This window comes from Ancylobacter terrae, assembly GCF_045108345.1.
In the GTDB taxonomy this organism is placed as follows: Bacteria; Pseudomonadota; Alphaproteobacteria; order Rhizobiales; family Xanthobacteraceae; genus Ancylobacter.
This window is the reverse complement of the sequence record NZ_JBJGXH010000001.1, coordinates 1-223493: the sequence shown is the minus strand read 5'-3', so window position 1 is coordinate 223493 and position 223493 is coordinate 1. Positions and strand designations below refer to the sequence as shown.

General features: G+C 69.4%; 211 protein-coding genes and 1 tRNA gene (1 of these 212 running past the window's edge). 99 read left to right on the top strand and 113 right to left on the bottom strand.

Going from position 1 to position 223493, the window contains the following annotated elements; all coding sequences use genetic code 11:
* The 3 genes in view from ACEUEL_RS01060 to ACEUEL_RS01050 are tightly spaced (at most 34 nt apart) and all read left to right on the top strand, a layout consistent with a single transcriptional unit that may run on beyond the window.
* On the top strand, positions 1 to 679 hold the end of the coding sequence (locus tag ACEUEL_RS01060; protein ID WP_405701283.1) for an ABC transporter substrate-binding protein. 905 nt of this gene lie to the left of the window's left edge; the window shows 679 of its 1584 coding nt (coding positions 906-1584); the start codon falls outside the window, past its left edge; its stop codon occupies positions 677 to 679.
* Between the two features lie 34 nt (positions 680 to 713).
* A complete protein-coding gene (locus tag ACEUEL_RS01055) occupies positions 714 to 1685 on the top strand; it encodes an ABC transporter permease (protein WP_405701280.1) in 972 nt (323 codons plus the stop codon).
* Between the two features lie 7 nt (positions 1686 to 1692).
* On the top strand, positions 1693 to 2553 hold the full coding sequence (locus ACEUEL_RS01050) for an ABC transporter permease (protein ID WP_405701277.1): 861 nt from the start codon (positions 1693 to 1695) through the stop codon (positions 2551 to 2553).
* A 98-nt stretch (positions 2554 to 2651) separates the two neighbouring features.
* Here the strand turns inward: ACEUEL_RS01050 and ACEUEL_RS01045 are convergent, their stop codons facing one another.
* The 9 genes from ACEUEL_RS01045 to ACEUEL_RS01005 are packed head-to-tail and all read right to left on the bottom strand — an operon-like array spanning position 2652 to position 13199.
* A complete protein-coding gene (locus ACEUEL_RS01045; protein WP_405701275.1) occupies positions 2652 to 4277 on the bottom strand; it encodes an ABC transporter substrate-binding protein in 1626 nt (541 codons plus the stop codon).
* A 20-nt stretch (positions 4278 to 4297) separates the two neighbouring features.
* Positions 4298 to 5533, bottom strand: a complete 1236-nt coding sequence (locus tag ACEUEL_RS01040) for an acyl-CoA dehydrogenase family protein (RefSeq protein ID WP_405701274.1) — start codon at positions 5531 to 5533, stop codon at positions 4298 to 4300.
* 5 nt (positions 5534 to 5538) lie between these two features.
* Positions 5539 to 6516 carry an amidohydrolase family protein gene (locus tag ACEUEL_RS01035; RefSeq protein ID WP_405701272.1) on the bottom strand — a complete coding sequence of 326 codons (978 nt, stop codon included), beginning with the start codon at positions 6514 to 6516 and terminating at the stop codon, positions 5539 to 5541.
* Entirely contained in the window at positions 6513 to 7739 is a 1227-nt protein-coding gene (locus tag ACEUEL_RS01030) for an acyl-CoA dehydrogenase family protein (protein WP_405701270.1), read from the bottom strand. Before ACEUEL_RS01030 ends, ACEUEL_RS01035 begins: the two co-directional genes overlap by 4 nt.
* The gene (locus ACEUEL_RS01025) at positions 7739 to 9070 is read right to left on the bottom strand and encodes an LLM class flavin-dependent oxidoreductase (protein WP_405701269.1); all 1332 of its coding nucleotides are present in this window, start codon (positions 9068 to 9070) and stop codon (positions 7739 to 7741) included. The genes ACEUEL_RS01030 and ACEUEL_RS01025 overlap by 1 nt, the downstream gene beginning before the upstream one ends.
* Positions 9067 to 9660: an acyl-CoA dehydrogenase family protein gene (locus ACEUEL_RS01020; RefSeq protein ID WP_405701267.1), complete on the bottom strand. Its 594-nt coding sequence runs from the start codon at positions 9658 to 9660 to the stop codon at positions 9067 to 9069. Before ACEUEL_RS01020 ends, ACEUEL_RS01025 begins: the two co-directional genes overlap by 4 nt.
* Positions 9657 to 11327 (bottom strand): dipeptide ABC transporter ATP-binding protein, encoded by a 1671-nt coding sequence (locus tag ACEUEL_RS01015; protein WP_405701265.1) that lies wholly within the window; start codon positions 11325 to 11327, stop codon positions 9657 to 9659. Before ACEUEL_RS01015 ends, ACEUEL_RS01020 begins: the two co-directional genes overlap by 4 nt.
* A gap of 9 nt (positions 11328 to 11336) precedes the next feature.
* A complete protein-coding gene (locus tag ACEUEL_RS01010; RefSeq protein ID WP_405701262.1) occupies positions 11337 to 12233 on the bottom strand; it encodes an ABC transporter permease in 897 nt (298 codons plus the stop codon).
* 3 nt (positions 12234 to 12236) lie between these two features.
* Positions 12237 to 13199 carry an ABC transporter permease gene (locus ACEUEL_RS01005; RefSeq protein WP_405701260.1) on the bottom strand — a complete coding sequence of 321 codons (963 nt, stop codon included), beginning with the start codon at positions 13197 to 13199 and terminating at the stop codon, positions 12237 to 12239.
* A 157-nt stretch (positions 13200 to 13356) separates the two neighbouring features.
* Between ACEUEL_RS01005 and ACEUEL_RS01000 the strand changes: the two genes are divergently transcribed.
* Positions 13357 to 14982: an ABC transporter substrate-binding protein gene (locus tag ACEUEL_RS01000; protein ID WP_405701258.1), complete on the top strand. Its 1626-nt coding sequence runs from the start codon at positions 13357 to 13359 to the stop codon at positions 14980 to 14982.
* Between the two features lie 37 nt (positions 14983 to 15019).
* Complete coding sequence (locus ACEUEL_RS00995) at positions 15020 to 15904, top strand: hypothetical protein (RefSeq protein WP_405701256.1); 885 nt, start codon at positions 15020 to 15022, stop codon at positions 15902 to 15904.
* Positions 15905 to 16490: 586 nt separating this feature from the next.
* Here ACEUEL_RS00995 and ACEUEL_RS00990 read toward each other — a convergent pair.
* Positions 16491 to 16565, bottom strand: a tRNA-Val gene (locus ACEUEL_RS00990).
* A 78-nt stretch (positions 16566 to 16643) separates the two neighbouring features.
* Complete coding sequence (gene cpdR / locus ACEUEL_RS00985) at positions 16644 to 17003, bottom strand: cell cycle two-component system response regulator CpdR (protein ID WP_405706499.1); 360 nt, start codon at positions 17001 to 17003, stop codon at positions 16644 to 16646.
* Positions 17004 to 17246: 243 nt separating this feature from the next.
* Between cpdR and ACEUEL_RS00980 the strand changes: the two genes are divergently transcribed.
* Both ACEUEL_RS00980 and hisN read left to right on the top strand, forming a co-directional pair.
* The gene (locus tag ACEUEL_RS00980; RefSeq protein ID WP_405701255.1) at positions 17247 to 18137 is read left to right on the top strand and encodes an N-formylglutamate amidohydrolase; all 891 of its coding nucleotides are present in this window, start codon (positions 17247 to 17249) and stop codon (positions 18135 to 18137) included.
* Positions 18138 to 19381: 1244 nt separating this feature from the next.
* Positions 19382 to 20167 carry a histidinol-phosphatase gene (gene hisN / locus ACEUEL_RS00975; protein WP_405701253.1) on the top strand — a complete coding sequence of 262 codons (786 nt, stop codon included), beginning with the start codon at positions 19382 to 19384 and terminating at the stop codon, positions 20165 to 20167.
* Between the two features lie 8 nt (positions 20168 to 20175).
* Here hisN and ACEUEL_RS00970 read toward each other — a convergent pair whose 3' ends face one another.
* Together ACEUEL_RS00970 and ACEUEL_RS00965 are read right to left on the bottom strand one after the other, a co-directional pair.
* Positions 20176 to 21114 carry an alpha/beta fold hydrolase gene (locus ACEUEL_RS00970; RefSeq protein ID WP_405701252.1) on the bottom strand — a complete coding sequence of 313 codons (939 nt, stop codon included), beginning with the start codon at positions 21112 to 21114 and terminating at the stop codon, positions 20176 to 20178.
* A gap of 121 nt (positions 21115 to 21235) precedes the next feature.
* Positions 21236 to 21649: a hypothetical protein gene (locus tag ACEUEL_RS00965; protein ID WP_405701250.1), complete on the bottom strand. Its 414-nt coding sequence runs from the start codon at positions 21647 to 21649 to the stop codon at positions 21236 to 21238.
* A gap of 442 nt (positions 21650 to 22091) precedes the next feature.
* Between ACEUEL_RS00965 and ACEUEL_RS00960 the strand changes: the two genes are divergently transcribed.
* Positions 22092 to 22580, top strand: coding sequence for an Hsp20 family protein (locus tag ACEUEL_RS00960; protein WP_405701248.1), 489 nt, complete (start codon positions 22092 to 22094; stop codon positions 22578 to 22580).
* Between the two features lie 108 nt (positions 22581 to 22688).
* Here the strand turns inward: ACEUEL_RS00960 and ACEUEL_RS00955 are convergent, their stop codons facing one another.
* Positions 22689 to 23660 (bottom strand): hypothetical protein, encoded by a 972-nt coding sequence (locus tag ACEUEL_RS00955; RefSeq protein WP_405701246.1) that lies wholly within the window; start codon positions 23658 to 23660, stop codon positions 22689 to 22691.
* Between the two features lie 381 nt (positions 23661 to 24041).
* On the opposite strand from ACEUEL_RS00955, the gene gltB reads away from it, so the two are divergent.
* Both gltB and ACEUEL_RS00945 read left to right on the top strand, forming a co-directional pair.
* Positions 24042 to 28772: a glutamate synthase large subunit gene (gene gltB, locus ACEUEL_RS00950; protein WP_405701243.1), complete on the top strand. Its 4731-nt coding sequence runs from the start codon at positions 24042 to 24044 to the stop codon at positions 28770 to 28772.
* Between the two features lie 162 nt (positions 28773 to 28934).
* Complete coding sequence (locus ACEUEL_RS00945; RefSeq protein WP_405701241.1) at positions 28935 to 30359, top strand: glutamate synthase subunit beta; 1425 nt, start codon at positions 28935 to 28937, stop codon at positions 30357 to 30359.
* A gap of 62 nt (positions 30360 to 30421) precedes the next feature.
* Here the strand turns inward: ACEUEL_RS00945 and ACEUEL_RS00940 are convergent, their stop codons facing one another.
* The 3 genes from ACEUEL_RS00940 to galE form a co-directional block, all read right to left on the bottom strand.
* The gene (locus tag ACEUEL_RS00940; protein ID WP_405701238.1) at positions 30422 to 31834 is read right to left on the bottom strand and encodes an SGNH/GDSL hydrolase family protein; all 1413 of its coding nucleotides are present in this window, start codon (positions 31832 to 31834) and stop codon (positions 30422 to 30424) included.
* A gap of 55 nt (positions 31835 to 31889) precedes the next feature.
* Positions 31890 to 33041 carry a lytic murein transglycosylase gene (locus tag ACEUEL_RS00935; protein ID WP_405701236.1) on the bottom strand — a complete coding sequence of 384 codons (1152 nt, stop codon included), beginning with the start codon at positions 33039 to 33041 and terminating at the stop codon, positions 31890 to 31892.
* A 320-nt stretch (positions 33042 to 33361) separates the two neighbouring features.
* Positions 33362 to 34351 (bottom strand): UDP-glucose 4-epimerase GalE, encoded by a 990-nt coding sequence (gene galE, locus ACEUEL_RS00930; RefSeq protein WP_405701234.1) that lies wholly within the window; start codon positions 34349 to 34351, stop codon positions 33362 to 33364.
* 347 nt (positions 34352 to 34698) lie between these two features.
* Here galE and galU point away from each other — a divergent pair, with 347 nt between their 5' ends.
* Positions 34699 to 35589 carry a UTP--glucose-1-phosphate uridylyltransferase GalU gene (galU, locus tag ACEUEL_RS00925; protein WP_405701231.1) on the top strand — a complete coding sequence of 297 codons (891 nt, stop codon included), beginning with the start codon at positions 34699 to 34701 and terminating at the stop codon, positions 35587 to 35589.
* Between the two features lie 13 nt (positions 35590 to 35602).
* Here the strand turns inward: galU and ACEUEL_RS00920 are convergent, their stop codons facing one another.
* The 6 genes from ACEUEL_RS00920 to ubiG all read right to left on the bottom strand — a co-directional run bounded on the left by ACEUEL_RS00920 (position 35603) and on the right by ubiG (position 43642).
* Positions 35603 to 36982 (bottom strand): outer membrane beta-barrel protein, encoded by a 1380-nt coding sequence (locus tag ACEUEL_RS00920; protein WP_405701229.1) that lies wholly within the window; start codon positions 36980 to 36982, stop codon positions 35603 to 35605.
* 241 nt (positions 36983 to 37223) lie between these two features.
* Complete coding sequence (locus ACEUEL_RS00915) at positions 37224 to 37664, bottom strand: NfeD family protein (protein ID WP_405701227.1); 441 nt, start codon at positions 37662 to 37664, stop codon at positions 37224 to 37226.
* A gap of 8 nt (positions 37665 to 37672) precedes the next feature.
* A complete protein-coding gene (locus tag ACEUEL_RS00910) occupies positions 37673 to 38656 on the bottom strand; it encodes an SPFH domain-containing protein (RefSeq protein WP_405706497.1) in 984 nt (327 codons plus the stop codon).
* Positions 38657 to 38779: 123 nt separating this feature from the next.
* The gene (clpB, locus tag ACEUEL_RS00905; RefSeq protein WP_405701226.1) at positions 38780 to 41395 is read right to left on the bottom strand and encodes an ATP-dependent chaperone ClpB; all 2616 of its coding nucleotides are present in this window, start codon (positions 41393 to 41395) and stop codon (positions 38780 to 38782) included.
* A gap of 172 nt (positions 41396 to 41567) precedes the next feature.
* Positions 41568 to 42821, bottom strand: a complete 1254-nt coding sequence (locus tag ACEUEL_RS00900; RefSeq protein ID WP_405701223.1) for an MFS transporter — start codon at positions 42819 to 42821, stop codon at positions 41568 to 41570.
* 56 nt (positions 42822 to 42877) lie between these two features.
* The gene (gene ubiG / locus ACEUEL_RS00895) at positions 42878 to 43642 is read right to left on the bottom strand and encodes a bifunctional 2-polyprenyl-6-hydroxyphenol methylase/3-demethylubiquinol 3-O-methyltransferase UbiG (protein ID WP_405701222.1); all 765 of its coding nucleotides are present in this window, start codon (positions 43640 to 43642) and stop codon (positions 42878 to 42880) included.
* A 159-nt stretch (positions 43643 to 43801) separates the two neighbouring features.
* Here ubiG and ACEUEL_RS00890 point away from each other — a divergent pair, with 159 nt between their 5' ends.
* From ACEUEL_RS00890 to ACEUEL_RS00870, 5 genes are all read left to right on the top strand, one after another.
* Positions 43802 to 45052, top strand: coding sequence for an aspartate kinase (locus ACEUEL_RS00890; RefSeq protein ID WP_405701219.1), 1251 nt, complete (start codon positions 43802 to 43804; stop codon positions 45050 to 45052).
* A 93-nt stretch (positions 45053 to 45145) separates the two neighbouring features.
* Positions 45146 to 47413 carry a phosphoenolpyruvate--protein phosphotransferase gene (gene ptsP / locus ACEUEL_RS00885; RefSeq protein ID WP_405701216.1) on the top strand — a complete coding sequence of 756 codons (2268 nt, stop codon included), beginning with the start codon at positions 45146 to 45148 and terminating at the stop codon, positions 47411 to 47413.
* 2 nt (positions 47414 to 47415) lie between these two features.
* Positions 47416 to 48510 (top strand): peptide chain release factor 1, encoded by a 1095-nt coding sequence (gene prfA, locus ACEUEL_RS00880; protein WP_405701214.1) that lies wholly within the window; start codon positions 47416 to 47418, stop codon positions 48508 to 48510.
* A complete protein-coding gene (gene prmC / locus ACEUEL_RS00875) occupies positions 48507 to 49361 on the top strand; it encodes a peptide chain release factor N(5)-glutamine methyltransferase (RefSeq protein WP_405701212.1) in 855 nt (284 codons plus the stop codon). The genes prfA and prmC overlap by 4 nt, the downstream gene beginning before the upstream one ends.
* A 651-nt stretch (positions 49362 to 50012) precedes the next feature.
* On the top strand, positions 50013 to 50978 hold the full coding sequence (locus ACEUEL_RS00870) for a DUF4167 domain-containing protein (protein WP_405701211.1): 966 nt from the start codon (positions 50013 to 50015) through the stop codon (positions 50976 to 50978).
* A gap of 186 nt (positions 50979 to 51164) precedes the next feature.
* Here the strand turns inward: ACEUEL_RS00870 and ACEUEL_RS00865 are convergent, their stop codons facing one another.
* On the bottom strand, positions 51165 to 51950 hold the full coding sequence (locus tag ACEUEL_RS00865) for an MOSC domain-containing protein (protein WP_405706495.1): 786 nt from the start codon (positions 51948 to 51950) through the stop codon (positions 51165 to 51167).
* Between the two features lie 170 nt (positions 51951 to 52120).
* Between ACEUEL_RS00865 and thpR the strand changes: the two genes are divergently transcribed.
* Entirely contained in the window at positions 52121 to 52654 is a 534-nt protein-coding gene (gene thpR, locus ACEUEL_RS00860; protein WP_405701209.1) for an RNA 2',3'-cyclic phosphodiesterase, read from the top strand.
* Between the two features lie 54 nt (positions 52655 to 52708).
* Positions 52709 to 53092 (top strand): YkvA family protein, encoded by a 384-nt coding sequence (locus ACEUEL_RS00855; RefSeq protein ID WP_405701207.1) that lies wholly within the window; start codon positions 52709 to 52711, stop codon positions 53090 to 53092.
* Here ACEUEL_RS00855 and ACEUEL_RS00850 read toward each other — a convergent pair.
* Positions 53070 to 54065, bottom strand: coding sequence for an NADPH:quinone oxidoreductase family protein (locus ACEUEL_RS00850; RefSeq protein WP_405701204.1), 996 nt, complete (start codon positions 54063 to 54065; stop codon positions 53070 to 53072). The two genes, ACEUEL_RS00855 and ACEUEL_RS00850, sit on opposite strands and share 23 nt — an antisense overlap.
* Positions 54066 to 54300: 235 nt before the next feature.
* Between ACEUEL_RS00850 and ACEUEL_RS00845 the strand changes: the two genes are divergently transcribed.
* The 3 genes from ACEUEL_RS00845 to ACEUEL_RS00835 all read left to right on the top strand — a co-directional run bounded on the left by ACEUEL_RS00845 (position 54301) and on the right by ACEUEL_RS00835 (position 56097).
* Positions 54301 to 54804, top strand: a complete 504-nt coding sequence (locus ACEUEL_RS00845; RefSeq protein WP_405701201.1) for an invasion associated locus B family protein — start codon at positions 54301 to 54303, stop codon at positions 54802 to 54804.
* Between the two features lie 72 nt (positions 54805 to 54876).
* Positions 54877 to 55650: a hydroxyacylglutathione hydrolase gene (gene gloB / locus ACEUEL_RS00840; protein WP_405701199.1), complete on the top strand. Its 774-nt coding sequence runs from the start codon at positions 54877 to 54879 to the stop codon at positions 55648 to 55650.
* A 3-nt stretch (positions 55651 to 55653) separates the two neighbouring features.
* On the top strand, positions 55654 to 56097 hold the full coding sequence (locus ACEUEL_RS00835; protein WP_405701196.1) for a cupin domain-containing protein: 444 nt from the start codon (positions 55654 to 55656) through the stop codon (positions 56095 to 56097).
* On the opposite strand, the gene yddG is transcribed toward ACEUEL_RS00835, so the two are convergent.
* From yddG to ACEUEL_RS00820, 3 genes are all read right to left on the bottom strand, one after another.
* The gene (gene yddG / locus ACEUEL_RS00830) at positions 56094 to 56969 is read right to left on the bottom strand and encodes an aromatic amino acid exporter YddG (RefSeq protein WP_405701193.1); all 876 of its coding nucleotides are present in this window, start codon (positions 56967 to 56969) and stop codon (positions 56094 to 56096) included. The two genes, ACEUEL_RS00835 and yddG, sit on opposite strands and share 4 nt — an antisense overlap.
* Before the next feature lie 147 nt (positions 56970 to 57116).
* Positions 57117 to 57842, bottom strand: coding sequence for an acetoacetyl-CoA reductase (gene phbB, locus ACEUEL_RS00825; protein ID WP_405701190.1), 726 nt, complete (start codon positions 57840 to 57842; stop codon positions 57117 to 57119).
* A gap of 113 nt (positions 57843 to 57955) precedes the next feature.
* Positions 57956 to 59134 (bottom strand): acetyl-CoA C-acetyltransferase, encoded by a 1179-nt coding sequence (locus ACEUEL_RS00820; RefSeq protein WP_405701188.1) that lies wholly within the window; start codon positions 59132 to 59134, stop codon positions 57956 to 57958.
* A 270-nt stretch (positions 59135 to 59404) separates the two neighbouring features.
* Here ACEUEL_RS00820 and phaR point away from each other — a divergent pair, with 270 nt between their 5' ends.
* The gene (phaR, locus tag ACEUEL_RS00815; protein ID WP_405701185.1) at positions 59405 to 60016 is read left to right on the top strand and encodes a polyhydroxyalkanoate synthesis repressor PhaR; all 612 of its coding nucleotides are present in this window, start codon (positions 59405 to 59407) and stop codon (positions 60014 to 60016) included.
* Positions 60017 to 60071: 55 nt separating this feature from the next.
* Here the strand turns inward: phaR and ACEUEL_RS00810 are convergent, their stop codons facing one another.
* From ACEUEL_RS00810 to ACEUEL_RS00795, 4 genes are all read right to left on the bottom strand, one after another.
* A complete protein-coding gene (locus ACEUEL_RS00810) occupies positions 60072 to 61811 on the bottom strand; it encodes an EAL domain-containing protein (protein ID WP_405701183.1) in 1740 nt (579 codons plus the stop codon).
* A gap of 137 nt (positions 61812 to 61948) precedes the next feature.
* Positions 61949 to 62353, bottom strand: coding sequence for a hypothetical protein (locus ACEUEL_RS00805; RefSeq protein ID WP_405701181.1), 405 nt, complete (start codon positions 62351 to 62353; stop codon positions 61949 to 61951).
* A 102-nt stretch (positions 62354 to 62455) separates the two neighbouring features.
* Positions 62456 to 62641: a 50S ribosomal protein L32 gene (gene rpmF, locus ACEUEL_RS00800; RefSeq protein ID WP_170016948.1), complete on the bottom strand. Its 186-nt coding sequence runs from the start codon at positions 62639 to 62641 to the stop codon at positions 62456 to 62458.
* Positions 62642 to 62799: 158 nt separating this feature from the next.
* On the bottom strand, positions 62800 to 63534 hold the full coding sequence (locus tag ACEUEL_RS00795) for a transglycosylase domain-containing protein (RefSeq protein WP_405701178.1): 735 nt from the start codon (positions 63532 to 63534) through the stop codon (positions 62800 to 62802).
* Between the two features lie 75 nt (positions 63535 to 63609).
* Between ACEUEL_RS00795 and ACEUEL_RS00790 the strand changes: the two genes are divergently transcribed.
* Positions 63610 to 64545: a polyprenyl synthetase family protein gene (locus tag ACEUEL_RS00790; RefSeq protein WP_405701176.1), complete on the top strand. Its 936-nt coding sequence runs from the start codon at positions 63610 to 63612 to the stop codon at positions 64543 to 64545.
* 125 nt (positions 64546 to 64670) lie between these two features.
* On the top strand, positions 64671 to 64955 hold the full coding sequence (locus ACEUEL_RS00785; RefSeq protein ID WP_405701174.1) for a hypothetical protein: 285 nt from the start codon (positions 64671 to 64673) through the stop codon (positions 64953 to 64955).
* A gap of 102 nt (positions 64956 to 65057) precedes the next feature.
* Here the strand turns inward: ACEUEL_RS00785 and leuB are convergent, their stop codons facing one another.
* The 10 genes from leuB to ACEUEL_RS00735 all read right to left on the bottom strand — a co-directional run bounded on the left by leuB (position 65058) and on the right by ACEUEL_RS00735 (position 71753).
* Entirely contained in the window at positions 65058 to 66167 is a 1110-nt protein-coding gene (gene leuB, locus ACEUEL_RS00780; RefSeq protein ID WP_405701172.1) for a 3-isopropylmalate dehydrogenase, read from the bottom strand.
* A gap of 165 nt (positions 66168 to 66332) precedes the next feature.
* Positions 66333 to 67904 (bottom strand): GMC family oxidoreductase, encoded by a 1572-nt coding sequence (locus ACEUEL_RS00775; protein ID WP_405701169.1) that lies wholly within the window; start codon positions 67902 to 67904, stop codon positions 66333 to 66335.
* A 15-nt stretch (positions 67905 to 67919) separates the two neighbouring features.
* Positions 67920 to 68465, bottom strand: coding sequence for a Twin-arginine translocation pathway signal (locus tag ACEUEL_RS00770; RefSeq protein ID WP_405701166.1), 546 nt, complete (start codon positions 68463 to 68465; stop codon positions 67920 to 67922).
* 38 nt (positions 68466 to 68503) lie between these two features.
* Complete coding sequence (locus tag ACEUEL_RS00765; protein ID WP_405701164.1) at positions 68504 to 68899, bottom strand: VOC family protein; 396 nt, start codon at positions 68897 to 68899, stop codon at positions 68504 to 68506.
* A gap of 110 nt (positions 68900 to 69009) precedes the next feature.
* Positions 69010 to 69354, bottom strand: a complete 345-nt coding sequence (locus ACEUEL_RS00760) for a ribbon-helix-helix domain-containing protein (protein WP_405701162.1) — start codon at positions 69352 to 69354, stop codon at positions 69010 to 69012.
* A 103-nt stretch (positions 69355 to 69457) separates the two neighbouring features.
* Complete coding sequence (locus tag ACEUEL_RS00755; protein WP_405701159.1) at positions 69458 to 69871, bottom strand: RidA family protein; 414 nt, start codon at positions 69869 to 69871, stop codon at positions 69458 to 69460.
* Positions 69868 to 70473, bottom strand: a complete 606-nt coding sequence (gene leuD / locus ACEUEL_RS00750) for a 3-isopropylmalate dehydratase small subunit (protein WP_405701157.1) — start codon at positions 70471 to 70473, stop codon at positions 69868 to 69870. Before leuD ends, ACEUEL_RS00755 begins: the two co-directional genes overlap by 4 nt.
* A gap of 90 nt (positions 70474 to 70563) precedes the next feature.
* Positions 70564 to 71121, bottom strand: coding sequence for a cytochrome b (locus tag ACEUEL_RS00745; RefSeq protein ID WP_405701155.1), 558 nt, complete (start codon positions 71119 to 71121; stop codon positions 70564 to 70566).
* A gap of 64 nt (positions 71122 to 71185) precedes the next feature.
* On the bottom strand, positions 71186 to 71605 hold the full coding sequence (locus tag ACEUEL_RS00740; protein ID WP_405701152.1) for a metallopeptidase family protein: 420 nt from the start codon (positions 71603 to 71605) through the stop codon (positions 71186 to 71188).
* A 13-nt stretch (positions 71606 to 71618) separates the two neighbouring features.
* Entirely contained in the window at positions 71619 to 71753 is a 135-nt protein-coding gene (locus ACEUEL_RS00735) for a hypothetical protein (RefSeq protein ID WP_405701149.1), read from the bottom strand.
* 212 nt (positions 71754 to 71965) lie between these two features.
* Between ACEUEL_RS00735 and ACEUEL_RS00730 the strand changes: the two genes are divergently transcribed.
* Both ACEUEL_RS00730 and ACEUEL_RS00725 read left to right on the top strand, forming a co-directional pair.
* Positions 71966 to 72133: a hypothetical protein gene (locus ACEUEL_RS00730; protein WP_405701146.1), complete on the top strand. Its 168-nt coding sequence runs from the start codon at positions 71966 to 71968 to the stop codon at positions 72131 to 72133.
* Between the two features lie 124 nt (positions 72134 to 72257).
* Positions 72258 to 72734 (top strand): hypothetical protein, encoded by a 477-nt coding sequence (locus tag ACEUEL_RS00725; RefSeq protein ID WP_405701144.1) that lies wholly within the window; start codon positions 72258 to 72260, stop codon positions 72732 to 72734.
* Positions 72735 to 72800: 66 nt separating this feature from the next.
* On the opposite strand, the gene leuC is transcribed toward ACEUEL_RS00725, so the two are convergent.
* The gene (leuC, locus tag ACEUEL_RS00720; protein ID WP_405701142.1) at positions 72801 to 74216 is read right to left on the bottom strand and encodes a 3-isopropylmalate dehydratase large subunit; all 1416 of its coding nucleotides are present in this window, start codon (positions 74214 to 74216) and stop codon (positions 72801 to 72803) included.
* A 71-nt stretch (positions 74217 to 74287) separates the two neighbouring features.
* Positions 74288 to 74470, bottom strand: a complete 183-nt coding sequence (locus ACEUEL_RS00715; RefSeq protein ID WP_405701140.1) for a hypothetical protein — start codon at positions 74468 to 74470, stop codon at positions 74288 to 74290.
* A 234-nt stretch (positions 74471 to 74704) separates the two neighbouring features.
* On the opposite strand from ACEUEL_RS00715, the gene ACEUEL_RS00710 reads away from it, so the two are divergent.
* Positions 74705 to 74950: a hypothetical protein gene (locus ACEUEL_RS00710; protein WP_405701138.1), complete on the top strand. Its 246-nt coding sequence runs from the start codon at positions 74705 to 74707 to the stop codon at positions 74948 to 74950.
* A 107-nt stretch (positions 74951 to 75057) separates the two neighbouring features.
* Here ACEUEL_RS00710 and rplS read toward each other — a convergent pair whose 3' ends face one another.
* The 6 genes from rplS to ffh form a co-directional block, all read right to left on the bottom strand.
* Positions 75058 to 75462 (bottom strand): 50S ribosomal protein L19, encoded by a 405-nt coding sequence (gene rplS, locus ACEUEL_RS00705; protein WP_405701135.1) that lies wholly within the window; start codon positions 75460 to 75462, stop codon positions 75058 to 75060.
* A 111-nt stretch (positions 75463 to 75573) separates the two neighbouring features.
* The gene (trmD, locus tag ACEUEL_RS00700; RefSeq protein WP_405701133.1) at positions 75574 to 76275 is read right to left on the bottom strand and encodes a tRNA (guanosine(37)-N1)-methyltransferase TrmD; all 702 of its coding nucleotides are present in this window, start codon (positions 76273 to 76275) and stop codon (positions 75574 to 75576) included.
* An 11-nt stretch (positions 76276 to 76286) separates the two neighbouring features.
* A complete protein-coding gene (rimM, locus tag ACEUEL_RS00695; protein WP_405701132.1) occupies positions 76287 to 76826 on the bottom strand; it encodes a ribosome maturation factor RimM in 540 nt (179 codons plus the stop codon).
* Positions 76827 to 77136: 310 nt separating this feature from the next.
* Complete coding sequence (gene rpsP / locus ACEUEL_RS00690; RefSeq protein ID WP_405701129.1) at positions 77137 to 77484, bottom strand: 30S ribosomal protein S16; 348 nt, start codon at positions 77482 to 77484, stop codon at positions 77137 to 77139.
* A 13-nt stretch (positions 77485 to 77497) separates the two neighbouring features.
* A complete protein-coding gene (locus tag ACEUEL_RS00685) occupies positions 77498 to 78106 on the bottom strand; it encodes a hypothetical protein (protein ID WP_405701127.1) in 609 nt (202 codons plus the stop codon).
* Complete coding sequence (gene ffh, locus ACEUEL_RS00680; RefSeq protein ID WP_405701126.1) at positions 78103 to 79680, bottom strand: signal recognition particle protein; 1578 nt, start codon at positions 79678 to 79680, stop codon at positions 78103 to 78105. The genes ACEUEL_RS00685 and ffh overlap by 4 nt, the downstream gene beginning before the upstream one ends.
* 243 nt (positions 79681 to 79923) lie before the next feature.
* On the opposite strand from ffh, the gene pip reads away from it, so the two are divergent.
* Positions 79924 to 80877, top strand: coding sequence for a prolyl aminopeptidase (gene pip, locus ACEUEL_RS00675; protein ID WP_405701124.1), 954 nt, complete (start codon positions 79924 to 79926; stop codon positions 80875 to 80877).
* A gap of 35 nt (positions 80878 to 80912) precedes the next feature.
* On the opposite strand, the gene ACEUEL_RS00670 is transcribed toward pip, so the two are convergent.
* The gene (locus tag ACEUEL_RS00670; RefSeq protein WP_405701121.1) at positions 80913 to 81368 is read right to left on the bottom strand and encodes a hypothetical protein; all 456 of its coding nucleotides are present in this window, start codon (positions 81366 to 81368) and stop codon (positions 80913 to 80915) included.
* 16 nt (positions 81369 to 81384) lie between these two features.
* Entirely contained in the window at positions 81385 to 81963 is a 579-nt protein-coding gene (locus tag ACEUEL_RS00665) for a GNAT family N-acetyltransferase (protein WP_405701119.1), read from the bottom strand.
* A gap of 280 nt (positions 81964 to 82243) precedes the next feature.
* Here ACEUEL_RS00665 and ACEUEL_RS00660 point away from each other — a divergent pair, with 280 nt between their 5' ends.
* Genes ACEUEL_RS00660 through ACEUEL_RS00650 form a run of 3 tightly spaced genes read left to right on the top strand, consistent with a single transcriptional unit; the run spans position 82244 to position 83767 of the window.
* Positions 82244 to 82978 carry a heme ABC transporter permease gene (locus ACEUEL_RS00660; protein ID WP_405701117.1) on the top strand — a complete coding sequence of 245 codons (735 nt, stop codon included), beginning with the start codon at positions 82244 to 82246 and terminating at the stop codon, positions 82976 to 82978.
* A gap of 10 nt (positions 82979 to 82988) precedes the next feature.
* On the top strand, positions 82989 to 83162 hold the full coding sequence (ccmD, locus tag ACEUEL_RS00655; protein WP_405701114.1) for a heme exporter protein CcmD: 174 nt from the start codon (positions 82989 to 82991) through the stop codon (positions 83160 to 83162).
* On the top strand, positions 83159 to 83767 hold the full coding sequence (locus tag ACEUEL_RS00650) for a DsbE family thiol:disulfide interchange protein (RefSeq protein ID WP_405701112.1): 609 nt from the start codon (positions 83159 to 83161) through the stop codon (positions 83765 to 83767). Before ccmD ends, ACEUEL_RS00650 begins: the two co-directional genes overlap by 4 nt.
* Here the strand turns inward: ACEUEL_RS00650 and ACEUEL_RS00645 are convergent.
* From ACEUEL_RS00645 to ACEUEL_RS00625, 5 genes are read right to left on the bottom strand one after another with little or no spacing between them, the layout of a single operon-like run.
* Complete coding sequence (locus ACEUEL_RS00645; protein WP_405701109.1) at positions 83760 to 84152, bottom strand: Ivy family c-type lysozyme inhibitor; 393 nt, start codon at positions 84150 to 84152, stop codon at positions 83760 to 83762. The two genes, ACEUEL_RS00650 and ACEUEL_RS00645, sit on opposite strands and share 8 nt — an antisense overlap.
* A gap of 23 nt (positions 84153 to 84175) precedes the next feature.
* The gene (locus ACEUEL_RS00640) at positions 84176 to 84679 is read right to left on the bottom strand and encodes a DUF1178 family protein (protein WP_405701107.1); all 504 of its coding nucleotides are present in this window, start codon (positions 84677 to 84679) and stop codon (positions 84176 to 84178) included.
* Entirely contained in the window at positions 84676 to 85575 is a 900-nt protein-coding gene (locus ACEUEL_RS00635) for a carbon-nitrogen hydrolase family protein (RefSeq protein ID WP_405701105.1), read from the bottom strand. The genes ACEUEL_RS00640 and ACEUEL_RS00635 overlap by 4 nt, the downstream gene beginning before the upstream one ends.
* A gap of 21 nt (positions 85576 to 85596) precedes the next feature.
* Positions 85597 to 85854: a glutaredoxin 3 gene (gene grxC, locus ACEUEL_RS00630; RefSeq protein ID WP_405701103.1), complete on the bottom strand. Its 258-nt coding sequence runs from the start codon at positions 85852 to 85854 to the stop codon at positions 85597 to 85599.
* A gap of 41 nt (positions 85855 to 85895) precedes the next feature.
* Entirely contained in the window at positions 85896 to 86708 is an 813-nt protein-coding gene (locus ACEUEL_RS00625) for a ComF family protein (protein ID WP_405701100.1), read from the bottom strand.
* Between the two features lie 99 nt (positions 86709 to 86807).
* Between ACEUEL_RS00625 and ACEUEL_RS00620 the strand changes: the two genes are divergently transcribed.
* Complete coding sequence (locus ACEUEL_RS00620; protein WP_405701099.1) at positions 86808 to 87692, top strand: methyltransferase domain-containing protein; 885 nt, start codon at positions 86808 to 86810, stop codon at positions 87690 to 87692.
* Positions 87693 to 87701: 9 nt separating this feature from the next.
* Here ACEUEL_RS00620 and ACEUEL_RS00615 read toward each other — a convergent pair whose 3' ends face one another.
* The 5 genes from ACEUEL_RS00615 to ACEUEL_RS00595 form a co-directional block, all read right to left on the bottom strand.
* A complete protein-coding gene (locus ACEUEL_RS00615) occupies positions 87702 to 87908 on the bottom strand; it encodes a Flp family type IVb pilin (protein WP_405701097.1) in 207 nt (68 codons plus the stop codon).
* Between the two features lie 26 nt (positions 87909 to 87934).
* Positions 87935 to 88345: an 8-oxo-dGTP diphosphatase MutT gene (gene mutT, locus ACEUEL_RS00610; RefSeq protein WP_405701095.1), complete on the bottom strand. Its 411-nt coding sequence runs from the start codon at positions 88343 to 88345 to the stop codon at positions 87935 to 87937.
* A gap of 88 nt (positions 88346 to 88433) precedes the next feature.
* Entirely contained in the window at positions 88434 to 89675 is a 1242-nt protein-coding gene (argJ, locus tag ACEUEL_RS00605) for a bifunctional glutamate N-acetyltransferase/amino-acid acetyltransferase ArgJ (RefSeq protein WP_405701093.1), read from the bottom strand.
* Positions 89676 to 89806: 131 nt separating this feature from the next.
* Positions 89807 to 90616 carry an alpha/beta fold hydrolase gene (locus ACEUEL_RS00600; RefSeq protein ID WP_405701091.1) on the bottom strand — a complete coding sequence of 270 codons (810 nt, stop codon included), beginning with the start codon at positions 90614 to 90616 and terminating at the stop codon, positions 89807 to 89809.
* A gap of 141 nt (positions 90617 to 90757) precedes the next feature.
* Positions 90758 to 91750, bottom strand: a complete 993-nt coding sequence (locus tag ACEUEL_RS00595; protein WP_405701089.1) for a peptidylprolyl isomerase — start codon at positions 91748 to 91750, stop codon at positions 90758 to 90760.
* Positions 91751 to 92137: 387 nt separating this feature from the next.
* Between ACEUEL_RS00595 and secA the strand changes: the two genes are divergently transcribed.
* On the top strand, positions 92138 to 94930 hold the full coding sequence (gene secA / locus ACEUEL_RS00590) for a preprotein translocase subunit SecA (protein ID WP_405701087.1): 2793 nt from the start codon (positions 92138 to 92140) through the stop codon (positions 94928 to 94930).
* A gap of 54 nt (positions 94931 to 94984) precedes the next feature.
* On the top strand, positions 94985 to 95266 hold the full coding sequence (locus tag ACEUEL_RS00585) for a hypothetical protein (RefSeq protein WP_405701084.1): 282 nt from the start codon (positions 94985 to 94987) through the stop codon (positions 95264 to 95266).
* A gap of 59 nt (positions 95267 to 95325) precedes the next feature.
* On the opposite strand, the gene ACEUEL_RS00580 is transcribed toward ACEUEL_RS00585, so the two are convergent.
* Positions 95326 to 97101, bottom strand: a complete 1776-nt coding sequence (locus ACEUEL_RS00580) for a L,D-transpeptidase family protein (protein WP_405701081.1) — start codon at positions 97099 to 97101, stop codon at positions 95326 to 95328.
* Positions 97102 to 97236: 135 nt separating this feature from the next.
* Complete coding sequence (locus ACEUEL_RS00575) at positions 97237 to 98190, bottom strand: acetyl-CoA carboxylase carboxyltransferase subunit alpha (protein WP_405701078.1); 954 nt, start codon at positions 98188 to 98190, stop codon at positions 97237 to 97239.
* A 182-nt stretch (positions 98191 to 98372) separates the two neighbouring features.
* Here ACEUEL_RS00575 and ACEUEL_RS00570 point away from each other — a divergent pair, with 182 nt between their 5' ends.
* Positions 98373 to 99758, top strand: coding sequence for a metallophosphoesterase (locus tag ACEUEL_RS00570; RefSeq protein WP_405701075.1), 1386 nt, complete (start codon positions 98373 to 98375; stop codon positions 99756 to 99758).
* Positions 99759 to 99807: 49 nt separating this feature from the next.
* On the opposite strand, the gene ACEUEL_RS00565 is transcribed toward ACEUEL_RS00570, so the two are convergent.
* Both ACEUEL_RS00565 and ACEUEL_RS00560 read right to left on the bottom strand, forming a co-directional pair.
* Complete coding sequence (locus ACEUEL_RS00565) at positions 99808 to 100941, bottom strand: tyrosine recombinase (RefSeq protein WP_405701073.1); 1134 nt, start codon at positions 100939 to 100941, stop codon at positions 99808 to 99810.
* Positions 100938 to 101081 carry a hypothetical protein gene (locus tag ACEUEL_RS00560; RefSeq protein ID WP_405701070.1) on the bottom strand — a complete coding sequence of 48 codons (144 nt, stop codon included), beginning with the start codon at positions 101079 to 101081 and terminating at the stop codon, positions 100938 to 100940. Before ACEUEL_RS00560 ends, ACEUEL_RS00565 begins: the two co-directional genes overlap by 4 nt.
* A 166-nt stretch (positions 101082 to 101247) precedes the next feature.
* On the opposite strand from ACEUEL_RS00560, the gene ACEUEL_RS00555 reads away from it, so the two are divergent.
* The 3 genes from ACEUEL_RS00555 (at position 101248) to ACEUEL_RS00545 (ending at position 104408) form a co-directional block, all read left to right on the top strand.
* A complete protein-coding gene (locus tag ACEUEL_RS00555; RefSeq protein WP_405701067.1) occupies positions 101248 to 101844 on the top strand; it encodes a shikimate kinase in 597 nt (198 codons plus the stop codon).
* Positions 101841 to 102977 (top strand): 3-dehydroquinate synthase, encoded by a 1137-nt coding sequence (gene aroB / locus ACEUEL_RS00550; protein WP_405701064.1) that lies wholly within the window; start codon positions 101841 to 101843, stop codon positions 102975 to 102977. The genes ACEUEL_RS00555 and aroB overlap by 4 nt, the downstream gene beginning before the upstream one ends.
* 135 nt (positions 102978 to 103112) lie before the next feature.
* Positions 103113 to 104408 (top strand): HlyC/CorC family transporter, encoded by a 1296-nt coding sequence (locus tag ACEUEL_RS00545; RefSeq protein WP_405701062.1) that lies wholly within the window; start codon positions 103113 to 103115, stop codon positions 104406 to 104408.
* Positions 104409 to 104522: 114 nt separating this feature from the next.
* Here ACEUEL_RS00545 and ACEUEL_RS00540 read toward each other — a convergent pair whose 3' ends face one another.
* On the bottom strand, positions 104523 to 104831 hold the full coding sequence (locus tag ACEUEL_RS00540; RefSeq protein ID WP_405701060.1) for a BolA family protein: 309 nt from the start codon (positions 104829 to 104831) through the stop codon (positions 104523 to 104525).
* A gap of 108 nt (positions 104832 to 104939) precedes the next feature.
* On the opposite strand from ACEUEL_RS00540, the gene ACEUEL_RS00535 reads away from it, so the two are divergent.
* The 4 genes from ACEUEL_RS00535 (at position 104940) to aac(3) (ending at position 109585) form a co-directional block, all read left to right on the top strand.
* Positions 104940 to 105569, top strand: coding sequence for a J domain-containing protein (locus ACEUEL_RS00535; RefSeq protein WP_405701057.1), 630 nt, complete (start codon positions 104940 to 104942; stop codon positions 105567 to 105569).
* Positions 105570 to 105618: 49 nt separating this feature from the next.
* Positions 105619 to 106605: a cobaltochelatase subunit CobS gene (gene cobS, locus ACEUEL_RS00530; RefSeq protein WP_405701054.1), complete on the top strand. Its 987-nt coding sequence runs from the start codon at positions 105619 to 105621 to the stop codon at positions 106603 to 106605.
* 250 nt (positions 106606 to 106855) lie between these two features.
* On the top strand, positions 106856 to 108760 hold the full coding sequence (gene cobT, locus ACEUEL_RS00525; RefSeq protein ID WP_405701051.1) for a cobaltochelatase subunit CobT: 1905 nt from the start codon (positions 106856 to 106858) through the stop codon (positions 108758 to 108760).
* Positions 108761 to 108775: 15 nt separating this feature from the next.
* Entirely contained in the window at positions 108776 to 109585 is an 810-nt protein-coding gene (gene aac(3) / locus ACEUEL_RS00520; RefSeq protein ID WP_405701049.1) for an aminoglycoside 3-N-acetyltransferase, read from the top strand.
* Between the two features lie 332 nt (positions 109586 to 109917).
* On the opposite strand, the gene ACEUEL_RS00515 is transcribed toward aac(3), so the two are convergent.
* The 3 genes from ACEUEL_RS00515 to ACEUEL_RS00505 all read right to left on the bottom strand — a co-directional run bounded on the left by ACEUEL_RS00515 (position 109918) and on the right by ACEUEL_RS00505 (position 114219).
* Entirely contained in the window at positions 109918 to 111624 is a 1707-nt protein-coding gene (locus tag ACEUEL_RS00515; protein ID WP_405701047.1) for a heme biosynthesis protein HemY, read from the bottom strand.
* Complete coding sequence (locus tag ACEUEL_RS00510) at positions 111621 to 113336, bottom strand: COG4223 family protein (protein WP_405701044.1); 1716 nt, start codon at positions 113334 to 113336, stop codon at positions 111621 to 111623. Before ACEUEL_RS00510 ends, ACEUEL_RS00515 begins: the two co-directional genes overlap by 4 nt.
* Before the next feature lie 157 nt (positions 113337 to 113493).
* Complete coding sequence (locus ACEUEL_RS00505) at positions 113494 to 114219, bottom strand: uroporphyrinogen-III synthase (protein WP_405701042.1); 726 nt, start codon at positions 114217 to 114219, stop codon at positions 113494 to 113496.
* A gap of 230 nt (positions 114220 to 114449) precedes the next feature.
* Between ACEUEL_RS00505 and tsaD the strand changes: the two genes are divergently transcribed.
* From tsaD to ACEUEL_RS00475, 6 genes are all read left to right on the top strand, one after another.
* Positions 114450 to 115502 (top strand): tRNA (adenosine(37)-N6)-threonylcarbamoyltransferase complex transferase subunit TsaD, encoded by a 1053-nt coding sequence (gene tsaD, locus ACEUEL_RS00500; RefSeq protein ID WP_405701041.1) that lies wholly within the window; start codon positions 114450 to 114452, stop codon positions 115500 to 115502.
* Between the two features lie 107 nt (positions 115503 to 115609).
* Complete coding sequence (locus ACEUEL_RS00495; RefSeq protein WP_405701040.1) at positions 115610 to 116590, top strand: NAD(P)H-dependent glycerol-3-phosphate dehydrogenase; 981 nt, start codon at positions 115610 to 115612, stop codon at positions 116588 to 116590.
* Position 116591: 1 nt separating this feature from the next.
* Positions 116592 to 117008, top strand: coding sequence for an EVE domain-containing protein (locus tag ACEUEL_RS00490; protein WP_405701038.1), 417 nt, complete (start codon positions 116592 to 116594; stop codon positions 117006 to 117008).
* Between the two features lie 25 nt (positions 117009 to 117033).
* A complete protein-coding gene (locus ACEUEL_RS00485) occupies positions 117034 to 117684 on the top strand; it encodes a class I SAM-dependent methyltransferase (RefSeq protein WP_405701036.1) in 651 nt (216 codons plus the stop codon).
* A 164-nt stretch (positions 117685 to 117848) separates the two neighbouring features.
* Positions 117849 to 119804 (top strand): acetate--CoA ligase, encoded by a 1956-nt coding sequence (acs, locus tag ACEUEL_RS00480; RefSeq protein ID WP_405701034.1) that lies wholly within the window; start codon positions 117849 to 117851, stop codon positions 119802 to 119804.
* Positions 119805 to 120291: 487 nt separating this feature from the next.
* Positions 120292 to 120840, top strand: a complete 549-nt coding sequence (locus ACEUEL_RS00475) for a c-type cytochrome, methanol metabolism-related (RefSeq protein ID WP_405701032.1) — start codon at positions 120292 to 120294, stop codon at positions 120838 to 120840.
* A gap of 510 nt (positions 120841 to 121350) precedes the next feature.
* Here the strand turns inward: ACEUEL_RS00475 and ACEUEL_RS00470 are convergent.
* On the bottom strand, positions 121351 to 126177 hold the full coding sequence (locus ACEUEL_RS00470; protein WP_405701030.1) for an NAD-glutamate dehydrogenase: 4827 nt from the start codon (positions 126175 to 126177) through the stop codon (positions 121351 to 121353).
* Positions 126178 to 126412: 235 nt separating this feature from the next.
* Between ACEUEL_RS00470 and ACEUEL_RS00465 the strand changes: the two genes are divergently transcribed.
* Positions 126413 to 127111, top strand: coding sequence for an OmpW/AlkL family protein (locus ACEUEL_RS00465; protein ID WP_405701028.1), 699 nt, complete (start codon positions 126413 to 126415; stop codon positions 127109 to 127111).
* A gap of 178 nt (positions 127112 to 127289) precedes the next feature.
* On the opposite strand, the gene purH is transcribed toward ACEUEL_RS00465, so the two are convergent.
* From purH to ACEUEL_RS00450, 3 genes are all read right to left on the bottom strand, one after another.
* Positions 127290 to 128879, bottom strand: a complete 1590-nt coding sequence (purH, locus tag ACEUEL_RS00460; RefSeq protein WP_405701025.1) for a bifunctional phosphoribosylaminoimidazolecarboxamide formyltransferase/IMP cyclohydrolase — start codon at positions 128877 to 128879, stop codon at positions 127290 to 127292.
* 155 nt (positions 128880 to 129034) lie between these two features.
* Positions 129035 to 130783: a heparinase II/III family protein gene (locus ACEUEL_RS00455; protein WP_405701024.1), complete on the bottom strand. Its 1749-nt coding sequence runs from the start codon at positions 130781 to 130783 to the stop codon at positions 129035 to 129037.
* 196 nt (positions 130784 to 130979) lie between these two features.
* On the bottom strand, positions 130980 to 132374 hold the full coding sequence (locus ACEUEL_RS00450) for an RsmB/NOP family class I SAM-dependent RNA methyltransferase (RefSeq protein ID WP_405701022.1): 1395 nt from the start codon (positions 132372 to 132374) through the stop codon (positions 130980 to 130982).
* A gap of 241 nt (positions 132375 to 132615) precedes the next feature.
* Here ACEUEL_RS00450 and ACEUEL_RS00445 point away from each other — a divergent pair, with 241 nt between their 5' ends.
* On the top strand, positions 132616 to 133557 hold the full coding sequence (locus ACEUEL_RS00445; protein WP_405701020.1) for a glucokinase: 942 nt from the start codon (positions 132616 to 132618) through the stop codon (positions 133555 to 133557).
* A 25-nt stretch (positions 133558 to 133582) separates the two neighbouring features.
* On the opposite strand, the gene ACEUEL_RS00440 is transcribed toward ACEUEL_RS00445, so the two are convergent.
* From ACEUEL_RS00440 to ACEUEL_RS00430, 3 genes are read right to left on the bottom strand one after another with little or no spacing between them, the layout of a single operon-like run.
* Complete coding sequence (locus tag ACEUEL_RS00440; RefSeq protein ID WP_405701018.1) at positions 133583 to 134326, bottom strand: RluA family pseudouridine synthase; 744 nt, start codon at positions 134324 to 134326, stop codon at positions 133583 to 133585.
* A gap of 57 nt (positions 134327 to 134383) precedes the next feature.
* On the bottom strand, positions 134384 to 135634 hold the full coding sequence (locus ACEUEL_RS00435; RefSeq protein ID WP_405701017.1) for a patatin-like phospholipase family protein: 1251 nt from the start codon (positions 135632 to 135634) through the stop codon (positions 134384 to 134386).
* Positions 135635 to 135661: 27 nt separating this feature from the next.
* On the bottom strand, positions 135662 to 136441 hold the full coding sequence (locus tag ACEUEL_RS00430) for a 3-hydroxybutyrate dehydrogenase (RefSeq protein WP_405701015.1): 780 nt from the start codon (positions 136439 to 136441) through the stop codon (positions 135662 to 135664).
* 256 nt (positions 136442 to 136697) lie between these two features.
* On the opposite strand from ACEUEL_RS00430, the gene ACEUEL_RS00425 reads away from it, so the two are divergent.
* The 7 genes from ACEUEL_RS00425 to ACEUEL_RS00395 all read left to right on the top strand — a co-directional run bounded on the left by ACEUEL_RS00425 (position 136698) and on the right by ACEUEL_RS00395 (position 144029).
* Positions 136698 to 137129: a Fur family transcriptional regulator gene (locus ACEUEL_RS00425; RefSeq protein ID WP_405706492.1), complete on the top strand. Its 432-nt coding sequence runs from the start codon at positions 136698 to 136700 to the stop codon at positions 137127 to 137129.
* Between the two features lie 118 nt (positions 137130 to 137247).
* Positions 137248 to 138549 (top strand): flavodoxin-dependent (E)-4-hydroxy-3-methylbut-2-enyl-diphosphate synthase, encoded by a 1302-nt coding sequence (gene ispG, locus ACEUEL_RS00420; protein ID WP_405701013.1) that lies wholly within the window; start codon positions 137248 to 137250, stop codon positions 138547 to 138549.
* 23 nt (positions 138550 to 138572) lie between these two features.
* Complete coding sequence (locus ACEUEL_RS00415) at positions 138573 to 138983, top strand: rhodanese-like domain-containing protein (RefSeq protein WP_405701011.1); 411 nt, start codon at positions 138573 to 138575, stop codon at positions 138981 to 138983.
* A 601-nt stretch (positions 138984 to 139584) separates the two neighbouring features.
* Positions 139585 to 140619 (top strand): aspartate-semialdehyde dehydrogenase, encoded by a 1035-nt coding sequence (locus ACEUEL_RS00410; protein WP_405701010.1) that lies wholly within the window; start codon positions 139585 to 139587, stop codon positions 140617 to 140619.
* 165 nt (positions 140620 to 140784) lie between these two features.
* On the top strand, positions 140785 to 141423 hold the full coding sequence (locus ACEUEL_RS00405) for a DUF1007 family protein (RefSeq protein WP_405701008.1): 639 nt from the start codon (positions 140785 to 140787) through the stop codon (positions 141421 to 141423).
* Positions 141414 to 142418, top strand: coding sequence for a nickel/cobalt transporter (locus tag ACEUEL_RS00400; RefSeq protein ID WP_405701006.1), 1005 nt, complete (start codon positions 141414 to 141416; stop codon positions 142416 to 142418). Before ACEUEL_RS00405 ends, ACEUEL_RS00400 begins: the two co-directional genes overlap by 10 nt.
* 297 nt (positions 142419 to 142715) lie before the next feature.
* Positions 142716 to 144029, top strand: a complete 1314-nt coding sequence (locus tag ACEUEL_RS00395; RefSeq protein WP_405701004.1) for a phenylacetate--CoA ligase family protein — start codon at positions 142716 to 142718, stop codon at positions 144027 to 144029.
* Between the two features lie 74 nt (positions 144030 to 144103).
* On the opposite strand, the gene ACEUEL_RS00390 is transcribed toward ACEUEL_RS00395, so the two are convergent.
* The 6 genes from ACEUEL_RS00390 to aztA form a co-directional block, all read right to left on the bottom strand.
* Positions 144104 to 144844 (bottom strand): acetoacetate decarboxylase, encoded by a 741-nt coding sequence (locus ACEUEL_RS00390; RefSeq protein WP_405701002.1) that lies wholly within the window; start codon positions 144842 to 144844, stop codon positions 144104 to 144106.
* A gap of 110 nt (positions 144845 to 144954) precedes the next feature.
* Positions 144955 to 145950 (bottom strand): WD40 repeat domain-containing protein, encoded by a 996-nt coding sequence (locus tag ACEUEL_RS00385; RefSeq protein ID WP_405701000.1) that lies wholly within the window; start codon positions 145948 to 145950, stop codon positions 144955 to 144957.
* A gap of 126 nt (positions 145951 to 146076) precedes the next feature.
* Positions 146077 to 147066 (bottom strand): CobW family GTP-binding protein, encoded by a 990-nt coding sequence (locus ACEUEL_RS00380; RefSeq protein WP_405700998.1) that lies wholly within the window; start codon positions 147064 to 147066, stop codon positions 146077 to 146079.
* A 131-nt stretch (positions 147067 to 147197) separates the two neighbouring features.
* Entirely contained in the window at positions 147198 to 148139 is a 942-nt protein-coding gene (locus ACEUEL_RS00375) for a metal ABC transporter substrate-binding protein (protein ID WP_405700996.1), read from the bottom strand.
* A 14-nt stretch (positions 148140 to 148153) separates the two neighbouring features.
* Positions 148154 to 149026, bottom strand: coding sequence for a metal ABC transporter permease (locus tag ACEUEL_RS00370; protein WP_405700993.1), 873 nt, complete (start codon positions 149024 to 149026; stop codon positions 148154 to 148156).
* Complete coding sequence (aztA, locus tag ACEUEL_RS00365; protein ID WP_405700991.1) at positions 149023 to 149760, bottom strand: zinc ABC transporter ATP-binding protein AztA; 738 nt, start codon at positions 149758 to 149760, stop codon at positions 149023 to 149025. Before aztA ends, ACEUEL_RS00370 begins: the two co-directional genes overlap by 4 nt.
* Positions 149761 to 150351: 591 nt before the next feature.
* Here aztA and ppa point away from each other — a divergent pair.
* Complete coding sequence (gene ppa, locus ACEUEL_RS00360) at positions 150352 to 150882, top strand: inorganic diphosphatase (protein WP_405700990.1); 531 nt, start codon at positions 150352 to 150354, stop codon at positions 150880 to 150882.
* 143 nt (positions 150883 to 151025) lie between these two features.
* Here the strand turns inward: ppa and ACEUEL_RS00355 are convergent, their stop codons facing one another.
* The 4 genes from ACEUEL_RS00355 to ACEUEL_RS00340 form a co-directional block, all read right to left on the bottom strand.
* Complete coding sequence (locus ACEUEL_RS00355) at positions 151026 to 151175, bottom strand: hypothetical protein (protein ID WP_405700988.1); 150 nt, start codon at positions 151173 to 151175, stop codon at positions 151026 to 151028.
* A 45-nt stretch (positions 151176 to 151220) separates the two neighbouring features.
* The gene (locus ACEUEL_RS00350) at positions 151221 to 151574 is read right to left on the bottom strand and encodes a hypothetical protein (RefSeq protein WP_405700986.1); all 354 of its coding nucleotides are present in this window, start codon (positions 151572 to 151574) and stop codon (positions 151221 to 151223) included.
* Between the two features lie 103 nt (positions 151575 to 151677).
* Positions 151678 to 152709 carry an Ldh family oxidoreductase gene (locus ACEUEL_RS00345; RefSeq protein WP_405700984.1) on the bottom strand — a complete coding sequence of 344 codons (1032 nt, stop codon included), beginning with the start codon at positions 152707 to 152709 and terminating at the stop codon, positions 151678 to 151680.
* The gene (locus ACEUEL_RS00340; RefSeq protein ID WP_405700982.1) at positions 152706 to 153539 is read right to left on the bottom strand and encodes a creatininase family protein; all 834 of its coding nucleotides are present in this window, start codon (positions 153537 to 153539) and stop codon (positions 152706 to 152708) included. Before ACEUEL_RS00340 ends, ACEUEL_RS00345 begins: the two co-directional genes overlap by 4 nt.
* Before the next feature lie 157 nt (positions 153540 to 153696).
* Between ACEUEL_RS00340 and ACEUEL_RS00335 the strand changes: the two genes are divergently transcribed.
* Entirely contained in the window at positions 153697 to 154164 is a 468-nt protein-coding gene (locus ACEUEL_RS00335) for a MarR family winged helix-turn-helix transcriptional regulator (protein ID WP_405700980.1), read from the top strand.
* Positions 154165 to 154181: 17 nt separating this feature from the next.
* The gene (locus ACEUEL_RS00330; protein WP_405700977.1) at positions 154182 to 154583 is read left to right on the top strand and encodes a DUF1398 domain-containing protein; all 402 of its coding nucleotides are present in this window, start codon (positions 154182 to 154184) and stop codon (positions 154581 to 154583) included.
* Between the two features lie 7 nt (positions 154584 to 154590).
* Here ACEUEL_RS00330 and ACEUEL_RS00325 read toward each other — a convergent pair whose 3' ends face one another.
* A complete protein-coding gene (locus ACEUEL_RS00325; RefSeq protein ID WP_405700976.1) occupies positions 154591 to 154977 on the bottom strand; it encodes a RidA family protein in 387 nt (128 codons plus the stop codon).
* Between the two features lie 187 nt (positions 154978 to 155164).
* Here ACEUEL_RS00325 and ACEUEL_RS00320 point away from each other — a divergent pair, with 187 nt between their 5' ends.
* The 9 genes from ACEUEL_RS00320 to ACEUEL_RS00280 all read left to right on the top strand — a co-directional run bounded on the left by ACEUEL_RS00320 (position 155165) and on the right by ACEUEL_RS00280 (position 164175).
* Positions 155165 to 156172 (top strand): ABC transporter substrate-binding protein, encoded by a 1008-nt coding sequence (locus ACEUEL_RS00320; protein WP_405700974.1) that lies wholly within the window; start codon positions 155165 to 155167, stop codon positions 156170 to 156172.
* Positions 156173 to 156384: 212 nt separating this feature from the next.
* On the top strand, positions 156385 to 157140 hold the full coding sequence (locus tag ACEUEL_RS00315; protein WP_405700972.1) for an ABC transporter ATP-binding protein: 756 nt from the start codon (positions 156385 to 156387) through the stop codon (positions 157138 to 157140).
* On the top strand, positions 157140 to 157994 hold the full coding sequence (locus tag ACEUEL_RS00310; protein ID WP_405700970.1) for an ABC transporter permease: 855 nt from the start codon (positions 157140 to 157142) through the stop codon (positions 157992 to 157994). The genes ACEUEL_RS00315 and ACEUEL_RS00310 overlap by 1 nt, the downstream gene beginning before the upstream one ends.
* Before the next feature lie 2 nt (positions 157995 to 157996).
* Positions 157997 to 159292 carry a cytosine deaminase gene (locus ACEUEL_RS00305; protein ID WP_405700968.1) on the top strand — a complete coding sequence of 432 codons (1296 nt, stop codon included), beginning with the start codon at positions 157997 to 157999 and terminating at the stop codon, positions 159290 to 159292.
* On the top strand, positions 159289 to 160701 hold the full coding sequence (locus ACEUEL_RS00300) for an FAD-binding oxidoreductase (protein WP_405700967.1): 1413 nt from the start codon (positions 159289 to 159291) through the stop codon (positions 160699 to 160701). The genes ACEUEL_RS00305 and ACEUEL_RS00300 overlap by 4 nt, the downstream gene beginning before the upstream one ends.
* The gene (locus ACEUEL_RS00295) at positions 160701 to 161288 is read left to right on the top strand and encodes an NAD(P)H-dependent oxidoreductase (RefSeq protein WP_405700965.1); all 588 of its coding nucleotides are present in this window, start codon (positions 160701 to 160703) and stop codon (positions 161286 to 161288) included. Before ACEUEL_RS00300 ends, ACEUEL_RS00295 begins: the two co-directional genes overlap by 1 nt.
* A 104-nt stretch (positions 161289 to 161392) precedes the next feature.
* Complete coding sequence (locus ACEUEL_RS00290) at positions 161393 to 161881, top strand: MarR family winged helix-turn-helix transcriptional regulator (RefSeq protein WP_405700962.1); 489 nt, start codon at positions 161393 to 161395, stop codon at positions 161879 to 161881.
* A 335-nt stretch (positions 161882 to 162216) separates the two neighbouring features.
* Complete coding sequence (locus tag ACEUEL_RS00285) at positions 162217 to 163152, top strand: DMT family transporter (RefSeq protein ID WP_405706489.1); 936 nt, start codon at positions 162217 to 162219, stop codon at positions 163150 to 163152.
* Positions 163153 to 163200: 48 nt separating this feature from the next.
* The gene (locus ACEUEL_RS00280; protein ID WP_405700960.1) at positions 163201 to 164175 is read left to right on the top strand and encodes a 2-hydroxyacid dehydrogenase; all 975 of its coding nucleotides are present in this window, start codon (positions 163201 to 163203) and stop codon (positions 164173 to 164175) included.
* A gap of 257 nt (positions 164176 to 164432) precedes the next feature.
* Here the strand turns inward: ACEUEL_RS00280 and ACEUEL_RS00275 are convergent, their stop codons facing one another.
* From ACEUEL_RS00275 to ACEUEL_RS00265, 3 genes are all read right to left on the bottom strand, one after another.
* Positions 164433 to 165341, bottom strand: a complete 909-nt coding sequence (locus tag ACEUEL_RS00275; protein WP_405700959.1) for a sugar kinase — start codon at positions 165339 to 165341, stop codon at positions 164433 to 164435.
* A 127-nt stretch (positions 165342 to 165468) separates the two neighbouring features.
* Positions 165469 to 166017, bottom strand: coding sequence for a lysozyme inhibitor LprI family protein (locus tag ACEUEL_RS00270; RefSeq protein ID WP_405700956.1), 549 nt, complete (start codon positions 166015 to 166017; stop codon positions 165469 to 165471).
* Complete coding sequence (locus ACEUEL_RS00265; RefSeq protein ID WP_405700953.1) at positions 166014 to 167210, bottom strand: pyridoxal phosphate-dependent aminotransferase; 1197 nt, start codon at positions 167208 to 167210, stop codon at positions 166014 to 166016. The genes ACEUEL_RS00270 and ACEUEL_RS00265 overlap by 4 nt, the downstream gene beginning before the upstream one ends.
* A gap of 117 nt (positions 167211 to 167327) precedes the next feature.
* Here ACEUEL_RS00265 and ACEUEL_RS00260 point away from each other — a divergent pair, with 117 nt between their 5' ends.
* The 3 genes from ACEUEL_RS00260 to radC all read left to right on the top strand — a co-directional run bounded on the left by ACEUEL_RS00260 (position 167328) and on the right by radC (position 170186).
* Complete coding sequence (locus tag ACEUEL_RS00260) at positions 167328 to 168506, top strand: GNAT family N-acetyltransferase (RefSeq protein WP_405700952.1); 1179 nt, start codon at positions 167328 to 167330, stop codon at positions 168504 to 168506.
* Positions 168507 to 168582: 76 nt separating this feature from the next.
* Positions 168583 to 169413: a type I methionyl aminopeptidase gene (gene map / locus ACEUEL_RS00255; protein WP_405706486.1), complete on the top strand. Its 831-nt coding sequence runs from the start codon at positions 168583 to 168585 to the stop codon at positions 169411 to 169413.
* 47 nt (positions 169414 to 169460) lie between these two features.
* Positions 169461 to 170186, top strand: a complete 726-nt coding sequence (radC, locus tag ACEUEL_RS00250) for a RadC family protein (RefSeq protein WP_454892291.1) — start codon at positions 169461 to 169463, stop codon at positions 170184 to 170186.
* A gap of 46 nt (positions 170187 to 170232) precedes the next feature.
* Here the strand turns inward: radC and ACEUEL_RS00245 are convergent, their stop codons facing one another.
* The 3 genes from ACEUEL_RS00245 to ACEUEL_RS00235 all read right to left on the bottom strand — a co-directional run bounded on the left by ACEUEL_RS00245 (position 170233) and on the right by ACEUEL_RS00235 (position 171851).
* Complete coding sequence (locus ACEUEL_RS00245) at positions 170233 to 170601, bottom strand: hypothetical protein (RefSeq protein ID WP_405700947.1); 369 nt, start codon at positions 170599 to 170601, stop codon at positions 170233 to 170235.
* A 108-nt stretch (positions 170602 to 170709) separates the two neighbouring features.
* A complete protein-coding gene (locus ACEUEL_RS00240; RefSeq protein ID WP_405700945.1) occupies positions 170710 to 171075 on the bottom strand; it encodes a VOC family protein in 366 nt (121 codons plus the stop codon).
* Positions 171076 to 171119: 44 nt separating this feature from the next.
* On the bottom strand, positions 171120 to 171851 hold the full coding sequence (locus tag ACEUEL_RS00235; RefSeq protein WP_405700944.1) for an AprI/Inh family metalloprotease inhibitor: 732 nt from the start codon (positions 171849 to 171851) through the stop codon (positions 171120 to 171122).
* 250 nt (positions 171852 to 172101) lie between these two features.
* Here ACEUEL_RS00235 and ACEUEL_RS00230 point away from each other — a divergent pair, with 250 nt between their 5' ends.
* Positions 172102 to 172989 carry a cation diffusion facilitator family transporter gene (locus tag ACEUEL_RS00230; protein ID WP_405700943.1) on the top strand — a complete coding sequence of 296 codons (888 nt, stop codon included), beginning with the start codon at positions 172102 to 172104 and terminating at the stop codon, positions 172987 to 172989.
* 21 nt (positions 172990 to 173010) lie between these two features.
* Here ACEUEL_RS00230 and ACEUEL_RS00225 read toward each other — a convergent pair whose 3' ends face one another.
* Positions 173011 to 174234 carry a lytic murein transglycosylase gene (locus tag ACEUEL_RS00225; protein ID WP_405700941.1) on the bottom strand — a complete coding sequence of 408 codons (1224 nt, stop codon included), beginning with the start codon at positions 174232 to 174234 and terminating at the stop codon, positions 173011 to 173013.
* A 169-nt stretch (positions 174235 to 174403) separates the two neighbouring features.
* Here ACEUEL_RS00225 and blaOXA point away from each other — a divergent pair, with 169 nt between their 5' ends.
* On the top strand, positions 174404 to 175246 hold the full coding sequence (gene blaOXA / locus ACEUEL_RS00220; RefSeq protein ID WP_405700938.1) for a class D beta-lactamase: 843 nt from the start codon (positions 174404 to 174406) through the stop codon (positions 175244 to 175246).
* An 85-nt stretch (positions 175247 to 175331) separates the two neighbouring features.
* A complete protein-coding gene (locus ACEUEL_RS00215) occupies positions 175332 to 175760 on the top strand; it encodes an NUDIX hydrolase (protein WP_405700937.1) in 429 nt (142 codons plus the stop codon).
* Between the two features lie 98 nt (positions 175761 to 175858).
* On the opposite strand, the gene oxlT is transcribed toward ACEUEL_RS00215, so the two are convergent.
* Positions 175859 to 177100: an oxalate/formate MFS antiporter gene (oxlT, locus tag ACEUEL_RS00210; RefSeq protein WP_405706483.1), complete on the bottom strand. Its 1242-nt coding sequence runs from the start codon at positions 177098 to 177100 to the stop codon at positions 175859 to 175861.
* An 812-nt stretch (positions 177101 to 177912) separates the two neighbouring features.
* On the opposite strand from oxlT, the gene ACEUEL_RS00205 reads away from it, so the two are divergent.
* Entirely contained in the window at positions 177913 to 178614 is a 702-nt protein-coding gene (locus tag ACEUEL_RS00205) for a GntR family transcriptional regulator (protein ID WP_405700934.1), read from the top strand.
* A gap of 114 nt (positions 178615 to 178728) precedes the next feature.
* On the opposite strand, the gene frc (ACEUEL_RS00200) is transcribed toward ACEUEL_RS00205, so the two are convergent.
* The 3 genes from frc (ACEUEL_RS00200) to ACEUEL_RS00190 all read right to left on the bottom strand — a co-directional run bounded on the left by frc (ACEUEL_RS00200) (position 178729) and on the right by ACEUEL_RS00190 (position 182719).
* Positions 178729 to 180057: a formyl-CoA transferase gene (gene frc / locus ACEUEL_RS00200; RefSeq protein ID WP_405700931.1), complete on the bottom strand. Its 1329-nt coding sequence runs from the start codon at positions 180055 to 180057 to the stop codon at positions 178729 to 178731.
* Between the two features lie 157 nt (positions 180058 to 180214).
* On the bottom strand, positions 180215 to 181954 hold the full coding sequence (oxc, locus tag ACEUEL_RS00195; protein ID WP_405700930.1) for an oxalyl-CoA decarboxylase: 1740 nt from the start codon (positions 181952 to 181954) through the stop codon (positions 180215 to 180217).
* A gap of 42 nt (positions 181955 to 181996) precedes the next feature.
* Positions 181997 to 182719 (bottom strand): GntR family transcriptional regulator, encoded by a 723-nt coding sequence (locus tag ACEUEL_RS00190; protein WP_405700929.1) that lies wholly within the window; start codon positions 182717 to 182719, stop codon positions 181997 to 181999.
* A 255-nt stretch (positions 182720 to 182974) separates the two neighbouring features.
* Between ACEUEL_RS00190 and ACEUEL_RS00185 the strand changes: the two genes are divergently transcribed.
* Both ACEUEL_RS00185 and frc (ACEUEL_RS00180) read left to right on the top strand, forming a co-directional pair.
* Positions 182975 to 183385 (top strand): PAS domain-containing protein, encoded by a 411-nt coding sequence (locus ACEUEL_RS00185; protein ID WP_405700927.1) that lies wholly within the window; start codon positions 182975 to 182977, stop codon positions 183383 to 183385.
* A gap of 115 nt (positions 183386 to 183500) precedes the next feature.
* Positions 183501 to 184751 (top strand): formyl-CoA transferase, encoded by a 1251-nt coding sequence (gene frc / locus ACEUEL_RS00180; RefSeq protein ID WP_405700926.1) that lies wholly within the window; start codon positions 183501 to 183503, stop codon positions 184749 to 184751.
* 408 nt (positions 184752 to 185159) lie between these two features.
* On the opposite strand, the gene ACEUEL_RS00175 is transcribed toward frc (ACEUEL_RS00180), so the two are convergent.
* A complete protein-coding gene (locus ACEUEL_RS00175; protein ID WP_405700923.1) occupies positions 185160 to 185978 on the bottom strand; it encodes an IclR family transcriptional regulator in 819 nt (272 codons plus the stop codon).
* Positions 185979 to 186291: 313 nt separating this feature from the next.
* Between ACEUEL_RS00175 and gcl the strand changes: the two genes are divergently transcribed.
* The 7 genes from gcl (at position 186292) to sucD (ending at position 194152) form a co-directional block, all read left to right on the top strand.
* The gene (gcl, locus tag ACEUEL_RS00170) at positions 186292 to 188058 is read left to right on the top strand and encodes a glyoxylate carboligase (RefSeq protein WP_405700922.1); all 1767 of its coding nucleotides are present in this window, start codon (positions 186292 to 186294) and stop codon (positions 188056 to 188058) included.
* Positions 188059 to 188185: 127 nt separating this feature from the next.
* Positions 188186 to 188965, top strand: coding sequence for a 2-oxo-tetronate isomerase (otnI, locus tag ACEUEL_RS00165; protein WP_405700919.1), 780 nt, complete (start codon positions 188186 to 188188; stop codon positions 188963 to 188965).
* Positions 188966 to 189015: 50 nt separating this feature from the next.
* Positions 189016 to 189912: a 2-hydroxy-3-oxopropionate reductase gene (locus tag ACEUEL_RS00160; protein ID WP_405700917.1), complete on the top strand. Its 897-nt coding sequence runs from the start codon at positions 189016 to 189018 to the stop codon at positions 189910 to 189912.
* 273 nt (positions 189913 to 190185) lie between these two features.
* Complete coding sequence (locus ACEUEL_RS00155; RefSeq protein ID WP_405700916.1) at positions 190186 to 191163, top strand: 2-dehydropantoate 2-reductase; 978 nt, start codon at positions 190186 to 190188, stop codon at positions 191161 to 191163.
* Positions 191164 to 191171: 8 nt separating this feature from the next.
* Positions 191172 to 191945, top strand: a complete 774-nt coding sequence (locus ACEUEL_RS00150; protein ID WP_405700915.1) for a fumarylacetoacetate hydrolase family protein — start codon at positions 191172 to 191174, stop codon at positions 191943 to 191945.
* A gap of 108 nt (positions 191946 to 192053) precedes the next feature.
* Complete coding sequence (gene sucC / locus ACEUEL_RS00145; RefSeq protein ID WP_405700913.1) at positions 192054 to 193256, top strand: ADP-forming succinate--CoA ligase subunit beta; 1203 nt, start codon at positions 192054 to 192056, stop codon at positions 193254 to 193256.
* Positions 193256 to 194152: a succinate--CoA ligase subunit alpha gene (sucD, locus tag ACEUEL_RS00140; RefSeq protein WP_405700911.1), complete on the top strand. Its 897-nt coding sequence runs from the start codon at positions 193256 to 193258 to the stop codon at positions 194150 to 194152. Before sucC ends, sucD begins: the two co-directional genes overlap by 1 nt.
* 83 nt (positions 194153 to 194235) lie before the next feature.
* Here sucD and ACEUEL_RS00135 read toward each other — a convergent pair whose 3' ends face one another.
* The 6 genes from ACEUEL_RS00135 to ACEUEL_RS00110 all read right to left on the bottom strand — a co-directional run bounded on the left by ACEUEL_RS00135 (position 194236) and on the right by ACEUEL_RS00110 (position 201030).
* Positions 194236 to 194367 carry a hypothetical protein gene (locus tag ACEUEL_RS00135; protein WP_405700908.1) on the bottom strand — a complete coding sequence of 44 codons (132 nt, stop codon included), beginning with the start codon at positions 194365 to 194367 and terminating at the stop codon, positions 194236 to 194238.
* A 125-nt stretch (positions 194368 to 194492) separates the two neighbouring features.
* Entirely contained in the window at positions 194493 to 194960 is a 468-nt protein-coding gene (locus tag ACEUEL_RS00130) for a CBS domain-containing protein (protein WP_405700907.1), read from the bottom strand.
* A 233-nt stretch (positions 194961 to 195193) separates the two neighbouring features.
* Positions 195194 to 195451, bottom strand: a complete 258-nt coding sequence (locus ACEUEL_RS00125; RefSeq protein WP_405700904.1) for a glycine zipper domain-containing protein — start codon at positions 195449 to 195451, stop codon at positions 195194 to 195196.
* 194 nt (positions 195452 to 195645) lie between these two features.
* The gene (locus ACEUEL_RS00120) at positions 195646 to 198687 is read right to left on the bottom strand and encodes an efflux RND transporter permease subunit (protein ID WP_405706480.1); all 3042 of its coding nucleotides are present in this window, start codon (positions 198685 to 198687) and stop codon (positions 195646 to 195648) included.
* Entirely contained in the window at positions 198687 to 199772 is a 1086-nt protein-coding gene (locus tag ACEUEL_RS00115) for an efflux RND transporter periplasmic adaptor subunit (RefSeq protein ID WP_405706477.1), read from the bottom strand. Before ACEUEL_RS00115 ends, ACEUEL_RS00120 begins: the two co-directional genes overlap by 1 nt.
* A 226-nt stretch (positions 199773 to 199998) precedes the next feature.
* Positions 199999 to 201030, bottom strand: coding sequence for a helix-turn-helix transcriptional regulator (locus ACEUEL_RS00110; protein ID WP_405700901.1), 1032 nt, complete (start codon positions 201028 to 201030; stop codon positions 199999 to 200001).
* A gap of 276 nt (positions 201031 to 201306) precedes the next feature.
* Here ACEUEL_RS00110 and ACEUEL_RS00105 point away from each other — a divergent pair, with 276 nt between their 5' ends.
* The 11 genes from ACEUEL_RS00105 (at position 201307) to ACEUEL_RS00055 (ending at position 212107) form a co-directional block, all read left to right on the top strand.
* Entirely contained in the window at positions 201307 to 201804 is a 498-nt protein-coding gene (locus tag ACEUEL_RS00105) for a Na+/H+ antiporter subunit E (protein ID WP_405700899.1), read from the top strand.
* On the top strand, positions 201797 to 202060 hold the full coding sequence (locus tag ACEUEL_RS00100) for a monovalent cation/H+ antiporter complex subunit F (RefSeq protein WP_405700896.1): 264 nt from the start codon (positions 201797 to 201799) through the stop codon (positions 202058 to 202060). Before ACEUEL_RS00105 ends, ACEUEL_RS00100 begins: the two co-directional genes overlap by 8 nt.
* The gene (locus ACEUEL_RS00095) at positions 202057 to 202377 is read left to right on the top strand and encodes a monovalent cation/H(+) antiporter subunit G (protein ID WP_405700894.1); all 321 of its coding nucleotides are present in this window, start codon (positions 202057 to 202059) and stop codon (positions 202375 to 202377) included. Before ACEUEL_RS00100 ends, ACEUEL_RS00095 begins: the two co-directional genes overlap by 4 nt.
* Positions 202374 to 203327, top strand: coding sequence for a hydrogenase subunit MbhD domain-containing protein (locus ACEUEL_RS00090; RefSeq protein WP_405700892.1), 954 nt, complete (start codon positions 202374 to 202376; stop codon positions 203325 to 203327). Before ACEUEL_RS00095 ends, ACEUEL_RS00090 begins: the two co-directional genes overlap by 4 nt.
* Complete coding sequence (locus ACEUEL_RS00085; protein WP_405700890.1) at positions 203324 to 203638, top strand: NADH-quinone oxidoreductase subunit K; 315 nt, start codon at positions 203324 to 203326, stop codon at positions 203636 to 203638. The genes ACEUEL_RS00090 and ACEUEL_RS00085 overlap by 4 nt, the downstream gene beginning before the upstream one ends.
* The gene (locus tag ACEUEL_RS00080) at positions 203631 to 205175 is read left to right on the top strand and encodes a complex I subunit 5 family protein (protein WP_405700889.1); all 1545 of its coding nucleotides are present in this window, start codon (positions 203631 to 203633) and stop codon (positions 205173 to 205175) included. Before ACEUEL_RS00085 ends, ACEUEL_RS00080 begins: the two co-directional genes overlap by 8 nt.
* On the top strand, positions 205172 to 206803 hold the full coding sequence (locus ACEUEL_RS00075) for a complex I subunit 5 family protein (RefSeq protein ID WP_405700887.1): 1632 nt from the start codon (positions 205172 to 205174) through the stop codon (positions 206801 to 206803). The genes ACEUEL_RS00080 and ACEUEL_RS00075 overlap by 4 nt, the downstream gene beginning before the upstream one ends.
* Positions 206804 to 206914: 111 nt before the next feature.
* On the top strand, positions 206915 to 208138 hold the full coding sequence (locus ACEUEL_RS00070) for an alpha/beta hydrolase (protein WP_405700885.1): 1224 nt from the start codon (positions 206915 to 206917) through the stop codon (positions 208136 to 208138).
* A 132-nt stretch (positions 208139 to 208270) separates the two neighbouring features.
* Positions 208271 to 209197: a DMT family transporter gene (locus ACEUEL_RS00065; protein WP_405700882.1), complete on the top strand. Its 927-nt coding sequence runs from the start codon at positions 208271 to 208273 to the stop codon at positions 209195 to 209197.
* Between the two features lie 209 nt (positions 209198 to 209406).
* On the top strand, positions 209407 to 210840 hold the full coding sequence (locus ACEUEL_RS00060; protein WP_405700880.1) for a basic amino acid/polyamine antiporter: 1434 nt from the start codon (positions 209407 to 209409) through the stop codon (positions 210838 to 210840).
* A 31-nt stretch (positions 210841 to 210871) separates the two neighbouring features.
* Positions 210872 to 212107 carry an arginine deiminase gene (locus ACEUEL_RS00055; protein WP_405700877.1) on the top strand — a complete coding sequence of 412 codons (1236 nt, stop codon included), beginning with the start codon at positions 210872 to 210874 and terminating at the stop codon, positions 212105 to 212107.
* Positions 212108 to 212226: 119 nt separating this feature from the next.
* On the opposite strand, the gene ACEUEL_RS00050 is transcribed toward ACEUEL_RS00055, so the two are convergent.
* From ACEUEL_RS00050 to ACEUEL_RS00040, 3 genes are all read right to left on the bottom strand, one after another.
* Positions 212227 to 212661 (bottom strand): twin-arginine translocation signal domain-containing protein, encoded by a 435-nt coding sequence (locus ACEUEL_RS00050; protein WP_405700875.1) that lies wholly within the window; start codon positions 212659 to 212661, stop codon positions 212227 to 212229.
* Positions 212662 to 212795: 134 nt separating this feature from the next.
* Complete coding sequence (locus tag ACEUEL_RS00045; RefSeq protein WP_405700874.1) at positions 212796 to 214238, bottom strand: GntP family permease; 1443 nt, start codon at positions 214236 to 214238, stop codon at positions 212796 to 212798.
* Positions 214239 to 214241: 3 nt separating this feature from the next.
* Positions 214242 to 215306, bottom strand: coding sequence for a patatin-like phospholipase family protein (locus ACEUEL_RS00040; protein ID WP_405700872.1), 1065 nt, complete (start codon positions 215304 to 215306; stop codon positions 214242 to 214244).
* A gap of 373 nt (positions 215307 to 215679) precedes the next feature.
* Between ACEUEL_RS00040 and ACEUEL_RS00035 the strand changes: the two genes are divergently transcribed.
* Together ACEUEL_RS00035 and ACEUEL_RS00030 are read left to right on the top strand one after the other, a co-directional pair.
* Positions 215680 to 217110: a basic amino acid/polyamine antiporter gene (locus ACEUEL_RS00035; RefSeq protein WP_405700870.1), complete on the top strand. Its 1431-nt coding sequence runs from the start codon at positions 215680 to 215682 to the stop codon at positions 217108 to 217110.
* Between the two features lie 95 nt (positions 217111 to 217205).
* On the top strand, positions 217206 to 217712 hold the full coding sequence (locus ACEUEL_RS00030) for a DUF1993 domain-containing protein (protein WP_405700867.1): 507 nt from the start codon (positions 217206 to 217208) through the stop codon (positions 217710 to 217712).
* A gap of 452 nt (positions 217713 to 218164) precedes the next feature.
* Here the strand turns inward: ACEUEL_RS00030 and ACEUEL_RS00025 are convergent, their stop codons facing one another.
* The 4 genes from ACEUEL_RS00025 to ACEUEL_RS00010 form a co-directional block, all read right to left on the bottom strand.
* On the bottom strand, positions 218165 to 219313 hold the full coding sequence (locus ACEUEL_RS00025) for an alpha-hydroxy acid oxidase (RefSeq protein WP_405700866.1): 1149 nt from the start codon (positions 219311 to 219313) through the stop codon (positions 218165 to 218167).
* 112 nt (positions 219314 to 219425) lie between these two features.
* Positions 219426 to 220448, bottom strand: a complete 1023-nt coding sequence (locus ACEUEL_RS00020; RefSeq protein WP_405706474.1) for a zinc-dependent alcohol dehydrogenase — start codon at positions 220446 to 220448, stop codon at positions 219426 to 219428.
* A gap of 5 nt (positions 220449 to 220453) precedes the next feature.
* Positions 220454 to 221782, bottom strand: a complete 1329-nt coding sequence (gene hisD, locus ACEUEL_RS00015; protein WP_405700864.1) for a histidinol dehydrogenase — start codon at positions 221780 to 221782, stop codon at positions 220454 to 220456.
* Positions 221783 to 222004: 222 nt separating this feature from the next.
* Positions 222005 to 222778 (bottom strand): SDR family NAD(P)-dependent oxidoreductase, encoded by a 774-nt coding sequence (locus tag ACEUEL_RS00010; RefSeq protein ID WP_405700861.1) that lies wholly within the window; start codon positions 222776 to 222778, stop codon positions 222005 to 222007.
* Between the two features lie 282 nt (positions 222779 to 223060).
* On the opposite strand from ACEUEL_RS00010, the gene ACEUEL_RS00005 reads away from it, so the two are divergent.
* The coding region (locus tag ACEUEL_RS00005) for a hypothetical protein (protein WP_405700859.1) at positions 223061 to 223493 on the top strand (433 nt) is incomplete at its 3' end.

Here is a 223493-nt window from a genome sequence, read left to right as displayed (position 1 = left end):
GATGGATCGCGAGGCGATGCTGGAGAAGGCCGGCTTCGGTTTCGGCAAGGTCTCGAAGGGTGGCCCGATCTCCTCGGAGCAGCCGATCTTCTACACCGAACAGGTCCGTCAATACCCCTATGATCCGGCCCTCGCCAACAAGATGCTCGACGAGGCCGGCTTCCCCCGCGGGGCCGACGGCAAGCGCTTCCCGCTGCGCGTCAGCTACTCGCTGGCCGAAGGACCGCTCAACGACGTCGCGCGGCTGATGCGCGCCAACTTCGCCGCCGTGGGCGTCGATCTGATCGACCAGGGCATGGATGCCGGCGCCTGGCGCGACAGCGCCTTCGTCAAGTGGGACTTCGACATCACCATGGGTTCGTTCGCCAGCGGCCCGGACCCGGCCATCGGCGCCCAGACCTTCTTCCTGTGCTCGCGCATCGAACCGCTGTTCGGCCGCAACGCCTCCGGCTACTGCAACCCCAAGGTGGATGAACTGCTCAACACGGCCGCCCAGGAACTCGACGAGACGAAGCGGGTGCAGATCTATCATCAGGCGTCCGCCCTGATCACCGAGGACGCCCCGCACTGGTGGCTGTGGGATCGCTATTACCCCATCGCCTTCAACTCCAACATCGTCGGCATCACCGACGATGTCACCGGCTATGGCACGCTCGACAAGATCTCGGCCAGGAACTGAGCGTGCACACCTCGGCGCGGGACGGGAGTGAAGGATGAATCTGCTGGCCTTCATCATCCGACGATTGCTCTACACCGTGCCGCTGCTGGTCTGCGCGGTGACCGTCATCTTCATTCTCGTTCATTCCGCGCCGGGCGATCCGGTCGACTACATCATCGGTGAGGCCGGCGCGGACAGCGAGGTCGTCGCGCGCCTGCGCGCCGAGATGGGGCTGGACCAGCCCTTGCTGATCCAGCTCTGGCGCTATGTCGTGCAGGTGTTGAGCGGGAATCTCGGCTATTCTCTGGTCTCCAGCGCCCCGGTGCTGGACCTCATCCTCGAGCGCTTTCCGGCGACCCTGCTGCTGATGGCGAGCCAGTACACGCTCTCGGCGATCATCGGGGTGCTGCTGGGCGTGCTGGCGGCGCGTCGGCCCAACTCGTCGCTCGATACCGCGCTCACCTTCCTGTCGCTGACCAGCTTCTCGCTGCCGATCTTCTGGCTCGGCCAGATGATGATCCTCGCCTTCGGCTACCACCTGAACTGGTTCCCGATCCAGGGCATGAGCAACCTGCGCGAAGGCTATACCGGCTGGCGCTACGGGCTCGACGTCACCTATCACATGGTGCTGCCCGTCCTGACGCTGACCATCTTCAACATGGGCCTGATCATGCGACTGACCCGGGCCAGCATGCTGCAGGTGGTGAGCCAGGATTACGTCAAGGTCGCCTACGCCAAGGGCCATTCCGAGCGGACGGTGCTGCTGCGCCATGCGCTCCGCAACGCCCTGCTGCCGGTGGTAACGGTGGTGGGCCTCGAAATTCCCGGGCTCATCGCGGGCGCCGTGCTGGCCGAGACGGTGTTCGCCTGGCCGGGACTGGGGCGGCTGACCTTCGATGCCATCAACGCGCGCGACTACCCGCTGCTGATGGGCATGTTCATTTTCATCTCCTTCTTCGTGATCGTGGCCAACCTGTTGGTGGATCTCATCTACGGGCTGCTCGATCCGCGGATCCGCTACCGGTGAGGCCCGCATGTCGATGACCCTTCCCGTTCAGGTCACGCTGCCCATGGGACCCGGCCGGCGCGCCTGGCGCCGTCTGCGGCGGCAGAAGGCGGCGGTGTTCGGCATGAGCATCACCGCCATCTTCCTGTTCACCGCGATTTTCGCGCCCTGGCTCGCGCCCTATGGGCTTCTCGACATCGGCCGCTCCTTCGTGCCGCCGTCGCCGCAGCACTGGCTGGGCACCGATAGCCTCGGCAGCGACGTGCTCTCCAACATCATCTATGGCGCGCGCACGTCGCTGATGGTCGGGGTCTTCGCCATGGCGACCTCGTCCGTGATCGGCATCACGCTCGGCAGCATCGCCGGCTATTTCGGCGGCTGGGTCGACGACGCCCTGATGCGGGTGACGGAGCTGTTCCAGATTCTCCCGCAGTTCTTCCTCGCCATCGTCATCGTGGCGCTGTTCGGCTCCAGCATCTGGAACATCGTGCTGGTCATCGGCATCCTCGCCTGGCCGGTGACGGCCCGCCTGATCCGCGCGGAGTTCCTGACGCTGAAGCGGCGCGATTTCGTCGAGGCGGCGCGCAGCCTCGGCATGTCGCACCGCGACATCATCGTGCGCGAAATCCTGCCCAACGCCCTCCCGCCGATCATCGTCAACGGCACGCTGCAGATATCCGGCGCCATCCTGCTGGAAACCAGCCTCGCCTTCCTCGGCCTCGGCGACCCCAACGTGATGAGCTGGGGAACCATGCTCCACAACGCGCAGGAATTCTTCAACCGCGCCTGGTGGATGGCGGCGTTCCCGGGCCTCGCCCTGTTCCTCGCGACGCTCAGCCTCAACCTGGTCGGCGACGGGCTGAACGACGCGCTCAACCCGAAACGATAAAAGGCCACCCCGGCGCGCCGAATACGCGCCGCTTCAACCGCGGACCCGCGAGGCACAGCGCGCCGGCATGGAGCGAATCTGCTCCCTTCAGAATCTCTCTACGGCGCCAGCCAGGTGTCATAGAGGATCTCGTGCGGTCCGCCCGTGCCGCTGGGGCCGAAGGCGAGCCCCTGCACCTTCGGGTTCGCGGCCCAGAGATTGTCGGGGTTGAACAACGGAATGCCATAGCCGCGATCGAGGATGATCTTCTGCACCTCGTCGGTCAGCTTCCGGCGCTCCACCGGGTCGGTGGTCCCTGCCTGCTTGTTCAGCAGTGCGTCAATGTCGTTCTCGGGCAGCAGGCGCAGCCGGTTGATGCCGGCGCTGGAATAGTCCTTGCGCAGCACGTCCGGGTCGGCGAGCGACCAATGCCAGCGATAGACATCGTAATCGCCGCGGATCTGGCCCTGCAGATATTCCGCACTGCTCGGAATCGGCCGCACCACGAGCTCGACGCCGATGTCGCGCAGCTGCTGCTGCAGCACCTCGAACAGCGAGCGGTTGAGCGCATTGGAGAAGAAGGCGCCGGTGATCTTGAGCCGCTGGCCGTCCTTCTCGCGAACGCCGTCGGCGCCTTCCTTCCAGCCGGCCGTGTCGAGGCGCGCCCGCGCGGCGTCCGCATTGTAGGGACGCTGCTGGGTCTGATCGAGGAAGCCCGGCGTCTTCGGCGTCAGCAGGCCCGTCGCCGCGTCGACATAGCCGTTCTGCACGAGCTGGACGACCTCCTTGGTGTCGATGCCTTCGCGCAGGGCGCGGCGCACCTCGAGATCGCTGACAACAGGGCGCGAGGTGTTGACGAACAGGCTGGCCGCCGTGCCGATGTAGCGCGCGTTGATCAGCCGGAAGCCCGCCGCCTCGAGCTTGGCCGCGTCCTGATAGGAGGCGAAGGCGATGAGGTCGACCTGGCCGCTGGTGAGCGCACCGGTGCGCACGCTCGCCTCCGGGATGACCTTGGAGACCACCTTGTCGAGATAGGCCTCGCCCTGGTGCTTCTTCAGGCTGGAGGCCCAGTTGTAGCCTTTGCGCTTTATCAGCACGGTCTGTTCGTTGAAGGTTGCGCTCTCCAGGACGAAGGGCCCCGAGCCGATCACGCTCTCATAGCAGCGCGCATCCGCCGCCTTCTTCAGCGTCGCCGGCGCGACGATGCCGAGTTCCGAGGTCGCCGTGGCCGCAAGGAAAGCGAGGTTCGGCTCCTTGAAGCTGATCGTCACGGTGCTCGGATTCTGCACCGTAATCTCCTTCACGCCGGTGAGATATTCCGCACCCGCCGCGCCGGAGATCTTGGCGAGCACCTCGAAATTCTCCTTCACCACGCTGGCGTCGAATTTCGAGCCGTCGCTGAAGGTCACGTCGTCGCGCAGACGGAAGACATAGCGCGTCGCGTCCTCGTTTATCTCCCAGGACGTCGCCAGCCAGGGAACGATCTTGGAGGCGTCTTCCGATCCCTGATCGGTGAGCGAATCCACGAGCTGCCGGCCTTCGCGCGAGCCGAAGCCGTGGTGATGCTGCTGCGGATCGAGGCATTGCGACTGGATCTGCAAGCCGACGACGAGCGTGCCGCCGGACCGGGGCGTGTCCTTGGTGGTGTCGTTGGAGGCGGTCTGCGCCGATGCGCCGCCGACCGAGAGGCCCAGGGCGGCGGCGAGCCAGAGCGGCGAAAGACGAAGCGGGGAACGAGGAGGCATAGCTGAATTCCGTTGAATGATCAGAAGAAGCCGCCATCGGTCGGCGGCGCTTTCCCGTTGATCAGGAAATCGCCCACGACCTGGGATTTGTAGGCGGACGGGTTGTGGCTGAGCAGGGTGCGGACGTTGCGCCAGTGGCGGTCGAAATTGAGCGTCCGGCGGGTGGCGGAACCGCCGCCGACATCGAAGATGCGCTGCGCCGCCTTGAGCGCGAGCTCGCCGATGACCACCTGCGCCTTCGCCGTCTCGATGGCGCTGGCGGTCAGGAGGGCGTCGATGTCGGGATCGCCGACGACGATCGCCTGCTGCGCGCCATCGCTGGTGCGGGCGGCCCTTGCGAGCAGGCTGTCGATGGCGAAGGACAACGCGGCGATCTCGCCGACCGCCTGCTGGACGAAGAGGTCCTCGCGCGCGCTCGCCGCCGGGCTGTGCGCGATCGGCCGGGCCTGGCGCCGCACATAGCCGGCCGCGTCGGTCACGACATTGCGCGCGATGCCCGCGATGCAGGCCGCCAGGACGAGCTGGCGGAAGGTGGCGGCATGGCGCGAGGGAAAGGCATCGGGCGGCCGCGCCGAGATCTCGGCCGGGAACACCTCGACGTCGGTGAGGACGATGCCGCCGCTCGCGGTCAGCCGCTGTCCCATGCCGTCCCAGTCGTCGAGTATCTCGATGCCGGCGCGGTCGGTCGGCAGCAGGATCCGCACCGTCGCGCCCGCCTCGTCCAACGCGCTGAGGCTGACCCAGTCGGAATAGGCCGTGCCGGTGGCGTAGTGCTTGCGCCCGTCCAGCCGCAGACCGTCCTCCCGGCACGACAGGCGGGTGGTGATGATGCCCGGCCGTGGCGTGCCGATCTCCGTGCTCGCGCTGCCGAACAGATCGCCGCGCGCGACGGCCTGCGCCGCCGGCGCCATCGCGCCGCCGGCTTGGGTCACCAGGAGCTCGACGAAATTGAAATGCGGGCGGAGCGCGTGGGCGACGTTGGAATCCGCCTGCGCCAGCGTCGCGATCAGCTCGATCACATCCTCCACCGTGCCGCCTGGCCCACCCCAGGCGCGCGGCAACCGCAGGGCGCCGAGCCCGCTCTCGCGGAAGAGGCGGAACGCCTCGAGAGGTGGTTCGCGCTCGATGTCGCGCTGCGCCGCGCCCACGGCGATGCTCGCCGCGAGTGCCGGAACCCGCGCCAGCAAAGCGGCGCGGTCGGGCAGGCAAAGCCGCACCGGCTCTTTCGGCAGCACGAGGCTCGGGGCGCGGGTCATGGCACTCACTCGGCCGCGCGCGCCTGCGACAGCGATCGCAGATTCAACAGCCGGCCCGCATTGCCCCCGGCGACCAAGGCCTGCTCGGCGGCGGACAGACCGGCGGCGTCGAGCGCGTTCGCCAGCCCGTCACGCGACACCGGCGCCCAGATCGGCCAGTCGCTGCCGACCACGACACGCTCGGCACCGACGAGATCGACGAGGAAGCGGATGACGGCGGGCTCGAGGCCCATGATGTCGAAATAGGCGTTGGGCAGCGGCTTCCCGCTGCGGCGGGCCTCGGCGGAATAGTGCTCGGTCTCGGACGCCGCCAGCACCAGGGCCCCCGCGCCGATGGCGGTAAAGATCAGATTGAGGTCGGGCAGTTCCTCGAACAGACCGGCATGCAGTGCCGAGAGGAAGGCGGTGCCGTTGACGAGGCCGCGCCCGAAGCTGTTGCCCGGCACGCCGGCCGCCTGCGTCAGCGCCTCGGCGATCGGGGCGGCGACGGGATGCACCAGTACCGGAACTTTCAGCGCCGCCGCGACCTCCAGCGTCGGGCGCACGCGGGCATCGCCGATGAAACGCCCGTCGCGGGCGGAATCGATGACGATGCCGACATGGCCCAGTTCGCGCACCGCCCGCTCCGCCTCGCGCGCGGCGCTCTCGCCGGCAAAGGCATCGACCGTGGCAAGCGCGCCCAGCCGGTTGGGATGGGCGGCCACCGCCTCGGCGAGGAAATCGTTGACCCGCGCGATCTCCCCGGCATCGGTCGGCCCTTCGATGCCGAAGAAGCCCTCGATCGTGGCGCTGAGCAGGCGCAGATCGATGCCGGCCTCCTCGCTTTCGCGCACCAGCAGCGCGACATCGGTGAGCTTGGCCGCCCGCGTAGCCGCCACCTCGCGGTCCTGCGCCGTTGCGTAGGCCGGCAGGCGGGGCGCCCACCCCTTTGGGCGGACATGGGCGTGGACGTCGATGATCTGCCAGTCGTTGCGGGTGCTCATGCGCCGCTTTCCGTGTTCGCGAGGACGGGATCGGCGAGCCGCAGCTTCGCCTGCAGGTCGGCCGACAGACGGCCATTGAGGTGGTAGTCGCCGACGAAAGCCTGCCGCCAGCGCACCGGGTCGTGCATCGAATGGGTGCGGCTGTTGCGCCAGAAGCGGTCGTGCCGCAGCGCCTCTGCCACGGCTTCGGGCGGCGCGAAGTCGAGAAGCTCCCCCGTCACCTGCGGGCCGAGGTCGTAGGTGACGCTCTTGGCTTCATCGACGGCGATCGCGGCCGCCAGCGGCGCTTCGGTGACGGGCGAGATGCGCGCCAGACCGGCATCGACCAGCCGCGCCGCGCGGCGCACCAGCGCGGTAGCCGCCGCGACCTCGACGCGCAGATCGCCCAGCCGCGCCAGCTTCACCGCCGACGGCACGGGGGTCTGATCCAGCCAGCGCGCGGCAAGGGTGAGCGCGCCGAGGGCGGTGCCCGCCTCGATCGCCGCATGGATCAGCTGGTTGCCGGCGAACTGCGCCGTCAGCAGGCCGGGCTCGCCCCGCCCGCGCTCGATCACATGGCCGGCGGGCACGCGCACATCAGTCAGCAGCGCCGTGCCGCTGAAGGTGGCGCGCTGGCCGAACGCATCCCAGTCCTGCCGCAGTTCGAGGCCCGGCGTGCCGCTGGCGACATAGGCGGTCAGCACGCGCCCGTCGGGATGGAGCGCATGAACCGGCACCCATTGCGCCGTCAGCGCGCCGGTGCAGAAATACTTCGCCCCGTCGAGGCGATAGCCGTCGCCCGCCTCGACGATGCGGGTCTTGAGATCGCCCCGCGAGCGCCGGTTCGGCTCGGCGATGGCATTGCCGAAGCGGGCGCCGGCCAGCACCTCGCCGTAGAATTTGCGCTGCGTCTCGGGCGCCGCGACGAGCAGCGTGTCGACGAAGTCGAAATGGTTCTGCGGCACCTGCGCCAGCGCCGTGTCGGCGGCGGCAAGGATCAGGAAGACCTCGATCAGGGTCGCGACGCCGAGGTCCGGCCCGCCATGCGCGCGTGGGATGGTGATGGCCAGCAGGCCGGAGCGCGCGAGCGCGTCGAGCTCGGCGTGGGGCACCCGCGGTTCCGCGTCGATCGAGGCGGCGACCTTCGACCAGCCGGCGGCGAGCTGGCGGGCGGCGGCCAGCGCTTCCTGATGCGAGGTCAGAAGCGCCGCGCCACCGTGGGGTGCGGCAACATGCGCGGTCATCAGCTTGCGACCCGCTCATGACGCGCCCGCGGCGTCGGCCAGGGCAGGCCGTAGCGCGCGCGCAGGGTGTCCTCCTCATAGGCCGTGCGGAACAGGCCGCGTCGCTGCAGGATCGGCACCACCTGATCGACGAAGGCGTCGAGCCCCTCGGGGAAGACGTCGCACATGATGTTGAAGCCGTCGGCCGCGCCAGTGGTGAACCACTCCTGCATGAAGTCGGCGATCTGCTCCGGCGTGCCGGTGAGCAGCCGGTGGCCGCCGCCGCCGCGCGCGATGATCTCGCGCACGGTGAGACGGCTGTCGCGGACCACGGCGACGGTGGCGTCGATGAAGCCGCGCGATCCCTTGGCGGCGTCGATGCGCGCGATGAGTTTCTCCGGGACGGGCTTGTCGAGATCGAGTTCGCTCACATCGACGCCGAGGCGATTGGCGAAGCGCTGGAGCGCGCCCTCCTCGCCGATGGCGTCGAGCGCGCGCTTGCGCGCCTGCGCCTCGGCTTCCGTCCCGCCGATGGTCAGCGACAGGCCGGGGAGTACGGCAAGGGTGGCGGGATCGCGGTTGAGCCGCCGTGCCCGCTCCTTCAGGTCGGCGTAATAGGCGCGGGCCTCCTCGACGACCTGCTGCACGCTGAACACGGCCTCCGCGAAGCGGGCGGCAAGGTCACGGCCCTGTTCGGAACTGCCGGCCTGCACCAGCAGCGGCCGCCCCTGTGGGGTGCGCGGCAATTGCAGCGGGCCGGTGACGGAGAAGTGCGTGCCGACGTGATCCAGCCGATGGATCAGCTTTGCCTCGGCGAAGCGGCCGGTGTCGCGCTCGGCGAGAAGCGCTCCATCCTCCCAGCTCTCCCACAGCGCCAGCGCCACATCGACGAACTCGGCCGCGCGGGCGTAGCGGTCCTCGTGCTCGGGCAGGCCGCGCAGCCCGAAATTGCCGGCCGCGCGCTGGTCATAGGTCGTCACCACGTTCCAGCCGACACGGCCCTTGCTGGCATGGTCGAGCGAGGAGAAGGCGCGCGCCACGTTGTAAGGGTGGCTGAAGGTGGTGGAGGCGGTGGCGATGAAGCCGACCTTCGAGGTCACCGCCGCCATGCTGGCGACGATCACCACCGGATCGAGCGCCCAGCTCGGGCCGGCGGTCGGGTCGGGGGCGGCGTTCAGCGAATCCGCCAGGAACACCGCGTCGAGCAGGCCGCGCTCGGAGATGCGCGCGATCTCCTGATAATAGCCGACATCGATGAAGGCCGCCGGGTTGCCGCCCGGCGCGCGCCACGCCGCGGGATGCGCCCCGGAGGTGTGGACGTTGACGTTCAGATGCATCTGCCGTGCGCTCATGATGCGACCCTTGTCTCGGTGATGAAATTCCGCCCCAAGGCCTCGGCGTCGCAGCCGGGCGGGTAGCGCAACTGGTGCGCGGCCAGGTCGCGCCAGAAACGGTCGAAGCCGTGCTTGCCGCTCGCCGAACTGGCGCCGAGCAGGCCGATCCCCTCACTCACGAGGGCGCGGGCGACCCGGGCCGCATAGTGGCGCGCGATGTCCACGCGGCCGACGGTGGCGGGCGGGTTGTCATGACGGAGGGCACCCGCGACCTCGGCCAGCGCCTCTTCCGCCAGTGCATCGAGCGCATCGCGCTTCGAGACCAGCAGGCCGAGCGCGCGCAGCACATGCGGATCCTCCGTGGCGCGGGCGAGGCCGGCGCCGTACCAGGGAGTTGAGCGCGTTCTCAGGAAGCCCGTCGCCCGGTCGAGGAAACCGTCCAGCACGCCCAGCGTGACCGACAGATGCAGCGCCGAGGCGATCAGCCGCTGGCGCGCCGGATCGCCGGTGGAATGGCGCTCGACGAGGATGATGGCGGCATCCGTGTCGTCGCGCGCGAGGCGGTGGACATCGCGCGACAGGGCGCCGAGGTCGACAGGCGTGCTCATGATGCCTCCGCCAGACTGCGGCCAGGGATGGAATCGAGCAGCAGCCGCGTATAGGCATGCTGCGGCCGCTGGAATATCTGGTCGGCGCTGCCGAACTCGACGATGCGCCCGTCCTTCATCACGCCGACGCTGTCGGAGACCTGACGCACCACGGCGAGGTCGTGGGAGATGAAGAGATAGGCCAGGCCGTGCCGGCGCTGGAGCTCGGCCAGCAGGTCGAGCACCTGCGCCTGGATCGACACGTCCAGCGCCGAGACGGGCTCGTCGCAGATCACCAGGGCGGGCTCGGGCGCGAGAGCGCGCGCGATGGCGACGCGCTGGCGCTGGCCGCCGGACAGCTCGGCCGGCAGCCGCTCGGCGAAGCTTTGCGGCAGGCCGACCTGATCGAGAAGTTCGAGCGTGCGGCGGTGGCGCCAGCCCCTGTCCCCGAGACGGAAACCGGCCAGCGGCTCGCCGACGATCTCGGCGATGGACAGGCGCGGATTGAGCGAGGAATAGGGGTTCTGGTAGATCGGCTGCACCCGCCGGCGGCGCTGGCGCTCCTCGGTACGGCTGAGCTCGCCGATAGGGCGCCCCTCGAAGCGGACATCGCCGCTCGTCGGCGCGACCAGGCCGAGGATGATGCGGGCCAACGTCGACTTGCCGGAGCCCGATTCCCCGACGAGGCCGACCGTCTGGCCCGGCGCGATGGCGAGGCTGACACCGTCAACGGCGCGGAACGTGCTGCGGTGACCCGCCGCGTCGCCGAGCGTGAAATCCTTCGAGACGCCCTCCACGGCGACCAGCGGCGCCCGCGCGGCGGCCAGCGGCAGAACCTCGCCCGTTGTCGGCGCCCCGGACGCCGCCGCCGCATGCCGCCGTCGTCCCGCCGCCAGGCTCGGCGCGCTGGCGAGCAGCAGCTTGGTGTAGTCGTCGCGCGGATGGCCCAGCACCTCGCGCGCGCTTCCCGCCTCGACCACCTCGCCGTGGCGCAGCACGACGATGCGGTCGGCGCGGTCCGCGGCGACGGCGAGATCATGGGTGATGATCAGCACCGCTGTGCCGAATGAGGCCGCCAGCACGCCGATATCGTCGAGGATGCGCTTCTGCACGGTGACGTCGAGCGCAGTGGTCGGCTCGTCGGCGATGATCAGGGCGGGGTCACAGATCAGCGCGCCGGCGATCAGCGCCCGCTGGCGCATGCCGCCGGACAGTTCGTGCGGGAACTGCTCGGCCCGCAGCGCCGGCTGGTTCAGCCCGACGCGGCCGAGTGCCTCGACGGCTTTGGCCTTCGCCTCGGCCTTGCCCGCGAGGCGATGGATCAGCAGCGGCTCGGCCACCTGCCGGCCGATGCGATGGGAGGGGTTCAGCGCCACCATGGGATCCTGCGGCACCCAGCCGAGGCGGTGCCCGCGCAGGCGCCGGTAGTCCTTCTCGGAAAGCCGTGTCAGCGCGTCGCCGTCGAAGCTGATCTCGCCGGCCGTGATCGCCGCCGTCGCCGGCAGCATGCCCATGACGGCGTGGGCGATCGTGCTCTTTCCCGAGCCGGACTCGCCGACCAGCGCCACGACCTCGCCCCGGCGCACCTCGATGTCGACGCCCTTCACCGCTTCGTTGACGCGGTCGCGCGTGCGATAGGCGACCCTCAGACCGCGGATCGACAGCAGGATATCGCTCTCGCTCGTCATGCCCCGCCCCTAGAAGGTCGCGGCGTGGCGCCGGTCGAGGGCACGGGCGACGCGGTTGGCGGAAAGCACGGTGATGGCGATGACGAGGCCGGGCAGAGCGGTCAGCCACCAGGCGGTCGCCATGTAGTCGCGTCCGCCGGCGACCAGCAGGCCCCATTCGGGGGCGGGCGGCGGGGCGCCGAAGCCGAGGAAGCTGAGCGCCGAGACGCTCAGTATGGCCATGCCGAGTTCCAGCGTCGCCAGCACCAGCACCGGGCCGGCCGCATTCGGCAGAACATGGCGGATGAGGGTGCGCAACGGCCCGATGCCGGAAAACGCCGCCGCCTCGACATAGGGCATCTGGCGAACCTTCAGCACTTCCGAGCGCATGAGGCGGGCGAAGCTGGCCACGCTGCCGACACCCACGGCGATGGCGATGTTGAAGGTGCCGAAGCCGAGCGCGCTGATGATCGCCAGCGAGATCAGCAAGGTCGGCACGGCGAGCAGCACGTCCATGACGCGCATCAGCACGTCGTCCACCCACCTGCCGACATAGCCGGCGACGAGACCGATCAGCGAGCCGAGCGCCAGCCCGACCAGCACAGCGATCATCACCGCCTTCACCGACTCCCCCGTGCCGTAGACGACGCGGGTGAACAGGTCGCGCCCGAGTTGGTCGGTGCCGAACCAGTGTACCGCGCTCGGCGGCAGCAGGCGCGCCGCGCCGGCACCGCGCAGCGGATTGAGCGAGGTGAAGAGCTGGGGGAACAGCGCGGCGGTGACCACCGTCGCCAGCACGAGGGCGGCGAACAGCAGGCCAGGCTCGCGACGCAGGACCGTGGCGGCGGAGCGGAGGCCGCCGATGGCGCGCGCGCCGAAGCGGGGGACCGCGAAGTCGGCGTCCGAGCGGGGATAGGCCAAGGTCATGGATCAGGCTCCCTGAGCTGCCGGACGCCGCAGCCCGATGTCCACCCGCCGGTCGATCAGCGGGTAGAACAGGTCGACGATGAGATTGACGGTGACGTAGACGGCGGCGGCGAACACCACCGCGACCAGCACGACCGGGGTGTCCTGATAGGTCACCGCCTTGACCGTGATCAGGCCGATGCCGGAGCGGGAGAACACCGTCTCCACCACCACGGAACCGGCGATGAGCTGCCCCGCCATCATGCCGAGCGCGGTGATCACCGGGATGATGGAATTGCGGAAGGCGTGGCCGAGCAAGGCGCGCATGCGGCCGGCGCCACGCGAGAAGGCGGTCTCGATGTAGGGGGACTTCATCGAGGCTTCGAGGCTGCGGGAGAGGATCTGCGCCACGACCGCCGCCTTCGGGATCGCCAGCACCAGCGCCGGCAGGACCAGGCTCGCGAGGCCGGCATTGCCGATCGCCGGCAACAGGTTCCACTGGAAGGACAAAAGCTGCAGCAGGACGAGGCCGACCCAGAACGGCGGCACGGAGACGCCGATCACCGGTAGGCCCGAGAGGATCTGCCGCGTCGCCGGAGAGCGCGTGTAGGCGGCGAGCAGCGCCCAGCCGATGCCGAGGACGAGGCCGACGGCGAGCGCGGCGGCGGCGAGCTTGAGGGTCTCCGGCACACCGGTCGCGAACATGGCGAGCGCGTCGCCGCCGGTCTGGCCGGAGACGCCGAAATCGCCCTGCACCGCGCGCCAGAGCGCACGCAGATATTGCACGACGACCGGCTGATCGAGCCCCATCTCGGCGCGCAGCTTGGCGAGCTCCTCGAGGCTGACCGCACCGCCGCCGCTGTCGGCGCCGAGCTTGGCGAGTGCCCGGTCGCCCGGCAGCACGTAAAGCAGAAAGAAGGTCGCCGTGAATGCCGCCCACAGCACGATGGCTGCGTGTGCGAAGCGCCGGATCAGGTAGGGGATCATCAGCCTGCCTTGTCGATGTGGCCGGGCTCCCCTTGTGCCGCGGCGGCGGGGAACAGCGTCGATGTCGTTGACAGTATTTAATCTATAAAATATGTCAACTAAATATCTTATCTCGGCGCCGTCAGCCAACGCCCGCCGCTCACATCGGGGATGTTCCATGAGTCTCAATCGAGCCGGCCGCGCCCAAGGGCGTCGCCTCCTCCCTGCGCGCACCGCTCTGGCCGTCCTCCTGGGCGCTTCGGCGCTATCGGGCACGGCGCTGGCGGACGGCAAGCCGCAGAGCGGCGGCACGCTGGTCATCGCGTTGGCGCGGCAGGACGAATGCCTTGACCCGCAGCAGAGCAACTATGGCTACGGCTCCAACGAGGGCCGCCAGCTGGTCGATTCGCTCACCGAGCAGAACTACGCCAACCCGATCGAGATCGCTCCCTGGCTTGCCGCCTCATGGGAGGTGAACAAGGACGCCACGCGCTACACGTTCCACCTGCGCCCCGGCGTGACCTTCAGCGACGGAACCAAGCTGGACGCCACGGTGGTGAAGAACAATTTCGAAAAGCTGGCGAAGATCCCCGGCGCCGCCGGCGGCGCCTATCTCAAGGGCATCACCGACATCAAGGTGACGGACCCGCTGACCGTCGAGATCGGTTTCGACCAGCCCAACGTGCCCTTCCTGCAGGCCACCTCGACCTCCGAACTCGGCATCGTCGCGCAGGCGACGCTGGACAAGACGGCCAATGAACGCTGCTCGCAGGGCGTCATCGGCTCCGGGCCCTTCGTGACCGAGAAGGTGATCTACAATCAGGAGGCCGTGCTCGCGAAGCGCGCCGACTATGATTGGCCGTCCAAGCTGCGCACCCATGGCGGGCCGGCCTATCTCGACAAGGTCGTCTACAAGATCGTGCCGGAAGCCAGCGTGCGCACCGGCGCCCTCAAGAGCCAGCAGGTCGACCTGATCCAGAACGTGTCCGATCAGGACGCCGCCGCGCTGAAGAAGGCCGGCTATCCGATCACCGGCGTCAAATCGCTCGGCATGGCGGTGAACCTCGTCATCAACACCTCCCGGCCGATCGTTGGCGAGCGCGCGGTGCGCCTCGCGCTGCGGCAGGCGATCAACCGCGAGGAGGTGTCGCAGATCGCCTTCAGCGGCAACCAGCCGGCCGCCACCGGCCTGCTGACGCCGCAGGCGCCCAACCATCTCGACCAGAGCAAGGACCTCGCCTACGACCCCGACCTCGCCCGCAAGCGGCTTGAAGAGGACGGCTGGAAGGAGGGCGCCAACGGCATTCGCGAAAAGAACGGCCAGCCGCTCGTCATCACCGCCTCCTACCGCGCCGGGCCGATCAATCAGGCCTTCCTCGAAGTGGTGCAGCAGCAGGTTCGCGACGTCGGCATCGATCTCAAGCTGCGCCCCCTGACGGCGGGCGCGTTCGACGAGGCGCTGCTGGCCGGCAATTACGACCTGCACCGCTGGACCTGGTATCTCGCCGACGCCGACGTGCTGCGCGCGGTCTATTCCACCAAGACGCTGAACCGCTTCCGGCTGCCGGCCGAGAACAAGATCGATGCTCTGCTCGACCGGCAGCGCGCGACCACCGACGCCGCCGAGCGCCGCAGAATCACCGACGAGGTGCAGAAGATCATCCTCGACGAGGCCTATGCCATCCCGGTGTTCAACGCCGTGGCGCTGTGGGCGGGCAGCCCCCGCGTGCGCAACGTCGCCTATGGGCCGGGCGGCTCGGGCGGCCCCAACCAGATCGTCTACGAGGCCTGGCTGGCGGACTGACCGAGAGCGCACCCTCCCCCCAACGGTGAGAGAACACATGACTGTCCCGACCCTTCGCCTCGCCCTTCCCGAACGGCCTCATACGCTGGCGCTCGCCTCGATTGCGACCGATGGCTACGCCCTCGATGTCGAGTTCGGCTCCTTCGAGGAGGTCCGGCACGGCTTCATCAATGAGGGCCGATGGGATGCAACAGAGTTCCCGCTCGGGCGCTACATCGCCCTCAAAGCCGCCGGCGACGCGAGCCTGATCGCGATCCCGGTCTACCCGTGGCGCAGCTTCCGCCATGCGGCGATACATGTGCGCAACGACGGCTCCATCACCTCGCCCGCCGACTTGGAAGGCCGGCGGGTCGGCGTGAGCGATTGGCATCAGACCGCGGGCATCGTCGCGCGCGGCCTTCTTGCCAGGGAGTACGGCGTGCGGCTCGAGCGCATCGAGTGGGTGGTCGCCGGAGTGGACGGTCCTCCGCGCGTCGACACCTTCCCGGTGCCCGCGCCGCGCGGCGTAGCGCTGGCGCGCAGCCCCGTTTCGCTGGCAGAACTGCTGCGGCAGGGCGAGATCGACGCCATCATCGCGGCCGACGCGCCGAGGGACGGCGGAACGCGGCCGTTGATAGCCAATCTCGAGCAGGAAGAGGAAGCCTGGTTCGCCCGCACCGGCATCTTCCCGCTGATGCACGTCATTGCCATCCGCCGCAGCGCGCTGGGCAAGATCCCCTCGCTCGACGAACTGCAGCGCGTCTTCGAGCTCGCCAAGGCTTCGAGCCGCCCAGCGCTGGACGCCAAATGGCGCTACGGCCTGAAGGAAAACGAGGCCGCGCTCGGCCGGTTGCTGGACGACGCCTTCGCCCAGGGCATCGGCGAGAGGAGGCTGACACCGCAGGATCTCTTCGCCTCGGACGCCCACGTCGATATAGCCTAGCGGCTTCAGCCCTTTGGCGCATGAGGCCGGCCCGCTCGCCATCAGTGCGTGGGGCCGGCCCGCGAAGGTCGCCCGCGAGCAAAGCCGCCGATGGCGCCGCTCCCGAACCGCTCTCGATGCCCGCTCGGCACGCTGATCATCCCTGACGTCGAGCCCACCAAGGACGGACGCGACCGCATCGAGGCCACGAGCGGCAAAGTGCACCCTCTGCTGTCAGGAAATCGCCAAGGCCGCGCCGGCGCGCCTCCTCGCGGCGGATGACATCGATGTTGCGGCCATCCGCCGGCGGCTTCGCCTCTCGCAGGGCGAGTTCGCCGAGCGATTCGGCCTGTCGGGTAACCGCGCGCGATCGGGAGCAGGGTCGGCGCAAGCCGGACCCGATCGCCCGCAACCATCTACTGGTGATCGACCAACGCGCCCCGAGACCGCCGCCAAGGCGATCGGGTCATCCTGGGTCTCGACCAGCCGCATTCGGAGGCGCGAAAAGCGTCCGCTTGCTTCCGAAAGGCTTCCGGCTGGGATTTGGGCAGGCTCGACGTCGAAGCGGCAGAGACGGAAAAGTTTTTGTTTTTCAGTCTCTTCGGAATGGTGGGCGCGACAGGGATTGAACCTGTGACCCCTTCCATGTCAAGGAAGTGCTCTCCCGCTGAGCTACGCGCCCATTCCGTGCCCGCACCGGGCGGAGCCCCCTATATCGGGTCGGCCCCACCCGCGCAAGCGCTGAGATGAGGATGACCGCTCAGGCCGCCAGCATCTTGCCGACCTCGTTCACCAGATCGCGCAGATGGAAAGGCTTCGAGAGCACTTTCGCATCCTTCGGCGCCTGGCTGTCCGGGTTGAGCGCGACCGCGGCGAAACCGGTGATGAACATCACCTTGATATCGGGATCGAGCTCGGTCGCACGCCGCGCCAGCTCGATTCCGTCCATCTCCGGCATGACGATATCGGTCAGCAGCATCTCGAACGGCTCCTCGCGCAGCCGGTTATAGGCCGACTGGCCGTTGTCGAACGACACGACGTCATAACCGGCATTCTGGAGCGCCTTCACCAGGAACCGCCGCATGTCGTTGTCGTCTTCCGCGAGCAGGATCCTCGTCATGCCCGTATACCCCGTTTCTTCCCCCGACGCGGCCGACGCCGAATCGCATTGCCTTCTCTTTGCTAGCATATCGGAGGCAAAAGGTTTGGCGCAGGCGAGCCGCTTCACGGTCGACATTCCCGTGCCGGACTCGCATGATGCCCCCCGGCGGCGGGGCTCGCTTCACATCGCGGCCGGGTCGGCCGTCCAGCGCCGCGGAACATCCCGGCGCCGGGAAGCGCCACGAGGAACGGCTGGAGACACATGAACGCCGTCATTGCCGAGACTGTCGAGCCGGCCTTCGACGTTGTCGAGCCCGTGCGTATCGCTGCGCCGTTCCTGTTCAACTCCCCGCACAGCGGCATGATCTATCCGCGTGCCTTCGTCGAGCAGGCCCGCCTCGATATGCCGCTCCTGCGCCGTTCCGAGGACAGTTTCGTCGACGAATTGTTCTGCGGGGTGTCCTCGGCGGGGATGGCGTTCATGCGCGCCCATTTTCCGCGCTGCTATCTCGACGTGAACCGTGAGCCCTACGAGCTCGATCCGCGCATGTTCGAGGGGCGCCTGCCCGCCTACGCCAACACGCGCTCGATGCGGGTTTCCGGCGGACTTGGGACCATTGCCCGGATCGTGGGCGAATCCCAGGAAATCTATGCCCGGCGCATACCCATCGCCGAGGCGCTGGAGCGCATCGAGACGCTCTACAAGCCGTATCACCGCACCCTGCGGCGGCTGATGACACAGCTGCAGCGCAGCTTCGGCATGGCGGTTCTGGTCGACTGCCATTCGATGCCCTCGATCACCGGCTCGCGCGATGACCGCACCCGCGCCGATTTCATCATCGGCGATCGCTACGGCACGAGTTGCTCGTCGGCGATTCCCGACCTCATCGAGACCGCGCTCCGACGCCGGGGCTACGTCGTCACCCGCAACAAGCCCTATGCTGGCGGTTTCATCACCGAGCACTACGGCAATCCGGCGTCCGGGCTCCACGCCGTCCAGATCGAGATCAACCGGGCCCTGTACATGGACGAGCGGACCTATAGCCGCACCTCGGGCTTCGAAAAACTGCGCCAGGACCTCCTCGAAATGGCGGGGGAGCTGGCCGGACTGGAGCAGCTGGGCCTTGCGCCGGCCCGGATCGCGGCCGAATAGGCCATAGATTTCATTTAGTTACGAAATCCGATCCATTTTTTTGATCGAGCGATGCAAATTGCCACGAGAGAGCCTTGCATTTCAGGCATGACAGATATACGAATCCTGCACGTTCGAGATTGACCGGCAAACAGGTCCGCTCGAATGCTGCCCACCTTGAGGTGCCAAGCTGAGAGAAGCACGCGCTGTGCAGAACGACACGGCAATCGGACAACCCGACGAAGAGTGCATCCAAAGGGACAGCCGCCAAGGCGCCGAAAAGAAAGAGGCCGCTCACGCGAACGGAGCGGCCCAAGTCTAGGGAGGAAACGCCCAAGGAGGGCAGTACGGAGCGACGCCAATCGCTGCGTACGAGACAAAGATGTAGGTGCATTGCGGAAGAATCAAGACGCACGGCACCATTTCCGTCGCCATGTGCGCAATTGAAAAGGGATGTGGCGTTTTTGTCGCGCATCCGTGCCTGAACATCGCCGAGGGGCCCATGGCTTCTCGGCGTTTTCATGCGGATAAAGGCAACAGGCGGGACGTCGAGGGCACGACACTCGGACGGGGCCGCGCGGTACGGCCCTGCCCCGAAGAAAAGGGGCCGCTCGCGCAAGCGGAGCGGCCCAAGTCTAGGGAGGAAACGCCCAAGGAGGGCAGCGGTAAGCGACGCCAATCGCGTTACCGCAACGCAATAGTGGCACCGCACCGCACAAAATGCAAGTGCGGAAACCGCCAACCGAAACCTCGATGCAATCAACAAAGCGCGAATAGCGCAAATCGCGCACAATCCGAATGCCGCACCACCGCCGTTTCATCTCGAGCGGGCCATCCCGGTCCTGATCGATGACGGCGGGCGCACGCCGGCGAGCCTGACGGGCCGGCGCGCGGGTCGGAAGCGGAGGCGGCGGGGTGAGTCGCGGCCCGACCGGGCGCTCGCGTTCTCGGTCCACCAAAAGAAAGGGGCCGCTCACGCAAACGGAGCGGCCCAAGTCTAGGGAGGAAACGCCCAAGGAGGGCAACAGGAGCGACGCCAATCGCGTCCTGCGTGAACACAATATGGCAGCAACCCTTCCCAAGAACAAGCCGAACGGCTGCTCAAAAAGAAGTCATGGCTGAATGACAGCCATGCACTCTACGCAAATCTCTCGCTCGCCGGGTCGGAGGTTTGCGCGGCATTTCCGTTGCCGCGGCCGCGCGGGGCCGATATTCACAGCACGCGGGCGCGACACGGCACCGTCGGCGAGGGGGAGCGCAAATCCATGTCAGCAGTCGATTTCGAGGCCTTCGTGCATGAGCTCGCCAACGTGTCGGGCCAGGCCATCCTCCCCTTCTTCCGCACGGCGATCGGCGTCGAGGACAAGAGCCGCGGCGCGAGCTTCGACCCCGTCACCGCCGCCGACCGCGCCGCCGAACAGGCCATGCGCGCGTTGATCCGTCGCACCTTTCCCGAACACGGCATCACCGGCGAAGAGTTCGAGGACGACCGGCCCGACGCCGAATTCGTCTGGACGCTGGATCCCATCGACGGCACCAAGTCCTTCATCGCCGGCATGCCGGCATGGGGAACGCTGATCGGCCTGTCGCGCTCCGGCGAGCCCTGCTACGGCATGATGCACCAGCCCTTCATCCGGGAGCGTTTCTACGGCGACGGCGGCAGCGCCCGCTACCGCGGCCCCGCCGGCGAGCGCCGCCTCGCGGTGCGACCCTGCCCCGCTCTGGACCAGGCGCTGATGGTGACCACCAGCCCGCTGCTGATGAACGACCACGACCGGGCGCGCTTCGTCGAGGTCGAGCGCAAGGTCCGGCTCTCGCGCTATGGCGGCGACTGCTACGCCTATTGCATGGTCGCCGCCGGCCATGTCGACCTCGTCATCGAGACCAATCTGCACGACCACGACATATTGCCCCTCATCCCGGTGATCGAGGGCGCCGGCGGCATCGTCACGGATTGGGAAGGCAAGCGCCCGCTCGAAGGCGGGCGGGTCGTCGTCGCCGGCGATCCCCGCGTTCATGCCGCGGCGCTCGCCGTGCTCGCCGGCGGCTGATCCGCTCGTCAGGCCGGCGTTCCCGGCACGAAGGCGTCGAAGGCCGCGAAGAACTGTTCGCGGAAGAAATCGCGTTCCTGCAGGATCTCGTGTCGGGCGCCCGGGATCACGAGATGCGCGCCGGCGATGAGGCGCATGCCCAGGTGCTCGATGGCACGCGTCGCGACCACCTCGTCGTCGCCGGCGGCCATCATCAGCAGGGGCTGGCGGATCGCGCGCGCCGTCACCGGATCGGCAAGCTGGTCCATCAGCCGGAAGGCCGATTCGATCCAGCTCACCGTGGGCGCGCCCAGGGCGAGCGCGGGGTGGGCGGCCGCGATCCCGTAATTGCGCGCATAGCGGACGGGATCCGAGGTGAGCCGGTTGGCGCGGAAGGGTTGCTCGTTGACCGGAAGCCGCCGCCGCCCGGGCACATAGAGCCGGCCGCAGCCCAGCGCCCGCAGCAGCCGCGCCGCCCGGTAGGCGGCGACGTCGTGCTTGACCAGCGCGATCTCGAGCATCGGCGCCAGCAGCACCATCCGGTCGAACCACTGGCGGCCGTGGCGGGCGGTGTCGAGCAGGATGGCCGCTCCCATCGAATGGGCGATCGCGTAATAGGGCGGCGGGCAATCGGGCAGCATCACCTCGCGGACAAACGCCTGCAGGTCGAGCTGGTAATCCGCGAAGTCGCCCACATGCCCCTTGAACGGGTTGCGCAGCAGCCGCTGCGAGCCCCCCTGCCCGCGCCAGTCCAGCGCGGCGACGGCAAAGCCGCGCCGGCGCAGGTCATGAACGGTCTCGAAATATTTCTCGATCGATTCGGCACGGCCGGTGAACAGGCAGACCGTGCCGCGGCGCGCGCCGAGTGCCGGCCAGCGGGCATAGCGCAGGCGGACCCCGTCCGCGGCATTGAAATGGCCGCTGACGGCCCCCTCGGGCACGGGGTTGGCTGGCGTTTCATGCAACATCGGCGGGCCAGATCACAGGCGGCGGGGCGGGTGCGCAAAGTCGCGCGGCGGGCAAGCCGAGCGATACACCGGAGCAGCCCGGACGGGCAATCGTCGCGTCCCCGAAACCCGCCGGCACGGCCTAATAGCGCTTGTCGCCGAAGCCGATGACTTTCATCCCGATGATCGACCCCGACGCGCCGTCGACGACGAGCTGCACCCGCTCGTCACGCGGCCCGGTCGCCTCGAGGATGATGGAGGCGCCGCGCTGCTTTATCACCTCGATATTGGTGAACCCGCGCCCGCGCAGCATCTGCACCGCATCGGCCGGGCTGGTCGACCCCTGATCGCTGGCGACGGTCGGTGGTGTCGGCGGGGTCTCGTAGGGGACATACGGGCTCGTCGCCTGCCTGCCCGATTGCGCCCCCCCGCCCATGGCGCCCCAGGGTCCGCCGACCGTGATGCCGATTCCCTGGGTCTGCGCGGGGGTCGCACCGAGCCCCCCCAAATCGAGAAGCACGGCCAACACCAGCGCGGCCGAAACACGCGCCGCCACCGTCAGGATCCCTCCTGCATTACGCCCGCACCCCCGGTCATGCCCGTGGAATCGTCCCGTCGGGCACAAACCAATGTTCCAGTTAGGGGGCAGGGGCTGAACGTCAACCGAAGCAGCCGTTCATCGCGTATTCATCTCGTCGCCGGTGAGAAACGAGAGATTCGCGAGGCCGGAAGCTGCCTCGATTGATCGCCCGACCCTGCCCTGAACGGGCTGAACGGCCTCGGAAGCGGGGCTTCACGGCGCATTCATCGGCCCGGCGAAGGCCCGGCCGGAACATGGCGCACGGGTGACATTCACGACGTGCCGCAGCCGCTCTCGCCCTCTTGCGCGATGGCACGGGGCACCCATCTCTTTGGGTGCGCCGGCCATGTTGGCGGCGCTCTTCGGGTCCGGCCTGTGGCGGATCCCGACTGCATGTCGCTTCAAAGGAGGATATGCCATGCGCAGCTACGATCTTTCCCCGCTCTACCGTTCCACCATCGGCTTCGACCGCCTCTTTTCCCTGCTCGACCAGGTGAGCGGTGTGGAGAACGGGAACTCGACCTATCCGCCCTACAATATCGAGCGGACGGGCGAGAACGCCTATCGCATCACCGTCGCGGTGGCCGGGTTCACCGACAAGGACCTGAACATCGAGGTGAAGGAAAATACGCTCGCCATCCGCGGCGAGAAGCAGACTTCATCGTCCGAGGGCGCGGCCAACATGCTCTATCAGGGCATTGCGGCGCGGACCTTCGAGCGCCGGTTCCAGCTGGCCGACCATGTCGAGATCCGGGGTGCCGCGCTCGAGCACGGCCTGCTCCACGTCGACCTCGTGCGCACAATTCCCGAGACGCTGAAGCCCCGCACGATTCCGATCGTGACCGCCGGGAAGCCGGTCGAGGTGGGTGCTGCGGAGAGCCGCTCGCTCGAAGCCAAGGCGGCGTGAGCGCTGCGGCGCCGGACAATCTGATCGGGCGCCGCACCCTGCACCGATGACATGCGCCGCTCCGGCCGATGCCGGGGCGGCGTTTTCATGAGCGCCTGGCGCGATCCATCAGTTCACGGACGACTTCTTGTCCTTGCCGCTTTTCTCGGCAGGCTTGGCCGCATCGCGGGTCAGCACGGAAGCCGTGCCCGCGGACACCGAATCGCCGGGCGTCGCCGTCCCGGCGCCGAGCCCCGCCGACATGGCGGCATCGGTGCCAGCCGCGGGAACCGGCGGCTTCGGGGGCTCTCCTCCGGCCGAGGGAGGAACCGCCACCCCGGGAATGACGCGCACCGGCGGCGCCGCCGCGGCGGGGGCTGCCGGCGGAGCCACGGCGGCGGTGGATTCGGGAGCGGGGGGCGCGCCTTGTGGCGCCGGCGTCGTCCGGGGGGCAGCGGCAGCGGCAGCGGGCGGCGATGTCGCGCCACCCGGCGTCGCCGGCCCCGGCGCGGCGGGCTTCGTCGATTCGGGAGAGGCCACCTGCCCCTGTGGCGCCGGGGCCAGCGGGGACGCGCCGTCGGGAACGGGCTTCGGGGATTCCGGCGCCGGCCGCGCCGCGGTCTGCGGGGGTGCCGGCTTCGCCGGTGTCGGCTTTGGCGGCGCCGGCGTGCGTACATTGGCGGGCGGCGTCAGCGGTGGCTCGCCCCGGGCCAGCGGCCGCACCGAGGCGATCTGGCCGCTGTAGCGATTGAGCCGGATGCGCACGCGCACGCCATCGCCGTCGGTCGCATCGGCGACGTAGTGATCGCCCACCCGCCGGGCCGGCGTGATCGCGGCAAATCCCATCGAGCGCAACAAGGCGCCGACATCGCTCTGCGGCAGCACGCGCGAGGGCGCCGGCCGGTAGGGCGGCGCGCGATAGGGTCGCGGGCGATAGGCCTCGTCGGGGAACGGCGGCGGCCCGTAGCCGTAATCGAAGGGGGAGTAGTACTGCGCCGATGCCGGGCTGGCCGCGGCCACGAGGATCAGTGCGGCACCCGCGAGAAACGAGCCTGCGGCCGCCCGGCACCGGGCAAACGGGGGGAAGGCAAGGCCGGCCATGTGCGTCGATCCGTTAGGGAAGCTGAGGAAGCCCGAAGACTAGGGCAACGAATGCGGCGCCGGTGAGACGCCGCGCCCGCGCCCGCCGGGACATCGCGCGCCCGCAGCGGGGCGGCCGGCAATGGCGTTGCGCCGCAGCGCGGTACGTCATACCGTTCCTTTCGCCTGAGCATCCCGGCCCGTAACAACTGTGAAGATCGACGCCGAAACGCGCCGCTGGCGCGCTTGTGCCCAGATGCGATTTCTGGCATGTTCGCGATTGATAGGACAGCAAGACTGCCCTATCAATTTCAATCAGATGCCCTGCCGGCGTTCCGGCAGGATTCCGGCATGCCGACAGCGACGAGACCGCTGATCGACAGACCATCGATGGAGGCAGGTATGAGCGAGGAACTCGGCAAGAGCGTCGTGTCCAACGTCGGCGCGGGAACGACCCGTCCGGCCGCGGCGGATCGCGCTGGCGCCAAAATCGCTCCCGGCATCGATCCGGGTCTGGCACCGGCCTTCGGTCTCTATGATCCGCGCCACGAGAAGGACGCGTGCGGCGTCGGCTTCATCGCCGACATCAAGGGCCGCAAGAGCCACCAGATCGTGCAGGACGGGCTGCAGATCCTGCTGAACCTCGAACACCGCGGCGCGGTGGGCGCGGACCCGCGCGCGGGCGACGGCGCCGGTATGCTGGTGCAGATTCCGCACAAGTTCTTCGCCAAGGAAGCGGCGCGGCTCGGCTTCGCCCTGCCCGAGCCCGGGCAGTATGCCGTCGGCCACGTCTTCCTGCCCCGCGACGCCGAGGGGCAGCAGATCGTCCGCGACACCTTCGCGCGCGTGATCGCGGCCGAGGGGCAGGTGCTGCTCGGCTGGCGCGACGTGCCGACCGACAATTCCTCGCTCGGCCATACCGTGCTGCCGACCGAGCCCAAGCATGTCCAGGTCTTCATCGGGCGCGGCGAGAGCGTCCACGACGAGGACACCTTCGAGCGGCGCCTCTTCATCCTCCGCAAGGAGGTCTCGAACGCCGTCTATGGCGCGAACGACCCGCGCATGGCCGGCTATTATGTCGTGTCGCTGTCCTGCCGGACCCTCGTCTACAAGGGCATGTTCAACGCCGACCAGCTCGGCGCCTATTATGCCGACTTCCACGACCCGGATTTCGAGAGCGCCGTGGCGCTGGTCCATCAGCGCTTCTCGACCAACACCTTTCCGACCTGGTCGCTGGCCCATCCCTACCGCATGGTCGCCCATAACGGCGAGATCAACACGCTGCGCGGCAACGTGAACTGGATGGCGGCCCGCCAGGCCTCCGTCGATTCCGAGCTGTTCGGCAACGACATCTCGAAGCTGTGGCCGATCTCCTATGAGGGGCAGTCGGACACCGCCTGCTTCGACAACGCGCTCGAATTCCTGGTGCAGGGCGGCTACGAGCTGCCCCACGCGGCGATGATGCTGGTGCCCGAGGCCTGGGCCGGCAACCCGCTGATGGATGACGAGCGGCGCGCCTTCTACGAGTATCACGCCTCGCTCATGGAGCCGTGGGACGGACCGGCCGCGATCGTCGCCACCGACGGCCGCCAGATCGTCGCGACGCTCGATCGCAACGGCCTGCGCCCGGCGCGTTATCTCGTGACCGCCGACGACAAGATCGTGCTGGCCTCGGAGATGGGCGTCCTCACCTTCCCGGAAGAGACCATCGTCACCAAGTGGCGGCTCCAGCCGGGCAAGATGCTGCTCGTCGACATGGTCGAAGGCCGGCTGATCCCCGATGAGGAGATCAAGACCGAGCTCGCCCGCAAGCACCCCTACAAGGAGTGGCTGACCCGCACCCAGCTGGTCCTCGAGGATCTGCGCCCGGTCGAGGCGCGCGAGGTCCGCACCGACGTGTCGCTGCTCGACCGCCAGCAGGCGTTCGGCTACACGCAGGAAGACCTCAAGCTGCTGATGGCGCCGATGGCGACCACCGGGCAGGAGGCGGTCGGCTCCATGGGCACCGACACGCCGATCTCGCCGCTGTCGAAGAAGTCGAAGTCGCTCTTCACCTATTTCAAGCAGAACTTCGCGCAGGTCACCAACCCGCCGATCGACCCGATCCGCGAGGAGCTGGTGATGAGCCTCGTCTCGTTCATCGGCCCGCGGCCGAACATCTTCGACCTCGAGGGCACCTCGCGCCGCAAGCGGCTGGAGGTGCGCCAGCCGATCCTGACCAACACCGACCTCGAGAAGATCCGCTCCATCGGCTTCATGGAGGAGCGTTTCGACACCCGCACGCTCGACATGACCTACCCGTCCGACAAGGGCGCGGCGGGGATGGAGGACGCGGTCGAGCGGCTGTGCGAGCGCGCCGAGGCCGCCGTGCATGGCGGCTATAACATCATCATCCTGTCCGACCGGCTGATGGGGCCGGACCGCATCGCCATACCCTCGCTGCTGGCCACGGCCGCCGTGCACCATCACCTGATCCGCAAGGGCCTGCGCACCGCCGCCGGCCTCGTCGTGGAGACCGGCGAGGCGCGCGAGGTGCATCACTTCGCCTGCCTGGCCGGCTATGGCGCGGAGGCGATCAACCCCTATCTCGCCTTCGAGACCATGATCGCCATGCGCGTCGACATCCCCGAGGAGGTCGACGAGTACGAGATCGTCAAGCGCTACATCAAGTCGATCGACAAGGGGCTGCTCAAGGTCATGTCCAAGATGGGCATCTCGACCTACCAGTCCTATTGCGGCGCGCAGATCTTCGACGCGGTGGGGCTCAGCGACGAGATCGTCGGCAAGTACTTCACCGGCACGGCCTCCTCGATCGGGGGCGTCGGCCTCGCCGAGATCGCCGAGGAAACCGCCATGCGCCATCGCGACGCCTTCGGCGACGCGCCGGTCTATCGCTCGTCCCTCGACGTCGGCGGCGACTATGCCTTCCGCCTGCGCGGCGAGGAGCATGCCTGGGATCCGGAGACGGTCGCCGTGCTCCAGCACGCCGTCCGTGGCAACGCGCAGGACAAGTACCGCGCCTTCGCCAAGCTGGTGAACGAGGCCAGCTCGAAGACGCTCAACATCCGCTCGCTGTTCCGCATCAAGCTGGCGGAGGAGCTCGGGCACGGCTCCGTCCCGCTCGACGAGGTCGAGCCGGCGGTCGAGATCGTGAAGCGCTTCGTCACCGGCGCCATGTCGTTCGGCTCGATCTCGCGCGAGGCGCACACCACGCTCGCCATCGCGATGAACCGCATCGGCGGCAAGTCGAACACCGGCGAGGGCGGCGAGGAAGCCTCGCGCTTCAAGCCGCTGGCGAACGGCGACAGCATGCGCTCGGCGATCAAGCAGGTGGCGTCGGGGCGCTTCGGCGTGACGGCGGACTACCTCGTCAACGCCGACATGATCCAGATCAAGATGGCGCAGGGCGCCAAGCCCGGCGAGGGCGGCCAACTGCCCGGCCACAAGGTCGACGCGGTCATCGCCAAGGTGCGCCACTCCACCCCCGGCGTCGGCCTGATCTCGCCGCCGCCGCACCATGACATCTATTCGATCGAGGATCTGGCGCAGCTCATCTTCGACCTCAAGAACGTGAACCCGGAAGCCGACATCTCGGTCAAGCTGGTCTCCGAGGTCGGCGTCGGCACGGTTGCCGCCGGCGTCGCCAAGGCGCGCGCCGACCACATCACCGTGTCGGGCTTCGAGGGCGGCACTGGCGCGTCCCCGCTCACCGCGATCAAGCACGCCGGCTCGCCCTGGGAGATGGGCCTCGCCGAGGCGCATCAGACGCTCGTGCTGAACAATCTGCGCGGACGTATCGCGCTGCAGGTCGACGGCGGCCTGCGGACCGGTCGGGACGTCGTCATCGGCGCGCTGCTGGGGGCGGACGACTTCGCCTTCTCCACCGCGCCGTTGATCGCGGCCGGCTGCATCATGATGCGCAAGTGCCACCTCAATACCTGCCCGGTCGGGGTGGCGACGCAGGACCCGGTCCTGCGCAAGCGCTTCAAGGGCACCCCCGAGCACGTCATCAACTACTTCTTCTTCGTCGCCGAGGAAGTGCGCGAACTGATGGCGGCGATGGGTGTGCGTAGCTTCATCGAGCTGATCGGTCGGTCTGACTGGCTCGACAAGCGTCCCGCGATCGACCACTGGAAGGCGCAGGGCCTCGACTTCTCGCGCATCTTCGCCAAGCCCGAGGTGGGACCGGAAATCGCCATCCGCCACACCGATCGGCAGAACCACCCCATCGCCAAGGTGCTCGACCGCAGGCTGATCGCCGAGGCCGCACCGGCGCTGGAGCGGGGCGAAAAGGTCGTCATCAACACCACGATCAAGAGCACCGACCGCTCCGCCGGCGCCATGCTCTCGGGCGAGGTGGCCAAGCGCTATGGCGATGCCGGCTTGCCGGATGACACCATCGACATCCACCTCGCCGGCACGGCGGGCCAGGCTTTTGGCGCTTTTCTCGCGACCGGGGTCTCCATGACGCTGGTCGGCGAGGCCAACGACTATGTCGGCAAGGGCCTGTCGGGCGGCCGGATCGTCGTGCGCCCGCATGAGCACAGCGCCATCGTGCCGGAGAATTCGATCATCGTCGGCAACACGGTGCTCTACGGCGCCACCGCCGGCGAGGTCTATTTCCGGGGCGTCGCCGGCGAGCGCTTCGCCGTGCGCAACTCGGGCGCCATCGCCGTCGTTGAAGGCACCGGCGACCATGGCTGCGAGTACATGACCGGCGGTGTCGTCGTTGTCATCGGTCCGACCGGTCGCAACTTCGCCGCCGGCATGTCCGGCGGCGTCGCCTATGTGCTCGACGAGGACAGGAGCTTCAAGAACCGCTGCAACCTCTCCATGGTCGACCTCGAGCCGGTGGAGGAGGAAGAGGACCTGCTCGAGCGCCTCCACCACCACGGTGGCGATCTGGAATTCAAAGGCCGCATCGACATCATGGCCAATATGGGTCATGGCGACGAGGAACGCCTGCACCAGCTCATCGCCAAGCACTTGCACTACACTGGCTCGGCCCGCGCCCAGGCGATCCTCGACAACTGGGCCGACTATCGCGGCAAGTTCGTGAAGGTCATGCCGGTCGAATACCAGCGGGCGCTGCGCGAAATGGAACGAGCGCGCGGATTGCAGGCCGCCGAGTAGCGGCCTTTCCGGCGACCGCCTGCCTACACGGCAGGCGGCGCTTCGACGCGCATGCGCGCGCCGGCCGCGCCACGGCGTCGGCTTTCAACGACTGGCACGATTGATGTATCTCGCCCCGGGGGTAGAACACCTCCAGAGTGGCGGGGCTCCGCGGAGAGGGCGATGGGCAAGGTAACTGGTTTTCTTGAGATCGATCGGCGCGAGGCGAAGTATCAGCCCGCCTCCGATCGCATTCGCCATTTTCGCGAGTTCACCCTGCCCCTGCCCGACAGCGAGGTCGAGAACCAGGCGTCTCGCTGCATGGATTGCGGCATCCCGTTCTGTCACGGCCCCAATGGCTGCCCGGTCCACAACCAGATTCCGGACTGGAACGATCTGGTCTATAGCGGCCACTGGGAGGAAGCCGCGCGCAACCTCCACTCCACCAACAATTTCCCCGAGTTCACCGGGCGCATCTGTCCCGCTCCGTGCGAAGAGGCCTGCACGCTGAACCTCGAGGACGTTCCCGTCACCATCAAGACGGTCGAGCAGGCCATCGCCGACAAGGCGTGGAAGATGGGCTGGATCAAGCCCGAGCCGGCTCAGGCGAAGACCGGCCGGAAGGTCGCGGTCGTCGGCTCGGGTCCCGCCGGTCTCGCCGCCGCCCAGCAGCTGGCCCGCGCCGGCCACGACGTGCACGTGTTCGAGCGCGAACCCAAGGCGGGCGGCCTGCTGCGCTACGGCATCCCCGACTTCAAGATGGAGAAGCACTACATCGATCGCCGGGTCGCGCAGATGGAGGGCGAAGGCGTCACCTTCCATTACGGCGTCAATGTCGGCGTGACGAAGACGGTCGAGGAACTCGTCGACGGCTTCGATGCCGTTCTGTTTGCCGGCGGTGCCGAGGATCCCCGCAATCCGAAGCTGCCGGGGCAGGAACTCCAGGGCGTCCACTACGCCATGCCCTATCTCGTCCAGCAGAACCGGCGCCTTGGCCGCGAAGATGTCAGCGCGGACGAGCCCATCCTCGCCGCCGGCAAGCATGTCGTCGTCATCGGCGGCGGCGATACCGCCTCCGACTGCGTCGGCACCGCCTTCCGGCAGGGCGCGCTTTCCGTGCATCAGCTCGACATCCGGCCGCTGCCCCCCATCAGGGAGGACAAGCTGGCGGTGTGGCCCTACTGGCCAACGAAGTTCCGCACCTCGTCCAGCCAGGCCGAGGGCGCCGAGCGGGAGTTCGCGGCGGCAACGCTCGGCATCGAGGGCAAGAAGGGGCACGTCATCGGCGTTCGGTGCGCCCGCGTCGATGCCAAGCGCCAGCCACTGGCCGGCACCGAGTTCGTGCTCAAGGCCGATCTCGTCTTCATCGCGCTGGGTTTTCAGGGCCCGGTTCATCCCGGACTTCTGGAGCAGTCCGGCGTCCATCTCGACCGGCGGGGCAATGTCCTTGCCAATGAGAACGACTACAGCACCTCGGTGCCCAAGCTTTTCGCGGCGGGCGACATGCGGCGGGGCCAGTCACTCGTCGTCTGGGCGATCCGGGAAGGGCGTCAGGCCGCTCAGTCGATCGACATTTTCCTGATGGGCTCGTCGGTGCTTCCCCGCTGACCTTCAAGAGGAAGGCTGCCCGTCTGGCAGCGTTCCTCTCGAACCGTGACGCCAGCGGAGCTCTAAGGATTTGCCGTCGACGCGGGAGTGCCTTGGCCCGCGGCGTCACCCGCTGGCGAAGCCGCAGGAACGCCCGACCCGGGGGCGGCCGTTTCCTCGGCCTTCCAGCGGAAATCGTCGGCCCGACCGGCCACGGCCGGCAGAGGATCGCCCCCGAGAAGCATCTTGGCGGGCGCACTGTCCGATGCCGGTATGGCCTTGGCATCGCCGGGGACGGCACCGGCCAGGGCGCGCGCGGAAGACCCTGCGCCCACGCCCGTGAGGTGCATGATCGAGGGGATACCTGCTTCCGGCCCGGGTAGCGGCGCGTTTCCGGGCGATGGCGCGGAGGCCCCACCACTGAGCAGCTTGCCGATCGCCCTATCGACGAAGAAGGCCAGCTTGCGCCCGCCCGCGCGGGTGAACCCGCTGCCGTCGGCAGCCCGAAGACGGCGCCTCTGCCCGTCCACGGCGGGGCCGGACATCAGGAACTTGCCGTTTTCGTCGACGAAGCCGTCCCAGATGTCGACATAGATCAAGCCCGCGCGTTCCGTACGCTCCTTCAGCAATTCGTTGAGCGTTGCATTGCGCTCGCTCGCGCGATTGTCGTTCAGCGGCGGCAAACCGACCACCGCGACGGGTTTTCCGCGCGCTTTCAGCCCGGTGAGAAAAGCGTCGATCCGCTGGCCATAGAGGTCGCGCCACCGATCATCAAACAGTGCGACCTGCTCGGCGTCCTGCTGAATCGGTCGAAGATCATTGGCGCCGATGAAGACGACCGCAGCCGTGGCGTCCTCGGACTGCACGAGGCCGGCCGCATTGGCCACCCAGTCGAAATCCCCGCCAGGAGACAGACCGGTACCGGTCCGCCCCTTGCCGATCACCGCCACACTCGGGCGGTCGGCGGCGAATGCATCGGCCAGCCCCTGCGCCAGCGGCGCCGCGTTTTCATCGCCGATGACCAGCACGATGTCCGTCGGCGGCTTGTCCCCCGCGGCCTTGCGAGCGGAATCGATGCCCTCGAACACCGTTCCGCGTGGTTCGGCAGGGGCCTCCTGCACGACGCGCCGGGGGCGTTGCTTCTCGACCTCCTGCACCGGTGGCGGCGCATAGCGCTGGGGCGGCGGTCGGTCATTGCGAAAGATGTCGAAGAACGGAAACAGCGGCTTCCACTGCTGTTGCTGTTGCTGCTGCGGCTGGCGGGGCTGCTGGGCCGGACGAAACTGCTGGCGCTGCTGCTGATTGCCGGTCTGGCGCTGGGGAGTGGAGGGCTGGCCGACATTGCCCGGCGGGCGAAACCAGTCCATCTGCGCCTGGGCGCCGGAACTCATCGTCGTGCCGGCCACGGCGACAAGTCCGGCGATGGCCGCAGGACGCAGGATGGAAGCCAACCTGCGACGACCAGTCACCCGAGCCATGTGCCAGACGATCGACATGGATTAGCGGTGGACCAGTTTCACGGCGGTTTCAAGACCCTGCGGTATCGCGTTCTCACTGCCTCATCTGCTGGAGCACCTGATCGCTCGGCATTCCGTCCGGCACAAGGCCGGAGCGCACCTGGAAATCGCGGACCGCGACGCGCGTCTTCTGGCCGAGCACGCCATCGGGCGTCCCCACGTCGTAGCCGCGCGCGGCCAGGCGCTGTTGAAGCTCGATACGCTCGGCACGGGACAGCGGGCGCTGGTCCGGCCAGTCCTGCACGAAGCTGTCGCCGCCGCGCAGCCGGTCGGCGAGATGGCCGATCGCGAGCGCATAGGCGTCGGCGGGGTTGTAGCCGAGGATCGCCTTGAAGTTGTCCGTCATCAGGAAGGCCGGTCCGTTCGCCCCCGCCGGCAACAGCAGATAGGCCAGTTCGCTGCCCCCGCGCGGGAAGGACTGCCCGCCGGCGCGCCGGATGCCCAGGCTTGCCCATTCCGCAAGCGGCTTGCGGATCGACTTGTCGGTAAGGAGGTAATCGAAGCGTGCGGGGATCCTCACCTCGTAGCCCCAGCTCTGGCCGGCTTTCCAGCCGCCGCGCTTCAGCTTAGCGGCGGTGGAGGCCATCGCGTCGCCCACCGAATCGACGACGTTGGGATGGCCGTCGCCGTCGAAATCGACCGCGTCGCGCAGGAACGTCGTCGGCATGAACTGCGTCAGCCCGAACGCCCCCGCCCACGAGCCTTTCAGATGCTCGGCGGGTATGTCACCCCGTTCGAGGATCTGCATCGTGGCGATGAATTCGTCCCGGAAATAGTCCTGCCGCCGGCCGATACAGGCCAGCGTGGCCGTGGAACGGAGCACGGAATAGGAGCCGCGCGCATTGCCGTAATTGGTCTCGATTCCCCAGATGGCCGCGATGACATAGCGATCCACGCCATAGCGCCGCTCGACCGCGTCGAACACGGCACGGTTCTGCGCCAATGCCTCACGGCCACGGGCGATGCGGGTATCCGCCACCAGCATCTCGACATAGTCGCCGGTCGTGCGGGTGAATTCGGGCTGGCTTTCCAGTTTGGCGAGAATGGTCATGTCCGGCTGGAGCGGAGCGGCATAGGCCTGCCAGGTGCGCATCGAGATGCCGCGCTGCTGGGCCAGCGGCGCGAGGCCCGCAATGCACCGGGAAAACCCGGCCTCGCCCGAAGCCAGCGCCGCGGGCGTCATCATCGGATGCTGGCTGCGGGTCTCGGGAGCAGCCGGACGGACGGTCGTCGGTGCGTAGGAAACGGGAGCAGCCGACGCGGCCGCAACGCGAGAAGCGGGTTGGAGGGCACCGGTGATGTCGGCGGTCGGCGCACACCCCGCCAGCGCGATGCCCGCGACCAGGCCGACCAAGACGCCACGGCCATGCCGCGACGACGACGCGCCATACCGGGCGAGCGCCCTCCCCGACCGATCACGCATGACGCCACCTCGTACCCACATGCGACGATTAGGCGGGGTCATGGTTGCGGCGAGCTTAACGCGGGCGATAAAAGTCGCCGCGTCTAGATCCGGTTGCGTCGTGCCAGCCGTTCCTCCCAGTCCAGCGCATGCCGCACGATGGTATCGAGATCGTCGTAGCGCGGTGTCCAGCCGATCCTCTCGCGCACCTTTTCCGCGCGCGCGACGATGGCCGCGGGATCCCCCGGGCGACGCGGGCCGATCTGCACGGGAAAATCCGCGCCCGATACGCGCTTGACCGTTCCGATCACCTCGAGCACCGAATAGCCCATGCCATAGCCGCAGTTCAGCACGAGGCTTTCCCCGCCCGCCTGCAGATAGCGGAGCGCGTCGAGATGCGCCGCCACGAGATCGGTGACATGGATGTAGTCGCGCACGCAGGTGCCGTCCGGCGTCGCGTAGTCGGTGCCGTAGACCTGCATGCCCGCACGCTTGCCAAGAGCCGCCTCGGCCGCGACCTTGATCAGATGGGTGGCTCCGGCGGTGGATTGTCCTGACCGTCCGGCCGGGTCCGCGCCGGCCACGTTGAAATAACGCAGGGCGACATAGCGCAGCGGATGGGCCGCCGCCGTGTCCGCCAGCATCCATTCGGTCATGAGCTTGGAGCGGCCATAAGGAGAGATCGGCGCAAGCGCGGCATCCTCGCTCACCGGGTCGTTGCCGACCATGCCGTAGACCGCCGCCGTCGACGAGAAGATGAGGTGCGGCACGCCGGCAGCGACCAGGGCCTCGAGCAAGGCGCGCGATTTCACGGTGTTGGCGTAGTAGTAGCCGAGCGGATCGGCGACCGACTCCGGCACGACGATGCGCGCCGCGAAGTGGATGACCGCATCGATGCCGTAGGTGTCGACGACGCGGCGCACGAGTTCGCCATCGCTGACGTCGCCCCGAACGAACGTCGCCGCCGGATGCACGGCCCAATCGAAGCCGGTGGACAGGTCGTCGAGCACCACGGTGTCGATGCCGGCATCGATCAGCGCCAGCACCATGTGGCTGCCAATATATCCCGCACCACCCGTCACCAGTACCGCCATGCCCCTCGCCTTTCCGCTGCAGTCTCGCGCCGCCGACCGTGTCGGTCGCGTGGTGATATCGGTCTTCATCCCACCATGACTGACTTTCTTCTTACAGATTCATGTTTCAACTTTCATGCAAATGATCGCGAAAGGGCGTCGACACCCATTAATGTTCCTGCAACCATGTTTCGGAACCATCGATTTGCCGAACTTCGCGAAGATGGGGCGGGCTGAGGCAGGCGGCGTGAAACCGGAACGAATCTTAAATCCGGCGCTTCTAAGGATTTCACCGCCATCGCTGTCATGGTTCCGCGCCTATCCTGCGTCACCGCCATCCGATCCGCTCCAACTGGTATCGAGCCGTCATGTCCAGCCCCATCCGCAAAGCGATCCTGCCTGTCGCCGGTCTCGGCACCCGTTTCCTGCCCGCCACCAAGGCGGTACCGAAGGAGATGCTCACGGTCGTGGACCGGCCTGTCGTCCAGCATGTCGTGGACGAGGCCCGCGCGGCGGGGATCGAGCACATCGTCTTCGTGACCGGCCGCAACAAGGGCGTGATCGAGGATCATTTCGACCGGCAGTACGAGCTCGAGGCCACGCTTGCGGAGCGCGGCAAGCATCAGCTGCTCGACACGCTGCGCGAGGAGACGCTGGGGCCGGGCAAGACCAGCTTCACCCGCCAGCAGCTGCCCCTCGGGCTCGGTCACGCCGTATGGTGTGCGCGTGACATCATCGGCAACGAGCCGTTCGCTCTGCTGCTGCCGGACATGCTGCACAAGCCGCGCAACGGCAAGGGGTGCCTGGCCCAGATGGTGGATGCCTACAGGGCGACCGGCGGGGGCAACCACATCGCCGTCTACGAGGTGCCGATGGACCAGACCGACCAGTATGGCATCGTCGGCCAGGGCGAGGCGGTTTCAGACGGGGTCCACAAGATCGCGAAGATGGTGGAAAAGCCGAAGAAGGAAGTCGCCCCGTCAAACCTCGCCATTTCGGGCCGTTACATCCTGCAGCCGGAAATCTTCGACCTTCTGGCCAAGCAGGAGCGCGGCGCCGGAAACGAAATCCAGCTCACCGACTCCATGCTGAAGCTGGCTCGGAAGCAGGATTTCTATTCGGTCACCTTCGATGGCTCCATCTATGATTGCGGCTCGAAGCTCGGGTTTCTGATGGCGAATGTCGCCTATGCCCTCGCGCGGCCGGACATCGCCGAAACCTTCCGCCCGGAGCTCGACACCCTGCTCGCCAGCCTGTGAGCGCCTCGCGCGCTTAGCGCTGCAACCGCAGGCCGACCTGAACCACATTCGCCGTGTAGTCCTGCCCGGGCAGGGAGGAATCGAGCTTCAAATGGCTCACCTGCCCGGTCAGCTCCATGTTGCGTCCCATCTTGTAGGCAAAGCCCGCCGCGATGGTGAAGGTGTCCTGTGAGTAGGCACCCTCGTAATTGTCGATACGGTAGGCGACCGAGGCATTGCCGATGAGCCAGCGCCGGAAGGCGTGATCGACCTCCAGCCGGATCTCGTGCACGAAATCGCCCGAGGCATTCTCGACCGTGGTCTCCTCGACGTCGCTGCGGGCGCGCAGCACCACCGTCGTCAAGCCGCTTACCTCCCAGTTCAACGACGCATCGAAGACGAGACCCGAGATGTTGTCGAGCTGGGGATCGACATATTCGCGCCACGTCCAGCCGATGGCTGCGGTGCCCGTCAAAAGACCGGAAAACCGCATTTCGGAGCCGACAAGACCCGTCACGCCTTTGGAGTCGCGATTATAGCCCTGACTGTCGGGCACGATGTCGTAAACGCGGTGATCCGCCACCACCTGAACGAAGGGCTTGAGACCCGGCATGATCTCGTAGGCGCCGCGCAGCCGCACGCCGTAGCCCGTCACATTCTGGTCCGCCTGGCTTTCGGTGATTCCGCCGGCGAGTTGCGCCGGCGCATGGTCCTCGCGCTCGATCAGGCCCGCGGCGGTGACTTCCAACCGGTTGAACCGGCGCGTCAGACCGATGTCGACTCCGCTCTCATAGATCAGCGGCGGCTCGATCGCACCCGCGACCTGGTCCGGCGAGCCCGGCGAATCCGTGGTGATCGCGCCGCGGATGATCGTATCCAGCCGGATCAGCGAATTGATGTCGATGCGCCCGCGGATGATCCCTTCCGCTTCCGGGCGGTTGTTGCCGCTTACGTTCTCATAGGCGGTGTAGCCACCGCGCAGCTCGAAATCGAGGGCATGACGCGACCAGTCGGAGCGGGCAACGAACCCACCCTCCACATTGGTGAACAGCGAGCCCTTGCCGTTCGGAATACGCAGGGCATTGCTGTCATAGCCCGTGGTCAGCTCGACATAGGGTCTCACCACATAGGTGCCTACCCGGACTCCGACGGGCGCGAAGGGTTCATCCTCGGCGACGATACGCCGCCACAGCCCGGCCGGAAGACGATCGGGCAGGTTCAGCGGTACGCTGTCCGCCGGCGCGGCGGAGTCGAGCGGGGCTTCGGGGCCCGGCAGCACATCGTCGACGGCCAGCGCATCGCCGCTGATCCTCCCCGAATCGAAGCTTGCGTCGCCGGCCGCGGCCCCCGGCACGATTCCCCCCCGCAACCGATCCACAGTCTCGGGCTGTTCGAGACCGGGGCGCAGGCCCACCTCGGATACGTCGCTCTGCGCGCATGCTCCTCCGATCGTCGCGCCAAGGGCGACGCCGAGCGCGGCAAGACCGCTCAGGGTCGAAGCAGTACGCGACAAGAATCAGGACCCGCTGGCGAGGACAAGGGATCGGAGGCGGGTCCGAAACTGCGCTGTTATGGTTAATGCGGGGTTTCCAACGGGCCGACGCGCCACGCGGCCCGCGCTCCGTTACCGAGCAAGTCCTTCATCGGCAACGCACTTACGCCGGGCGCACCGTCAATGTCGCGCCATCGGCACGCTCGATCACCACACGGGCGCCGGCGACGAGGTCCGGACCTTCGATCCGCCACACCGTATCGTCGATCCGCACGCGGCCCACACCGCCCGTGATCGGCTCGTCCAGCACGAAAGAGCGCCCCACCAGTCCCGCCGCCCGCCGATTGAGGAACGGGCGATCACTTGCCGCGTCCGGTTTGGGCGCGATCAGCCGCCCGACCACCACCGCAATGAGCGCAAGTGCCGCAAAGCCGACCAGCTGCAGCTGCCAAAGCGGCGCCAGCATCCATGCGAGCAGGCCGGTTGCTGCGGCGGCGATACCGAGCCAGATCAGATAGGCCCCCGGCATGGCGAGCTCACCGACCAGCAGCACGCCGGCGATGATGAACCAGGACCAGGCGCCGAACTGGGTGAATATGGACATCGCGCGGCTCAGATCATCCCCGGCCCCGCGCTCGGGGGGCCGGTCGGACGGCGCACCGTCGAGCCCGCCTTCGGAGCATCCGGACCGAACGCGCCCTTCGCAATCTCGGCGATGCCCGCCAGCGAGCCGATGATCGCCGTCGCCTCATAGGGCAGCATCAGCAGCTTCTGATTGGGGGAGGTAACGATTCCCTCCAGCGCCTTCACATATTTCTCCGCGATGTAGTAGTTCAGCGCCGCCGGATCGCCCGCCGCGACCGCCGCCGAGAGCATCTGGGTCGCCCGTGCGTCCGCCTCGGCGAGGCGCTCGCGCGCCTCCGCGTCGCGGAAGGCGGCTTCGCGACGACCCTCGGCCTCGAGGATCTGCGATTGCTTCTCGCCCTCGGCCCGCAGGATTTCGGACTGGCGCTGGCCTTCCGCTTCGAGGACGACCGCACGCTTCTCGCGCTCGGCCTTCATCTGCCGGCCCATGGCGGTGACGAGGTCCGCCGGCGGCACGATATCCTTGATCTCGACGCGGGTGATCTTGATGCCCCACGGTGCGGCGGCCGCATCCACGACCTTGAGCAGGCGCTCGTTGATCTCGTCGCGATGAGACAGCAGCTGGTCGAGATCCATCGAGCCCATGACGGTGCGGATATTGGTCATGGTGAGGGCGAGGATGGCCGTGTCCAGCCGGGCGACCTCGTAGCTGGCCCGCGGCGCATCGAACACCTGGAAGAAGGCGACGCCGTCCACCGCCACGGTGGCATTGTCCTTGGTGATGACCTCCTGGGTGGGAACGTCCAGCACCTGCTCCATCATGTTCACCTTGTTGCCGATGCGGTCGATGAAGGGAACGATGAGGTTGAGGCCCGGCGACAGAGTGCGCGTGTACCGGCCGAAGCGCTCCACCGTGTATTCATAGCCCTGCGACACCGTCTTCACGCCGGAGAAGACAGTGCCGACCGCCAGCACGAGCAGGACGATGACGAAAAGATCGAAACCGGACAAGGACATCAGCGCGGGTCTCCCACCACGCGTTCAATCTGCACGCGGCCGCTGAATGGTTGATGAAGAAGGGCGCGCCCGTGGCCGGACGCGCCCTCTTGCCCAGATCCTGACGATGGAGAGGTCTCAGGCCGCCTCGTCGACGGCCGGTCGGGTGTCGAACAGCAGTTCGCCCGCCCCCTTCTCGACCCGCACCACGTCACCATCCTTCACAGTGCCGGCCAGGATTCGACCGGCCAGCGGATCCTGCACCAGCTTCTGGATCACCCGCTTCAGCGGACGCGCGCCATAGGCCGGATCGTACCCTTTCTCGGCGATGAAATCGCGCGCCTCGGGCGTCAGCTCCAGCGCGATCTTGCGCTCCTCGAGCAGCTTGCGCAGACGGGCGAGCTGCACGTCGACGATGGCCCCCATCTGCTCGCGCTTCAGCCGGTGGAACAGCACGATTTCGTCGACGCGGTTGAGGAATTCGGGCCGGAAGTGCGAACGCACCACCGCCATCACCTCGTCGCGCACGGCCTCCGAATCCTCGCCGTCCTTCTGGGCGACCAGATATTCGGCGCCGAGATTCGAGGTCATGATGATCAGCGTGTTGCGGAAGTCGACGGTGCGGCCCTGCCCGTCGGTCAGGCGGCCGTCGTCGAGCACCTGCAGCAGCACGTTGAAGACATCCGGGTGCGCCTTCTCCACCTCGTCGAACAGCACCACCTGATAGGGCCGCCGCCGCACCGCCTCGGTGAGCGCGCCGCCTTCCTCGTAGCCGACATAGCCGGGAGGCGCGCCGATCAGCCGGGCCACCGCGTGCTTCTCCATGTATTCGGACATGTCGATGCGCACGAGCGCGGTGTCGTCGTCGAACAGGAACGCCGCCAAGGCCTTGGTCAGCTCGGTCTTGCCGACGCCGGTGGGGCCGAGGAACATGAACGAGCCGATTGGCCGGTTCGGGTCCTGCAGGCCGGCCCGCGCGCGCCGCACCGCCGTCGAGACGGCTTCCACCGCCTCCTTCTGGCCGATGACGCGCTTGGCGAGTTCCTCCTCCATGCGCAGCAGCTTTTCCTTCTCGCCCTCCAGCATCTTGTCGACCGGCACGCCGGTCCAACGCGAGACGACCTGGGCGACGTGATCGGGCGTCACCGCCTCCTCGACCATCGCGCCGGCCTTCACCTCCGCGGCGAGATCCTTCTTCTCCAGATCGGCGAGCTTCTTCTCCAGCGCCGGGATGGTGCCGTAGGCGAGTTCGCCGGCCTTCTGGTATTCGCCGTTGCGCTGGGCGATGGCGAGGTCGGCGCGCGCCTTTTCGAGGTCGCTCTTGATCTTCTGGGCGTCGCCGAGCTTCTCCTTCTCCGCCTTCCAACGGGAGGTGATCGCGGCGGACTGCTCCTCGAGATCGGCGAGCTCCTTCTCGAGCTTCTTCAGCCGATCCTTGGACCCGACATCCTTCTCCTTCTTCAGCGCCTCCTGCTCGATGCGCAGCCGTACGATCTCGCGATCGATGCTGTCGAGTTCCTCGGGCTTCGAGTCAACCTGCATGCGCAGGCGCGAGGACGCCTCGTCGACGAGGTCGATCGCCTTGTCGGGCAGGAAGCGGTCGGTGATGTAGCGGTTCGACAGCGTCGCCGCCGCGACGAGCGCGGAATCGGTGATGCGCACGCCATGGTGCAGCTCGTACTTCTCCTTGATACCGCGCAGGATCGAGATGGTATCCTCGACCGTCGGCTCCGAGACGAAGACGGGCTGGAAGCGGCGGGCGAGCGCCGGATCCTTCTCGACATGCTTGCGGTACTCGTCGAGCGTGGTCGCGCCCACGCAATGCAGCTCGCCACGGGCGAGCGCGGGCTTGAGCAGGTTCGAGGCGTCCATCGCCCCGTCGCTCTTGCCGGCCCCGACCAGCGTGTGCATCTCGTCGATGAACAGGATGATGCCGCCCTCGGCCGCCTGCACCTCGGAGAGAACCGACTTCAGCCGCTCCTCGAACTCGCCGCGATACTTCGCGCCGGCGATCAGCGCGCCCATGTCGAGCGACAGCAGCTTCTTGTCCTTGAGGCTCTCGGGCACGTCGCCGTCGACGATGCGCAGCGCGAGGCCCTCGACGATGGCGGTCTTGCCGACACCGGGCTCGCCGATCAGCACCGGATTGTTCTTGGTGCGGCGCGACAGCACCTGAATGGTGCGGCGGATCTCCTCGTCGCGGCCGATCACCGGGTCAAGCTTGCCCTCGCGGGCCTCCGTGGTGAGGTCGCGGGCATATTTCTTCAGCGCGTCATAGGCATTCTCGGCGGTCGGGCTGTCCGCGGTGCGGCCCTTGCGCAGCGCCTCGATGGCGGCGTTGATCTTCTGCGGTGTGGCGCCCGACTTGGCCAGTATCTTCCCCGCCTCGCTGTCCTTCTCCAGCGCCAGTGCCAGCAGCAGCCGCTCGACGGTGACATAGCCGTCGCCCGCCTTCTTCGCCGCCTGTTCTGCCGCGTCGAACACGCGCGCCGTCGCCGGCGCGAGATACACCTGCCCCGCACCCGAGCCCTGCACCTTCGGCAACTTGGCCAGAGCCGCTTCGGTCTCGCGCAACACCGCGCGCGCATCCCCGCCGCTCTGACCGATCAGGCCGGCACACAAGCCCTCCGGGTCATCGAGCAGCACCTTGAGCAGGTGCTCGGGCGTGAACTGCTGGTGCCCCTCACGCAACGCAAGTGCCTGCGCCGACTGCACGAATCCCCGCGCGCGCTCGGTATAGATTTCGAAATTCATCTCGTGCCTCCTCACCCCTCCGTCCGCCCGATCCGGCACGGACAGCTTTCCGGGACATCAGCGCCCGTATCCCGAGCCGCTGCGGCGGACCCCGCTATGGCGATCCGCTTCGTCTCATGTAGTGTGGCGGATCGGCAACGGAAGGGCCTTGAGGAGGCTCAAGACGCGATTTTCAACCTGCCGCAACGCCTGCCGCGGTCGCCCGAGCGGGCGCCGGCACGGCGGCCTCTCCGCCGGGTGCTCCTCCGACCAGATAGGTCACGGCCGCGACCAGCGCCACGCCGCCGAGGGTCAGGAACGCGGCCGGATAGCCGGCATATTGCGCCGTCACCCCCGCCAGCGTCGTGGAGAGCGCCGCGCCGATCCCCTGCGCGGTCATCACCAGCCCGAGGCCGGCATTGAAGCGACCGGACCCCTGAAGGATACGCTGAACGATGCCAGGGGTCGCGACGCCGAGCAGACCGGCCGCAACACCGTCGAGGATCTGGACGGGATAAAGCGCATCCCCCCAGTTCCACTGCACGGCCGCCGCCGCGATCATGCCCCGGACCGGGAGCGCGGCGAGCGCTACCAGCAGCACCAGCCGATACCCCTGCGTGCGTGCGAGGCGGGAGGCCAGCAGCGCCATCGGGATCATCGTCGCCTGCGCGACCACGACCGTGAGCGCCGTCAAGGCAGAAGGATCACCCGCGCCCTGCGCCACCATCGCCTGTCCGAACAGTGGCAGCATGGCGCCGTTGCCGAGGTGGAACAGCGCCATGGTCACCCCCACCGTCAGCAACCGGCGATCCGACAGCAGCCGGCTCCACCCTTCCGCCTGACCGACCTCGCCCTGGGACGGCGAGGCAAGGCCGCGGGCCGCCTCGTGGTTGATGTCATCGGGGCGGATCGCCAGCACCGAGAGCACCGAGCCGACGGCCATTGCGGCCATCAGCGCGAAGACCGCCGGCAGCCCGATCCACCAGCCCAGCACGCCCGCGAGGACAGCCGCGATGATGTTGCCCGCATGATTGAAGGCTTCGTTGCGCCCGAGCTGGCGGTCGAAGCCCCCTGCCCCGACGAGACCGAGCGTGAGGCCGGCCACCGCCGGGGCGAGCGCCGCCGCCGCGATACCGTTCACCGCCTGCGCGACCGCGACCACGCCGAAGCTGGGCGCCAGCAGAATGGCGATGGACGCCGCGATCACCACCGCCGAACCGACGACGACGATCGCCCGCTTGGCGCGGCTCGAATCGACCAAGGCTCCCATCGGCAGCGTCGCGACCATCCCGGCAAGGCCGCCGATGGTCATCACCAGCCCGATCTCGCCGGGACTCCATTGCTTCTGCTGGAGGAATACCCCGAGAAAGGGCCCGAGCCCGTCGCGGACGTCGGAAAGGAACAGGTTCAGCGAGGCAAGGGCGGCGAGGGAAGAAGCAACGGCCATGACGGGCGCTCCGAGAGGGATGCCCGATAAGCGGCACGCCGCGTTACAGTTCCATATTACCTTGCGGCATCGATGACCACGGGGCGTTCGGCCAGCATCATATAGTTGGTCGAGAGGTCACCCGAGCGCCGCCAGCCGTCGGAAAGCGGGCTGAAGACCACCCCTGCACGGTCGATCTCGTGAAGCCCGCCGGTCGCCAGCGCGGCCGAGAGCTCATCCGGGGTGATGAACTTGTTCCAGTCATGCGTGCCTTTCGGCAGCCAGCCAAGCACATATTCGGCACCGACGATGGCAAGGCCGAAACTGCGCAGTGTGCGATTGAGTGTCGCGGCGAACATCAGGCCGCCGGGCCGGACCATCTCAGCCGCGCTGCGGACGAAAAGCCCGACATCGGCGACATGCTCGACCACCTCCATCGCCAGCACCGCGTCGAACCTCGCGCCGGTGTCGGCCAGTGCTTCGGCGGTAGTCGCGCGGTAATCGACGGCTATCCCGCTCTGCTCGGCATGGAGCGCGGCGATGCGAACGTTCTTCTCCGCCGGATCGATGCCGGTAACGGTGGCGCCGATGCGGGCCAGCGGTTCGCTGAGGAGACCGCCGCCGCAGCCGATGTCGAGGACGGAGACCCCTTCCAGCGGTCGCGCGGCCCGCGGATCCCGCCCGAAGTGGTCCACCAGCTTCTCGCGGAGATAGGCAAGGCGCACCGGGTTGAACTTGTGCAGCACGCCCATCTTGCCGCGCGGGTTCCACCATTCGGCCGCGAGCGCGGCGAAGCGCTCGACCTCGCGCGGGTCAACCGTGGTCGTGGCGGCCTGCGACATCGACTTTCCCCGGACGGGTTCGAGGGTCATTTCACACGTGGCGCCGCCGTTGCGGCGGAGGCGCGACGCCGCTATCTATACGCGCCTTTTCGGCCGGGGGTACCCCTTGGGGCGTTACGCCGCCGGCCGATCACTCAATAGAATCGATACGGTTTTCCCATGGCACGTCTGGTGATGAAGTTCGGCGGCACATCGGTCGCGAACGTGGAGCGCATCCGCATTGTCGCGCGCCATGTCAAACGCGAGATCGACGCCGGCCACCAGGTCGCGGTCGTGGTCTCCGCCATGTCGGGCAAAACGAACGAGTTGGTCGCGTGGTGTCGTGAAGCGTCGATCCTGCACGATCACCGCGAATACGATGCCATCGTCGCCTCCGGCGAACTCGTCACGTCGGGACTGCTCGCCATCGTCCTGCAGTCGTTCGGCATCCCGGCCCGCTCCTGGCAGGGCTGGCAGTTGCCGGTCTCGACCGACGATTCGCACGGCTCCGCCCGGATACTCGATGTGAACGGCGACGAGATCGTGAAGGGTTTCGCCCGCGGCGAGGTTGCGGTGATCGCCGGCTTCCAGGGCATGCACCTGCCGACGGGCCGGGTGACGACGCTCGGGCGCGGCGGATCCGACACCAGCGCCGTTGCTGTCGCCGCCGCCATCAAGGCCGACCGCTGCGACATCTACACCGACGTCGACGGTGTCTACACGACCGACCCGCGCATCGTTCCCAAGGCGCGCCGGCTCGACAAGATCGCCTTCGAGGAGATGCTGGAGATGGCATCGCTGGGGGCCAAGGTGCTTCAGGTCCGCTCCGTGGAACTCGCCATGGTGCACAAGGTGCGCACTTTCGTCCGCTCCAGCTTCACCGATCCGGACGCCCCGGAACTCAAGACCGCCGGCGATCCGCCGGGCACCCTGATCTGCGACGAGGAGGAAATCGTGGAGAGTGAAGTCGTTACCGGCATCGCCTTCGCGCGCGACGAGGCCCAGGTGAGCATCCGTCGCGTGCCGGACAAGCCGGGCATCGCCGCGGGCGTGTTCGTGCCGCTCGCCGACGCCAACATCAATGTCGACATGATCGTCCAGAACATCTCGGCCGAAGGCTTCACCGACATCACCTTCACCGTTCCGACCGCCGATTTCGAGCGCGCCAAGGCCGCGCTCGCCACCGTGCGCGATCAGATCGGCTACGAGAACATCGAGGGTGCGACCGATGTCGTGAAGATCTCGGTCATCGGCATCGGCATGCGCAGCCACGCCGGCGTCGCGGCCCGGGCGTTCAAGGCGCTCTCGGAACGCGGCATCAACATCCGCGCCATATCGACGTCCGAAATCAAGATCTCCGTATTGATCGACGCGGCCTATACCGAGCTTGCGGTGCGAACTCTCCATTCGGTATACGGGCTCGACGCCTGACAGCGGCGTCGCGAGACGGCGCGCGGAGCGATTCGCGCGCCTCAACTGCAGGACCGCTCCGGGCTGGCGGAGCCCGGAAACCGAGGACGGCCGATGCGAGGCGCGCTCGGCGGCCCGCGCGTTCTTCTGAGGCGACTTCGCGAGGTCATGGCGGAGCCGGTCAGCGCGCAGGACCGCCTCGACAAGATCGTTGTGCTGATCGCCGCCAACATGGTGGCCGAGGTGTGCTCGGTCTACGTGCTGCGCGTCGACGGCACGCTTGAGCTTTATGCCACCGAGGGCCTCAACCGCAGCGCCGTCCACCTCACCGTCATGCGCATCGACGAAGGGCTCGTCGGCACGGTGGCGCGCGAGGCGGAGCCGGTCAGCCTTTCCAACGCCCAGGCCCACCCCGCCTTCTCCTATCGGCCGGAGACGGGCGAGGAAATCTACCACTCCTTCCTCGGCGTGCCGATCCTGCGCGCCGGCAACACGCTCGGCGTGCTGGTGGTGCAGAATCGCGCCCACCGTACCTACACGGAAGAAGAGGTCGAGGCGCTCCAGACCACGGCCATGGTGCTGGCCGAGATCATCGCCTCCGGCGAACTGACCGCCCTCGCCCTGCCCGGCGCCGAGATCGCCGCGCGCCGACCGTTGCATCTGTCGGGGATCGCTCTGTCGGAAGGCATCGGCCTCGGCCATGTGGTTCTGCACGAACCCCGCATCGAGGTGACCAAGGTCATCGCCGACGACATGCCGGGCGAACTCAAGCGGCTCGACAACTCGATCGATACGCTGCGCGCGTCGATCGATGTGATGCTGGAGGACGAGGGCGTCGCCCGCGTCGGCGAGCATCGCGAGATTCTTGAAGCCTACCGCATGTTCGCTCACGACCGCGGCTGGATCAGCCGCATGCGCGAAGCGGTGATGACCGGCCTCACCGCCGAAGGCGCCGTCGAGAGGGTTCAGTCCGATACCCGCGCACGCATGCTGCGCATGACCGACCCCTATCTGCGCGAGCGGATGCACGATCTCGACGATCTTGCCAACCGTCTCCTGCGCCAGCTCACCGGACGGACGGACGGTCCCGGAAAGATCACGCTTCCCGACAATGCCATCATCGTCGCGCGCAATATGAGCCCGGCGGCGCTGCTCGACTACGACCGCTCGCGCATTCGCGGCGTCGTTCTCGAGGAAGGCGCGGCGACGAGCCATCTCACCATCGTGGCGCGCGCGCTCGGCATTGCGGCCGTCGGTCATGTGGAGAACGCCGTCGGCCTCGTGGATACGGGCGACGCCATCATCGTCGACGGGGTCAGCGGCGAGGTCCATATCCGCCCGCCCGCCGATGTCGAAGCCGCCTATGCCGAGAAGGTGCGATTCCGCGCCCGCCGTCTGGAGCGCTACGCGGCGCTGCGCGACATCCCGACCGTCACCCGCGACGGCGTGCCGATCGAGCTCTATCTGAACGCCGGCCTGCTGGTCGACCTGCCGCACATCGCCGAGACCGGCGCCTCCGGCATCGGCCTGTTCCGCACCGAGCTCCAGTTCATGATCGCCTCGGCCTTCCCGCGGACCAACGAGCAGAACAAGCTCTACCGCTCCGTGCTCGACGCGGCCGGCGATCGGCCGGTGGTGTTCCGCACCCTCGATATCGGCGGCGACAAGGTGCTGCCCTACATGCGGGCCATCGAGGAGGAGAATCCGGCGCTCGGCTGGCGGGCCATCCGGCTCGGCCTCGACCGCCCCGGCCTCCTGCGCAGCCAGATCCGGGCCCTTCTGCGCGCCGCCACCGGGCGTGAACTGCGGCTCATCTTCCCCATGGTCTCGGCGGTCGAGGAATTCGACCGCGCCCGCCATATCGTCGAGCGGGAGCTGACCCACCTGCGCCGGCACGGCCACGGCCTGCCCGAGCGCGTGCATGTGGGGGTGATGCTGGAAGTTCCGGCCCTGCTGTTCCAGCTCGATGAGCTGTTCGAGCGGATCGACTTCGCGTCGGTCGGATCGAACGACCTCGTCCAGTTCCTGTTTGCGGCCGATCGCGGCAATCCGCGCGTGGCCGATCGCTTCGACCCTCTCTCGCCCTCGTCGTTGCGCGCGCTCAAGGCCGTCGTCGATGCCGCCGGCCGCTACGGCAAGCCGGTGACGCTGTGCGGCGAACTCGCCTCGCGTCCGCTGGAGGCCCTGGCGCTGGCCGCGATCGGCTACCGCAAGCTCTCGCTGTCGCCGGCCTCCTTCGGCCCGGTAAAGGCCATGTTCCTCGAAACCGATCTCGCAAAGGCCGCCAAGCTGCTCGACGGGCTGCTGAGCGAGCGGCATGGAACTGTCTCGGTCCGCGCGCGGCTGACGGAATTCGCCGAAGCGGCCGGTCTGCCGATATGACCATGCCGCTGCCCGACGCCCGCCTCGACCAGTTGCTCGCCCGCCATGCCGAGATCGAGCACACCCTGTCCGGCTCTCCCGACGCGGACGCCTATGTGCGCCTCTCCCGCGAGTTTGCCGACCTCGGCCCGCTGGTCGAGAAGGTCAGAGCCCTGCGCGCCGCCGAGCGGGAGCGCGCGGAGGCGCATGCCCTAGCGGAAGACCCGGCGACCGATGCCGAAATGGCGACGCTCGCGCGCGAGGAGGCCGAGGAACTCGACGAACGTGTCGAGGCTCTGACCCATGAAGTGCGCCTGGCGCTGCTCCCCAAGGATGCGATGGACGAGCGCGGCGTCATCTTGGAGGTTCGCGCGGGAACCGGTGGCGACGAAGCGGCCCTCTTCGCCGGCGACCTGTTCCGCATGTATGAGCGCTTCGCCGCGCTGAATGGCTGGTCGGTCGAAGTGCTCTCCGTCTCCGAAGGTACCGCTGGAGGCTACAAGGAGATCATCGCGGCCCTGCATGGGCGGGGAGCCTATGCGAAGCTGAAATTCGAATCAGGCGTTCATCGCGTGCAGCGTGTCCCCGAAACCGAGGGCTCGGGCCGCATCCACACCTCCGCCGCCACGGTCGCCGTGCTGCCGGAGGTCGAGGAGGTCGACGTCGACGTCGACGAGAACGACCTGCGCATCGACGTCTTCCGCGCCTCCGGCGCCGGCGGCCAGCATGTCAACAAGACCGAGAGCGCCGTGCGCATCACCCACCTGCCGAGCGGCATCGTTGTCGCCGTCCAGGACGAGCGCTCGCAGCACAAGAACAAGGCGCGCGCCATGGCCCTGCTACGGGCCCGGCTTTATGATTCGGAGCGCGAGAAGCGCGACAGTGCCCGCGCCGCCGACCGTCGTGGGCAGGTGGGCTCCGGCGACCGTTCGGAGCGCATCCGCACCTATAACTTCCCGCAGGCGCGCGTCACCGACCATCGCATTGGGCTGACGCTGCACAAGTTGCCGGAGATTCTTGCCGGCGAAGGACTTGGCGAGCTGGTGGACGCCCTCACCACCGAGCATCAGGTGGCACTGCTCGCAGCAGCGGAAGGCGGCGAGGCCGCGGTCCGGTGAGCACAACCAGGGCGGGCCTGCTGCGCGCGATCGCCGCCTCGCTCGCCGGATCCGGCATCGACGCACCGGAACGCGAGGCGCGAATCCTGTTGAAGGGCGTTCTCGGCATCTCGGACCTCGACCTGATCGGGCACCCCGACGCCATCATCGGCTCCGCGGAAGTCGCCACAGTGCGGGCGCTCGCCGAGCGGCGGCGGCAAGGTGAGCCGATGGCGCGCCTGCTCGGCCGAAAGCCCTTCTGGACGTTCGATCTCGCACTCGCCGCGGAAACGCTCGTCCCCCGTCCCGAGACCGAGACGCTGGTGGAAGCCGCCCTGGCCCTGTGGCCGGAGCGGACCGCGCCGTTGCACGTGCTGGATCTCGGCACCGGCACCGGCGCGATCCTGGCCGCCATCCTCAGCGAGCGCCCGTGCGCAACGGGCGTGGCCGTCGACCTCTCCGAAGGCGCGGCCCGTCAGGCCCGCGCCAATCTCGCAGCCCTTGGCCTGTCGGACCGTTCGGGCGTGGTCGTCGGTTCGTGGGGTGAAGCGCTCGGCTGCCGGTTTGACCTCGTGGTGTCCAATCCACCCTACATCGTCGGTGAAGAGATCGAATCGCTGGAGATCGAGGTGCGCGCGCATGACCCGCGCCTCGCTCTCGACGGCGGCGCCGACGGTCTCGATGCCTATCGCGCCCTGGCGCAGGCACTGCCCGATCTCCTCGCGCCGGAGGGAGCGGCCGTCGTCGAACTCGGCGCCGGACAGGAGCCCGCCGTATCGGCTCTTTTCACCTCGGCGGGCCTTCGGATAGCAGGACCGGCCCGCAAGGATCTCGCCGGCATTCCACGTGCCCTTGTCGCTGTTGCGAAGTGACCGCGTGCCGTGCGGCAAAAAAGGGCTTGGAAGCAGCCCGCGAAGCGATTAGTGTCGCTCGTAGAAATCGACCCGGGACGCCATCCGCATTTCGTCACAGACCAGCCTTGCTCCTGTGGAGCGGTCGAGACGGAACGATGGTCACCATTGCGATTGGCGGCGACTTGGCCACGGACGCGGAATGGTATCGGCCGTCTGGACGGGACGACAGCTTCAAAGGTTTGTCGGGTGTGACTGTGGAGTTCCCCGGCGAAGCGTGGGCCGGTTCGCGCGCTGAGCGCGCGAGAGCCACGTGCCGAAGCCGACCGGTTGCCCTGCGCAGAGCCTGCGTCGGAAACGGTCGGCGGTAATGCTGCAAGACATGGCATTGCCAGGAGCACGCTCGCGCGAAGGAAGTTCGATGACCATTGTCGGATGTCAGCCCGACGGGTGCGCGAATGCTCCCCCAACGGTGCGGCGGCAGGACGATTCGGACGTGAACTGCCCCTGGCGTTCCAACCGGAAGGTTTCGCGACCGACCCGGCTGCGGTGACGCTGGCGGATCAAACCAGGGCGATGGAAAAGCCTGTGGCGGCCGAAACGGGACTTCGTTCCGACGGCGGAGCATAGGCATCAGAGACAAGCTCGATGCGAAATAATCAGCAGAAGCGTATGCGTAGCCGTAACAATAACAACAACAATCGGCGCGGCCAAAATCCGCTGACGCGCGTTTATGAATCCAACGGACCGGATGTGAAGGTGCGCGGCACCGCGCAGCACATCGTGGAAAAATATCTCCAGCTTGCCCGCGACGCGCAGGCGTCCAGCGACCCGGTCGCGGCGGAGAACTATCTGCAGCACGCCGAGCATTATTTCCGGATCATCGCTGCAGCGCAGGCGCAATTCGGTGTTCCCGGCCAGCCCTTCCAGCGCCCCGACGAGGAAGACGACGACTTCGACGGCGAGGAGAATCAGGGCTTCGAGGCCCCGCAGCCCTATGCCCGCGAACCGCAGAACCAGCGCGAGGGGCAGCGTGATTTCCAGCCGCGCGACTATGGCCAGCGGGACCAGCAGCCCTATCGCGACAACAACCAGCCCCGTCGCGACCGGGACCGGGACCGGAACAATCAGGATCGCCCCTACCGCGAGCAGCGTGAAGGCGGCGAGCGGCAGCCGCGCGAGTTCCGCGAGCCGCGCGAGGGCGGTGAGCGTCCGCCGCGCGAGAACCGGTGGCAGTCCCGCGAGCAGCGCCGGGAGAACCGGGAGCCGGTCGAGGCGGCAGCGCCCTACCGGGACCCCGGACAGCAGCCGCAGCCCAGCCTTGGCCCGGACGTGGAAGCCGAGATCGGCCTGCCCTCCTTCATCACGCAGGGCGGCAACCTTCCCGCCCCTGCGGTGCCCGCAGCTGCGCCGGAAGCGCCCGTCGCCGTTGCAGCGCCGGCCCCTGAGCCGGTAGTCGCGGCGGTACCGGAGCCGCAGGCGGCGGCGCCGGAAGCCGTCACCGCCGAGGCGGAGGCGGCCCCGGATGCCGAAGGCGACGCCAAGCCCCGCGCGCGCCGTCGCCGCTATCGCCGCACCGAGCGGGCCGAGGATGGCACCGAAGCCGCACCGGCCGCGCCGGCCGAAGCGGGGGAATGAGGGGGGACGGCTAACCGATCCGCCTGCACGCAGTCGACATCCACACCACGGCAACCCGCGCGGTTGCCGTGGTTTTTTGTGCGCGGGCGCATCGGATGTGGCGCGCTTGCGGCGGGGTGGCGAAGGCCACGCCTGTCCTTCGGCAGACCTAGGTCATCTGTCCCAGTGGTGGACGAAAGGGCCGCGTCAGAAGATCAGTCGGATCGGGTCGCCTTCCGCCACGAGCCCGCCCTCGACGATTTCCGCATAGACGCCGCAGTCGATATGGCCGAATTCCCGCATCAGCAGTTTCGGGATTTCGAGGTTGCGCTTGCCGGTACCCGGCTCGACATTGGTCGCCGCACAACGCTCGATGCGCTTGATGATGCGCAGCCGGGCCGTGTTTCCGATCGCGATGGTATGGCCGACGAGGTCGAACTCATCCCACGCTTCCAGCCCCTCGAGATGCAGATTGCCCCGGAAGCGCAGCGGATCGACCGGAACCCCCACGAGATCCTGGATGGCGCGCACACTCGCCAGGTTGATCAGCGATACGTAGCCCTTCGGCGAATCGACAAAGCGGAAGCTACCCCCGCCGTCGAGCACTCGCGGGGCGCCGCGCAATTCGTAGCGGACGAAGCGCTGGAAGAACGACTCGATTTCCGCCCGCCCGGCCTCGGTGGACAGATCGCCGCGCGCTTCCTCCGCCCCATCCTGCTGGATCACCAGCGTCCGTGTGGCGTCGTCATAGCGGGTCTCGAGAGCCGCCAGACGCTCGTTGCGCATCAGCATGAGATACTTGATCTTCGGCTCATGCTGCGGCGAGGCGGGATCGAAGCCCGAGGGACCGTTCTCGATCGCGTAGAGCCGATCGCCCGGGAAATAGGTCCCGGCGGTCAATTCGACGAGATCCAGCCGCTCGGGCGACAAGCCTTTCACGGGATAGCGGTGGAGAGCCGCCACGCTCGCGAACGCTTCGCTCGCGGTCGGCATCTCATCGGGCGCAAGATCGTCTGATTCGGTCATCGAGGGAACCTTATAGGCTTCGCGTGACGCCGTCATAGCATCCTTCAGCCGCGATCGCGCGGCGGCACCTCTTCCCTTGGCGGCGCGAATCCTTATGAATCCGGATGCCTCTCCTCCGAACCCTGCGGAGGCCGACCATGCCCCGGCTCTTCACCGCCCTCGAGATTCCCCCACAGATCGGCTCCACTCTCGCCATGCTGCGCGGCGGCATTCCGGGAGCGCGCTGGATCGATCCCGAGTTCTACCATGTCACTCTGCGTTTCATCGGCGACGTCGACCATGCGGTCGCGCGCGACGTGGCGGCGGCGCTCGATGAAGTCGAACGATTCGGTTTTGAACTGAGCCTCGATGGCGTCGACCAGTTCGGCAACCACAAGCCGCGCGCCATCTTCGCCGCGGTCAAGGCCAATCCGGCGCTCGCTGAACTTCAGGCCGAGCACGAGCGGCTGATGAAGCGGATCGGCCTGCCCGCCGAGGGCCGCAACTATCGTCCTCACGTCACCCTCGCCCGGCTGCGCGACAGCGCCCCCCGGCAGGTCGCCGACTATCTTTCGGTTCGCGGCTATTATCGCAGCCCATCGTTCGAGGTGCCGCGCTTTGTCCTGTTCTCCTCGCGCGATTCGGTCGGCGGCGGCCCTTATCGGATCGAGGCGGCCTATCCCCTCCTCTGACCGTTGCGCAACCCACCCGCAAGGGCCATCTCACCTGCGAGGAGGACGACGACCATGTCTGCATCGCGCCTATTCGACGATGGCGAGCCGTTCACGGAAACGGCCGGGGACGATGAAACGCGCGTGCGCGACGGCTTCTGGGACAAGCTGCGTCGGACGGCGGGCCGCGTCCCCTTCGCGGAAGACGCGACCGCGGCCTATTATTGCGCCCTCGATCGGCAGACCCCGCTCAAGGTACGCGCCCTGCTGTTCGGTGCGCTCGCCTATTTCGTGCTGCCGGCGGACACGCTGCCGGATGTGATGCCCGTGCTCGGCTTCACAGACGACGCCGCCGTCATCGCGACCGCGCTCAATCTGCTGGCCGGCCACATCCGGCCCGAGCATCGCACCGCGGCCCGCGAGGCGCTCGGTCGCGTCACCCGACGCCGTTCGAGTTAGTGTTTACCAGGACGATCTTGCCCTGCGCCCGCCGCTCGGCGATGTCGGCGATCGCCTGTGCGCACTGCTCCAGCGGATAGGTCGCGCCGATATGGGCCTGAATGCGTCCCTGAGCGAGCCAGTCGAGAAGATCGGCCATGTGGCGGCGCAGCAGGCCCGGCTCGCGATCCCAGGCACCTCCGAGCGAGACACCGCGCAGGTCGCACCCCTTGAGCAGAAGCAGATTGAGCGGAATGCGCGGAATGTCGCCCGCCGCAAATCCGATGACCAGATAGCGGCCGCGCCAACCCATGGAGCGAACGGCTGGCTCGGCGAGATCGCCGCCGACCGGATCATAGAGCACATCGACCCCCTTGCCGCCGGTGAGTTCCTTCAGGCGGGCTCGCAGGTCCTCCTTCGAATAATCGACCAATTCGTCCGCGCCATGGGCGCGCGCCAGCGCCAGCTTTTCCGGCGAGGACGCGCAGGCGATCACCCGCGCGCCGAGGGCATGACCAAGTTCAACGGCCGCAAGACCGACGCCGCCGGAAGCGCCGAGCACGGCCAGGGTCTCCCCCGGCTTCAGCTCGCCCCGGTCCCGCAGCGCATGCAGCGTCGTGCCGTAGGTCACCCCGAAGGCCGCGCCATGGACGAAATCGACCGTGTCCGGCAGCTGCAGCAGGCGATCGGCCGGCACCGCGATCCGCTCCCGCGCCGCGCCGTAACGCTGGCTGCCGCACACGCGGTCGCCGATGGAGAAACCGGACACGCCCTCGCCGATCGCACTCACCGTGCCGGCAAACTCCGCGCCGGGAGAAAACGGACGTTCCGGGCGCACCTGATAGCGATCAACGATGATGAGCGTGTCGAAGAAGTTCAACCCGACAGCCGCGACATCGACAACGATCTCACCGGGCGCGGGCAGAGGGTCCGGCAGATCCACCGCTTCAAGAGTTTGCGGTCCGCCGTTGCGGACGCTGACGATCGCCTTCACCGCGGCTCCCCAGGCAAGGAATTTCAGGCTACCGGCGTTGATTGCGCCATTTTTTCTCCAACGTCCATGCGTAGCGGTGAACGAACGCGACACCGGCCTGCGGGTCGGATGCGGGCTTCAAGGGTTCACAGCGGCGACGGGTCCGTTTATCCCTTGGGGCGATAGTGGGGAATCATCGGGTCGCCTGGCGGCCGACATCACGAATCCGGGGAGTGCGACCATGGCACGAAGCAGGGTGCGCGCGGTGCTGGCTGGTATTGCGCTTGCCGCCGTCGCAGGGGGCGGTGCGCTGGCACAGGGAGCGCCGAAGCTCGCCGCGCAGTTCGGCGATTGGGGCGTCTACGTCGACCAGAGCAGCGGCAGCAAGATCTGCTATGCGCTCGCCCAGCCGAAGACCCGCATACCGGCCGGCCTCAACCGTGATCCGGCCTATTTCTTCATCTCCACCCGCCCGGCGGAGAATGTCCGGAACGAGGTCAGCGTGATCATGGGCTTCCCGCTCAAGCAGGGGTCCGACGCCACGCTCACGATCGGACCGACGAATTTCGTTCTGTACACGCGCGATTCCGGCGCCTGGGTGCGGAACGTCGCCGAGGAAAGCAAGCTCGTCGATGCGCTCCGGAAAGGCCGCGAGGTGGTGGTGAAATCGACGTCGCTGCGCGGCAACGCAACGACCGACACCTATCCTCTCTCCGGCATCGCCGCCGCGATAGATCGCGCCACGCAGGAGTGCAAATAGGCACCAGCGGCCCCGGCATTGATTGCCGATGAGCCTGTGGACGCACCGTTTCGACCCTGCGGGAGAGACTGAATGCCGGCCGAGATTCGCCTCGTTCCCTGCCTCGCCGATAATTACGCGGTGCTGCTGCACGATCCGACGACGGAAGCGACGGCGGTCGTGGATGCGCCCGAAGTCGCGCCCATCCTCGCCGCGCTGGAGCGCGAGGGCTGGAATCTCACCCATATCCTCGTCACGCATCACCATACCGATCATATCGACGGTGTGCTGGCGCTGAAGGAGCGCTACGGCGCCGCCGTCATCGGCCCGAAGGCCGAGCGCGACACGATCCCGGGCCTCGATTTCGCGGTAGTGGACGGCGACCCGATCGCCGTGGGCAGCCTGGTCGGCCGGGTGATGGAGACCCCCGGTCATACCAAGGGCCACATCGTCTTTCTCTTCGAAGGCGAGCGCCTGCTGTTTAGCGGCGACACGCTCTTCGTGATGGGATGTGGCCGCCCGTTCGAGTGCGATCCTCCGGTGCTCTGGGACTCACTGCTGCGGCTGCGCGCGCTGCCCGATGACATCTCGGTGTATTGCGGGCACGAGTACACGCTCTCCAATGCCCGGTTCGCCTCGAGCGTGGATCCGGACAATGAGCAGATCGCGACGCGTCTTGAGACGTTCGAGGCGTTGCGGGCGCGTGGCGAACCGACCCTGCCCACGACCATCGGCGCCGAGAAGGCGACCAACCCCTTCATGCGGGCCGACGACACCGAGCTCGCCGCACGGATCGGATTGGCCGGCGCCGACCCGGGCGCGGTCTTCACCGAGTTGCGATCCCTGAAGAACAGCTTCAAGGGCTGATCCGTGATCGCCTCTGGCCTGACCTCCGCCGAGGTGATCGCGCTTTTGCAGCTTTCGCCCCATCCCGAGGGCGGGCATTTCCGCGAAACCTTTCGCGACAGTTCCCGATTACCGGATGGCCGTGCCGCCTCAACGGCGATCTACTTCCTGCTGGCCGCCGGCGAGCGCTCGCACTGGCACCGAATCGATGCCGTCGAGGTCTGGCACTGGTATGCGGGCGCGCCACTGGCTTTGGCCATCGCTGACGCTGATTCCGGCTCCGTCCAGAATTTGGTGCTGGGGTCCGACCTCGTGGCCGGCGAACGCCCGCAGGCCATTGTTTCCACGGGCCATTGGCAGAGCGCCCGCAGCCTCGGCGACTGGACGCTGGTCGGCTGTAGCGTCGCCCCCGGGTTCGAGTTTGCCGGCTTCGAACTCGCACCGCCGGACTGGGCACCGGGTCGCTAGCCTGCGCGGTTTCGCGCCATCAGGGTCGCCACCACCGCGCCGCCCACGATGAGTGCGCAGGCGGCCGCCAGCGACCACGAGGCCGCGGCATCTCCCGCGAGCACCAGGAGAAGCGTGGAGAGCACCGGCGCGGCATAGGAGGCGACACCGAGCAGCCGGATATCACCGCGCTTCATACCGATGTCCCAGGCATAGAACGCAATGCCGACCGGACCGATACCGAGCGCGACGACGGCCAGCCATTGCGAGCCACCCTGCGGCCAGACCGACGGCTCGAAGGCGACGTGGCAGAGGGCGGAGAGCGCCGCCGTGGCGAGGCAGAAACCGGCGACCAGTTCGGTCGGCACGTCGTGGAAGCGCCGCGAGAGCACCGAATAGACCGACCAGATCACGGCGCACATCGCCGCCGCGGCGTAGCCCCATGCATATTGCGGGGCGAACCCCATCCCTCCAGCCTTGCCGGCGAGCAATATCGCCGTTCCCGCCAGCCCCATCATCGCGCCGCACACATGCGCGGGCCGAAGCCGCTCCCCCGGCAGCAGCGCGGAGAGCAGCACGATCAGCAACGGCCACAGATAGGCGATCAGCCCCGCCTCGGCCGGCGGCGCCAGCTTCAGCGCCGAAAAATAGAAGAAGTGATAGCCGAACAGGCCGCCAATGCCGTGCAGCCAGACAGGCCAGGGCTGCCGCACGATACCGATGCCCACCCCTCGCGCCAGCGCCGCGGCGACGCCGACGGTACCGCCGATGGCGAAGGTCAGTGCCGTCAGCAGGAAGGGCGGAACGGCTCCGGTGGAGGTCGTCGCGAGGGCAAGGCAGGCCCAGAGAAGGATGGCGACGAGGCCGATCAGGGTAGCGGTGCGGCGGGACATAACGGGAGCATCAGGATTGGAGGGAGGCGTTCCCCCATATCCCAGTCCTTACGACGCTGCATCTGCCGAAATCGGTCCGCACCGCGGCCGGCCTCCCGTATCGGGCCGGAAACCGGGGGCCACCGCAACGGCAGCCCCCGGGCGTACTCATGCCAGATACTGGCCGCCATTGGCTGTGAGGGTCGAGCCGGTGATGAAGCCGGCATTATCGGCCGCCAGGAACACCACGCAGCGCGCGATTTCCTCCGGCTCGCCGAGCCGGCCGACAGGAATCTGCGGGATGATCTGCTTGTCGAGAATCTCCTGCGGCACCGCACGGACCATCTCGGTGCCGATATAGCCGGGGCAGATGACGTTGACGGTGATGCCCTTGCGGGCGTTCTCCTGCGCCAGCGACTTGGAGAAGCCGATCTCGCCCGCCTTCGCGGCGGCATAGTTGGTCTGGCCCATCTGGCCCTTCTGGCCGTTGATCGACGAGATCGTGACGATGCGCCCGAAATTGCGCTCGCGCATGCCCTCGATGACATTGCGGCACATGTTGAACACCGAGTTCAGGTTGGTGTTGATCACCGCCTGCCACTGCTCGAGGCTCATCTTGTGCAGCATGCCGTCGCGGGTGATGCCGGCATTGTTCACCAGTACCTCGACCGGACCGAGCTTGGCCTCGACCTCGGCGATACCCGCCTTGCAGGCGGCGAAATCCGAAACGTCCCACTTGAAGGCGGGGATCCCGGTCTGCTCGGTGAACTTCGCGGCCGCCTCGTCATTGCCGGCATAATTGGCCGCAACCGAGTAACCGGCGTCCTTGAGAGCCTTGCACACGGCGGCCCCGATACCGCGAGTGCCACCCGTAACCACTGCAACGCGAGCCATTTCGCTCCCCCTTCTGGCGTCGACCGCCCCGACTTCTAGTTGCTTCATGACAGCCGGCAAGGCGTCTGGCGCCATCTCGCCGGCTGCATTTCGTCGCGTCAGCTGCCCCGCGCTCAGTCGCGCGCGAGGCACATGGCGATGCCCATGCCGCCGCCGATGCAGAGCGTGGCGAGGCCCTTCTTCGCGTCACGCTTCTCCATCTCGTAGAGCAGCGTCACGAGAACTCGCGCACCCGAGGCCCCGATCGGATGGCCGATGGCGATGGCGCCACCATTCACGTTGACCTTCGAGGTGTCCCAGCCGAGTTCCTTGTTCACGGCGCACGCCTGCGCGGCGAAGGCTTCGTTCGCCTCGATCAGGTCGAGATCGGCAGCAGACCAGCCCGCCTTCTCCAGCGCGCGGCGCGATGCCGGGATCGGGCCCGTGCCCATGATCGCCGGGTCGACGCCGGCCTGCGCCCAGGAGACGATGCGCGCGATCGGCTTCCTGCCGGCAGCCGCCGCCTTGGCCGCGCTCATCAGCACGACGGCGGCGGCGCCGTCATTGATGCCCGAGGCATTGCCGGCCGTGACGGTTCCGTCCTTGGAGAAGGCCGGGCGCAGCTTGGTCATCGAATCGAGCGTGGCGCCGTGGCGGGGATACTCGTCATCCGACACCACGACGTCGCCCTTGCGGGTGCTGATGGTGACCGGGGCGATCTCATCCTTGAAGCGGCCGGCCTTCTGCGCGGCCTCAGCCTTGTTCTGCGACGCGACGGCAAAATTGTCCTGCTGGTCACGGGTGATCTGGTACTGGCGCGCCACGTTCTCGGCGGTGGTGCCCATGTGGTAGCCGTTGAAGGCATCCCAGAGGCCATCCTTGATCATGGTATCGACCATTTCGAGGCCGCCCATCTTGGTGCCGTTGCGCAGATGCGCGGCATGCGGCGCCTGGCTCATCGATTCCTGGCCCCCGGCGACGACGATGTCGCTGTCGCCGTTGAGGATCGCCTGATAGCCGAGCGCGACGGCCCTGAGCCCGGAGCCGCAGAGCTGGTTCACGCCCCACGCGGGGCTGCCGATGGGGATACCGGCCGCAATCGAGGCCTGGCGGGCGGGATTCTGACCCGCCCCGGCGGTGAGGACCTGCCCGAGAATGGTTTCGGAGACCTCGTCCGGCGCCACGCCGGCCCGACCGAGAGCAGCGAGCACCGCGATCTTGCCGAGCTCATGGGCGGGCAGCGACGAAAGCGCGCCGTTGAAGGCGCCGACGGGCGTGCGCGCCGCGCCTACGATGACGATATCGTCCTTCATGGATGAATTCCTCCGGGCTTGCCGTAGTGATGGAGCGTTGACCGTGCGCGGGCGGCACGGAAGGTTCTCTCTTAATGTGGCATCGTGAATTTGCGAAACGAGGCCTGTCAATGCCGCAGCAATGCGCATGCGGCTAAAGGACGAGGGCACCGCCAGGCGAGGTTCGGGCGCCGTTGCGGCTTTGCGCAGCATGCGGTGCACAATCCTGTAGCCGTACGTTGCGAAACGTCCTAGGATTTCAAAGGGAAACGACCGAGGCGATACGAACTCATGGCCAAATCCACGGACCCCGTCACCATCAAGAAATACGCCAACCGCCGGCTCTACAACACCGGAACGAGCACCTATGTGACGCTCGAAGACTTGGCATCGATGGTAAAGAGCGGCGAAGACTTCGTTGTTTACGATGCAAAAACCAGCGAAGACATCACGCACTCGGTGCTAACGCAGATCATCTTCGAGCAGGAAGGCAAGGGCCAGAATCTGCTGCCGATCAACTTCCTGCGGCAGATCATCCGGTTCTACGGCGACAGCATGCAGATGCTGGTGCCGCGTTATCTCGACATTTCCATCGAGAACTTCTCGAAGGATCAGGAGAAGATCCGCGATCAGTTCTCAAAGACGTTCGGCGTCGGCGGCTTCGGCAGTTTCGGCGGCCTCGAGGATCAGGTCCGGCGCAACATGGAGATCTTCGACCGCACGTTGAAGATGTTCCTTCCCAACGGGCGGATCGAGACCGCTCAGGCCGAGCCTGCGCAGGGCAACGACCTCGACGATCTGCGCCGGCAGGTGGCGGACATGCAGAAGCGCCTCGATCGTCTGGGCGAGCAGGGCGAACCGGCGCGCCCAGACGCCCCGCGCGCGGAAACCAAAAAGGGCTGACCGGCACGCGCGCAGGGTCCGTCGGCAATCCCCCGCCGTTCGACGGGGTGCGGCCTCATGCGGTCGCCGCCACTCCGGACGCCGCCATCGCGGGCGCACAAGGCAGGGCGAGGCCCACGAACTCGCCCTGCAAATAGTCGCAGCCCCACTCCGCAAGCAGCGCGGCGGTAGACTGGTCGGGCACCCACTCGGCAACCGTCTTCAGCCGCAGCTGGCGCGCCAGCGCAAGCAGCGTCCGGACGAAAAAGCGGTCATCCTCCGACGCGACGAGCGGCCGGATGAAGCTGCCGTCGATCTTGAGCACATCGACGCCCAGCCGCCGCAGATTACGGAACGACGTATAGCCGGCGCCGAAATCGTCCATCGCCACCGTGCAGCCCAGTTCCCGCAGTTGCGCGACGAATTCGCACGTCGCCTCGATGTCGTCGATCGCCGAGGACTCGGTGAGTTCGACCATCAGGCGTGCCCCCAGCCCATCGCGCATGCGGCCGCGGAGCAGTTCCAGCCAGGCGCGGTCGTGCACGCTGCCGGGCGCGACATTGACGGACAGGCTCAGTTCGGGATCGGCCTCGAGCGTGTCGAGCGCGAGTTCGAGCACGCGCCGGTCAAGCATGCGCAGCAGGCCGAATTTCTCCGCCACCGGCACGATCGTCGCCCCGCCCAGCAACTCCCCTTCCGCCGTCTCGATCCGGACGAGGCACTCGTAGAAGGCATGCCGGCCCGAACCGGCATCGGCAATCGGCTGAAAGGCGAGCGACACACGGCGCTCCGTGAGCGCGGCGACGATGTCCTCGGTTATCCTGAGATTGAGCCGGCGGCGCGCATCCCGCTCGAAGCTCGGCTGATACAGCTGGAAATGCCCGCTTCCGATCGCCCGCGCCGCATCGAGCGCGTCCTGCGCGCGCGTGAATATCTCGGGGACGAGACGAGCATGGCGGGGCGCGATCACGCCACCGGCGGTGACCGTGACCGCGAAGGCGCCGGCCGAGGTGTGCAGCATGTCGTCGCCGATGGCGCTGATGAGCCGCGCGGCGGCGACATCCATATCCTCGGGCGAGCAGTCGTTGAGGACGATGCCGAACTTGTTCCCCGAATAGCGCCCGAGGTTGTCGCGGGCGCGCATGCGGGCGCGCAGCCGGTTGCCGACGGTCTCGATCACTTCGTCGACGGCCTCGAAGCCATAGGTCTCGTTCAGCCGGTCCAGATGGTCGATGCTGATGAGAAGAAAGCCGAACTGGCTGCGGTAACGGGCTGCATCGACCAGACGCTCCCCCAGCATGCGGACGAGATAGTCGCGGTCGCCCTCCCCGACCGGGCGGGCGGCGCCGACCTCGCGCTGCTGGTTGCGGCGAGTGACCTCGCTCGCGTCAAGACGGCGCACGACCCCCTGAACCAGCACGGGCCGCCCCCCCGCACCCGAGAACCAGCGGCCTCGGTCGTCGAGCCACAGCGGCTGCGCGTCGCCCGGCGCGCGGGGCGACAGGCCATAGCTCGTCTGGAACATCACCCCCTCGCCCTGATCGAGCTGGGCGCCGCCCATCACCGCTTCCGATCGCCCCACCCCGCATTGCGGATCGAGCAAGGCGGCATAGGCGCGGCCGGTGGCGAAGAGCGCGGCATCGGTAAGGCCGAGGACCTCACGCGCATTGTCGCTCCAGATGATTCGGTCTTCGGCGACCCACCATTGATAGGCCGCCTCGCCGAGATGGCGCAGAATCTCGACGGATGTCGCGTGCGGCAGGGACCCGGCAGCGGGGCGTTCGGTCTCCCGCAGGAATGCCTGTGAGGTCTCCATGGCACAAATGCTCTCGATGGCCGTAACGCCGACCGCGCGGACAAAGCGCGGCCTGCGCAACGCCACCGATAATTAATACGAATTTGAATGAAATTTCTATCTAATCCGTTAGCGGCGGTCCGGTGATCCCCACAGCCTCAATGGGCGTCGGGCTGCACCATGAAGTCGCGTCGCGCGACACGGATCGACACGGAATAGCCGGCCACGATGTCGACAAGCATGATCGCCAGCAGGATGGCAAAGGTCGACGTGGCCGCCAGCGGCACAAGCAGAAATTCCACCAGGCCGGCAACAAACACCAGGGTGGACAGCATGTGGTCGATGATCGAGCGCGAGGTGACGCTGGTCGCCTTCACGATCTCGAAGAACAGCATCACCAGAGAGAAGCCGATGAAGACATCGTCCAGCGTCAGCGACCACGTCGCGCCGGACATCATGGGAATGCTGACGAGCACGTCCCCCCAGCCGATGCCGGGAGTGACGAAGGCGAGCAGATTGTAGATGGCGAGAGGTAGGATCAGCAGCGGGATGGTCGCGATCATCGGCGTTCCCTGCCCGGTACCAGCCGTCGGACGCACCGACACGGCCGCCTCGCATCACCGCGGCGCGGTGCCCCTCGGCACCGCCCCCGTCGCCGGAGCCGATCAGGCCTCGGCCTTGACCTTCAGCACCTGACGACCGCGATACATGCCGGTCTTGAGGTCGAGGTGGTGGGGACGACGCAGCTCGCCCGAATCCTTGTCCTCGACATAGGTCGGCTGCTTCAGGGCATCGGCGGAACGGCGCATGCCGCGGCGCGACGGGCTGGTCTTCTTCTTCGGAACGGCCATTGTCTCAACTCCTGTGCCGGCTCGCCGGCGCGAGATGCCGCGCGCCCCAAGGCGGGCCGCACCTCAATCCCTTATTTGAAGACCGGGCTTATACAGGCTCGCGCGCCGGAACGAAAGAGCCGCGATGACTTGTTTCACGCCCTCCTCGCTCACCTCGATCAGGAGCCGAGGCACGCCGTGAGCTCGGCTCCCTCGCGCGGCAGCCGCCCCTCGAGGCGGGCGGCGAGACGCACGAGACCGCGAACGGGCTTGCCGGCATCCCGCCGATGCGGATTCGGCAGCATCACCGCCAGCAGGGTCGCTTCGCGCTGCGACAGGTTGCGGGCGCTCTTTCCGAACGCACGCTGCGCGCCGGCCTCGACACCGAACTCACCGTTCGGCCCCCACTCGGCAATGTTGAGATAGATCTCGAGCTGCCGCCGCTTCGACAGGACGAGGTTGGCGTAGAGAGCGAGGGGCAGTTCGAGGCCCTTCCGGACAAAGCTCCGCCCGTTCCACAGGAACAGGTTCTTGGTGAGCTGCATGGTGATGGTGGAGGCGCCCCGCGCGGGCTCGCCATCCTCGGCCGCATCCATGACATTCTGCAATTCGACGAGATCGACCCCGTCGTGATGGCAGAAGCGGGCATCCTCGGAGGCGAGAACCGCCCGCACCAGCGTCGGCGCGATATCCTGGAGCGGCACCCATTCGCGCTCGACACGCTCGCCCGCCAGCGTTCGCCAGATCATGAGCGTCGAGACCGGGTTGATAAGGTTATAGAGCGGCGCGAGCACCAGCGGCGTGGCCACCGCGAGAACCACGATCGTTCCCAGCACCCGCAGCAACCCCCTCACCACCCCCTCCGGCCCGAATGCGCGTCCCTGGCTCCAGCCGACGGCGCTGATACGATCCATCCCTACATCCTCGACGGCAGGCGCGCCAACCGGATCGATCTTGACCGGCCGCCACGGCTCGGGCACGGAACACCGGTGACACAGAACCCCGCGACCGCCGCATTGTTCCAGGCCCGGCTGGCCGAGACTGCCGATGCGGTCGGCGCCTATCTCGACCGCATCATCGGCGAGGACACGCCGAGCGACCGCCCGCCACGCCTCGTCGCGGCGATGCGCCATGCAGCGCTCGGCGGCGGCAAGCGGCTGCGCCCGTTCCTGCTGGTCGAGACGGCCAGCCTCTTCGGCGTCTCGCGGGACCGCGCGCTGCCGGCGGCGGCCGCGCTGGAATGCGTGCACTGCTATTCGCTGGTCCATGACGACCTGCCGGCGATGGACGACGACGACCTGCGCCGCGGCCTGCCTACCGTGCACAAGGCATTCGACGAGGCCACCGCCATCCTCGCCGGCGACGCGCTTCTCACTCTCGCCTTCGACATTCTGGCGCGGGACGATTCCCATCCCGATCCCGCGGTACGCATCGCGCTCCTCGCCCGCCTGGCCCGCGCGGCCGGTGCCGACGGCATGGTCGGCGGCCAGATGCACGACCTCGCCGCCGAGGGCCGCTTCGCCGACGGTCGCCCGCTCGCGCTCGCCGCGGAGGCCATCATGGAGTTGCAGGCGATGAAGACGGGCGCCCTGCTCGCCTATGCCTGCGAGGCCGGCGCGCGCCTCGGCAGCGCCAGCGACCAGCAGCGCCACGCCCTCGCCATCTATGCACAGGCGCTCGGCCGTGCGTTCCAGATCGCCGACGACCTGCTCGATGCGGAAGGCGAGGCACAGGCGGTCGGAAAGGCGGTCGGCAAGGACGCCGCCGCCGGAAAGGCCACGCTGGTCGGCCTGATGGGCGTGGCCGGCGCGCGGGCCGAGCTCGCGAAACTGGTCGCGGCCGCCGATTCGGCACTCGCCCCCTTCGGCACGCGCGCCGACATTCTGCGCGCCACGGCCCGCTTTATCGCCGAACGCCGGAACTGACCGGCGCCGACCGCATTTTTTACCGTGTAGTGTTGCGCGCGGGTGCTAGCGGCGCGCCACGCTTGCCACCATGTTGAACCTGACGTAAGCGTCGAATTACGGCCATCGTGCCGCTGGAGGTTATAATGCGTATCGCTCCGCTCGCCCTCGCCTTGGCTGCCGCCGGCGTCTTCATGGCCGGAGCGCCCGCCCCGTCCTTCGCCCAGGATGCCGGCACCCGCATCATCATCCGCAAGCCGGCGCCGAAGTCCTATCTGGACCCCGGCACGGTGGTTAAGCCGGGTTCGACCAAGGCGCTCGACTATGTCGGCCTGAACGGCAGCTTCCGCTACCCGACCTATGGCACCGACAGCACCATCACCGGCAACCGCTGGCCGCTGCCGAGCCGCTTCGACCTGCCGGGCTACTGAGCGCCGGGCAGCCGGCGCCGCCGGAATCGGTTTCGTCGATCGATGAGACGTCCGTCCGCGCGCCCCATGGGCGCGCGGCTTTGTTTTGTACCCGGCTCGGCCTCAGGCCGCGGCCCCCAGTTCGGCGAGAATCGCGTCACCCATGCCGCGCGTGCCGACCACCGTCGACCCCTCGGACTTGATGTCGCCCGTGCGCAAACCCTTGGCGAGGACCGCGGCGATCGCCGCATCGATGCGATCGGCGGCCTCGCCGAGGCCGAATGAATATCGCAGCGCCATCGACAGCGAACCGATCATCGCGATCGGGTTGGCGACGCCCTTGCCGGCAATATCGGGGGCCGCGCCGTGGACCGGCTCGTAGAGTGCGCGGCGCTTGCCGGAAAGTTCCTCGACCGCCCCCAGCGAAGCCGAGGGCAGCATGCCGAGCGAACCGGTCAGCATCGCCGCGACGTCCGAGAGGATATCGCCGAACAGGTTGTCGGTGACGATCACGTCGAACTGCTTGGGCGCGCGCACCAGCTGCATGCCGCAGGAATCGGCCAGTTGGTGTTCCAGCACGACGTCCGAGTAATCGGCTCCGTGCACCGTGCTGACGACTTCCTTCCACAGCAGGCCGGACTTCATCACATTGTGCTTCTCGGCCGAGACTACCTTGTTGCGCCGGGTGCGCGCGAGATCGAAGGCGACGCGGGCGATGCGCTCGATCTCGTAGGATTCGTAGACCTGCGTGTCGACCGCCCGCTTCTGGCCGTCGGCGAGATCGGTGATGGTCTTCGGCTCGCCGAAATAGACCCCGCCGGTCAGTTCGCGAACGATGAGGATATCGAGCCCCTCGACCAGTTCGCGCTTCAGGCTCGAGGCCTCGGCGAGCGCCGGGAAGCAGGTGGCGGGACGCAGATTGGCGAACAGGTGCAGATCCTTGCGCAGCCGCAGCAGGCCCGCTTCCGGCCGCTGGTCATAAGGCACCGACGCCCATTGCGGGCCGCCGACGGCGCCGAGCAGCACGGCATCGGCCGCCAGCGCCCGCTGCACCGTCTCGTCCGTCACCGGCATGCCGCACGATTCAAAGGCGGCACCGCCGACGAGGTCACGCTCCACTTCGAACGAGGCGACGCCCGTATCGTTGAGCCAACCGACCACGCGCTCGGCCTCGGCCATGACCTCAGGGCCGATTCCATCGCCCGGGAGAAGGAGGAGCTTGTGCGTCGCCATGGGTGGGGACCTCGCTTGAACGCCTGTCGGCTGATTTATTGGGCGCGCGAGTGCTAATGGCTGGCGGGAAGGCTGGCAAGCACGCTCGCGCCGCCGGGACGGAAAAGGCCGCCGACCCGTGAGGATCGGCGGCGGGAGGAAGGAGCGGAAACGGGAAAACGCGGGTCAGATCGTCTTCCGGCTCATCTCCCCGGCGATGAAATCCGCCTGCCGGATGGCAAGCGCCACGATCGTCAGGGTCGGGTTCTCGGCGGCGCCGGTGGTGAACTGGCTGCCGTCGGAGACGAAGAGATTGGGAACGTCGTGCGTCTGCCCGTGCTTGTTCACCACACCGTCGCGCGGCTTATCGCTCATCCGATTGGTGCCGAGATTATGCGTCGAGGGATAGGGCGGCGTCGGCAGCGTGCGCACGGCGCCGACCGCGTCATACATCGCCGCGCCCTGCTGGTGGGCATGGGCGCGCATGGCGACATCGTTCGGGTGGTCGTCGAAATGCACATTGGCGACCGGCAGCCCGTACTGGTCCTTCACGTCGGTATTGAGGGTGACGCGGTTGGTCTCCTGCGGCATGTCCTCGCCGACGATCCACATCCCGGCCATGTTCACATAGCCGTCCATGGCCGAGGTGAAGGAACGCCCCCACCCGCCGGGATTCAGGAACGCGGCCATGAACGGCACGCCGAGCGACAGCGTCTCGAACTCGTAGCCGCCGACGAAGCCGCGCTTGGGATTGTTGGGCGCCTCGTCGCGCACGATGCCGGCCATGGTGGTACCACGATACATATGCACCGGCTTCTCGAAGATGCCGTACACGCTCGCCGTCATGTGCCGCATGTAGTTGCGCCCGACCTGGCCGGAGGAATTGGCGAGGCCGTCCGGGAACATGTTGCTGGCCGAGTTGAGCAGCAGGCGCGGGCTCTCGATCGAGTTGCCGGCCACCGCCACGATGCGTGCCTTCTGGCGCTGGGTCTTGCCGTCCTTGTCGACATAGACGACGCCCGAGGCCTTGCCCGAGGCATCGTGCTCGATCTTCAGCACCATGCTCTGCGGGCGCACCTCGAGATTGCCGGTCGCCTCGCCGCGCGGAATCTCGGCGATGAGCGTCGACCACTTGGCGCCCGACTTGCAGCCCTGGAAGCAGAAGCCGATCTGCTGGCAGGAGCCCCGGTCGGCGCGCGGCTGCGAATTGATCGCCATGTGCCCGGTCGAGACTTCCTTGTAGCCGATCTTCTTGGCGCCGGCCTCGAACACCTTGAAGTTGTTGTTGCCGGGCAGGCCGGGGATCCCGTTGGTGCGGGTCACCCCCATCTTGTCCTCGGCCTTGGCGTACCAGGGCTCCATCTCGGCGAGCGAGATCGGCCAGTCGAGCAGGTTCGCCCCGTCGACATCACCATAGGTCGTGCGGGTCTTGAACTCGTGCTCCTGGAAGCGCAGCGAGGCGCCGGCCCAGTGCACGGTCGAACCGCCCACCGCCTTCACGATCCAGGCCGGCAGGTTGGGGAAGTTCTTGTGCACGCGCCAGGAGCCGGACGTCGTGCGCATGTCCTTCCACGCCAGCTGGGCGAAGCTCTCCCACTCGTTGTTGACGAAGTCTTCCATGTTGTGGCGTTCGCCGGCCTCGAGGATCACCACCTTGATGCCCTTGAGCGCGAGTTCGGTACCGAGCGTGCCGCCACCGGCGCCGGAACCGACGATGACGACGACCGAATCGTCGTTGAGATCAAACGGAGCAGCCATGTGTCCGCCCTCCCCTCAGAGCCACGTGATGTCGGAGAAGCCGCGGTCGATGTAACCGCCCTTGTCGGCCGAGGAGCCCTCATAGCCGAAGATCGGCCACACCTCCTCCTGGTTGTAGAGACTGACAACCAGCCCGCCGCGCACCTTCTGGAAGAAGGCGCTGTCCTCGAGCTCGCGCAGGATGGCGACGCGCTGCTCTTCCCAGCCGACATCGGCGTAGGGCACGCCGTATTTCGCCTTGGCCAGCGTATCGAGCACCAGAACGCCCGCCTCGACGGCGGCCTTGTTCGCCGGATCGGAGGCCCCAGCGTCATAGGGCTTCATGGCGATCGCGTAGAAGCGGTCCGGGATGCGGTCATGAGGATAGATGTCGCGAGCCAGCACGATCAGGGTGCGCATCGTCTCCGGCTTGAGGTTGGTGACTTCGAGCCCCCAGGCCTCGCCCGAATTGATGATCGCGGGACCGACGATCATCAGCGCGCCGGCTCCGAGACCGGCCTTGACGGCGCCAGCAAGCAGCGCGCGGCGCGACGGTCCGCGCGCGTCGATAAGGGTAGCCATCGTTTCCTCCTAGTATATTATTGTATTTATTCTATAGATTACTTATAGCGCCCGTGCTTTTGCAGCACCTCGATCTTGTAGCCGTCGGGATCGGTCACGAAGAAGAACTTGGCCAGCAGCGCGCCGTCCCGGAAGAATTCCTTGACCGGGTTGGGATTGAGGCCGATCGCCGTGAAGCGGACGTGCTCGGCGTCGAGATCGTCGACCGCGAAGGCGATGTGGCCGTAGCCGTTGCCCAGCTCATAGGGCTCGGCACGGTCATGATTGATGGTGAGCTCGACCTCGAAGTCGGCTTCCGGATTGCGCAGATAGACCAGCGTGAAGCCATCGAAGCCGAAGCGGTCGGCGACGGTCAGCCCGAATGCCTTCTCGTAGAAATCAACCGATCGCGCCTCGTCGAGCACGCGGATCATCGAATGGATCGCCTTGGCCAATACGCACCTCCTGACGGCGAACGTCACCGTGGAAGAATGCTAGGCGTGGCCGGCGCGGCGTGGTGGTAGGGTGCTAACACATCGCGCCGACGTCGAAATCGGGTAGCGGGCTACTCGGCGGCCTGCATCTGGAGAAGGGCCGCCTCGGCGGACCGCCGGAGGGTCGGGCGCTCGCGCGCCGACCCGGGGCGCTCACGCACTTCGGCCAGATAGATCAGACAGGAGCACCGCAGGAGCGAGGCGAAATTGCCGACCTCGCCGTGCAGTTCCAGAACTTCGTCGTGCAGCTTGGTGACGAATTTGCCGAGGCTCATGCCCTGATGCGTGGCGACCTCCTCGAGAATGGCCCAGAAGGCGGCCTCGAGGCGGATGGAGGTGCAATGGCCGCCGATCCGCACCGAGCGCGTCTGGCTCTCGTAATTTCCGGGCGCTTGTCCCGCAAAGATCTGGCACATCTGGCGTCTCCCGGCGCGCTCGTTCTCTTTTGAAACGATTCCACTCCGGGAAGGGACGCGTGTAAAGACAAAACCATTCCGCAATGCGGCAAGCGGCGGCCCCTCAGCGAGGCCGGCGCGCGGTGACCTCGATCTCGATCTTCATCTCCGGCTTCAGCAAGCCCGCCACGATCAGCGTCGCCGCCGGTCGGATCGTGCCGAAATACTGGCCGAAGATCGGAAATACCCGGTCGGCATAAGCGACATCCGTCACGATGTAGCGCGCCCGCACCACGTCGCCGAGCGAGGAGCCGGCCTGCTCGAGCACCGCCGCGATCGTCCGGAAGCAGGCGTGCGTCTGGTCCTCGACGCTTTCGGGCATCGACATGGTGGCGTAGTCATAGCCGGTGGTGCCGGATACGAAGACGAAATCGCCGTCGACCACCGCCCGGGAATAGCCCGCCGCCGCTTCGAACGGCGAGCCGGAGGAGATGCGCCGCCGATCCCCGTCACCGGGGTGCGAGGACGCCCCGCTCATGCCCAGGGCCGCTCCGCCGCGAGCCGGCCCTCGAAGCCGCGGATCTTGTCGAGATGGACCTCGGTGAGGCCGATATCGTCCAGCCCGTTCAGCAGGCAGTGCTTGCGGAAAGGGTCGATCTCGAACTGGATGCTGCCGCCGTCCGGGCCGCGGATCGTCTGCGACTCGAGGTCGACCGTGATGGTGGCATTCGAACCGCGCGCGGCATCGTCGAACAGCGCGGCGAGTTGCTCGGGCGTGACGACGATCGGCAGAATGCCGTTCTTGAAACAGTTGTTGTAGAAGATGTCGGCGAACGAGGTGGAGATCACGCAGCGTATGCCGAAGTCGAGGAGCGCCCAGGGCGCATGCTCGCGCGAGGAGCCGCAGCCGAAATTGTCGCCCGCGACGAGGATCTGCGCGCCCTTGTAGGCCGGCTTGTTCAGCACGAAGTCGGGATTGTCCGAGCCGTCCTCGCGATAACGCAGTTCGGAGAAGAGCCCTCTGCCCAGCCCGGTGCGCTTGATCGTCTTGAGGTAGCGCGCCGGGATGATCATGTCGGTATCGACATTGACCAGGTGCAGTGGCGCCGCGACGCCGGTCAGCGTGGAGAACTTGTCCATGGGCAGGGCCTCGGTCGGGTGCGGGCCGGGCCCGCAGGGTCGAAACTGAGGCCTCCATACCAATTTCGCGACCGAATGCCCAGCCGCTCCTCAGCTACCCCGTGCCGGCGGCAGCATGCGCCGCAGCACGCCGTCCCGCAGGATGAAATGATGCCCGAGCGCCGCAGCCGCATGCACACCCGCGAGGAGGAGCAGGGCGTTGGCCAGCCATTCGTGCACCTCGATCACCTGGCGCGCCAGGTCACGGTCGACGGCGATGGGCGAGGGGATCGTGAACAGTCCGAAGAAGCTGACCTCGTTGCCCCGCAGGAAGGCGAGGTAGATGCCCACCAACGGCACCGCAAGCAGCAGCAGGTAGAGAAGGATATGCGCCGCCACGGATGCGAGATGAACGAGGCGCGATAGATCCGGCGACGGGCCCGGCACCGGCGTCGCCGCCCGGAACACGAACCGCAGCAGGACGAGGACGAGCACGAGCAGACCGACGGAAATGTGCGTCCACCAGACCAGGGCCCGCGCGGCCGTTCCCCGCTCGAACAGCGCTTCGGCATAGGTGATGCCGTACGTCACCAGCACGGCGATGACGGTCGCCCAATGCAGAAGGCGAAGCGGCGCGCCGTAGCGGTCGACGGATACATCCGGGGTCATGGGCCATCTCCATTCTTGGAGAAATTCTAAACTCGGCAGCGTCCCTGCCGATCCGGAGGGTTACTTAGCCCGCCAGCCCCTCGATACGCTCCATGTCCGCGTCCGACAGCCCGAAATGATGTCCGATCTCGTGGATCAGCACATGGCTGACGATATGGCCCAGCGTCTCGTCATGCTCGGCCCAATAGTCGAGGATGGGCCGGCGGTAGAGAAAGATCATATTGGGCAGACCCATCGCCTGCGTCTCGTAGCCTTGCGCCAGCCCGACGCCCTGGAAGAGGCCAAGCAGGTCGAATTCGCTCTCGCACTCCATTTCCGCCATCACCTCCGCGGTGGGGAAATCCTCCACCCGCACCACGAGGTTGCCGCACATGCTGCGGAAGCGCTGCGGCAGGCGGTGATAGGCGGCCTCCGCCATCATCTCCATCTCGGCGAGGGTTGGCGCCTTGAGCGCGCGGAACGCAAGCGGGTCGGTGTCACTCATGGCGGGAACGGGCTCAGCGCAGATAGGTCAGCACGAGATAGGCGACGAGACCAACTCCCGCAACGATGGCGAGGCCCCGGCCGATCCGCTGGCCCCAGAGTTCGATCGGGTCGTCCTCGGGTGGCCTGGAGTTTGGTTGCTCGCTCATCGCGACAGCTTAGCCGTGCCGGGCCGCTGCCGCCACCGGCACCGCCCCGCTGCGGCGATGTGGCCGCCCGCCCGGCGCACTGGCGCCGCCTTGCCGTCGCCGCGTTGGTGAACGGTGGCTGAACGACGCTCTCAATCCTCGTTCAGGCGCGACGGCCTACAGCTTACGCAACGTTTCCTTCACCGCGCCGCGGCGCCGGATGGATCACGACGATGCTCCGCAAGCTCCTGCTCTCCATCGGCCTCCTGGGCATTCTCGGCACCGCGCTCGCGCTGGCGCCGGTGTCCTCCGGATCGGTCATTGCCAAGGCGCCGTCCGACGCGGTGCCGGTCGTCCACCAGATGAGCGTCAGCGCGGTCGCCTCCAGCACCAATGGGTGACGTGAACTGCTTGACACCCTGCTGAACGCAGGGGCCGGAACGGCGTTAGAGGGGATGGACCTCTCGCCAGCGCCCGGCAGAACCAAGGCCGGGGGGCGAAGTCTCGTTCGAGGAGTGCATTGACATGATGTCTCTATCGACTTTCGGCGCCGCCGCCGGCATTGCGCTGGCCGCGACGTTCGCCCTGCCGGCGCAGGCGACCCCCATGGCACCCATGGGTTCCCTCGCGGTCAAGCAGTCCGTGGCGGATTCGCCCGCGCAACCCATCCAGGTGCGGCGCGGCGGCTGGGGCGGTGGCCCCCATTGGGGCGGCGGCCCGCGCTGGCGCAATCCCGGCTGGCACGGCGGCCCGCGTTATGGCTGGCGTGGCGGGCCGGGCTGGCGGCGCGGTTGGGGCCCGGGCTATGGCTATTGGGGTCCCCGCTACGGCTACTGGGGTCCGCGTTACAACAACTGGGCGTGGGGCGTCCCGCTCGGCCTCGGTGTCGGCGCCGCCATTGCCGCGGCGCCCTACTACAACAACAATAACTGCGGCTGGGTGAACACGCGCACCTGGGTCAATGGCCGCCGGGTCTGGGCCCGCCAGTGGCAGTGCTGGTAATCCGGATTTCCAACAAAAAAAGCCCGGCTCACGCCGGGCTTTTCCATCTCAGACAGGTGACGCCGGTCAGCCCCGCGGCCAGGCCCGGATATCGACGAATCGCCCGGCGACGGCCGCTGCCGCCGCCATGGCCGGCGACACAAGGTGGGTGCGGCCCTTGTGGCCCTGGCGCCCCTCGAAATTGCGGTTCGAGGTCGAGGCGCAACGCTCCTCGGGGCCCAGCTTGTCGGCATTCATGGCGAGGCACATCGAGCAGCCCGGCTCGCGCCAGTCGAATCCCGCCGCCTTGAAGATCGCGTCCAGTCCCTCGGCTTCGGCCTGCGCCTTCACCAGCCCCGAACCCGGAACGATCATGCCATAGAGACCCTCGCGTACCCGATGGCCGCGCACGATCGCTGCGGCGGCCCGCAGGTCCTCGATGCGGGCATTGGTGCAGGAGCCGATGAACACCTTGTCGATGGCGATGTCGGTGATCTTCGTCCCGGCCGCGAGCCCCATATAGGCCAGCGCACGCTTCTTCGCCGCGCGCTTGTCCTCATCCTCGATCAGGTCCGGATCCGGCACCCGCCCCTCGACCGAGATCACGTCCTCGGGGCTGGTGCCCCAGGAGACGATGGGCGGCAGCGCCGCGCCGTCGAGCCGCACTTCCTTGTCGAACACGGCGCCCTCGTCGGAGCGCAGCGTGTCCCAGTAGCGGCGTGCGGCGTCCCATGCCTCGCCCTTCGGCGCGCGGGGACGATCCTTCACATAGGCGAAGGTGGTCTCGTCCGGCGCCACCATGCCGGCACGGGCACCGCCCTCGATCGACATGTTGCAGACCGTCATCCGGCCTTCCATGGTGAGGTTGCGGAACACCTCTCCGGCATATTCGATGACGTAGCCCGTGCCGCCGGCGGTGCCGGTCGTGCCGATGATGGCGAGCGTCACGTCCTTCGCCGTCACGCCGGGGGGGAGCTTCCCGTCCACCGTGACGCGCATGTTCTTGCTCTTCTTCTGGATCAGCGTCTGGGTGGCGAGCACATGCTCGACCTCCGACGTGCCGATGCCATGCGCCAAGGCGCCAAAGGCGCCATGCGTCGAGGTATGGCTGTCGCCGCACACGATGGTCGTACCCGGCAGGGTGAAGCCCTGCTCCGGGCCGATGACGTGGACGATGCCCTGCCGGCGGTCGAGTTCATTGAAATACTCGATGCCGAAGTCGCGGGCGTTCTCGGCCAGGGTCTCGACCTGGATGCGGCTTTCCGGATCCTCGATGCCGAAGCGGCGATCGGATGTCGGCACGTTGTGGTCGACCACCGCAAGCGTCTTGGTGGGCGCATGCACGCGCCGGCCCGCCAGCCGCAGCCCCTCGAAGGCCTGCGGGCTGGTCACCTCATGCACCAGATGGCGGTCGATATAGAGCAGGCAGGTGCCGTCGGGCTGACGGTCGATGACGTGATCGTCGAAAATCTTGTCGTACAGGGTGCGCGGAGCGGTGCTCATGGCGGGCGTCTCACGAAACGGGAATGAGAAGGGGGCGGATCGCGGCGCGGCCCGGGACGGGCGGCGACGCGTCAGCTAAGGCCCGCGACGGCGCAGGCGGTAAACCGGCCGAAGAAGCGCGCCGGCATCCGGTCATGGTCGGAGACGGCGGCGAAACCGATGGTCGTGGGCAAGCGGCGGCGCGGTTCAGGACGATGCGCGCGCGCACCCTCCCCCCGCATGGCCTGCATCCTCAGTTCCATCGCGTCCATCATGCGATGTTCCTACCAATTTCGGCATCGTCAGACAATGCCGGGCGCGGGCGCGGCGGCAATGCGCTCCTCACCGGGAGTCTCTATAATACATTATGCCAGCGCATGAGACGATTTTACATGTGACGGCAAGGACATATGAGCGGATCCGCACTGGCATGCCAGTAAGGATTGTCATACGCTTCCTCTGCGTCGCCCGGGCCCCGCCGCCGGCTCGACCGCCGAACGGGAGCGATTATGCGCGCGAGCGATCTTGCTGTGGCCATGGCTGCCATCGTCGCCCTGTTCATGGCGATCGAGGATCGCAGCCGGGTGACCGTTGCTCCGCCGGAAGCCGCGCCGCGCCATCATGCGGGCCTGCTCACCTGCCCGCTGCGCCAGCCGGATTTCGCGACCGTGATGCAGGCCGCGTTCCTCGGCGACGGCGCCCTGATCGTCGAGCAGCAGACCGCGACGCGCGTGCACGACCTCAAGGACTGCTGAAGCGCGCCGAAGCCACGGCGCGAACCGGACCCTGCCCCGAAAATGGAACGACCGGGCCTGGGCCCGGTCGCGCATCTCTTGCCCTGCCCGGCCGAAGCCGGACGGTCTCACTCGGCGGCGACGGGCGCAGCGCCCTTGCCGGCCTTGTTCTTGTCCTGGCGCTCGGCGATGCGGGCCGACTTGCCGCGACGGTCGCGCAGGTAATAGAGCTTGGCGCGACGCACCTTGCCGCGGCGCACGACCTTCAGGCTGTCGATGTTCGGCGAGTAGAGCGGGAACACGCGCTCGACGCCTTCGCCGTAGGAAATCTTGCGGACGGTGAAGTTCTCGTTGATGCCGCCGCCGGAGCGGGCGATCACGACGCCTTCATAGGCCTGGACGCGCGAGCGCTCGCCTTCCTTCACCTTGACGTTCACGATCACCGTGTCGCCGGGCTGGAAGTCGGGAATGGCGCGGAGTTCGCTGAGCTTGGCAGCCTGCTCGGCGTCCATCTCCTTGATATAGTCGACCATGTCATCACCTTTCGCGCCGCGTGCCGTCGGACGGCCGCCCGCATCTTGCTGTTGTCAGTTGGATCGAAGTGATGGCGCGCCCTATACGCCATGTCGACGGGCTTGTCATGCCTATTCCGTCGCATCCCTGTCATACGCTGCCCACAGGTCGGGGCGGCGCTCGCGGGTGACGGCTTCCGCCTGCTCGCGCCGCCAGCGCGCGACTTTCGCGTGATCACCGGAGGTCAGCACGGCGGGGATCGGAGCGCCCTCGAACAGGGCCGGGCGGGTGTATTGCGGGTATTCGAGCAGGCCGGCGGAGAAGCTCTCCTCGGTGCCGGATTCGGGATGGCCCATCACGCCGGGCAGCAGCCGCACGCAGGCGTCGAGCAGCAGCAGCGCGCCGATCTCTCCGCCCGAGAGCACCACGTCGGCGACGCACACCTCTTCCAACCCGCGGGCGGCCACGAGGCGTTCATCGATACCCTCGAACCGTCCGCAGACGATCACCGCCCCCTCCCCCGCCGCGAGGTCGCGCACGCGCGCCTGCGTCAGCGGCCGCCCGCGGGGCGTCAGGAGGAAGCGCGGCCTGTCATCGCCGGCCGGCGCGGCCGCGTCGATCGCGCGGGCGAGCACGTCGGCGCGCATCACCATGCCCGGCCCGCCACCCGCCGGCGTGTCGTCGACCGAGCGATGCCGGTCGAACGCGTGGTCGCGCGGGTCGACGGTGTCGATGCCCCACGTGCCGCCCGTGAGCGCGCGCCCGGCCAGCGAGAGGCCGAGCGGGCCGGGAAACATCTCCGGAAAGAGGGTGACGATCGAGGCGCGCCACATCTGCCACGCTCCTAGCCCCGGTCCGCCTCGGGCGGCGGGAGCTCCTCGCGCGCCCATTCGGCCGGCTCGACGATGATCCGCCCGCCGGCGATATCGACCACCGGCACCACCGCCTTGGTGAACGGCAGCATCAACGTCCGGCCGCCGCCCTCCGGCATGATCTCGACGATGTCGCCGGCACCGAAATCATGCACGCCGACCACGCGGCCGAACGAGTCGCCGGCGGCCGTCACCGCGGCGAGCCCGATCAGGTCGGCATGGTAGAAATCATCCTCGTCATCGGGCGGCGGCAGCGCGTCGCGGATGACATAGAGGCCGGTATTGGTGAGCGCCTCGGCCGCCTCGCGGGTGGCGATCCCCTCGAGGCGGGCGACGAAATGCTCCTTCGCCGCCCGCAGCGCGGCGATACGGAAGCGCCGCACCCCACTCTCGTCGGTCAGCGGATAGGTGCGCAACGCTTCCGGGTCGTCGCCATAGGCGAACAGCCGCACCTCTCCCTTCACGCCATGCGGCGCACCGATGCGGGCGATGAGGATGCGATCCGTGGGCATGGGAAATCCGTGAGCGTCGGACGGCGTCGGCGCAAGGTAGACCACTCCCTTGGTAAGGGAGAGCTCTACCGTTCGACGGTATGGCGGCTCCGAAGGTGCGGCGGCCGTTTCCATCCCCTCTCCCCGGCGGGGAGAGGGTAAGGTTGAGGGAAGTCACGGCCGGAGAGGGCTCCCCCTCACCCGACCCGGCTGGCCGACCTCTCCCCGCCGGGGAGAGGCGAAGGTGGCCCCCCTGTGGTCGTGGAGCCGATCGGACGACCCTATACGGGATTGGACGACCCCCTCCCGGAGCCGCCCGCCCCTTCCGCGATCACTCGGCCGCTTCGGCAGCCTTGGCGGCGGCGGCGGCGCGCTCCTGCGCCTTCTTGCCGGGCACGGCCTTCTCCGGGTTGTTGCGCGCTTCGCGCTTCACCAGGTCGAGGCTGTCGAGGAAGCGGGCGACGCGGTCGGTCGGCTGCGCGCCCTTGGCGAGCCAGGCCTTGGCCTTCTCGGCGTCGAGCACGAAGCGGTCGGCGGCGTCCTTCGGCTTCAGCGGATCGAAGATGCCGATCTTCTCGATGAAGCGGCCATCGCGCGGGGAGCGCGAGTCGGCGACGACGATCGAATAGTGCGGACGCTTCTTGGCGCCACCGCGGGCGAGACGAATCTTGAGGGACATAAGGAACTCCTGGTCAGTTGAGGAAAGGTCTGTCGTTGGAAACGGTCGCGGCCGACGACAGGATCGTCCGCGAGAATTCGTCTGCCGGGATCGCATCTGCATCGTAGACGGCGAACGGGCCGCTACCGGCCGCGTACACCTCGACGGCCACCCGGGTCGGCACGTTCTCGAACGAGAACACGAGGCGGCGATCGTGCAGGGGACGGCCTTGCTCGCGACGGCCCGGCGCCGAGTGAATCTCGATCTGGCGGACGGGACCGGCGCCAGCAGGGACCACATTCACTCCGAATTGCAGGCTGTGTTGCGGTGCTTCCCCAGCGGAGAGCCGTTTGGTCAATCCGAAGGGCAGCCTGGGCATAACGCAGAGGCTGCGGCTGTCGCCGTCACCCCGTCGAGCGAAAATATAAAGCCTTCTCTTGAGCTTACGCCGCTCGGCATACGTTACGACGCTCGCCGATGCGGGACTGCATTCGATCAACAGGCCCTCCACGAATGAGAAGCTCACCGTGTCCCAATTGAACCGCCCGGCCAGCAGCCAGAGCGCGATGCGATGATCGAGCACGGCATTCAGGGCCGTGATCGAACGCGCCGGGCCTTCCGTCGCTGAGCCCCCTGCGCTCACTTCTTCTTCTCCGGCCCCTTGCCGAAGCCGGGCAGGCCCGGCAGGGCGCCGGGCTTGCTGAGGCCGGGGAAGCCGCCGGGGAGACCGGGCAGGTTGCCGGGGAACTTGGCGGGAAGACCGCCACCCGGCGCGCCGGCGCCCGGAAGGCCGCCCGGCATCTTCTCGGCGAGCTGCTTGAGCTGCTCGGGGCTCGGCATGCCGCCCCCGCCCAGCGCACCGCCGCCGAGGCCGAACATGTTGGCAAGGCCCGCCATCGGGCCGCGCTTGCCGCCGGCCGCGGCGCCCATCGCCTTCATCATGTCCGCCATCTGGCGGTGCATCTTCATCAGCTTGTTGACGTCCTCGACCTTGGTGCCGGAGCCCGCCGCGATGCGCTTGCGGCGCGAGCCGTCGAGCAGCTTCGGGTTCCGGCGCTCCTTCTTCGTCATCGAGTCGATGATGGCCTTCTGCCGCTTGATGACGCGGTCATCCATGCCGGCGGCGGCGAGCTGGTTCTTCATCTTGCCGACGCCCGGCAGCATGCCCATCAGCCCGCCGAGGCCGCCGAGCTTCTCCATCTGCTCGAGCTGGCCGCGCAGATCCTCGAGATCGAACTGTCCCTTGCGCATGCGCTCGGCAGCGGCCATCGCCTTCTCGGCGTCGATGTTCTCGACCGCCTTCTCGACGAGCGCGACCACGTCGCCCATGCCGAGGATGCGCCCGGCGACGCGGCGGGGATCGAAATCCTCCAGCGCGTCCATCTTCTCGCCGGTGCCGATCAGCTTGATCGGCTTGCCGGTGACCGCGCGCATGGAGAGCGCGGCGCCGCCGCGCCCGTCGCCGTCGGCGCGGGTCAGCACGATGCCGGTGAGGCCGACGCGCTCGTCGAACGCCTTGGCGGTGTTGACCGCGTCCTGGCCGGTGAGGCTGTCGGCGACGAGGAGCACCTCGTGCGGTCGGGCGATCGCCTTCACCTCGGCGACCTCGGCCATCAGCGCCTCGTCGAGGGTGACGCGGCCGGCGGTGTCGAGCATCACCACGTCGAAGCCGCCGAGGCGCGCCGCCTCCAGCGCCCGGCGGGCGATCTGGACGGCGCTCTGGCCGGCGACGATCGGCAGCGTCGCGACGCCGACCTGCGTGCCGAGCGTGGCGAGTTGCTCCATCGCCGCGGGGCGGCGGGTGTCGAGCGAGGCCATCAGCACCTTGCGACCGCCGCGGTCGGTGAGGCGCTTGGCGATCTTGGCGGTGGAGGTGGTCTTGCCCGAGCCCTGCAGACCGACCATCAGCACCGGCACCGGCGGCGCGGCCTCGAGGTCGATCGGCTTGGCGTCCGAGCCGAGCATGGCGACGAGTTCGTCATTGACGATCTTGACGACCATCTGGCCGGGGGTGACGGACTTCACCACCTCGGCACCCACCGCGCGCGCCCGCACCCGGTCGGTGAAGGAGCGCACCACGTCGAGCGCGACGTCGGCCTCGATCAGCGCCCGGCGCACCTCGCGCATGGCCTCGTTCACGTCGGCCTCGGTGAGGGCGCCGCGCTTCTTCAGCCGGTCGAGTATGCCGCCGAGGCGGTCGCTCAGGGACTCGAACATGCGTTCGCTCAACTCCTTGGACCCGAAGGCCGCGCAAAGCCGAATGGCGCCCGAGGGCGCATCGCGCTGTCGGGCGTTGACCTCCGGGCTCGTAGCCCGGTCGGCGGGACGGCTTCGCACGTCTCGCAGGGGAGCGCGTTCCTAGCTTCCGACCGTGGCAAAGTCAAGGAAGTGGCCGGTGCTGCGTGCCGGACGCGCTTGGTGATAGCGTGCGGCGATTCGTTCCTCACCCGGAATCGCCCGATGGTCACGCCCTCGCTCTACCCGCCGATCGAACCCTATGCCCACGGCCTGCTGGATGTCGGTGACGGCCACCAGGTCTACTGGGAGGCCTGCGGCAATCCGGAGGGCAAGCCGGCCGTGTTCCTGCACGGCGGCCCGGGCGGCGGCTGCTCGCCGAACCACCGGCGCCTGTTCGACCCCGAGCGCTACAACGTCATCCTGTTCGACCAGCGCGGCTGCGGGCGCTCGCTGCCCCATGCCGAGCTCGAAGCGAACACCACCTGGCACCTCGTCGCCGACATCGAGCGGCTGCGCGAGCTGCACGGCATCGACAAATGGCTGGTGTTCGGCGGCTCCTGGGGCTCGACGCTGGCGCTCTCCTATGCCGAGACCCACCCCGAGCGCGTGACCGAGCTGGTCCTGCGCGGCATCTTCGCGCTGCGCCGCTCGGAGCTGCTCTGGTATTATCAGGAAGGCGCCTCCAACGTCTTCCCGGATCTGTGGGAGGAATTCCTCGCGCCGATCCCGGAAGCCGAGCGCGGCGACATGATGGCCGCCTATCGCCGCCGTCTGGTCGATCCCGATCCGGCGGTGCAGCTCGAGGCGGCGCGGGCGTGGAGCCTGTGGGAGGGGCGCACGCTCACCGTCAGGCCCGACCCCGCCATGGCCAGCGCGTTCGGCAATGACGCATTCGCCATCGCCTTCGCGCGGATCGAGAACCATTACTTCGTCCATGCCGGCTTCATGGAGGAAGGCCGCCTGCTGCGCGACGCGCACAAGCTGCGCGCCATCCCCGGCGTCATCGTGCAGGGTCGCTGGGACATGGCGACGCCGGTGCGCACGGCGTGGGACCTGCACCGCGCCTGGCCGGAAGCCGAGTTCCAGCTGATCGACGATGCCGGCCACGCCTATAGCGAACCGGGTATCCTTGCCGCGCTGCTCGCGGCCACCAACCGTTTCGCGGCGACGAGCTGAGGGCCGGGGCGGGCGTCGGCGATGCCGGTGCCCGCTCACTCGACCGAGCAGGCCACCTTGCCCTTGATCGTCACCTTGCCGTCCGAGCCGGTATCGGCCTCGTAGACCTCGACCGTATAGGTGCCGGCGAAGTCGAGTTCGTCCTTGGCGCGCGTGACAATCGCGATCTCGACATAGCCGTGCGGCGTGTCGCCCGCGCGCTCGCGATAAAGCCGCAGCCGCAGTTCGCGTCCGTCGAGCCAATTCTGGGCGAGGTCGTCGCCGGTGAAGGCGACCTTGCGGAAATCCGCCGCCACCTTCGCCTTCAGCACCTCCAGCGTGCCCTCGACATTGAACGGCCGCCCGCCGAGCCCACGGCTGACGCCGCCGGAAACGGCGAGCTTCACCTTGCCGTCCGACGCCGAACAGTCGAAGCCGCCGCTGGCGAGGGCCGGCCCGGCGCCGAGCGCAAGAAGAAGGGCGCCCGCGGCGCCCTGTGGGAGGAAACCCATGGTTCCGGCCCGGTGCTCAGGCGGCGAGGCGCAGTTCCGAGGCGAAGCGCTTCTCCATGCCCATGCCGACAAAGATCAGCCCGCCCTCCAGCGCGCCGAACACCGCGCCCTGCCGGCGCCAGCCGCGGTGCGCGAAGAACCCTTCGGCCGACAGCGTCGCGGCGATGCGGGCGCGGGCAAATCCCTGACCGCGCAGGTCGGAGTCGATCTTCTCCAGCAGGATTGAACCGATGCCGTTGCCGATGAACAGCGGGTGCACGAACACGCCGTGCAGATGGGGCACATCGACGCCGCCGGTGGTCGGCAGCTCGATCTCGCTGCCCATGAAGCTCGGCTCGCGCACCGACCAGCCGCCGCAGGCCACCGCCTCGCCCTCGATCTCGGCGAGGAAGAAGGTGCCGTCGGACACCAGCTCGACATCGAAGTCGCCGATGCGCGGGATCAGCGATTCCACCACTTCGGAGCCATGGACGCGCCGGGCGAAGCCCCGCAGCGCCGCGGCCTGCAGGCGCCGGATCTCCGGCAGGTCGGACGGGTTGGCGCGGCGGATGCGCAGGAAGCTCGGGGTCTGGGTCGCGGAGTGGGTCGGGATCATGGCTGGTCTCCCTCGCGCCGAGGCCCCCGATCGGGGCACCTCATGTGTGCTCTGGATGACGCATTCAAGCGGAATCACGTCGATTGGGAGCAAGCTAGGCAAGCCGGGCGAAATCGAGGCTGAACATGGCATTCACCAATTGTTCATCGCCGCCGGATACCTGCCCCAACGTCATATTGATACCGCGCGGCTGCGAAGAGCTGACGCAGGCGATCACGTCCGCGTTGGCCCGGATGGCACCGCCATTGCGGGCGCACGCGGCTGCGACTAGAACGCCGCGATGGCGCTGCTCGACCTTGCGAACCCCACCCGCTTCCTCGCCCTGTCGGCCCGGATCCTGCCGTGGCTCGCGGCGGTGACGGCCGTGCTGCTCGCCGCCGGTTTCTATCTCGCCTTCACCGCGCCCGCGGACTACCAGCAGGGCGAGACCGTGCGCATCATGTACATCCACGTGCCGTTCGCTTGGCTCGCGCTGTTCGGCTACTCCATGCTCGCCGCGTCGTCGCTCGGCATACTGGTCTGGCGCCATCCGCTGGCCGATGTCGCGCACAAGGCGCTGACGCCGATCGGCGCGGTCTTCGCCTTCCTCTGCCTGCTGACCGGGTCGCTGTGGGGCCGGCCGATGTGGGGCACCTACTGGGTCTGGGATGCCCGCCTCACCTCGATGCTGGTCCTGCTGCTGCTCTATCTCGGCCTGATCGCGCTGCGCTCGGCGATCGAGGATCCCAACCAGGGCGGCCGCGCGGCGGCGGTCCTGACCCTCGTCGGCTTCGTCAACGTGCCGATCGTCAAGTTCTCGGTCGACTGGTGGAGCACGCTGCACCAGCCCGCTTCGGTGTTCCGCATGGACGGTCCGACCATCGATCCCACCATGCTCTGGCCGTTGCTGCTGAGCGCCGCCGGCTTCACCGGATTGATGCTGACGCTGCATCTGGCGGCGATGCGCAACGAGATCCTCTACCGGCGTCTGCGCGCGCTCGAGGCCCGCGCCGCCGCCGAAGCGGCTTTTGCCTGAAGGGCCGACCATGGCGGATCAGCACGGCTTCTTCATCCTCGCCGCCTATCTCGGGGCGGCGCTCGTCCTTATGGCGCTGGCGCTGAAGATCGCGGTTGACGGGCGCGCCGTCCGGCGGGCCCTCGCCGAACTCGAGGCGCGGGGGATTACCCGCCGCTCGGCCGCGCGGGACGTCGAGCCGTGAGCGCGCCCGAGACGTCCGGACCCGCCCCGCGCCGCGTCAGCCGGCTGCTGGTGGCATTGCCGCTCATCGCCTTCGCCGTCCTCGCCGCACTGTTCTACGGGCGCCTGTTCTCGGGCGATCCGTCGCGGCTGCCCTCGGCCCTGATCGGCCGGGCGGCGCCCGCCGTCACCCTGCCGCCGCTCGAAGGGCTCGCGCGCGACGGCGCTCCCGTCCCCGGCATCGCGCCGGCCGACTTCGCCGGCGGCATCACCGTCCTGAACGTGTGGGCGTCCTGGTGCGTGCCCTGCCGCGACGAGCACCCCTTCCTGGTCGAGCTCTCGAAGGTGCCGGGGATCCGCCTGATCGGCCTCAACTACAAGGACGATGCCGAGAATGCCCGCCGCTTCCTCGGGCGCTTCGGCAACCCCTTCGCGGCGGTCGGCGTCGATACGGCCGGCCGCGCGGCGATCGACTGGGGTGTCTACGGCGTACCGGAAACCTTCGTGATCGGGCCGGACGGGAAGATCGCCTACAAGTTCGTCGGCCCCCTCGACGCCGACGGCCTGAAGGACCGGCTGCTGCCGGCCATCGAGAAGGCCCGCGCGGTAACCCCGTCCGCTAGTTGAAGCCGCCCTCGAGCGCCCGCTGCTGCACCGGATCCGGCTTGCCAAGATAAGTCGTGCCCTTCGGCGTGCGGAAGGCGCCATAGGCCTGGCGCGCATCGGCGCTGAACAGCACCGCCAGCCGGTTGTCGTGGCAGTCATGCGGCTGGCAGAGCGAGAAGACCTCGAACGCCCGGCCGTCGACGTTCACATTCACCGACGCGCCGCCGACACCCTGCGCGCCAACGACCCAGCGCGCTGTCTTGCGCAGCGGCGCGACGAGGCGTTCATAGCTGTCCCGGTAGGGCGCCGCCTTCACCACGTCGAACAGATAGCGCCCCTGCCCGGCGTCGGCGGACATACCGGCGGCGACGAGCAGGCAGGCGGCAAGCACACCACGCACGGGCATTCCGGGCCTCCTCGGTCGCGACGTCAGTTCCGCTCATCCGGCAGCGCCGGCAACGGATGGATCTCGATCTCGTCCTCGATCAGCGCACGGATCTCCTCGGCGCTCGCCTCGCCATAGATCGAGCGGTGCTCGACATCGCCCTCATGCATCTGCCGCGCCAGTGTGGCGAAGTCCTCGCCCACATAATCCGCATGGCTGGTGACATGCTCCCGCACCGCGCGGATCATCGCGCGCAGCGCCTGCTCGCGCTCCGACATCAGCGCCACCGGCTGCGCCGTCGCCGGCCCGACGGCGGACGGGCCGGATGCGGACGGTCCCGGCACGGCAGCCCCCGCCTCGGCCGGCACCGCGGCCACTCGCTCGCTGGGGCGGATCGAAGGCGCCATGATCGCCTTCTCGACCTCGGTCGAACCGCAGGCCGGGCAGGCCACCAGCTTGCGCGCCCGCTGCGCGTCGTAAGCGGCCGAATCGCGGAACCAACTCTCGAAATCGTGCCCCTTGGCGCAGTTCAGCGTGTAGCGGATCATGCGGCGTCGCCAGAGGGGACGAGGTGGAGATTGCCGGGTTCCGGCGGCAGCACCAGTTCGAAGCGCCGCCCGTTCTGCAGCGAGGGGATGCGCCCGCGCACCTGTTTCACCTTGGCCGGATCGATCTCGGCGGTGATAAAACCCGGCTCCGTCCCCGCCTCGGCCAGAACCGTGCCCCAGGGATCGATGATCACGCTGTGGCCATAGGTCTCGCGCCCGTTCTCGTGCTTGCCGCCCTGCGCGGCCGCGAGCACGAACGATCCCGTCTCGATCGCCCGCGCCTTGAGCAGCGTATGCCAGTGCGCCTCGCCGGTGGATCGGGTGAAGGCGGCGGGCACCGCGATCATGCCGGCGCCGGCTTCGGCGAGCGCGCGGAACAGCGCCGGGAAGCGCAGGTCGTAGCAGATGGTGAAGCCCAGCCGGATGCCCGGAAGGTCCGCCACCACCGCGCGGTCGCCGGGGCGATAGACCTCGGATTCGCGGTAGACGTCGCCATTGGGCAGGTCGACGTCGAACATATGGATCTTGTCGTACCAGGCGAGGATGCCCCCGTCCGGCCCGATCAGGTAGGAACGGTTGGCCGCACGGTGCTCGCTCGCCCGCACCGCCAGCGAACCGATGTGCAGATGGATGCGCAGTTCCGCCGCCAGCGCCCGGAAACTCTTCAACGCCGGATCGTCCGCTTCCTCGCTCAGCACGGCGAACAGCGACTGCCGGCTCTCCTCCATCGTCCCGGTCATCTCGGGCGTCTGGATATAGGTCGCGCCCTCGGCCGCCGCCGCGCGGATCAGCGTCGATGCCGCCGCGACATTGGCCGCGATCGAACGCGCCGTGCGCATCTGCACCAGCGCGGCGCGGAACGGCGTCGGTTCGGTGTCGGCGGCGGTCGGGCTCATGGCACTCTCCGTGACGGGCGATCAGGCGTTGAGCAGCGGATCGAGCCGGCCCGCGGCGTCGAGGGCGTAAAGGTCGTCGCAACCGCCGACATGGGTCGGTCCGATGAAGATCTGCGGCACCGTCGTCCGCCCGTTGGCGCGCGCCGTCATCGCCGCCCGCGCCGTTGGATCGCCGGCGACATTGATCTCCGAAAAGGTGACGCCCTTGCGGCGCAGGAGGTCCTTGGCCGCATGGCAATAGGGGCAGGTGCTGGTCGTGTAGATATCCACGGCGGGCATTATGAAACTCGGATCCTCGAACCGGCGCTGCCGGCGAATCCCTATGATATGGGCGGGGCGCCCGCATCAACAACCCTCGCGAAGACCAGCACGTCCACGCGCGCGGCGCCGGCGCGGACCAGCGCCTTGGCGGCCGCATCGAGCGTCGCGCCGGTGGTGAGCACGTCGTCGACGAGGACCACCCGCCGCCCCGCCAGTTCGGCGCGTTGCAGTTCCGGCACCGCGAAGGCGCCGGCGACGTTGCCGGCCCGCTCCGTGCGCGAGAGACCGACCTGCGGATGACCCGCCCGCGTACGCACCAGAAAGTCGTGACGGACGGGAACGCCGGAGCCGCGGCCGATCGCCTGCGCCAGCAGACCGGACTGGTTGAAGCGCCGTTGCCACAGCCGCCGCCAGTGCAGCGGCACCGGCACCAGCGCATCGGCATCGGCGAGCAGTTCCGCCCCCGTCCGCGCCATCAGCCGCGCCATCGGCACCGCCGCCTCGGTGCGGTCCTGGTACTTCAGCGCATGGACGAGGTCGCGGGCCACCTCGCCGAAGGTGACCGCGGCGCGCGCCCGCGCATAGGCGGGCGGTTCGGCAAGCGCCTGCGCCGACACCCGGATCCCGCTGTCGAAGGCGAAGGGCAGGCCGAGGCGCTCGCACCAGGGCCGCTCGATGAAATCGAGCCGGCTCCAGCAGCGCGCGCACAGGCAGCCCGGCTCCATCACCGGCACCCGGCACGCGACGCAGGTCGGCGGCATCACGAGGTCGAGAACCGTTCGCCCGACGCCGCGGAAGGCGCCGGCAATCCGTGACGCCCGCGTCGCTGGCGGCGCGGTGGCATCGTCGTCGGCGAGCGGGTCGGTGTGCATGTGCGCAGTGTAGCACGCCCGCGCCCTTTGACCCCCGCCCGCCGGACGCCTATGGCTGGGCGGGCGGCCCGGGCAGCAACGGGCGCGGGAGATGACGCGATGTCGGGTCCGGTCGAGGTGTTCGAGCCACGCGCGCTGGCCGCGAGACGGCGGCGCGCGCGGGCACTGGGCCCGGAAACGTTCCTGCTCGAAAGGGTCGCCGAGGACCTCGCCGACCGCCTCGCGGCCGTCAAGCGCCACTTCGAGCTCGCCGCCGATCTCGCCACCCCGGCGGACAGCCTGCGTACGCACCTCGGCGATCCCGCCATGATCACCCGGCTCATCGTCGCCGGCCCGCTGGAGCGTGGCGATATCGATGTCGCCGCCGATGCCGAAGCCCTGCCCTTCGCGCCCGCTTCGCTCGATCTCGTGGTGTCGGCGCTGGCCCTGCAGGCGGCCAACGACCTGCCCGGCACGCTCGTGCAGCTGCGCCGCGCGCTGCGCCCGGACGGCCTGCTGCTGGCCGCCCTGTTCGGCGCCGGCACTCTCAATGAGTTGCGGGAGGCTTTCGCGATCGCCGAGATCGAGACGCTGGGCGGCATTTCCCCGCGCGTCGCCCCCTTCCCGGACCTGCGCGATCTCGGCGCCCTGCTCCAGCGCGCCGGCTTCGCCCTGCCGGTGACCGATGTCGACCGCGTGGTGGTGCGCTACGCCGATCCTTTCGCCCTTTTCGCGGATCTGCGCCGGATGGGCGCCGCCAACCCCTTGGCCGCCCGCACCCGCCGGCCGCTCACCCGCCCTACGCTGGCGCGGCTCGCGGAGGTGTATGCGGAGCGCTTCGCCGATCCGGACGGGCGCCTGCGCGCGACCTTCGAGATCGCCTGGATTTCCGGCTGGGCGCCGGACGAGAGCCAGCCCAAGCCCCTGCGCCCGGGCTCGGCGAAGATGCGCCTTGCCGACGCGCTCGGCACGCGCGAGCAGCCGCTCGATCGGAACGGCGACTGAGGTCGGCGCTCAGCGCGGCGTCGTCGCCTCGGAGACGAGCACGTAATTGGCGAGGACATTCTGCCCCAGCTGCGCGACCGACACCGCGATGACCACGGCGATGCCGCCGGCGATGATCGCGTATTCGATCGCCGTCGCCGCGCTCTGGTCACGCAGGAACAGGCCGGGCAGAGCGGCCGCGGACGGGCGGCTGGAGAAGGTCGGGATCGGTGTCATGCGCGCCTCGCGAAGCGGCGGCATCCCTATCCGCCGGAGCCGATGATGTCGACGAGCGCCGGGATCAGCGGCTCGTCGGCCGGCGGCATGGGATAGTCGCGCAGCTTCTGCGGACGCACCCAGGCGAGGCGCTGGCCCTCGCGCCCCTGCGGTATCCCCTCCCAGCGCCGGCAGATCCACAGCGGCATCAGGAGGTGGAAATCCTCATAGGCGTGGCTGGCGAAGGTGAGCGGGGCGATGCAGGCCTCCTTGACCGCAATGCCCAGCTCTTCCGCCAGCTCGCGGATCAGCGTCTGTTCCGGCCGCTCGTTCGGCTCGACCTTGCCGCCGGGAAATTCCCAGAGGCCGGCGAGCGCCTTGCCGGCCGGGCGCTCGGTGATGAGCACGCGGCCGTCAGTATCGACCAGGGCGCAGGCGGCGACGAGGACGAGCTTCACGAGACGTCTCCGGAGACTAGCGGGAGGGTGTTAACGCCGGGCTGCGCCGATCGCCGAAATCCGGCCCTACCGGCGCCGCCGCGCGTCGTCACGAGCGGTAATCGCCGTTGATGGCGACATATTCCTTAGTGAGGTCGCAGGTCATCACCCGGTCGCTGCCCCGGCCGAGACCGAGATCGACCGAAAGGTCGATGACGTCGCCCTTCATGTAGGCCGACACCTCGGCTTCGTCGTAGGAGGGATCGCGCGCCCCGCCCGCCGCCACCTGGATCGGCCCGAACTTGATGGCGAGACGGTCGCGCTCGGCCGGCTCCCCGGCCTTGCCGACCGCCATGACAACCCGCCCCCAGTTCGCGTCCTCGCCGGCAATGGCGGTCTTCACCAGCGGCGAATTGGCGATTGACATGGCGATGCGCCGGGCCGAGCGCTTGGAGACCGCGCCGGTGACGTGGATCTTCACCAGCTTGCGCGCGCCCTCCCCGTCCCGGGCCACCTGCTCGGCGAGGTCGGCCAGCACATGGCCGAGCGCGCGGCGGAAGGCGGCGAGGCGCCGGTCGGCCGGGTCGCTCACCCGGCCGACGCCACGGGCCGCGGCCGCTCCGGTCGCGAACATCAGCAGCGTATCCGAGGTCGAGGTGTCGCCGTCGATGGTCACCGCGTTGAAGCTGTCGGTGACGCCCTTCGACAGCAGCTTCTGAAGGACCTCTGCCTCGATCGGCGCGTCGGTGAAGACGAAGGAGAGCATCGTCGCCATATCGGGCGCGATCATCCCCGCACCCTTGGCCATGCCGGCGATGGTCACCTCGACGCCGTCGATCTTCGCCGTGGCGGTGGCGAGCTTGGGGAAGGTGTCCGTCGTCATGATCGCCCGCGCCGCGTCGATCCACGGCAACGGCGCCAGCCGCTTCGCAGTCGTCTCCAGCAGGCCGGCGAACTTCTCGGCGTCCAGCGGCTCGCCGATCACCCCGGTCGAGGCGAGGAAGATCTCGTCCGGCGTGCAGCCGAGTGCCTTCGCCGCGATTTCGGCCGTGCGGGCCGTCGACTCGCGCCCCTTGGCGCCGGTGAAGGCGTTGGCGTTGCCGGAATTCACCACCAGCCCGCGGGCGTGGCCGCCGGGCAGCCGGTCGCGGCACCACTCGACGGGCGCCGAGGGGCACTTCGAGCGGGTGAACACGCCGGCGACGCTGGTGCCCGCATCGAGCGCCAGCAGCAGCACGTCGGTGCGCCCCTTGTAGCGGATGCCGCCCTCGGCCGTGGCGAAGCGCACCCCGGCTACGGGGCCGACATCGGGCGTGTGCTTGGGCGCGAGCGGGGAGACGGTCGAGGACATGGCGCGGCTCATGAGCAGGGGGTGGCGGCGGGCATTTTCAAAGCGTGGCGGCGACGGGCGCCATCCCCGAGCATGTGCCGGAAGCCGCTGTCGCAAACAAGGGGCTTGGCGGTGCGTGCCCCCCGCGCGCCTCAGCCCGCGCCGCCCCCGGAGCGGTGCGAGGCGACGGAATCGAACGCGGCAAGGAAGCCGCCGGGATTGTCGACCTGCGGCAGGTGCCCCGCATCCTTCACCAGCACCAGCTTGCTGCCGGGCACGCGGGAACTCAGCACACGCCCGTCGACCGCCGTCACGCCGTCGAGCCGGTCGTTCGCGCCCCAGATGAAATCGACCGGAACGCGCGGCGGGCGGGTCGGCTCGTCGACCGACATCAGCAGGGTCAGCATCGTCGCCGCCATGCCCGGCTCGCCGGCCTCCAGCCGGTCGCGCAGCTCGGGCGGGATACGGGTGAGATCATGGAAGGCGCGGTCGAACACATCCGGGCTGTAGAAGCTGCGGCGCAGCTGGCGCTCGGCCATCCGGCGCAGGAAGCCGACGCCCATCATCCAGCGCACCGGACCGGAGGGCGGGCGCGGCGGAAATCCGTCGACCAGAACGGCCCGGGCCACGGTGCCGTTGTGGCGGCTCGCCATGTCCCAGGCGATGCTGGCGCCGAGCGAATTGCCGCAGACGATCGCGCCCTGCGCGCCGAGCGCCTCGAGCAGTTCCTTGAGGAAGCGGCCATAGGCCTCGTAGGTCGGCAGCGCCCGGTCGAAATGGTCGACGATCCCCGGCAGGTCCGGCGCGATCACCCGGTGCTGCAGTGCCAGACCGTCCCACACCGGTTCCCAATGCGCCTGCGCGCCCGCCCAGCCGCCATGCAGCAGCAGGAGCGGCTGCCCCTCCCCGCCCAGCCAGACATCGACCTCGCGACCCGACACGCTCAGCCGGCTCCGGTTCATCGTCATCGTCCCGCCCCGCCCTTATCTTTCGCCCCGCCCGCGCACCCCGTTGCAGCTGGCAGGGCCCGACACCAAAACGGCCGGGTCCAGCCCGGCCGCCATCCTGTTTCGCCGAGCCGACGGCCCGGCCGCGCGTCCCGATCAGGGGGTTGCGGGCTTCGCGGCATCCGGCGCGGCGGGAGCCGGCGCGCCCGGCGCCGGGGCGTCGGTCTTCGGCGCCGCGTCGGTCTTCTCGATCTTGGCGGCGGAGCGCAGGTTCTGCACCAGTTCGGCCTGCGCCTTCTGGGCGAGATACTGCTCGATCTGCGGCTTCACCTGGTCGAGCGTCGGCAGCGGCTTCTCGCGCTTTTCCTCGACCTTGATGACGTGCCAGCCGAACTGCGTCTTCACCGGCTCCGAGACCTCGCCCGGCTTCATCGCGAAGGCGACATTGGCGAATTCCGGCACCATCTGGTCCTTGGTGAAGAAGCCGAGATCGCCGCCGTCCTGCTTGCCGGAGGGATCCTCGGTCACCTGCTTGGCGACAGTCGCGAAGTCCTCGCCCTTCTTCACGCGGGCGATGACGTCCTCGATCTTCTTCTTGGCCTCGGCCGAGGCCTTCTCGTTGCCGGCATCCTCGACGCGGATGAGGATGTGGCGCGCATGCACCTCCTCTTCCGGCTTCTGCTGCTTCAGCGCCTCTTCATAGGTCTTCTTCATCGCCTCGTCGCTCAGCGCCGCCTTGGTGGCGTCGGCGAGAACCGCCTGCATCAGCAGGCGCTGGCGGACGAATTCCATCTGCTTGGCGAAATCCGGGGTCTGGTCGAGCTTCTGCGCCTTGGCCGCCTGGGCCAGCGCGGTGAGGTCGATCAGGAAGCCGAGCACGTAATCCTCGCGGGCGGGCCCGACGAGCTGGGGCGGCAGGTTCGGGCCGAGTTCCTCCTCGGCGACCTTGAGATCGCTGCGGCGGATCGCCTGGCCGTTCACCGTGGCGAGCACCGGATCGTCGGTGGTGGCCGCGGCGGCGGGAGCGGGGGTCGCGGCCGTCGTGCCCTGCGCGAAGGCGGGCAGCGCCGGGAAGGCGACGGCGCCGGCAAGCGCGAGAGCGAAGCCGGTGCGGGCGATGCGCGCGGCACGCGGAGAGTGGAAGAGCATGGAACCTGTCCTTGGAGCGGTGCGGTTATGCACGGTTCGGGGCGCGAAAGCTGGCGCAGTCCGCTTCCGGTTGCAAGCGGCGTTTCGTTACGATTCGGTAAGCCGCGCCAGCGCCGGGGCGACCCGGCCCGCGATTGACAACCCCCGAACCCGTTCATAAGTGTGGCACGCGGCGACGGACCTCCCGGCGCTCGCGCGCATGTGACCGCATGGCGCGGCGCCCGCAGGGATCGCGTGCCCGGCCCGTCCCGATTTCGGCCGCAAATGGCGTCTCGATCGGCTGTCGGTGACGCGGGCGATCCGGCGCCGCCGTCGACCCCGGAGTCCGGCGGCCCGTCACCGCCGTGCCCCGCATCCGCTTTGACGGGACACGGATTGGAAGACCCCATGTTCGGCGCAATCGCGCGAAAGCTCTTCGGCTCGGCCAACGACCGCCGCGTGCGCGGCTATCAGCCCCGCGTCGCCGCCATCAACGCGCTCGAACCGGAAGTGTCGGCCCTGTCCGACGAGGCTCTGCGCGCGCGCACCGCCGAATTCCGCCAGCAGCTGGCCGACGGCAAGGATCTCGACGACCTGCTGGTGCCCGCCTTCGCCACCGTGCGGGAGGCCGCGAAGCGGGCGCTCGGTCAGCGCCACTTCGACGTGCAGCTCATCGGCGGCATGGTGCTCCACGAGCGCGGCATCGCCGAGATGCGCACCGGTGAAGGCAAGACCCTGGTCGCGACCGCGCCCGTCTACCTCAATGCGCTGACCGGCAAGGGCGTCCACGTCGTCACCGTCAACGACTACCTCGCCAAGCGCGACTCGGAGTGGATGGGCCGCGTCTACCGCTTCCTCGGCCTCACGGTCGGCGTCATCGTGCACGGCATGGACGACGACGAGCGCCGCGCGGCGTACGCCTGCGACGTCACCTACGCGACCAATAACGAGCTCGGCTTCGACTATCTGCGCGACAACATGAAATACGAGCTCGGTCAGATGGTGCAGCGCCCGCATCATTTCGCCGTGGTCGACGAAGTCGACTCGATCCTGATCGACGAGGCCCGCACCCCGCTCATCATCTCCGGCCCGCTCGACGACCGCTCCGACTTCTACAACACCATCGACACCTATATCCCCCGCCTGTCGAAGGAGGATTACGAGGTCGACGAGAAGCAGCGCTCCGTCGCCATGACCGAAGCCGGCATGGAGAAGATCGAGAACCTGCTGCGCGAGGGCGGCCTGCTCAAGGGCGACAGCCTGTACGACGTCGAGAACGTCTCCGTCGTCCATCACGTCAACCAGGGCCTGCGCGCCCACACCCTGTTCCAGCGCGACAAGGACTACATCGTCCGTAACGGCGAGGTCGTCATCATCGACGAGTTCACCGGCCGCATGATGCCGGGCCGCCGCTATTCCGAAGGCCTGCACCAGGCGCTCGAGGCGAAGGAGCGCGTGCAGGTTCAGCCCGAGAACCAGACGCTGGCCTCGATCACCTTCCAGAACTATTTCCGCATGTACGAGAAGCTCTCGGGCATGACCGGCACCGCCAATACCGAGGCGGCCGAGTTCGCGGACATCTACAAGCTGGAAGTCATCGAGATCCCGACCAACCTGCCGGTTTCGCGCGTCGACGACGACGACGAGGTCTACCGGACCGCCGGCGAGAAATACAACGCCATCATCGACCTCATCACCAACTGCAAGTCGCGTGGCCAGCCCGTGCTGGTCGGCACCACCTCGATCGAGAAGTCGGAACTGCTGGCGGAACTCCTCAAGCAGCGCGGCTTCCGCCAGAAGGACTTCACCGACCCCGACGCCTTCCGCCCGCTCTATGATGGCGACCAGGGCAGCGCCGAGGACAAGGTGTTCGCGGTGCTGAACGCCCGCCACCACGAGCAGGAAAGCTACATCGTCGCCCAGGCCGGCGTGCCCGGTGCCATTACCATCGCCACCAACATGGCCGGCCGCGGCACCGACATCCAGCTCGGCGGCAATGCCGACATGCGCATCGCCCATGAACTCGCCGACCTGCCCGAGGGCGAGCAGCGCGCGGCAGCCGAGCAGGGCATTCGCGACGAGATCGCCCGGCTGAAGAAGAAGGCGCTGGAGGCCGGCGGCCTCTACGTCATCGGCACCGAGCGCCACGAGAGCCGGCGCATCGACAACCAGCTGCGCGGCCGCTCCGGCCGCCAGGGCGACCCCGGCCACTCGCACTTCTTCCTGTCGCTCGAAGACGACCTGATGCGCATCTTCGGCTCCGACCGGCTGGACGGCATGCTGCAGCGGCTCGGCCTGAAGCACGGCGAGGCGATCGTCCATCCCTGGATCAACAAGGCGCTGGAAAAGGCGCAGGCCAAGGTCGAGGCGCGCAACTTCGACATCCGCAAGAATCTGCTCAAATACGACGACGTGATGAACGACCAGCGCAAGGTCGTGTTCGAGCAGCGCATCGAGCTGATGCGCGACGAGGATGTCGCCGAGACCGTGGCCGAGATGCGCCACGGTGTCGTCGAGGACGTCGTCGCCAAGCACATCCCGCCCAACGCCTATCCCGAGCAGTGGGACACGCCCGGCCTCGCCGAGGAGATCCGCAACGCGCTCGGCCTCGACCTGCCGGTGGAGGAGTGGGCGAAGGAGGAGGGCATCGCCGACGAGGAGGTGCGCGAGCGCATCACCAACCGCGCCGACGAGATCATGGCCGCCAAGGTCGCCCAGTACGGGCCCGACATCATGCGCTATGTCGAGAAGTCGATCCTCTTGCAGACGCTCGACCATCTCTGGCGCGAGCATCTCGTGACGCTCGACCATCTGCGCCAGGTCATCGGCCTGCGCGGCTACGGCCAGCGCGACCCGCTGAACGAGTACAAGTCGGAGGCCTTCCAGCTGTTCGAGGCGATGCTGGCGCGCCTGCGCGAGGCGGTCACCGCCCAGTTGATGCGCGTCGAGGTGATGACCGCGCCGCCGGAGCCCGAGCCGCTGCCGCCGATGGAGGCCCACCACATCGACGCCTCGACCGGCGCCGACGAGCTCGGCTATGCCAGCGCCGCCGATTTCGGCGAGCCGACGCTGGTGCCGTCGGGCGGCGAACCCGTGCGCGACCCCAACAACCCCGCCACCTGGGGCCGCGTCGGCCGCAACGAGGCCTGCCCCTGCGGTTCCGGCAAGAAGTTCAAGCACTGCCACGGCAGGTTCGCGTGAGGCGAATGGGCGGAACGGGGCTTCTGAACCGCCCATCCACCGCTCATACCGGCATTGTGCATCGCGTCGGTCGGCACAGAAAATGACGCGGGCGGATCGGCAATGGCGGATCGAGAGCGGTGGATCGCCCTCATCAAGTCGCTTCGCGAGGCGCATGGCGCTGGCCTCTTGGCGGCCGAGCGCATCGCCTTAGCCGATCCCGGATGGCGCCGCTGGGTGGCGCGGCAAATCAACACCGACCAGCGCTGCCGCAAGGCGGCGCTCGCCCACATGAAAGCCAATGGCGCCGACGCGCTGATCTATTGGGATGATGCCATTCTCAAGGTGCGCGACTGAGCATCGGCAGCACCGCGTTTGCCGATTTTTCGCCGCGCCGCCTAACGCACACTCAGCCCCTACTGCACCGTGCCCGAGAAGCCGCCGGTCGACAGGATCGGCGTGCCGCCCTGCACGGTCGGCGTGCCGGCGAGCGGCTCGGTCGCGGCCTGCTGGCCGGCGGCGGGCTTCGGCGTCGCGGGCTTGGGCGCGGCGGCGGTGGCAGCGGGTTTCGGAGCGGCCGCTGCGGGCCTCGCGGGCGCCGGAGACACGGCGGCCGTCGCCGGAGCGGGTCGCGCCGCGGCTTCGCCCGGCGCGGGCACGCGCGGGCGCGCCTGCGGCACCGGCACGTCGGCGACCGGCGCAGCGTCAGCCGCGGGCGCCTCGGCCGGCTTGTCGCGGCCGAGCAGCCGGCTCAGCGAAAAGCCGGACGTGCCGGAGTCGGCCGCGGCGGGCGTCGCGATGCTGCCGGTGGGCGGTTCGCTCGATCCGCCGCCGAACAGCCGCGAGATGCCGCTCATGAAGCCGCCTTCGCTGGCGCCGGAAGGCGTGGAGGAAACCGCCGCCACCTGCGCGACCGGCGTGCCGCCGCCCGGGGTGATCGGGCCCGGCTCGGCGCTGCGGGTGCCGCCGGGCGCATCGCTCGGGCGCGGCAGCGGCGTGGGCGCGACCGCGAGGGCGGTACCGGCGGCCGACGGCGCATTGGCCAGCGCCACGCTGGCCGCGGCGCTCGGCGTGGTCGCCGCCTTCGCTGCCTCGATGACGGCGAGATCGGCGGGCGCGCTGGTGTCGACGCCGTAGTTGACGCCCGGCGGCTTCACCACCGCCGGCAGCGAGCCCGGCGCCTTCAGGTTCGGGTTTTCCAGCTTGGCGAGGAACACCTTGTTCATGCCGCCATCGGCGCCGGTGCGCACCGGCGCGGCGGGTGTCGACGACGCGAGCTGCTTGGCGTTCGCCTCGTCCTTCGCCTTGCGGGCGGCCACCGCCTGCGAAATGTCGTCGGGCACCGAATAGGCCGGGCACGGGCCGGACGGGTCGAAGCGCTTGGTCGGGTCGGCCGGCGTCGCGTTGAAGACGTAGCGCTTCTCGCAGACATCGACCTTGGGCGGTGCCTTCGCCACCTCGAACGCGTCCGAGCCCTCCTTCAGCATCTTCCAGAACGCCATGTTCGGGTTGCTGCGGTGGCGCGCCATGTTCTGCGCGGTCATGCGGAAGGGATAGGCCTGCACTTGGAAGGAGCGCTGCCCGCCCTGGAAGCTGTCGCGGCCGAGCGCGAAGATCTCCTGGATCTGCTCGTCGGTCATGGCGTAGCAACCCGCCGAGGAGCAGTCGCCATGCACCATCAGGTGCTCGCCGGTGCGGCCCCACGCCTTGTCGTAGGCGTTGGGGAAGCCCATGTTGAACGACAGGTAATAGCTGGAATTCGGATTCATCTGCCCGGGGGTGATGGTGTAGAACCCCTCGGGCGCCTGGCGGTCGCCGATCTTGACCTTCGGGCCCAGCTCGCCCGACCAGCGACAGATCGGATAGGTCTTGAGCAGCGCATAGTCGCCGCTGCGGGTCTGCTTCCAGACCTCGAGTTCCGACTCTTCCTTGAAGATGCGCACGACGATCGGGCTGTCCTTGGACATGCCCTTGTCGTTGATCAGCGCCACCGTCTCCGGCGAGAGCGGCTTCATCGCCTTGGCCGTCGGGCTCATCTTGCCGCCGCCGCCGGTGCAGGCGGCGAGCGCCAGCGTGCCGACGCCGACGAGCAGCAGCGCCCGCAGGCGCGCGGCGAGACCCCGGCCCGGCGCCGTCCGAACAATCCGCTGGGCGGGGATGTCCCCCGCCGGTTCGCTACCGAGACGGCGCAACGCAACACTCCTCGTCCTGCCGGGTGAGACGGTGTGCATCATGAATAAAGGGTTACCCTTGCCAACTTGTTACCGCAAGTGCGCAGGCACCCGCCGCCCCGTATCCGGCCGCGGGCGTGACCGCGCGGACACGCCTCACAGGTTGCGGCCGATGGCCAGGAACTTCTCGCGCCGCGCCTTGCGCAGCGCCTTCGCGTCGAGCCCGTCGAGCGAGGCGAGCGCCGTCTCGATCGCGTCCCCCGCCGCGGCCATCGTGGCGGCGGGATCGCGGTGGGCGCCCCCCGCCGGCTCCGGCACCACCGTGTCGATGATGCCGAACTTCAGCAGGTCCTGCGCGGTGATGCGCATGTTGGTGGCCGCGTCCTGCGCCTTGGCGGTGTCGCGCCACAGGATCGAGGCGGCCCCTTCCGGCGAGATCACGCTGTAGATGGAATGCTCCAGCATCAGCACGCGGTTGGCGGTCGCGATCGCCACCGCCCCGCCCGAGCCGCCCTCGCCGATGATCAGCGCCACGTTCGGTACGCCGAGCGCGAGGCAGGCATCGGTCGAGCGGGCGATCGCCTCGGCCTGGCCGCGCTCCTCCGCGCCGATGCCGGGATAGGCGCCGGCGGTGTCGACCAGCGAGATCACCGGCAGGTCGAAACGGTCGGCGAGTTCCATCAGCCGCACCGCCTTGCGGTAGCCCTCGGGCTTGGCCATGCCGAAATTGTGCCGGATGCGGGTTTCGGTGGAGGAGCCCTTCTCGTGCCCCATCAGGCACACCGCCCGGCCGCGGAAGCGGGCAAGGCCGCCGAGAATGGCCTCGTCCTCGCCGAACTTGCGGTCGCCGGCGAGCGGGGTGAAATCCTCGAACAGCCCGGCCGCATAGTCGGAGAAGTGCGGGCGCAGCGGGTGCCGCGCCACCAGCGTCTTCTGCCAGGGGGTAAGATTGGCGTAGAGCTGGCCCAGCGCCTCGGCCGCCTTGGCCTCGAGGCGGCCGATATCGTCGCCGATGGCCACCGCGTTGCCCTGCGCGGAGAGCGCGCGCAGTTCCTCGAGCTTGGCCTCCAGCTCGGCCACGGGCTTTTCGAAGTCGAGGTAGCTGCGCATGAGGCGATGACGGGTCCGCGGTTGGGGGGACGGGCGCGGGGCGCCCGGGCAAGAGCGCGCGGAAGCTGCCCCGAGAGGGTGGCGACGTCAAGGCAGCGCATGCGCGGCTTGGTCCCGGAGCCGAGGGCTGGCCCGCGGCGCCGGCCACGCTAGAGTGGCGCGCGCCCCTCGGGAAGTCCCGCATGCCCTCTCTCCGCACCACCCTGATCGCGCTGATGCTGGCGGCGGCCGCCGCCCTGCCCGCCCGCGGCGAGACCGGGCGCTTCGTGCATCTGTCCGACATCCATTTCGACCCGTTCGATCCGCTCGGCGCGGCGAAAGCCCGTGCCGCCACGCCGCCCGCCGACTGGCCCTCCCGGCTCGCGGACGGCGCGGACACCCCCTTGGCACCGTGGGGACGCGACACCAATGCGGCCCTGCTCGGCTCCGCGCTGGACGAGGCCGGGCGCGCGGCGGCCGATGCCGATTTCGTGCTGGTGACCGGCGACCTGCTCGCCCACGACTTCCCCGCCAAGACCGAGCGCGCGCTGGGGCTGCCGCGCGGATCGGCCGCAAGCGCCGACATCGCCATCCGCACCGCGCTCTACGTCGCCGGCCGGTTGCGCGCGGCCTTTCCCGGCAAGCCGGTGCTGATGACGCTGGGCAACACGGATTCGGGCTGCGGCGACTACCACGTCGATCCCGGCGGGGAATTCCTCGCCGCGACACGCGCGGCGGTACGCGAACTCGCCGGGCCGGACCTGCTCGACCCCGGCTTCGACGCCACCTTCGCCGCCGGCGGCTACTATGCCGCGCGGCATCCGACCCTCGCCGACACCACCGTCATCGTCATCGACGACGTGCTCTGGTCAGCCGAGTACCGCGACGCCTGCGGCACCTCCGCGACGGCGGCAGCCGAGGCGATGATGGCGTGGCTGGAGGCCGAGCTGGCGCGAAACGCCGCCGCCGGGCGCAAGGTCTGGCTCGCCCGCCACATCCCGCTCGGGCTCGACCCCTATGCCAGCCTGCACGCCCGGGGCTCCACCTGCCCCGACCGCGTGGTGCCGATGTTCGCGCCCGCCTATGCGGAGCGCTTCGCCGGCCTGCTGGCGCGCTTCGGCGAGACCATCACCGCGAGCTTCAGCGGCCACACCCATCATGACGACTACCGGCTGCTGCGGCGCGCCGACGGCACGCTGGCGGGCGTGGAAAAGATCGTGCCGGCGATCAGCCCGGTCTATGGCCAGAACCCCGGCTTCCACGTCTTCAGCTATGATCGCGCCAGCGGGCGTCCGGTCGATTTCGAAACGCGCTACCTCGCCAATCTCGGCGACGCGCCGACGCCGGCCACGGCGCGGTGGGAAACCGAATACCGCTTCACGACCGCCTACGGCCTCGGCCCCTACGGCCCGGAGGCGGTCGAACGGCTGTGGCGCGGGCTCTCCACCGCCGACCCCGCCGCGACGACCTACCGGCGGCTCTACGACGTCGGCCACCGCGAACTCGGCGTCGACGAGGCGCGCGCCTATGCCTGCGCCCTCGGCCATGCCGAGGCCGCCAATTTCACCGCCTGCTTCTGCCGCGACTGAACACTTAGCGCCCACGCCGGTCGGTCTCCGACCGATGGGAGGAAAGCGCTCACTCCTCCGCCAGCGGGTGGAGGTCGCGCACCAGACCGGTGAGGCGCTCGTCGAGCACGTGGGTGTAGATCTGCGTCGTCGAGATGTCGGTGTGGCCGAGCAGCGTCTGCACCATGCGCAGTTCCGCGCCATGGGCGAGCAGGTGGCTGGCGAAGGCATGGCGCAGCACGTGCGGGGAGAGCTTGCGGTGGTCGATGCCGGCGGCGACCGCGAGGTCCTTGAGGTCGAGCCCGACCTGCTGGCGGGTCACGTGGCCGGCGGCGGAGGACGAGGGAAACAGCCAGCGCCCCGCCGGCACCGCCGCACCGGCGCGTCCCGCAACCCCGCCGCCTCCGCCGCGGCGTCCCGTCGCGCCGCCCTTTCCGAGCGGACGGGGAGGCTCGCCCGGCGCGGCGGGGCCCGCGTCCTTCGGCGCCGGCTTGCTGCCCGAGCCGGCGCGAGCACCGGCGCGAGGCGCGGCGGGGCCGGCGTCCTCGGCGGACGGCTTGCCCGCGGCGGTAGCCTCCGCCAGCGCCGCGCGATAGGCCGCCATCGCCGCCTTGGCCGGCTCGCCGAGCGGCACGAGCCGTTCCTTGTTGCCCTTGCCGCGCACGATGATGGCATCGCCCTGCGCCCGCGCCGCGGCGGCCGGCAGGGCGGCGAGTTCGGAGACGCGCAGCCCCGTCGCGTAGAGCAGCTCGACGAAGCAGGCGACCCGCGCCCGCCGGGCCCGCTCGGCGGGGCTGCCGGTAGAGCTCGCGGCGAGCGCGTGGGCGGTGTGGATAAGCCGCGTCACCTCGTCGAGGCTGAGCACCTTCGGCAGGGGACGACCACGCTTCGGCCCCTCCAGCACGGCGGCGGGATCGTCGCCGCGATGGCCCTCGACATAGAGGAAACGGTGCAGCTGGCGCAGCGAGGACAGCCGCCGGGCGACGCTCGCCGTGGCCAACCCCCGCCGGGTGAGATCGGCCAGATAGGCGCGGATATCCGCCGTGCCGCAGCCCAGGGGACCGGCCCCGCGGCCGATCAGGAAGCTCTCGTAATCGTCGAGGTCGCGGCCATAGGCGGCGAGCGTGTTGGCGCTCGCCCCGCGTTCGGCCGCCATCATGTCGAGGAACAGGGCGACCGGGCCCTGCACCGGCCGCCCGCTCATTTGGCGAAGCGGTCCTGCGGCACGGTCTGGCTCATCTCGCGCGGCTCGGGCTGCACCAGATTGGCGAAGCTCCACAGCACGCCGTAGACGGCGCCGCCGATCAGTCCGAGGATGATGAGAAGGCGGATCAGGCTCGGCATGGGCTCTCGGCTGGACCTTCCGGCGGCATCGAATCGGGGCAATGAAGCGCAGCGCCATGCTAAGGCCATTCGCGGCACAGGCGAACCACGACGTGGCGAATTGCCTCGTATGGCGTCGGATGGTACGTCGCCATCGGGATTGGCAAGCGGAACGAACGGCCGGCGCATGAGCGCGACACTCGGCGAGATCGACGAAGCACGGGCGGCGGCGTTGCGCGAACGGCTCGGTGCGCGCTCCATCGTCCTGATCGGCATGATGGGGGCCGGCAAGTCCTCGGTCGGGCGGCGGCTCGCGCGGCGGCTCGGCCTGCCCTTCGCGGATGCCGACATCGAGATCGAAGCCGCCGCCGGCATGACCATCCCGGAAATCTTCGCCCAGCACGGCGAGCCCTTCTTCCGCGACGGGGAGCGCCGCGTCATCGCCCGGCTGCTGGAGAGCGGGCCCGGCGTGCTCGCCACCGGCGGCGGCGCCTTTATGAACGCCGACACCCGCGACGCCGTCGCCCGGCACGGCCTGTCGGTCTGGCTGAAAGCCGATCTCGACGTGCTGCTGCGCCGCGTGAAGCGGCGGGACGACCGCCCGCTGCTGAAGTCCGACGATCCGGCCACGGTGCTGGAGCGCCTCATCGGCGAGCGCTACCCGGTCTATGCCGGCGCCGACATCACCGTCATCTCGCGGGACGTGCCGCACGAGGCGATGGTGAACGTCGTGCTCGACGCGCTCGCCGCCCATCTCGACAGCGGCGGGAGCCAGCCGGCATGACCACCCTCGACATCACCGCACCCGCGGCGGAAACCCGCGTCGGCGTCGCGCTTGCCGACCGCGCCTACGACATCCTCATCGGGCCGGGGCTTCTCGCCCGGCTGGGCGCGGAGGTGGCGCGGCTGCGCCCCGGCGCGCGGGTCGGCATCGTCACCGACACGAACGTCGCCGCCCGCCATCTCGAGACGGTCGAGCGCTCGCTGGCGCAGGCCGGCCTCATCCCCAGCACCGTCGTCGTCGCCGCCGGCGAGGGATCGAAGTCGCTCCCCGTGTTCGGCACCGTGCTCGACGGCCTGCTGGAGGCCCGCATCGAGCGGCGCGACCTCGTGCTCGCGCTCGGCGGCGGCGTGGTCGGCGATCTCGCCGGCTTCGCGGCGGCGGCGCTGCGCCGCGGCGTCGATTTCGTGCAGGTGCCGACCAGCCTGCTGGCGCAGGTCGATTCCTCCGTCGGCGGCAAGACCGGCATCAATTCCCGCCACGGCAAGAACCTCGTCGGCGCCTTCCACCAGCCGATCCTCGTCGTCGCCGACACCGACGTGCTGGACACGCTGCCCCCGCGCGAGTTCCGCTCGGGCTATGCCGAGGTCGCCAAATACGGGCTCATCGACGACGAGGCCTTCTTCGCCCGGCTGGAGCGCGACTGGCGCGAGGTCTTCGCCGGCGGCCCCGCGCGCATCGCGGCGATCGCCACCAGCTGCCGCGCCAAGGCGGCCGTGGTCGCCCGCGACGAGCGCGAGACCGGCGACCGCGCCTTGCTCAACCTCGGCCACACCTTCGGCCACGCGCTGGAAGCGGGCGCCGGCTTCTCCCAGCGCCTGCTGCACGGCGAGGCGGTGGCCATCGGCATGGCGCAGGCCTTCCGCTTCTCCGCTGCGCAGGGCCTGTGCGCGCCCGCCGAGGCGGCGCGCGTCGAGGCGCATCTGAAGGCCGTCGGCCTGCCGACCCGCATCAAGGAGGTGCCCGGCGAGCTGCCGGGCACGGACGGGCTGATGGACCTGATCGCGCAGGACAAGAAGGTCTCGCGCGGCACGCTCACCTTCATCCTGGCGCGCGGCATCGGCGCCAGCTTCATCGCCCGCGACGTCGATCCCGCCGCCGTGCGCGCCTTCCTCGAGACCGAGCGCGCCGCCTGACGCGGCGCGCCGCGGCCGGCCGGCGCCCGACCGGGAGGCGATGATCGGTGATATCCGGCGGGCGGGCGCCGACGGGCTGCCGCCGCCGGCCCGTCGCGGAACCCGGCACCACCGATCGAAGGAGGCTTCACGCTCATGACGACCGCGGACTGGCTCTCGCTGCTGGCGGTGGCGCTGTGCCTGCTGCTGTCCTTCTTCTTCTCCGGCGCGGAAACGGCGGTCACCGCCTCGTCCCGGGCCCGCATGCACGCGCTGGAGCAGAACGGCGACACCCGCGCCAGCCTCGTCAACCGGCTGCTGGCGCGGCGCGAGCGGCTGATCGGCGGCATCCTGCTCGGCAACAACCTCGCCAACATTGCCGCCTCCTCGCTCACCACCGGGCTGCTGCTGGCCTGGTTCGGCAACACCGGCATCCTCTACGCCACGATCGGAATGACCATCGTGGTGGTGATCTTCTCCGAGGTGCTGCCCAAGACCATCGCCATCAACCACCCCGACCGTACGGCGCTGGCGGTCGTGCGCCCGCTGCGCTTCGTGGTCGGGCTGTTCGGGCCGCTCACCCTGGCGATCGAGGCGCTGGTGCGCCTGGTGCTCAAGGCCATCGGCGTGCCGCTCGGCGCCTCCTCCGGCATGCTCTCGGGCGCCGAGGAACTGCGCGGCACGGTCGACCTGCTCCACCGCGAGGGCAGCGTCGTCAAGAACGACCGCGACATGCTCGGCGGCCTGCTGGACCTGCAGGAACTCGAAGTCTCCGACATCATGGTCCACCGCACCAAGATGGCGACGCTCGATGCCGGGGCGGCGCCGGAGAAGATCGTCCGCGACGTGCTCGCCTCGCCGCACACGCGCCTGCCGCTGTGGCGCGGCAGCCCCGACAACATCGTCGGCGTCCTCCACGCCAAGGACCTGCTGCGCGAGCTCCAGACCCTCGGCAACGACGTGTCGAGGCTGGCGATCGACAAGATCACCACCCCCGCCTGGTTCGTGCCGGACGGCACCACGCTCGCCGACCAGCTCGCCGCCTTCCGCAAGCGCAAGCAGCATTTCGCCCTGGTCGTCGACGAGTATGGCGAGGTGATGGGGCTGGTGACGCTGGAGGACATATTGGAGGAGATCGTCGGCGATATCGCCGACGAGCACGACATCCCCGTCGCCGGCGTGCGCCCGCACCCGGACGGCACGGTGAGCGTCGAGGGCTCGGTCGCCATCCGCGACCTCAACCGGGCGATGGACTGGGACCTGCCCGACGAGCACGCCACCTCGATCGCCGGGCTGGTGATCCACGAGGCGCGGATCATCCCCGAGCCCGGGCAGACCTTCGTGTTCCACGGCTTCCGCTTCCAGGTGACGCGCAAGCAGAGGAACCGCATCACGCTCCTGCGCGTCACGCCGCTGTCCCGCCCGGCCGCGCCGCCGGCAAGCGGGCGGTGAGCCGGCAGGGTGGAAAAGCGGCCGGCGATCCCCATATCGGGGAGGCGCCGACAGTAGCGCCCCGTCGATGGGACCGATCCGGGCATCCCGCCGACCGGACGGTCTCGGGCCCGGCTACTCGCCGGGCGCCTTCGCCTCGATCGCCAGCGCATGCAGCCCGTCGGCGAGGACGCCGCCGAGCGCGTCGTTGACGGCCCGGTGCCGGGCGAGGCGCGAGGCGCCGCGGAAGGCCTCGGCCACGATGCGCACCCGCAGGTGGGTGAGCTGTCCCGGCCGGTGCCCGCCATGGCCGGCATGCAGGCCGCTCTCGTCGATCAGTTCCAGCCGCTCGGGCTCGAACGTGGCGAGCGCGGCACGCACACGGGCGAGGCGGGCCGCGACGGGATCGGCGCTCGCGCCGGTATCGGTCGGAGGAAGGCTCATCGGATTGCGGTAGCCGCGCGCCGCGTTCCGGTCAATATCACCGTGCGGACACGATGACGTCGCCCTGGTTTGTTGTATACCCGGTCCGCTCCAGCCATAATCGCCACCATGAAGCTCGACTCCCCCTTCTTCGACCGGATCCGCGTCAAGCCCGACAAGGATCGCCGTCTCAAGGCCGAATGCCCCGGCTGTGAATGGCCGGGCTGCGATCAGCCGGCGACGCACCGTGCCCCGAAGGGCCGGCAGCGGGAGGGCGAGTTCTGGCGCTACTGCTTCGACCATGTGCGCGCCTACAACCAGTCCTACAACTATTTCGCGGGCATGGCCGACGACGCCGTCATGGCCTACCAGAAGGACGCGCTGACCGGTCATCGCCCCACCTGGAAGATGGGCGCCAACAGCGCCGGTCCGGGCGCCGAGCGCACGCGTGCCCGCTATGGCTCCGAAGCCGCCGAGGGTTTCGCCGACCCGTTCGGCTTCCGCGGCGAGATGGGCGGCACCGCCCGCCCCGATCCCGAGCCGCCGCGCCAGACGCGCCCGGTCCGCAACGCCGAGCGCCGCGCCTTCGAGACGCTGGGGCTGGAGATCAGCGCCGGGGCCGAGGAGATCAAGACCCGCTTCAAGGCGCTGGTGAAAAAATACCACCCGGACGTGAACGGCGGCGACCAGTCGCTGGGCGACCGGCTGCGCGACGTGATCCAGGCCTACAACTATCTCAAGACCGCCGGCTTCTGTTAGAAGCGGCGCAGCGACCAGTCCGCCGCCCTCGCGCGGCAACGGAGGAATGATGACCGCGACGCCCACGCAAGCCGCGCCCCTGCCGGACATGAAGGTTTCGGTCCGTCAGGTTTTCGGCATCGACGTCGATCTCGACGTCCCCGCCTATGCCGAGCCCGACGCCTATGTGCCCGACCTCGACCCGGATTACCTGTTCGACCGGGCGACCACGCTCGCCATCCTCGCCGGCTTCGCCCACAACCGGCGCGTCATGGTCACCGGCTATCACGGCACCGGCAAGTCGACCCATATCGAGCAGGTCGCGGCCCGGCTGAACTGGCCCTGCGTGCGCGTCAACCTCGACAGCCACATCTCCCGCATCGACCTGATCGGCAAGGACGCCATCGTCGTGAAGGACGGGATGCAGGTCACCGAATTCCGCGACGGCATCCTGCCCTGGGCCTACCAGAACAATGTCGCGCTGGTGTTCGACGAATATGACGCCGGCCGCCCGGACGTGATGTTCGTCATCCAGCGCGTGCTGGAGAGCTCCGGCCGCTTGACGCTGCTCGACCAGAACCGCGTCATCCGCCCGCACGGCGCCTTCCGGCTGTTCTCGACCGCCAACACCATCGGTCTCGGCGACACCACCGGCCTCTATCACGGCACCCAGCAGATCAACCAGGCGCAGATGGACCGCTGGTCCATCGTCACCACGCTCAACTATCTGGCGCACGACAAGGAAGTCGACATCGTCGCCGCCAAGGCCAAGCACTTCCAGACGCCGGAAGGGCGCGACACCGTCTCGCGCATGGTCCGCCTCGCCGATCTCACCCGCCAGGCCTTCATCAATGGCGACCTCTCGACGGTGATGAGCCCGCGCACGGTGATCACCTGGGCCGAGAACGCCGACATCTTCAAGGATCTGGCCTTCGCCTTCCGCGTCACCTTCCTCAACAAGTGCGACGAGCTCGAGCGCACGCTGGTGGCGGAGTTCTACCAGCGCTGCTTCGGCAAGGAACTGACCGAATCGGCGGTCAACGTCGCGCTGAGCTGACGCGCCGGCGTACCCCTCTCCCCGGCGGGGAGAGGGCCGGGGTGAGGGGAGCGCGGCGCGAACACCGTGCTCTGGGGGGAATCCCGGCCGGAGCCCATCGGGCGGAGAGCCGGGATCGTCCGCCGAAAGCCCCTGAAGATCCCGGATACGGCCTTGCGGCCGTTCCGGGATGACGCTGACGACGCGTTCGAGACGTTCCGACCAGCCTCCGGGAATTCCCCGAAAGCCGAATAACGACCCAGGACCCGCCATGGCCACCTCGAACCGCACCTCGCGCAACGCGCCCAAGGAAGCCCCCGCCGAGCCGCTCAAGCGCGCCGTCGCCGGCTGCCTGCGCGCCATCGCCGGCGAGCGCGAGATCGAGATCAGCTACGGCACCGAGCGCCCCGGCTTCGCTGACGGGCGCGCGCGCCTGCCCGAGCCCGGCCGCCGGCTCTCGCGCGGCGAGGTCGCGGTGCTGCGCGGCCATGCCGATTCCATGGCGCTGCGTCTCGCCTGCCACGACCCCAAGGTGCACAGGCGCCTCGTTCCGACCGGCCAGGCGGCGCGCTCGGCCTTCGAGGCGGCCGAGCAGGCCCGCTGCGAGGCGGTCGGCGCCAACCGCATGGACGGCGTCGCGCAGAACCTCTCGGCGATGCTGGAAGACCGCTATGTGCGCGGCAACTACGCCAGCATCACCGACCGCGCCGACGCCCCGCTGGAGGACGCGCTGGCGCTGATCGTGCGCGAGCGCCTCACCGGCCTCGCCCCGCCCGCCGCCGCCCGCCGCATGGTCGACCTCTGGCGCGACTTCGTCGAGGAACGCGCCAGCACCGCGCTCGACGACCTCGTCGGCACCGCCGAGAACCAGAAGCGCTTCGCCGAGGGCATGCGCGACCTGCTCTCCTCGCTCGGCATGGGCGAGGACATCGCCAGCTTCGACGAGGACAACAGTTCGGCGGACGACACCGAGGACAGCAAGGACGACGACGCCGGCAAGGGCGCCGACGCCGAGCAGGACGACACCTCCGAGGGCAAGACCGAGATCGACACCGACCTCTCCTCCGACCAGACGCCGGAGGAATCGGAGGACGAGCAGGAGCAGCCCTCCTCCGAGCTGGCCGAAGATGCCGAACTCGGCGAAGCGGATGAATCGAGCGAGCCCTGGCGGCCGCAGACCGCGGTGAACGCCGAGCCGCGCCCGCCCGAGTATCACGCCTTCACCCCGCGCTACGACGAGACGCTGGGCGCGGAGGAACTGTGCGACGCGGACGAACTGACCCGCCTGCGCAGCTATCTCGACAAGCAGCTCACCCATCTGCAGGGCGTCGTCGCCCGCCTCGCCAACCGGCTGCAGCGCAAGTTGATGGCGCAGCAGAACCGCGGCTGGGAGTTCGACCTCGAGGAGGGCATGCTGGATCCGGCGCGCCTCCAGCGCGTCATCATCGATCCGATGCAGCCGCTCTCCTTCAAGCGTGAGCGCGACACCGACTTCCGCGACACGGTGGTGACGCTGCTGATCGACAATTCCGGCTCGATGCGCGGGCGCCCGATCACCGTCGCCGCCGCCTGCGCGGACATTCTCGCCCGGACGCTCGAGCGCTGCGGCGTGAAGGTCGAGATCCTCGGCTTCACCACCAAGGCGTGGAAGGGCGGACAGGCCCGCGAGAGCTGGCTCAGCGCCGGCAAGCCCGCCGCCCCCGGTCGGCTGAACGACCTGCGCCACATCATCTACAAGTCGGCCGACGCCCCCTGGCGCCGCGCCCGCAAGAATCTCGGCCTGATGATGCGCGAGGGCCTCTTGAAGGAGAACATCGACGGCGAGGCGCTCGACTGGGCGCATAACCGCCTGCTCGCCCGCAACGAGCAGCGGCGCATCCTGATGATGATCTCGGACGGCGCGCCGGTCGACGATTCCACCCTGTCGGTGAACCCCGGCAACTATCTCGAACGGCACCTGCGCTGGGTGATCGGCCAGATCGAGGAGAAGTCGCCGGTCGAGCTGATCGCCATCGGCATCGGCCACGACGTGACGCGCTACTACAAGCGCGCCGTGACCATCGTCGACGCCGAGGAACTGGGCGGCGCCATGACCGAGAAGCTCGCCGAGCTGTTCGACGAGCGCGGCAACCGCCCCGGCGCCCGCCCCGCCGGCGCGGGCCGTCGGCTCAACTGAGACGCGGCCGTCCCGATGCCGGACGGCCGATTCCACAGCCGGGCGAGCCTCGCCGCCGACCTGTGGAGCCTCGGGCTGCAGGCCGGCGACACCGTCATGGTCCACGCCGCGATGAGCCGCTTCGGCCCGCTCCTCAACGGGCCGGATGCCTTTATCGGCGCCCTACTCGACGTCCTCGGCCCCACCGGGACGCTGGTCGCCTACACCGACTGGGATGGCGCCTACGAGCCCTTGCTCGACGCCGACGGCTGCCTTCCCGAGCGCTGGCGTCCGCATGTGCCGCCCTTCGATCCCGCGACATCGCGCGCCATCCGCGACAATGGCATCCTGGCCGAATTCATCCGCACCACACCGGGCGCCCGCCGCAGCGGCAATCCCGGCGCCTCGGTGGCGGCCATCGGCGCTCTGTCGGCGTGGATCGTCGCCGACCACCCGCTCGATTACGGCTATGGCGACGGCTCGCCGCTGGCGAAGCTGGTCGCGGCAGGCGGGCGCGTGCTGATGGCGGGAGCGCCATGGGAGACCATGACCCTGCTGCATCACGCCGAGCACCTTGCCCGCATTCCCGGCAAGCGCATCCGCCGCTACGAAGCACCGCTGGCCGGAGCGGACGGCACCCTATGGCGGATGATCGAGGAGTACGAGACCGGCGATCCCGTCGTGCCCGGCCTGCCCGACGATTATTTCGACGCCGTCGTGCGCGACTTCGTGGCCGCCGGCAACGGTGCAGAAGGCAACATCGCGCAGGCGCCCGCCCTCCTCGTCGAGGCCGCGCCCATCTGCGCCTTCGCCATGTCCTGGCTCGAAATGCGGTGCGGCCCTTGAACACGGCGACAGGCGCCCCATATAGGTCTCATGCCAGCCAGAACAGGGCTTCCGGGTTGAGGGCGCTTCGTCAGCGTCGCCCCTGTCGGTAGCGGGTCAGGACGGATGTACTCCGGCCCGATGCATTCCCTCCGCCCGCATGACGAGCGGGCGGGCTTCTGGCAGGCAGCCCCTTCTGTGAAGGTCGAACGCCCGGCACGCATCGCGTGCCGGGCGTTTTCGTACGTGACACCGCGTGTGCGCCCACCGCAAAAGCGCCGTCGCGTGGAGCCAGTCCCCCGCGCCATGTCACGCGCGGGCGAAACCGTCCGCGCGCGCAGCCGATCGTGGGCTCACACCGCGAAGGGTGGCTTGGAATGCGCCGGCGGCAGGTCCTCGCTGGCGAGTTCCGGGCCGGGATCATCCGGCAGATGCGGCGTCGCCACCACCGGCGCGGAGGAGAGCGGCGGCATGGTGTTGCGCGCCGGCTGCGGCTCCGGCACCAGCGGCGCGGGATTGCGCGCGGGCTTCGCCGTGACCGGATTGGACGATGCCGGCGCGGTCCGGATCGGCGCCGGGTTCGGCGACACCGGCGCCGAGCGGATCGGTGCGGCGGCTCCGTTGACCGCGCCCGGCTGCGGCGCCGGCGCGGCCTTGGGCTCGGCCGCCGCGGCGGGCTTAGCGGATGACGGCTTGTCCACGGGCGCCGGATGCGCCTCGATCGCCGCGGCGATGGCGAGCCGCGCCCGCTCCACCTCGTGCTCGATCAGCGGCGTCGCCGTCGCCCCGGGCGGCACCGCCCAGTGGAAGGCATCGAGCCGCCCGGTGACCGGCGAGACCGGCCCCCACTGCTCGGCGACCACGCCGTCGGCGATCCAGACCGGGTCGCGATCGGCGCGCACCGCGCGCGACGACCATTCCCGCGCCTTGCCGACATCGCCATGCTCGGCCGCTTCCAGCTCCGCCATCAGCAGGCAGACGCGCTGCGTCGGCAGCTCGGTGAGCGGGGCGAGCGCGGCGCGCGCCTCGGCGAATTCCTGCGCATCGAGCGCGGCGCGGGCCAGCACCATGCCGCTTTCGGGATGCGCCGGCGCCCGCGCGGAGAGCGTGCGCACGCGCTTCAGCCGCTCGCGCGCGGCATCGCCCGGACGCACATGCAGAAAGGCCTCGGCGAGTTCGGGATGCGGCGTCGCCGCGAACGCCGTCTCGAGGATCTTCGCGGCCTTGCGCGGATCGCCATTGGCGGCGAGCAGCCGCCCGGCGATCGCCGCCGCCGGCACCAGGGTCGGGGCGAGGCGCACCGCCTCCACCGCGCGCTCGCGGGCGCGGGCGGGGTCGCTCGCCTCCAGCGCCTGCGCCTGCGCGGCGAGCAGGACGGCGCGACGGCGCCGGTGCAGCGCCCGGTCGAGACCGCCATGGGCGGCCTCGCGCTCCAGCACGCCGAGCGCGCTGGCATAGTCGCCGGCGGCGCAGCGCGCCTCGATCACCGCATCGGCGGCCCAGACCAGGCTCGGATCCTGCCGCACCGCCTCCTCGGCGGTCATCAGCGCGGTCGCGGTATCGCCGCGCCGACGCGCCTCGACATGCAGGCCCCGGAGGCCGAGCAGGCGCGTGGCGGGGGTGGAGGCCATGGCGCGGAAGGCGGCCTCGGCGCCGCCGACATCGCCGGCGAGCTGGGCGGCCTGCGCCGCCAGCAGCCGCGCCACCGGCTCGTTGCCGAGCAGGCGCTCGGCATCGGAGGCGGCGCGGCGGGCGCCGGACACGTCACCGGTGCCGACCGCCACCAGGCCGCGCGACACCGCGTTCCAGCCCTTGGTGCGGCGGCGGTTGCGCAGCGCGAGCCCGACGATGTCGGGCGAGCGCAGGATGAGGCGCAGCACGCTCCACAGGACGATGGCGAGCGCGATGGTCGCCAGCAGCGCCGCCGCCGCCACCATCACGCTGGTCTCGATCCGCCAGCCCTGCCAGAGGATGGTGATCTCGCCGGGACGGTCGGCGAGCCAGGCGATGCCGAAGGCGAGCGCGGCGAGCGCCAGCAGGTAGACGACCAGGCGGATCATGGCGCCTTTCCTCCGAGATCGGTCAACAGGCCGCGATTGATGTCGGCGATGGCGGCGAGGCCGGCGTGACGCGCCTGCAGCGTGGCGGCGATCTCCGTCGCCACCGCCTGATAGGGCGCGGGTACCGCGTTCATCGCCGCGACGACGCCGGCGGTATCGGCGCTGAGCAGCGCATTGCGGGCGCGCAGCAGCGCCTCGTCCGGGGTCGGCGGCTTCGGCGTCGCGGAAGGGTCGCTGCGGCTGACGCTGACAAGGCCCTGCGCGCTCTGCTTGATGCGGTCGATGAGGCTCGGCGACTCGCCCGACGGCGCGGGCGCCGCGGCGGAAGCGGGAGCCCCGGCGGCCGGCGCGGCCGCGGCGGGCGTCGCCGCCTCGACGAGACGCCGGGCCAGCATGCGCCGCGAGGGGAACCCCTTCTCGGCATAGGGCTGGAACACCGCGAGCGGCTCGCCGGCGGCGCCGAGCAAGCTGCGCGCGGCGGTGAGGTCCGCGTCGAACGGCAGGCCGCGCAGCACCTGGTCGCGCAGCGCCGCGAGCACGGCGAACTGCGCCGCCTGCCGGCGGGTGGCGACCCCGGCCGCGGTCAGGGCCTCGAGCTTCTGGTCGCCGCTCGCGATGCGCTGGTTCAAGGCGGCGATATCGTCCGGCGAGGCGACGGGACGCTCGCCCGCCGCCTTGGCCGCGGCTTCAACCGCGTCGAGCCGGGCGACGAGTTCGGGCGAAGGTTCGGCCGGCGCGGGCGCCGGGGCGGGACGCGCGGCGAGTTCGTCGACCTTGCGCGAGAGCGCATCGACCGAGGTCGCCAGCGTGTCGACCCGGCCATCCGGCGCGGCCACGGCGGGCGCCGGTGTCGCGGCGGGGCGCTGCTCGACCGCCTCGACGCGCTGGCGCAGATCGACCACGCCGGCTTCGAGATCGGTGACGGCATCGACGCTATTGGGCACCAGCACGAAGGTCGACACGAAGCCGACCGCGGCGGCGGCGCCGATCACGCCGGACAGCAGCGCGATGACCAGCGTCCCGAACACGCCCGGCCCGCGGCGCGGCGGCGGGCTGACAACGGCCGGAGCGGTCCCGGACGAGCCGGGCGGCTCGGCGCCTCCGGCTCCCGAACCGGCCGTGCCGGCGGCGGATTTCGACGTGTCGGAGATCGGCCGGGCCGACGAAGAAGACGAGGACGAGGAGGCGCCGGCAGCGGACGCCGCGCCGGCGGTGGACGAGGTGACCGGGGCCGATGTCGTGCCGGCGGTTGCCGCCGCTGCGCCGAGGGCACTCTTGCCCGCCACGCCGGACGCCGCGATCGGCGCCGCGCCAGCCTCGCCGGGCTTCTTCGCCTCGTCACCCGGCTTCACGTCGGCGCTCTTCACATCATCCGCCTTGATGCCGGCCGTTTTCGGATCCGCAACCTTGGGGTCGGTGGCCTTGGAGTCGGCGGCCGCGGAAGCCGCCGTTTTCGTATCGGAAACCGTCACCCCGGAGGGCGTGGACGCGGCGGGCGTCGCCGGCGCCGGGGTTCCAGCGGCCGGAACCGCGCCGGCCGGGCCCCCGCCCGCGGAGGCCGCGCCGGCAGGGCTCGCCGGGGCCGGGGACGTCGCGATGGTCTTCGCCTCGCTCGCCTTCAGGTCGATGGTCGGCGGGTTCCGGCGGCCCGGCCCGGTCGGGCCCGGCCCCCGGTTCTGCGGATTGTGCTGTTTCGGATCGTCTTTCGCCACGCCTCTACCTCGCCGATCTGACAACGCGCATCCAGCCCCTTTCGGGATAGACCGCCGGCCCCTTTACCGCAACCATGGCCGCACCGTTCGGTTCACGAAGAGCGAACGCGATCGCCGCGATTTCAGCGCCCGCAACGGCTTTGCGCGCCGCCGCCGCTCATGTCGCCGATGTCGCAGCCGGCGCGGCGAGCGCCTCGATCAGCGCCTCCTCCGTCGGGCTCGCCACCGCCTCCGCCGCGATCCCGGCCGCGCGCAGCGGCGCCGCGACATTCGCCGAGAAGCACAGGTGCCGGAGCCGCCCGAGCGCGCCGAGCAGCCCCGCCGCCCGTGCCGCGCCGACCAGCGTCGCCGCCGTGCGGGGGGAATAATGCAGCGCCGCGTCGAGCGTTCCCGCCCTGAGCGCGGCGATGGTTGCCGGTGACAACTCCCCGCTCGCGACCGCCCGGTAGATCACGAACAGGTCGACCTCGATGCCCGTGCCCGCCAGCGCGGCGCCGAGATCGACCGCCCGGTCCTCGCCCGCCACATGCACGACGCGGGTGCCCGCCGGCAGCTCCGCGCGCATCATCACGGCCATCGCCGCGCCGGTGCCGCTCGCGACGGTGACGCGCGGAAACCCCGCCGGCGCCGCCGCCGCGGTGCGATGGCCCACCGCATGGAGCGGCAGCGTGCGCAGTCGCGCCAGCTCCGGCCGGCGGGCGAGTTCGCGCGCGCCGTTCACGCTGGTCAGCGCCACCGCGTCGTAGCGCACGTCGTCCAGCCGCGCCTCGGCGATCGGCTCGATGGTGAGCATCGGATCGACCAGCGCCGGCCAGCCGAGCCGCTCGAGCCGGGCCGCCGTCGCGTCGGCATCGGGGCGGGGACGGGTGATGAGGATACGCATGATGCCTTGCCGAAGGACCCCGGCGCGGCCGGATCACGGCCTCGTGGGGAGGATGGGAGCGCGCCGCCTCTCGTGGCGATTGCGCCGGGCCGCCCGGCAATGATAGCCGTTCCGGCGGACCGACGGGAAGCCTCGGCCGGATTCCGCCGCGTCGGGATCGGGTCGGCGGTGCCGCCGGCAATCCCGCCGATACCGGCGGGGTGGGGAAACCGGAAGGCACGCGGGCGATCATGCGCGATCTCATCCTGCTCGGCATCGAGACCACCTGCGACGAGACCGCCGCCTCGGTGGTGCGCCGCACCGCCCCGGGCGCCGGGCAGATCCTCTCCAACGTGATCCTCTCGCAGTTCGAGGAGCATCTGGCCTATGGCGGCGTGGTGCCGGAGATCGCCGCCCGCGCCCATGTCGAGGTGCTCGACCGGGTGGTCGAGCGCGCCATGCACGAGGCGGGGCTGCGCTTCTCCCAGCTCGACGCCATCGCCGCCGCCGCCGGCCCGGGCCTGATCGGCGGCGTCATCGTCGGCCTCACCACCGCCAAGGCGCTGGCGCTGGCGACGGCCAAGCCGCTGGTGGCGGTGAACCATCTCGAGGCGCATGCGCTCACCGTGCGGCTCACCGACGGCATCGCCTTCCCCTATCTGCTGCTGCTGGTCTCGGGCGGGCACACCCAGCTCGTCAGCGTCTCCGGCGTCGGCGAATACACCCGTCTCGGCGCCACCATCGACGACGCCATCGGCGAGGCCTTCGACAAGACCGCCAAGGTGCTCGGCCTGCCCTATCCCGGCGGCCCGGCGGTGGAGCGCGCCGCCCGCGACGGCGATCCCGCCCGCTTCGCCCTGCCCCGCCCGATGCTGGGGCGCAACGAGCCCGATTTCTCGCTGTCCGGCCTCAAGACCGCGGTGCGGCTGGAGGCGCAGAAGATCGCGCCCCTCTCCGACCAGGATGTCGCGGACCTGTGCGCCTCCTTCCAGGCGGCGGTGGTCGACATGGTCGCCGACCGGGTGCGGGTCGCCATGCGGCTGATGCGCGCGCGCGGCGACAAGCCGACCGCGCTGGTGCTCGCCGGCGGCGTCGGCGCCAACGAGGCGGTGCGCCGTACCCTGCACAAGGTGGCGGCGGAGGGCGGCACGCGCCTTGCCGTGCCCCCGCCGGAACTGTGCACCGACAATGGCGCGATGATCGCCTGGGCCGGCGCCGAGCGCCTCGCCCTCGGCCTCACCGACGGGCTCGACACCCCGCCCCGCGCGCGCTGGCCGCTGAACGACCTGCGGCAGGACGCATGAGGCGACGCCCCCCGACCGACGGCGCCACCGCCGCCGCCCTGGCCCCGGCTCGACCCGGCACGGGCACGCGGACTTGGACGCGGACGGCGGCGGGAGCGGCCTGAGCGATGACGCGCTTCCGCACCATCGGCGTCGCCGGCGCCGGCTCCTGGGGCACCGCGCTCGCCAATGCCGCGGCCCGCGCCGGGCGCGAGGTGGTGCTGTGGGCGCGCGATGCCGGCCTCGTCGCGGATCTCGCGGCGAGCCGGGCGAATGAGCGCCATCTGCCGGGCGTGCCGCTCGCCGACAGCGTGCGCCCGGTCGGCGACCTCGCCGCCCTCGCCGCCTGCGACGCCGTGCTGCTGGTGGTGCCCGCCCAGGCGGTGCGCGAGACGGCGGGCGCGCTGCGCCCGCTGCTGCCGGCCGGCACGCCGCTCGTGGTCTGCGCCAAGGGCATCGAACTCGGCACCGCGCTGTTCATGAGCGAGGTGCTCGCCGAGGCGATCCCCGAGGCGACGCCCGCCATCCTCTCCGGCCCGAGCTTTGCCGCCGACGTCGCGCGCGGCCTGCCCACCGCCGTCACCCTCGCCGCGCGCGAGGCGGATCTCGCCGAGGCGCTCGCCGCCGCGCTGGGTTCGACCGCGTTCCGGCTCTACCACAGCACCGACCTGCGCGGCGTCGAGATCGGCGGCGCGGCCAAGAACGTGCTGGCCATCGCCGCCGGCATCGTCGCCGGGCGCCGGCTCGGGGCGAGCGCGGGCGCGGCGGTGATCGCCCGCGGCTTCGCCGAGCTCACCCGCTTCGGCCGCAGCTTCGGCGCCCGCACCGAGACGCTCACCGGCCTGTCGGGGCTCGGCGACCTCATCCTCACCGCCTCCAGCGACCAGTCGCGCAACTACGCGCTGGGCCTTGCCATCGGCCGCGGCGAGCCCCCCCCGGCCAAGCTCGCCGAGGGCGCCATCACCGCCCGCGTGCTGGCGGTCATGGCGCGGGCGCGCGGCATCGACATGCCCATTTCATCGGCGGTCGAATCGGTGCTCCATGGCGACCACGATATCGAACAGGCGATCGACCGCCTGATGGCGCGTCCCCAGAAGGCCGAAGGCTGAGATGGCACACTGGCTCTACAAGTCCGAACCCTTCAAATGGTCCTGGGACATGCAGGTCGCCGCCGGCGCCAAGGGCACCCACTGGGACGGCGTGCGCAACCACCTCGCCAAGCAGCAGCTCCTCGCCATGAAGACCGGCGACCGCGGCTTCTTCTACCACTCCAACGAGGGCAAGGAGATCGTCGGCATCGTCGAGGTGATCCGCGAGGCCTATCCCGATCCGGGCGACCCCAAGGGCGTGTTCGTGATGGTCGATCTCAAGGCCGTCGAGGCGCTGCCGCGTCCGGTCTCGCTCGCCCAGATCAAGCAGGAGCCGCGCCTCGCCGAAATGGCGCTGCTGAAATATTCGCGCCTCTCCGTGCAGCCGGTGACCGACGCGGAATGGGACATCGTGCTCGAACTGGCCGGCGCCCGCTGATGCCGCGCGGCGTCCGCCGGCCGGCATGACCGACCCCGCCGCCTTCGTCCGCGCCGAGACGCGGCTGCGCCGCGTGCCGCTGGTGCCGGAAATCGTCCTTCACCTCGCCGACGAGGCGGTGCCGATCTGGCAGCGCACCGAGGAGGAGCTGGAGACGCTGGGCCTGCCGCCGCCGTTCTGGGCCTTCGCCTGGGCCGGCGGGCAGGCGCTTGCCCGGCACATCATCGACAACCCGGACATCGTAGCCGGCAAAACGGTGCTCGACTTCGCCGCCGGCTCCGGCCTCGTCGGCATCGCCGCGATGACGGCGGGCGCCGCCCGCGTCACCGCCGCCGACATCGATCCCTTCGCGCAGGCGGCGATCGCGCTGAACGCCGGCGCCAACGGCGTCGCGCTCGCGGCCACCGGCGAGGATCTGATCGGCGCCGACGCCGGCTGGGACGTCGTGCTCGCCGGCGACATCGCCTATGAGCGCGAGCTGGGCGCGCGGGTGTTCGACTGGCTGTTCGCCCTCTCCGGACGCGGGGCGCAGGTGTGGATCGGCGATCCCGGCCGCGCCTATCTGCCGCGCGCGCGGCTCGAACCGGTGGCAGTCTATGGCGTGCCGGTGACGCGCGAGCTGGAGGATGCCGAGATCAAGCGCACCACCGTCTGGCGGCCGCGGCCGGGCGGCTGACGGGACCGCCCGCCCCCGCTCCCGCGCGGGAAATTACCGACCGACCAAAGTCGCTCACCGAAAGTCGTCCCCATCGCCTGCTTGTCGGGGCCGGTCCATCTCCCCCATAATTCGCACGAACAAGACGGACGCCGACTGACGTTCGCGAGCCAGGGAGATCCGCCATGTCCGACAAGATCTATGAAGTCCCCGCCGCCTGGGCCTCCCGCGCCTTCGTCGACGCCGCCGCCTATCAGGCGCGCTACGATGCCTCGATCGCCGACCCGGACGCCTTCTGGGGCGAGGAAGGCAAGCGCATCCACTGGTTCACGCCCTATACGCGGGTGAAGAACACCTCGTTCGACCCGCACAACGTCTCGATCAAGTGGTTCGAGGACGGCATCACCAACGTCGCCTACAACTGCATCGACCGCCATCTCGCCACGCGCGGCGACCAGGTCGCGATCATCTGGGAAGGCGACGACCCCTCGCAGTCGCGCTCCATCACCTATCGCGAGTTGCATGACGAGGTCTGCCGCTTCGCCAACGTGCTGCGCAACCGCAACGTCGAGAAGGGCGATCGCGTCACCATCTACCTGCCGATGATCCCGGAGGCCGCCTTCGCGATGCTGGCCTGCGCGCGGCTCGGCGCGGTGCATTCCATCGTCTTCGCCGGCTTTTCGCCGGACAGCCTCGCCGGCCGCATCGCCGATTGCGGGTCGAAGGTCATCATCACCGCCGACGAGGGCCTGCGCGGCGGCCGCAAGGTGCCGCTGAAGGCCAATGTCGACGCCGCCATCGCCAAGGTCGCGGGCGGGGTCGACCACGTCATCGTCGTGCGCCGCACCGGCGGCGCGGTGAACATGGAGGCGGGCCGCGACGTGTGGCTGCACGAGGCGGCGGCGCTGGTCACCAGCGAATGCCCGGTAGCCCATGTGGACGCCGAGCACCCGCTTTTCATCCTCTACACCTCCGGCTCGACCGGCACGCCGAAGGGCGTGCTGCACACCACCGGCGGCTATCTCGTCTATGCGTCGATGACCCACCAGTACGTGTTCGACTATCACGAGGGCGACATCTACTGGTGCACGGCGGATGTGGGCTGGGTCACCGGCCACAGCTACATCGTCTATGGCCCGCTCGCCAACGGCGCGACCACGCTGATGTTCGAGGGCGTGCCGAACTACCCGACCAACTCCCGCTTCTGGGAGGTGATCGACAAGCACAAGGTGAACATCTTCTACACCGCCCCCACCGCCATCCGCGCGCTGATGCAGTCGGGCGACGAGCCGGTGAAGAAGACCTCCCGCGCGTCCCTGCGCCTGCTCGGCTCGGTCGGAGAGCCGATCAACCCGGAAGCGTGGGAGTGGTATCACCGCGTCGTCGGCGACGACCGCTGCCCGATCGTCGACACTTGGTGGCAGACCGAGACGGGCGGCATCCTCATCACCCCGCTGCCCGGCGCCACCGCGCTGAAGCCCGGCTCGGCGACGCGCCCCTTCTTCGGCGTCGTCCCACAGGTGGTGGATGCCGAGGGCAAGGAACTCGCCGGCGCCTGCGAGGGCAACCTGGTCATCGCCGACTCCTGGCCCGGCCAGATGCGAACGGTCTATGGCGACCATGCCCGCTTCGTGCAGACCTATTTCTCGACCTATCCCGGCAAGTACTTCACCGGCGACGGCTGCCGGCGCGATGCCGACGGCTATTACTGGATCACCGGCCGCGTCGACGACGTCATCAACGTCTCCGGCCACCGCATGGGCACGGCGGAGGTGGAATCCGCCCTCGTCGCCCATCCGAAGGTGTCCGAGGCCGCCGTGGTCGGCTACCCGCACGACATCAAGGGCCAGGGCATCTACGCTTATGTCACGCTGATGGCCGGCGAGGAGCCCACCGAGGAGCTGCGCAAGGAGCTGGTCGTCTGGGTGCGCAAGGAGATCGGCCCGATCGCCGCGCCGGACCTCATCCAGTTCGCCCCCGGCCTGCCCAAGACCCGCTCGGGCAAGATCATGCGCCGCATCCTGCGCAAGATCGCCGAGGACGAGTTCGGCAGCCTCGGCGACACCTCGACGCTGGCCGACCCGACCGTGGTCGACGACCTCATCTCCAACCGCCAGAACAAGCGCACCGCCGCGGCGTGAGGCGGCGCCGGCCGACGCCCCCCGTCGATCCCCTTTCCCCAGCGGGGAGGGGGTAAGGTGAGGGGCTACGCCCTGTCCGGCGCGAGCCTACCTCACCGACCCGCGGAACCTGTCGGCAGGCGGCTTGAGCCGTGCCCCATGGCAGGGTCCCTTCCCCGGCGGGAGACGGGAAACAAGGATCGCCAGATTCCATTAGTCATCCCCGGGCCCGTCCCGGGGATTCCCGTCTTTGCCGCGCCGTCCCGGAAGGCGTGGATGGCCGGGACCAGCCCGGCCAGACGGCGTCTTGCGCTCCCGCACCTCGCCGGCGGACCGCCTCGCCAATCGCGTTCCCCGCCCCGCCGGAGAAAAGAAGGCGACGCCGCCGTGGCGATCCGGCCAGCGAAGCTCGCCCCTCGCCCGCTTGACCGCCCTCCCCGCCGGCGCGAGCATCACCCGGCCTCACGCGCGTCGCCCGCAACAAGACGCCGGGGCGGGGAAGGAAGCCATGTCCGAAGGTCTGACCAACGGTCCGTCCGCGCGTATCGCCGCCCGCCGCGCCGCCGCCGTCGCCGCCCTGCTGCTGCTGACCACCGCGCCGCTCGCCGCCGACGGCTCGGGCGACCCCGCCGCCGTCACCTCGACCGACGGCAAATATGCCGACAAGGCCGGCAACCCCACCTTCAGCATCCAGAAGGACGGCACCGTCGACTGGTACACCTCGGTCGGCTACATCCGCTACACCGCGAACTGCATGCAGTGCCACGGCCCGGACGGGCTCGGCTCCTCCTTCGCGCCCTCGCTGGTCGACGCGCTGCAGACGCTGGACTACAGCGGCTTCCTCGACACCGTCACCAACGGCAAGAAGAACGTCAGCGCCAGCCAGGATCTGGTCATGCCGGCCTTCGGCACCAACCCGAACGTCATGTGCTTCATCGACGCCATCTTCATCTATCTGCGCGCCCGCTCCGACGGCGCGCTGGGGCGCGGCCAGCCGCAGAACAACGCCCCCAAGCCCCCCGGCTACAGCGCCGCGGAAGACGCCTGCATGGGGTGAGGGACAGGTGGCGGCGGATCAGGTCGAAAGCGCGGACTGGCCGCAGGCTCACGAGTGACCGCAAGGCGTCATGCCCGACCCCGTGCCGGGCATCCATGTCTTCGGATCGCTACCAACCCGCCCGGAAGACGGGGATGGCCGGGGCTGTTACCCGGATAAGGTCCGGGACGGTCGTGACGATGCGCGCCATCGGCATGGCGAGCACCCGACGCCCCCTCGCCGTCATCCCGGCCACGGCGAAGCGGAAAGCCGGGATCGCCGCCCGACCAATCTCCTGACGATCCCGGCCCGGCCTGCGGCCGTCCGGGATGACAGCCATATCGGAACGCAGCAGGCCTGCGCGCCGTCGAACGCGTCCGTCATCCCGGGCTTGTCCCGGGGATCCACGTCTTCCCGCCCCGCGACAGCCCGCCCGAAAGGCGTGGATGGCCGGGACAGGCCCGGCCATGACGGGGCATCATGACGGGCGTGGCACCCTTTTGCCTGCGCCGGTCGGCAGCGACCGCCCGACTACCCCTTCACCAGATCGCCCAGGAGGCTCGCCGCCACCGAGAGCTTCGAGACGCTGAGCCCGGAACCGGCGATCTCGTGCACGGCGTTGCGGGCGCGCTCGACCTCGGCGCGGCGGGCCTCGACCCAGGCCTCGACCCCCGCCACCCCCGGCCCGAAGCCGGCGAGCACCTCCGCCGTGAGCCGGCGCACCGCCGTCTCGAAGCTCGCCAGCGCCCGCTCCTGCGCCAGCCGGTCGTAATAGTCGGCGACGTTGAGCGTGCGCGCCTGGTCGAGCACGCGGTTAAGCCCGAAATGCAGGGCGATGGCGAAATAGGTGGTGGCGACGTCGGCGATCGGCGCGCCGCAGCGGCTGGCGATCATCACGATGTCGGTGGAGGCGCCGAGCGCGGGCAGCGAGGCCGCCCGCCGGGCCAGCGGCTCGGGCACGCCGGCCTGCGTCCACGCCTCGATGCGCGCATCGTGCTTCGCGCGCACCTCCTCCGGCACCAGCCCGCGCACCACCTCGTGCAGCACCCGCGCCACCTCCTCGGCACCCGCGGCATAGAGCGCGACGATGTCGTCGAGGCTAGCGCGCAGGTCGACATTGCGCAGGAACCAGACCGAGCGGTCGGTCAGCAGATCCTGCACCGCCGTATAGAGGTCGAGCTGCACCGCACCCGGCACCTTCGCGTCGAGGGCGTCGATCGCGGCGTTGAGCGCGCCGAGGTCGAAGCCGTCGAAGGTCGCCGCATAGGCCTTGGCGATGGTGCCCATGTCGGCGCCGGTGCCGTCGGTGAGGCGGGCGGCGAAGGAGGGCCCGCCATGGTTGATCATGGCGTTGCAGAGCTGCGTGGCGATGATGTCGCGCCTGAGCCGGTGCTGCGCCACGCCCTCGGGAAAGCGCGCGCGCAGCTCGGGCGGGAAATAGGCGTCGAGCTCGCGCGAGAGATAGGGATCATCCGGCACGCTGGTTTCCAGCAGGTCGGCGTGCAGGGTCAGCTTGGCATATGCCAGCAGCACGGCGAGTTCGGGCCGGGTCAGCCCCTCGCCGCGCCCGCGCCGTTCGGTGATCTCGGTGTCGGAGGGCAGGAACTCCACCGCCCGGTCGAGCAGGCCGCGCCCTTCCAGCGCGTGGATGAGGCGCTGGTGGAAGCCGAGTTCGCCCGCCCCGCGCCGCTCGGCCAGCGAGAGCGCCAGCGTCTGCAGGTAGTTGTTGCGCAGCACGAGGCGCGCCACCTCGTCGGTCATGCTGGCCAGCAATTCGGCCCGCGCCGGCGCGTCGAGCAGGCCCTCGCGCACCGCCGGCCCGAGCGCGATCTTGATGTTCACCTCGACGTCGGAGGTGTTCACGCCGGCCGAATTGTCGATCGCGTCGGTGTTGAGCCTGACGCCGCGGCGCGCCGCCTCGATGCGCCCGCGCTGGGTGACGCCGAGATTGGCGCCCTCGCCGATCACCTTGGCGCGCACCTCGGCGCCGGTGATGCGGATGGCGTCGTTGGCGCGGTCGCCGACCTGCGCGTCGGTCTCGGCCGTCGCGCGGATATAGGTGCCGATGCCGCCGAACCAGAGCAGGTCGACCGGCGCGCGCAGGATCGCGCTCATCACCTCGGCCGGCGAGGCCGCCGGCTTGTCGAGCCCGATGGCGGCGCGCACGGCCGGGCTGAGCGGGATGCTCTTCAGCGAGCGCGAGAACACGCCGCCCCCATCGGAGATCAGCGCCGTGTCGTAATCCGCCCAGCTCGAACGCGGCAGGCCGAACAGGCGCTTGCGCTCGGCATGGGCGCGCACCGGATCGGGGTTCGGGTCGAGGAAGATGTCGCGGTGGTCGAAGGCGGCGACCAGCTTGATGGTGTCCTCCAGCAGCATGCCGTTGCCGAACACGTCGCCGGACATGTCGCCGACCCCGGCGACGGTGAAGGGCGTCGTGCGGATGTCGACGTCCATCTCGCGGAAATGCCGGCGCACCGCCTCCCAGGCGCCGCGCGCGGTGATGCCCATCTGCTTGTGGTCGTAGCCGACCGAGCCGCCCGAGGCGAAGGCGTCGCCCAGCCAGAAGCCGCGCGCCAGCGAGATGGCGTTGGCGGTGTCGGAGAAGGTGGCGGTGCCCTTGTCGGCGGCGACGACGAGATAGGGATCGTCGCCGTCGTGCCGCACCGTGGCGGGCGGGTGCGCCACGCCCATCCCCTCGAAATCGTCGGTAAGGTCGAGCAGCGAAGCGACGAACAGCTTGTAGGCCTCGGTGCCCTCCGCCTGGATCGCCTCGCGCGGGCCGACGGGGAGTTGCTTCGGCACGAAGCCGCCCTTCGCCCCCACCGGCACGATCACCGCGTTCTTCACCTGCTGCGCCTTGACCAGGCCGAGCACCTCGGTGCGGAAATCCTGCGGCCGGTCGGACCAGCGCAGCCCGCCGCGCGCCACCCGGCCGAAGCGCAGATGCACGCCCTCGACGCGCGGCGAATGCACGAAGATCTCGAACAACGGACGCGGCAGCGGCAGCGCCTCGACCTCGTGGCTGGCGAATTTCACCGCGATGGCCGGCTTCAGATGGCCATCGGCCCCGGTCTGGTAGAAATTGGTGCGGATCGCCGCCTCGATCAGGTTGGCGAAGCGGCGCAGGATGCGGTCCTCGTCGAGGCTCGCCACATCGGCCAGCGCCGTCTCGATCCGCTCGCGCGCATAGAACACGGTGGTTGCGCAACCGCCGTCTTCGCCCGGGTCGAAACGGGCGTGAAACATCGCGACAAGGTCTGCGGCGATCTTCGGATGCGCGTTCAGCGTCGCCCACAGATAGTCCTGGCTGAACGGGATGCCGGCCTGCCGCAGGTAGCGCGCCAGCGTGCGGATCAGCGCGATGTCGCGCCATTCGAGGCCGGCGCTCAGCACCAGCGCGTTGAAGCCGTCGCTTTCCGCCTGCCCGGTCAGCACCGCCATCAGGCAGGCATGCAGCCGGCTCTCCAGCGCATCGAGCGCGATCGGCCCGCCACCGCGGCGGCCCAGCACCATGTCGTGCAGGTAGACCGGCACGCCCGGGGCGCCGGCCGGCGTCGCCGGCGTGACGGTCACGGTGCGCTCGTCCACCACCACGAAGCCCATGGCCTCCAGCAGCGGCACGCGTTCGGACAGCGGGCGCGGGCGCGCCCGGCTCAGCACCTTGAGGCCGACCGTGGAGGCGTCCGCGCCGTCGAGCCGGTGGAAATCCACCGCCACGGGATGCGCCTCGCCCAGCTTCTCGATCAGCCGCATGTCGGCGAGCGCGGCTTCCGGCGCATAGGCCGCGCGGTAGGCCGCCGGGAAGGCACTGGCATAGCGCCGGCGCAGGGCCTCGGCCCGCTCGGGCGCGTGCACCAGGGCGAGCGCGCGGGCGAAACCGTCCTCCCAGGTGCGGATGATGCCGGCGACCACCGATTCGAGCTCCGGCCGCTCGGGATCGGGCGCATCGGGCGTGGTCCGCTCGATGATGAAATGCACGCGGGTCAGCGGCCCGTCGAGGAACAGCGGGCGGAACTGCGCCACCTCGCCGCCGAACGCGGCGGCCAGATGCGCGCCGATGCGCTCGCGCACATGGCTGCCGTAGCGGTCGCGCGGCACGAACACCAGCACCGAGACGAAGCGGTCGAAGCGCTCGCGATAGGCCAGCACCCGCACGCGGGGATGCTCGTCGAGCTGGAGGATGGCGAGCGCGAAGTGGAACAGCGTCGCGCCGGAAATCTGGAACAGGTCGTCGCGCGGAAAGCTCTCCATCACCTTGACCAGCGCGCGGCCCGAATGGCCCTCGGGCGAGAAGCCCGCCTTCTCCAGCGCCGCCGCCACCTTGCGCCGCAAGAGCGGAATGGAGCGCACCGAGCTGGTATAGGCGGTGGCGGTGAACAGGCCGGCGATGGCGAAGGCGCCGAGCGCCTGGCCGCCCGCGCCGAATTCCTTGACGATGACGACGTCCATCCACACCCGCCGGTGCACCAGCGAGACGGTCTTCGACTTGGTGACGATCAGCACCGAGGGCTCGTCGAGCAGCTGCCGCAGGTCGATGCCCTGCACCGGCTGCCCCTCCAGCCGCCGGAACAGCCGCAGCGCGGGATCGGCCAGCAATCCGGTGCCGCCCTGCTCCAGCGGCGCCAGCGTGCCGGCCCCCTCGCCCTCGACCCGGTAGTGGCGGGCGCCGAGGAAGGTGAAATTGCCGTCGAGCAGCCAGCGCAGGAAGGCGGTCGATTCGTCGATCTCCGCCGCCGCCACCGGCGCGGCAGCAAGGCGCTCGATGGTGCCCTTCACCGCCTCCGTGGTGGGCTGCCAGCCCTCCACCGCCGCCCGCACCTGGCGCAGCACCTCGGCGAGCCCCTCGCCGAGCGACGCCCGCGCCGCCTCGTCGAGCCGCGCGACATGGATGTGGATGAGGCTCTCGCGCGTGCCGCCGGCGGAGAGGCCGAGCAGCCGGCCGGCCGGATCGCGCTCGACCCGCAGGATCGGGTGCACCACGAGATCGGCGGTGAGCGAGCGCTCGGTCAGTTCCGCCATGACCGAATCGAGCAGGAACGGCATGTCGTCGTTGACGACCTCGATCACGCTGATCGCCTGCAGCCGCTCGCCCCCCGCCGCCTCCGGCGAGGTGACGGCGATGTCGGGCCGGCCCGGCGCGCGCTGCTGGAGATGGCGGAAGCTCTGCCGTGCCAGCGCGGCGAGTTCGTGCGGGCCGTAGAGCCGCACATCCTCCGCCACCGCCCCGGCGAACAGCCGCGAGGCGAAGTCGTTCGGCACGTCGTCGTCGGTGGCGGCCAGGATCAGATCGGTCTGTTCGATCAGCGCCCGTGCCGCGCGCTCATCCTCATTCGCGAGGAAGCCCTCGATACCCATGCCACACGCTCCTGCCCTGTTTCGCCCCGTGCATCGCGGGGCGCTTGTCCCGGCACCTTACACTGCACGGGCGGATGACGGCAGGGCGTCGGAAATGTTGCGGTACGGCAACAACCGGGCGTCATACAACGGGCGCCTTCGCGCCCGCAGCGTGGCGATTGACCTGGATCAAGGAGCGAACCTGCCCCGGGGTGAGCCTCTACGCATCCAACAAGAACACAACGGGGTTTGGACGATGACGAAACCGATCGAAGCGGCACTGGCATTCGCTCTCGCCGGCGCGGCGCTGGGGATGGCGCTGCCGGGGGTGGCGATGGCCGCGGACATGGGCACGCCCGCGCCGGTCTACAAGGCGCCGGCGCCGGTGGAAGACCCGCTGAGCCCGTGGCAGATCCGCCTGCGCGTGCTCGGCGTGATTCCCGATGGCGGCGGCCATGTGAACGGCGTGCCGGGCTCGGACCTCGACTATTCGAGCGCGATCGTGCCCGAACTCGACATCACCTACTACTTCACCGACAATTTCGCCGCCGAACTGATCCTCGGCGTCACCCCGCACGACATTGACGGCGCCGGCACGCTGGCCGGCCTCGGCCAGATCGGCTCGACCTGGCTGCTGCCGCCGACGCTGACCCTGCAGTACCACTTCACCGATTTCGGCGCGTTCAAGCCCTATGTCGGCGCCGGCGTGAACTACACCGTGTTCTTCAGCCAGGATGCCGACGCGGCGCAGGCGATCCATGTCAAGAACACCTTCGGCTGGGCGCTCCAGGCCGGCTTCGACTACATGATCGACCGCCACTGGGGCATCAACGTCGACGTGAAGAAGCTCTTCCTCGAGCCGGATTTCAGCGTCGTGGTCGACGACACCTACCTGACCGGCAAGGCCGACCTGAACCCGTGGATCATCGGCGCCGGCGTGACCTACCGGTTCTGAGCCGATTGCCTCGAGACGCGTTCTCGGCCCAGAGACGCTCCCTCATGCCCGGGCTTGACCCGGGCACCCAGCTTGGGAATGCACCGCCTCTGGCAAGTTGGGTCCCCGGGTCAAGCCCGGGGATGAGGGCGAACGACGTCGAGGTTTTCCACGCGGTTAGGGGGGAGGCCTCGCCCCCTCAATGCCGGAAGTGGCGCACCCCGGTGAACACCATGGCGACGCCGGCCGCATCCGCCGCGGCGATCACGTCGGCGTCGCGGATCGAGCCGCCCGGCTGGATCACCGCCGTGGCGCCCGCCTCCACCGCCGCCATCAGCCCGTCGGCGAAGGGGAAGAAGGCGTCGGAGGCGACGACGCAGCCCTTGGTCAGCGGTTCGGCCAGCCCCGCCGCGGCCGCCGCGTCCTTCGCCTTCTGCACGGCGATGCGGGCCGAATCGACCCGGCTCATCTGCCCGGCGCCGATGCCGACGGTGGCGAGGTCCTTCGCATAGACGATCGCGTTCGACTTGACGTGCTTCGCCACCCGGAAGGCGAAGGCGAGGTCGGCGAGCTCGCGCGGGGTGGGCGCGCGCTGCGTCACCACCTTCAGCTCCATGTCGTCGACCACCGCATTGTCGCGGGTCTGCACCAAGAGGCCGCCGGCGAGCGACTTGGCGGTGAGCCCGCCCGCGCGCGGATCCGGCAGGCCGCCGGTGACCAGCAGGCGCAGGTTCTTCTTCGCCGCGACGATGGCGGCGGCCTCCTCGGTGGCGCCGGGGGCCACGATCACCTCGGTGAAGATCTCGACGATCGCCTTGGCCGCTTCCTCGTCGAGCGTGCGGTTCAGCGCGACGATGCCGCCGAAGGCCGAGGTCGGGTCGCAGGCGAGCGCGCGGGTATAAGCCTCGACGAGGCTCGCCCCCTCGGCGACGCCGCAGGGATTGGCATGCTTGACGATGACCACCGCCGCCGCGCGGGCCGGATCGAACTCGGCCACCGCCTCGAAGGCGGCATCGGTGTCGTTGAGGTTGTTGTAGGAGAGCGCCTTGCCCTGCACCTGCCGCGCCGAGGCGACGCCGGGGCGCGGATCTCCGGTGAGGTAGAAGCCGGCCTCCTGGTGCGGGTTCTCGCCATAGCGCAGCTTCTCCGACAGCCGCCCGCCAAAGGCCCGGACCGGGGGAATGGTGTCGGCGCGCTCACCCGCCAGCCAGTTGGAGATCGCCGCGTCATAGGCCGCCGTGCGGGCGAAGGCGGCGTGGGCGAGCCGCAGCCGCGTCGCCCCGCGCGTGCCGCCGAACTCCGTGAGCTCGGCGAGCAGGCCCTCATAGTCGGCCGGGTCGACCACCACCGCGACGTCGTCATGGTTCTTGGCCGCGGCGCGGATCATCGCGGGACCGCCGACATCGATGTTCTCGATGCAGTCGTCGAAGGAAGCGCCCTTCGCCACCGTCGCCTCGAACGGGTAGAGGTTGATCACCACGAGGTCGATCGGCTGGATCGTATGCGCGGCGAGCGCGGCCTGGTGGGTGGGGTCCGAGCGCACCGCGAGGATGCCGCCATGCACGCGCGGGTGCAGCGTCTTCACCCGCCCGTCCATCATCTCGGGAAAGCCGGTGAGGTCGGCGACGTCGGCGACCTTCAGCCCGGCGTCGGCGAGAGCGCGGCGCGTCCCCCCGGTCGAGACCAGCTCGATCCCGCGCGCCACGAGCGCGGTGGCGAAGGGCACGAGCCCGCTCTTGTCGGAAACCGACAGAAGCGCGCGGGCGACGGGGCGGATATCGCTGGACATGATGCGGAGCCGGGCTGCGGAACGGAAAAGGGATGGCGCGACGGGATCGCCCGCCGGGCCGGAGCCGCCGCCCTATCACGTCCGCGCCGCCACGTGAACCTCGGCCGACGCATGCCCGCCGGCCCCGGCGGTCATGCCCCCCGGCGCAAACCCGTTCAGCGCCGCGGGCGCGGTTCCGCCGCCGGCGCCGGCGCCACCCGCAGGAAGGTCCACACCACGCGCGGCACCGCCCGGCCGTCGCCGGAGACGACGATCTGGTCGGTGCGGCGCGGCCCGCCGGTGGCGGCGAGGAACACGCTCTCCTCGATATCGACCTCGTGACCCGGCGCGGTGAACAGCCAGGTCTCGCCGCTCGGCAGGGTGAGCTGCACCGCCTCGGCCTCGGGCAGCAGGGTGGGCACCACGCCGGGATAGAGGTGGAAGCGCGCCACCCATTCGTCGGCCGTGTGCCGGGCCGCCTTGCGGGTGTTCGCCGCGCGCAGCACGTCCTCGCCGTCGAGCCGGTCGCCGTCCGGCGAGAGCCGCCAGGAGCGGGCGTGCAGCACGCCGAAGCGCCGGGCATAGCCGTCATGCGAGGCGCGCAGGAACTGCGCCTCCTCGCGCACCAGCCGCTCCACCGGGACCTCCGCCGGCCCTTCGAGGATGGGCGCGCCGCACAGCCGCATCAGCGTGCCCTCGGCGAGGAAGCGGCAGGAGGAGGTGTCCTCGATCACCACGGTGGAATGGGCCGCGGTCTGGCGCGCGGCGGGGCGCCACGCCTCCCGCCCGGTCGCCGGCATGCCGCAGTTCACCACGATGCGCGAGCGCCCGGAGGACAGCTCGAAGGCGAGGCAGCCGGCATGGGTCTCCCCGCTCAGCCCGAGCGGCGGGGCGGGGCCGGTATCGGCGATCACCACCGTTCCCCCGGCCTCGAGGCGCTGGTAGCCGGAATGGGGCGCGTTCGCCACCGGCGCCCCGCGCGTGTCGTCATAGGCCAGCACGGTGGCGAGCGAATCGGCCGGCGTCGGCCCCATGCCGTTGAACTGCGCGAAGGCGCCGTCGCCGTGCCGGAAGAAGCGCAGCATCGGCATGATGCGGTCGATGGCGTTCAGCAGCGCCGGCGGCGGCGGCAGGTTGCGCGCGTTGAAGGCCTGCCGCAGCGGCAGCAGATCGAGCAGCAATTCGATCAGCAGGCCCGGGTTGCGGCCGATATGGCCGCCATCGGGCAGCACCTGCCGGTCGAGTTCGTCGCACAGCCGGCGCTGGGCGGTCCGCAGCAGGCGGCCCTGCTCGGCCATGCACAGCGCGGCGAAGGCGAGCGCGATGGTGGCGACGAGGCGGGGATAACCGTCGCGCCCGATCGGCCCGGCGCGCTTCAGGTAGCGGGTCTGCACGGCGAGCGAGCGCATGAAGCGGCGGTTGAACGCCTGGTCGGCGTCCTGGAGGATCAGCGGCGACTGCGTCAGCCAGGAGATCACCCGGCGCGCCACCACCTCGATATCCCAGCCGGCGGGATCACGGCGCTGGCTGAGCGCGATCCAGTCGCTCACCAGCGCGCGCGCATTGGCCCGGGCGATGGTCGAGCCCGCCGCGCGCATGTGGCGCAGCCAGCCGAAGGAGAGCAGCGCCTCGCTCCATTCCACCGAGGGCGGCTCGATCTCGAAGGGCGAGCGCCCCTCCGCGCTCACCACCTTGCCGGCGAAGGCGAAGCGGCCGGCATAGATCTCGGTGGCGCGGGTGGCGTCCCCGGTGCGCAGGTCCTGCGGCGCGATCAGCAGGCGGGTGGAAACGGGCACCGAGCCGCTGCCGAGCGGCAGCCAGCGCTGCGCCAGCACGCGCGAGCGCAGCTTGCGCCAGCCCGCGCCGACCACGAAGACGCCCAGCCGTAACCGGTCCGCCGGATTGCCGCGGAAGTTGAACCCCACCACCCGCCACCGCTTCGCGGATGCCGCGCATCCGCCCCCAGGCCGCGAACGGCCGGCCGATTCGCCGGCCCGTCGGGCCTTCTCCCCAAAGCGCGCACGGCTTTCCGCCGCGGCGGGTGCGCCGCGCGAACCATGCTGGCGCGGAGTCTAGCCAAAGGCGCCGGGCCGGCCAACAGGGCAATGCCGTATTCCCCCCTCACAGCCGCCGCAGACGCGCCGCGAAGAAGCCGTCGAGCCCGGCGCGATGCGGGTCGGGATCGGGCAGGTGGCTCGGCAGCGTGCGCAGTTCGCCGGCCGGGGTGATCCACGCGGCCGCGATGCCCGCCTCGCCGGGATGGACCGGCTCGCGCACCAGGTCGGCCCGCGCCGCCAGCAGCCGCTCGATCTGCGCCTCGCCCTCCTCGCGCTCCAGCGAGCAGGTCGAATAGACGAGACGCCCGCCGGGGCGCAGAAGATCGGCGGCATGCGCCAGTAGGCGCGCCTGCAGCGCGGCGAGGCTCGCCACATCGGCCGGCGTCTTGGTCCAGGCGACATCGGGATGGCGGCGGATCGTGCCGGTCGCCGAGCAGGGCGCATCGAGCAGCACGGCGTCGAACGGCCGGTCATCGGGCGCGGCCGGCCGCCATTGCGTCGCGTCGGCCTCCACCACCTCCGCCGCGAGGCCCAGCCGGTCGAGATTCTGCCGCAGCCGCTTCAGCCGGCTGCCCGAGCGGTCGACCGCCGTGACCCGCGCCCCGGCGCTCGCGAGCTGCAGCGTCTTGCCGCCCGGCGCCGCGCACAGATCCGCGACGCGCGATCCGGCGATGTCGCCCAGCAGCCGCGCCGGCAGCGCCGCGGCGGCGTCCTGCACCCACCAGGCCCCCTCCGCAAAGCCCGGCAGCGCGGTGACGGCGCCCGCCTCGGCGAGCCGGACCGAGCCGGTCGGCAGCAGCCGGCCGCCGAGCCGCTCCGCCCACGGCGCCGGATCGCCGGCGGTGGTGATGTCGAGCGGCGCCTCGACCTCGAGCGCCCGGGCGATCGCTGCCACCGCCCCGGCGCCGTAGGTCTGCGTCCAGCCCGCGCGCAGCCAGTCCGGCAGGTCGGGGGCGGTGTCCCCGAGCGCGGCGAGGCGCACCGCGCCCTCGCGCGCCACCCGCCGCAGCACGGCGTTGACGAGGCCCTTGTAGCCGGCGGTCGCCGCCTCGCCCTCCGCCAGCGAGACCGAGAGGTCCACGGCGGCATGGTCGGGCACGTCCATGAACAGGATCTGCGCCACCCCCGCGAGCAGGATGATCTCCACCCGCTGCGCCTTGGCCGGCAGCGGCTTCTCCAGCATCGCCCCGACGATCGCCCGCAGCGTGCCGAGCCGGCGCAGCACGGTGGCGGCGATCATCCGGGAGAGGCCCCGGTCGCGCTCGTCGAGATCGCGCACCAGCCGGTCGAGGGTTTCCTCGAGCGGGCGCTGGCTGGTCAGCACCGCGGCCACCGCATCCACGGCGGCGCGCCGCGCCGGCAGTCCCGGCGGGCGCGGCGCGGCGGGAGCGGAGGCGGCAGGGCGGCCGGAAGCACCGGGACGGCGGGCGCGGGGAGAAGAGGTCGTCGATTTGGCCATGGGATCGGGAACACGCTGCGGGGTTTGCGCCTTCCTTATCACGACCGGGCGGAAGGGGAGGACCGCCGGCAGGCCTCATGCGCCAGATGTTCCGATCGGTCGCCTCATCGCGATCGGTCACCCCCACCGCACCGACCGGCCTCCCGCGCCGCACCCATCAGGGCTTGCCGAACGCGCCGAGACCGGTTCCTATCCACCCGCGCCGGTCCCCATTCCCCCCGCCCCCTCACACAGCAGGCCCATGTCGCATCCCGTCCTCATCGCCGATGTCGGCGGCACCTCCTCCCGCCTCGCTTTGGTCGGCACCGACCCCGCCCCGGTCGATATCCGCATCTACCGCAACGAGAATTTCGCCGGGTTCGAGGCGCTGATCGCCCACGACGTCGCCGCGCGCAACGCCGAGGTCAAGGCGGCGGTGCTGGCCATCGCCGGGCCGGCGGACGGCGAGCGGGTGAAGCTCACCAACCGCGACTGGGGCTTCGCCCGCAGCGAGCTGCGCGCCGCCTTCGGCTGGCAGGAACTGGTGGTGCAGAACGATTTCGAGGCGCTGGCGCGCGGGGTGCCGGCGCTCACCGGCGCCGACCTCATCGCGGTGGGCGGCGGCGCGCCGGTGCCGGAGGCGCCGGTCCTCGTGTGCGGGCCGGGCACCGGCTTCGGCGTGGCCGGGCTGATCCGCGAGGGCGGCCGGCTCACCGTCGTCACCGGCGAGGGCGGCCTGTGCCGGCTCGGCGCCACCAATGCCGAGGAAGCGCGCCTGCTGGCCCATCTGGTGCGCGCGCTCGGGCCGGTGGCTGTGGAGCACGCGCTGTCGGGCGCCGGGCTCGCCCGCATGCACGCCATCTTCAGCGGCGACCGGCTGACCTCCGAACAGGTCATCGCCGCGGCGCTGGCCGGGCGCGAGGATGCGCTCGAGACCTGCCGCTGCTTCCTGCGCATCTTCGGCCGCATCGCCGGCGATCTCGCCTTGCTCTTCGGCGCGCGCGGCGGCGTCTACCTCGCCGGCGGCGTCTCCGCCGGCCTCGCCCCGCTGATCCATGACTCGCCGTTCCGCGAGGCGTTCGAGGAGCATCCCCCGCACGAAGCGCGCCTTGCCGCGACGCCGGTGAGCATCATCACCCACCCAACCCCGGGCCTGTTCGGCGCCGGCCAGATCGGCGCCGAGGTCGCCCGCCGCCTCGGCTAGCGGCCCACCCGGCCCGGGGGCGGGATCAGCCCCCGGAGCCCGCCTTCTTGTCGGCGAAGTCGACCGCATCCGCCATCGCCTCGATGGCGGCCGGCTCCAACCGCATCGCCGCGATCGTCGCGCGCATGTGGAACGGCAGCGGCGCGCGCACGTCGAGCGGCGGCTTGCTGCGCCCGCGCGGCAGCACCACCCGGCGCGAATGCAGGTGCAGCACCGGCCCGCCGGGCAGGCGCGAGGCGCCGCCATAGATGCTGTCGCCGAGGATCGGGTGGCCGATGGCGTCGAGATGGACCCTGAGCTGGTGGGTCCGCCCGGTCACCGGGCAGAGCGCCAGCGCCGCCAGCCCCTCCCCCTCTGCCAGCAGCCGCCAGTCGGTGATCGCCTCCTGCCCCGCCGGATCGACCGCCATCCACCAGCCCCGCGTCGGCGAGCGCTTGGCGAGCTTCAATTCGATCCGCCCGCCCGTCTGCTCCGGCACGCCGCGCACCACCGCGACATAGGTCTTGCCGACCGTGCCGCCGGCGAACGCCTTGCCGAGATCGGCCAGCGCCTTGCGGTGCCGGCCCAGCACCAGGCAGCCGGAGGTGTCCTTGTCGAGCCGGTGCGCCAGCTCCGGCGGGTTCGGCAGGCCGAAGCGCAGCGCGTCGAGATGGTCGGCGAGCGTCTCGCCGCCCTTCGGCCCCTTGTGGACGGGCAGGCCGGCCGGCTTGTCGATCACCAGCACCAGGCCGTCGCGGTGCAGGACGCGGGAGGGGATGTCGTCGGGCATAGGCAGGAGATGGCCCGGAAGCCGGCGCGGGGCAAGCACCCCGCGCGCACGATTGCCCTACTTCTTCGCGAGTTCCTCGCGCACGTCGAGGGTCGAGCGTTCGCCGATATCGTCGAAATGCCGCTCGAGGAAGAAATCCGCCGATTCCCGCCCGATATCGCGCAGGAACTGGAGGAACTCCCATTCCGCGTTCATCTTGGTCGAGGCGTCGAGCGCCACCAGCTTCTCGGCACCGTCAATGCGGTGGATGCGCAGGTCGCGATAGCCCTCGATCCCCTCGCCCTTCTCCGCCAGCTTGCCCTGGTTGAGCAGGCGCGAGACGAATTCGGCGGCGCGCAGCTGGGCAAGCAGCGAGGCGTTGAAGGTGATCTCGTTCATCCGGTTCTGGATGTCGCGGGCGGTCTTGGGCGTCTCGCGGCGGATGATCGGGTTGATCTGGACCAGCACGATGTCGTCGGTCTTCACCGCGTTGTAGAACGGGAACATGGCCGGGTTGCCCATGTAGCCGCCGTCCCAGTAGGGCACGCCGTCGATCTCCACCGCCTGGAACAGGAAAGGCAGGCAGGCCGAGGCCATGACCGCCTGCGCGGTGAGCTCGCGCTTCGAGAACACCTTCACCTTGCCGGTGTGGACATTGGTCGCGCTGACGAAGACGTGCACATGGCCGCAGGACTGCACCTCGCGGAAGTTCACGTGCTTCTCGATCAGCTCCATCAGCGGATTGATGTTGAGCGGGTTGAAGTCGTAGGGCGAGAGGAACCGGCTCATCACGTCGAAGCCGATATAGGCCGGGTTCATGTTGAGCGACCAGTTGCCCATCAGCCGGTCGATCAGCGTGCGCTGCAGCGGGCTGGTCCGCCCGTCCTTGGAGACGTCGCGCCAGTAATTGGTGAGCGCCTCGCGCGCACCGTCATTGCCGCCGCAGGCGAGGCCCGAGGCCAGCACGGCGGCGTTCATCGCCCCCGCGCTGGTGCCGGAAATGCCCTCGATGGCGATGCGGCCATCCTCCAGCAGACGGTCCAGCACGCCCCAGGTGAAGGCGCCATGCGCGCCCCCGCCCTGCAGCGCGAGGTTGATCGGCTTGAGGGTCGCCGACGTGCGGGCGGACGGGCCGACGCGCTTCACCGCCTCCGGCCCGGCCGGGCCGTTGACCGCCATCGCGCTCGCCGCCGTCTCGGTGGTGGCGGCCGCAGCGGCGGGCGTCCCGGTGGCGGGCGTGTCCGTGGCCTCGGCCACCGGCGCCTGCTTCTTCGCGGCGGAGGCCGCCTTCTTCGCCGCCGCGCCGGCGCCCTTCGTCCTCTCAGCCATCAGCCCGCATCCCGTCCGTCGCCCCGCTCATTCGGCCACCCAGCCGCCGTCGATCTGCTGCAGCGAGCCGGTGATCGACTTCGCCGCGTCGCCGGCGAGGAACACGGCGAGCGCCGCCACCTGCTCGACGGTGACGAATTCCTTGGTCGGCTGCTCGGCGAGCAGGAAGTCCTTCACCTGCGCCTCGGTGATGCCGCGGGCCTTGGCGGTGTCGGGGATCTGCTTCTCGACCAGGGGCGTCCACACATAGCCGGGGCAGATGGCGTTGCAGGTGATGCCGAAGGTGGCGGTCTCCAGCGCCACGGTCTTGGTCAGGCCGGCGATGCCGTGCTTGGCCGAGACATAGGCCGACTTGAACGGCGAGGCGACCAGCGCATGGGCCGAGGCGGTGTTGATGATGCGGCCCCATTTGCGCGCCTTCATCCCCGGCACCGCGGCCTTGATGGCGTGGAAGGCGGCCGACAGGTTCAGCGCAATGATCAGGTCCCACTTGTCATCAGGGAATTCCTCGATCGGGGCGACATGCTGCACGCCGGCATTGTTGATGAGGATGTCGACCGAGCCGAGCGTGTCCTCGCCGAACTTGACGAGGGCGGCGCATTCCGACGCCTTGGTCAGGTCGGCGGCCGAATAGATCGCCTTCACCCCGAACTCGCTCTCGATGCCCGAGCGCTCCTTCTCGATCGCGGCGGCATCGCCGAAGCCGTTGAGCGTGACGTTCACGCCCTCGGCGGCCAGCGCGCGGGCATAGGCGAGACCGATGCCGCTGGTCGACCCGGTGATGACGGCGTTCTTTCCCTTGAGCATGCGATAGTCTCCTCGACCGTTCAGAACCCACGCGCCCGGCGTGCGGCGTCGCGGCAGGCTACCATGCTGTTGCGCAACATGCATGACCGTGCGGACGCGCCGCCGTGCCGGCGCGCAACATGGTTTCGCGTTTGTGATCGCCGGGCTACCCTTCGTAAGTCTCAGGCGCGGCCCCATATCGGGGGTGCGAAGGATCATCGTCTTGGCCGACACGCTCTCACCCGACCACGACCACGCCGCCTGCGTCGCGCAGGTGATGGCGCGCGCAGAGGCCTGCTGCGGCTTCAGCGGCGGACGCCTCACGCCGCTGCGCCGGCGGGTGCTGCAGGCGCTGGCCGACAGCCACGTGCCGCTCGGCGCCTATGAGCTGGTCGAGCGGCTGGGCAGCGCCGGCGATCGCCCCCCGCCCATGTCGGTCTACCGCGCGCTCGACTTCCTCGCCGCCGAACGCCTCGTCCACCGCATCGAGAGCCGCAACGCCTATGTGGCGTGCGGCCACGAGCACGGCCCCGATGCCGTGCTGGTGTTCCTGATCTGCGAGCGGTGCGGCGCCACCGCCGAGCTCGCCTCGCATGCGGTCGAGCGCGACCTCGCCTGGGCGACGCGCTCGGCCGGCTTCACGCCGAAGAACCCGGTGATCGAGATCGCCGGCACCTGCGCGGCCTGCCGCGAACGCGACGCGGCGTAGCCCCGCGGCAGGAGCGCCGCGATTGACGCGCCGCCCGCGTGCGTCTACCTCGCGCCGGTCGGTTCTGTCGGGCGATATCCGTTGCCACGTCACAATCGGCCGACACAATGGGCGCCCCATGAGCCACGCCGCATCCCCCTCCCCGATCGTCGCCCCCGAACTCGAAGCCGCCGGCCCCGCCCCGCGCCGGCTCACCGTCGGCGTGCGCGTCGGCTCCGTGATGGTCGGCGGCGGCGCGCCGGTCGTCGTGCAGTCGATGACCAACACCGACACGGCGGATGCCGAGGCCACCGCCCGCCAGGTGGCCGCGCTCGCCCGCGCCGGCTCGGAGATCGTGCGCATCACGGTGGACCGCGAGGAATCCGCCGCCGCGGTGCCCGAAATCCGCGAGAAGCTCGCGAAGATGGGGCTCGACACCCCCCTCGTCGGCGACTTCCACTATAACGGCCACATCCTGCTCGCGAATTACCCGGACTGCGCCGCCGCGCTGGCCAAATACCGCATCAATCCCGGCAATGTCGGCTTCGGCGAGAAGCGCGACCGCCACTTCACCACCATCGTCGAGGCCGCCATCCGCCACGACAAGCCGGTGCGCATCGGCGCCAACTGGGGCTCGCTCGACGGCGACCTGCTCACCGCGCTGATGGACGCCAACGCCAAGCTGCCCCGCCCGGCCGATGCCCGCGCCGTGACCCGCGAGGCGCTGGTGCGCTCGGCGCTGCTCTCGGCCGCGCTGGCCGAGGAGATCGGCCTGCCGCGCGAGAAGATCATCCTCTCCGCCAAGGTCTCGGCGGTGCAGGACCTCATCACCGTCTATGCCGAACTCGCGCGACGCGCCGACTACGCGCTGCATCTCGGCCTCACCGAGGCGGGCATGGGCTCCAAGGGGATCGTCGCCTCGTCCACCGCCATGGGCGTGCTGCTGCAGCAGGGCATCGGCGACACCATCCGCGTCTCGCTCACCCCCGAGCCGAACGGCGACCGCACCCGCGAGGTCACCGTGGCGCAGGAGATGCTGCAGACCATGGGCCTGCGCACCTTCGTGCCCCTGGTCGCCGCCTGCCCCGGCTGCGGGCGCACCACCTCCACCACCTTCCAGGAACTCGCCTTCGAGGTGCAGGACTTCATCCGCACCTCCATGCCCGAGTGGAAGAAGCACTATCCCGGCGTCGAGACGCTGAACGTCGCGGTGATGGGCTGCATCGTCAACGGTCCGGGCGAATCCAAGCACGCCGATATCGGCATCTCCCTGCCCGGCACCGGCGAGTTCCCCACCGCCCCGGTCTATATCGACGGCCGGAAGGCGATGACCCTGCGCGGCCCCTCGCTGCGCGAGGATTTCAAGAAGATCGTCGAGGATTACGTCGCCAGGCGCTTCGGCGTGGCCCGCCAGCCGGGCGGCGCCGACGCGGCAGAGTGAGCGCGCAGCCACGGGAGGCCAGGATGAAGAAGGGCTACCAGCAGCTTCTCGACGAGGCCAATGCCGCCGTCGCGGCCATCGCGCCGGCCGACGCGCTGGCGCTGCCCGGCCGCGACGACGTGGTTTTCGTCGACCTGCGCGAGCCGGCCGAGCGCGAGCGCGACGGCACCATTCCCGGCGCCTTTTCCTGCCCGCGCGGCATGCTCGAATTCTGGCTCGACCCGGACAGCCCCTACGCCAAGCCCGTCTTCGCGCAGGACAAGCGCTTCGTCTTCTTCTGTTCGCTCGGCTGGCGCTCGGCGCTCGCCACCCGCACCGCGCAGGAAATGGGCCTCGAAAAGCTCTGCCACCTCAAGGGCGGCTTCACGGCGTGGAAGCAGGCCGGCGGCGCCATCGAAATCGTCCCCGCGCGGACCGGCCGGCCGGCGGGCTGACACCGCAGCACTAATTTTATCCGCAGCCCCTCGGACCGCGCGATAATGGCGGCGCACCTCCCCGCGAAAGGGCGTGACCGGAGCGACCGGCGCGGGGGAGGAGTGCGGTGGCCGCGGGCGGGGCAGTAACGCATCCCCGTGCGCGGCGGCCCAAGTCGGGCGCTCCCGGACGGTGCTGGCACCGTTCACCGGGAAGAAGGCCCGGGCCCCGCAAGGGATCCGGGCGCAAGGATCCCAGAGTGGAGGATAACAAGATCGCTCCTCCAGGGGTCGCCCGAAGCAAGCCCCAAAACACCGCGTGCGGGGCGCCGGGAACGGCGCATCGGTTGGCTGAGTGAAGGCTTGCACCACCTTCTAAAACAACGGTGCAGGCGGCCGCCGCTGCGGTCCGCCCCGGTGCCCCGCGCGCCCTTCGTCGGGCGATGGGACGACCGCCCACCCCCGGCCGGAAACGGCGCGGGGCCGTTTGCGCGCGCCCCGTCCGGAACGCACGGCGCCCACCCCCCGCGACACCGCGCGCGCGTTGCATCCGCGCACCTTATCGCGTAAAAGCCCGCGCTCGCCCCAGCTTGTGAATGGCGGGGCCTCGGGAGATCAGACAATGGGCTACAAGGTCGCCGTCGCGGGTGCCACAGGCAATGTGGGCCGCGAAATGCTCGACATCCTCGCCGAACGCGGCTTTCCCGCCGACGAGGTGATCGCGCTTGCTTCCCGCCGGTCGGTGGGCACGGAGGTTTCCTTCGGCGACAAGACGCTCAAGGTCAAAGCGCTCGAGAACTACGATTTCTCCGACACCGACATCTGCCTGATGTCGGCCGGCGGCGAGGTGTCCAAGGAATGGTCGCCGCGCATCGGCGCGCAGGGCTGCGTGGTGATCGATAACTCCTCGGCCTTCCGCTACGACAACGACGTGCCGCTGGTGGTGCCGGAAGTGAACGCCGACGCGGTGAAGGGCTTCACCAAGAAGAACATCATCGCCAACCCGAACTGCTCCACCGCCCAGCTCGTCGTGGCGCTGAAGCCGCTGCACGACCTGGCGACGATCAAGCGCGTCGTGGTGGCGACCTACCAGTCGGTGTCGGGCGCCGGCAAGGATGCGATGGACGAGCTGTTCACGCAGACCCGCGCCGTCTTCGTATCCGATCCGGTCGAGACCAAGAAGTTCCCCAAGCGCATCGCCTTCAACGTCATTCCTCACATCGACGTCTTCATGGAGGACGGCTACACGAAGGAGGAATGGAAGATGATGGCGGAAACCAAGAAGATCCTCGATCCGAAGATCAAGCTCACCGCCACCGCGGTGCGCGTGCCGGTCTTCATCGCCCATTCCGAAGCCGTGAACGTCGAGTTCGAGAAGCCGATCACGGTGGAGGAGGCGACCGAGGCGCTGCGCAACGCGCCGGGGATCCTCGTCGTCGACAAGCGCGAGCCGGGCGGCTACGTCACCCCCTACGAGGCGGCGGGCGAGGACGCGACCTACATCTCGCGCATCCGCGAGGACGCCACCGTCGAGAACGGCCTCGCCTTCTGGTGCGTGTCGGACAACCTGCGCAAGGGCGCAGCGCTGAACGCGGTGCAGATCGCCGAAGTGCTGGTCAACCGCAAGCTGCTGGCGCCCAAGCGCAAGGCCGCCTGAGGACCTGCCGCACCGGCATCCGGACCCTGCGACGGCCGCCCTCGGGCGGCCGTCGTCATTTCGGCGTGACGTCGGCGCCGAATGCGCCGTCGCGCGGTTCGCGGCCACCTTTCCGCCGAACTCCGCCAGCAACACTCACCTATCCGACAATGGGAGACGAAGCCTTTGATCAGACGCGCCCTGCTCGCCGTGCTGGCGCTCATCGGCTTCACCGGCGTCGCGCTCGCCCATCCCCATGTGTGGGTGACCATCCGTTCCGAAATGCTCTACGCCCCCGACGGCACGCTGACCGGCGTGCGCCACCACTGGACCTTCGACGAGGCCTTCTCCGCCTTTGCGCTGCAGGGCCTCGACGCCGACAAGGATGGCAAGCCCACCGAGGCGACGCTGAAGTCGCTCGCCCAGGTCAACGTCGATTCGCTGAAGGAATTCGACTATTTCACCATCGCCGAGCGGGGGAAGGAGAAATTCGCCTTCAAGCCGCCGGTCGACTACCAGCTGACCTATGACGGCACCGAGCTGACGCTGCACTTCACCCTGCCGCTCGACAAGCCGCTGCCGGCCAAGGGCAATGCGCTGGCGCTCGACGTCTATGACCCCACCTATTTCGTCGCCTTCACGCTGGCCGACGACAACCCGGTGAAGCTCGCCGGCGCCCCGGCCGGCTGCGCGCTCGACCTGCACCGCCCGGACCCGGCCGCCAGCGCCTCGACCAGCCTGTCGGAATCCTTCTTCAACGCGCTCACCTCCTCCAGCCAGTTCGGCTCGCAATTCGCCAACCGCGTCACGGTGAAATGCCCGTGAGCCGGTTCGCCGCGCCTCGGTTCGCCGCGCGGCTGGCGGGTCCGCTGGTCCTTGCCCTCCTCGCCCTCGTCCTCGTCGATGTCGCCGCCGCCCTCGCCCAGGCGAACCCCTTCGGCGCCGGCGCGCCGGCCGGAGGAGCGCCGGCCCCGATCGGCGGCCCGGTGGGCTTCATCCTCGCCAAGCAGGCCGAGTTCTACCGGATGCTGACCGCCGCGGTGCGCGCCGCCAAGGCGGACGGCCACGCCTTCGGCCTGCTCGCCTCGATCTCCTTCGCCTATGGCGTGTTCCACGCGGCGGGGCCCGGGCACGGCAAGGCGGTGATCTCCTCCTATCTCCTCGCCAACGAGGCGACGCTGAAGCGCGGCGCCGGCCTCGCCTTCGCCAGCGCGCTGCTGCAATCGGCCACCGCCATCCTCATCGCCGGCATCTTCGCCGTGATCCTCGGCGCCACCGCGACGACGACCGAGCGCGCCGTCTCGATCGTCGAGACCCTCGCCTATCTGATGATCGTGCTGATCGGCCTGCGGCTCGCGCTGATCAAGGGGCGGGCGCTCATTGCCGCCTGGCGCGGGGTCCCCGCCCATGTCCACGGCCCCGAGTGCGGCTGCGCCGACGGCCATGCCCATATGCCGACCCCCGAGGACCTGCCGAAGGGCAGCGACTGGCGCAGCTGGTGGGCGGCGGTGGTCTCGGTGGGATTGCGCCCCTGCTCGGGGGCGATCCTGGTGCTGGCCTTCGCACTGGCGCAGGGCATTTTCTGGGTGGGCGCCGCCTCCACCCTGCTGATGGGCCTCGGCACCGCGCTGACCGTCACCGCCATCGCCGCGGTCGCCGTCTTCGCCAAGCGCCTCGCCGTGCGCCTCGCCGCGCGGGGCAGCGGCGGGGGCGCCGTGATGCTGCGCGGGCTGGAGTTCGGCGCCGCCGTCCTGCTCACCGCCTTCGGTCTCGCCCTGCTCGCCGGCTACATGGCCAGCGAAAGGCTGATGCTCGGCTGACTTGACGTCCGTCACGCAGCGTTCACAATCTTAACCACGAAGCGCCGGGAACAGGCGCTCGTGTTGGAAACGCCGCCGACCACGACCGGGATCGCCGATCCCAGTGCCGAAAAGGAGGAAGAGGCAGGGCCGGACGCAGTTCGGAAGCCCGTCGCGGCGAGACGCCCACCTCGCCGCCACCGCGGGCGCCACCGCCGAATCGGGCGCGAACGCCACCCGCGCCCCTGCGAGGATCGCCCCGCATCCCGCCGTCCTTTGCGGTCAGGCCGTGTGCCGGCACATCGAAAGGTGGCTCGCATGATCTCCTACGCCGCATCGCTGGCGAACATCGCCGCCGCCGGGCTCGAATTCGCGCCCGACGCGCCCGGCACCTCCTCCCTCGAGCAACGTCATTTCGACGGGCTGGAAACCCAGGCGCCCGAGCAGCGCGAGGAATTGCTGCTGGCCCGCCTGCCGCTTCTGGTCCGCAGCGCCAAGGTCGCCAAGGGCTGGGCCTGGCTTCTGAGCGGCATCGATGCGCGCTCGGTGACGACGCGGCAGGCGCTGGCGAAGCTGCCCGTGCTGCGCCGGCACGACATCGCCGGCATGCAGGCCGGCGCCCCGCCCTTCGGCGGGCTGGTGGCCGAGCGCCCGGCCGCGTTCAAGCGGCTGTTCCCCTCGGCGGGCGGGGTCTACCAGGCGGAGGCCGCGGCGACCGACGCCTGGCGCGCCGCCCGCGCCCTCTTCGCCGCCGGCATCCGCAGCGAGAACGTGGTGCTGAACTGCCTGCCCTATCACCTCGCCACCAGCGGCTTCATCGTCGATTCCGGCTGCCGCGCGCTGGGCTGCCCGGTCATCCCGGCCGGCCCCGGCGACCTCGACGAGCGGCTCGACGTGATCGAGCATCTCGCCCCCCTCGCCTATGCCGGGACGGCCGATTTCCTGCTGCAGCTGGCCGACCGGGCGCGCGAGACCGGGCGGGACATCGCCTCGCTCCGCCTCGCCTTCATCCCCGAGGGCGGCCTCGACGACGCCACCCGCGCGCGGCTCGCCGAACGCGGCATCGCCGCCAGCGCGGCGCTGACCTCGCCGGAACTCGGCGTCCTCGCCTTCGAGACGGGCGGGCATGACGGCTTCGTGGTGAACGAGGACCTGCTGGTCGAGATCGTCCATCCCGGCACCGGCGAGCCGGTGGCCGAGGGCGAAGTCGGCGAGGTGGTGGTGACCGCGTTCGACCCGCACCGCCCGCTCATCCGCCTCGCCACGGGTCAGTTGTCGGCCGTGCGGCCCGGTGCCTCGTCGGAAGGGCATACCAATACCCGCCTCGCCGGCTGGCTGGGAACCGCCCGCCAGTCGAGCCGCATCGGCGATGTCGAGGTCACGGCCGCCCAGATGGCGGAACTGCGCCGGCGCCATCCCGGGCTCGGGCGGGTGCGCCTCACGCTGAGCCGCGAGGGCGACCGCGACGAGGCGCACCTCGCCGCCGAGGTCGAGCGCCTGGACGCGGATTTCGCCGCGGCGCTGGCGCAGACGCTGCGCGCCGTGGCGCGGGTCGAAGGTCGCGTCGAACTGGTCAGCGGACGCCGCCTGCCCAATGACGGCCGGGTGATCGTCGACACCCGCGCCGGCTGACGCGATCGGTGGGGCCGGCGGCCCGGCCCCTCGCCGCTCGGGACTAATGGGAGCCGGCCGCCGCCGGCTCCGCCTCAGTCCTTGAGGTAGTCGTACACGACCTTGCCGAGGCCGAGGGTGAGGTTGGTGCGGAAATGCGCGGCCGAGAGCACCTCGAGCACGGGGAGCTTGGCGACATCGGCCAGCGCATGCGGGAACAGGCCGAGCGCGGCCGGGCCGGTCCAGGCCTCCTCGACCACGAGGTCCTCGAGGTAGTACTCGACGAGTTCGAGGATCCGCGGCGAGCCGTCGACGTGCGGGATGATCTTGAGCATCCAGTTCGGCGCCAGCAGCGACTTGTGCAGCGCCTCCTTGTCGAGCGCCTCGTATTTGTAGCCCATGGTGGCGCTCACGCAGAGCACGCTGCCATAGTGGAGGGTGCCCACCAGCGTGTCGCTCTCCACCCGGAAGCTCGGCTTGGCGAACTTCTTGGGGAAGCCCCACAATTCGCGCCCGCCGGCGATCGGCGCCTCGTCGTCGAGATACATGGAGTGGACGTAGCCGCCCTTGACCCCGTCGAGCTCCACCGGGATCACCTGCCCGGTCTCGGTGTAGTCGCCGAAGCCGGTCGAATCCGGCATGCGGATGAACTCGTACTTCACGATCGGGTCGACCACCTTCAGCGGCTCCGGCACCACCTTGGCGAGGATTTCGGGGTCGGTGCGATAGGTGACGACGAAGAATTCGCGGTTGAAGAACCGATAGGGACCCTTGGGATAGGAGGGGTTGTTCAGCGGCATGGAATAGGCGTTGCGGCGAACGTCGGCGATCTTCATGGGCACGGACCTTTGCGCTGTGGAGGGGCGGGATGACCGCAGGATCGCCCGACCCTAACGCAGCTTCGCTCACGCCACCACGACACCGGTCAAACGAGGCTAACGCCCGGTCAAAGCGCGAGCAGGCCCGCCTTGCCATCCTCGGTGCCGATGGCGAGGGCCGTGCCGTCCGGCCGCCAGGCGAGCGCGGAAACCGGGCTGCCCTGCGGGGCGCGCAGCAGGATTTCGGCGGCGTCGCTGATGCGGCAGAGCAGCACGAGGCCGTCCTCATAGCCGCACGCGACCACCTCGTCCTTGGGATGGGCGGCCACCGCGGTGACCCGCACATCGCGTGGGGCGAGCATGGTCGGCTGCTTGCCCATCGGGCCGTCCTTCGAGGCGAACGGCCAGAGAATCACCTCGTTCGACCCGGAGGTGGCGAGGAAGCGCCCGCCGGCGGTGAACGACATCGAGCGCACCCGCGTCGGGTAGCCGCTCATGCGCATATGCGCCGCGTCCGGAAGCCGCCAGCCGTGCAGCGCCGGCTCCTGCATGGCGGTGACGAGGAAGCGTCCCTCCGGGTGCCAGGCGACGCCGCGATGCGAGCCCTTCCACTCCAGCTCCTCGGGCTTGGCCACCGCGTTGGGGAACCACAGCCGTGCCCCGCCATAATGCGCGATGGCGAGCCGCGTGCCCTTCGGCGCGAAGGCGAGGCCGCCGACGGTGGAGGGCACGTCGAGGCGCTTCGCCTCGCCCTTGGCGGGGTGGAAATGCGCCGTCTTGCCGGCGGAATAGGCGAAGGCGCCGTCCGGCCCCACCGCCACGGCATCGATCCAGCGGCCCTTCTGCTCGACCAGCGTGCGATGCGCGCCATCGCCGGTGGTGGCGATGACGCGGCCGTCGTCGCCTCCGGTCAGCAGACGGCGCGCGTCGCCCGCCACCGACAGGATCGTCCCCGTATGCGCCGGGATGCGCTGCTCGCCCGCCCCGTCCCACAGCGCGATCGAGCCGTCGCCCAGCGCGAAGGCCGCCGGCTGTCCGAGGAAATGCACGCCGACGACTTCGCCGCCGAGATCGAGGGTCAGCAGCTTGGAGGTGAGCGACGAGGGAGCGGAGGAAACAGCCATGGGCCCATCGGCAATCGGGAAGGTCGCTGTCGGGTTAGCCGAATTCGCGCCCGGCGTCACGACCTCCGTGTCCGCCGCCCGGCCCGGCCCCGCGACGTTCGTCGTGGGCGTTCCCGCCGGCCGCGCTCACGCCACGCAGGAGAGGAAGCCCTGCTCCAGCCGGTCGCGGTTCAATTTGCGGCCGATGAAGACGATGCGGCTCAGGCGTTCCTCGTCGTCCCGCCACGGACGCTGGTGGTCGCCGTCGAGGATCATGTGCACGCCCTGGAAGACGAAGCGGTCCGGATCGTCCTTGAAGGCGAGGATGCCCTTGCAGCGCAGGATGTTCGGCCCCTCGTTCTGCGTCAGCGCCTGGATCCACGGAAAGAACCGGTCGGCATCGAGCGGCTTCTCGGAGGAGAAGGAGAAGGACTGCATCTCCTCGTCGTGGAAATGGCGGTGGCCGCCCTCGAGGAAATCCGGGTCGATCGCGGTGATGCGGTCGAGGTCGAACGCGCCCTGCCCCAGCACCTTGTCGACCGCGATGTCCGAGCGCTGGGTGCGGTGGATGCGGGCGAAGGGGTTGATCGCGCGGATGCGCAGCTCGACATCCTTGAGCTCGGCCTCGGTGACGAGGTCGGTCTTGTTGAGCAGGATCACATCGGCGAAGGCGATCTGGTTCTTGGCCTCGGGCGCGTCCTTCAGCCGGTCCTTCAGCCACTTGGCGTCGGCGACCGTCACCACCGCGTCGAGCGCGGTGCGCGCGCCCACGGTCTCGTCGACGAAGAATGTCTGCGCCACCGGCGCGGGATCGGCGAGGCCGGTGGTCTCGACGATGATGCCGTCGAAGTCGCCCTTGCGCCGCAGCAGCCCGTCGATGATGCGGATGAGGTCGCCGCGCACGGTGCAGCAGATGCAGCCGTTGTTCATCTCGAACACTTCCTCGTCGGCGCCGACCACGAGGTCGTTGTCGATGCCGATCTCGCCGAACTCGTTGACGACGACGGCGTACTTCTTGCCGTGCGGCTCCGAGAGGATGCGGTTGAGCAGCGTCGTCTTGCCGGCACCGAGATAGCCGGTGAGCACGGTCACGGGAATCTTGCTGGCGGCACCGTCGTTGGGCTTGGTCTCGGGCATCATCGTCTCCTTGGCTTCCGCCAATCCATCAAAAGCATCATGGCCGGGCGATCCCGGCCATCCGCGGCGTTCGCCGCCGGAACGTCGATGCCCGGCATGGCCGCCGGGCATCCCGTCACTCCAGGTGCCGCTCAGCTCGAGAGGGCGGCGGAGAACTCGCGGATGTTGTTCTGCATCATGTCGATGTAGGTGCTCGCCGGCCCCTTGTCATCGGACAGCGCGTCCGAATAGACGGTGCCGCCGATTTTGGCCCCGGTCTCGTCGGCGATGCGCTTGACGAGGCGGGGATCGGAGATGTTCTCCATGAACACCGCCGGGATCTTCTCCGCCTTGATCTGCCGGACGATGCGGGCGACATCCTTCGCCGAGGCCTCGGCTTCGGTCGAGACGCCCTGCGGCGCGATGAACTCGATGCCATAGGCTCCGCTGAAATAGCCGAACGCATCATGCGAGGTGATGACGCGGCGGCGCGCCTCGGGAATGCGGGCGATGGCCGCCTTCACCTCGGCCTCGAGTGCATCGAGCTTGGCGAGATAGGCGCTGGCGTTGGCTTCGTAAGCGGCCTTGCCCTCCGGGTCGGCGGCGATCAGCCCGTCGCGGATATTGGCGACATAGACCTTGGCATTGGCGACCGACTGCCAGGCATGCGGATCGGTCTCCTCATGCGCGTGGCCCTTGTGGGCGTCGTGGCCGCCCTCCTCCTCCATGTGCCGGGGCTCGATCCCCTTGGTGGCGACGACGGTGGTGGCCTTGGTGCCCGACGACTTCACCAGCCGCCCGAGCCAGCCCTCGAAGCCGAGACCATTGACGAAGACGACACGCGCCGCCGCGACCTTCTTGGCATCGGCCGGCGAGGGCTGGAACACATGGGCGTCGCCATCCGGACCGACCAGCGTGGTCAGGGCGATGCGGTCGCCGCCGACATTGCGGACGAAATCGCCGAGGATGGAGAAGGAGGCGACCACCGGCATCGGCGCGGTGGCCCCGCTGGTCTGGGCCGCCGCCGGTGCGGCGCCGAGCATGGCGAGGCCGAGCGCGAACGGGATGGCGAGGCAGGTCCTGCGATCAAGCATGGAGAACTCCTGTTTCAGGCTTCGAGGTGCCGGCGCGGCACGAGGCGCGGAAGCAGCCCGCCAATGGGGCCGAACAGCACCGAAAGCGCATAGACACAGCCGGCGACGAGGATGACGGCGGGCCCTGACGGCACGCCGGCGTGATAGGAGACCAGCAGCCCGAGGGCGCCCGAACCGAGCGCGATCAGCGTCGCCGTGGCGACCATTGCGGTCAGGTCCGTCACCCAGAAGCGGGCCGCGGCGGCCGGCAGCATCATCAGGCCGACGGCGAGCAGCGTGCCGAGCGCATGGAAGCCGCCGACGAGGTTGAGGACGACCAGCGCGAGGAAGGCGAGATGGGTCGGCGCACCCGCCCGGCTCACCGACCGCAGGAAGCCGGGATCGACGCATTCCATCACCAGCGGCCGCCACAGCAGCGCCAGAACGAGAAGCGACAGCGAGGAGATCGAGACGATCAGCAGCAGCGTTGCGTCGTCCAGCGCCAGCACGGTGCCGAACAGCACATGCAGCAGGTCGACATTCGAGCCGCGCAGCGAGACCAGCATCACGCCGAGCGCCAGCGAGATCAGGTAGAAGGCCGCCAGCGCGGCGTCCTCCTTCATCTGCGTCGCCCGCGCCACCGCGCCGGCGCCGAGCGCGACCGCAAAGCCCGCGACGATGCCGCCCAGCGTCATGGCGAACAGATTCAGCCCGGCGGCGAGGAAGCCGACCGCCGCGCCCGGCAGGATGGCGTGCGCCATCACGTCGCCGGTCAGGCTCATCCGCCGCAGCATCAGCAGCACGCCGACCGGACCGGCGCCCACCGCCAGCGCCAGCACGCCGACCAGGGCGCGGCGCATGAAGTCGAACTCGGCAAAGGGGGCAACGAGAAGATCGTAGGGGTTCATGCCGCCATCCCCGGCGCACAGACCGCCGCCGCCTCGTCCCAGGCCTCGCACATGCGCCGCGCCGTGAGCAGGTGAGGCGGTGTCAGCACCTCCGACGTCGCCCCCCAGGCGACGCAGGATCGAGCCAGCAGAAGGGTTTGCGGGAAATGCGCGCGGACCAGGTCGAGGTCGTGCAGCACGGCGACGACCGTGCGCCCCTCGCCATGCCAGCGGCGCACCAGGGAGGTCAGATCGGCCACCGTCGCCTCGTCGAGAGCCGCGAAGGGTTCGTCGAGCAGGATCAGGCGGGCGTCCTGCAGGAGCAGGCGGGCGAACAGGGCGCGCTGCATCTGCCCGCCCGAGAGCGTGCCGATCGGGCGCCCCTCGAAGCCGGCGAGGCTGACGCTCGCGAGCGCGGCGGCGACCGCCTCGCGCCCCGCGCGCCCCACCCCGCCGAACAGGCCGGTCCGGCGCCACAGCCCGGTCGCCACCAGTTCCTGCACGCTGATCGGGAAGGACCGGTCGATCTCCGCCGCCTGCGGCAGATAGGCAACCGTCCCGCCGGCGACCGACAGGCGGCCCGACAACGGGCGAAGCGCACCGGCTATCCCTTTGAGCAGCGTCGATTTTCCAGCCCCGTTCGGGCCGCAGAGCGCCAGCAGCGAGCCTTCCGGCACCGCGCCGGTGAGATGATGCACCGCCGGATGCCGGTCATAGCCGAGCGTCAGGTCGTCGAAAGCCAGCGCCGGTTTCACGAGCCGCTCCCGGCGATCACCCAGAGCGTGAGGCCCCAGATCACGGCACAGATCGGCACCACGATGGCGAGCCGCTGCGCGGCCGAGAGCGGCATCAGCGAGAAGCGCGCCGGCGCGGCGTGGAGCGGATGATGGGAATGAATTCCGGTTCGATGAGGTGGATGGTCGGACCGATCAGACCGGCCGGAACGATCGGCGATCTCCGTTCCGGCCCCCGAATGATCATGACCGCCGGCACCCTGCGCATGGCCGTTCACTTGGCCGTGCGCGTGATCATGCGGGTGCCTGTGGTCCCGCTCGGCGGCGGAAGGCAGGGCCCGTTGCGGTGCGAGCAGGGTCGGCGATGGCGGCATGATGGCGTCGGGCGTCCCGTCTGCGCCGGATCGGCGTCGGCGAGAGTGATACAACATATCGGCCGGCCGCGTCCAGCCTCGGGATACATTGTATCGTGGATGCGCCGGCGCCGGCGGCAGGACCGGCATCTTCTACGAATTGACGCAGTGCATCATCTCGACGGCGCGCTTCTGGCAACCTATAGGAAGCGACGCTTTGCCGGGCCCGCCCGGCCCTTCCGAGCTGGAGCCAAGATCAATGGACATCTCTCGCGTCACGGCCGGCGACAACCCGCCCGAGGAAATCCACGCCTTCATCGAGATCCCGCTCGGCGGCCAGCCCGTCAAGTACGAGCTCGACAAGGATTCCGGCGCGCTGATGGTCGACCGCTTCCTGCACACGGCGATGTTCTATCCCGGCAATTACGGCTTCATCCCGCAGACGCTGGCCGATGACGGCGACCCGCTCGACGTGATCGTGCTCGCCCCCGTCTCGCTGGTCCCGGGCTGCGTCGTGCCCTGCCGCCCGATCGGCGTGCTGCTGATGGCCGACGAGAAGGGCCAGGACGAGAAGATCCTCGCCGTGCCGGCCGACCGCGTCCACCCATTCTATGCGGGCGTGAAGAGCTACAGCGAGCTGCCCCCGCTCATTGTCGAGCAGGTGGCGCACTTCTTCACCCACTACAAGGACCTCGAGCGCGGCAAGAAGGTCTCGGTGGCCGACTGGGCCCCGACTGAGCTCGCCAAGGACATCATCCGCAAGTCCATCGCCGCGGGCATGAAGAAGTAGGCCGCGACCGCAGCTGCTTCGAGGACGGCTTATCGGCGGCGGCGATCTCCATCGCTCGCCGCTGACACCGACGACCGTGTTCATCGACCCGCACCGGCTGGAGCGGCTGGAAGGCCGGCGCGTGCTGCCGGCCGGGGACGTGATCACGGCACCGTCTCGGCCGAGCTCGCCGTGATGGAGACGATCGGCGCGGACGTGGTCGGCGTCGTCACCGCCGTCCGGGAAACCCATGTCGGGTCGGCAAGCCCGGCGCGCCCAGGCCAGACGCGGCCGAGCGTGGGGGGATACCGCACGCCGAACCCTCGTCCGGCCCCCGGCGTCGTCGACAGGCGGCGAGGCTACTTCTTCACCAGCACCGAATTGTTGCGGGCGGGCGAGCCGTTCTGGCCGATGCCGGCGGCGACGATGGTGGCGCTCTTGCCGTCCTTCGAGGTCATGGTCGCCTTCCAGCCGCCGTCGTCTTGGATGGTGACGGTGTTCGCCCCCACCGTCGAGCCGGTCACCTTGCGGCCGAAGCCGTTGTTCAGCCACTTCGTGACCTTGCCGCCGGAAATCACCACGGTCGACGGGTTCCCGAGATTGCTCTGGCCACTCCAGGTGCCATTCCAGTTCACCGGATCGGCAGCGGCGACGGCGCAGGAAAGAACGCCCGCCGCGGCGAAGGCCACGGCGCCCAGGATGACACGGTTCATATGGATTGCCCCCGAACCCGCCGGATGGCGGGCAAAGGAAGGCGACCACAGAATCCTTGCGCTGTAAAGGGTAACGAGGTGCCGGCTCGCTCGTTTCGCCGCCTCACGCCGCCTCGAAGCCGATCCCGGCCAGCGCGGCGCGCAGGGCGGACGGCAGCCGCACCCCCTCGAGCGCGGCCTTCTCGCGATTGGCGAGGCGGCGCGTACCGGGAAGTCGGGCGCCGGGTTCGGACTCGATGGCGTGAGCGAGCCGCTCCAGATGATCGAGGAAGGCCGGTCCGGCGAGACGGCCGGGATCGATCACCACCAGCGTCTGGCCGATCGCGGCCGGCGGGCCCTCGCCATCGAAGAAGCTCGGGGAATCGAACGAGAAGGTCGCCGCATTGAGCGCCGCCGAGAGCACCTCGATGACGAAGGCGAGCGCCGTGCCCTTGGCCTCGCCCATCGGCACCATCGTGCCGGCCAGCCCCGCCTTGGCGTCGGTGGTGGGGTTGCCGTCGCCGTCGAGCGCCCACCCTGCCGGGATCGCCTCCCCGCGCTGGGCGGCGGCGAGGATGTTGCCGCGCGCCACCCGCGCGACCGAGAGGTCGACCAGAGCCGGCGGCCGGCCCTTCAGCGGCGTGGCGAAGGCGAGCGGATTGGTGCCGAACAGTGCCCGCCGCCCGCCCCACGGGGCGATCGAGGCGGTGGCGTTGGCGAAGGCGAGTGCGACCAGCCCGCGCCCGGCCAGCACCTCGACCGGCTGGCCGGCGACGCCGAAATGGCTGGAGCGGCGGAAGCCGACGAGGGCGATGCCCGCCTCGCGCGCCACCTGTTCGGCCGGATCGAGCACCATGTCGATGGCGGGGTAGGAGAAGCCGTTGCCGGCATCGACCGCCAGCACGGCGGGGGCGACACGGCGGAGCTGCGGCACCGCATGGCCGTCGATCTTGCCGGCCGCGGCCATGGCCGCGTAGCTCGGCAGCCGGGCGAGGCCGTGACTGCCGAGCCCGTCGGCCTCCGCCGCCACCAGCGCCCGTGCCGTCGCCGCGGCATTGGCCGGCGCGGTGCCGAAGCGCTCCAGCACCGCGCCCGCATAGGCCCGCGCCTCGTCGAGGGTAACCCGGCGCTCGGGAAAAGGGTGAGCGGCGTTCATCGGGCGACTCCCGTGCCGAGAGGTCCGGCCGGCAGCCGGTCGAGATCGAAGCGGGCGACGTCGGCGAGCAGCTCGACGAAGGCACGGGCGCCGAAGGCGGCGCAGGCGGCGCCCTTGTCCGGGCTCGCCTCGGTGGCGTCGCCCATCGCGCCCGAGGCGCTGATGTCCTGCGACATCCAGCCGAAGCCCGCCGGCGATCCGGCGCGCAGATAGGTGAACTCCTGCTCCATGCCCAGCGTCGCCGGGGCGAAGTCGGCGATCGCGTCCTCGCGTACCGTGTCGGGGCGGAACGCCATCATCAGCGCCGTCTCGACGCCGCCGGCATGGATGCCGTGGACGCGTTCGCGCGGGGTGAACAGGCCCTCCGGATAGCCGAAACGATGCCAGGAGACGGTGACCGCCAGCATGCCGAGCCGGGCGCGCAGGTCGCGGGCGACGATGTCGAGGATCGGCACGTTGCCGCCATGGGAATTGACGATGACCAGCTTGCGCACGCCGGCGCGGTGGACGCTCTCGCCGATCTCGGCCCAGGCGCGGATGACGGTCTCGGCGGACAGCGAGAGCGTGCCGGGAAAGTCGTCATGCTCGTTCGACTTGCCGATCGCCTGCAGCGGCAGGAATACCGCCGGGCTCTCCTCCGGCAGCAGCCGGTGCACCTCGCCGAGATAGCCCTCGGCGATCATGGCGTCGACACCGACCGGCAGATGCGGCCCGTGCTGCTCCACCGCCGCCACCGGCAGCACGGCGATCCATTCGGAAGTGTCGGCGTTGGCGAAATCGGTCCAGGTGAGCTCGGTCCAGAAGCGCTTGGGCGGGCGGGCGGCGGGCATGGCGGCCTTCGGTCTCGATCCGGCGGGATGGAGCGCCTTCTAGGCCAAATGCCGCGCCGCCGCCAGCCGCGCGGGCGGGATCGGCGCATAGTTGACTAGGAAACTAATGGTGGTTAGTTTCCTAGTCAATCAATCGAGTGCCCGCCCTGGAGCCGTCATGCCTGCCGAGGCCCCGCCCGCGCCGTCACCCCTCACCGCCCATCTCGGCTATTGGCTCCGCCTCGTCTCGAATCATGTCTCGCACGCCTTCGCGCGGCAGATCGAGGCGCGCGGCGTCACCGTCGCCGAATGGGTGCTGCTGCGCGAACTCCACGATGCCGAGGCGCTCAGCCCCAGCCGGCTGGCGGCGCGGCTCGGCCTGACCCGCGGCGCGGTGACCAAGCTGGCCGACCGCCTCATCGCCAAGGAGCTCCTCGCCCGTCACGCCAACCGCGACGACGCGCGCGCGCAGTTCCTGTCGCTGACCCCGGCGGGACGCGCCCTGGTGCCCGACCTCGCGGCGGCGGCGGACTCGAACGACGCCGCCTTCTTCGGCCATCTCGGCGAGGCGGAACGGCGCCGTCTGGAAGCGACGCTGCGCGCCCTCGTCGACCATCACGCCCTCCCCGGCACCCCGATCGACTGATCCTGCGGAGACCCGCCATGCCCCCCGATACGCACGCCGTCATCGCCCGCTGCAACGCCGCGTCCCATGACGGCACGATGAGCTTCCCGCAGATCGTCGGCGCGCTCGGCGCGGCGGGCGTCGAATCCTATGTCTGCGACCTCAGGCGGGCGACCAAGACCTACTACCTGCCCTCCGGCGAAAGCCTCGAACTGCCCGCGGGCAAGCCCTATGCGGTCGCCGAGCGCTTCGACGAGGCCGGGGTCGCCGCCGCCATCCGCGAGGCGCAGGCGAACGGGCCCGGTTACAGCTATGACGGCTTCTGCGTGAGGATCGCCGCCGCCGGCTGCGCCGGCTACATCGTCTCGCTGCTCGGCCGGCGCGCGGTCTATCTCGGCCGCACCGGCGAGAGCCATGTCGAGCTCTTCCCCGGCACCTGAGGCCGCCTCACGCCCGCGCGGCCAGCGCCTCGATCTCGACCTTGAACTCCGGCCGGGTGAAGCCGGAGACGATCATCAGCGTCGAGGCCGGCGGGGGATCGGCGACGAAGCGGTCGCGCGCCGCCATGTAGCCGGGCATATGCGCGCGGTCCGTGACATAGGCGTTGAGCCGCACCACGTCGGCCGGTCCCATGCCGGCCTCCTCGAGGCACACGGCGATGGCGCGGAAGCACAGCTCCGCCTGCGCCTCCACGCTCTCGGGGATGGTGTCGTCCGGGCCGATGCCGAGCTGGCCCGACACCAGCAGCAGCCGCGCGCCGGCCGGCACCTCGACGGCATGGCTGTAGCGGGCGAAGGGACGGCGGATGGCGGCAGGCAGGAGATGATGCAGCATGGGGCGAGGCTAAGACATCGCGATAGCCGCTGAACAGCCCCCTCGCGCGGCCGCGTGCGGCATAAACCGATCGCGGCTCCCGCCGGTGGAAGGCGCGCGCGGGTATATGTGCATTCGCGAAAGGCTCGCCTAATATGCCGGCACATCCCTGCCGGCCGCCACCGGCCCCCGCCTTGAGGAGACCGCGATGCGCCTCGCCTTCCGCCCGCTTGCCCGCCTCGCCGCCCTGGCCGCGCTTGCCTTCGGCAGCGCCAGCGGCGCGCAGGCCGCCGACAAGGTGACCTTCGGCACCAACTGGGTGGCGCAGGCCGAGCATGGCGGCTTCTACCAGGCGCTGGCCGACGGCACCTATGCGAAATACGGGCTCGACGTGACGATCCTGCCGGGCGGGCCGCAGGCCAACAACCGGCTGCTGCTCCCGGTCGGCAAGATCGACTTCTACATGGGCGCCAACATGCTGCAGGCCTTCGCCTCGGTGGAGCAGAACATCCCCACCGTGATCGTCGCGGCGATGTTCCAGAAGGACCCGCAGGTGCTGATCGCCCACCCGGACGTCACCAAGTTCGAGCAGCTGAAGTCGAAGACCCTGTTCATCTCCAAGGAAGGCCTCGCCTCCTATTACCAGTGGCTGGTCAAGGATTTCGGCTTCTCCGAGAGCCAGGTGAAGCCCTACACCTTCAACGCCGCGCCCTTCCTCGCCGACAAGAACAGCGCCATGCAGGGCTACATCACCTCTGAGCCCTATGCGGTGGAGAAGGAGGGCGGCTTCAAGCCGAGCCTGTTCCTGCTCGCCGACCAGGGTTTCGACACCTATTCGACCACCATCGAGACCACCACCGCGCTGGTCGCTTCCAAGCCCGAGTTGGTGCAGCGCTTCGTCGATGCCTCGGTGATCGGCTGGTACACTTATCTCTACGGCGACAATTCGAAGGCCAATGCGCTGATCCGGAAGGATAATCCGGAGATGACGGATGCCATGATCGCGTTCTCGATCGAGAAGATGAAGCAATATGGCATCGTCGATTCCGGCGACACGCTGAAGCTCGGCATCGGCGCCATGACGGATGCCAAGATGAAGAGCTTCTTCGACAAGATGGTGCGCGCCAATGTGGTGAAGGGCAGCGTGGACTATGCGAAGTCCTACACGCTGCAATTCGTCAACAAGGGCGTCGGGCTGGACCTCAGGCCGAAGTGAGAGTCGCCGCTGTGCGGGCGATGAAGCCCGGTACGGGGCGCGACATCATGGCGTCATCCCGGACGGCTGAAGGCCGATCCGGGATCGCGGCCCGGAGAACGATCCCGGCTCTCCGCTACGCTCCGGCCGGGATGACCATGTGACCTATCCCGGGCCGACCGTCCCTGTCTCGTCCGGCATCGATCGATCCCGCAACCAACCGACGTCCCCTTATGGCCTCTTCCCCCCTCCTGCACCTCGCCGGCGTCGGCAAGTCCTTCCCGAACGGCGTGACCGCGCTCGGCGGCCTCGACATGGAGGTGCGCGAGGGCGAGTTCCTGTCGCTGCTCGGCCCGTCGGGCTGCGGCAAGTCGACCGCGCTGCGCCTCATGGCCGGCCTCGCCGAGCCGAGCGAGGGACGCATCGACTGGCGGGACGGCCGGCGGCCCTCGATCGGCTTCGTGTTCCAGGAGCCGACGCTGATGCCGTGGGCCAGCGTGTTCGGCAATGTCCACCTGCCGTTGAAGCTCGCCGGCCAGAGCCGCGCGGCGGCCGAGCCGGCGATCCTGGAATCGCTCCGCCTCGTCGGGCTCGAAAACTTCGCGGATGCCTATCCGCGCGAACTCTCCGGCGGCATGAAGATGCGCGTCTCGATCGCCCGGGCGCTGGTCACCCGGCCGCGCCTCTTGCTGATGGACGAGCCCTTCGCCGCGCTCGACGAGATCACCCGGTTCAAGCTGAACAACGACCTGCTGGCGCTGTGGCGGGCGGTGGGCTGCACCATCGTGTTCGTGACGCATTCGGTGTTCGAATCCGTCTACCTGTCGAGCCGCATCCTGGTCTTCCGCGCCCGCCCCGGCCGCGTCGCGGCGGAACTCGCCATCGACCCCGCCTTGCCCCGCGACGAGGCGTTCCGCACCTCGCCCGACTATGCAGCGCTGTGCCGGCGCACCTCGCTGGCGCTGGCCGGCGCCATGGAGCCGGCCTGATGGCGGCGGTGGAGGCCCGCACCGGAGTCGATTCTGGCGGGCGCGCCACGGGCGAGAGCCCGCGCCTCGACCTTGCCCGCTCGCCGCTGCGCTTCCTGCTGCCGCTGGCGGTGGTGGCCGCCGTCATCCTCAGCTGGGACCTCGTGGTGCGGCTGAACAACCTGCCGCCCTATATCCTGCCCGGCCCCGGCCTCGTGCTGGAGACGCTGGTGAAGGACCGCGTCGTGCTGTTCGGCTCGCTGCTGGTGACATTGCGCATCACCCTGCTGGCGCTGCTGGCGGCGGTGGTCGGCGGCGTCGGCCTCGCCATCCTGTTCGCCTCGGCGCGGATCATCGAGCTGTCGCTGTTCCCGCTCGCGGTGATCCTGCAGGTGACGCCGGTGGTGGCGATCGCGCCGCTGATGCTGATCTATCTCGATCCCGGCACGGCGGTGCTGGTCTGCGCCTTCATCGTCGCCTTCTTCCCCATCCTCGCCAACACGACGCTAGGGCTCAATTCGGTCGACCCGAACCTGCGCGATCTGTTCGTGCTGTCCGGCGCCGGGCGCTGGCAGACGCTGCGCTATCTGCGCCTGCCGGCCGCCCTGCCCTATTTCCTCGGCGGCCTCAGGATCGGCGGCGGCCTCGCGCTGATCGGCGCCATCGTCGCCGAGATCGCGGCGGGCTCGGCCGGGCAAGGTTCGGGCCTCGCCTTCCGCATCGTCGAATCCGGCTACCGGCTCAACATCCCGCGCATGTTCGCGGCGCTGGCGCTGATCTCGCTGACGGGGATCGTCATCTATCTGGTGCTGACCCTCATCTCCTGGCTGGCGCTGCGGCGCTGGCACGAGAGTGCGCTGGGCGCGGGAAACTGAGCATGGCCCTCGACCTCGCCCCCCTCCCCACGCGCTACGTGCTCACTGGAACGCGCGTGCCGGCCTGCCTGCTCGACGCACCAGGGCCGGCCGATGCCGAGGGACTGGCGCGGGCGGAGATCGCGATCGTCGACGGGCGCTTCGCCGCGGCCGGAGACCACGCGGAACTGCCCCGCCTCGACCTCGCCGGGCGGCTCGTCCTGCCCGGCCTCGTCGACATCCACACCCATCTCGACAAGGCCTTCATCTGGCCGCGCGCGCCGAACCCGGACGGCACTTTCATAGGGGCGATCAGCGCCGTCGCCGCCGACCGGCAGGCCCGCTGGCGCGCGGACGACGTCGCCGCCCGTATGGAGTTCGCCCTGCGCTGCGCCCATGCGCGGGGCACGGTGGCGATCCGCACCCATCTCGACAGCATCGGCCCGCAGACGGCGATCTCGTGGGAGGTGTTCGACGACCTGCGCGCCCGCTGGGCCGGGCGCATCGCACTGCAGGCGGTGAGCTTGGTGCCGCCAGAGCATGTGCTGGAGGACGCGCTGTTCGCGCCGGTGCTGGAGGCGGCCCGGCGCCATGGCGGCGCGCTCGGTGTCGTCGCGCAGGCCGGCCCGCGGGTCGCGCCGGCGCTGGAGCGGCTGTTCGCGGCGGCCGAGGCGCACGGGCTCGACCTCGACCTCCATCTCGACGAGACCGGCGATCCCGCCTCTCACGCGCTCAGGACCACCGCCGAGATCGCCATCCGCCGCCGCTTCGCGGGCCGCATCCTCGCCGGCCATTGCTGCTCGCTGGCGGTGCAGGCGGCCGGCGAGGCGGGCCGCACGCTCGACCTCGTGGCGCAGGCGGGGATCGGCGTCGTGTCGCTGCCGCTGTGCAACCTCTATCTCCAGGACCGCGCGAGCGGCCGCACCCCGCGCTGGCGCGGGCTCACCCTGCTGCACGAGATGAAGGCGCGCGGCATCCCGGTGATGGTCGCCAGCGACAATGTCCGCGATCCCTTCTACGCCTATGGCGATTTCGACCTCGTCGAGGTGCTGCGCGCCGCCACCCGCATCGGCCATCTCGACCACCCCTTCGCCGACTGGCCGGCGACGATCGCCGCCACCCCCGCCGCCGCCATGGGGGTCGATGCCGGGCGCATCGCGGCAGGCCGCCCCGCCGACCTGATCCTGTTCGAGGCGACGAGCCTCAACGAGCTGATGTCGCGCCCCGGCGCCGCGCGCACCGTGCTGCGCGCCGGCCGTGCGATCGACACGACGCCACCCGACTACCGTGAACTCGACGCGCTGATGGAGCCCGCATGAGCCCGCGCCACGACATCGCGACGCTGAAGACGCGGCTGTACGGCATCCGGCTGGAGGAGAACCCGGCTCTGGTGCGCCAGAAGAGCCGTGATTTCTACTGGTACTCGCCGGTGCTGAAGCACCAGCTCGACGCCGTCACCGCCGACATCGTCGCCTTCGCCGCGAGCGAGGCCGATGTCGTGCGCATCCTCGCCGAATGCCATGCACTGGCCATCCCGGTGACCCCGCGCGGGGCCGGCACCGGCAATTACGGCCAGGCCATGCCGCTCGCCGGCGGCGTGCTGCTCGACCTTTCCGGCCTCGACAAGGTGCTCGCCATCGCCCCCGGGCGGGTGACGGCGCAGGCGGGCGCCATCATCGCCGACATCGACGCGGCGACGCGCGCGCATAGCGGGCAGGAACTGCGCCTCCACCCCTCCACCGCCCGCACCGCGACGATCGGCGGCTTCATCGCCGGCGGCTCGGGCGGGGTCGGCTCGATCATGTGGGGCGGGCTGCGCGACCTCGGCAATGTGCTCAGCCTGCGCCTCGTCACCATGGAGGCAAACCCGCGCGTGCTCCACCTCACGGGCGCGGATATCGCCAAGGTCGCCCATGCCTACGGCACCAACGGCATCATCACCGAGGTGGAGATGCCGTTGGTGCCGGCGCATGACTGGATCGACATCATCGTCGGCTTCGATGATGTCGCCCGCGCCGCCGCCTTCGGCAACGCGCTCGGCGAGCAGGACGCGCTGGTCAAGAAGCTGGTCTCGGTGATCGCCGCGCCGATCCCGCAGGATTATTTCCTGCGTCATCGCAAATACCTTCCCGACGGCAAGCATGTGGCGCTGGTGATGATCGCGCCGATCGCACTCGACGGCTTCCTCGCCCTCATCGCACTGTGGGGCGGTGCGATCCTGTTCCGCTCGGACGCCGTTCCGCCGGAGGAGGCGCGCGGCCTGCCCCCGCTCTACGAACTGTCGTGGAACCACACCACGCTCCGGGCGTTGCGGGTCGATCCCGCCATCACCTATCTGCAGGTGCTCTATCCGTTCCCGAACCAGCTCGACCTCGTCGCCCGCCTTCATGCCGAGCTGGGCGACGAAGTGCCGGCGCATCTGGAATTCGTCCGCTTCGACGGGAAGATCACCTGCTTCGGCCTGCCGCTGGTGCGCTTCACCAGCGAGGAGCGGCTCGACGCCATCATCGCGGTCCATGAGACGATGGGCGCGCCGATCTTCAATCCCCACCGCTACACGCTGGAGGAAGGCGGCATGAAGCAGACCGACGCGGCGCAGCTCACCTTCAAGCGCGAGGCCGATCCGGCCGGGCTGCTCAACCCCGGCAAGATGATCGCCTTCGAGGATCCCGCTTTCGACTATGGCGCGCAGCGCACCTATCTCTTCCACGGCCTGGGAGCCGGCTGATGCGCGTGCTCGTCGTCTATTGCCACCCCGTCCCCGAGAGCTTCGGCGCCGGGCTGCGCGACGCCGTGCTGCGCGGACTGGGGCGGGCCGGGCACGAGGCGGAGCTGCTCGACCTCTACGCCGCGGACTTCCAGCCGGTGCTGACGACGCAGGAGCGCCGCGACTACCACACGCCCGGCGTCAATCTCGTGCCGGTCGCCGGCGAGGTGGCGCAGATCAAGCGGGCCGACGCGCTGGTCTTCGTGTTCCCGACCTGGTGGTACGGGCCGCCGGCCATGCTGAAAGGCTGGATGGACCGCGTGCTGGTGCCCTACGAGACCTTCGGCATGCCCCAGCCCTTCCGCCCGCTGGAGCGCAAGCTGACCAACATCCGCCTGGTCGCGGCGGTGACGACGCTCGGCTCGCCCTGGTGGTGGTGGCGCTGGATCGGCCAGCCGGGCCGGCGCATCGTGCTCGACGGCGTCGGCGGCATCGTCCACCCGCGCGCCCGCCGGCTGTGGCTCGCGCTGCACTCGATGGATTCGGCGAGTGCGGCGAAGCGGCAGGCCTTCCTCGCCCGCGTCGAGGCCCGCTTCGCCGGCTTGTAATCTCTTTACCGCGACTTCGGTATTACTTTGACGGCGCAGGCGTTTGCCGTCATCGTCCGCAGCGTCCGGCGACCGGCTTCAAGTTGTCGCCAGGAGGGCCCGCGATGAAGGACGGCTTCGGCAAGAGCATCGGCCACCGGCTGAACCATGCCGCGCGGCTGCAACGGGCGCTGGCGGCGCGACGGCTGGTCGAGCTCGGCCTGTTCCCGGGTCAGGAGACGGTGCTGAAGCTGCTCGCCGAGAACGACGGGCGCACCATGACCGAGCTCGCCGCCGCGCTGAGGGTCCGCGCGCCCACCGCCTCCAAGACGGTCGGCCGGCTCTCCGCGCAGGGCCTGCTCGAACGGCGCGCGGGCGATGCCGACGGGCGCCTCGTCCGGGTCTACCTCTCGGAGGAAGGCCGGGCACGGGCCGGCGCCATCGACGCGATCTGGGACGCCATCGAGGATGCCGCGGTGGAGGGCCTCGACGGCAAGGACAAGCGCCGCCTGCGCAAGCTGCTGCGCAAGGTGGAACGCAACCTCGCCGCCCGGCTCGGTACCGCCGAGGAGCCGGAAGAGGACGAGGCCGAGGCGGCCGACGAGCCGGCCTGATCGCCTCCCCCGAGAGACTGTTTGGAAAACTCTTCACCGCGCCGTCATCCGGCCGGACCCGCCGGCGAAGAGCCGGGATCGTTCACCCGGATACCCACGCGATCCGCGACGCGATCCCGGATACGGCCTCCGGCCGTTCCGGGATGACGCGTGTGGCGGGCTTTCCAGACCGGCCCCGATCCCCCTGCGCCCCCGCCCGGCCAGCCCCACGCGGCGCGCATATCGCTGCGGCACGCCCCGCGCCGGCCGCGCCTCGCCGACGCAGACGGGATGTTCTATAGAAGGACCCCGGTCGGCCCCTGGTGCGGCCGCAGCCGAGTGCCCCCGCCGTGAACATGCGCCCGAGCGACGTCGCCCCCCGCCCCCTCGCCAGCGGGCCGACGCCCGACACCCGCCTTGCCGGCATCGCCTTCATGTGCGCCGCGCCGATCCTGCTGTCGATGGTGGACGCCACCGCGAAGTGGCTCGGCCAGCATGTCGACCCGCTGCTGGTGATGTGGGCGCGCTACGCCGGCAATTTCGTCTTCGCCTGCTTCTTCATCAATCCGTGGCGCACGCCAAGCGTCTGGCGCACCCGCCGTCCCGTGCTGCAGATCGTCCGCGGCCTGCTGCTGGTGTTCTGCACGATCGCCAACTTCGTGGCGCTGCAATACGTCCAGCTCGACCAGATGGTCGCGATCGTCTTCTCGATGCCGTTCTTCGTCGCGCTGATGGCCGGCCCGCTCCTGGGCGAGACCATCGGCTGGCGGCGCTGGGCCGCGATCCTCGTGGGTTTCGCCGGCGTCATCGTGGTCGCCCATCCGACCGCCGGCATCCACCCGGCGCTGCTGCTGGTGCTGGCCGGCGCGGTCTCCTACGCCTTCTATGCGGTGACGACCCGGCTGCTGGCGGCGACCGATTCCACCGAGACCACCATGTTCTATGCCGCCGCCGTCGGCCTCGTGGTAAGCAGCGTGCCGCTGCCCCTCGTCTGGGTGGTGCCGCAGGACCCGCTGGTGCTGGGCAATCTGGTGATGGTCGGCATCTACGGCTTCGTCGGCCACCTGTTGCTCGTGCTCGCCCATCGCCGTGCCCCGGCCGGCGTGCTGGCGCCCTTCGTCTACACCCAGATCGTCTGGGCGACGCTGTGGGGCTATCTCGCCTTCGACCAGCTGCCGACGCTGTGGACCAGCGCCGGCGCCGCCATCGTGATCGCCTCCGGGCTCTATCTGATCAACCGCGAGCGGATCGACCGGGCCGAGCGGGCGCTCGACGCGACGCTTGCCGATTGACGCGGGACGCGCCGCGCGGTCAGGCTCGAGGGCACAGGGAGTGACGCCATGAGCGCAGAAAAGATCGAGATTCTCCAGACCGGCCCGATGATGGCGATGATCGAGGCGCAGCTGCGCGCGCATTTCACCGTGCACCGGCTGGATGCCGAGGGGGCGGAGGCGATGCTGGCCGAAGCGGCCCCTCGCATCCGCGCCATCGCCACCGGGGTCGGCGCCGGTAAGCGCGGCGTCGATGCGGATCTCCTCGCCCTTCTCCCCCATGTCGAGTTCGTCTCTAATTTCGGCGTCGGCTATGACACGGTGAATGTCGCGGAGGCGGCCAAGCGCGGCATCATCGTCACCAACACGCCGGGCGTGCTCGACGACGAGGTCGCCGACCTCGCCGTGGCGCTGACGTTGATGACCGTGCGCCAGCTGCCGCAGGCCGAGCAGCACGTGCGGCAGGGCCGGTGGCCGCAGGGCGCCTTCCCGCTCACCGCCTCGCTGCGCGACCGCTCGATCGGCATCGCCGGCATGGGACGGATCGGCCAGGCCATCGCCCGCCGCTTCGAGGGGTTCGGGCGCCCGATCGCCTATCACACCCGCCGGCCCGTCCCCGGGCTGGCCTATCGCCACTATGCCTCGCTGATCGAGCTCGCCCGCGACGTCGACGTGCTCGTGGTGATCGTCCCCGGCGGCGCGGCGACCCGGCACATGATCAACGCCGAGGTGCTGGCGGCGCTGGGGCCGCGCGGCATCCTGATCAATGTCGCGCGCGGCTCGGTCGTCGACGAGGAGGCGCTGATCGCGGCGCTCACGGACGGCACCATCGAGGCCGCCGGGCTCGACGTCTTCGCCCATGAGCCGCACGTGCCGCCGGCGCTGCTCGCGCTCGACAACGCCGTGCTGCTGCCGCACGTCGCCTCGGCGACGACGCTGACCCGCAACGCCATGGGGCAGCTGGTGGTGGACAACCTGCTTGCCTGGGCAGCCGGCCGCCCGCCGCTCACCCCGGTGCCCGAGACGCCGGTGAAGGCACGGTAAGGATCAACCGCCCCGCCCCGACATCTCCCGCCTGATCGTCATGGCCGGGCTCGTCCCGGCCATCCACGTCTTCACTTTCGCTGCGCCAGATTCACTTGCCCGCGCCACGCCTGTCATCCCGGAACGGCCGTCAGACCGTATCCGGGATCGGGCCGAGGATAGGCCTGCAAACGATCCCGGCTCTCCGCTTCGCTGCGGCCGGGATGACCGGGACCAGGCCGACCTGAGGCGGATCAGCCCTCGAATGGCAGCAGCCCTCAGGCGTTCATCTCGCGCGGCAGGATGGCGCCGCGGTGCCGGATGACGCGCCCGGCGAGGCGGTGGCCGGCCTCCGCCGCCGCCTCCGGTGCGGCGCCCGCGATCCGCGCGGCGAGATAGGCGGCGTTGAAGCTGTCGCCGGCCGCCGTGGTGTCGACCGGCTCGACCGGCTCGGGGATCGGCACGAGATAGGATTTGCCCTGGTGGCTGACCAGCGCGCCGCCGGCGCCGTTCTTCACCACCACCTCCTGCACGCCGAAGGTGGCGAGCCGCTCGGCGGTGGCGGCCGGCGAGGCGTCGCCCCACAGGCTCGCCTCGTCGTCGAAGGTGGGCAGCGCGATGGTCGCGCGCTTCAGCGCCTCGGCGAACAGCGTACGGGCGCGGGCGAGGTCGCCACCCCAGCCGCGCGGACGGAAATTGCCGTCGAACACCACCTTCGCCCCGCGTTCGCGGGCAAATTCCAGCGTCGCCAGCAGCCGTCCCAGTCCCTGGTTGGAATAGAGCGAGAGGGTGATCCCCGAGAGATAGACCACCCCCGATTCCACCACCTGCTCGGCGATCTGCTCCCAGCCCGGCAGCTCGAACAGCTCGCGCGCCGGCGCCGTGTCGCGCCAGTAGTTGAAGGTGCGCTCGCCGCGCGCGTCGGTGTCGATGACGTAGAGGCCGGGCATGCGCCCCGCGACGCGCATCATCGCCCGGGTCGAGAGACCCTCGCCTTCCGCCGCCGCGACGATGCTCGAGGAATAGGGGTCGTCGCCGAGCGCAGTGGCATAGCCGGTCTCGACGCCGGCACGGGAGAGATAGACGGCGGTGTTGAACGTGTCGCCGCCGCAGCCGAGGCCGTAGCGCCCGTCGGCACCGCGCGCGAACTCGACCATGACTTCGCCGATCGACATGACTTTGGGCATGGACGGTCCTTCCGTGATCGGCGCGCGGCTCATGGGTGCGGCGCGCGCGGCAAGGGGCGGGAGCGATCGTCCCGCAGGCTGCCGACGCGGGTATCACTCCCGGCACGGCGCGGCAACCTCGCGGCGCTCAGCGCGGCAGGTCGATGATCCGCGTGGCGGCCGGCGCCGGGGCGGGCGCGGCGGGGGCAGGCGGTGGCGGTTCGGCATAGACGAAGCCGGGCGGTGCGGGATAGCGGCGCTCCAGCGCATTCGCGCGCTGGTCGTTGAGCTCGACCAGGCAAACGAGGCGCTGCTCCAGCGCACCGGTGCCGCCGATCCGCCCGCCCACCGACTTGCCGCCGCCCTCGCCCTCATAGGGCGCCAGACTCTGGCACTCGAAATTGCGCCAGAGCACGAAGCGGCCCTGCGATTCCTCCATCAGGTTGGCCCAGCGCGCCCGCTGCGGCGGCGCGGCGGCCTCGGTCGCGCGGATGGCCGCGAGCGTGCCGGCGAGCACCCGGTCGAGCCGCCGCTCACCTTCACCCTGGAGCTTGGCGAGACAGTCGAGCCGCTCGCGCGGATTGGCCTGCGGCCGGCGGCACGTCTCCACCGACCCGCCCGCTGGCGGCGCCTGTTGTGCGCGGGCGGGCGCCGCGACCAGCGCGGCGAGGATCAGCGCCCGCGCGGCCGCCCTCATGCGGCCCGCCGTCCCTCGAGGAAGCCGCCCATCCGGTGCAGCGCCTTCTCGATGTTCGCCGGCGAGGCGGCATAGGAGAGCCGGATATAGCCCTCGCCGTGCACGCCGAAATCCGGCCCGCCGATGGTCGCGACGCCGGCCTCTTCCAGCAGCGCCGAGGCGAGCTTCTTCGCCGAGGCCCAGTCCGTGCCGCTGATGTTGGGAAAGGCGTAGAAGGCGCCCTTCGGCACGATGCACGACACGCCCGGCAGCCGGTTCAGCCCCTCGACCACCAGATGACGGCGGCGGTCGAACTCGGCCACCATCTCGGCGACGCAATCCTGCGGACCGGTGAGCGCGGCGAGCGCGCCGAACTGCGCCGGCGCGTTGACGCAGGACCACGCATTCACCGCGAGCTTGCGCACGCGCTCATAGAGACTGTCCGGCCACAGCGACCAGCCGAGCCGCCAGCCGGTCATGGCGTAGGTCTTCGACCAGCCGTTCAGCAGGATCAGCCGGTCGCGAATCTCGGGATAGGCGAGCAGCGTGGCATGCTTCTCGCCGTCGAACAGGAACTGGTCGTAGATCTCGTCGGAGAGGATGGCGACGTGGGGATGGGCGGCGAGCCCCGCCACCAGCGCGTCGACCTCGGCCTTCGGCGTCACGCCACCGGTGGGATTGGCCGGCGAGTTGAGGATGAGAAGGCGGGTGCGCGGGGTGATCAGCGCCAGCGTCTCGGCCGCCGAGAAGGCGAAGCCGTTCGCCTCGCGGATCGGCACCGGGATCGGGGTCGCGCCGGTGAACTCGATCATCGAGCGATAGATGGGGAAGCCCGGATCGGGATAGAGGATCTCCGCCCCCGGCTCGCCGAACATCAGGATGGCCGCGAACATGGTGATCTTGCCGCCCGGCACGATGATCACCTTGCCGGGGTCGATCTCGGTCGAAAAGCGCCGGTGGACATCCGCCGCCACCGCCTCGCGCAGGGGGGCGATGCCGACGGAGGGCGTGTAGCCGTGCTGGCCGTCGCGCAGCGCCTTGATCGCGGCCTCGACGATGTGCGCCGGCGTCGAAAAATCCGGCTGGCCGATCCCGAGATTGACGATGTCCCGCCCCTGCCCGGCGAGCTCGGTGGCGCGCGCCAGCACGGCGAAGGCGTTTTCCTCGCCGATGCGGTCGAAGGCGGCGATCGGCTGGAGGGCGGAAATCGGCATGGGGAATCCTCGTTTTTGCGCTGCCGGCGCAAAAAGCGGCCGCAGGCGCTTGTCGTTTTCCGATTCCTGTCACATGCACGGGCCGGCAGACAAGTGCGGTGAGCGGGGATGACCATCATGACCGACACGGGGCTGGACAGCGCGGCGGTGCCGCTCGGGCGCATCGTCGACGCCCATCCCGCCCCCGCGCCCGCCCGCATTCCCCTGGAAGGGCGCCATGTGCGCATCGTGCCCTTCGAGGTCGAGGCCCATGCCGCCGATCTCTACGCGCTCTCGCACGGCGACGACCGCGAGGCGCTCTGGGCCTATCTCGGCGCCGCGCCCTTCGAGAATCTCGCCGCCTTCACCGATTATTATGCCGCCGCCCAGGCCAAGGCCGATCCGCTGCTCTTCGCCATCCTCGACAAGGCGAGCGGGCGCGCCGTCGGCCACGCCACCTATATGCGCATCGACCGGCCGAACCGGGTGATCGAGGTCGGCAACATCCTCTACACCGCCGCGCTCGCCCGCACGCCCGGCGGCACCGAGGCGATGTACCTGATGGCCCGGCACATCTTCGAGGAACTCGGCTACCGCCGTTACGAGTGGAAGTGCAACGCGCTCAACGCCCCCTCGCGGCGGGCGGCGCTGCGCTACGGCTTCACCTTCGAGGGCATCTTCCGCGACCACATGATCATCAAGGGCCATAACCGCGACACCGCCTGGTTCTCCATGCTGGAGGGCGAATGGCCGCAGCGGGCGCTCGCCTTCGAGGCCTGGCTGGCGCCGGAGAATTTCGACGCGGCCGGCCGGCAGCTCACCGGCCTCGCCGCGTTCAACGCACCTGAACTCTCGGCGGGAGGGCTCGACCTGCGCCGCGCCCGCGCCGAGGACATCCCCGCCCTCGTCGACCTGCAGCAGGGCGCCTATGCCCGCAACCGCGCGCTGCTCGGCGTCGAGCCGATCCCGCTGCAATGGGACTATACTCGCGTGCTGCGCGGCAACGAGGTGTGGGTCGCGGGCGAGGCCGACGCGCTCGAGGCGGCGCTGATTCTGGCGCCGCGCGCGGACGACCTGCTGATCGAGAGCATCGCCGTCGCGCCGGGACGGCAGGGCAGCGGGCTCGGCAACGCCCTGCTCGCCGCCGCCGATGCGCGCGCCCGCGCGCTCGCCCGGCCGGTGCTGCGGCTCTATACCGGCGAGAGGCTGGAGGCCAACCTGCAATGGTATCGCCGGCGCGGCTTCGCCACCGAGCGCGTCGAGCAGCGCCCCGACCGGCGCGTCGTGCACATGGCGCGCCCGCTCGCCGAGGGATGAGCCCCGCGCGAGGTTTCCTTGCGCCCACCGGCAGATCGCTTACATTCCCGAAGGATCGATCTCGGGACGAATGATGATGAGTTACGTGGAAGCGGCGGGCGCGCCGCTGCGCAAGACCGGCCATATCAAGCTGCACGGGCCGGAGGGCTTCGCCGGCATGCGGCGCGCCGGCCGACTGGCCGCCGAGGCGCTCGACCTCGTGCACGAGATGGTCGGCCCCGGCGTCACCACCGAGGCGATCGACAAGCTGGTGTTCGACTTCGCGATGGATCATGGCGCCCTGCCCGCCACGCTGATGTATCGCGGCTACCGCAAATCGACCTGCACCTCGATCAATCATGTCGTCTGCCACGGCATCCCCAACGACAAGCCGCTGCGCGAGGGCGACATCGTCAATGTCGACGTCACGCTGATCCTCGATGGCTGGCACGGCGATTCCTCGCGCATGTACCCGATCGGCGCCATCCCGCGCCGGGCGGAGCGGCTGATCGACGTGACCTATGAATCGATGATGCTCGGCATCGCCGCGATCCGCCCCGGCGGGCATGTCGGCGATATCGGCGCGGCTATTCAGGAATTCGTCGAGCCCTTCCATATGAGCGTAGTGCGCGACTTCTGCGGCCATGGCCTCGGCCAGCTGTTCCACGACGAGCCCAACGTCGTGCATGTCGGCCGGCGCGGCGACGGCCCGGAACTGCTGCCGGGCATGATCTTCACGGTAGAGCCGATGATCAATCTCGGCCGCCCCCATGTGAAGGTGCTGTCGGACGGCTGGACGGCCGTGACGCGCGACCGCTCGCTCTCCGCCCAGTTCGAGCACGCCGTCGGCGTCACCGAGACCGGCGTCGAGATCTTCACCGTCTCGCCCAAGGGCTATCACCGGCCGGTATTCGGCACCGAGGCATGAGCCGGCGCGGGCTCGAAGAAGGCCCGCCGGGGGAAGGCGCCCGACCGGTGGACGCCGGGTCCACGCCCGATGCTGCGCCCGCGGGCCTCAGCGAGGAGCCCGCGCCGCATTTCCTCGGCCATCGCGAGCGGTTGCGCGATCGCTTCCGCAAGGCGGGCGCCGATGCCCTGCCCGATTATGAACTGCTGGAACTGGTGCTGTTCCGCGCCGTGCCGCGGGCCGACGTCAAGCCGCTCGCCAAGCAGCTCGTCGCCCATTTCGGCTCCTTCGCCGAGGTGATCGCCGCGAGCCCGACCCGCCTGCGCGAGGTGAAGGGTGTCGGCGAGGCGATCATCACCGAGTTCAAGCTCATCGCCGCCGCCGCCGAACGGGTGACCCGCGGCAAGCTGCGCGCCCGGCCCGTCCTGTCCTCGTGGAGCGCGGTGATCGAGCATTGCCGCGCCGCCATGGCCTTTGCCGATCACGAGCAGTTCCGCGTGCTGTTCCTCGACAAGCGCAACCAGCTGATCGCCGACGAGGTGCAGCAGCGCGGCACGGTGGACCACACGCCGGTCTATCCGCGCGAGCTGGTCAAGCGCGCACTGGAACTCGCCGCGAGCGCGGTGATCCTCGTGCACAACCACCCGAGCGGCGACCCGACGCCCTCGCATGCCGACATCCAGATGACCAAGACCATCGTCGACATCGCCAAGCCGCTCGGCATCGAGGTGCACGACCACATCATCGTCGGCAAGGACGGCCACGCCAGCCTCAAGGCGCTGCGGCTGATGTGAGGGAGCGGCGGAGCAACCTCTTCCATGGGGCTCAGCCTCAGGATCGTCAGTCGCGGATCACCTTAGCTTCAGTAACGACACCAGATTGAGATAGACTCACTACCAGCCACTCGGAGTCTATGGAAATTAAGCCGCGCTCATAGCCGAGGTGATACACGAGATCATAGTCAGTGAACTTATCGGTGGGCGGTGGCGGCCCGAGTTTCGCCAAAACCTCATCACGGCGCAACCCTACCAAAGCGCTTGTCATCACGAGCCAGTCTGCCATGCGATGACGTTTAGAGAAGCGGTCGTGGGGATCATAATCTTCAGCGTGCCACCAATCCTGCACAAAAGGGAATGGCACGCTGATGATCACGTAAACCGTGAATAGGAGGGTAATTAATACAGATAAAATTAGACAAAATTTCTTCATATCAGTAACTTACTGTAGAAATTATCAAATTTTTACTACTAAAAATTTTGCACATGGCTGACGTATTCCGAATCTATAGGTTCACGACCTAGTCGCCCTGCGCCCGGCCTACCCTTCTTCCCGCGCCACCCAGACCGCCAGTTCGTTGCCGCCCGGCTCGCGGAAATGGAAGCGGCGCCCGCCCGGAAAGTCGAACTGCGGGCGGGTGATGACGCCGCCCGCCGCGATCACCCGCCATTCGGCCTGATCGAGGTCGTCCGTGCGCACCACGGCGAGCGGTGCGGCGACGCGCTCGGGCGCCTGGTCGATGCCGCCATCGATGCCCGCGCCCTCGAGCCCGTCATAGTCGGGGCCGTAGCTGACTGTTCCCCAGCCGAAGGCGGCCCGGAAGAAGGCGCTGCTGGCGGCGCGGTTCAGGCTGGGGAATTCGATGTAGTCGATCCGGTCCGCCATCGCGCCCTCCATGTTCTTCATATGTTCTATACGGCAATCACGCTGGGACGCAACCCCGCCCGACGTTACGGCCGCGACAGGAACAGCGGCCGCGAGCCGGCGGGCACCTTCGCCCACCCGCCTTCGTCCTGCCCCGCGAAGCGCAGCGTGTCGCCATTGGCGGCGGCGACGACGAGGTCGCCGCGCTCGAGCCGCCAGCGGTCGGGGGCGAAGCGCACGATGGAGGCGTCGCAGCCGGGCCGCAGTTCCAGCCGGAAGCTGCCGTCCGGCGCCGGCGCGTCGGTCAGGTTGAACAGGCACACCGGCTTGCCGTCCGCGGCGCGGGCGACATTCCACTCGCCGACCATGTCGGCCGGCTGGGCCTGGTCGGTCGGATCGCCGATCGCGGGATTGGTGAGGAAATAGACCCCGTCACCCTCGCGCAGCGCCTCCCAGGTGCCCCCCACCCCTTCGGTGAACTCGGCGATGAGGCGCCCCTGTGTCCCCATCAGCCGGATCGAATCGCCGGGCCCGGGCGTCCAGCCGGCGAGGCCGCCGGTAAACGGGATGGCCTCGACGCAGGCCGCCTTGTCGAAGCCCACCGCATAGCTCTGCACGCCCGCGTCGGGCTTCAGCGCATCGGCCCTGAGCGTCAGCGCGCAGGTGCGGTCGCCATCGGCATTGGCGAGCTGGTAGGCGGCGGCGAGCGCGCTGACCACCGCCGCATCCGCCTTTTCCTGCGCCGCGAGCGGCGGGGAGGCGAGAAGAAGGGCCGCGAGGGCGGCAATGCGGAGGACAGGCAGGTGAATCGGGTCCATGGCGCGCGTCCCATCCGAGATGGTGGCACGCTAGAGCAATTTGCGCCGGAGCGGGAGCCGGTTCCGCGCGCGACGGCCGCGCGCCGGATGCCGCATGGCCCTGCCCAGTGGCCCCGCGGACGGACGCTCCGAGAGGCTGCAAACGCTTCTGCGAACGAGTTTCAAACCGTTGCGGCAGCTTGATTTTTCCGCGCGCCACCCGTAATGGGCGCGAGCGGCGCGGCGGTGCGCCTTCGAGATAGGCGCCCTCATGAACCGGTCCCTGAAGCTCGCCATCGGCAGTGTCGTCGTCGGCTGCGTGGTGCTCGCGCTGAAATACCTCGCCTATCGGATGACCGGCTCGGTTGCGCTCTATTCGGATGCGCTGGAGAGCATCGTCAACGTCGCCACCTCGCTCGCCGCCGTCGTCGCCATCTATATGAGTTCGAAGCCCGCCGACGCGATCCACCCCTATGGCTATGCCAAGGCGGAGTATTTCTCGGCGGTGCTGGAGGGCGTGCTGATCGTCGTCGCCGCGCTCTCGATCTTCCGTGAGGCCTATTTCGCCTTTCTCGAGCCGCGCATGATCGATGCGCCCTGGCGCGGCATTCTGGTGAATGCCGGCGCGGGCGTGCTGAACGGGCTGTGGTGCGCCGTTCTGCTGCGCGAGGGCCGGCGCATGCGCTCGCCGGCGCTGGTGGCGGACGGCAAGCACCTGTTGACCGACGTGGTCTCCTCCGCCGGCGTTCTGGTCGGCGTGACGCTCGCCGCAGTGACCGGCTGGCACGTGCTCGACCCGGCGCTCGCCGCGCTGGTCGCGCTGAACATCATCTGGGCCGGCTGGAACCTGATGAAGGAGAGCCTCGGCGGGCTGATGGACCGGGCGGTGCCCGACGACATCCTGACCCGCATCCGCACCCAGATCGCGCGCGAGGCGATCGGCGCGATCGAGGCGCATGACGTGCGCACCCGTCAGGCCGGGCGGATGACCTTCGTCGACTTCCACCTCGTCGTGCCCGGCGAGATGCCGGTGCGCGAGGCGCACGCCATCTGCGACCGCATCGAGGATGCGCTGCGCAGCGAGGTCGATGACATCCTCATCAACATCCACGTCGAGCCGGAGGGAAAGGCCAAGCACGCCGGCATTCCGGTGCTGTAGACGTCGGCACGGCGCGCGCCGTCATCCCCCGGCCTTCAGCTTCCCGAGCAGTTCCGCCGTTGGCCAGGAGTCGGCCGGCAGGCCGAGCCGCTGCTGTTCCGCCTTGACCGCCGCCCGTGTCGCCGCGCCGAGCTTGCCGTCGACCCCGCCGACATGATGGCCGCGGGCGTTGAGAATGCGCTGCAGTTCGGTGACCTGCGCGGTGGACAGCACCGGGATGGCCTTTCCCTGCCCGCGGGAGAACGGCCCCGCGCCGTTGATGCGGGCGGCGAGGAAGGCGGCGCTGGTGGCGTAGACCAGCGACTGGTTCCACTGCGTGAAGATGTCGAAGTTCGGATAGGCCAGGAAGGCCGGCCCGTTGCGCCCCATCGGCAGCAGCAGCGAGGCGGTGAGCCCGTCAGCCGGCAGCGCCGCGCCATCCGCCCGGCTCACGCCCCAGCGCGCCCATTGCGAACGCGGCAGCTTGATCGAGAGGTCCGCCTGGTCCCAGGGCAGGTTGGCCGGCACCCGCACCTCCTCGAGCCAGGGCTGGCCGCGCTTCCAGCCGAGGTTGAGGATGTAGTTGGCGGCGGAGGCGAGCGCGTCGGGCTGGCTGCGGATGAGGTCGACGCGGCCGTCACCGTCGAAGTCTACGCCGTAGTTGAGATAATGGTCGGGCAGGAACTGGAAGGCGCCGAGTTCCCCCGCCCACGGCCCGCGCATGGTCTGGGGGGTGAGGTCGCCGCGGTCGATGATCTTGAGCGCCGCCATCAGCTGGGTGCGGAACATCTCCGGCCGACGGCAATCATAGGCGAGCGTCGCCACCGAGCGCAGCGTCGACTTGTCGCCCATATTGGCGCCGAAGTCGGTCTCCAGCGCCCAGAAGGCGACGATGACCGGCGCCGGCACGCCGTATTTCTGCTCGATGCGATCGAACAGCGCGCGGTTCTTCGCGATCAGCGCACGGCCCTGGTCGATCCGGTATTTGGCGACCATGCGGTCGGCGAATTGCAGGAAGGACTGGTTGAACACGCCCTGCCCGCGATCGGCGCCGACGACGCTGGAATCATAGGTCAGCCCGTCGAGCGCGGCGCTCAGCGTGCGCTGGGAGACGCCCTGCGCCGCCGCCTCCTGCCGGAACTGAGCGAGGAAGGCGGGGAATCCGGCCGCTTTCTTGCCGCAGCTCTGCGCCGCGGCGGCACCGGAGAGCAGGAGCAGGCCCGCCAGCCCCGCCGACAGCCGCGCCGCAATTGCCGATACCCGCATCCGCCTCTCCCTCATGCCTGCCCCCTGCTGATTCAGCCGTTCATGAGGCGCAAGCAATACGGCAATCCGGCGGTGGATGGCCATGCGCGGCGCAAAAAGCCGCCGCGGATTAGCCGGTATCGGCGGGAAAGAAGAGCGGCCCGCCTCTTCCGCCCGCTGAGGAGATTCCATGGACGCCCGCTCTATCGCCCATCCCACCCGCCGCGAGGTGCTGGCCGGGATGGTTGGCCTCGCCGCCGCGCCGCTGCTCCCCGCGCGGCCGTCCGTCGCCGCCGCGATCCCCGCCATCACGCTCATCCGCGACGCCGCGAACGGCAAGGAACTGCATGCCAGCGGCGACATCCGGCGCCGCCTGCCGCCGGCCTCGAGCTTCAAGGTGCCGCTGGCGGTGATGGGTTACGACGCCGGCATCCTCGTGGATACCACCACCCCCGCATGGCCTTACAAGCCGGAATATGACGCCCCCGAAAGGGTGCGCAAGACGGTCGACCCGACCATCTGGGAGCGCGATTCCGTGGTGTGGTATTCGCAGGAACTTACCCGCCGCCTCGGCGCCGAGCGCTTCGCCGACTATGTGAAGCGCTTCGACTACGGCAATGCCGACGTCTCCGGCGATCCCGGAAAGAACAACGGCCTGACCCGCGCCTGGCTCGGCTCGTCGCTGCTGATCTCGGCCGAGGAACAGGTCGCCTTCCTGCGCCGGCTGGTGGACGGCACCCTGCCCGTCTCGACCATCGCGCAGGAGAAGGCCCGCGCCATCATCCCCGCCTTCCCGGCGGGCGAGGGCTGGAGCGTGCGCGGCAAGACCGGCAGCGTCGACCTGCGCGACGCCTCCGGCAGGCGCGACCCGAACCGACCGATCGGCTGGTTCGTCGGCTGGGCCGAGGGCACGGACGGACGCCGCGTCGTCTTCGCCCGCGCCCTGCTGGGCAACAAGCCGCCCGAACTCGGGCTGGGGCTCGATGCGCGCGAGAGCCTCCTCAAGGACCTTCCCGGCCTGCTGGCGGGCTGAGCCGTGGCGGGCCGGCGAAACGACCTGTCGGCGGCAACCGAATCCGCCTAGAAGCGGGAGCGACGCCACAGGCCGGGAATCTGCCATGTCCGTCCGCCCGATACCCGCCGTTCTCGCCGTCGTCGTGCGGGAGGAGAGCGTGCTGCTGGTGCGCCGCGCCAATCCGCCCGACCAGGGCCGCTGGGGTTTCCCCGGTGGCCGCATTGAGCCGGGGGAGGCTCACCTCGATGCCGCCCTGCGTGAACTCGCCGAGGAGACCGGCATCGCCGCCGAAGCGCCCCGGCTGCTGACCGTGCTGGACTTCATCGAGCACGACCGCGAGCGTCAACTCGCCCACCACTTCGCGATGATCACGGTGCTGTGCCGCTGGATCGCCGGCGAGGGCGAGGCGGCCGACGATGCGCTGGAGACGGGCTGGTTCGGCCGGGCCGCGATCGCCGGGCTTGGCGCGGGTGCCAGCGACAAGGTCGACCACATCGCCCACCTCGCCCTCGCGATCGGCGCGAAGGCCTGACCCCCGCCGCATCGGGCCGTTTCCCGCCGCAGCGTACCCGTCAAACGAAATGCGGGCCCCGAAGGGCCCGCATCGCGATCAGTCTTGGATCGGAAGGATCAGGCGTGGGCCGTGGCCGCGCGCTTCTCGTCCACCGGCGCCGTGTCCGGATTGGCGAGGCCCGACTTGGCCACGTGGGCGGACAGCACCCGCGGCAGCAGCGTCACCGCGAGGAAGGCGGCGAAAAGGTCCATGGCGGCGACGGTGTAGAGAACCGTGGACCAGGTGCCGGTCGCTTCCATCAGCAGGTTGCCGACGGGGACGAACAGCGCGCCGATGCCCTTGGCGCAGTACAGCACGCCGTAGATCTTGCCGATGTGCTTGGTGCCGAAGGCATCGCCCGCCAGCGCCGAGAACAGCGAGTAGACTTCACCCCAGGCCAGGAACACGACGCCCGACAGGATCAGGAACGCCCAGGGATTGTGGCCGAAATAGCCGAGCGCGATGATGCCGAGACCTTCGAGGGTGAAGGCGATCACCATGGTCTTCTCACGGCCGATGTGGTCGGAGATCCAGCCGAACAGCGGACGCGAGATGCCGTTCATGACGCGGTCGAGCATCAGCGCGAGCGGCAGGGCGGCCATGGTGAAGAAGTACAGGTTGACCTTGAACTCCTTGACGCCGAGGTCCTGCGCGATGACGCCGAGCTGGGCGACCGCCATCATGCCGCCGGTGACGACGCAGGTGAACATGAGCAGCATCAGCCAGAACAGCTTGGTGTTCAGCGCTTCCTTGAGCGTGTAGTCGCGGCGGCTCTGCGAGAGCTTGTCGGAGGCCCGCACCTCGCCCACCTTCGGCGAGCGCAGGAACCAGGCGGCCAGGAAGGCGAGGCCGCCCTGGAGCAGGCCGAAGAAGAAGAAGGTCTGCTGGAAGCCGGCCGTCTCGATCATGGACGCGATCGGCAGGATGGTGAGGGCCGAGCCCGCACCGAAGCCGCCCGCGGTGAGGCCGACGGCGAGGCCGCGACGATCCGGGAACCACTTGAGCGCGTTGTTGATGCAGGTGGCGTAGATGCAGCCCACGCCGATGCCGCCGACGGCCGCGCCGACATAGAAGCCGATCAGGCTGGTGGCCTGCGAATTGAGCATCCAGGCCGTGCCGATCATCAGTGCGCCGAAGGCGACCATGATGCGCGGGCCGAGCTTGTCGATGAAGTAGCCTTCGATCGGCGCGAGCCAGGTCTGCACCAGCACGAAGATGGTGAAGGCGATCTGGATCGAGGCGCGATCCCAGCCGAAGGTCGACTGGATCTCCGGGACGAACAGCGTCCAGGCGTACTGGATGTTGGCCGTGGCCACCATGCAGACCACGCCGACGACCAGCTGCAGCCAGCGGCGGCTTTCCGAAAAGTCCTGTCCCGGCCCCAGGGCCGCGGGGGTAATCCTAGTCGTGCTCAAGGGCGTTCTCCTCATCGAATGTGCGCAGCGCGGGTCGGCTTTTTGTTGCGGCTCGCCCTCGGGGACGACGCCGGAAGGTCCGGATGCGCGCGGCGCACACGATCCTGATCGGCGCCGCTGTCGACGCCGTTGTTTTTCCTACGGTGCTCAGGTGCCCGCCCCTCGGTTTCGTCCAGGGGCATTGGACCGACCCATCTCACGCAGTCTATTACACAATATTATGTATGCCAACTGCTTTTTCGAGGACGAACGCCCGGCCCACCAGCCAGATCGCGGCGCGTTATTTATGTATTTGCGTCGTCAATATTGATCATGTTGCGGTATGACTTGGTACTAATCTCAGAAAATCAAAAAGAAATCGGCAATATTCGTTGTTACACGCAAACGTGATCGTGATTGTTACGGAAGGCACATTCGGCGAATTGGAACGTTTCGACTTTTCGTATCGTCAACCTCTCCGCACGTTTACTTAGCGTCGCTTACGACTTTCGGCGAATGTTCTCGCCATCGCCTGCGCCATCCCGCCGCAGGTCATCGAACGCCTCGCGTGGGCGCTAGCCCGAAAGGAGCATCCTGTCCGTGTGCGTGGCACCATTTTCCTCCGTGGCAACGGCGCTGGTATCCAGTATGCTACTGTGGAATCGGCACTATCGCGGCACGCCCCAACCCCGGCCGGGCCGCGCAAGAGGCAACCGACACAGGTCGAGGAAACATTCGTGGACGCCACCGACACCCAGGTGAGGCTGAACATCTCGCCGCTCGCGGCGAACACCAGCCTGCGCACGCTCGCCTATGAGGCGATCAAGAAAGCCATCACCGAGATGGACATGTACGGTCAGGACGGCGACATCCGTCTCGACGAGCGCCAGCTCTCGCAGGATCTCGGCGTCAGCCGCACGCCGATCCGCGAGGCGCTGACCGTGCTGGAGCAGGAAGGCTTCGTGCGCGCCGTGCCCCGGCGGGGCATCTTCGTGGTGAGGAAGTCGAAGGCCGAGATCATCGACATGATCACCGTCTGGGCCGCGCTGGAGAGCATGGCCGCGCGCCTTGCCTGCTCGCGCGCCAGCGACGCCCAGCTCGCCAGCCTGCGCGCCATGTTCCACGATTTCGACGCCGAAGCGCCCACCGGGCACATGAACGAGTACTCGGACGCCAATATCCGCTTCCACCAGACGGTCATCCAGCTCGGCGGCTGCGCAATGATCGCGGAGATGACCGAGAACCTGTTCATCCACATCCGCGGCATCCGCGCGGTCTCGATCCGCCAGGAAAACCGCGCCGAGCGCTCGCTGCAGGAGCATCGCGCCATCATCGCCGCGCTGCTGGCGCGCGACGCCGACCTCGCCGAGAAGCTGGTGCGCGAGCACACGCTGGGCCTTGCCGCCCATGTCGAGAAGCACGGCAAGTTCCCGAGCTGAGCAGTCCTACTTTGGCAGGCGCGCCTCGCGCCGGCGGCCAATGCAGAACGGCCGGACGCTGGGCGCCCGGCCGTTCCTCGTTTCAGTTCCCGCTCGGACGGGACGCTTGCGACCTCATTCCGCGGCGATGGCCTGCGGCGGCGCGCCGATGGCGCCGGATTGGCGGATCTCGGCGATGCTGCCGTCGTCGAGCCCGAGCACCTCGGCGAGGATCTCCTCGGTGTGCTCGCCGAGCAGCGGCGAGGGGCCGACCGCGACGTTGTTGTCGGACAGCTTGATCGGGTTGCCGACGGTCAGGTACGAGCCGCGCACCGGATGCTCGACCTCGACCAGCGTGCCGGTCGCATAGAGCGAGCGGTCCTCCGCGATCTCCTTCATGGACAGGATCGGGCCGCAGGGGATGTCGTAATTGTTGAGGATCTCCATCGCCTCGAACTTGGTGTGGGCCATGGTCCACGCCTCGATGCGGGTGAATATCTCGTTGAGATGCGGCAGGCGCGCGGCCGGCGTCGCGTAATTCGGGTCGGTCTTCCAGTCGGGCTCGTGGATGACGTCGCAGATCTTCTCCCAGACCGGGGCCTGGGTGATGAAGTAGATATAGGCGTTGGGATCCTGCTCCCAGCCCTTGCATTTCAGGATGCGGCCGGGCTGGCCGCCGCCGGAATCGTTGCCCGCGCGCGGCACCGCGTCGCCGAACGGCACGCCCTCGCCGAACTGGGAATACTCGCGCAGCGGACCGCGCTGCAGGCGCTGCTGGTCGCGCAGCTTGACGCGGCACAGGTTCAGCACGGCGTCCTGCATGGCGCAGAGCACCTTCTGCCCGCGCCCGGTCAGCGTGCGCTGGTAGAGCGCGGTGACGATACCGAGCGCGAGATGCAGGCCGGTGCCGGAATCGCCGATCTGGGACCCGGTCACCATCGGCAGGCCGTCGCGGAAGCCGGTGGTCGAGGCCGAGCCGCCGGTGCACTGCGCGACGTTCTCATAGACCTTGCAGTCCTCGAACGGGCCGGGACCGAAGCCCTTGACGGACGCGAGGATGATGCGCGGGTTGATCTCCTGGATACGCTCCCAGGTGAAGCCCATGCGGTCGAGCGCGCCCGGCGCGAAGTTCTCGACCATCACGTCGCACACCTTGATCAGCTCCTCGAGGACCTTCTTGCCCCGGGCGTTCTTGGTGTCGAGCGTGATCGAACGCTTGTTCGAATTTAGCATGGTGAAGTAGAGGCTGTCGGCCCCGGGCACGTCGCGCAGCTGCGCGCGCGTCACGTCGCCCTCACCCGGCCGCTCCACCTTGATGACGTCCGCACCGAACCAGGCCAGCAGCTGGGTGCAGGTCGGACCGGACTGAACATGGGTGAAATCGAGGATGCGGACACCGTCGAGCGCCTTGCCGGCCCCGAGCGCCTCACCGCCGACGGACGTATCGATGCCTGTCGTGCTCATGCGTTCCCTCTCGTCGTTCGTGCGACGTCGTCTCTGGTATTTTTTATATTATACTATGGTCGTAGCGTCTTGCGCAGCAACCAGCACCACAGACGTGTGACAAATCATCCCTCTCCGTGCCCCGACACTTGCCGCCGGGGCACGGAAAGGCCTCAGATCACTTCTTCTTCTTGACGACGCTCTGCGGATTGAGGCTGCCGATATTGCCGCTCTCCGAGCCGGCGGCCGGATCGATCACCGCATTGATGAGCGTCGGCTTACCGGAATCCATCGCCGCGTCGACGGCGCGCTTCAGCTCGTCGGGGGTGGTGACATGCACGCCCACGCCGCCGAAGGCCTCCATCATCTTGTCGTAGCGGGCGTCCGTCACGAACACCGTCGTCGCCGGATCGCGCCCGGTGGGGTCGACGTCGGTGCCGCGATAGATGCCGTTGTTGTTGAAGATCACGATGCAGACCGGCAGGTTGTACCGGCAGATCGTCTCCACCTCCATGCCGGAGAAGCCGAAGGCCGAGTCGCCCTCGACCGCCAGCACCGGCTTGCCGCTCTCGACCGCGGCAGCGATCGCGAAGCCCATGCCGATGCCCATCACGCCCCAGGTGCCGACATCGAGACGCTTGCGCGGCTGGTACATGTCGATCACGCCGCGGGCGAGGTCGAGCGTGTTGGCGCCCTCGTTGACGAGGATAGCGTCCGGACGCTCCTTGATCACCTGCTTGAGCGCGCCCAGCGCCGAGTGGAAGTCCATCGGCGTGGAGTTCTTGAGCAGACGCTGGGACATCTTGGCGATGTTGGCGTCCTTGCGGGCGTTGATCTTGTCGGTCCACTCGACCGGCGGCTTCGACCAGCCCTTGGCGATGCCGGCGTTCAGCGCGGCGATGCAGGAGCCGATGTCGCCGACGAGCGGCGCCGCGATCTCGACGTTCGAGTCCATTTCCTTGGGCTCGATGTCGATCTGGATGAACTTCTGCGTGCCGGGCTCGCCCCAGGTCTTGCCCTTGCCGTGCGAGAGCAGCCAGTTGAGGCGGGCGCCGACCAGCAGCACCACGTCGGCTTCCTTCAGCGCCAGCGAGCGGGCCGCGCCGGCCGCGAGCGGATGGGTGTCGGGCAGCAGGCCCTTGGCCATGCTCATCGGAATGTAGGGGATGCCGCTGGTCTCGACGAAGCTCTTGATCTCCTCGTCGGCCTGCGCGTAGGCGGCGCCCTTGCCGAGGATGACCAGCGGGCGCTTGGCGCCCTTCAGCAGGTCGAGAGCGCGGGCAACCGCGGTCGGAGCCGGGATCTGCGCGGGCGCCGCGTCGATCACCTTGACCAGCGAGCGGGCGCCTTCGGCCGCGTCCATCACCTGGCCGAACAGCTTGGCCGGCAGGTCGAGATAGACGCCGCCCGGACGGCCGGAAACCGCCGCGCGGATGGCGCGGGCGACGCCGATGCCGATGTCCGCCGCGTGCAGCACGCGGAACGCCGCCTTGCAGAGCGGCTTGGCGATGGCGAGCTGGTCCATCTCCTCATAGTCGCCCTGCTGCAGGTCGACGATCTCGCGCTCGGAGGAGCCCGAGATGAGGATCATCGGGAAGCAGTTGGTCGTCGCGTTGGCGAGCGCGGTGAGACCGTTGAGGAAGCCCGGCGCCGAAACGGTGAGGCAGATGCCCGGTTTCTTGGTCATGAAGCCGGCGATCGCCGCCGCATTGCCGGCGTTCTGCTCGTGGCGGAAGGAGATGACACGGATGCCCTCCTCCTGCGCCATGCGCCCGAAGTCCGTGATCGGAATGCCGGGGACACCGTAGATGGTGTCGACGCCGTTGAGTTTGAGCGCGTCGATGATCAGGTGGAAGCCGTCGGTCAGCTCCTGCTCCACCTCGGTCGGCGCTTCGATGATCTGTGCTACTGCGGACATCCCGTATTCCCTCCCAACATTCCTTCGGCGGTTTATGCCGTCTTAATCGAGGTCGACATGGCTTCTGACATGCGCGGCCAGCCTCAGCGTATGGTCCCGCACCAGACGCTCGGCCCTGTCGGCATCACGCGCCTCCAGGGCCTCGATGATCTCGAGATGGTCGGCCGCCGAACGCTGCGCCCGGTCCATCTCGAAAATCGTGCGATGGCGGATCGCCCTCACATGGAGGAACAGGTTTTCCGTCATCGCCGCGAGCAGTCTCGAGCCGCTCAGACGGATCAGCGCCTGGTGGAAGGCGATATTCGCGCTGGAATATTCGTCACACCGCTCGCGCTCGATCCGCTTGAAGTCGAACTCCTTGAAATAGGCCCTCAGTTCGGCGATCGCCTCGTCGCTCGCGCGCTGCGTCGCCAGCCGCGCCGCCATGCTCTCGAGCGCCGCCCAGGCCTCGATCATCTCGATGATCTCGACCTTGGTACGGCGCACCACCAGAATGCCGCGGCGGGGAACGGCGCGCAGCAGGCCCTCCTGCTCCAGCATCGCCACCGCCTCGCGGATCGGCGTCCGGCTGGCCCCGAGACGCTCCGAAAGGTCGCGTTCGTCGAGCAGCAGCGGCGCATCCGAGCCGTAGATGTCCATTCCGGTGATGGCCTCCTTGAGAGCCGCGTAGGCCCGGCTCTTGAAGCTCTGCTTGGCAGGCAGGCGCTCGATGGTGAGCCCCAGATCGCCATTCTGCCAGCGCTTGTTCAAGGCCGACTCGCTCACGTAACCCCCTTGGCGACCGCTCCCGGTTCCATTTCGTCAAAATTTGGCATACCAAATACCAACGTGTCAATCGGCCGGCGAGACTTTCCGTCGCACGTCGCGCGGAGGCCCTCTTGACAGCCGGGGGGATTGGCATGCCAAATACCACATCAAAGGAGCGACCGGCGGGGCGCCTCAGGGCGCGAAGAATTGCCGCAGGCGGGGAGGACGTGACGAGGCAGGATATGACGCACCGCAGCGGCAGTGCTCGGCGCCATGGCCAGTTCGATTGATTTTGCCGCCCTGGTGGCGGCGATCGGCGACGCGGTGGTCGTGTCGGACGAGAACGGCGACATCACCTACTGGAACGCGGCGGCCGAGCGGATTTTCGGGTTCGGCCCGGCGGAAGCCATGGGTCAGTCGCTGGACATCATCATTCCGGAGCGGCAGCGGGCACGGCACTGGGAAGGCTACCGCCACACCCTGCAGACCGGCGAGACCCGCTACGGCACTCAGGTGCTGCGGGTGCCGGCGTTGCACAAGGACGGCCGCACGCTGTCGATCGCCTTCACCGTGGCGCTGCTGCCCGGCGCGATCGTGGCGGTGGTGCGGGACGACACCGCCCGCTGGAACGAGGAACGCGACCTGCGCCGGCGCCTGCGGGAACTCGAGGCCGGCAAGGGCTGACGGGCCGGCAGACGAACGACATTTTCCGCCTCGTCGAGGCGGGTCACATCTCCGGTCGGGCGCCAGCGGCGCCGATCGGAAACAAGGTCAAACGCTGAAAGGGAAGTCGACGAGGATGAGCAAGCCGCTTGAAGGTATCAAGATCATCGATTTTACCCACGTTCAGGCGGGTCCGGCCTGTACCCAGTTGCTGGCCTGGTTCGGCGCCGACGTGATCAAGGTCGAGCGCCCCGGCGCGGGTGACGTGACGCGCAACCAGCTGCGCCACGTGAAGGACGCCGACGCGCTCTACTTCACCATGCTGAACTCGAACAAGCGCTCCCTCACCCTCGACACCAAGACGGCGCAGGGCAAGGAAGTGCTGACCAAGCTCATCAAAGAGTCCGACGTGATGGTCGAGAATTTCGGCCCCGGCGCGCTCGACCGCATGGGCTTCACCTGGGAGCACATCCAGTCGCTCAACCCGGGCATGATCCTCGCCTCGGTGAAGGGCTTCTCGGACGGCCACCACTACGAGGACCTGAAGGTCTACGAGAACGTCGCGCAGTGCGCGGGCGGCGCCGCCTCCACCACCGGCTTCTGGGATGGCCCGCCGACCGTGTCGGCCGCCGCGCTCGGTGACTCCAACACCGGCATGCACCTCGCCATCGGCATCCTCACGGCGCTGCACCAGAAGAACAAGACCGGCAAGGGCCAGAAGGTCGCCGTGTCGATGCAGGACTCGGTGCTGAACCTCTGCCGTGTCAAGCTGCGCGACCAGCAGCGCCTCGACGCGCTGGGCTACCTTGAGGAATATCCCCAGTACCCGCACGGCGAGTTCTCCGACGTGGTGCCGCGCGGCGGCAACGCGGGCGGCGGCGGCCAGCCGGGCTGGGTGCTGAAGTGCAAGGGCTGGGAGACCGATCCCAACGCCTACATCTACTTCACCATCCAGGGCCACGCCTGGGCGCCGATCTGCAAGGCGCTGGGCAAGCCGGAGTGGATCGACGACCCGGCCTACAACACCGCCGAGGCCCGCCAGGACAAGATCTTCGACATCTTCGCGTTCATCGAGAGCTGGCTGGCCGACAAGACCAAGTTCGAGGCGGTCGACATCCTGCGCAAGTTCGACATCCCCTGCGCGCCGGTGCTGTCGATGAAGGAGATCGCCAACGACCCGTCGCTGCGTGCGTCCGGCACCGTGGTCGAGGTGGAGCACCCCAAGCTCGGCAAGTATCTGACCGTCGGATCGCCGATCAAGTTCTCCGACCTCGAGGTGGAGGTGACCGCCTCGCCGCTGCTCGGCCAGCACACCAACGAAGTGCTCGCCGACCTCGGCTACAATCAGGAACAGATCGCCGAGATGCACGCCGCCAAGGCGGTCTGAGCACGGCCTCGAGATCCGGCGCCGCCCGTGCGGCGGCGCCGACCCTATCCTCCCGGAACGGGACGCGGCGCATGGCCTGCCCTGGCGGGTCGTGCTGAAAGCTCCGGCTCCGATTCCGTGACTGCGCCGGCGCCTTGTGCGCCGGCCTTTTTTTTGCGCGGCCCGTGGCACGCACCGCCGCCTTGCCTCAGCCGGCAAGCAGGTCGATCAGCCCCGCGCGAGACGGGCGATCCCGCCGCAGAGCCTCCTGCAGACGTGAAGCGAGGTAGGGTTGAGCGTCCTCCGCCGCGCCGTGCCGCCTCGCGCGCGGCTGTTCAAAAGCTCTTGACGTCGCAGCCCTTGATACGGCCCTGGCCGGGCGACCGCTGCGCCCCACGCGGCAGCACGTGCGAGGGCGCTTCGGTACGCCTACCGCCCCGAATAGAGCATGGTCAGACGGCGCGCCGCCTGGCGGGCCACGGCGCCGAGCGATTCGATCCGCGCCGGTTCCATCCGCACCGTCGGCGCGGAGATGGAGAGCGCGCCGACCGGCTCGCCCCATTCGTCGAGGATCGCCGCCGCCACGCAGCGCATGCCGAGCGTGTGCTCCTCGTCGTCGATGCCGAAACCGCGCACCTCGATCGCGGCGATGTCCGCCTCGAGCGCGGCGTAATCCACGTGGGTGTGGTCGGTGTAGCGCTCGAGCGGGGCGTTGCCGAGCCAGCGCAGCCGCGCCTCCGGGGCCATCGCCGCGAGGATCGCCTTGCCACCGCCCGAGGCATGGATCGGCAGCCGCCGGCCGACCCGGAAGAAGGCGCGCACCGCCGCATGCCCCTCCGCCTGCCCGACGCAGACCAGTTCCTTGCCGTCGACCATAGAGATGTTGACGGTCTCGTCGACGCTCATCGACAGTTCGCGGATCAGCGTATGGCCGACATCGGGGAGCTTGCGGATGCGCAGATAGGCCGAGCCGATGCGGAATAGGCCGAGCCCCACGACCCAGAGGCCCGTCGCGGGATCGTGGCTGACGAAGCCGCGCCGGTCGAGCGTGGCGAGCAGCCGGTGGACGGTCGAGGTCGGCAGCTCCGCCCGGCGCGCCAGCTCGCTCAGGCCCAGCCCATCGGCAGCGGCAAGCACCTCCAGCAGCGCGATCGCGCGGTCGAGCGACTGCACCTCGCCGCTGGTCTCGCCGCCGCCGCCGCTGGAAGGCCGGCCGCGCCGGCGCACGGTGGTCAGGGCATCGCTCATGTCGGTCTCGCAATCTGGGGGTGGCAGGACGGCGATCTCAACCGCCGGCCGGTCGCGTCGGCACCACTAAAACCCCAACCGCATTTTTTCGCAAACCAGAAATAAATCTCATATTGCGGAAATATCGGGTGCATGGCATGGTCCCCTCACTTCGGGAAATCATCCCGCCCTGCGGGAAGACACGCGCGGGCGCCGGTTGTCGGTCGTCTTCGCCCTCCCCTGATCTGGTGCCGCAACGCGCCACGGAAGTCCCGACGATCGCCGGCCGCGGTCGGCGGCGGCCCGGGAACGAGCGCGACTAGGAGGAACAACCATGGCCAAGATGCGTGCCGTCGATGCGGCGATCCGGGTTCTCGAGAAGGAAGGCGTGACCACCGCGTTCGGTGTGCCGGGCGCCGCCATCAACCCGCTTTATTCCGCGATGCGCGCGCACGGGAAGATGCGCCATGTCCTCGCCCGCCACGTCGAGGCCGCCTCGCACATGGCCGAGGGCTACACGCGTGCCAAGGCCGGCAATATCGGCGTGTGCATCGGCACCTCCGGCCCGGCCGGCACCGACATGATCACCGGCCTCTATTCGGCCGCCGCCGATTCGATCCCGATCCTGTGCATCACCGGCCAGGCCCCGCGCGCGCGGCTCTACAAGGAAGACTTCCAGGCGATCGACATCGAGTCGATCGCCAAGCCGGTCGCCAAGTGGGCCGTCATGGTGCGCGAGCCGGCGCTGGTCCCGATGGTGTTCCAGCAGGCGTTCCACGTCATGCGCTCGGGCCGTCCGGGCCCGGTGCTGATCGACCTGCCGATCGACGTCCAGCTCGCCGAGATCGAGTTCGACGAGGACACCTACGCGCCCCTCGCCGTCTACAAGCCGACCGCCACCCGCAAGCAGGCGGAGAAGGCGATCGAGATGCTGAACGCAGCCGAGCGCCCGCTCATCGTCTCCGGCGGCGGCGTGATCAATGCCGACGCTTCCGACAAGCTGGTTGAGTTCGCCGAACTGACCGGCGTGCCGGTGATCCCCACCCTGATGGGCTGGGGCACCATCCCGGACGACCACGATCTGATGGCCGGCATGTGCGGCCTGCAGACCTCGCACCGCTACGGCAACGCCAGCCTGCTCGCGTCCGACTTCGTGTTCGGCATCGGCAACCGCTGGGCCAACCGCCACACCGGCTCGGTCGACGTCTATACGAAGGGCCGCAAGTTCATCCATGTCGACATCGAGCCGACCCAGATCGGCCGCGTCTTCGGCCCCGATCTCGGCATCGTCTCCGACGCCGGCGCCGCGCTCGACCTCTTCATCGCGGTGGCGAAGGAATACAAGGCGGCCGGCAAGCTGAAGGACCGCTCGGCCTGGGCCAAGGAATGCCTCGCCCGCAAGAAGACCATGCTGCGCAAGACGCATTTCGACAACGTGCCGCTGAAGCCACAGCGCGTCTATGAGGAGATGAACGAGGCGTTCGGGCGCAACACCCGCTACGTCTCGACCATCGGCCTCAGCCAGATCGCCGGCGCGCAGATGCTGCACGTCTACGAGCCGCGCAACTGGATCAACTGCGGCCAGGCCGGCCCGCTCGGCTGGACGCTCCCCGCCGCCCTTGGCGTGCGCGCCGCCGATCCGGACGCCGAGATCGTGGCGCTGTCGGGCGATTACGACTTCCAGTTCCTCATCGAGGAACTGGCGGTCGGCGCCCAGCACAAGCTGCCCTACATCCATGTCGTCGTGAACAACTCCTATCTCGGCCTGATCCGTCAGGCCCAGCGCGGCTTCAACATGGACTTCGAGGTCTCGCTCGCCTTCGACAACATCAATGCCGAGGAGAATGCCGGTTACGGCGTCGACCACGTCGCGGTGGCCGAAGGCCTCGGCTGCAAGGCGGTGCGGGTTTCCTCGCCCAACGAGTTCAAGGATGCGTTCGTCAAGGCCAAGGCCCTGATGGCCGAGCACCAGGTGCCGGTGGTCATGGAATTCATCCTGGAGCGCGTGACCAATATCGCGATGGGCGTCGAGATCGACGCGGTGAACGAGTTCGAGGAGGTCCTCGACCTTCCGCTGGAAGCGGCGAAGGAACCGGCGTAAGCCGCAGCCGGCTCCGGTCATCGCCGGGTCGCCCGCGCGCGCCAGACTGGCGCCGTTGGCACCCGCGGGCCGGAGCCTCTTCCCTCATGGGGTCCACATCGCGTTTCACTGTTTGAAGGAGCGGTCCATGCCGCGTTTCGCCGCCAATCTGACGATGCTTTTCAACGAGGTGCCCTTCCTCGACCGGTTCGAGAAGGCCGCCGAGGCCGGCTTCGCCGGTGTCGAGTATCTGTTTCCCTATGATTTCACCGCGGACGAGCTCGCCGCGAAGCTGAAGGCGAACGGCCTCACCCAGGTGCTGCACAACCTGCCGGCCGGCAACTGGGGCGCCGGCGAGCGCGGCATCGCCATCCTGCCCGACCGCGTCGACGAGTTCCGCGCCGGCGTCGACAAGGCGATCGCCTATGCGACCACGCTCGGCTGCCCGCAGGTCAACATCCTCGCCGGCATCGCGCCCGCCGGTGTCGCCCGCGAGACGCTGCACAAGACCTTCATCGAGAACCTGAAGTTCGCCGCGCCGAAGATCAAGGACGCCGGCCTCAAGCTGCTGATCGAGCCGATCAACACCCGCGACATCCCGGGCTTCTTCCTGAACTACACCAAGCAGGCCAAGGCGATCATCGAGGAAGTCGGCTCCGACAACCTCTTCATCCAGTACGACATCTACCACATGCAGATCATGGAGGGCGATCTCGCCCGCACCATCGAGGCGAACCTGCCCCAGATCGCGCATATCCAGCTCGCCGACAATCCCGGCCGCAACGAGCCGGGCACGGGCGAGATCAACTACGCCTTCCTGTTCCGCCATCTCGACGCCATCGGCTATACCGGCTGGGTCGGCTGCGAATACAAGCCGAAGGGCGAGACGGCCGCCGGCCTCGGCTGGATCAAGGCGCTCGCCTCCTGACTCCCGACGGGGTCGACAAGCACGAATCCAGGAAAGCACGAGGAAAGAACATGGCGAAGGTAGGTTTTGTCGGTCTCGGCATCATGGGCGCGCCGATGGCGGGCCACCTCATCGATGCGGGGCACCAGCTTTATCTCTACGACATCAAGCCGGTGCCGGCGGAGCTGAGCGGCAAGGGCGGCGTCGCCTGCGCGAGCGGCACGGAAGTCGCCAAGAACGCCGACATCATCATCATCATGGTGCCGGATACCCCCCATGTCGGCGCCGCGCTGTTCGGTGATAACGGCATCGCCGCCGGCCTGTCGGCGGGCAAGATCGTCGTCGACATGTCGTCGATCGCGCCGGTCGAGACCAAGGAATACGCCAAGAAGGTCAACGCCCTCGGCTGCGACTACCTCGACGCTCCCGTCTCCGGCGGCGAGGTCGGCGCCAAGGCGGCCTCGCTCACCATCATGGTCGGCGGCCCCGAGAAGGCCTTCGAGACGGTGAAGCCGCTGTTCGAGAAGATGGGCAAGAACATCACCCTCGTCGGCGGCAATGGCGACGGCCAGACCACCAAGGTGGCCAACCAGATCATCGTCGCGCTGACCATCGAGGCGGTCGGCGAGGCGCTGCTGTTCGCGTCCAAGGCGGGTGCCGATCCGGCCAAGGTGCGCCAGGCGCTGATGGGCGGCTTTGCCAATTCGCGCATCCTCGAAGTGCATGGCGAGCGGATGGTGAAGCGCACCTTCAACCCGGGCTTCCGCATCGAGCTGCACCAGAAGGACCTGAACCTCGCGCTGAACGGCGCCCGCCAGCTCGGCGTCGCGCTGCCGGCGACCGCCCTTGCCCAGCAGCTGTTCAGCGCCTGCGCCGCCAGCGGCGGCGCGGCCTGGGATCACTCGGCGATGGTCAAGGCGCTCGAAATGCTGGCGAACCACACCGTGGCGCCCGACACCGACGCCTGAGCGCGATCGGACCTGCGATCGCGCCGCCGCCGGTGGCAACCGGCGGCGGCGCGTGGCTCCTTCCATCCCCTTGATGGAAAAGGAGTTTCAGAGCCAGGCGTCCGGCTCTCCCCGAGCCGCCCGGCACCTCCGGCGAGGCGCGACGTTTGATCGCGGCCCCGTGATCGCCCTTGACGCCAAGGGCGTTCCGCCGGATCATTTGGCATACAAAATACCAATAGTGCGCCCAAAGGGTTCCGCCGGAACCCCGGAGGCCGCGAAAGGGGGAGCACCATGAAGGTCTGCATTTACGGCGCCGGCGCGATCGGCGGTTATGTCGGTGTTCAGCTGAAGCGGGCTGGCGTGGATGTCAGCCTCATCGCCCGCGGCGCCCATCTCGACGCCATGAAGGCCAACGGCCTCAAGCTGCTGATCGACGGCGAGGAGCGGGTCGAGCACATTCCCTGCACCGACGACCCGGCCGAACTCGGCCCTCAGGATTATGTCATCGTCGCGCTGAAGGGCCATCAGGTGCCCGGCGTGGTCGACAAGATGCAGCCCCTGCTCGGCAACGACACCGCCGTCGTCACCGCCGTGAACGGCGTGCCCTACTGGTACTATTACAAGCACGGCGACCATCTCGAGGGACGCACCCTTGAGTCGATCGATCCCGGCGCCAAGCAGTGGACCGGCCTGCGCCCCGAGCGCGCCATCGGCTGCATCGTCTATCCGGCGACCGAAGTGGTCGCGCCGGGCGTGATCAAGCATGTCTACGGCGACAAGTTCCCGCTTGGCGAGCCCTCGGGCGAAATCACCGAGCGCGCCACCAAGCTCTCCGAGGCCTTCGCCGCCGGCAACATGCGCGCGCCGGTGCTGCCGAACATCCGCGACGAGCTGTGGCTGAAGCTGTGGGGCAACCTCTGCTTCAACCCGATCAGCGCCCTCACCCACGCCACCCTCGACACCATCGCCTCCGATCCCGGCACCCGCGCCGTCGCCAAGGCGATGATGCTGGAAGCGCAGGAGATCGCCGTGCAGTCGGGCGTCAATTTCCGCGTCGGCGTCGAGCGGCGCATCGACGGCGCGGGCGCGGTCGGCGCGCACAAGACCTCGATGCTGCAGGATCTGGAGCGCTCCCGCGCCATGGAAATCGATCCGCTGGTGACGGTGGTGCAGGAGATGGGCCGCATGGCCGGCATTCCCACCCCGACCATCGACGTCGTGCTCTCGCTGGTCCGCCAGCGCGCGCAGATCGCCGGCTGCTACAACTGAGGCGCGTCATGGCTCACTGGATTCGCTTCAGCCGCGCCGGCGAGACCGGTTTCGGCACGCTCGATGGCGCCGTCGTCTCGGTGCATGCGGGTGACATGTTCGCCGGCGCCACCCCGACCGGCGAGAAGATCGCGCTTGCCGACGTCGCCCTGCTGGCCCCGACGCAGCCGTCCAAGGTGATCGCGCTGTGGAACAATTTCCACGCGCTGGCGGCGAAGATCAATTCGCCGGTGCCGGCCGACCCGCTCTATCTGCTCAAGGCCGGCTCCTGCATCACCTCGCCGGGGGCCGAAGTGCGGCGCCCGGCCAGCTATGCCGGCAAGGTGGTCTATGAAGGTGAGCTCGGCATCGTGATCGGCAAGACGGCGACCAACGTCTCCGAAGCCGACGCGCCCGCGCATATCTTCGGCTACACCTGCGTGAACGACATCACCGCCGCCGACATCATCAACAAGGACCCGACCTTCGCGCAGTGGGTGCGGGCCAAGAGCTTCGACGGCTTCGGACCGTTCGGGCCGGCGGTGGTGACCGGCCTCGACCCGGCCACGCTCACCGTGCGCACCGTGCTGAACGGCGACGAACGCCAGCGCTATCCGATCAGCGACATGGTGTTTTCCGCCGCCCAGCTGGTCAGCCGCATCTCGCACGACATGACCCTCAACCCCGGCGACATCATCTGCTGCGGCACCTCGATCGGGGTCGGCACGATGAAAGAGCCGTCCAACCGGGTGGAGATCGTGATCGAGGGGATCGGCACGCTCAGCAACACTTTCGTGCAGTAGCGCGTTGGCGCGTCAGCGCCTATAGGGGAATAGGAAACGCCGATCGACGGGAGATCATGGGTGCGCCCATGCCCTCCCGATCCGCTTGGCTGTGGAGGAGCGGGACTGATGAATATCCATGAGTATCAGGCAAAGGGGGTGCTCCGCGAATTCGGAGTTCCGGTGCCGAACGGTGTGGCTATCCTCGATGCGGCCGAGGCGGATGCTGCGGCTGCGAAGATCGCCGGCCCGGTGTGGGTGGTGAAGAGCCAGATCCACGCCGGCGGGCGCGGCAAGGGCAAGTTCAAGGAAGCCGACGCCGGCGAGAAGGGCGGCGTGCGCGTCGTCAAGTCCGCCGCGGACGCGGCCGCCAACGCCAAGCAGATCCTCGGCAAGACGCTGGTGACGATCCAGACCGGCCCGGCCGGCAAGCAGGTCAACCGCGTCTACATCGAGGAAGGCTCCGACATCGACAAGGAGTTCTACCTCTCCGCCCTCGTCGACCGCGCCACCTCGCGCGTCGCCTTCGTCGTCTCGACCGAAGGCGGCATGGACATCGAGGAGGTCGCGCATTCGACCCCCGAGAAGATCCACACCTTCGCGATCGACCCGGCCACCGGCGTGATGCCCCATCACGGCCGCACCGTCGCCAAGGCGCTCGGCCTCTCCGGCAACCTCGCCAAGCAGGCCGAGGCGCTGGTGACCAAGCTCTATGCCGCCTTCGTCGGCAAGGACATGGCGATGCTCGAGATCAACCCCCTGGTGGTCACCAAGGGCGGCGACCTCAAGTGCCTCGACGCCAAGATCTCGTTCGATTCCAACTCGCTCTACCGGCACCCCGACGTCGTCGCCCTGCGCGACGAGACCGAAGAGGACGCCAAGGAGATCGAGGCGTCCAAGTATGACCTCGCCTATATCGCCCTCGACGGCACCATCGGCTGCATGGTCAACGGCGCCGGTCTCGCCATGGCGACGCTGGACATCATCAAGCTCTACGGCGAGAGCCCGGCCAACTTCCTCGACGTCGGCGGCGGCGCCACGGAGGAGAAGGTGACGGCGGCGTTCAAGATCATCACCGCCGACCCGCAGGTGAAGGGCATCCTCGTCAACATCTTCGGCGGCATCATGAAGTGCGACGTCATCGCCCGCGGCGTGCTCGCGGCGGTGAAGGCGGTCGGCCTGCAGGTCCCGCTCGTCGTGCGCCTCGAAGGCACCAATGTCGAGGAAGGCAAGAAGATCATCCGCGAGAGCGGGCTCAACGTCATCCCGGCGGACGATCTCGACGACGCCGCCCAGAAGATCGTCAAGGCCGTGAAGAAGGAGGCCGCGTGATGTCGGTTCTGCTGACCAAGGACACCAAGATCATCACCCAGGGCTTCACCGGCAAGAACGGCACCTTCCACTCCGAGCAGGCGCTGGCCTATGGCTCGAAGGTGGTCGGCGGCACCTCGCCGGGCAAGGGTGGCTCCACCCATCTCGGCCTGCCGGTGTTCGACACCGTCGCCGAGGCGCGCGAGAAGACCGGCGCCGACGCCTCGGTCATCTATGTTCCGCCCCCGGGCGCGGCCGACGCCATCTGTGAGGCGATCGCGGCGGAAATCCCGCTCATCGTCTGCATCACCGAGGGCATCCCGGTGCTCGACATGGTGAAGGTACGCCGCGCGCTCGACGGCTCGAAGTCGCGCCTCGTCGGCCCGAACTGCCCCGGCATCGTCACCGCCGGCGAATCGAAGATCGGCATCATGCCGGCCAACATCTTCAAGAAGGGCTCGGTCGGTGTCGTCTCGCGCTCGGGCACGCTGACCTATGAGGCGGTGTTCCAGACCACGCAGGAAGGCCTCGGCCAGACCACCGCGGTCGGCATCGGCGGCGACCCGGTCAAGGGCACCGAGTTCATCGACGTGCTGGAACTCTTCCTCGCCGACGACGCCACCGAATCCATCGTGATGATCGGCGAGATCGGCGGCTCGGCGGAAGAAGATGCCGCGCAGTTCCTCAAGGACGAAGCGAGGCGCGGCCGCAAGAAGCCGATGGTGGGCTTCATCGCCGGCCGCACCGCCCCTCCCGGCCGCCGCATGGGCCATGCCGGCGCCATCATCTCCGGCGGCAAGGGCGGCGCGGAAGACAAGATCGCGGCGATGGAAGAGGCCGGCGTCGTGGTCTCCCCCTCCCCGGCGCGTCTCGGCAAGACCCTCGTCGATGTGCTGAACAAGCGCGTCGCCGCCTGATCAGGCGGGCGCCGCCTCGTCGCGCGCATAGTCGCACCGAAAAACACCCCGTATCGTCGATACGGGGTGTTTTTATATCCGCTTCAGATGACCAGCGCCTCGGGCGGCAGGACGATGGCGTCGTCCATCTCCGAGAGCGTGCCGATCATCAGCACGGTGATCCAGCCATGGGCGAGGAGGATCGCCGACAGCACGGGAAGAACCTGATCCCACATGACCCGCTCCGCGTTGTGTTGCGATGCAGCATATGCGCGAGCGTCTGGGCTTTGGTATATCTAATACCAACTGACCCTCATGCACTCAGCGCATGGCTGTCAGGCGGTTCGTATCGCGCGGTGCTTCAGGCCGCCTGATGGTTCGGGGCGCCAGCCTGTCCCGCGGCGCTCCTCCCCCATCCGGCGGCCTCGCGGGCCAGCCGGACGTCATGGGCGATGATGTCGCGGATGCTGAGCACGCCGACCAGCTGATGCTCGTCGACCACCGGCAGGTGCCGGACGTGGCGCGAATCCATGATTTCGCGCACGCGGTCGATCGGATCGTCCATCGCGCAGGTGATGGTGTTGCGGGACATCACCTCCGCCACCGGCATCCTCAGCGCCAGGACGCCCCGCTCGGCAATGGCGCGCACGATATCGCGCTCGGAGAAGATCCCGACGAGCGTCTCGCCTTCGGTGCTGCAGGAATCCTTCACCACCACCGCGCCGATCCGCTCGCGGTTGAGCAACGTCGCCGCCATCTCCAGCGTCTCCGTCATGCGGATGGTGACGACGCGGGAGCCTTTTGATTTCAACAGGTCCGACACGAACATGGCGTCCTCCCCGAGCCGGGTTCATCCGGCTGCGTTGCCAGAAGGAGAGCGCTGCATCGACATCGAATCAGGTCAGGACGGAACTCGTGACGCGCTCCCCGGCGGCGCCGCGAAAATAGGCGGCCCGCATCCTTGGATAGCATAGTGGACACCAACGAGGCGGAGCGTCAATTCAATCCCGTGTGGGCTGGGCGGGCGCGGCGAACCGGTCAGGCTCCCGCGCCCGCAGGCCATCAGCAGCGCACGCGGATCGGGTTGCCCCAGCGGTCGCGCGACCAGCAATCGCGCGGCGAGGTCGCCGCGCCGATCACCGCGCCGGTGCCCGCGCCGATCGCCGCGCCCGCCAGCGCGCCGGAGCCGCCGCCGGCCGCCCCGCCGATGATCGCCCCGGCGCCGCCGCCGATGAGCGCGCCCGTGCCGGCACGGCGCTCGGTCGTGGTGCAGCCCGCCGCCATCAGGGCGACGAGGGAGAGAATGACGATGCGAGACATGCTGGGTGCTCCCTTTTACTGGTCTCGTTACACGAATAGTGGCAGGCCGGTCCGGCGCCGCAGGCACCGTCTCCCGGCACGCTAGGCTGCGCCGGGTGGACGGCAGATGAACGGCGGCATGATTACCCCCCTTCCGGGAACGCGGTCGGCGGCAAAAGGTTCAACGCCCGGCGAATATCGGCGCCGGCCGAACCTCAAGCCGCCGGCGCCTTCGTCTCGGGGCTGACGGCGAGGTAGAGCGCCGGCAGGAAGATCAGCGTCAGCAGGGTCGCGACCAGAAGGCCGCCCATGATGGCGAAGGCCATCGGCCCCCAGAACACGGTCGGCGCGATCGGGATCATGCCGAGCACGGTCGACACCGCCGTCAACATGATCGGCCGGAAGCGGGTGACGGAGGCGTCGGTGACCGCCTCGCGCACGCTCTTGCCCTCCGCGCGCTCGGCCTCGATCTGGCCGATCAGGATCACCGCATTCTTGATGATCATGCCGAGCAGCGCGAGAATACCGAGGATAGCGACGAAGCCGAGCGGGCGCCCGGACAGCAGCAGCGCCAGCACCACGCCGATCAGCCCCAGCGGGCCGACGCTGAGCACGAGGAACAGCAGCCGGAAGCTGCGCAGCTCGATCATCAGCACGGTGAGCATGATCAGCAGCATGACCGGCACCACCGCCGCGACCGAGGCCTGCGACTTCGCGCTCTCCTCGACCGAGCCGCCGATGGCGACATGGTAGCCGGCCGGCAGCGTCTTGGTGAACGCCTCGATCTTCGGCGTCAGCTCGGCCACCGCGCTGGCCGGAAGCGAGCCCGCCTGGATGTCGGCGAGGACGGTCAGCGTCGGCACGCGGTCGCGCCGCCACACCAGCGGATAGACCTGCTCGTACTCGAAGCTCGCGAACTGGCTGAGCGGCACAGTGCGCCCGCCCGCCACCGGCACCTGTACGTTGCGCAGCGTGTCGAGCGAGACGCGCTGCTCGTCGGTGGCGCGCAGCACCACGTCGACGAGGTAGATGTCGTCGCGCACCTGCGTCACCGCCGCGCCCGAGATCATGGTGTTGAGCACGCCGGAGATCGCCTGCGAGGACAGGCCGAGCAACCGCGCTTGGTCCTGGTCGACCTTGATCCGCACCTCGCGCGCCGGCTCCATCCACTCGTAGCCGACCTCGGTGATCAGCGGCGCCGACGCCACCACTTCCGCGAGCTTCAGCGAGATGTCCCGCACCTGCCCGATATCGGGTCCGCTGACCCGGTATTGCACCGGCCAGCCCACCGGCGGGCCGAGCTCGAGCGGCGAGACGCGCCCGACCACGCTCGGAAACTCCTCGGCCAGCAGCTTGACCAGCTTCGCGCGGAGCCGCTCGCGCGCCTCGACATCCTTGGCGACCACCACCGCCTGGGCGAAGAAGTCGTTCGGCATCTGCACGTCGAGCGGCAGGTAGAAGCGGATCGCCCCGCGCCCGACATAGGTGCTCCAGCGCGCGACGTCGGGATCGCCGGTCAGGGCCGCGTCGAGCCGCTTGGCCGCCGTTTCGGTGGCGTAGATCGAGGCGTTCTGCGGCAGGCTGAGATCGACGAGAAGCTCTGGCCGGTCGGAGGACGGGAAGAACTGCTGCGGGATCAGCGGCAGCGCGACGATGGCGGCGGCGAAGGCGGCGAGCGTCACCGGGATGGTGACCCAGCGCGCCGTCAGCGCACCCGAGAGGAAACGGCGATAGGTGCGCTCGACGAAGCCCGGTCCCTTCTGGCTCCCCGCCGCCGGCGGCTTCAGGATCAGCATGCCGATGATCGGCACGAACAACACCGCGACGAACCACGACACGATCAGCGCGATCGTCACCACCGCGAACAGGGTGAAGGTGTATTCGCCGGCCGAGCTCGCCGCGAAGCCCACCGGCACGAAGCCGGCGATGGTCACCAGCGTGCCGGCCAGCATGGCGAAGGCATAGGCCTTGAAGGCATAGACGGCGGCGATCTCCTTGCGCTCGCCGAGCGCCAGCCGGCTCACCGTCGCGTCGGTCGTCGTCATCGCGTCGTCGACCATCAGGGCGAGGGCGATGATCAGCGCGCCGAGCGAGATACGCTGCATGTCGATGTCGACCACCTCCATCACCGCGAAGACGATGGCCAGCGTCAGCGGGATGGCGAAGGCGACGATGAGCCCCGGGCGCACGCCGAGCGCGATGAAGCTCACCGCGAGGATGATGGCGACCGCCTGCCACAGCGATTCCATGAACTCGCCGATGGCGCCGTCGACCGTCACCGCCTGGTCGGCGACGAGATGGGGCTCGATGCCGAGCGGCAATTCGGCGGTGATCCCGGCCATCGCCTGCTGGATGTTGCGGCCGAGCGCGAGGATGTCGCCGCCCTCCCGCATCGAGATGGCGAGGCCGATGGCCGGCTCGCCGTTCACCCGGAACATGGGCTGGGGCGGGTCGGCGAAACCGCGGCGCACCGTGGCGATGTCGGCGAGGCGCAGCATCCGCCCGCCCACCGCGAAATTGATGTTGGCGATATCGCGCTCGGAGCCGAAGGCGCCGGTGACCTGAAGCGACAGCTTTTCGTTGCCGGTCTGGATGATGCCCGACGGCTGCACGACGTTCTGCGTCTGCAGCGCCGCCACCAGCGCCGAGCGGTCGATGCCGAGATTGGCGAGCTCCTGCATCGAGAACTCGACGAAGATGCGCTCGTCCTGCGCGCCGAGGATCTCGATCTTCGCGACATCCGGCACGTGCAGCAGCCTGTCGCGCGCATTCTCCACCGCATCGCGCAGCTCGCGATGGGAGAAGCCGTCGGCGGTGAAGCCGTAGATCAGCCCGAAGGTGTCGCCGAACTCGTCGTTGAAGAACGGGCCGACCACCCCCTGGGGCAGCGTGCCCCGCATGTCACCGATGCTCTTGCGGACGTGGTACCAGATGTCCGGCACCTCGCGGGCGGTGGTGCTGCCCTTCAGGTTGACGAAGATCGTGGTCCGCCCGGCGGTCGTGAAGCTGCGCAGGAAATCGAGCTGCGGCGTTTCCTGCAGCGTGCGCTCCAGCCGCTCGGTGACCTGCTGGATGGTGTCCTCGACGCTGGCGCCCGGCCAGGCCGCGCCCACCACCATGGTCTTGATGACGAAGGAGGGGTCCTCGTCGCGGCCGAGGCTGAAGAAGGCCATCACCCCCGCGCAGACGGCGATGATCATCAGGTAGACGACGAGCGAGCGCTCGCGGATCGCCCAGGCGGAGAGGTTGAAATTCATCACGACCCCGATCCGAGCAGCCGCACCTTCTGGCCCGGGTGCAGCGCCTGCACGCCGGCGGTGACCACGAGCTCGCCGGTATCGAGCCCGGACGCGACGGCGACGCTCGCGGCGCCGAACCGGGCCACCTCGATGTTGCGGAGCGCGACGGTGTTGTTGGCGGGATCCACCACCCACACGGCCGGCTTGTCGTTGAAGGCGGTGAGCGCGGAGGCCGGCACCTCGATGACCGGATCGTTCTCGAGCCGGATCTGGCCGTTGACGGTCGAGCCGAGCCGCATCGCCGCCGGCGGGTTGTCGAGGCCGACGCGCACGCGGAAGGTCCGCGTCACCGGATCGGCCTGCGGCGCCACCTCGCGCACCCGCCCCGTCGCGGTCACCGAGGCGTTGTCGGTGAGGACGACGGTGACGATCGGATCGGACGGCGCGGCGCGCAGGATCGCCGCGGGAACGTCGAATACCGCGTCTCGCCCGCCCTCGCGGGCGAGCTGCACGATGGTTTGCCCCGCCTGCACGACCTCGCCGGGCTCGGCCCCGCGCGCGGTGACGACGCCGGGGGCGTCGGCGACGAGTTCCGTGTAGGAGAGGTTGTCGGTGGCGATCTTCAGGTTCGCCTCGGCATCGTCCACCGCCGACTGCGCCGCCTGAAGGCCGGAGCGGGCGGCATCGTGATTGGCCCGCGTGGTGAAGCCGTTGCCGAGCAGCCGGTCCTGCCGGTCGAAGGTGTTCTCGGCGGTCACGAGCTGGCTCTCGGCGGCGGCCAGCGCCGCCCGCGCCGAGCGTAGCGCGTTCTGCGCGTTCTGCGGATCGAGACGGGCCACCACCTGCCCCGCCGTCACCGTGTCCCCGACATTGACCGAGCGTTCGATCATGCGGCCGGAGACGCGGAAGGCGAGGGAGACGTCGTCCTTCGCCTGGATGTCGCCGGTGAGCGTCACCAGCTGGCCGCCGTCGAGCTTGGCGACGGTGGCGGTGCGCACCGGGCGGGGCTGGTGCGCCACGGCCTCCTCCTCGCGCCCGCAGGCGCCGAGCAGCAGCGCCGCCGCGCCGACCGCCAGCAGGCCGACCGCCCGTCGCCGGCGAATCGCGATCGGGGTGATGGGAGGTTCAGCTTCCGGATTCAGCTTGGCCACGCACGATCCCCCGTGAAGCACCTGTCGTCACCGGCGATACTGTCCGGCGCGGAGATACCGATCAAGCCATCCTTCGGCTGATCTCCCCGTTCGCGCCGCACCATATACCGCCGGCGGAGGCGGCTGGAATGGGCTGCTCATCCCGGCGCTGTGCCGATCATCCCAAAGACGACGGCCGTCAGGCCGACAATCCGCGCAATATGTCACCGAGCTGGTCGATGCTCGCGCGTGACGGGCGCAGGTTCGGCGGCCGTCGCGGCGCGCCGGCCCAGGCGGCTTCGCGCGCCTCGCGCGGCGTGTAGCCGAACTCCTGCCGGAACGCCCGGCTGAAACCGGAGGCATCCGGGAAACCATAGGCATCGGCGATCTGCACGATGTGCTGGCGATCCTCGGCATCGGACAAAGCCGCATGCGCGGCCAGCAGGCGCTGGCGCTGGATGTAGCGCATCACCCCGCCGAGCGGTTCGAACAGCCGGTAGAGCCGCGAGCGGGACACGCCGACCGCGCGGCACAGCCGTTCCGGCCCGAGGTCGCGCGCCCGCAGATCGGCCTGGATCACCTGCCGCGCCCGCCCGAGCAGCGTCGCCGCGATCGGATCGCTCGCCGCCGCCAGCCGATCCGCGCTCGGCAGCAGGCAGGCGAGGACGAGGGTCCGCGTCGCCTCGACGAGGCCCGGCAGATCGGCCAGCGCGATTCCCGGCAGGCGGTGTTCGAGCAGCGTCAGATAATCGGCGAGCAACTGGCCGAGGCCGCTGTCGGCCATGCGTTCCGGCACGCCGTCGAGCAGGCCGGCCGCCGGGCCGAACAGGTCGCGCGGCAGGAACAGCGATATCACCCGCGAATCGGCGGCGGCGCCGTCAAAGGGGCGCGCCAGCGAGCGGAACCCGATCTCGCGCCGCGGCGGTGGCGGTCCGGCCGGCTCGGGCACCACGAGGCACCAATGGTCGAGCGGCTCGCGCGCCAGATGCTGCCAGCGCCGCCGGCCCCGCGCGCCCGGCAACTCCGCGCAGGTGAGGACGAGACTGCCGAGATCCCACACCCGCTGCTCGGCGACGAAATCCGGGCTGTCGGCGTCGAGCGACAGGTCGATCGCCGCCGCGCTGAAGCTGCGCCAAGCCGCAAACTGCTCGGCCGCCGGGAGGTGGCCCGTGCCGAAGACGAACGGCGCCAGCACGTCGCGCCCCGACGGGGATGGGGAAGTCGTCGACACGATCGGAGCTCCAGGGACGCAAGTCGGACAGGGGGAGAGGGGACGCCGGCGCAGGCCGCATGGGAGCGCGCGCGGGGGGCTGGCCGATCGTCGAATATTGCAACGATCGCCGTCTTACCTCCATAAGGTGAAAGGCCGTGCCGCTCCAGATGGCGCCGCCCGATATCTTGCGCCGCGGGGACACATGCCGGTGATGGTACTGGAAAGCGGGCTGCGAGCGCCCTCCGCCGGGTCGGCATCCCCCGGGGCCGGGCGTGCGACCGCAAGGCGCTCCCGATGAATCCCGCCCCGCCTTCCCGCACGATCGTCTTCCGCGGCGCCGCGTTCGGCCTGGCGTGGGTGGCCATGGCCGGCACCGCGCCGGCCGATCTCGCCATCGGCCTCGTCGCGGCCGGGCTCGCGACCTGGGCGAGCCTTACTTTGATACCGCCGCGCGCCCATCCCGTCGGTGTCGGGGCGGCGCTGCGGCTGGCCCTGCGCTTTCCCGGCCAATCCCTGCGGGCGGGGATCGACGTCGCCCGCCGCGCCTTCGACCCCGCCCTGCCGCTCGCGCCGGGCGTCGTCGCGATCCCGACCGGCCTTGCCCCCGGCACGGCGCGAGACGGGTTCTGCGCGCTGCTCAGCCTCCAGCCCGGCACGCTGCCGCTCGGCGGCGAGGGCGCCACAACCCTGCGCCTGCACTGTCTCGACACGCACCAGCCGATCGCGGCCGCCGTCGCGGCGGAAGAGGCGCTCTACCGCGCGGCCTGCAACGACGGCACCCGTCGTGGCTGAGGCGCTCACCGCCGCCGCCGGGCTCGTGCTGACCATCGTCGCCATCGGCCTCGCACGTCTGCTGCGCGGCCCCTCGGCGGCCGACCGCATGATGGCGGTGCAGCTTCTCGGCACCGGTGGGGCCGCCGTCGCGCTCCTGCTCGCCGTCGCCACAGCGACGCCGGCGATTGTCGACGTCGCGCTCACCCTCGCCGTGCTGGCCGCCTTCGCCGCCGCCGCGCTCGGCGCCGGCACGTCGCGGGAGGCCGGACGATGAACCTGCTCCTCGCGTTCTTCTCCACCGCCGCCATTGCCGCCGGAATCCTGTTCTTCCTCGCCGGCACGATGGGGCTGCTGCGTTTCCCCGATGCGCTGACCCGCCTCCACGCCTTGACCAAGGCGGATAATCTCGGCCTCGGCCTGATCGTGCTCGGCCTGCTGCCGATGGCGGACGGGCCCGTCGCGGCGCTGAAGATGGTGGGCGTCTGGCTGCTGGTGCAGCTCGCGGGCGCCGCCGCCTCCCAGCTCATCGCCCGCCGGGCGGAGAGCGAGGCGGCAGGCGAGCCGGCCGACACCGGGAGGCCGCCCGCATGAGCGCCCTTCTCGCCGCCGGCCTCGCGCTGCTCGTCGTCGCGCTCGCCGCCTGGACGCTGGCGCAGGGGGATGAGCGCACCGCCGTGATCGGCTTCATCGGCCTCGGCCTCCTGCTCGGCCTCGCCTGGGTGCAGCTCGGCGCGGTCGACGTGGCGCTCACCGAGGCGGCGGTCGGGGGCGGCGCCACCGGCGTGCTGCTGCTGCGCGCGATCGGCGCGCTGCCGAAGGGCGGCAGCACCCCGCCGGGAGCGGTCGACGGCGCCCCGCCAGGCGTGGGCCTGCGCCTCGTCATCGGCGTGCTGTGCGCCCTCGTCACCCTCGCCCTCGCCGCTCTGGTGCTCGCCCCTCAGGTTCCCGCGCCGAGCCTTGCGGCCGCGGCCGCGGAACCCCTCGCCTCGACCGGCCTCGGCAATCCGGTCACCGCCGTGCTGCTCGCCTATCGCGCGCTGGACACGCTGCTCGAAAAGGTCGTGCTGCTGCTGGCGCTGATCGGCATCTGGTCGCTGGCGCCCGATCGCCTGTGGCGCGGTGCGCCTGCCCCGCTCGCCCCGGCGGTGCCGGCGCCGCCGCTGGTCTTCCTCGCCCGCACCCTGCCGCCCATCGGCATTCTCGCCGGCGTCTATCTGTGCTGGACCGGGGCGGACCATCCCGGGGGCACCTTCCAGAGCGCGACCATCCTCGCGGCCATGTGGATCCTGGTGATGATGGCGGGCCTGCGCGAGGCGCCGGAGACCGGCGCACCCTGGCTGCGCCGGCTGCTCGTCTTCGGCCCGGCCCTGTTCATCGCCATCGGCTTCGCCGGCTTCGTGGTCGCGGACGGCTTCCTCGCCTACCCGCCCGGCCTCGCCAAGCCGCTGATCGTCGCCATAGAGGCGGCGCTGACGCTCTCCATCGCCGTCATCCTCGGCCTGATGGTGGCGGGGCGCGGGGCACGGGAGCCGGCGCGATGACCGGGCTCGACACCGCCACCCTGTTCGGGCTCGGCGCCGCCGCACTGGTCGGGCTCGGCCTGTACGGCCTCGCGGTCTACCCCGCGCCGCTGCGCAAGCTGCTCTCCTTCAACGTGCTGGGCGCCGGCGTCTTCCTGCTGTTCGGCGTCGCCGCCCGGCGTGGCGCCGGCAGCGGCTTTGCCGGCGATCCGGTGCCGCAGGCCATGGTGATCACCGGCATGGTGGTCGCCTTCGCCGCGAGCGCGCTGGCGGTAGCGCTGATCCTGCGGCTCGCCGAGGCCGGCAGCGACGACGGGCCGAGCGATGAGTGAAGCGGCGGGACCCGGCTTCCTGCTGGTGCTGGCGGTGATGCTGCCGGTAATCGGCATCCTCGTCATGCTGGCCGGCCTCGCCCGCCCGGCGCGGGTGGCGCTGGTGATCGTCCCCGCCGGCATCGCGGTGGCGCTCGCCATCGCCATCGAGGTGATCCGGACAGAGACCGCCCTTGCCTATGCGCTGGGGGGCTGGCAGCCGCCGCTCGGCATCTCGCTACGCGCCGACGGGCTCGCCGCGGTGCTGCTGCTGATGACGGCCGTGGTGATCGGCGGGGTCGCGCTGTTCGCCGCCGCCCCCTTCGGCGGCGACCGCGACGGCCGGCCCGACCGCGCGCCCCTCACCTTCTGGACGCTCCTGCTGGGCCTGTGGAGCGCGCTCGCCGTCGCCTTCCTCAGCCAGGACCTGTTCAACCTGTTCGTGGCGCTGGAGCTGCTGACCTTCAGCGCGGTGCCGCTGGTCTGCCTCGACGGGCGCGCGGCGACGCTGCGCGCGGCGCTGCGCTACCTCGTCTTCGCCCTGCTCGGCTCGGTGCTCTACCTGCTCGGCGCGGCGCTGCTCTATGGCGCCTATGGCACGCTCGACATCGCCCGGCTGCATGCGCTCGCGCGTGGCGACCTCGCCACCAGTCTCGCGGTCGCGCTGATGATCGTCGGCCTCATCGCCAAGACCGCGCTGTTCCCGCTGCATCTGTGGCTGCCCCCTGCCCACGCCGGCGCCCCGGCGGCGGCGAGTGCGGTGCTCTCGGCGCTGGTGGTGAAGGCCCCCTTCGTCATCATCCTGCGGCTGTGGTTCGAGGTGCTGCCGATCGGCAGCCCCGAGGGCGCGCAGATCCTCGCCCTGCTCGGCGCGGCGGCGATCCTGTTCTGCAGCGTGCTGGCCCTGCGGCAGGCGCGGCTGAAGCTCCTGATCGCCTATTCGACGCTGGCCCAGATCGGCTACCTCTTCCTCATCTTCCCGCTCGCCGCCGCGACCCCGACGCTGGCGCCGTGGGAGACGATCGGCTGGGCCGGCGGCATCCTGCAGCTGGTGTCGCACGCCTTCGCCAAGGCGGCGATGTTCATGGCCGCCGGGCTGATCACTGAAGCGCTCGGCCACGACCGCATCGAGGGGCTCCCCGGCGCCGGGCGGCTGGTGCCGATGAGCGTCTTCGCCTTCGCGCTCGGCGGGCTGTCGCTGATGGGCCTGCCGCCGAGCGGCGGCTTCAACGCCAAGTGCATGCTGCTCATGGCGGCGGTGACGCAGGGCGAATGGTGGATCGCCGCGGTGATCCTGTCGGGCGGCGTTCTCGCTGCCGGGTACGTCTTCAAGGTGATCGGCCGCGCCATGGCGACGCCGGTGGAGGCGCTTTCCCCGCGCGCGCCAGTGCCGCGGATGCGGCAGGCGGTGGCGCTGGCCCTGGCGCTCGCCGCCACCGCGCTCGGCTTCGCGCCGCTGCAGCCCTACGGCGTGCTCGCCATCGGCCGCGGCGGGCCGCCCGCCCTCACCGAGGCGATGCCCCCCGCGATGATGCCCTCCTCCGCGGTGACCCCATGAGCGGCGGCAGCCTGCTGATCCTCCTCGCGCTCGGCGTGCCGCTCGGCATGGGCCTCGCCTGCCTGTCGCCCGGCTTCCGCGCCCGGGCGCTCGCCTACCTGCCGCTGGCCCCGCTGCCCGCCCTGCTCGCCGCGCTGCTCGCCCCCGGCGACACGCTGGTGCTGGCACCCGCGCCGCTGCGTCTCACCCTCGCGCTCGACGAGCCGGGCGCGCTGCTGCTCGGCGGCGCGGCCCTGCTCTGGACCACCGCCGGCGCCTATGCCCGCCTCTACATGCGCGAGGATCCCGACCGCGACCGCTTCGCGGTCTGGTGGCTGCTGACGCTGGCCGGCACGCTCGGCGTCTTCCTCGTCGCCGATCTCGCCAGCTTCTACCTCGCCTTCGCGCTGGCCAGCATCCCGGCCTATGGCCTTGTCTCGCACGCGAACAGTCCCGCTGCCGAACGGGCCGGTGGCATCTACATGACCCTCGCCCTGCTGGGCGAAGCCTTCCTGCTGCTCGCCTTCGTGATGCTCGCCGCCCATGCCGGGGCCGGCAACCCGCTGATCCGCGAGGCGGTGGCGAGCCTGCCGGCCTCGCCGTGGCGGGACCCGATCCTCGCTTTGCTCATCCTCGGATTCGGCCTCAAGATGGGGCTGGTGCCGCTGCATGTGTGGATGCCGCTTGCCCACCCCGTGGCACCGATGCCCGCTTCGGCGGCGCTCAGCGGCATCGTGGTGAAGGCCGGCGTGATCGGGCTGATCCGTTTCCTGCCGCTCGAGGCCGGCCTCGCCGGCTGGGGAACGGCGCTCATCCTCATCGGCCTGTTCACCGCCTGGTACGCCGTCGCGGTCGGCATCACCCAGCGCCACCCCAAGACCGTGCTGGCCTATTCGACGGTGAGCCAGATGGGCTTCGTCGCGGCGATCCTGGGGGCCGGGCTCGCCGCCGGCGATGGCGCCTCGGCGTCGCTCGCCGCCTTCTACGGCCTGCACCACATGCTGGTGAAGGGCGCTCTGTTCCTCGGCGTCGGCATCGCGCTCAAGACCGGCCGCACGCGGGCGGCGTGGGTGATGGTGCCGATGGCGATCCTGGCGCTCAGCCTCGCCGGGCTGCCCTTCACCTCCGGCGCGCTCGCCAAATTCGCCGGCAAGGAACTGCTGAAGGACGGCGTCATCGGCCTGCTCGCGACGCTCTCGGCCGCCGGCAGCGCGCTGCTGATGCTGCATTTCCTGCAGTGCCTCTCGCGATCCATGACGGCGGAGCCCGGCGAGGCCGCTCCCGCCGGGCTGCTCGCGCCCTGGGCGGTGCTCGCCGGTTCGTCGATCCTCCTCCCCTGGCTGCTCTTCGCGGGTGCCACCGGCCTCTCGCCGCGGGCTCCGCTGATGCCCTATGCCCTCTGGGCGTCGCTGTGGCCGCTGCTGATCGGCGCGGCATTGGCCCTGCTGCTGCGCCGCGCGGAGGACCGCCTGCCCGCCATCCCCGAGGGCGACCTCGTGGTGGTGGCGGAGGCGGGCCTGCCCGCGATGCGCCGGTTCGGGGCGCGTCTGGAGCGGGCGGACGATGCGCTGCGCCGCTGGCCGGTCGCCTGTGCCGGTCTGATCGGGCTGATCCTCATACTCGGGGTGCTGCTGCGCAGCGCGCCCTGACCCGGCTGGACCTGCCGGGGGGCGTCGTGCATTCGCCGCAGACATCGTATAGAGGGGCGGGGCGGCGGCGATCCAGCGCGTGACGAGCCGCCCGCCCCTGCCGGAGAGCCGATGCGCCGCTTCGTCCTGATCCTCGCCTGCGCCCTGGTGGCGAGCTGCGCCAGCCGGCCCTCGGGTGTGCTCGCACCGGTGAGCGAGCGCGTGGCCGGCGCCAGCGACGTCAATCTTCTGGCGGTGACCACCCGCGAGCCCACGGCCGACCGCAGCGTGCTGTTCACCGGCGAGCGCGGCAGCAATGTCTCTCTCACCGCCTTCACCGTCTCGATCCCGCCGGACGATCGCCGCCAGATCGGGCAGGTGCAGTGGCCCCAGCGCCTGCCGCCCAACCCGGCCACCGATTTCGCCGTGCTCGACGCCACCCCGCTCCCGGGCATTCCGGCCGCGACCACGTGGCTGAAGCAGAACCTGCCGCGCACCCGCCGCGTCGTCATCTTCGTGCACGGCTTCAACAACCGTTTCGAGGACGCGGTCTACCGCTTCGCGCAGATCGCCCACGATTCCCACATGGATGCGGCGCCGGTGCTGTTCACCTGGCCCTCGCGCGCCAGCATCTTCGCCTATGCCTTCGACCGCGAGAGCACCATCGTCTCGCGCGACGCCTTCGAGGAGACGGTCTGGCGCATCGCCAACGACCCCGCGGTGGGCGACGTCACGGTGATGGCCCATTCCATGGGCGCGTGGCTGGCGATGGAGGGATTGCGGCAGATGGCGATCCGGCGCGGCAAGCTGCCGGCCAAGGTCACCAACGTCATCCTCGCCTCGCCCGACCTCGACGTCGACGTCTTCGCGGCGCAGTGGCGCGCGCTGCCGCAGCCGCAGCCGCGCTTCACCGTCTTCGTCTCCCAGAACGACCGGGCGCTGGCGCTGTCGCGCCGCATCGCCGGCGGCGTCGACCGGCTCGGCCAGATCGACCCGCAGTCGGCCGCCTATTACGAGAAGCTGGAGCGCTCGGGCGTCGTCGTGATCGACCTCAGCGCCATGCGCACCGGCGACCGGCTGAACCACGGCAAGTTCGCCGAATCGCCGGAGGTGGTGCAGCTGATCGGCACCCGGCTGATCGCCGGCCAGACCGTGACCGATTCCGACCCGACGCTGGGCGAGCGCATCGGCATCGCCGCCATGGGCGTCGGCCAAACCGTGGGCGGGACGGCGGCGGCGGTCGTTACCGCCCCCATCGCCATCGTCGATCCCAACACCCGCCGCACCTACGAGCAGCAGGTCAACGAGGTGAGCCGCGCCGCCGGCGGCACGCTCAAGCCGCAGCCCGCGCCCTGATCCGGCGCGCCGCCACGACGGCCGGCCTGTCAGCCCTCCCCGCCGCTTGCGGCGACAGCCGTTCTCCCCTCAAATGCTACCATCGGGGCGCACGGTAGACGGCGCCGCGGCGGTGAAGCGAGGGAAGACCGGATGTCGGAGCGCATCGCCGTTCCGGCGACAGGGGGAGCCGTCAGCGCGCGGCTGCTCGTCCAGATGCTGGTCTGCTCGCTGCTCTGGGCGCCCGCCTTCCTGCTGATGAAGCGCATGGGCGCCGACATCTCCCCGCTCGGCGTCACCGCGCTGCGCGACCTGATCGGCGGCCTGATCTTCGGCACCGGCTTCGCCGCCATCGGCCAGGCCGTGCGCCCGCGCGGACGGGAATGGCGGGACTGGGCGATCCTCGGCGTGCTGCAGGTCATCATCCCCAACACGCTGACCGTCTACGCCCTCCTCCACATCACCACCGGCCTCGCCGGCCTGATCCAGACCGCGACGCCGCTGGTGGTCGCCGTGCTGGCGCCGCTGCTCTTCGCCAGCGAGCGGATGAGCGTCGGCCGCGCCGTGGGGCTCGGCCTCGGCTTCGCCGGGGTGGTGCTGCTCATCGGCCCGTCGCTGGCGGGCGAGGGCCCGAGCTCGGCCGCCGGCGTGCTGGCCATGGCCGGCGTGCCGGTCAGCTTCGCGCTGGGCAATCTCTATGTGCGGGCGATCCCCGCCGCGCAGCCGCTGCGCCTCGCCTATGGCCAGCTGCTGTTCTCGGGGCTCGGCGCCGGCCTTCTCACCCTGCTGGTCGACGGCGTCGAGCCCTTCGCCGCGGCGCGCCCGCATCTCGGCGACCTCGTGCTGCTCGCCCTGTTCGCCACCGCGCTGCCGCTGGCGCTGTTCATGCACATCCTGCGGAAGGCGGGGCCGACCATCGGCACGGCGGTGGGCTATCTCGTGCCGCTCTGGATCATCGTGATCGGCGCCGTCGCGCTCGACGAGAGGCTGGGCATGGTCGAGATCCTCGGCGGGGCCGTTCTGCTCGCGGGCCTCGGCACGCTTGCCGCGACCTACCGGCCGGCGGGCCGGCAGCCCTGACGAAGGGGAAGAAAATTACGTGCGTCGCACAATATTCGCGCGGATTTTCTTCGCAGTCGCAAAATAACGTCGATCACCCGTCAAATAACCGATGTTGAAAGAATGAAACGTCCGGCCTACAGATGGGATACGATGCGCATTACGGTGACGCCACCAGCCGTTTAGATTCGGGCGACCGCAGCCCAAGCAAGAAGTCCGAGGCAGGACCCATGGCCGAATCCACCGCCGGCAAGCTCTCCCTTCCCAGTCTCACCGCCATGGTCGTCGGCTCCATGGTCGGCGCCGGCATCTTCAACCTGCCCGGCCGCTTCGCCACCGCCACCGGCCCGTTCGGCGCGCTGATCGCCTGGGCCATCGCCGGCACCGGCATGTACATGCTGGCCCGCGTCTTCCAGGCGCTGGCCGAGCGGCGCCCCGACATCGATTCCGGCGTGTTCGCCTACGCCAAGGCCGGCTTCGGCGACTATATGGGCTTCCTCTCGGCCTTCGGCTACTGGCTCGGCAGCTGCCTCGGCAACGTCTTCTACTGGGTGCTGATCGGCTCGACGCTCGGCCGCTTCTTCCCGGACCTGTTCGGCGACGGCTCCTCCCTGAGCGCGATCGCCCTGTCGCTGGTCGGCGTCTGGGCCTTCCATTTCATGATCCTGCGCGGGGTGGAGCAGGCCGCCTTCATCAATTCGGTCGTCACCATTGCGAAGATCGTGCCGATCCTGGTCGCGATTATCGCCTTCATCTTCTTCTTCAACTACGCCCAGTTCCGTGAGAACTTCTTCGGCGGCGTGGGCATGCCGGAAAAGACGCTGATCGCGCAGGTGCGCGACACCATGCTGATCACCGTCTTCGTCTTCCTCGGCATCGAGGGCGCCAGCGTCTATTCGCGCTTCGCCAAGAAGCGCTCGGACGTTGGTGCGGCGACCATCCTCGGCTTCGTCGGCGTCACCGGGCTGATGGTGGCCATCACGCTGCTGCCTTACGCCACCGCCCCGCGCGCGGCCATCGCCGGAGTCGCTAACCCCTCGCTGGCCGGGGCGCTGGAACTCGTCGTCGGCCACTGGGGGGCGATCTTCATCTCCATCGGCGTGCTGGTATCGGTGCTCGGGGCCTACCTGGCCTGGTCGCTGATCTGTGCCGAGGTGCTGTTCGCCGCCGCCAAGTCGCAGGACATGCCGCGCCTGTTCGCCGCGCAGAACGGCAACCGCGTGCCCGCCAACGCGCTCTGGCTGACCAATAGCGTTGTCTCGCTGTTCATCATCTCGACCTACTGGTCGCGGGACGCCTTCAACTTCATGCTGGACATGACCAGCGTGACCTCGCTGCTGCCCTATCTGCTTGTCGCCGGCTATGGCGTGCTGCTGGCACGCAGCGGTGCCGGCTATGAGGCGAGCCCGGAGAAGCGCGGGCGCGACCAGCTCTTCGCCTGGATCGCCGTCGTCTACACGCTGTTCATGTTCGTCGCCGCCGGGCTGAAATACGTGCTGCTGGTCACCGTGCTCTTCGTGCCGGGCACCATCCTCTATGTCTGGGCCCGCCGCGAGCAGAATGCGCGCCTGTTCAATCCGGTCGAGCTCGTCGTCTTCGTCGTCACGCTGATCGGCGGTGCCATCGGCACCTACGGACTGCTGACCGGCCTGATCACCCCCTGACAACAGAAATGGCACCAACGGGAGCCCCTCCATGCAAACCCCCTTCGGCGTCCACTCCGAGGTCGGCCAGCTGCGCAAGGTCATGGTCTGCGCGCCCGGCCGCGCCCATCAGCGCCTGACCCCCTCGAATTGCGACGCGCTGCTGTTCGACGACGTGCTCTGGGTCGACGTCGCCAAGCGCGACCATTTCGACTTCATCACCAAGATGCGCGACCGCGGCATCGACGTCGTCGAGATGCACAACCTGCTCACCGAGACCCTCGCCGTGCCCGAGGGCAAGAAGTGGATCCTCGACAACCAGGTGGTGCCGAACCAGATCGGCGTCGGCTTTGTCGATGAGGTCCGCTCCTATCTCGAGGGCCTGTCGAACCGCCATCTCGCCGAGACGCTGATCGGCGGCCTGTCGACCTATGAATTCCCCGACACCATCGGCGGCACCACGCTGAACCTGATCCGCGACGCGGCGGGCGTGAACGAGTACCTGCTGCCGCCGCTGCCGAACACGCTCTACACCCGCGACACCACCTGCTGGATCTATGGCGGCGTCACGCTGAACCCGCTCTACTGGCCGGCCCGGCACGAGGAGACCATCCTCACCACCTCGATCTACAAGTTCCACCCCGACTTCGCCGGCAAGGTGAACGTGTGGTGGGGCGACCCGACGCAGGACTGGGGTCTCGCCACGCTGGAAGGCGGCGACGTGATGCCGATCGGCAAGGGCAACGTGCTGATCGGCATGAGCGAGCGCACCTCGCGCCAGGCCATCAGCCAGGCGGCGCAGGCGCTGTTCGCCAAGGGCGGCGCCGAGCGCGTCATCATCGCCGCCATGCCGAAGCTGCGCGCGGCGATGCATCTCGACACCGTCTTCACCTTCGCCGACCGCGACTGCGTGCTGCTCTATCCGGACATCGTCAACGGCATCGAGTGCTTCTCCTACCGTCCGGACGGCAAGGGCGGCGTCGAGCTGTCCAAGGACAAGGGGCTGGTCGAGACCGTCAGCGAGGCGCTGGGCGTCAAAAAGATGCGCGTCGTCGAGACCGGCGGCAACGACTACATGCGCGAGCGCACGCAGTGGGATTCCGGCGCCAACCTCGTCTGCGCCTCGCCCGGCGTCGTCTTCGCCTATGACCGCAACACCTACGCCAACACCCTGCTGCGCAAGGCCGGCATCGAGGTGATCACCATCGACGGTTCCGAGCTCGGGCGCGGGCGCGGCGGCGGCCATTGCATGACCTGCCCGATCATCCGCGACGCGGTGGATTTCTGACCACCGGTTCTGCCGTCCGGCGGAACGCGCCCCCTCCCCGGAAGGCCGACAGGGCCGCGGCGATCCCTCGCCGCGGCCCTGTCATGTTAACCTGCCGGTCGGCGGTGCCGTTTTTCAGGCTACCAGCGGCGCACCCAGCGGCCGGGCTCGTAGACCCATTGTCCCCGGCGGAACACCCAGCGCGGGCCGACGAACTCGAAGCCGCGGCGGTTCTCCATCCAGTAGCCGGCCGACCACACCCAGCCGCGGCGCGGATGCCAGGTCCAGTGGCCGGGCACCCAGGTATAGCCCCGGCGCGGCGCCGGACGCGGCTCGCGGCGGGCGCGCGGCGGCGCGCTGTTGGGGAAGGTGCCGGGTGGCGGCGGACCACCGGGGCGCCCCCCGGGCGGGGGCGGGCCACCGGGACGGCCGGAGGGCGGCGGCGGGGGACCGCCGGGAGCGCCGGGCGGCGGACCGAAGGGCGGCGGGCCGGACTGGGCCAGCGCCGCCGGCGCGAGCGCGGCGAGGGCGGCGATGCCGCCGAGGCCGGTCAGGAATGAACGACGCGAGACCATGGAACTCCGGTTTCACTTCAGGTGGGCATGTGAGGCGCAGGCCGCGCCCGTCGATTCGGGAAGGTTCGGCGAGGATCGCGGCGAAACCGTGCCCGAAACTTCCCTAACGTCATTCGGTCGGACGTGCCGAACGCTCAGAAGCTCCCGAACACCGTGCCGAGCGCGATCACCGCGATGAGCGCCAGCAAGGCCCCGACGATCGCCACCATGACGACGTCGAAATAGCTCTTCTTCGGTGTCGAGCCGCACACCGCGAGCAGCGTCACCACCGCGCCCGAATGCGGCAGGCTGTCGAGCGTGCCCGCGCTCATCACCGCGACGCGGTGCAGCAGCGCGGGATCGATGCCGACCTCGGTGGCGAGCTTCAGATAGGTCGCGCCCAGCGCATCGAGCGCGATGGTCATGCCGCCGGAGGCCGAGCCGGTGAGCGCGGCGAGGATGTTGGTGGCGATGGCGAGCGAGACCAGCGGCCCGCCCTCGATCGAGAGCACCCAGTCGCGTACCAGGTTGAACGCCGGCAGCGCCGCCACCACCGCGCCGAAGCCGACGAGGCTCGCCACCGAGAAGATCGGCAGCACCGAGGCGTTGGCGCCCGCGTCCATGGTCTCGCGCAGCTTCGACAGCCGCGACCAGTTGAGCGCGATGGTGGCGAGGATCGCCACGGTAAGCGCCACCGCCACCGACCACACCCCGCTCACCGCCGAGAACGGGATCGCGCCCCATTGCGGATCGGACAGGAAGTCGAAATTCAACCGCGGCAGGATGACGAAGGACATCAAGAGGTTGACGACGATCACCAGCACCAGCGGCAGCGCCGCCAGCGCGATCGGGGGATGCGTCTCGCTGACATGGCCGTGCGCGATCTCGGCCGGGTCGAACTCGCGCGTCGTGGTGGCGCGCTCGCGCAGCGTGGTCTCGTCGACGCTCGCCGCCGGCTCGTCGCCGAAGCCCTCGCCGGCAAGCCGCGCCGCCTTCTCCCGCCGCGCCAGCCACCACAGGCCGAAGCCGGCCATGATCAGCGAGGCGATGATGCCGAGCCCGGGCGCGGCGAAGGGCGTCGTGCCGAAGAACGGCATGGGAATGGCGTTCTGGATCGCCGGCGTGCCCGGCAGCGCCATCATGGTGAAGGTGAAGGTGCCGAGCGCGATGGCGGCCGGCATCAGCCGGCGCGGGATGTCGGCGGCGCGGAACAGCGCTTCCGCCATCGGCGCCAGCACGAACAGCGCGACGAACAGGCTGACGCCGCCATAGGTGACGATGGCGCCGGCCAGCACCACCGCCAGGATGGCGCGCTCGGCGCCCAGCGTCTTCGTCATGAACTCGGCGATGGAGGAGACCGCACCCGTGTCCTCCATCAGCTTGCCGAACAGCGCGCCGAGCAGGAACAGCGGGAAGAACTGGCCGATGAAGCTCGCCGCCGCGCCCATGAAGGTCTGCGTCCAATGCGCCAGCAGTGGCTCGCCGGACAACAGCGCCGCGATCAGCGCCGCGATGGGGGCGAGCAGCAGCACGCTCCAGCCGCGATAGGCCAGCCACATCAGCAGCGACAGGCCGAGAAGGATGCCGAGGAGACCCATGACTCAAAGCTCCTTCAGCAGCATGTCGAAATCGACGGTCGAGGCCTTGCCGATGTCGTCGGCATGGGCGTCGAGGAAGAGCTGCGCCGCCTTGCGCCCCTCCTCCTTCAGCATGGCGAGAAAGTCCCATTCGGCGTTGAGCTTGGAGGAGGCGGCGAGCTCGGCCATGATCGGGTTGCGCACGATGTGCACCCGCATCCGCGCCCACTCGCACGCCTCAGAGCCGGGCGGCAGCTGGCTCAGATGGCGCTGTAGCAGCGCCATCATGTACAGCTCCTTGATCGCCACCGCGTTGAACGACACCTCGTTCAGCCGGTTGAGGATGTCCGCGGGTGCCTTGGGCGTGCCCGGTCGCTCCAGCGGGTTGATCGGGATGAGGATGGTGTCGTCGCTCTTCAGCTCGTTCACCAGCGGCGCCAGCGTCGGATTGCCGGAATAGCCGCCATCCCAATAGGCCTCGCCGTCGATCTCCACCGCCTGGAACAGGGTCGGCAGGCAGGCCGAGGCCATCAGCACCTCGGGCGTGATCTCGTGGTTGCGGAACACCCGCGGGCGGCCGGTGCGCACATTGGTGGCGGTGATGAACACCTTGACCGGCGATTGCCGCAGGCGCCCGAAATCGATCTGCTCGGCGAGGATGGGGGCGAGCGCGTTGCTGCCGAACGGGTTGTACTGGTAGGGCGAGAACATCCGCGTCATGATGTCCATGAACAGATAGCCCGGCGCGCTGTCGAGCGACCAGTTGCCCATCAGCTTGTCGAGCGGCGAGCGCTTGAACGGGCTGAACTGCGCGGCCTTCGCCACATGCTTCCAGTAGCGCTCCAGCGCCGCCCGGGCCCCCTCCGGCCCGCCGGCGGCGTAGCCGTCGGCCAGCACCGCCGCGTTCATGGCGCCGGCGGAGGTGCCGGAGACGCCCTCGAGCTGCAGCCAGCTCTCTTCCAGCAGCCGGTCGAGCACGCCCCAGGTGAAGGCGCCGTGCGATCCCCCGCCCTGCAGGGCGAAATCGACCAGCACGGGCGCGCGCGCCGCTCTCGGCCCTGTATCCTTCGGCGCTTTGGTATCGGGCATGGCATCGGACCTGGCGGATGGTGGCGGGAGAGGCGGGTCGCTCGTAGGGCTGGTTAGGCGCGGGCGCGGCGCTTGTCGACCCGGACTTTAGCCCCGGTGCGCGACGAAAACGTCACGAGCTGGGCAGCAGCCCAAAAATGCAGGCGTCGCGTCCCAAGAATGTGCGCCGCGTTTACTGCGCGCCGCCGTGTATCGAAGCGGTGGAAACCGCGGACATTGGTACAAATCCGGCCCCGGCCGTGCTAGGTTTTACCTTGCGCGAGCCGGGACGCCGAACCGAATGACCAAGCAAGATCCGGTCCATCCCCGCGACGCGCGCCCCCGAGACGCATATCGGCGCCCCAACGGCCCGCCGCCCTGGAAGTGACCCCGCATGGCCTCCCCCGCCGATGGTAAGTTCGCCCTGCCGACGCTGACCGCCATGGTGGTCGGCTCCATGGTGGGAGCGGGCATCTTCTCGCTGCCGCAGACCTTCGGCCGCGTCACCGGCGGCCTCGGCGCGCTGATCGCCTGGGCCATCGCCGGCGCCGGCATGCTGATGCTGGCCTTCGTGTTCCAGACCCTGTCGCGGCGCAAGCCGAACCTCGACGCCGGCGTCTATGCCTATGCCAAGGCCGGTTTCGGCGACTATCCGGGCTTCCTCTCGGCGCTCGGCTACTGGACGGTGTGCTGCCTCGGCAACGTCTCCTACTGGGTGCTGATCAAGTCGACGCTCGGCGCGCTCTTTCCCGTGTTTGGCGACGGCAACACCGTCATCGCCGTCGCACTCTCCTCGGTCGGCGTGTGGATCGTGCATTTCCTGATCCTGCGCGGTGTGCGCGAGGCGGCGGTCATCAACACCATCGTCACGGTCGCCAAGATCATCCCGATCCTGGTCTTCCTCGCCCTCGTCGCCATCGCCTTCAAGGCCGATGTCTTCGCCGCCAATTTCCACGGCGGCCCGGGGCTGGAGGGCGAGGGCCTCGCCGCGCAGGTGCGCGGCACCATGCTGGTCACCGTCTTCGTCTTCGTCGGCATCGAGGGGGCGAGTGTCTATTCGCGCTATGCCCGCAAGCGCGAGGATGTCGGGCTCGCCACCCTGCTCGGCTTCGCCGGCGTGCTGTGCCTGCTGGTTCTGGTCACGCTGCTGTCCTATGGCGTGCTGCCGCGGGCGGACCTCGCGGGCCTGCGCAACCCCTCCATGGCCGGCGTGCTCGCATCGGTGGTGGGGCCGTGGGGGGCGGTGTTCGTCAGCGTCGGGCTGATCGTCTCGGTGCTCGGGGCGTATCTGTCCTGGTCGCTGCTGGCGGCGGAGGTGCTGTTCTCGGCGGCGAAGATGGAGAGCATGCCGCGCTTCCTCGCCCACCAGAACGCCGCCGGCGTGCCGGACGCGGCGCTGTGGCTCACCAACGGGCTGATCCAGTCCTTCCTGATCCTCACCCTGTTCGCCGAGCAGGCCTTCATCCTGGCGCTGAAGCTCACCTCCTCGATGATCCTGCTGCCCTATCTGCTGGTCGCCGCCTATGCGCTGAAGCTGGCGCTGACCGGGGAGACCTATGCCCGCGGCCCGCAGGAGCGCCGCGGCGATCTCGTCCGCGCCGCCCTCGCCACGCTCTACACCGCCGGCCTCGTCTATGCCGGCGGGCTGAAATTCCTGCTGCTGTCGACGCTGATCTACGCGCCGGGCACGGTGCTGTTCGCCATCGCCCAGAGGGAGCGCGGCCGGCCCGTCTTCACGCGCCTCGAACAGATCCTGCTGGCGGCCCTCGTCGCCGGCGCCATCGCCGGGATGTTCGGGCTGGCGACCGGGCGCATCAGCATCTGAACGCCGCGGAGGCCCGCTCGACTTATTTCGTAATGATCGATACAATATTTTCGTCGGGGTCGTCCCGACCCGCCGCGACAACCGGAGCAGCCCCCGTGTCGATCAACGCCCATGACCTCACCGTGCCCGTCTTCATCAGGGCCTTCGCCAATCTTTCCGCCATTCTCGACAAGGGGCTGGCGCATGCCCAGGCCGCCGGGATCGATCCGGCCACGCTGGTCGGGGCGCGGCTCGCCCCGGACATGCTGACGCTGGCCGGGCAGGTGCAGCGGGCGAGCGACACCGCCAAGGCGACCGCCGGCCGTCTCATCGGCGGCGACATCCCGGCCATGGCGGATACGGAGACGAGCTTTCCGGAGCTTCAGGAGCGCATCGGCCGGACGGTCGCCTATCTCGAAGCGCTCGATCCCGCCACGTTCGCGGGCGCCCTCACGCGCCCTGTCACCCTGCCGCGCCGCACCGATCCGGTGACCATGGAGGGGCAGCGCTACATTCTCGTCTTCGCGCTGCCGAATTTCTTCTTCCACGTCACGACCGCCTACGACATCCTGCGCCACGCGGGCGTGGCGATCGGCAAGCCGGATTATCTGGGGTCGCTCTGAGGCCGGCGGATGGCCCGCCGGCGTGCCGCGCAAGGGCGGCCGGAGGGGCGCGACAAACGGCGCCCCGTTCCGATCAGTCGTGCATCGCAAGGGCGAGGCGGGCACCGCCGAACACGACGATCAGCGCGAACAACCCGAACAGGATGGCATCGATACCCATGGCTGGCTCCTCTGTCTCGATGGAGCCGAGATTAACCGGGCCGCGTTAGAACCACGCTAAAGCCATCGCCTGCAACTGAATCGATGCGTTAAGCCCCGGTTAACCCTGCCGCGGCGGCCGGCGCAGCCTCAGAGCCTGTCTGGAAAGTCCCTCGGAGCATCGTCATCCCAGCCGAAGCCGCAGGCCTCGAGCCGGGATCGCTCACCAGGATACCCACCCGATCCCGGATACGGCCTGCGGCCGTTCCGGGATGACGCCATGTGAGGGCGCCAAGGAGTTTCCAGACAGGCTCTCAGCCCGCGGCCCGCAGCGCCGAGCGGCCCGCCTGCTTGAGTTCCGCGATCGAGGTGAAGCCCATCAGCGCGAGCGCGATGTCCACCTCCTCGGCGAGATGGGCGATGATCCGCGCCACCCCGGCCTCGCCCGCCGCCGCGAGCCCGTAGACATAGGCCCGCCCCAGCAGCACGCCCGAGGCGCCGAGCGCCAGCGCCTTGACGATATCGGCGCCGCGCCGCACCCCGCCGTCGAACAGCACCTCGATGCGCCCCTCCACCGCGGCGGCGATCTCCGGCAGCACGGCGATGGTCGAGGCCGCCCCGTCGAGCTGGCGCCCGCCATGGTTGGAGACGACGATGGCGTCGACGCCGCTCGCCACCGCCCGCTCGGCATCGTCCGCGCTGAGGATACCCTTCAACACCAGGCGGCCGGGCCAGCGCTCGCGCAGATCGGTGACATCGGCCCAGGTGAAGCGGGTGTCGATGCGGCGCGAGAGATTGCCGGCCTGCTCCAGCACACCCGAGCCGAATTCCGGCCGGTGCGCCACCGCGCCCACCTTCGGCAGGCCGGCGGCGAGCAGTTCGAGGCACCAGTCCGGCCGCGTCAGCATGCGCGCGACGAGGCCCGGCGTCAGCCGGGTCAGCGAGCGGAAGCCGTTGCGCACGTCGCGTTCGCGCACCGAGGTCACCGCCGTGTCGACGGTGAGGAACAGCGTGCCCACCCCCGCCGCCCGCGCCTCCGACAGGAACTCGTCGAGGATGCCTCGGTCGCTCATCACATAGAGCTGGAAGGCGAGCGGCCCGCGCGTCTCGGTGCGCAACGCCCCGAGCGAGGTGATGGAGAAGGAGGACAGGCACAGCGGGATGCCCGCCTTGTGCGCCGCCCGCGCCGCCAGCACCTCGCCATGCCCGGCATAGAGGCCGAGAAAGCCCACCGGTCCGAGCATGAAGGGCAGCGGATAGTCGCGGCCGAGGTAATGCGTCGCGAGGCTGCGCTGCGAGACATCGACCAGCGCGCGCGGCACCAGCGTCCAACGCGCGAAATCGGCTGTGTTCGCAGCCAGCGTCTGCTCGGCGGACGCGCCGCCGTCGATATAGTCGAAGAAGATGCCGGGCAGGCGCCGACGCGCCGCCCGGCGCGCATCCTCCACATTGACGATCCCCACGAGCCCTCGCCTCCTGCGCTCCGACCGGCCGCCGCCGCGGGCGGCCCGCGCGGAAGCTACTCCGCCACCAGCCCGCGCGACAGCCCGTCCGATCCGCGACCCGCCGCCGCGCTTACGCCGCCTCTCCCGTGCCGATGCGGATGATGGTCTTGAGGCCCCGCCCCTCCCCGGCCGCGAGGCGCCTATAGGCGTCCGGCACCGCGTCGAGCCCGATCTCGGCATCGACGAAGCGCGCCATGTCGGCGGCGAGCGTGGGCAGCAGCGTGACCGCCTCGGCCAGTTCGTCGACAAAGGCGTGGCAGCCGATCAGCGCCATTTCCTTCTCGACCAGAAGATTCGGATCGATATCGAGCCGGCTATGAAATATCCCCACCAGCGCCACCGACCCGCCCGGTGGCAGCGCCTCGACCAGCACGGCGAGAGCGCCGGCGCTGCCCGTGGCCTCGATCGCCGAGACCGGCCCGCCCCCGCCCGCCTCGGCGATGGCATCCCCCGCGAGCGTCACGACCCGCGCGCCGGTGACCGCCGCGACCAGCGCGGCCCGCGCCGCGTTGCGGTCCGCCACCAGCAGCGGGCCGTCATGCCGGCGGGCCAGCAGCAGCGCGGCGAGCCCGCCGATCGGCCCGCAGCCGAGCACCAGCACCGGGCGCCCCGGCGGCGGCGCCAGCCGGTTCACCGCATGCAGCGCCACCGCCAGCGGCTCCGCCATGGCGGCAACGGCCGCATCGAGGCCCTCCGGCGCCGTCACCACCAACCGCGCCGGCAGCAGCACCTGCTCGGCGAAGCCGCCGTCGCATGTCTCGCCGACAAAGCCGAGGCTGGTGCACAGATGCCGGCGGCCCGCGCGGCACGCCGGGCACTCCCCGCACCAGAAGCGCGAATCCGCGACCACGCGCTGGCCGGGCGCGAGGCCCTCCACCCCCGCGCCGAGCGCGAGGATACGGCCCGCAAATTCATGGCCGGCGATCGAGGGCGCCCGGGTGATCCACTGCCCCGTGCGGAAATTGTGAATGTCCGAGCCGCAAATGCCGGCCGCCTCGACGCCGACCCGCACCCAGCCGGGCGCCAGCTCGGGCGGGCGCGGGACGTCCTCGACCCGGAGGTCGCCCGCCGCGTGCAGCCGCACCGCCCGCATCGGCGTCACCGCCCCTTCAGATAGGCGTCGCGCATCTCGGATACCGCGTTCTCGTGGCTGGAGAACCCCTCATAGCGCGCCAGCCGGCGTGCCTGCGCCGCAAGCTCGGGATAGGCGACCGACGTCACATAGCCGACCGACGAGCGCTTGACGAAGTCGGTCACCGAGAGCGGGCCATAGGTGCGCGCCCAGCGGCTGGTCGGCAGCACCGCATTCGGCCCCAGCACGAAATTGGCGATGGTCACCGGCGTGTGCGGCCCCATCAAGATCTCCGCCGCCTCGGTGATGCGGCCGAGATGGGCGAAGGGCTCGGTGGAGAGGATCTCGAGATGCTCGGGCGCATAGTCGTTGACGAAGGCGTAGCTCTCCTCGAGCGAAGAGGTGAGCACGATGCCCCCGCACGGCCCGTTCAAGACGGCGCGGGAGAACGCCACCCGCTGCGGGCTCATCCGCGCCCAATGCGCGGGCAGCGCCGCGCGGGCCTCCTCCGCCACCCGGCGCGAATGGGTGACGAGATAGGCCGAGGAATCCGGCCCATGCTCGGCCTCGATCAGCAGGTCGAGCGCGGCGAGGCCGCCATCGATGCTGTCATCGGCGAGGATGATCGCCTCGGACGGGCCGGCCGGCACGCCGGTGTCGATCACGTCGGCCAGCACGCGCTTGGCCGCCACCACCCAGGGACTGCCGGGACCGACGATCTTCACCGCCTTCCGCACCGTCTGCGTGCCATAGGCGACCGCCGCCACCGCCTGCGCGCCGCCGCATTTGTAGACCGTCCCGACCCCCGCGAGCCGCGCCGCCACCAGCGTCGCCGCATCGACCGAGCCGTCCGGCGTCGGCGGCGTCACGATCGCGATCTCCGGCACGCCGGCCACCACGGCGGGCACCGCCGTCATCATCGTCACCGAGGGAAACGCCCCCTTGCCGCGCGGCACATAGAGCGCCACCGAGGCGATCGGCGTGTAGCGGTCGCCGGCGAAGGCGCCGGGCCGCACCTCCTTCAGCCACATCGGCTCCGGCTTCTGCTCCGCGTGGAAGCTGCGGATATTGCCGATGCCGAAGCGGATCGCCTCGACCACCTCCGGCTCGACCGCCGCGAAGGCCGCCTCGAACTCGGCCTCGCTCACCTTGATGCGATCCGCGCTCAGCTCCGCCCGGTCGAGTGCGCGGGCAAAGCGCGCCAGCGCTTCATCGCCCTCCGCCCGCACCGCATCGATGATCGGGCGCACCTTTTCGACCACAGCGGAGAGATCGACCTCGGAGCGGCGCAGCAGCGCCGCGCGGCCCGACGCGTCGAGCGCGGCCAGCTCATGGAAATTGCACGTCTCGCTCATGCCCGCCCTCATGCCTGCCGTTGTGCCCCGCATCGGCGGCCGACACGCCGATCAACCGCGCGCCTAGCGTCGACCCGGCCGGAGCCGGGCGCCGCCGCTGCATAGGCATGAATATGTATAGCCATATCACCGACGCCGGGAGGCCAAAGATTCGGCGCCGCTGCCGCGCGCATGGGCAGGCGCGGAGGCGAGCGGCGGCCGCAGCCGCCGCCCGGCCGGATCTCAGATCGAGGCGAGATAGCCGCCATCGACCGGGAAGCACTGCCCGGTGACATAGGCCGAGGCATCCGAAGCGAGGAAGATGGCGATGCCGGCGAGATCGTGCAGGTCGCCGAACCGCCCCAGCGGGATCTTCGCCAGCATCGAGGCCTGCCAGGCCTCGTTGGCGTAGAACACGTCCGTCATCGCGGTGCGGAAATAGCCGGGCGCGATGGCGTTCACCCGGATGCCGAGCGGCGCCCACTCCGCCGCCAGCGCCCGTGTCATGCCGAGCAGCCCCGATTTCGAGGCGCCGTAGGGCACGGCGGTCGGCACGCCGACCTCGGAGGTCAGCGAGCACAGATTGACGATCGTCCCCGGCCGGCCGGCCGCCGTCATCACCCGCGCCGCCGCCTGCGCACAGAAGAAGGCGCCCTTCAGATTGGTGTCGAGAATGCGGTCCCAGAGTTCCTCCTCGACCTCGAGCGAGGGCGAGACCTGCTCGACCCCGGCATTGTTGACGAGGATGTCGAGCCCGCCGAGCGCCTGCGCCGCCGCGCTCGCCGCCGCGCGGCAGGCCGCGACATCCGTCACGTCGAGCACCAGCGGCACCGCCCGCCGCCCCTTGCCGCGGATCGCCTCGGCCACCTCCTCGAGCGCGCCGGCGTTGCGCGAGGTCAGCGCGACATCGGCGCCGGCCGCCGCCAGCGCCTCGGCGAGGCTGCGCCCGATGCCGCGGCTCGCGCCGGTGACGAGGGCCGTGCGGCCGGTGAGATCGAACAGGGAGGCGGCGTCCATGGTTCCTCGCGCGCGGAGACGACGGCGGGACAATGCCCGCTTCGCGGCGGATGTGCCAAGCGAAGCGGGGCGGACCGACGACCAGCCATCGCACAACGGCGCCCCGCGAGCCGCCGACGGACTTCCGCTCGGAGCGGCTTGGGTTTGCACGGCGCCCGAAATGTGGGGACAATAACGGCCGAGAATGAAAACCACGCCGCCCAGTCCGGCGACGTTGCGCCCGGGAACGATGAAAGGCTCCATCGGATGATGGCCAAATCGAAGCGGGCGGGATAGGTCACAATGGCCAAGGAACAGAGAAAACGGAAACGGCACACATTCAAGGCCGGCGATATCTTCACGATTCCGATCAACCCGGCGACGTGCGATCTCGTCGACGGCAGTATAACTCGCGTCGGGCAGGTTCTCGATGAAACCGTATGCACGTTTGATAGCGTGTTATGTGCGTTCTTCCCCGCCTACGGGCTCTGCCGTGCCTCACCTCGCCGTGGCGTGTTTCTCCCTACGCGGGAGGGAGTATGTGGCGGATCCGTCGCGCTTCGGCGGCGGTTTCATTTGCCGGCTGATGAACGCGCTCGCGACACCCGCTCACACTGCCCGCCCGCGCACGTCAAAACGCCGCCCGGAGCGGTTGGCTCGGGCGGCGTTTCGGGTTGGCGTTGTGAAGAGGCGTTTGTTCGATGTCCTTGGCAGGCCTGGCAGCGACCTACTCTCC

What these genes read in the sequence shown, in the direction of transcription:
- ACEUEL_RS00310 (WP_405700970.1), top strand. Translation starts at nt 157,140, where the DNA reads ATGGCGGCGGTGGAGGCCCGCACCGGAGTCGATTCTGGCGGGCGCGCC.
- ACEUEL_RS00350 (WP_405700986.1), bottom strand. Translation starts at nt 151,574, where the DNA reads ATGAACCGTGTCATCCTGGGCGCCGTGGCCTTCGCCGCGGCGGGCGTT.
- ACEUEL_RS00375 (WP_405700996.1), bottom strand. Translation starts at nt 148,139, where the DNA reads ATGCTTGATCGCAGGACCTGCCTCGCCATCCCGTTCGCGCTCGGCCTC.
- gltB (WP_405701243.1), top strand. Translation starts at nt 24,042, where the DNA reads ATGAGCGAGGAACTCGGCAAGAGCGTCGTGTCCAACGTCGGCGCGGGA.
- ACEUEL_RS00710 (WP_405701138.1), top strand. Translation starts at nt 74,705, where the DNA reads ATGCGCGCGAGCGATCTTGCTGTGGCCATGGCTGCCATCGTCGCCCTG.
- ACEUEL_RS00785 (WP_405701174.1), top strand. Translation starts at nt 64,671, where the DNA reads ATGCGTATCGCTCCGCTCGCCCTCGCCTTGGCTGCCGCCGGCGTCTTC.
- ACEUEL_RS00070 (WP_405700885.1), top strand. Translation starts at nt 206,915, where the DNA reads ATGCGCCGCTTCGTCCTGATCCTCGCCTGCGCCCTGGTGGCGAGCTGC.
- ACEUEL_RS00505 (WP_405701042.1), bottom strand. Translation starts at nt 114,219, where the DNA reads ATGCGTATCCTCATCACCCGTCCCCGCCCCGATGCCGACGCGACGGCG.
- ACEUEL_RS00305 (WP_405700968.1), top strand. Translation starts at nt 157,997, where the DNA reads ATGGCCCTCGACCTCGCCCCCCTCCCCACGCGCTACGTGCTCACTGGA.
- leuD (WP_405701157.1), bottom strand. Translation starts at nt 70,473, where the DNA reads ATGGACAAGTTCTCCACGCTGACCGGCGTCGCGGCGCCACTGCACCTG.
- ACEUEL_RS00465 (WP_405701028.1), top strand. Translation starts at nt 126,413, where the DNA reads ATGACGAAACCGATCGAAGCGGCACTGGCATTCGCTCTCGCCGGCGCG.
- ACEUEL_RS00870 (WP_405701211.1), top strand. Translation starts at nt 50,013, where the DNA reads ATGCGTAGCCGTAACAATAACAACAACAATCGGCGCGGCCAAAATCCG.
- ACEUEL_RS00045 (WP_405700874.1), bottom strand. Translation starts at nt 214,238, where the DNA reads ATGGGTCTCCTCGGCATCCTTCTCGGCCTGTCGCTGCTGATGTGGCTG.
- rpsP (WP_405701129.1), bottom strand. Translation starts at nt 77,484, where the DNA reads ATGTCCCTCAAGATTCGTCTCGCCCGCGGTGGCGCCAAGAAGCGTCCG.
- ACEUEL_RS00075 (WP_405700887.1), top strand. Translation starts at nt 205,172, where the DNA reads ATGAGCGGCGGCAGCCTGCTGATCCTCCTCGCGCTCGGCGTGCCGCTC.
- ccmD (WP_405701114.1), top strand. Translation starts at nt 82,989, where the DNA reads ATGGCGGATCAGCACGGCTTCTTCATCCTCGCCGCCTATCTCGGGGCG.
- ACEUEL_RS01010 (WP_405701262.1), bottom strand. Translation starts at nt 12,233, where the DNA reads ATGACCTTGGCCTATCCCCGCTCGGACGCCGACTTCGCGGTCCCCCGC.
- ACEUEL_RS00120 (WP_405706480.1), bottom strand. Translation starts at nt 198,687, where the DNA reads ATGAATTTCAACCTCTCCGCCTGGGCGATCCGCGAGCGCTCGCTCGTC.
- ACEUEL_RS00515 (WP_405701047.1), bottom strand. Translation starts at nt 111,624, where the DNA reads ATGATCCGCCTGGTCGTCTACCTGCTGGCGCTCGCCGCGCTCGCCTTC.
- tsaD (WP_405701041.1), top strand. Translation starts at nt 114,450, where the DNA reads ATGCGCGATCTCATCCTGCTCGGCATCGAGACCACCTGCGACGAGACC.
- ACEUEL_RS00080 (WP_405700889.1), top strand. Translation starts at nt 203,631, where the DNA reads ATGAGTGAAGCGGCGGGACCCGGCTTCCTGCTGGTGCTGGCGGTGATG.
- ACEUEL_RS00150 (WP_405700915.1), top strand. Translation starts at nt 191,172, where the DNA reads ATGGCTCACTGGATTCGCTTCAGCCGCGCCGGCGAGACCGGTTTCGGC.
- ACEUEL_RS00740 (WP_405701152.1), bottom strand. Translation starts at nt 71,605, where the DNA reads ATGAGTGACACCGACCCGCTTGCGTTCCGCGCGCTCAAGGCGCCAACC.
- frc (WP_405700931.1), bottom strand. Translation starts at nt 180,057, where the DNA reads ATGAGCACGACAGGCATCGATACGTCCGTCGGCGGTGAGGCGCTCGGG.
- galE (WP_405701234.1), bottom strand. Translation starts at nt 34,351, where the DNA reads ATGGCGGTACTGGTGACGGGTGGTGCGGGATATATTGGCAGCCACATG.
- ACEUEL_RS00795 (WP_405701178.1), bottom strand. Translation starts at nt 63,534, where the DNA reads ATGGATCGTATCAGCGCCGTCGGCTGGAGCCAGGGACGCGCATTCGGG.
- aroB (WP_405701064.1), top strand. Translation starts at nt 101,841, where the DNA reads ATGACCACCCTCGACATCACCGCACCCGCGGCGGAAACCCGCGTCGGC.
- ACEUEL_RS00280 (WP_405700960.1), top strand. Translation starts at nt 163,201, where the DNA reads ATGAGCGCAGAAAAGATCGAGATTCTCCAGACCGGCCCGATGATGGCG.
- ACEUEL_RS00865 (WP_405706495.1), bottom strand. Translation starts at nt 51,950, where the DNA reads ATGCCGACCGCGAGCGAAGCGTTCGCGAGCGTGGCGGCTCTCCACCGC.
- oxc (WP_405700930.1), bottom strand. Translation starts at nt 181,954, where the DNA reads ATGTCCGCAGTAGCACAGATCATCGAAGCGCCGACCGAGGTGGAGCAG.
- ACEUEL_RS00620 (WP_405701099.1), top strand. Translation starts at nt 86,808, where the DNA reads ATGTCGGGTCCGGTCGAGGTGTTCGAGCCACGCGCGCTGGCCGCGAGA.
- grxC (WP_405701103.1), bottom strand. Translation starts at nt 85,854, where the DNA reads ATGCCCGCCGTGGATATCTACACGACCAGCACCTGCCCCTATTGCCAT.
- ACEUEL_RS00270 (WP_405700956.1), bottom strand. Translation starts at nt 166,017, where the DNA reads ATGAGGGCGGCCGCGCGGGCGCTGATCCTCGCCGCGCTGGTCGCGGCG.
- trmD (WP_405701133.1), bottom strand. Translation starts at nt 76,275, where the DNA reads ATGTGGCGCGCCTCGATCGTCACCCTCTTTCCGGAGATGTTTCCCGGC.
- ACEUEL_RS00370 (WP_405700993.1), bottom strand. Translation starts at nt 149,026, where the DNA reads ATGAACCCCTACGATCTTCTCGTTGCCCCCTTTGCCGAGTTCGACTTC.
- ACEUEL_RS00320 (WP_405700974.1), top strand. Translation starts at nt 155,165, where the DNA reads ATGCGCCTCGCCTTCCGCCCGCTTGCCCGCCTCGCCGCCCTGGCCGCG.
- pip (WP_405701124.1), top strand. Translation starts at nt 79,924, where the DNA reads ATGGTCACGCCCTCGCTCTACCCGCCGATCGAACCCTATGCCCACGGC.
- ACEUEL_RS01020 (WP_405701267.1), bottom strand. Translation starts at nt 9,660, where the DNA reads ATGAGCACGCCTGTCGACCTCGGCGCCCTGTCGCGCGATGTCCACCGC.
- clpB (WP_405701226.1), bottom strand. Translation starts at nt 41,395, where the DNA reads ATGAATTTCGAAATCTATACCGAGCGCGCGCGGGGATTCGTGCAGTCG.
- ACEUEL_RS00955 (WP_405701246.1), bottom strand. Translation starts at nt 23,660, where the DNA reads ATGGCCGGCCTTGCCTTCCCCCCGTTTGCCCGGTGCCGGGCGGCCGCA.
- ptsP (WP_405701216.1), top strand. Translation starts at nt 45,146, where the DNA reads ATGCGAGGCGCGCTCGGCGGCCCGCGCGTTCTTCTGAGGCGACTTCGC.
- ubiG (WP_405701222.1), bottom strand. Translation starts at nt 43,642, where the DNA reads ATGTCGCAGGCCGCCACGACCACGGTTGACCCGCGCGAGGTCGAGCGC.
- ACEUEL_RS00245 (WP_405700947.1), bottom strand. Translation starts at nt 170,601, where the DNA reads ATGAAGAAATTTTGTCTAATTTTATCTGTATTAATTACCCTCCTATTC.
- ACEUEL_RS00380 (WP_405700998.1), bottom strand. Translation starts at nt 147,066, where the DNA reads ATGCCCGAGACCAAGCCCAACGACGGTGCCGCCAGCAAGATTCCCGTG.
- ACEUEL_RS00275 (WP_405700959.1), bottom strand. Translation starts at nt 165,341, where the DNA reads ATGCCCAAAGTCATGTCGATCGGCGAAGTCATGGTCGAGTTCGCGCGC.
- ACEUEL_RS00915 (WP_405701227.1), bottom strand. Translation starts at nt 37,664, where the DNA reads ATGTCCATATTCACCCAGTTCGGCGCCTGGTCCTGGTTCATCATCGCC.
- ACEUEL_RS00265 (WP_405700953.1), bottom strand. Translation starts at nt 167,210, where the DNA reads ATGCCGATTTCCGCCCTCCAGCCGATCGCCGCCTTCGACCGCATCGGC.
- ACEUEL_RS00560 (WP_405701070.1), bottom strand. Translation starts at nt 101,081, where the DNA reads ATGCCGAGCCTGATCCGCCTTCTCATCATCCTCGGACTGATCGGCGGC.
- ACEUEL_RS01045 (WP_405701275.1), bottom strand. Translation starts at nt 4,277, where the DNA reads ATGCCTCCTCGTTCCCCGCTTCGTCTTTCGCCGCTCTGGCTCGCCGCC.
- ACEUEL_RS00060 (WP_405700880.1), top strand. Translation starts at nt 209,407, where the DNA reads ATGGCCGAATCCACCGCCGGCAAGCTCTCCCTTCCCAGTCTCACCGCC.
- ACEUEL_RS00670 (WP_405701121.1), bottom strand. Translation starts at nt 81,368, where the DNA reads ATGGGTTTCCTCCCACAGGGCGCCGCGGGCGCCCTTCTTCTTGCGCTC.
- ACEUEL_RS00340 (WP_405700982.1), bottom strand. Translation starts at nt 153,539, where the DNA reads ATGCCCGCCGCCCGCCCGCCCAAGCGCTTCTGGACCGAGCTCACCTGG.
- ACEUEL_RS01005 (WP_405701260.1), bottom strand. Translation starts at nt 13,199, where the DNA reads ATGATCCCCTACCTGATCCGGCGCTTCGCACACGCAGCCATCGTGCTG.
- ACEUEL_RS00595 (WP_405701089.1), bottom strand. Translation starts at nt 91,750, where the DNA reads ATGCTCTTCCACTCTCCGCGTGCCGCGCGCATCGCCCGCACCGGCTTC.
- ACEUEL_RS00665 (WP_405701119.1), bottom strand. Translation starts at nt 81,963, where the DNA reads ATGATCCCGACCCACTCCGCGACCCAGACCCCGAGCTTCCTGCGCATC.
- ACEUEL_RS00445 (WP_405701020.1), top strand. Translation starts at nt 132,616, where the DNA reads ATGTCGCATCCCGTCCTCATCGCCGATGTCGGCGGCACCTCCTCCCGC.
- purH (WP_405701025.1), bottom strand. Translation starts at nt 128,879, where the DNA reads ATGTCCAGCGATATCCGCCCCGTCGCCCGCGCGCTTCTGTCGGTTTCC.
- ACEUEL_RS00090 (WP_405700892.1), top strand. Translation starts at nt 202,374, where the DNA reads ATGAGCGCCCTTCTCGCCGCCGGCCTCGCGCTGCTCGTCGTCGCGCTC.
- ACEUEL_RS00960 (WP_405701248.1), top strand. Translation starts at nt 22,092, where the DNA reads ATGCGCAGCTACGATCTTTCCCCGCTCTACCGTTCCACCATCGGCTTC.
- ACEUEL_RS00760 (WP_405701162.1), bottom strand. Translation starts at nt 69,354, where the DNA reads ATGTGCCAGATCTTTGCGGGACAAGCGCCCGGAAATTACGAGAGCCAG.
- sucC (WP_405700913.1), top strand. Translation starts at nt 192,054, where the DNA reads ATGAATATCCATGAGTATCAGGCAAAGGGGGTGCTCCGCGAATTCGGA.
- ACEUEL_RS01000 (WP_405701258.1), top strand. Translation starts at nt 13,357, where the DNA reads ATGAGTCTCAATCGAGCCGGCCGCGCCCAAGGGCGTCGCCTCCTCCCT.
- map (WP_405706486.1), top strand. Translation starts at nt 168,583, where the DNA reads ATGAGTTACGTGGAAGCGGCGGGCGCGCCGCTGCGCAAGACCGGCCAT.
- ACEUEL_RS00335 (WP_405700980.1), top strand. Translation starts at nt 153,697, where the DNA reads ATGCCTGCCGAGGCCCCGCCCGCGCCGTCACCCCTCACCGCCCATCTC.
- ACEUEL_RS01050 (WP_405701277.1), top strand. Translation starts at nt 1,693, where the DNA reads ATGTCGATGACCCTTCCCGTTCAGGTCACGCTGCCCATGGGACCCGGC.
- ACEUEL_RS00770 (WP_405701166.1), bottom strand. Translation starts at nt 68,465, where the DNA reads ATGGCTACCCTTATCGACGCGCGCGGACCGTCGCGCCGCGCGCTGCTT.
- ACEUEL_RS00745 (WP_405701155.1), bottom strand. Translation starts at nt 71,121, where the DNA reads ATGACCCCGGATGTATCCGTCGACCGCTACGGCGCGCCGCTTCGCCTT.
- ACEUEL_RS00555 (WP_405701067.1), top strand. Translation starts at nt 101,248, where the DNA reads ATGAGCGCGACACTCGGCGAGATCGACGAAGCACGGGCGGCGGCGTTG.
- ACEUEL_RS00235 (WP_405700944.1), bottom strand. Translation starts at nt 171,851, where the DNA reads ATGGACCCGATTCACCTGCCTGTCCTCCGCATTGCCGCCCTCGCGGCC.
- ACEUEL_RS00020 (WP_405706474.1), bottom strand. Translation starts at nt 220,448, where the DNA reads ATGCGGGCGGTGCGGCTGCACGCGGCGGGCGACCTCCGGGTCGAGGAC.
- ACEUEL_RS00095 (WP_405700894.1), top strand. Translation starts at nt 202,057, where the DNA reads ATGAACCTGCTCCTCGCGTTCTTCTCCACCGCCGCCATTGCCGCCGGA.
- ACEUEL_RS01035 (WP_405701272.1), bottom strand. Translation starts at nt 6,516, where the DNA reads ATGAGCACCCGCAACGACTGGCAGATCATCGACGTCCACGCCCATGTC.
- ACEUEL_RS00570 (WP_405701075.1), top strand. Translation starts at nt 98,373, where the DNA reads ATGCCCTCTCTCCGCACCACCCTGATCGCGCTGATGCTGGCGGCGGCC.
- ACEUEL_RS00175 (WP_405700923.1), bottom strand. Translation starts at nt 185,978, where the DNA reads ATGAGCGATGCCCTGACCACCGTGCGCCGGCGCGGCCGGCCTTCCAGC.
- ACEUEL_RS00540 (WP_405701060.1), bottom strand. Translation starts at nt 104,831, where the DNA reads ATGAGCCTTCCTCCGACCGATACCGGCGCGAGCGCCGATCCCGTCGCG.
- oxlT (WP_405706483.1), bottom strand. Translation starts at nt 177,100, where the DNA reads ATGGTGGCCACGGCCAACATCCAGTACGCCTGGACGCTGTTCGTCCCG.
- rimM (WP_405701132.1), bottom strand. Translation starts at nt 76,826, where the DNA reads ATGCCCACGGATCGCATCCTCATCGCCCGCATCGGTGCGCCGCATGGC.
- cpdR (WP_405706499.1), bottom strand. Translation starts at nt 17,003, where the DNA reads ATGACGAGGATCCTGCTCGCGGAAGACGACAACGACATGCGGCGGTTC.
- ACEUEL_RS00855 (WP_405701207.1), top strand. Translation starts at nt 52,709, where the DNA reads ATGTCTGCATCGCGCCTATTCGACGATGGCGAGCCGTTCACGGAAACG.
- yddG (WP_405701193.1), bottom strand. Translation starts at nt 56,969, where the DNA reads ATGTCCCGCCGCACCGCTACCCTGATCGGCCTCGTCGCCATCCTTCTC.
- blaOXA (WP_405700938.1), top strand. Translation starts at nt 174,404, where the DNA reads ATGGACGCCCGCTCTATCGCCCATCCCACCCGCCGCGAGGTGCTGGCC.
- ACEUEL_RS00050 (WP_405700875.1), bottom strand. Translation starts at nt 212,661, where the DNA reads ATGGTCTCGCGTCGTTCATTCCTGACCGGCCTCGGCGGCATCGCCGCC.
- ACEUEL_RS00425 (WP_405706492.1), top strand. Translation starts at nt 136,698, where the DNA reads ATGGCGCGCGCAGAGGCCTGCTGCGGCTTCAGCGGCGGACGCCTCACG.
- ACEUEL_RS00635 (WP_405701105.1), bottom strand. Translation starts at nt 85,575, where the DNA reads ATGAGCCCGACCGCCGCCGACACCGAACCGACGCCGTTCCGCGCCGCG.
- ACEUEL_RS00260 (WP_405700952.1), top strand. Translation starts at nt 167,328, where the DNA reads ATGACCGACACGGGGCTGGACAGCGCGGCGGTGCCGCTCGGGCGCATC.
- rplS (WP_405701135.1), bottom strand. Translation starts at nt 75,462, where the DNA reads ATGGTCGACTATATCAAGGAGATGGACGCCGAGCAGGCTGCCAAGCTC.
- ACEUEL_RS00940 (WP_405701238.1), bottom strand. Translation starts at nt 31,834, where the DNA reads ATGTCGATCGTCTGGCACATGGCTCGGGTGACTGGTCGTCGCAGGTTG.
- ACEUEL_RS00135 (WP_405700908.1), bottom strand. Translation starts at nt 194,367, where the DNA reads ATGTGGGATCAGGTTCTTCCCGTGCTGTCGGCGATCCTCCTCGCCCAT.
- ACEUEL_RS00010 (WP_405700861.1), bottom strand. Translation starts at nt 222,778, where the DNA reads ATGGACGCCGCCTCCCTGTTCGATCTCACCGGCCGCACGGCCCTCGTC.
- ACEUEL_RS00660 (WP_405701117.1), top strand. Translation starts at nt 82,244, where the DNA reads ATGGCGCTGCTCGACCTTGCGAACCCCACCCGCTTCCTCGCCCTGTCG.
- ACEUEL_RS00495 (WP_405701040.1), top strand. Translation starts at nt 115,610, where the DNA reads ATGACGCGCTTCCGCACCATCGGCGTCGCCGGCGCCGGCTCCTGGGGC.
- ACEUEL_RS00970 (WP_405701252.1), bottom strand. Translation starts at nt 21,114, where the DNA reads ATGTTGCATGAAACGCCAGCCAACCCCGTGCCCGAGGGGGCCGTCAGC.
- galU (WP_405701231.1), top strand. Translation starts at nt 34,699, where the DNA reads ATGTCCAGCCCCATCCGCAAAGCGATCCTGCCTGTCGCCGGTCTCGGC.
- ACEUEL_RS00225 (WP_405700941.1), bottom strand. Translation starts at nt 174,234, where the DNA reads ATGCGGGTATCGGCAATTGCGGCGCGGCTGTCGGCGGGGCTGGCGGGC.
- ACEUEL_RS00295 (WP_405700965.1), top strand. Translation starts at nt 160,701, where the DNA reads ATGCGCGTGCTCGTCGTCTATTGCCACCCCGTCCCCGAGAGCTTCGGC.
- ACEUEL_RS00470 (WP_405701030.1), bottom strand. Translation starts at nt 126,177, where the DNA reads ATGGGTATCGAGGGCTTCCTCGCGAATGAGGATGAGCGCGCGGCACGG.
- otnI (WP_405700919.1), top strand. Translation starts at nt 188,186, where the DNA reads ATGCCGCGTTTCGCCGCCAATCTGACGATGCTTTTCAACGAGGTGCCC.
- ACEUEL_RS00345 (WP_405700984.1), bottom strand. Translation starts at nt 152,709, where the DNA reads ATGAACGCCGCTCACCCTTTTCCCGAGCGCCGGGTTACCCTCGACGAG.
- cobT (WP_405701051.1), top strand. Translation starts at nt 106,856, where the DNA reads ATGGCCACCTCGAACCGCACCTCGCGCAACGCGCCCAAGGAAGCCCCC.
- argJ (WP_405701093.1), bottom strand. Translation starts at nt 89,675, where the DNA reads ATGTCCTCGACCGTCTCCCCGCTCGCGCCCAAGCACACGCCCGATGTC.
- ACEUEL_RS00390 (WP_405701002.1), bottom strand. Translation starts at nt 144,844, where the DNA reads ATGAAGATCGCCGACGTTCGCCGCAACGCCTATTCCATGCCGCTGAAC.
- ACEUEL_RS00130 (WP_405700907.1), bottom strand. Translation starts at nt 194,960, where the DNA reads ATGTTCGTGTCGGACCTGTTGAAATCAAAAGGCTCCCGCGTCGTCACC.
- phbB (WP_405701190.1), bottom strand. Translation starts at nt 57,842, where the DNA reads ATGGCTCGCGTTGCAGTGGTTACGGGTGGCACTCGCGGTATCGGGGCC.
- ACEUEL_RS01025 (WP_405701269.1), bottom strand. Translation starts at nt 9,070, where the DNA reads ATGAGCGCACGGCAGATGCATCTGAACGTCAACGTCCACACCTCCGGG.
- ACEUEL_RS00290 (WP_405700962.1), top strand. Translation starts at nt 161,393, where the DNA reads ATGAAGGACGGCTTCGGCAAGAGCATCGGCCACCGGCTGAACCATGCC.
- cobS (WP_405701054.1), top strand. Translation starts at nt 105,619, where the DNA reads ATGACCGCGACGCCCACGCAAGCCGCGCCCCTGCCGGACATGAAGGTT.
- ACEUEL_RS00035 (WP_405700870.1), top strand. Translation starts at nt 215,680, where the DNA reads ATGGCCTCCCCCGCCGATGGTAAGTTCGCCCTGCCGACGCTGACCGCC.
- ACEUEL_RS00565 (WP_405701073.1), bottom strand. Translation starts at nt 100,941, where the DNA reads ATGAGCGGGCGGCCGGTGCAGGGCCCGGTCGCCCTGTTCCTCGACATG.
- ACEUEL_RS00415 (WP_405701011.1), top strand. Translation starts at nt 138,573, where the DNA reads ATGAAGAAGGGCTACCAGCAGCTTCTCGACGAGGCCAATGCCGCCGTC.
- hisD (WP_405700864.1), bottom strand. Translation starts at nt 221,782, where the DNA reads ATGAGCGAGACGTGCAATTTCCATGAGCTGGCCGCGCTCGACGCGTCG.
- hisN (WP_405701253.1), top strand. Translation starts at nt 19,382, where the DNA reads ATGTCAGCAGTCGATTTCGAGGCCTTCGTGCATGAGCTCGCCAACGTG.
- ACEUEL_RS00645 (WP_405701109.1), bottom strand. Translation starts at nt 84,152, where the DNA reads ATGCCCGTGCGTGGTGTGCTTGCCGCCTGCCTGCTCGTCGCCGCCGGT.
- ACEUEL_RS00055 (WP_405700877.1), top strand. Translation starts at nt 210,872, where the DNA reads ATGCAAACCCCCTTCGGCGTCCACTCCGAGGTCGGCCAGCTGCGCAAG.
- ACEUEL_RS00155 (WP_405700916.1), top strand. Translation starts at nt 190,186, where the DNA reads ATGAAGGTCTGCATTTACGGCGCCGGCGCGATCGGCGGTTATGTCGGT.
- ACEUEL_RS00040 (WP_405700872.1), bottom strand. Translation starts at nt 215,306, where the DNA reads ATGCCCGATACCAAAGCGCCGAAGGATACAGGGCCGAGAGCGGCGCGC.
- ACEUEL_RS00725 (WP_405701144.1), top strand. Translation starts at nt 72,258, where the DNA reads ATGATGTCTCTATCGACTTTCGGCGCCGCCGCCGGCATTGCGCTGGCC.
- gcl (WP_405700922.1), top strand. Translation starts at nt 186,292, where the DNA reads ATGGCCAAGATGCGTGCCGTCGATGCGGCGATCCGGGTTCTCGAGAAG.
- thpR (WP_405701209.1), top strand. Translation starts at nt 52,121, where the DNA reads ATGCCCCGGCTCTTCACCGCCCTCGAGATTCCCCCACAGATCGGCTCC.
- rpmF (WP_170016948.1), bottom strand. Translation starts at nt 62,641, where the DNA reads ATGGCCGTTCCGAAGAAGAAGACCAGCCCGTCGCGCCGCGGCATGCGC.
- ACEUEL_RS00440 (WP_405701018.1), bottom strand. Translation starts at nt 134,326, where the DNA reads ATGCCCGACGACATCCCCTCCCGCGTCCTGCACCGCGACGGCCTGGTG.
- ffh (WP_405701126.1), bottom strand. Translation starts at nt 79,680, where the DNA reads ATGTTCGAGTCCCTGAGCGACCGCCTCGGCGGCATACTCGACCGGCTG.
- ACEUEL_RS00330 (WP_405700977.1), top strand. Translation starts at nt 154,182, where the DNA reads ATGCCCCCCGATACGCACGCCGTCATCGCCCGCTGCAACGCCGCGTCC.
- ACEUEL_RS00945 (WP_405701241.1), top strand. Translation starts at nt 28,935, where the DNA reads ATGGGCAAGGTAACTGGTTTTCTTGAGATCGATCGGCGCGAGGCGAAG.
- ACEUEL_RS00640 (WP_405701107.1), bottom strand. Translation starts at nt 84,679, where the DNA reads ATGATCCGCTACACGCTGAACTGCGCCAAGGGGCACGATTTCGAGAGT.
- leuB (WP_405701172.1), bottom strand. Translation starts at nt 66,167, where the DNA reads ATGGCGACGCACAAGCTCCTCCTTCTCCCGGGCGATGGAATCGGCCCT.
- ACEUEL_RS00755 (WP_405701159.1), bottom strand. Translation starts at nt 69,871, where the DNA reads ATGAGCGGGGCGTCCTCGCACCCCGGTGACGGGGATCGGCGGCGCATC.
- prfA (WP_405701214.1), top strand. Translation starts at nt 47,416, where the DNA reads ATGCCGCTGCCCGACGCCCGCCTCGACCAGTTGCTCGCCCGCCATGCC.
- ACEUEL_RS00615 (WP_405701097.1), bottom strand. Translation starts at nt 87,908, where the DNA reads ATGACACCGATCCCGACCTTCTCCAGCCGCCCGTCCGCGGCCGCTCTG.
- ACEUEL_RS00935 (WP_405701236.1), bottom strand. Translation starts at nt 33,041, where the DNA reads ATGATGACGCCCGCGGCGCTGGCTTCGGGCGAGGCCGGGTTTTCCCGG.
- ACEUEL_RS00435 (WP_405701017.1), bottom strand. Translation starts at nt 135,634, where the DNA reads ATGGCTGAGAGGACGAAGGGCGCCGGCGCGGCGGCGAAGAAGGCGGCC.
- ACEUEL_RS00160 (WP_405700917.1), top strand. Translation starts at nt 189,016, where the DNA reads ATGGCGAAGGTAGGTTTTGTCGGTCTCGGCATCATGGGCGCGCCGATG.
- frc (WP_405700926.1), top strand. Translation starts at nt 183,501, where the DNA reads ATGAGCAAGCCGCTTGAAGGTATCAAGATCATCGATTTTACCCACGTT.
- phaR (WP_405701185.1), top strand. Translation starts at nt 59,405, where the DNA reads ATGGCCAAATCCACGGACCCCGTCACCATCAAGAAATACGCCAACCGC.
- ACEUEL_RS00185 (WP_405700927.1), top strand. Translation starts at nt 182,975, where the DNA reads ATGGCCAGTTCGATTGATTTTGCCGCCCTGGTGGCGGCGATCGGCGAC.
- ACEUEL_RS00575 (WP_405701078.1), bottom strand. Translation starts at nt 98,190, where the DNA reads ATGCGCAGCTACCTCGACTTCGAAAAGCCCGTGGCCGAGCTGGAGGCC.
- ACEUEL_RS00625 (WP_405701100.1), bottom strand. Translation starts at nt 86,708, where the DNA reads ATGCACACCGACCCGCTCGCCGACGACGATGCCACCGCGCCGCCAGCG.
- ACEUEL_RS01040 (WP_405701274.1), bottom strand. Translation starts at nt 5,533, where the DNA reads ATGACCCGCGCCCCGAGCCTCGTGCTGCCGAAAGAGCCGGTGCGGCTT.
- ACEUEL_RS00395 (WP_405701004.1), top strand. Translation starts at nt 142,716, where the DNA reads ATGATCTCCTACGCCGCATCGCTGGCGAACATCGCCGCCGCCGGGCTC.
- ACEUEL_RS00715 (WP_405701140.1), bottom strand. Translation starts at nt 74,470, where the DNA reads ATGATGGACGCGATGGAACTGAGGATGCAGGCCATGCGGGGGGAGGGT.
- ACEUEL_RS00485 (WP_405701036.1), top strand. Translation starts at nt 117,034, where the DNA reads ATGACCGACCCCGCCGCCTTCGTCCGCGCCGAGACGCGGCTGCGCCGC.
- ACEUEL_RS00890 (WP_405701219.1), top strand. Translation starts at nt 43,802, where the DNA reads ATGGCACGTCTGGTGATGAAGTTCGGCGGCACATCGGTCGCGAACGTG.
- ACEUEL_RS00475 (WP_405701032.1), top strand. Translation starts at nt 120,292, where the DNA reads ATGTCCGAAGGTCTGACCAACGGTCCGTCCGCGCGTATCGCCGCCCGC.
- ACEUEL_RS00215 (WP_405700937.1), top strand. Translation starts at nt 175,332, where the DNA reads ATGTCCGTCCGCCCGATACCCGCCGTTCTCGCCGTCGTCGTGCGGGAG.
- ACEUEL_RS01015 (WP_405701265.1), bottom strand. Translation starts at nt 11,327, where the DNA reads ATGACGAGCGAGAGCGATATCCTGCTGTCGATCCGCGGTCTGAGGGTC.
- leuC (WP_405701142.1), bottom strand. Translation starts at nt 74,216, where the DNA reads ATGAGCACCGCTCCGCGCACCCTGTACGACAAGATTTTCGACGATCAC.
- ACEUEL_RS00995 (WP_405701256.1), top strand. Translation starts at nt 15,020, where the DNA reads ATGACTGTCCCGACCCTTCGCCTCGCCCTTCCCGAACGGCCTCATACG.
- ACEUEL_RS00385 (WP_405701000.1), bottom strand. Translation starts at nt 145,950, where the DNA reads ATGGCTGTTTCCTCCGCTCCCTCGTCGCTCACCTCCAAGCTGCTGACC.
- ACEUEL_RS00300 (WP_405700967.1), top strand. Translation starts at nt 159,289, where the DNA reads ATGAGCCCGCGCCACGACATCGCGACGCTGAAGACGCGGCTGTACGGC.
- ACEUEL_RS00735 (WP_405701149.1), bottom strand. Translation starts at nt 71,753, where the DNA reads ATGAGCGAGCAACCAAACTCCAGGCCACCCGAGGACGACCCGATCGAA.
- ACEUEL_RS00900 (WP_405701223.1), bottom strand. Translation starts at nt 42,821, where the DNA reads ATGGCCGTTGCTTCTTCCCTCGCCGCCCTTGCCTCGCTGAACCTGTTC.
- ACEUEL_RS00410 (WP_405701010.1), top strand. Translation starts at nt 139,585, where the DNA reads ATGGGCTACAAGGTCGCCGTCGCGGGTGCCACAGGCAATGTGGGCCGC.
- ACEUEL_RS01055 (WP_405701280.1), top strand. Translation starts at nt 714, where the DNA reads ATGAATCTGCTGGCCTTCATCATCCGACGATTGCTCTACACCGTGCCG.
- ACEUEL_RS00105 (WP_405700899.1), top strand. Translation starts at nt 201,307, where the DNA reads ATGAATCCCGCCCCGCCTTCCCGCACGATCGTCTTCCGCGGCGCCGCG.
- ACEUEL_RS00065 (WP_405700882.1), top strand. Translation starts at nt 208,271, where the DNA reads ATGTCGGAGCGCATCGCCGTTCCGGCGACAGGGGGAGCCGTCAGCGCG.
- ACEUEL_RS00820 (WP_405701188.1), bottom strand. Translation starts at nt 59,134, where the DNA reads ATGAAGGACGATATCGTCATCGTAGGCGCGGCGCGCACGCCCGTCGGC.
- ACEUEL_RS00775 (WP_405701169.1), bottom strand. Translation starts at nt 67,904, where the DNA reads ATGGCTGCTCCGTTTGATCTCAACGACGATTCGGTCGTCGTCATCGTC.
- ACEUEL_RS00600 (WP_405701091.1), bottom strand. Translation starts at nt 90,616, where the DNA reads ATGAACCGGAGCCGGCTGAGCGTGTCGGGTCGCGAGGTCGATGTCTGG.
- gloB (WP_405701199.1), top strand. Translation starts at nt 54,877, where the DNA reads ATGCCGGCCGAGATTCGCCTCGTTCCCTGCCTCGCCGATAATTACGCG.
- ACEUEL_RS00730 (WP_405701146.1), top strand. Translation starts at nt 71,966, where the DNA reads ATGCTCCGCAAGCTCCTGCTCTCCATCGGCCTCCTGGGCATTCTCGGC.
- acs (WP_405701034.1), top strand. Translation starts at nt 117,849, where the DNA reads ATGTCCGACAAGATCTATGAAGTCCCCGCCGCCTGGGCCTCCCGCGCC.
- secA (WP_405701087.1), top strand. Translation starts at nt 92,138, where the DNA reads ATGTTCGGCGCAATCGCGCGAAAGCTCTTCGGCTCGGCCAACGACCGC.
- ACEUEL_RS00450 (WP_405701022.1), bottom strand. Translation starts at nt 132,374, where the DNA reads ATGGCCAAATCGACGACCTCTTCTCCCCGCGCCCGCCGTCCCGGTGCT.
- ispG (WP_405701013.1), top strand. Translation starts at nt 137,248, where the DNA reads ATGAGCCACGCCGCATCCCCCTCCCCGATCGTCGCCCCCGAACTCGAA.
- ACEUEL_RS00085 (WP_405700890.1), top strand. Translation starts at nt 203,324, where the DNA reads ATGACCGGGCTCGACACCGCCACCCTGTTCGGGCTCGGCGCCGCCGCA.
- ACEUEL_RS00315 (WP_405700972.1), top strand. Translation starts at nt 156,385, where the DNA reads ATGGCCTCTTCCCCCCTCCTGCACCTCGCCGGCGTCGGCAAGTCCTTC.
- ACEUEL_RS00240 (WP_405700945.1), bottom strand. Translation starts at nt 171,075, where the DNA reads ATGAAGAACATGGAGGGCGCGATGGCGGACCGGATCGACTACATCGAA.
- ACEUEL_RS00125 (WP_405700904.1), bottom strand. Translation starts at nt 195,451, where the DNA reads ATGTCTCGCATCGTCATTCTCTCCCTCGTCGCCCTGATGGCGGCGGGC.
- ACEUEL_RS01030 (WP_405701270.1), bottom strand. Translation starts at nt 7,739, where the DNA reads ATGACCGCGCATGTTGCCGCACCCCACGGTGGCGCGGCGCTTCTGACC.
- ACEUEL_RS00980 (WP_405701255.1), top strand. Translation starts at nt 17,247, where the DNA reads ATGAACGCCGTCATTGCCGAGACTGTCGAGCCGGCCTTCGACGTTGTC.
- ACEUEL_RS00810 (WP_405701183.1), bottom strand. Translation starts at nt 61,811, where the DNA reads ATGGAGACCTCACAGGCATTCCTGCGGGAGACCGAACGCCCCGCTGCC.
- ACEUEL_RS00805 (WP_405701181.1), bottom strand. Translation starts at nt 62,353, where the DNA reads ATGATCGCGACCATCCCGCTGCTGATCCTACCTCTCGCCATCTACAAT.
- ACEUEL_RS00230 (WP_405700943.1), top strand. Translation starts at nt 172,102, where the DNA reads ATGAACCGGTCCCTGAAGCTCGCCATCGGCAGTGTCGTCGTCGGCTGC.
- ACEUEL_RS00535 (WP_405701057.1), top strand. Translation starts at nt 104,940, where the DNA reads ATGAAGCTCGACTCCCCCTTCTTCGACCGGATCCGCGTCAAGCCCGAC.
- ppa (WP_405700990.1), top strand. Translation starts at nt 150,352, where the DNA reads ATGGACATCTCTCGCGTCACGGCCGGCGACAACCCGCCCGAGGAAATC.
- ACEUEL_RS00285 (WP_405706489.1), top strand. Translation starts at nt 162,217, where the DNA reads ATGCGCCCGAGCGACGTCGCCCCCCGCCCCCTCGCCAGCGGGCCGACG.
- ACEUEL_RS00545 (WP_405701062.1), top strand. Translation starts at nt 103,113, where the DNA reads ATGACGACCGCGGACTGGCTCTCGCTGCTGGCGGTGGCGCTGTGCCTG.
- ACEUEL_RS00490 (WP_405701038.1), top strand. Translation starts at nt 116,592, where the DNA reads ATGGCACACTGGCTCTACAAGTCCGAACCCTTCAAATGGTCCTGGGAC.
- ACEUEL_RS00325 (WP_405700976.1), bottom strand. Translation starts at nt 154,977, where the DNA reads ATGCTGCATCATCTCCTGCCTGCCGCCATCCGCCGTCCCTTCGCCCGC.
- ACEUEL_RS00430 (WP_405701015.1), bottom strand. Translation starts at nt 136,441, where the DNA reads ATGCTCAAGGGAAAGAACGCCGTCATCACCGGGTCGACCAGCGGCATC.
- ACEUEL_RS00400 (WP_405701006.1), top strand. Translation starts at nt 141,414, where the DNA reads ATGCCCGTGAGCCGGTTCGCCGCGCCTCGGTTCGCCGCGCGGCTGGCG.
- sucD (WP_405700911.1), top strand. Translation starts at nt 193,256, where the DNA reads ATGTCGGTTCTGCTGACCAAGGACACCAAGATCATCACCCAGGGCTTC.